The 222,536-nt window shown below is 69.8% G+C and carries 223 protein-coding genes, 5 tRNA genes, 1 other RNA gene and 2 riboswitches (2 of these 231 running past the window's edge); of the genes, 99 read left to right on the forward strand and 130 right to left on the reverse strand.

Translation table 11 applies throughout. From position 1 onward, the window contains the following. On the forward strand, positions 1-534 hold the final stretch of the coding sequence (gene aceB, locus AC4D2F_RS14885) for a malate synthase A (RefSeq protein WP_490911243.1). 1,095 nt of this gene lie to the left of the window's left edge; 534 of the gene's 1,629 nt are visible here — the last part of the coding sequence; its start codon lies off the left edge, out of view; its stop codon occupies positions 532-534. A gap of 61 nt (positions 535-595) precedes the next feature. Here aceB and AC4D2F_RS14890 read toward each other — a convergent pair whose 3' ends face one another. The 3 genes from AC4D2F_RS14890 to AC4D2F_RS14900 all read right to left on the reverse strand — a co-directional run bounded on the left by AC4D2F_RS14890 (position 596) and on the right by AC4D2F_RS14900 (position 2,563). Beyond that, positions 596-1,270 carry a LytR C-terminal domain-containing protein gene (locus tag AC4D2F_RS14890; RefSeq protein ID WP_181033596.1) on the reverse strand — a complete coding sequence of 225 codons (675 nt, stop codon included), beginning with the start codon at positions 1,268-1,270 and terminating at the stop codon, positions 596-598. After that, on the reverse strand, positions 1,263-1,562 hold the full coding sequence (locus AC4D2F_RS14895) for a type II toxin-antitoxin system VapB family antitoxin (protein ID WP_104167080.1): 300 nt from the start codon (positions 1,560-1,562) through the stop codon (positions 1,263-1,265). Before AC4D2F_RS14895 ends, AC4D2F_RS14890 begins: the two co-directional genes overlap by 8 nt. Positions 1,563-1,636: 74 nt before the next feature. Next, positions 1,637-2,563 (reverse strand): ribokinase, encoded by a 927-nt coding sequence (locus AC4D2F_RS14900; RefSeq protein ID WP_490911246.1) that lies wholly within the window; start codon positions 2,561-2,563, stop codon positions 1,637-1,639. 88 nt (positions 2,564-2,651) lie between these two features. Here AC4D2F_RS14900 and AC4D2F_RS14905 point away from each other — a divergent pair, with 88 nt between their 5' ends. Then, positions 2,652-3,572 carry a Cof-type HAD-IIB family hydrolase gene (locus AC4D2F_RS14905; protein WP_258069817.1) on the forward strand — a complete coding sequence of 307 codons (921 nt, stop codon included), beginning with the start codon at positions 2,652-2,654 and terminating at the stop codon, positions 3,570-3,572. A 31-nt stretch (positions 3,573-3,603) separates the two neighbouring features. Here AC4D2F_RS14905 and AC4D2F_RS14910 read toward each other — a convergent pair whose 3' ends face one another. Then, positions 3,604-4,107: a glutathione peroxidase gene (locus AC4D2F_RS14910; protein ID WP_104167094.1), complete on the reverse strand. Its 504-nt coding sequence runs from the start codon at positions 4,105-4,107 to the stop codon at positions 3,604-3,606. 154 nt (positions 4,108-4,261) lie between these two features. Here AC4D2F_RS14910 and AC4D2F_RS14915 point away from each other — a divergent pair, with 154 nt between their 5' ends. Together AC4D2F_RS14915 and AC4D2F_RS14920 are read left to right on the forward strand one after the other, a co-directional pair. After that, positions 4,262-5,164: an oxygenase MpaB family protein gene (locus AC4D2F_RS14915; RefSeq protein ID WP_490911248.1), complete on the forward strand. Its 903-nt coding sequence runs from the start codon at positions 4,262-4,264 to the stop codon at positions 5,162-5,164. A 66-nt stretch (positions 5,165-5,230) separates the two neighbouring features. Further along, positions 5,231-6,478, forward strand: a complete 1,248-nt coding sequence (locus AC4D2F_RS14920) for a glycosyltransferase (RefSeq protein ID WP_490911250.1) — start codon at positions 5,231-5,233, stop codon at positions 6,476-6,478. Between the two features lie 139 nt (positions 6,479-6,617). Here the strand turns inward: AC4D2F_RS14920 and AC4D2F_RS14925 are convergent. After that, a tRNA-Ser gene (locus AC4D2F_RS14925) sits at positions 6,618-6,702 on the reverse strand. A 136-nt stretch (positions 6,703-6,838) separates the two neighbouring features. Between AC4D2F_RS14925 and ffs the strand changes: the two genes are divergently transcribed. From ffs to recR, 4 genes are all read left to right on the forward strand, one after another. Beyond that, an RNA gene (ffs, locus tag AC4D2F_RS14930) (signal recognition particle sRNA small type) lies at positions 6,839-6,934 on the forward strand. Between the two features lie 39 nt (positions 6,935-6,973). Next, positions 6,974-7,921: a tRNA glutamyl-Q(34) synthetase GluQRS gene (gluQRS, locus tag AC4D2F_RS14935; protein ID WP_490911252.1), complete on the forward strand. Its 948-nt coding sequence runs from the start codon at positions 6,974-6,976 to the stop codon at positions 7,919-7,921. Further along, positions 7,918-11,613 carry a DNA polymerase III subunit gamma and tau gene (locus tag AC4D2F_RS14940; RefSeq protein ID WP_490911254.1) on the forward strand — a complete coding sequence of 1,232 codons (3,696 nt, stop codon included), beginning with the start codon at positions 7,918-7,920 and terminating at the stop codon, positions 11,611-11,613. The genes gluQRS and AC4D2F_RS14940 overlap by 4 nt, the downstream gene beginning before the upstream one ends. A 192-nt stretch (positions 11,614-11,805) precedes the next feature. Next, positions 11,806-12,402, forward strand: coding sequence for a recombination mediator RecR (recR, locus tag AC4D2F_RS14945; RefSeq protein ID WP_104167104.1), 597 nt, complete (start codon positions 11,806-11,808; stop codon positions 12,400-12,402). 24 nt (positions 12,403-12,426) lie between these two features. On the opposite strand, the gene AC4D2F_RS14950 is transcribed toward recR, so the two are convergent. Both AC4D2F_RS14950 and AC4D2F_RS14955 read right to left on the reverse strand, forming a co-directional pair. Next, the gene (locus tag AC4D2F_RS14950; RefSeq protein ID WP_490911256.1) at positions 12,427-13,566 is read right to left on the reverse strand and encodes an ABC transporter permease; all 1,140 of its coding nucleotides are present in this window, start codon (positions 13,564-13,566) and stop codon (positions 12,427-12,429) included. Beyond that, entirely contained in the window at positions 13,563-14,495 is a 933-nt protein-coding gene (locus tag AC4D2F_RS14955; protein ID WP_490911258.1) for an ABC transporter ATP-binding protein, read from the reverse strand. The genes AC4D2F_RS14950 and AC4D2F_RS14955 overlap by 4 nt, the downstream gene beginning before the upstream one ends. Positions 14,496-14,727: 232 nt before the next feature. Between AC4D2F_RS14955 and AC4D2F_RS14960 the strand changes: the two genes are divergently transcribed. Continuing rightward, a complete protein-coding gene (locus tag AC4D2F_RS14960; protein ID WP_104167110.1) occupies positions 14,728-16,017 on the forward strand; it encodes an aspartate kinase in 1,290 nt (429 codons plus the stop codon). A 188-nt stretch (positions 16,018-16,205) separates the two neighbouring features. Here the strand turns inward: AC4D2F_RS14960 and AC4D2F_RS14965 are convergent, their stop codons facing one another. After that, a complete protein-coding gene (locus tag AC4D2F_RS14965) occupies positions 16,206-19,271 on the reverse strand; it encodes a S8 family peptidase (RefSeq protein WP_490911260.1) in 3,066 nt (1,021 codons plus the stop codon). A 219-nt stretch (positions 19,272-19,490) separates the two neighbouring features. On the opposite strand from AC4D2F_RS14965, the gene AC4D2F_RS14970 reads away from it, so the two are divergent. Both AC4D2F_RS14970 and AC4D2F_RS14975 read left to right on the forward strand, forming a co-directional pair. Next, positions 19,491-20,375 carry a 3-methyladenine DNA glycosylase gene (locus AC4D2F_RS14970; protein ID WP_104167114.1) on the forward strand — a complete coding sequence of 295 codons (885 nt, stop codon included), beginning with the start codon at positions 19,491-19,493 and terminating at the stop codon, positions 20,373-20,375. 84 nt (positions 20,376-20,459) lie between these two features. Beyond that, positions 20,460-21,086, forward strand: coding sequence for an SSI family serine proteinase inhibitor (locus AC4D2F_RS14975; RefSeq protein WP_490911262.1), 627 nt, complete (start codon positions 20,460-20,462; stop codon positions 21,084-21,086). 49 nt (positions 21,087-21,135) lie between these two features. Here AC4D2F_RS14975 and AC4D2F_RS14980 read toward each other — a convergent pair whose 3' ends face one another. Next, the gene (locus tag AC4D2F_RS14980; protein ID WP_104167118.1) at positions 21,136-21,630 is read right to left on the reverse strand and encodes a hypothetical protein; all 495 of its coding nucleotides are present in this window, start codon (positions 21,628-21,630) and stop codon (positions 21,136-21,138) included. A gap of 216 nt (positions 21,631-21,846) precedes the next feature. Between AC4D2F_RS14980 and purS the strand changes: the two genes are divergently transcribed. The 3 genes from purS to purL are packed head-to-tail and all read left to right on the forward strand — an operon-like array spanning position 21,847 to position 25,199. Then, entirely contained in the window at positions 21,847-22,107 is a 261-nt protein-coding gene (gene purS / locus AC4D2F_RS14985) for a phosphoribosylformylglycinamidine synthase subunit PurS (RefSeq protein ID WP_490911264.1), read from the forward strand. Then, entirely contained in the window at positions 22,104-22,898 is a 795-nt protein-coding gene (purQ, locus tag AC4D2F_RS14990) for a phosphoribosylformylglycinamidine synthase subunit PurQ (protein ID WP_490911265.1), read from the forward strand. The genes purS and purQ overlap by 4 nt, the downstream gene beginning before the upstream one ends. Beyond that, positions 22,899-25,199 (forward strand): phosphoribosylformylglycinamidine synthase subunit PurL, encoded by a 2,301-nt coding sequence (purL, locus tag AC4D2F_RS14995; protein WP_490911267.1) that lies wholly within the window; start codon positions 22,899-22,901, stop codon positions 25,197-25,199. It abuts the gene before it with no gap. An 84-nt stretch (positions 25,200-25,283) separates the two neighbouring features. On the opposite strand, the gene AC4D2F_RS15000 is transcribed toward purL, so the two are convergent. The 4 genes from AC4D2F_RS15000 to AC4D2F_RS15015 all read right to left on the reverse strand — a co-directional run bounded on the left by AC4D2F_RS15000 (position 25,284) and on the right by AC4D2F_RS15015 (position 29,494). Beyond that, positions 25,284-26,015 (reverse strand): class F sortase, encoded by a 732-nt coding sequence (locus AC4D2F_RS15000; protein ID WP_490911269.1) that lies wholly within the window; start codon positions 26,013-26,015, stop codon positions 25,284-25,286. A 97-nt stretch (positions 26,016-26,112) separates the two neighbouring features. Continuing rightward, complete coding sequence (locus AC4D2F_RS15005; RefSeq protein ID WP_490911271.1) at positions 26,113-27,042, reverse strand: hypothetical protein; 930 nt, start codon at positions 27,040-27,042, stop codon at positions 26,113-26,115. Positions 27,043-27,382: 340 nt separating this feature from the next. Continuing rightward, a complete protein-coding gene (locus AC4D2F_RS15010) occupies positions 27,383-28,786 on the reverse strand; it encodes an acetamidase/formamidase family protein (RefSeq protein ID WP_490911273.1) in 1,404 nt (467 codons plus the stop codon). 144 nt (positions 28,787-28,930) lie between these two features. Continuing rightward, entirely contained in the window at positions 28,931-29,494 is a 564-nt protein-coding gene (locus tag AC4D2F_RS15015; RefSeq protein WP_104167130.1) for a DUF1990 domain-containing protein, read from the reverse strand. A gap of 113 nt (positions 29,495-29,607) precedes the next feature. Here AC4D2F_RS15015 and AC4D2F_RS15020 point away from each other — a divergent pair, with 113 nt between their 5' ends. Continuing rightward, complete coding sequence (locus AC4D2F_RS15020; RefSeq protein ID WP_490911275.1) at positions 29,608-30,522, forward strand: DUF1206 domain-containing protein; 915 nt, start codon at positions 29,608-29,610, stop codon at positions 30,520-30,522. A 3-nt stretch (positions 30,523-30,525) separates the two neighbouring features. Here the strand turns inward: AC4D2F_RS15020 and AC4D2F_RS15025 are convergent, their stop codons facing one another. Beyond that, positions 30,526-30,942 carry a CoA-binding protein gene (locus AC4D2F_RS15025; RefSeq protein ID WP_104167132.1) on the reverse strand — a complete coding sequence of 139 codons (417 nt, stop codon included), beginning with the start codon at positions 30,940-30,942 and terminating at the stop codon, positions 30,526-30,528. A gap of 257 nt (positions 30,943-31,199) precedes the next feature. Here AC4D2F_RS15025 and AC4D2F_RS15030 point away from each other — a divergent pair, with 257 nt between their 5' ends. The 4 genes from AC4D2F_RS15030 to acs all read left to right on the forward strand — a co-directional run bounded on the left by AC4D2F_RS15030 (position 31,200) and on the right by acs (position 35,962). Beyond that, on the forward strand, positions 31,200-32,015 hold the full coding sequence (locus AC4D2F_RS15030; RefSeq protein ID WP_104167134.1) for an ABC transporter ATP-binding protein: 816 nt from the start codon (positions 31,200-31,202) through the stop codon (positions 32,013-32,015). Positions 32,016-32,103: 88 nt separating this feature from the next. Beyond that, positions 32,104-33,141: an aliphatic sulfonate ABC transporter substrate-binding protein gene (locus AC4D2F_RS15035; protein WP_490911277.1), complete on the forward strand. Its 1,038-nt coding sequence runs from the start codon at positions 32,104-32,106 to the stop codon at positions 33,139-33,141. Then, positions 33,138-34,010 (forward strand): ABC transporter permease, encoded by an 873-nt coding sequence (locus tag AC4D2F_RS15040; RefSeq protein WP_104167137.1) that lies wholly within the window; start codon positions 33,138-33,140, stop codon positions 34,008-34,010. Before AC4D2F_RS15035 ends, AC4D2F_RS15040 begins: the two co-directional genes overlap by 4 nt. A gap of 5 nt (positions 34,011-34,015) precedes the next feature. Next, a complete protein-coding gene (acs, locus tag AC4D2F_RS15045; RefSeq protein WP_490911279.1) occupies positions 34,016-35,962 on the forward strand; it encodes an acetate--CoA ligase in 1,947 nt (648 codons plus the stop codon). Positions 35,963-36,051: 89 nt separating this feature from the next. Here acs and AC4D2F_RS15050 read toward each other — a convergent pair whose 3' ends face one another. Both AC4D2F_RS15050 and AC4D2F_RS15055 read right to left on the reverse strand, forming a co-directional pair. Next, entirely contained in the window at positions 36,052-36,975 is a 924-nt protein-coding gene (locus tag AC4D2F_RS15050) for a C40 family peptidase (RefSeq protein ID WP_490911281.1), read from the reverse strand. Positions 36,976-36,980: 5 nt separating this feature from the next. Next, positions 36,981-37,161, reverse strand: a riboswitch (cyclic di-AMP (ydaO/yuaA leader). Positions 37,162-37,281: 120 nt separating this feature from the next. Next, positions 37,282-37,512, reverse strand: coding sequence for a hypothetical protein (locus AC4D2F_RS15055; RefSeq protein WP_490911283.1), 231 nt, complete (start codon positions 37,510-37,512; stop codon positions 37,282-37,284). Positions 37,513-37,596: 84 nt separating this feature from the next. After that, positions 37,597-37,700, forward strand: a riboswitch (SAM riboswitch). A gap of 91 nt (positions 37,701-37,791) precedes the next feature. Between AC4D2F_RS15055 and AC4D2F_RS15060 the strand changes: the two genes are divergently transcribed. Next, positions 37,792-39,171: an O-acetylhomoserine aminocarboxypropyltransferase/cysteine synthase family protein gene (locus AC4D2F_RS15060; RefSeq protein WP_104167143.1), complete on the forward strand. Its 1,380-nt coding sequence runs from the start codon at positions 37,792-37,794 to the stop codon at positions 39,169-39,171. After that, the gene (locus AC4D2F_RS15065) at positions 39,168-39,680 is read left to right on the forward strand and encodes a CoA-binding protein (RefSeq protein ID WP_104167145.1); all 513 of its coding nucleotides are present in this window, start codon (positions 39,168-39,170) and stop codon (positions 39,678-39,680) included. Before AC4D2F_RS15060 ends, AC4D2F_RS15065 begins: the two co-directional genes overlap by 4 nt. Here the strand turns inward: AC4D2F_RS15065 and AC4D2F_RS15070 are convergent. The 10 genes from AC4D2F_RS15070 to AC4D2F_RS15115 all read right to left on the reverse strand — a co-directional run bounded on the left by AC4D2F_RS15070 (position 39,677) and on the right by AC4D2F_RS15115 (position 51,734). Next, positions 39,677-40,921: a hypothetical protein gene (locus AC4D2F_RS15070; RefSeq protein WP_490911285.1), complete on the reverse strand. Its 1,245-nt coding sequence runs from the start codon at positions 40,919-40,921 to the stop codon at positions 39,677-39,679. The genes AC4D2F_RS15065 and AC4D2F_RS15070 overlap by 4 nt on opposite strands. Further along, positions 40,918-41,472, reverse strand: a complete 555-nt coding sequence (locus AC4D2F_RS15075) for an RNA polymerase sigma factor (protein ID WP_104167149.1) — start codon at positions 41,470-41,472, stop codon at positions 40,918-40,920. Before AC4D2F_RS15075 ends, AC4D2F_RS15070 begins: the two co-directional genes overlap by 4 nt. A gap of 212 nt (positions 41,473-41,684) precedes the next feature. Then, complete coding sequence (gene mmsB, locus AC4D2F_RS15080) at positions 41,685-42,920, reverse strand: multiple monosaccharide ABC transporter permease (protein ID WP_104167151.1); 1,236 nt, start codon at positions 42,918-42,920, stop codon at positions 41,685-41,687. Positions 42,921-42,924: 4 nt separating this feature from the next. Continuing rightward, the gene (gene mmsA, locus AC4D2F_RS15085; RefSeq protein ID WP_104167153.1) at positions 42,925-44,454 is read right to left on the reverse strand and encodes a multiple monosaccharide ABC transporter ATP-binding protein; all 1,530 of its coding nucleotides are present in this window, start codon (positions 44,452-44,454) and stop codon (positions 42,925-42,927) included. Positions 44,455-44,564: 110 nt separating this feature from the next. Continuing rightward, positions 44,565-45,686 carry a multiple monosaccharide ABC transporter substrate-binding protein gene (gene chvE / locus AC4D2F_RS15090; RefSeq protein ID WP_104167155.1) on the reverse strand — a complete coding sequence of 374 codons (1,122 nt, stop codon included), beginning with the start codon at positions 45,684-45,686 and terminating at the stop codon, positions 44,565-44,567. A gap of 57 nt (positions 45,687-45,743) precedes the next feature. Then, positions 45,744-47,258, reverse strand: coding sequence for an L-arabinose isomerase (araA, locus tag AC4D2F_RS15095; RefSeq protein ID WP_104167157.1), 1,515 nt, complete (start codon positions 47,256-47,258; stop codon positions 45,744-45,746). Then, positions 47,255-47,968, reverse strand: coding sequence for an L-ribulose-5-phosphate 4-epimerase (locus AC4D2F_RS15100; RefSeq protein WP_490911287.1), 714 nt, complete (start codon positions 47,966-47,968; stop codon positions 47,255-47,257). The genes araA and AC4D2F_RS15100 overlap by 4 nt, the downstream gene beginning before the upstream one ends. Then, positions 47,965-49,683 (reverse strand): ribulokinase, encoded by a 1,719-nt coding sequence (gene araB, locus AC4D2F_RS15105; RefSeq protein ID WP_490911288.1) that lies wholly within the window; start codon positions 49,681-49,683, stop codon positions 47,965-47,967. The genes AC4D2F_RS15100 and araB overlap by 4 nt, the downstream gene beginning before the upstream one ends. Positions 49,684-49,846: 163 nt before the next feature. Then, entirely contained in the window at positions 49,847-50,881 is a 1,035-nt protein-coding gene (locus tag AC4D2F_RS15110; RefSeq protein ID WP_104168157.1) for a LacI family DNA-binding transcriptional regulator, read from the reverse strand. Between the two features lie 46 nt (positions 50,882-50,927). Next, a complete protein-coding gene (locus AC4D2F_RS15115) occupies positions 50,928-51,734 on the reverse strand; it encodes a carbon-nitrogen hydrolase family protein (protein ID WP_490911289.1) in 807 nt (268 codons plus the stop codon). 79 nt (positions 51,735-51,813) lie between these two features. On the opposite strand from AC4D2F_RS15115, the gene AC4D2F_RS15120 reads away from it, so the two are divergent. Beyond that, the gene (locus tag AC4D2F_RS15120; RefSeq protein WP_490911290.1) at positions 51,814-52,320 is read left to right on the forward strand and encodes a DUF427 domain-containing protein; all 507 of its coding nucleotides are present in this window, start codon (positions 51,814-51,816) and stop codon (positions 52,318-52,320) included. A 94-nt stretch (positions 52,321-52,414) separates the two neighbouring features. Next, complete coding sequence (locus AC4D2F_RS15125) at positions 52,415-53,200, forward strand: SurA N-terminal domain-containing protein (protein ID WP_490911291.1); 786 nt, start codon at positions 52,415-52,417, stop codon at positions 53,198-53,200. A gap of 77 nt (positions 53,201-53,277) precedes the next feature. On the opposite strand, the gene AC4D2F_RS15130 is transcribed toward AC4D2F_RS15125, so the two are convergent. Continuing rightward, positions 53,278-54,564, reverse strand: coding sequence for an adenylosuccinate synthase (locus tag AC4D2F_RS15130; RefSeq protein ID WP_104167169.1), 1,287 nt, complete (start codon positions 54,562-54,564; stop codon positions 53,278-53,280). 259 nt (positions 54,565-54,823) lie between these two features. On the opposite strand from AC4D2F_RS15130, the gene AC4D2F_RS15135 reads away from it, so the two are divergent. Next, entirely contained in the window at positions 54,824-55,426 is a 603-nt protein-coding gene (locus AC4D2F_RS15135; RefSeq protein ID WP_104167171.1) for a hypothetical protein, read from the forward strand. Positions 55,427-55,436: 10 nt separating this feature from the next. Here the strand turns inward: AC4D2F_RS15135 and AC4D2F_RS15140 are convergent, their stop codons facing one another. From AC4D2F_RS15140 to AC4D2F_RS15160, 5 genes are all read right to left on the reverse strand, one after another. After that, on the reverse strand, positions 55,437-56,261 hold the full coding sequence (locus AC4D2F_RS15140; protein ID WP_490911292.1) for an oxygenase MpaB family protein: 825 nt from the start codon (positions 56,259-56,261) through the stop codon (positions 55,437-55,439). Between the two features lie 79 nt (positions 56,262-56,340). Next, entirely contained in the window at positions 56,341-56,550 is a 210-nt protein-coding gene (locus AC4D2F_RS15145; protein ID WP_104168159.1) for a helix-turn-helix domain-containing protein, read from the reverse strand. A gap of 197 nt (positions 56,551-56,747) precedes the next feature. Then, entirely contained in the window at positions 56,748-57,167 is a 420-nt protein-coding gene (locus tag AC4D2F_RS15150; RefSeq protein ID WP_490911294.1) for a DUF3151 domain-containing protein, read from the reverse strand. A gap of 4 nt (positions 57,168-57,171) precedes the next feature. Beyond that, complete coding sequence (gene fbaA, locus AC4D2F_RS15155; protein WP_104167175.1) at positions 57,172-58,191, reverse strand: class II fructose-bisphosphate aldolase; 1,020 nt, start codon at positions 58,189-58,191, stop codon at positions 57,172-57,174. 103 nt (positions 58,192-58,294) lie between these two features. Further along, positions 58,295-58,954: a TrmH family RNA methyltransferase gene (locus tag AC4D2F_RS15160; protein ID WP_104168160.1), complete on the reverse strand. Its 660-nt coding sequence runs from the start codon at positions 58,952-58,954 to the stop codon at positions 58,295-58,297. Between the two features lie 87 nt (positions 58,955-59,041). On the opposite strand from AC4D2F_RS15160, the gene AC4D2F_RS15165 reads away from it, so the two are divergent. Beyond that, on the forward strand, positions 59,042-59,821 hold the full coding sequence (locus tag AC4D2F_RS15165) for an HAD-IIA family hydrolase (RefSeq protein WP_104167177.1): 780 nt from the start codon (positions 59,042-59,044) through the stop codon (positions 59,819-59,821). Positions 59,822-59,828: 7 nt separating this feature from the next. Here the strand turns inward: AC4D2F_RS15165 and AC4D2F_RS15170 are convergent, their stop codons facing one another. The 5 genes from AC4D2F_RS15170 to AC4D2F_RS15190 form a co-directional block, all read right to left on the reverse strand. Beyond that, complete coding sequence (locus AC4D2F_RS15170) at positions 59,829-60,878, reverse strand: thioesterase domain-containing protein (protein WP_490911296.1); 1,050 nt, start codon at positions 60,876-60,878, stop codon at positions 59,829-59,831. An 11-nt stretch (positions 60,879-60,889) separates the two neighbouring features. After that, the gene (pyrE, locus tag AC4D2F_RS15175; protein ID WP_104167179.1) at positions 60,890-61,462 is read right to left on the reverse strand and encodes an orotate phosphoribosyltransferase; all 573 of its coding nucleotides are present in this window, start codon (positions 61,460-61,462) and stop codon (positions 60,890-60,892) included. Between the two features lie 66 nt (positions 61,463-61,528). Next, the gene (locus AC4D2F_RS15180; RefSeq protein WP_490911298.1) at positions 61,529-62,737 is read right to left on the reverse strand and encodes an ROK family protein; all 1,209 of its coding nucleotides are present in this window, start codon (positions 62,735-62,737) and stop codon (positions 61,529-61,531) included. Positions 62,738-62,791: 54 nt separating this feature from the next. Continuing rightward, positions 62,792-63,853, reverse strand: a complete 1,062-nt coding sequence (locus AC4D2F_RS15185) for an ABC transporter permease (RefSeq protein WP_490911299.1) — start codon at positions 63,851-63,853, stop codon at positions 62,792-62,794. Beyond that, positions 63,850-65,370, reverse strand: a complete 1,521-nt coding sequence (locus AC4D2F_RS15190; RefSeq protein WP_490911301.1) for a sugar ABC transporter ATP-binding protein — start codon at positions 65,368-65,370, stop codon at positions 63,850-63,852. Before AC4D2F_RS15190 ends, AC4D2F_RS15185 begins: the two co-directional genes overlap by 4 nt. 152 nt (positions 65,371-65,522) lie before the next feature. On the opposite strand from AC4D2F_RS15190, the gene AC4D2F_RS15195 reads away from it, so the two are divergent. From AC4D2F_RS15195 to AC4D2F_RS15220, 6 genes are all read left to right on the forward strand, one after another. Continuing rightward, positions 65,523-66,566, forward strand: coding sequence for a substrate-binding domain-containing protein (locus AC4D2F_RS15195; RefSeq protein WP_104167187.1), 1,044 nt, complete (start codon positions 65,523-65,525; stop codon positions 66,564-66,566). 85 nt (positions 66,567-66,651) lie between these two features. Then, positions 66,652-67,824, forward strand: a complete 1,173-nt coding sequence (locus AC4D2F_RS15200) for a Gfo/Idh/MocA family protein (protein WP_490911303.1) — start codon at positions 66,652-66,654, stop codon at positions 67,822-67,824. 86 nt (positions 67,825-67,910) lie between these two features. After that, positions 67,911-68,909, forward strand: a complete 999-nt coding sequence (locus tag AC4D2F_RS15205; protein WP_490911304.1) for a sugar phosphate isomerase/epimerase family protein — start codon at positions 67,911-67,913, stop codon at positions 68,907-68,909. A 137-nt stretch (positions 68,910-69,046) separates the two neighbouring features. Then, a complete protein-coding gene (nadE, locus tag AC4D2F_RS15210) occupies positions 69,047-69,871 on the forward strand; it encodes an NAD(+) synthase (protein ID WP_490911306.1) in 825 nt (274 codons plus the stop codon). Between the two features lie 26 nt (positions 69,872-69,897). After that, positions 69,898-70,707: an exodeoxyribonuclease III gene (locus AC4D2F_RS15215; RefSeq protein ID WP_104167193.1), complete on the forward strand. Its 810-nt coding sequence runs from the start codon at positions 69,898-69,900 to the stop codon at positions 70,705-70,707. 5 nt (positions 70,708-70,712) lie between these two features. Further along, complete coding sequence (locus AC4D2F_RS15220; RefSeq protein ID WP_104167195.1) at positions 70,713-71,552, forward strand: DUF8083 family protein; 840 nt, start codon at positions 70,713-70,715, stop codon at positions 71,550-71,552. Between the two features lie 48 nt (positions 71,553-71,600). On the opposite strand, the gene AC4D2F_RS15225 is transcribed toward AC4D2F_RS15220, so the two are convergent. The 13 genes from AC4D2F_RS15225 to AC4D2F_RS15285 all read right to left on the reverse strand — a co-directional run bounded on the left by AC4D2F_RS15225 (position 71,601) and on the right by AC4D2F_RS15285 (position 79,681). After that, a complete protein-coding gene (locus AC4D2F_RS15225) occupies positions 71,601-72,611 on the reverse strand; it encodes a LacI family DNA-binding transcriptional regulator (RefSeq protein WP_490911307.1) in 1,011 nt (336 codons plus the stop codon). 3 nt (positions 72,612-72,614) lie between these two features. Further along, positions 72,615-73,577, reverse strand: coding sequence for a carbohydrate ABC transporter permease (locus AC4D2F_RS15230; protein ID WP_490911309.1), 963 nt, complete (start codon positions 73,575-73,577; stop codon positions 72,615-72,617). Then, positions 73,574-74,539: a carbohydrate ABC transporter permease gene (locus AC4D2F_RS15235; RefSeq protein ID WP_258069822.1), complete on the reverse strand. Its 966-nt coding sequence runs from the start codon at positions 74,537-74,539 to the stop codon at positions 73,574-73,576. The genes AC4D2F_RS15230 and AC4D2F_RS15235 overlap by 4 nt, the downstream gene beginning before the upstream one ends. 131 nt (positions 74,540-74,670) lie before the next feature. Further along, positions 74,671-76,023 carry an ABC transporter substrate-binding protein gene (locus AC4D2F_RS15240; RefSeq protein WP_181033600.1) on the reverse strand — a complete coding sequence of 451 codons (1,353 nt, stop codon included), beginning with the start codon at positions 76,021-76,023 and terminating at the stop codon, positions 74,671-74,673. Between the two features lie 179 nt (positions 76,024-76,202). Then, entirely contained in the window at positions 76,203-76,853 is a 651-nt protein-coding gene (locus AC4D2F_RS15245) for a hypothetical protein (RefSeq protein ID WP_490911310.1), read from the reverse strand. Then, positions 76,850-77,452, reverse strand: coding sequence for a DUF6286 domain-containing protein (locus AC4D2F_RS15250; RefSeq protein WP_490911311.1), 603 nt, complete (start codon positions 77,450-77,452; stop codon positions 76,850-76,852). The genes AC4D2F_RS15245 and AC4D2F_RS15250 overlap by 4 nt, the downstream gene beginning before the upstream one ends. Beyond that, a complete protein-coding gene (locus AC4D2F_RS15255; protein WP_490911615.1) occupies positions 77,449-77,829 on the reverse strand; it encodes a hypothetical protein in 381 nt (126 codons plus the stop codon). The genes AC4D2F_RS15250 and AC4D2F_RS15255 overlap by 4 nt, the downstream gene beginning before the upstream one ends. A 44-nt stretch (positions 77,830-77,873) precedes the next feature. Beyond that, complete coding sequence (locus tag AC4D2F_RS15260; protein ID WP_104167205.1) at positions 77,874-78,065, reverse strand: DUF2273 domain-containing protein; 192 nt, start codon at positions 78,063-78,065, stop codon at positions 77,874-77,876. 7 nt (positions 78,066-78,072) lie between these two features. Next, the gene (locus AC4D2F_RS15265; RefSeq protein WP_104167207.1) at positions 78,073-78,531 is read right to left on the reverse strand and encodes an Asp23/Gls24 family envelope stress response protein; all 459 of its coding nucleotides are present in this window, start codon (positions 78,529-78,531) and stop codon (positions 78,073-78,075) included. A gap of 69 nt (positions 78,532-78,600) precedes the next feature. After that, complete coding sequence (locus tag AC4D2F_RS15270) at positions 78,601-79,071, reverse strand: hypothetical protein (RefSeq protein WP_490911312.1); 471 nt, start codon at positions 79,069-79,071, stop codon at positions 78,601-78,603. A gap of 231 nt (positions 79,072-79,302) precedes the next feature. Beyond that, positions 79,303-79,375, reverse strand: a tRNA-Phe gene (locus AC4D2F_RS15275). 71 nt (positions 79,376-79,446) lie between these two features. After that, positions 79,447-79,520, reverse strand: a tRNA-Asp gene (locus AC4D2F_RS15280). A gap of 88 nt (positions 79,521-79,608) precedes the next feature. Then, positions 79,609-79,681 (reverse strand) — tRNA-Glu (locus AC4D2F_RS15285). 146 nt (positions 79,682-79,827) lie between these two features. On the opposite strand from AC4D2F_RS15285, the gene AC4D2F_RS15290 reads away from it, so the two are divergent. Then, entirely contained in the window at positions 79,828-80,199 is a 372-nt protein-coding gene (locus AC4D2F_RS15290) for a metallopeptidase family protein (RefSeq protein ID WP_490911313.1), read from the forward strand. Positions 80,200-80,222: 23 nt separating this feature from the next. On the opposite strand, the gene AC4D2F_RS15295 is transcribed toward AC4D2F_RS15290, so the two are convergent. Next, the gene (locus AC4D2F_RS15295) at positions 80,223-81,239 is read right to left on the reverse strand and encodes a universal stress protein (protein WP_104167211.1); all 1,017 of its coding nucleotides are present in this window, start codon (positions 81,237-81,239) and stop codon (positions 80,223-80,225) included. A 253-nt stretch (positions 81,240-81,492) separates the two neighbouring features. Here AC4D2F_RS15295 and AC4D2F_RS15300 point away from each other — a divergent pair, with 253 nt between their 5' ends. Next, positions 81,493-82,143 (forward strand): FAD-dependent monooxygenase, encoded by a 651-nt coding sequence (locus AC4D2F_RS15300; RefSeq protein ID WP_258069823.1) that lies wholly within the window; start codon positions 81,493-81,495, stop codon positions 82,141-82,143. Positions 82,144-82,189: 46 nt separating this feature from the next. Here the strand turns inward: AC4D2F_RS15300 and AC4D2F_RS15305 are convergent, their stop codons facing one another. Continuing rightward, entirely contained in the window at positions 82,190-82,813 is a 624-nt protein-coding gene (locus AC4D2F_RS15305; RefSeq protein ID WP_490911314.1) for a copper resistance CopC family protein, read from the reverse strand. Between the two features lie 133 nt (positions 82,814-82,946). Here AC4D2F_RS15305 and AC4D2F_RS15310 point away from each other — a divergent pair, with 133 nt between their 5' ends. Continuing rightward, the gene (locus AC4D2F_RS15310) at positions 82,947-84,398 is read left to right on the forward strand and encodes an NCS2 family permease (protein ID WP_490911316.1); all 1,452 of its coding nucleotides are present in this window, start codon (positions 82,947-82,949) and stop codon (positions 84,396-84,398) included. Between the two features lie 51 nt (positions 84,399-84,449). On the opposite strand, the gene AC4D2F_RS15315 is transcribed toward AC4D2F_RS15310, so the two are convergent. Together AC4D2F_RS15315 and AC4D2F_RS15320 are read right to left on the reverse strand one after the other, a co-directional pair. After that, positions 84,450-85,235 carry a 3-hydroxybutyrate dehydrogenase gene (locus AC4D2F_RS15315; RefSeq protein ID WP_490911317.1) on the reverse strand — a complete coding sequence of 262 codons (786 nt, stop codon included), beginning with the start codon at positions 85,233-85,235 and terminating at the stop codon, positions 84,450-84,452. Then, the gene (locus AC4D2F_RS15320; protein ID WP_104167219.1) at positions 85,232-86,638 is read right to left on the reverse strand and encodes an MFS transporter; all 1,407 of its coding nucleotides are present in this window, start codon (positions 86,636-86,638) and stop codon (positions 85,232-85,234) included. Before AC4D2F_RS15320 ends, AC4D2F_RS15315 begins: the two co-directional genes overlap by 4 nt. A gap of 131 nt (positions 86,639-86,769) precedes the next feature. Between AC4D2F_RS15320 and AC4D2F_RS15325 the strand changes: the two genes are divergently transcribed. Further along, on the forward strand, positions 86,770-87,660 hold the full coding sequence (locus AC4D2F_RS15325) for a LysR family transcriptional regulator (protein ID WP_490911318.1): 891 nt from the start codon (positions 86,770-86,772) through the stop codon (positions 87,658-87,660). A 33-nt stretch (positions 87,661-87,693) separates the two neighbouring features. On the opposite strand, the gene AC4D2F_RS15330 is transcribed toward AC4D2F_RS15325, so the two are convergent. Genes AC4D2F_RS15330 through AC4D2F_RS15340 form a run of 3 tightly spaced genes read right to left on the reverse strand, consistent with a single transcriptional unit; the run spans position 87,694 to position 89,445 of the window. Beyond that, positions 87,694-88,506 (reverse strand): spermidine synthase, encoded by an 813-nt coding sequence (locus AC4D2F_RS15330; RefSeq protein ID WP_490911319.1) that lies wholly within the window; start codon positions 88,504-88,506, stop codon positions 87,694-87,696. Between the two features lie 14 nt (positions 88,507-88,520). Further along, positions 88,521-89,057: a GNAT family N-acetyltransferase gene (locus tag AC4D2F_RS15335; protein ID WP_490911321.1), complete on the reverse strand. Its 537-nt coding sequence runs from the start codon at positions 89,055-89,057 to the stop codon at positions 88,521-88,523. 46 nt (positions 89,058-89,103) lie between these two features. Next, positions 89,104-89,445 (reverse strand): thiamine-binding protein, encoded by a 342-nt coding sequence (locus tag AC4D2F_RS15340; protein ID WP_490911323.1) that lies wholly within the window; start codon positions 89,443-89,445, stop codon positions 89,104-89,106. Positions 89,446-89,690: 245 nt separating this feature from the next. Here AC4D2F_RS15340 and AC4D2F_RS15345 point away from each other — a divergent pair, with 245 nt between their 5' ends. The 5 genes from AC4D2F_RS15345 (at position 89,691) to AC4D2F_RS15365 (ending at position 95,447) form a co-directional block, all read left to right on the forward strand. Continuing rightward, positions 89,691-89,966 carry a hypothetical protein gene (locus tag AC4D2F_RS15345; RefSeq protein WP_490911324.1) on the forward strand — a complete coding sequence of 92 codons (276 nt, stop codon included), beginning with the start codon at positions 89,691-89,693 and terminating at the stop codon, positions 89,964-89,966. A gap of 175 nt (positions 89,967-90,141) precedes the next feature. After that, a complete protein-coding gene (locus AC4D2F_RS15350) occupies positions 90,142-91,365 on the forward strand; it encodes an MFS transporter (RefSeq protein WP_181033601.1) in 1,224 nt (407 codons plus the stop codon). Between the two features lie 326 nt (positions 91,366-91,691). After that, entirely contained in the window at positions 91,692-93,317 is a 1,626-nt protein-coding gene (locus tag AC4D2F_RS15355; RefSeq protein WP_490911326.1) for a BCCT family transporter, read from the forward strand. A 52-nt stretch (positions 93,318-93,369) separates the two neighbouring features. Then, positions 93,370-94,413 (forward strand): zinc-dependent alcohol dehydrogenase family protein, encoded by a 1,044-nt coding sequence (locus tag AC4D2F_RS15360; protein ID WP_490911327.1) that lies wholly within the window; start codon positions 93,370-93,372, stop codon positions 94,411-94,413. 47 nt (positions 94,414-94,460) lie between these two features. Then, positions 94,461-95,447 (forward strand): acyl-CoA thioesterase, encoded by a 987-nt coding sequence (locus AC4D2F_RS15365; protein WP_490911328.1) that lies wholly within the window; start codon positions 94,461-94,463, stop codon positions 95,445-95,447. 52 nt (positions 95,448-95,499) lie between these two features. Here AC4D2F_RS15365 and AC4D2F_RS15370 read toward each other — a convergent pair whose 3' ends face one another. Beyond that, the gene (locus tag AC4D2F_RS15370; protein WP_490911329.1) at positions 95,500-95,814 is read right to left on the reverse strand and encodes an MmcQ/YjbR family DNA-binding protein; all 315 of its coding nucleotides are present in this window, start codon (positions 95,812-95,814) and stop codon (positions 95,500-95,502) included. A gap of 204 nt (positions 95,815-96,018) precedes the next feature. On the opposite strand from AC4D2F_RS15370, the gene AC4D2F_RS15375 reads away from it, so the two are divergent. Then, positions 96,019-96,783, forward strand: a complete 765-nt coding sequence (locus tag AC4D2F_RS15375; protein ID WP_490911330.1) for a hypothetical protein — start codon at positions 96,019-96,021, stop codon at positions 96,781-96,783. Between the two features lie 89 nt (positions 96,784-96,872). Then, a complete protein-coding gene (locus AC4D2F_RS15380; RefSeq protein WP_490911331.1) occupies positions 96,873-97,511 on the forward strand; it encodes a nucleoside/nucleotide kinase family protein in 639 nt (212 codons plus the stop codon). Positions 97,512-97,521: 10 nt separating this feature from the next. On the opposite strand, the gene AC4D2F_RS15385 is transcribed toward AC4D2F_RS15380, so the two are convergent. Together AC4D2F_RS15385 and AC4D2F_RS15390 are read right to left on the reverse strand one after the other, a co-directional pair. Next, on the reverse strand, positions 97,522-98,274 hold the full coding sequence (locus AC4D2F_RS15385) for a ThuA domain-containing protein (protein ID WP_490911332.1): 753 nt from the start codon (positions 98,272-98,274) through the stop codon (positions 97,522-97,524). Continuing rightward, positions 98,274-99,359, reverse strand: a complete 1,086-nt coding sequence (locus AC4D2F_RS15390; RefSeq protein WP_490911334.1) for a Gfo/Idh/MocA family protein — start codon at positions 99,357-99,359, stop codon at positions 98,274-98,276. The genes AC4D2F_RS15385 and AC4D2F_RS15390 overlap by 1 nt, the downstream gene beginning before the upstream one ends. A 157-nt stretch (positions 99,360-99,516) precedes the next feature. On the opposite strand from AC4D2F_RS15390, the gene soxR reads away from it, so the two are divergent. From soxR to AC4D2F_RS15410, 4 genes are all read left to right on the forward strand, one after another. Next, positions 99,517-99,969, forward strand: a complete 453-nt coding sequence (gene soxR, locus AC4D2F_RS15395; RefSeq protein WP_490911336.1) for a redox-sensitive transcriptional activator SoxR — start codon at positions 99,517-99,519, stop codon at positions 99,967-99,969. A gap of 34 nt (positions 99,970-100,003) precedes the next feature. Then, the gene (locus tag AC4D2F_RS15400; protein ID WP_104167253.1) at positions 100,004-100,528 is read left to right on the forward strand and encodes a flavin reductase family protein; all 525 of its coding nucleotides are present in this window, start codon (positions 100,004-100,006) and stop codon (positions 100,526-100,528) included. A 99-nt stretch (positions 100,529-100,627) separates the two neighbouring features. Further along, the gene (locus tag AC4D2F_RS15405; RefSeq protein WP_490911337.1) at positions 100,628-101,092 is read left to right on the forward strand and encodes a GtrA family protein; all 465 of its coding nucleotides are present in this window, start codon (positions 100,628-100,630) and stop codon (positions 101,090-101,092) included. Positions 101,093-101,232: 140 nt separating this feature from the next. Further along, on the forward strand, positions 101,233-101,991 hold the full coding sequence (locus tag AC4D2F_RS15410; RefSeq protein WP_490911338.1) for a hypothetical protein: 759 nt from the start codon (positions 101,233-101,235) through the stop codon (positions 101,989-101,991). A 151-nt stretch (positions 101,992-102,142) separates the two neighbouring features. On the opposite strand, the gene AC4D2F_RS15415 is transcribed toward AC4D2F_RS15410, so the two are convergent. The 4 genes from AC4D2F_RS15415 to AC4D2F_RS15430 all read right to left on the reverse strand — a co-directional run bounded on the left by AC4D2F_RS15415 (position 102,143) and on the right by AC4D2F_RS15430 (position 107,505). After that, complete coding sequence (locus AC4D2F_RS15415; RefSeq protein ID WP_490911339.1) at positions 102,143-103,972, reverse strand: immune inhibitor A domain-containing protein; 1,830 nt, start codon at positions 103,970-103,972, stop codon at positions 102,143-102,145. Positions 103,973-104,190: 218 nt separating this feature from the next. Further along, positions 104,191-105,324, reverse strand: a complete 1,134-nt coding sequence (locus AC4D2F_RS15420; RefSeq protein ID WP_490911341.1) for an aminotransferase class V-fold PLP-dependent enzyme — start codon at positions 105,322-105,324, stop codon at positions 104,191-104,193. 89 nt (positions 105,325-105,413) lie between these two features. Then, the gene (locus AC4D2F_RS15425) at positions 105,414-106,391 is read right to left on the reverse strand and encodes a PRC and DUF2382 domain-containing protein (protein WP_490911342.1); all 978 of its coding nucleotides are present in this window, start codon (positions 106,389-106,391) and stop codon (positions 105,414-105,416) included. 109 nt (positions 106,392-106,500) lie between these two features. Next, on the reverse strand, positions 106,501-107,505 hold the full coding sequence (locus tag AC4D2F_RS15430) for an MsnO8 family LLM class oxidoreductase (RefSeq protein WP_490911344.1): 1,005 nt from the start codon (positions 107,503-107,505) through the stop codon (positions 106,501-106,503). Between the two features lie 142 nt (positions 107,506-107,647). On the opposite strand from AC4D2F_RS15430, the gene AC4D2F_RS15435 reads away from it, so the two are divergent. Both AC4D2F_RS15435 and AC4D2F_RS15440 read left to right on the forward strand, forming a co-directional pair. Beyond that, a complete protein-coding gene (locus tag AC4D2F_RS15435) occupies positions 107,648-108,493 on the forward strand; it encodes a metal-dependent hydrolase (RefSeq protein ID WP_490911346.1) in 846 nt (281 codons plus the stop codon). 72 nt (positions 108,494-108,565) lie between these two features. Further along, positions 108,566-108,736 carry a hypothetical protein gene (locus tag AC4D2F_RS15440; protein WP_181033602.1) on the forward strand — a complete coding sequence of 57 codons (171 nt, stop codon included), beginning with the start codon at positions 108,566-108,568 and terminating at the stop codon, positions 108,734-108,736. 71 nt (positions 108,737-108,807) lie between these two features. Here the strand turns inward: AC4D2F_RS15440 and AC4D2F_RS15445 are convergent, their stop codons facing one another. Next, positions 108,808-108,972: a hypothetical protein gene (locus AC4D2F_RS15445; protein WP_181033603.1), complete on the reverse strand. Its 165-nt coding sequence runs from the start codon at positions 108,970-108,972 to the stop codon at positions 108,808-108,810. A gap of 237 nt (positions 108,973-109,209) precedes the next feature. On the opposite strand from AC4D2F_RS15445, the gene AC4D2F_RS15450 reads away from it, so the two are divergent. From AC4D2F_RS15450 to AC4D2F_RS15460, 3 genes are all read left to right on the forward strand, one after another. Beyond that, positions 109,210-110,673: a protein adenylyltransferase SelO gene (locus tag AC4D2F_RS15450; protein WP_490911349.1), complete on the forward strand. Its 1,464-nt coding sequence runs from the start codon at positions 109,210-109,212 to the stop codon at positions 110,671-110,673. A 106-nt stretch (positions 110,674-110,779) separates the two neighbouring features. After that, on the forward strand, positions 110,780-111,082 hold the full coding sequence (locus tag AC4D2F_RS15455; protein WP_146067422.1) for a hypothetical protein: 303 nt from the start codon (positions 110,780-110,782) through the stop codon (positions 111,080-111,082). A gap of 161 nt (positions 111,083-111,243) precedes the next feature. Then, on the forward strand, positions 111,244-111,495 hold the full coding sequence (locus AC4D2F_RS15460) for a hypothetical protein (protein ID WP_490911351.1): 252 nt from the start codon (positions 111,244-111,246) through the stop codon (positions 111,493-111,495). 222 nt (positions 111,496-111,717) lie between these two features. Here the strand turns inward: AC4D2F_RS15460 and AC4D2F_RS15465 are convergent, their stop codons facing one another. Next, positions 111,718-114,150: a glycosyltransferase family 2 protein gene (locus AC4D2F_RS15465; protein ID WP_490911353.1), complete on the reverse strand. Its 2,433-nt coding sequence runs from the start codon at positions 114,148-114,150 to the stop codon at positions 111,718-111,720. 242 nt (positions 114,151-114,392) lie between these two features. Between AC4D2F_RS15465 and AC4D2F_RS15470 the strand changes: the two genes are divergently transcribed. Next, on the forward strand, positions 114,393-115,913 hold the full coding sequence (locus tag AC4D2F_RS15470) for a chitinase (RefSeq protein ID WP_490911355.1): 1,521 nt from the start codon (positions 114,393-114,395) through the stop codon (positions 115,911-115,913). A gap of 122 nt (positions 115,914-116,035) precedes the next feature. Next, complete coding sequence (locus tag AC4D2F_RS15475) at positions 116,036-116,434, forward strand: GyrI-like domain-containing protein (protein ID WP_490911357.1); 399 nt, start codon at positions 116,036-116,038, stop codon at positions 116,432-116,434. Between the two features lie 26 nt (positions 116,435-116,460). Here AC4D2F_RS15475 and AC4D2F_RS15480 read toward each other — a convergent pair whose 3' ends face one another. After that, positions 116,461-117,264 (reverse strand): CPBP family intramembrane glutamic endopeptidase, encoded by an 804-nt coding sequence (locus AC4D2F_RS15480; protein ID WP_490911359.1) that lies wholly within the window; start codon positions 117,262-117,264, stop codon positions 116,461-116,463. A 173-nt stretch (positions 117,265-117,437) separates the two neighbouring features. On the opposite strand from AC4D2F_RS15480, the gene AC4D2F_RS15485 reads away from it, so the two are divergent. The 4 genes from AC4D2F_RS15485 to AC4D2F_RS15500 all read left to right on the forward strand — a co-directional run bounded on the left by AC4D2F_RS15485 (position 117,438) and on the right by AC4D2F_RS15500 (position 121,770). Continuing rightward, positions 117,438-118,706 carry an LssY C-terminal domain-containing protein gene (locus AC4D2F_RS15485; RefSeq protein WP_490911361.1) on the forward strand — a complete coding sequence of 423 codons (1,269 nt, stop codon included), beginning with the start codon at positions 117,438-117,440 and terminating at the stop codon, positions 118,704-118,706. A 186-nt stretch (positions 118,707-118,892) separates the two neighbouring features. After that, on the forward strand, positions 118,893-119,315 hold the full coding sequence (locus AC4D2F_RS15490; protein WP_490911363.1) for a hypothetical protein: 423 nt from the start codon (positions 118,893-118,895) through the stop codon (positions 119,313-119,315). A gap of 17 nt (positions 119,316-119,332) precedes the next feature. Next, entirely contained in the window at positions 119,333-120,487 is a 1,155-nt protein-coding gene (locus tag AC4D2F_RS15495) for a glutamate--cysteine ligase (protein ID WP_490911365.1), read from the forward strand. 65 nt (positions 120,488-120,552) lie between these two features. After that, positions 120,553-121,770, forward strand: a complete 1,218-nt coding sequence (locus tag AC4D2F_RS15500; protein WP_490911367.1) for a cation:proton antiporter domain-containing protein — start codon at positions 120,553-120,555, stop codon at positions 121,768-121,770. Positions 121,771-121,798: 28 nt separating this feature from the next. Here AC4D2F_RS15500 and AC4D2F_RS15505 read toward each other — a convergent pair whose 3' ends face one another. From AC4D2F_RS15505 to AC4D2F_RS15545, 9 genes are all read right to left on the reverse strand, one after another. Then, complete coding sequence (locus AC4D2F_RS15505) at positions 121,799-122,683, reverse strand: NAD-dependent epimerase/dehydratase family protein (protein WP_104167287.1); 885 nt, start codon at positions 122,681-122,683, stop codon at positions 121,799-121,801. 60 nt (positions 122,684-122,743) lie between these two features. Continuing rightward, on the reverse strand, positions 122,744-123,574 hold the full coding sequence (locus tag AC4D2F_RS15510; RefSeq protein WP_104167289.1) for an oxidoreductase: 831 nt from the start codon (positions 123,572-123,574) through the stop codon (positions 122,744-122,746). A gap of 186 nt (positions 123,575-123,760) precedes the next feature. After that, on the reverse strand, positions 123,761-124,894 hold the full coding sequence (locus AC4D2F_RS15515; RefSeq protein WP_490911369.1) for a Gfo/Idh/MocA family protein: 1,134 nt from the start codon (positions 124,892-124,894) through the stop codon (positions 123,761-123,763). Beyond that, the gene (locus AC4D2F_RS15520; RefSeq protein WP_104167293.1) at positions 124,879-125,574 is read right to left on the reverse strand and encodes a ThuA domain-containing protein; all 696 of its coding nucleotides are present in this window, start codon (positions 125,572-125,574) and stop codon (positions 124,879-124,881) included. Before AC4D2F_RS15520 ends, AC4D2F_RS15515 begins: the two co-directional genes overlap by 16 nt. After that, positions 125,571-126,644, reverse strand: coding sequence for a sugar phosphate isomerase/epimerase family protein (locus AC4D2F_RS15525; protein ID WP_490911372.1), 1,074 nt, complete (start codon positions 126,642-126,644; stop codon positions 125,571-125,573). The genes AC4D2F_RS15520 and AC4D2F_RS15525 overlap by 4 nt, the downstream gene beginning before the upstream one ends. Beyond that, positions 126,637-127,818 (reverse strand): Gfo/Idh/MocA family protein, encoded by a 1,182-nt coding sequence (locus tag AC4D2F_RS15530; RefSeq protein WP_490911374.1) that lies wholly within the window; start codon positions 127,816-127,818, stop codon positions 126,637-126,639. The genes AC4D2F_RS15525 and AC4D2F_RS15530 overlap by 8 nt, the downstream gene beginning before the upstream one ends. A gap of 17 nt (positions 127,819-127,835) precedes the next feature. Next, complete coding sequence (locus tag AC4D2F_RS15535; protein ID WP_490911376.1) at positions 127,836-128,726, reverse strand: carbohydrate ABC transporter permease; 891 nt, start codon at positions 128,724-128,726, stop codon at positions 127,836-127,838. 3 nt (positions 128,727-128,729) lie between these two features. After that, a complete protein-coding gene (locus AC4D2F_RS15540) occupies positions 128,730-129,617 on the reverse strand; it encodes a carbohydrate ABC transporter permease (RefSeq protein ID WP_104168172.1) in 888 nt (295 codons plus the stop codon). A gap of 26 nt (positions 129,618-129,643) precedes the next feature. Next, positions 129,644-130,963, reverse strand: coding sequence for an extracellular solute-binding protein (locus AC4D2F_RS15545; protein WP_490911378.1), 1,320 nt, complete (start codon positions 130,961-130,963; stop codon positions 129,644-129,646). Between the two features lie 278 nt (positions 130,964-131,241). On the opposite strand from AC4D2F_RS15545, the gene AC4D2F_RS15550 reads away from it, so the two are divergent. Then, positions 131,242-132,273: a LacI family DNA-binding transcriptional regulator gene (locus AC4D2F_RS15550; protein WP_490911380.1), complete on the forward strand. Its 1,032-nt coding sequence runs from the start codon at positions 131,242-131,244 to the stop codon at positions 132,271-132,273. 26 nt (positions 132,274-132,299) lie between these two features. Here AC4D2F_RS15550 and AC4D2F_RS15555 read toward each other — a convergent pair whose 3' ends face one another. Together AC4D2F_RS15555 and AC4D2F_RS15560 are read right to left on the reverse strand one after the other, a co-directional pair. Then, positions 132,300-133,241 (reverse strand): sugar phosphate isomerase/epimerase family protein, encoded by a 942-nt coding sequence (locus tag AC4D2F_RS15555; RefSeq protein WP_104167305.1) that lies wholly within the window; start codon positions 133,239-133,241, stop codon positions 132,300-132,302. A gap of 85 nt (positions 133,242-133,326) precedes the next feature. Further along, positions 133,327-134,751: a GntP family permease gene (locus AC4D2F_RS15560; protein ID WP_104167307.1), complete on the reverse strand. Its 1,425-nt coding sequence runs from the start codon at positions 134,749-134,751 to the stop codon at positions 133,327-133,329. Between the two features lie 231 nt (positions 134,752-134,982). On the opposite strand from AC4D2F_RS15560, the gene AC4D2F_RS15565 reads away from it, so the two are divergent. The 5 genes from AC4D2F_RS15565 to AC4D2F_RS15585 all read left to right on the forward strand — a co-directional run bounded on the left by AC4D2F_RS15565 (position 134,983) and on the right by AC4D2F_RS15585 (position 139,919). Further along, entirely contained in the window at positions 134,983-135,696 is a 714-nt protein-coding gene (locus tag AC4D2F_RS15565; RefSeq protein WP_258069832.1) for a GntR family transcriptional regulator, read from the forward strand. 160 nt (positions 135,697-135,856) lie between these two features. After that, complete coding sequence (locus AC4D2F_RS15570) at positions 135,857-136,822, forward strand: 3-hydroxyacyl-CoA dehydrogenase family protein (protein WP_104168174.1); 966 nt, start codon at positions 135,857-135,859, stop codon at positions 136,820-136,822. A gap of 94 nt (positions 136,823-136,916) precedes the next feature. Then, a complete protein-coding gene (locus AC4D2F_RS15575; RefSeq protein ID WP_490911383.1) occupies positions 136,917-138,659 on the forward strand; it encodes a dihydroxyacetone kinase family protein in 1,743 nt (580 codons plus the stop codon). After that, positions 138,656-139,405 (forward strand): triose-phosphate isomerase, encoded by a 750-nt coding sequence (locus AC4D2F_RS15580; RefSeq protein ID WP_490911385.1) that lies wholly within the window; start codon positions 138,656-138,658, stop codon positions 139,403-139,405. The genes AC4D2F_RS15575 and AC4D2F_RS15580 overlap by 4 nt, the downstream gene beginning before the upstream one ends. Positions 139,406-139,457: 52 nt before the next feature. Further along, entirely contained in the window at positions 139,458-139,919 is a 462-nt protein-coding gene (locus tag AC4D2F_RS15585; protein WP_104167313.1) for a ribose-5-phosphate isomerase, read from the forward strand. A 77-nt stretch (positions 139,920-139,996) separates the two neighbouring features. Here AC4D2F_RS15585 and AC4D2F_RS15590 read toward each other — a convergent pair whose 3' ends face one another. Beyond that, the gene (locus AC4D2F_RS15590) at positions 139,997-141,079 is read right to left on the reverse strand and encodes a TerC family protein (RefSeq protein ID WP_490911387.1); all 1,083 of its coding nucleotides are present in this window, start codon (positions 141,077-141,079) and stop codon (positions 139,997-139,999) included. A gap of 225 nt (positions 141,080-141,304) precedes the next feature. On the opposite strand from AC4D2F_RS15590, the gene AC4D2F_RS15595 reads away from it, so the two are divergent. The 4 genes from AC4D2F_RS15595 (at position 141,305) to AC4D2F_RS15610 (ending at position 143,766) form a co-directional block, all read left to right on the forward strand. Continuing rightward, the gene (locus AC4D2F_RS15595) at positions 141,305-142,012 is read left to right on the forward strand and encodes a histidine phosphatase family protein (RefSeq protein ID WP_490911389.1); all 708 of its coding nucleotides are present in this window, start codon (positions 141,305-141,307) and stop codon (positions 142,010-142,012) included. A 9-nt stretch (positions 142,013-142,021) separates the two neighbouring features. Then, on the forward strand, positions 142,022-142,567 hold the full coding sequence (locus AC4D2F_RS15600) for a DUF3090 domain-containing protein (protein ID WP_104167319.1): 546 nt from the start codon (positions 142,022-142,024) through the stop codon (positions 142,565-142,567). Further along, complete coding sequence (locus tag AC4D2F_RS15605; RefSeq protein ID WP_490911392.1) at positions 142,567-143,334, forward strand: SCO1664 family protein; 768 nt, start codon at positions 142,567-142,569, stop codon at positions 143,332-143,334. Before AC4D2F_RS15600 ends, AC4D2F_RS15605 begins: the two co-directional genes overlap by 1 nt. Before the next feature lie 96 nt (positions 143,335-143,430). Then, the gene (locus AC4D2F_RS15610; protein WP_490911394.1) at positions 143,431-143,766 is read left to right on the forward strand and encodes a GYD domain-containing protein; all 336 of its coding nucleotides are present in this window, start codon (positions 143,431-143,433) and stop codon (positions 143,764-143,766) included. Between the two features lie 345 nt (positions 143,767-144,111). Here the strand turns inward: AC4D2F_RS15610 and AC4D2F_RS15615 are convergent, their stop codons facing one another. Beyond that, positions 144,112-145,512 (reverse strand): AI-2E family transporter, encoded by a 1,401-nt coding sequence (locus tag AC4D2F_RS15615; RefSeq protein WP_490911395.1) that lies wholly within the window; start codon positions 145,510-145,512, stop codon positions 144,112-144,114. Between the two features lie 256 nt (positions 145,513-145,768). Between AC4D2F_RS15615 and AC4D2F_RS15620 the strand changes: the two genes are divergently transcribed. The 3 genes from AC4D2F_RS15620 (at position 145,769) to AC4D2F_RS15630 (ending at position 148,847) form a co-directional block, all read left to right on the forward strand. Further along, complete coding sequence (locus AC4D2F_RS15620) at positions 145,769-145,945, forward strand: CsbD family protein (protein WP_104167326.1); 177 nt, start codon at positions 145,769-145,771, stop codon at positions 145,943-145,945. Between the two features lie 428 nt (positions 145,946-146,373). Next, entirely contained in the window at positions 146,374-147,834 is a 1,461-nt protein-coding gene (locus AC4D2F_RS15625) for a hemolysin family protein (RefSeq protein WP_490911398.1), read from the forward strand. Continuing rightward, positions 147,831-148,847, forward strand: a complete 1,017-nt coding sequence (locus AC4D2F_RS15630; RefSeq protein ID WP_490911400.1) for a CNNM domain-containing protein — start codon at positions 147,831-147,833, stop codon at positions 148,845-148,847. Before AC4D2F_RS15625 ends, AC4D2F_RS15630 begins: the two co-directional genes overlap by 4 nt. 84 nt (positions 148,848-148,931) lie before the next feature. Here AC4D2F_RS15630 and AC4D2F_RS15635 read toward each other — a convergent pair whose 3' ends face one another. The 3 genes from AC4D2F_RS15635 to AC4D2F_RS15645 all read right to left on the reverse strand — a co-directional run bounded on the left by AC4D2F_RS15635 (position 148,932) and on the right by AC4D2F_RS15645 (position 150,208). Then, positions 148,932-149,426, reverse strand: coding sequence for an SRPBCC family protein (locus AC4D2F_RS15635; protein ID WP_490911402.1), 495 nt, complete (start codon positions 149,424-149,426; stop codon positions 148,932-148,934). Positions 149,427-149,560: 134 nt separating this feature from the next. Then, a complete protein-coding gene (locus AC4D2F_RS15640) occupies positions 149,561-149,716 on the reverse strand; it encodes a hypothetical protein (RefSeq protein ID WP_490911404.1) in 156 nt (51 codons plus the stop codon). A 144-nt stretch (positions 149,717-149,860) separates the two neighbouring features. Then, a complete protein-coding gene (locus AC4D2F_RS15645; protein WP_490911406.1) occupies positions 149,861-150,208 on the reverse strand; it encodes a cytoplasmic protein in 348 nt (115 codons plus the stop codon). A 78-nt stretch (positions 150,209-150,286) separates the two neighbouring features. On the opposite strand from AC4D2F_RS15645, the gene AC4D2F_RS15650 reads away from it, so the two are divergent. The 6 genes from AC4D2F_RS15650 to AC4D2F_RS15675 all read left to right on the forward strand — a co-directional run bounded on the left by AC4D2F_RS15650 (position 150,287) and on the right by AC4D2F_RS15675 (position 156,031). Beyond that, positions 150,287-151,126: a sigma factor gene (locus tag AC4D2F_RS15650; RefSeq protein WP_490911408.1), complete on the forward strand. Its 840-nt coding sequence runs from the start codon at positions 150,287-150,289 to the stop codon at positions 151,124-151,126. A gap of 94 nt (positions 151,127-151,220) precedes the next feature. Further along, positions 151,221-151,457 (forward strand): hypothetical protein, encoded by a 237-nt coding sequence (locus tag AC4D2F_RS15655; protein WP_490911410.1) that lies wholly within the window; start codon positions 151,221-151,223, stop codon positions 151,455-151,457. Positions 151,458-151,587: 130 nt separating this feature from the next. Beyond that, complete coding sequence (locus AC4D2F_RS15660; protein WP_490911412.1) at positions 151,588-152,421, forward strand: ABC transporter ATP-binding protein; 834 nt, start codon at positions 151,588-151,590, stop codon at positions 152,419-152,421. A gap of 46 nt (positions 152,422-152,467) precedes the next feature. Beyond that, a complete protein-coding gene (locus AC4D2F_RS15665; protein ID WP_490911414.1) occupies positions 152,468-153,460 on the forward strand; it encodes an ABC transporter substrate-binding protein in 993 nt (330 codons plus the stop codon). Between the two features lie 5 nt (positions 153,461-153,465). Next, positions 153,466-155,559 carry an iron ABC transporter permease gene (locus tag AC4D2F_RS15670; RefSeq protein ID WP_490911416.1) on the forward strand — a complete coding sequence of 698 codons (2,094 nt, stop codon included), beginning with the start codon at positions 153,466-153,468 and terminating at the stop codon, positions 155,557-155,559. Positions 155,560-155,632: 73 nt separating this feature from the next. After that, complete coding sequence (locus AC4D2F_RS15675; RefSeq protein WP_490911418.1) at positions 155,633-156,031, forward strand: VOC family protein; 399 nt, start codon at positions 155,633-155,635, stop codon at positions 156,029-156,031. An 80-nt stretch (positions 156,032-156,111) separates the two neighbouring features. On the opposite strand, the gene AC4D2F_RS15680 is transcribed toward AC4D2F_RS15675, so the two are convergent. Beyond that, positions 156,112-157,005, reverse strand: a complete 894-nt coding sequence (locus AC4D2F_RS15680; protein ID WP_490911420.1) for a YsnF/AvaK domain-containing protein — start codon at positions 157,003-157,005, stop codon at positions 156,112-156,114. A gap of 135 nt (positions 157,006-157,140) precedes the next feature. Here AC4D2F_RS15680 and AC4D2F_RS15685 point away from each other — a divergent pair, with 135 nt between their 5' ends. Further along, entirely contained in the window at positions 157,141-158,352 is a 1,212-nt protein-coding gene (locus AC4D2F_RS15685) for a low temperature requirement protein A (protein ID WP_490911422.1), read from the forward strand. 15 nt (positions 158,353-158,367) lie between these two features. Here the strand turns inward: AC4D2F_RS15685 and AC4D2F_RS15690 are convergent, their stop codons facing one another. Next, positions 158,368-158,535 carry a hypothetical protein gene (locus AC4D2F_RS15690; protein WP_490911426.1) on the reverse strand — a complete coding sequence of 56 codons (168 nt, stop codon included), beginning with the start codon at positions 158,533-158,535 and terminating at the stop codon, positions 158,368-158,370. 81 nt (positions 158,536-158,616) lie between these two features. Here AC4D2F_RS15690 and AC4D2F_RS15695 point away from each other — a divergent pair, with 81 nt between their 5' ends. Then, the gene (locus AC4D2F_RS15695) at positions 158,617-159,636 is read left to right on the forward strand and encodes a GlxA family transcriptional regulator (protein ID WP_104167352.1); all 1,020 of its coding nucleotides are present in this window, start codon (positions 158,617-158,619) and stop codon (positions 159,634-159,636) included. Here AC4D2F_RS15695 and AC4D2F_RS15700 read toward each other — a convergent pair. The 4 genes from AC4D2F_RS15700 to AC4D2F_RS15715 form a co-directional block, all read right to left on the reverse strand. Then, entirely contained in the window at positions 159,626-160,552 is a 927-nt protein-coding gene (locus AC4D2F_RS15700; protein WP_490911428.1) for an AEC family transporter, read from the reverse strand. The genes AC4D2F_RS15695 and AC4D2F_RS15700 overlap by 11 nt on opposite strands. A 13-nt stretch (positions 160,553-160,565) precedes the next feature. Next, positions 160,566-161,207 carry an alpha/beta hydrolase gene (locus AC4D2F_RS15705; protein WP_490911430.1) on the reverse strand — a complete coding sequence of 214 codons (642 nt, stop codon included), beginning with the start codon at positions 161,205-161,207 and terminating at the stop codon, positions 160,566-160,568. 113 nt (positions 161,208-161,320) lie between these two features. Next, positions 161,321-161,626: a DUF4193 domain-containing protein gene (locus AC4D2F_RS15710; protein ID WP_043442948.1), complete on the reverse strand. Its 306-nt coding sequence runs from the start codon at positions 161,624-161,626 to the stop codon at positions 161,321-161,323. A gap of 99 nt (positions 161,627-161,725) precedes the next feature. Further along, positions 161,726-162,325: an SOUL family heme-binding protein gene (locus AC4D2F_RS15715; protein ID WP_490911433.1), complete on the reverse strand. Its 600-nt coding sequence runs from the start codon at positions 162,323-162,325 to the stop codon at positions 161,726-161,728. Between the two features lie 83 nt (positions 162,326-162,408). Here AC4D2F_RS15715 and AC4D2F_RS15720 point away from each other — a divergent pair, with 83 nt between their 5' ends. Both AC4D2F_RS15720 and AC4D2F_RS15725 read left to right on the forward strand, forming a co-directional pair. Further along, complete coding sequence (locus AC4D2F_RS15720) at positions 162,409-162,552, forward strand: hypothetical protein (protein ID WP_181033609.1); 144 nt, start codon at positions 162,409-162,411, stop codon at positions 162,550-162,552. Next, positions 162,549-163,418: a DNA-3-methyladenine glycosylase family protein gene (locus AC4D2F_RS15725; protein ID WP_490911435.1), complete on the forward strand. Its 870-nt coding sequence runs from the start codon at positions 162,549-162,551 to the stop codon at positions 163,416-163,418. Before AC4D2F_RS15720 ends, AC4D2F_RS15725 begins: the two co-directional genes overlap by 4 nt. On the opposite strand, the gene AC4D2F_RS15730 is transcribed toward AC4D2F_RS15725, so the two are convergent. Beyond that, complete coding sequence (locus AC4D2F_RS15730; protein WP_104167360.1) at positions 163,415-164,623, reverse strand: PucR family transcriptional regulator; 1,209 nt, start codon at positions 164,621-164,623, stop codon at positions 163,415-163,417. The genes AC4D2F_RS15725 and AC4D2F_RS15730 overlap by 4 nt on opposite strands. A 98-nt stretch (positions 164,624-164,721) precedes the next feature. On the opposite strand from AC4D2F_RS15730, the gene AC4D2F_RS15735 reads away from it, so the two are divergent. Then, positions 164,722-165,834, forward strand: coding sequence for a ferredoxin reductase (locus AC4D2F_RS15735; protein ID WP_490911436.1), 1,113 nt, complete (start codon positions 164,722-164,724; stop codon positions 165,832-165,834). A gap of 20 nt (positions 165,835-165,854) precedes the next feature. Continuing rightward, positions 165,855-167,000 (forward strand): fatty acid desaturase family protein, encoded by a 1,146-nt coding sequence (locus AC4D2F_RS15740; protein ID WP_104167363.1) that lies wholly within the window; start codon positions 165,855-165,857, stop codon positions 166,998-167,000. A 74-nt stretch (positions 167,001-167,074) separates the two neighbouring features. Here the strand turns inward: AC4D2F_RS15740 and AC4D2F_RS15745 are convergent, their stop codons facing one another. Then, on the reverse strand, positions 167,075-167,575 hold the full coding sequence (locus AC4D2F_RS15745; protein ID WP_490911437.1) for an SRPBCC family protein: 501 nt from the start codon (positions 167,573-167,575) through the stop codon (positions 167,075-167,077). Between the two features lie 12 nt (positions 167,576-167,587). Then, positions 167,588-167,932: an ArsR/SmtB family transcription factor gene (locus tag AC4D2F_RS15750; protein WP_104167367.1), complete on the reverse strand. Its 345-nt coding sequence runs from the start codon at positions 167,930-167,932 to the stop codon at positions 167,588-167,590. Between the two features lie 116 nt (positions 167,933-168,048). On the opposite strand from AC4D2F_RS15750, the gene pta reads away from it, so the two are divergent. The 3 genes from pta to AC4D2F_RS15765 are packed head-to-tail and all read left to right on the forward strand — an operon-like array spanning position 168,049 to position 171,665. Continuing rightward, a complete protein-coding gene (gene pta, locus AC4D2F_RS15755) occupies positions 168,049-170,130 on the forward strand; it encodes a phosphate acetyltransferase (RefSeq protein WP_490911438.1) in 2,082 nt (693 codons plus the stop codon). A 49-nt stretch (positions 170,131-170,179) separates the two neighbouring features. Next, the gene (locus tag AC4D2F_RS15760) at positions 170,180-171,295 is read left to right on the forward strand and encodes an acetate/propionate family kinase (protein WP_490911442.1); all 1,116 of its coding nucleotides are present in this window, start codon (positions 170,180-170,182) and stop codon (positions 171,293-171,295) included. A 31-nt stretch (positions 171,296-171,326) separates the two neighbouring features. Then, a complete protein-coding gene (locus AC4D2F_RS15765) occupies positions 171,327-171,665 on the forward strand; it encodes a YnfA family protein (protein ID WP_104167373.1) in 339 nt (112 codons plus the stop codon). A gap of 93 nt (positions 171,666-171,758) precedes the next feature. Here AC4D2F_RS15765 and AC4D2F_RS15770 read toward each other — a convergent pair whose 3' ends face one another. After that, positions 171,759-172,070, reverse strand: a complete 312-nt coding sequence (locus tag AC4D2F_RS15770; RefSeq protein WP_490911443.1) for an AzlD domain-containing protein — start codon at positions 172,068-172,070, stop codon at positions 171,759-171,761. Next, positions 172,067-172,795: an AzlC family ABC transporter permease gene (locus tag AC4D2F_RS15775; RefSeq protein WP_104167376.1), complete on the reverse strand. Its 729-nt coding sequence runs from the start codon at positions 172,793-172,795 to the stop codon at positions 172,067-172,069. The genes AC4D2F_RS15770 and AC4D2F_RS15775 overlap by 4 nt, the downstream gene beginning before the upstream one ends. A gap of 99 nt (positions 172,796-172,894) precedes the next feature. On the opposite strand from AC4D2F_RS15775, the gene AC4D2F_RS15780 reads away from it, so the two are divergent. Continuing rightward, on the forward strand, positions 172,895-174,085 hold the full coding sequence (locus tag AC4D2F_RS15780) for a zinc-dependent alcohol dehydrogenase (RefSeq protein ID WP_104167378.1): 1,191 nt from the start codon (positions 172,895-172,897) through the stop codon (positions 174,083-174,085). 59 nt (positions 174,086-174,144) lie between these two features. Here AC4D2F_RS15780 and AC4D2F_RS15785 read toward each other — a convergent pair whose 3' ends face one another. Further along, the gene (locus AC4D2F_RS15785; RefSeq protein ID WP_490911444.1) at positions 174,145-175,983 is read right to left on the reverse strand and encodes a glycoside hydrolase family 15 protein; all 1,839 of its coding nucleotides are present in this window, start codon (positions 175,981-175,983) and stop codon (positions 174,145-174,147) included. Positions 175,984-176,002: 19 nt separating this feature from the next. Continuing rightward, positions 176,003-176,869 (reverse strand): glycerophosphodiester phosphodiesterase, encoded by an 867-nt coding sequence (locus tag AC4D2F_RS15790; protein ID WP_104167382.1) that lies wholly within the window; start codon positions 176,867-176,869, stop codon positions 176,003-176,005. Between the two features lie 129 nt (positions 176,870-176,998). Here AC4D2F_RS15790 and AC4D2F_RS15795 point away from each other — a divergent pair, with 129 nt between their 5' ends. Next, positions 176,999-178,246, forward strand: coding sequence for a DUF445 domain-containing protein (locus AC4D2F_RS15795; protein ID WP_104167384.1), 1,248 nt, complete (start codon positions 176,999-177,001; stop codon positions 178,244-178,246). On the opposite strand, the gene AC4D2F_RS15800 is transcribed toward AC4D2F_RS15795, so the two are convergent. Continuing rightward, positions 178,243-179,028, reverse strand: coding sequence for a hypothetical protein (locus AC4D2F_RS15800; RefSeq protein ID WP_104167385.1), 786 nt, complete (start codon positions 179,026-179,028; stop codon positions 178,243-178,245). The genes AC4D2F_RS15795 and AC4D2F_RS15800 overlap by 4 nt on opposite strands. A gap of 188 nt (positions 179,029-179,216) precedes the next feature. Beyond that, on the reverse strand, positions 179,217-179,486 hold the full coding sequence (locus AC4D2F_RS15805) for a GlsB/YeaQ/YmgE family stress response membrane protein (protein ID WP_104167387.1): 270 nt from the start codon (positions 179,484-179,486) through the stop codon (positions 179,217-179,219). A gap of 339 nt (positions 179,487-179,825) precedes the next feature. Between AC4D2F_RS15805 and AC4D2F_RS15810 the strand changes: the two genes are divergently transcribed. The 5 genes from AC4D2F_RS15810 to AC4D2F_RS15830 all read left to right on the forward strand — a co-directional run bounded on the left by AC4D2F_RS15810 (position 179,826) and on the right by AC4D2F_RS15830 (position 184,489). Then, the gene (locus tag AC4D2F_RS15810) at positions 179,826-180,083 is read left to right on the forward strand and encodes a DUF6458 family protein (RefSeq protein ID WP_104167389.1); all 258 of its coding nucleotides are present in this window, start codon (positions 179,826-179,828) and stop codon (positions 180,081-180,083) included. Between the two features lie 198 nt (positions 180,084-180,281). Next, a complete protein-coding gene (locus AC4D2F_RS15815) occupies positions 180,282-181,049 on the forward strand; it encodes a DeoR/GlpR family DNA-binding transcription regulator (protein ID WP_104167391.1) in 768 nt (255 codons plus the stop codon). Then, positions 181,046-182,065, forward strand: a complete 1,020-nt coding sequence (locus tag AC4D2F_RS15820) for a 1-phosphofructokinase family hexose kinase (RefSeq protein ID WP_490911446.1) — start codon at positions 181,046-181,048, stop codon at positions 182,063-182,065. The genes AC4D2F_RS15815 and AC4D2F_RS15820 overlap by 4 nt, the downstream gene beginning before the upstream one ends. Continuing rightward, positions 182,065-184,158 carry a PTS fructose transporter subunit IIABC gene (locus AC4D2F_RS15825; RefSeq protein WP_490911448.1) on the forward strand — a complete coding sequence of 698 codons (2,094 nt, stop codon included), beginning with the start codon at positions 182,065-182,067 and terminating at the stop codon, positions 184,156-184,158. Before AC4D2F_RS15820 ends, AC4D2F_RS15825 begins: the two co-directional genes overlap by 1 nt. Before the next feature lie 52 nt (positions 184,159-184,210). Next, entirely contained in the window at positions 184,211-184,489 is a 279-nt protein-coding gene (locus AC4D2F_RS15830; protein WP_104167397.1) for an HPr family phosphocarrier protein, read from the forward strand. Between the two features lie 267 nt (positions 184,490-184,756). Here the strand turns inward: AC4D2F_RS15830 and AC4D2F_RS15835 are convergent, their stop codons facing one another. The 6 genes from AC4D2F_RS15835 to AC4D2F_RS15860 all read right to left on the reverse strand — a co-directional run bounded on the left by AC4D2F_RS15835 (position 184,757) and on the right by AC4D2F_RS15860 (position 189,157). After that, the gene (locus AC4D2F_RS15835; RefSeq protein WP_104167399.1) at positions 184,757-185,479 is read right to left on the reverse strand and encodes a hypothetical protein; all 723 of its coding nucleotides are present in this window, start codon (positions 185,477-185,479) and stop codon (positions 184,757-184,759) included. Beyond that, the gene (locus AC4D2F_RS15840) at positions 185,476-186,213 is read right to left on the reverse strand and encodes a hypothetical protein (protein WP_306738510.1); all 738 of its coding nucleotides are present in this window, start codon (positions 186,211-186,213) and stop codon (positions 185,476-185,478) included. The genes AC4D2F_RS15835 and AC4D2F_RS15840 overlap by 4 nt, the downstream gene beginning before the upstream one ends. Before the next feature lie 148 nt (positions 186,214-186,361). Continuing rightward, positions 186,362-186,595, reverse strand: a complete 234-nt coding sequence (locus AC4D2F_RS15845; protein WP_104167401.1) for a hypothetical protein — start codon at positions 186,593-186,595, stop codon at positions 186,362-186,364. A 246-nt stretch (positions 186,596-186,841) separates the two neighbouring features. Continuing rightward, positions 186,842-188,113 (reverse strand): endonuclease/exonuclease/phosphatase family protein, encoded by a 1,272-nt coding sequence (locus tag AC4D2F_RS15850; RefSeq protein WP_490911450.1) that lies wholly within the window; start codon positions 188,111-188,113, stop codon positions 186,842-186,844. A gap of 123 nt (positions 188,114-188,236) precedes the next feature. Continuing rightward, positions 188,237-188,857 (reverse strand): hypothetical protein, encoded by a 621-nt coding sequence (locus AC4D2F_RS15855; protein WP_490911452.1) that lies wholly within the window; start codon positions 188,855-188,857, stop codon positions 188,237-188,239. Between the two features lie 223 nt (positions 188,858-189,080). Continuing rightward, a tRNA-Lys gene (locus AC4D2F_RS15860) sits at positions 189,081-189,157 on the reverse strand. Positions 189,158-189,298: 141 nt separating this feature from the next. Between AC4D2F_RS15860 and AC4D2F_RS15865 the strand changes: the two genes are divergently transcribed. The 3 genes from AC4D2F_RS15865 (at position 189,299) to AC4D2F_RS15875 (ending at position 191,789) form a co-directional block, all read left to right on the forward strand. Further along, on the forward strand, positions 189,299-189,946 hold the full coding sequence (locus tag AC4D2F_RS15865) for a hypothetical protein (protein WP_104167407.1): 648 nt from the start codon (positions 189,299-189,301) through the stop codon (positions 189,944-189,946). Positions 189,947-190,160: 214 nt separating this feature from the next. Beyond that, entirely contained in the window at positions 190,161-190,778 is a 618-nt protein-coding gene (locus AC4D2F_RS15870; RefSeq protein ID WP_104167409.1) for a DUF47 domain-containing protein, read from the forward strand. Further along, positions 190,779-191,789: an inorganic phosphate transporter gene (locus tag AC4D2F_RS15875; protein ID WP_104167411.1), complete on the forward strand. Its 1,011-nt coding sequence runs from the start codon at positions 190,779-190,781 to the stop codon at positions 191,787-191,789. Positions 191,790-191,941: 152 nt separating this feature from the next. Here the strand turns inward: AC4D2F_RS15875 and pstB are convergent, their stop codons facing one another. The 4 genes from pstB to pstS form a co-directional block, all read right to left on the reverse strand. Continuing rightward, the gene (pstB, locus tag AC4D2F_RS15880) at positions 191,942-192,721 is read right to left on the reverse strand and encodes a phosphate ABC transporter ATP-binding protein PstB (RefSeq protein ID WP_104167413.1); all 780 of its coding nucleotides are present in this window, start codon (positions 192,719-192,721) and stop codon (positions 191,942-191,944) included. 78 nt (positions 192,722-192,799) lie between these two features. Further along, on the reverse strand, positions 192,800-193,903 hold the full coding sequence (pstA, locus tag AC4D2F_RS15885) for a phosphate ABC transporter permease PstA (protein WP_490911454.1): 1,104 nt from the start codon (positions 193,901-193,903) through the stop codon (positions 192,800-192,802). A 1-nt stretch (position 193,904) separates the two neighbouring features. Next, complete coding sequence (gene pstC / locus AC4D2F_RS15890) at positions 193,905-194,837, reverse strand: phosphate ABC transporter permease subunit PstC (protein WP_490911457.1); 933 nt, start codon at positions 194,835-194,837, stop codon at positions 193,905-193,907. A gap of 156 nt (positions 194,838-194,993) precedes the next feature. Then, the gene (gene pstS / locus AC4D2F_RS15895; RefSeq protein ID WP_490911460.1) at positions 194,994-196,115 is read right to left on the reverse strand and encodes a phosphate ABC transporter substrate-binding protein PstS; all 1,122 of its coding nucleotides are present in this window, start codon (positions 196,113-196,115) and stop codon (positions 194,994-194,996) included. A gap of 222 nt (positions 196,116-196,337) precedes the next feature. Here pstS and AC4D2F_RS15900 point away from each other — a divergent pair, with 222 nt between their 5' ends. The 3 genes from AC4D2F_RS15900 (at position 196,338) to disA (ending at position 200,183) form a co-directional block, all read left to right on the forward strand. Further along, positions 196,338-197,465 carry an FUSC family protein gene (locus AC4D2F_RS15900; protein ID WP_104167421.1) on the forward strand — a complete coding sequence of 376 codons (1,128 nt, stop codon included), beginning with the start codon at positions 196,338-196,340 and terminating at the stop codon, positions 197,463-197,465. Between the two features lie 50 nt (positions 197,466-197,515). Further along, positions 197,516-198,901 carry a DNA repair protein RadA gene (radA, locus tag AC4D2F_RS15905; protein ID WP_104167423.1) on the forward strand — a complete coding sequence of 462 codons (1,386 nt, stop codon included), beginning with the start codon at positions 197,516-197,518 and terminating at the stop codon, positions 198,899-198,901. A gap of 205 nt (positions 198,902-199,106) precedes the next feature. After that, positions 199,107-200,183: a DNA integrity scanning diadenylate cyclase DisA gene (disA, locus tag AC4D2F_RS15910; RefSeq protein WP_104167425.1), complete on the forward strand. Its 1,077-nt coding sequence runs from the start codon at positions 199,107-199,109 to the stop codon at positions 200,181-200,183. A gap of 35 nt (positions 200,184-200,218) precedes the next feature. Here the strand turns inward: disA and AC4D2F_RS15915 are convergent, their stop codons facing one another. Further along, positions 200,219-200,932, reverse strand: a complete 714-nt coding sequence (locus AC4D2F_RS15915; RefSeq protein ID WP_490911461.1) for a hypothetical protein — start codon at positions 200,930-200,932, stop codon at positions 200,219-200,221. Between the two features lie 82 nt (positions 200,933-201,014). Between AC4D2F_RS15915 and AC4D2F_RS15920 the strand changes: the two genes are divergently transcribed. Beyond that, complete coding sequence (locus AC4D2F_RS15920) at positions 201,015-202,031, forward strand: HhH-GPD family protein (RefSeq protein WP_490911463.1); 1,017 nt, start codon at positions 201,015-201,017, stop codon at positions 202,029-202,031. Between the two features lie 70 nt (positions 202,032-202,101). Here AC4D2F_RS15920 and dhaM read toward each other — a convergent pair whose 3' ends face one another. The 21 genes from dhaM to ftsH all read right to left on the reverse strand — a co-directional run. After that, the gene (gene dhaM / locus AC4D2F_RS15925) at positions 202,102-202,860 is read right to left on the reverse strand and encodes a dihydroxyacetone kinase phosphoryl donor subunit DhaM (RefSeq protein ID WP_490911466.1); all 759 of its coding nucleotides are present in this window, start codon (positions 202,858-202,860) and stop codon (positions 202,102-202,104) included. Beyond that, positions 202,857-203,507 carry a dihydroxyacetone kinase subunit DhaL gene (gene dhaL, locus AC4D2F_RS15930; RefSeq protein WP_490911468.1) on the reverse strand — a complete coding sequence of 217 codons (651 nt, stop codon included), beginning with the start codon at positions 203,505-203,507 and terminating at the stop codon, positions 202,857-202,859. Before dhaL ends, dhaM begins: the two co-directional genes overlap by 4 nt. A 2-nt stretch (positions 203,508-203,509) precedes the next feature. Then, on the reverse strand, positions 203,510-204,511 hold the full coding sequence (dhaK, locus tag AC4D2F_RS15935; protein WP_490911469.1) for a dihydroxyacetone kinase subunit DhaK: 1,002 nt from the start codon (positions 204,509-204,511) through the stop codon (positions 203,510-203,512). A 213-nt stretch (positions 204,512-204,724) separates the two neighbouring features. Beyond that, positions 204,725-204,901, reverse strand: a complete 177-nt coding sequence (locus AC4D2F_RS15940; RefSeq protein WP_104121868.1) for a CsbD family protein — start codon at positions 204,899-204,901, stop codon at positions 204,725-204,727. 129 nt (positions 204,902-205,030) lie between these two features. Beyond that, positions 205,031-205,540: an amino-acid N-acetyltransferase gene (locus AC4D2F_RS15945; RefSeq protein ID WP_490911471.1), complete on the reverse strand. Its 510-nt coding sequence runs from the start codon at positions 205,538-205,540 to the stop codon at positions 205,031-205,033. Between the two features lie 84 nt (positions 205,541-205,624). Continuing rightward, positions 205,625-206,512 (reverse strand): bacteriorhodopsin-like, encoded by an 888-nt coding sequence (locus tag AC4D2F_RS15950; protein ID WP_490911473.1) that lies wholly within the window; start codon positions 206,510-206,512, stop codon positions 205,625-205,627. Between the two features lie 195 nt (positions 206,513-206,707). After that, positions 206,708-208,726, reverse strand: coding sequence for a S9 family peptidase (locus AC4D2F_RS15955; RefSeq protein ID WP_490911475.1), 2,019 nt, complete (start codon positions 208,724-208,726; stop codon positions 206,708-206,710). Positions 208,727-208,887: 161 nt separating this feature from the next. Beyond that, positions 208,888-211,395 (reverse strand): ATP-dependent Clp protease ATP-binding subunit, encoded by a 2,508-nt coding sequence (locus AC4D2F_RS15960; protein WP_490911476.1) that lies wholly within the window; start codon positions 211,393-211,395, stop codon positions 208,888-208,890. A 124-nt stretch (positions 211,396-211,519) separates the two neighbouring features. Then, positions 211,520-211,855, reverse strand: coding sequence for a histone-like nucleoid-structuring protein Lsr2 (locus AC4D2F_RS15965; RefSeq protein WP_490911478.1), 336 nt, complete (start codon positions 211,853-211,855; stop codon positions 211,520-211,522). Positions 211,856-211,947: 92 nt separating this feature from the next. After that, complete coding sequence (locus AC4D2F_RS15970; RefSeq protein ID WP_104167447.1) at positions 211,948-212,136, reverse strand: hypothetical protein; 189 nt, start codon at positions 212,134-212,136, stop codon at positions 211,948-211,950. A gap of 2 nt (positions 212,137-212,138) precedes the next feature. Beyond that, complete coding sequence (gene lysS, locus AC4D2F_RS15975; protein ID WP_490911479.1) at positions 212,139-213,641, reverse strand: lysine--tRNA ligase; 1,503 nt, start codon at positions 213,639-213,641, stop codon at positions 212,139-212,141. Positions 213,642-213,689: 48 nt separating this feature from the next. Further along, on the reverse strand, positions 213,690-214,616 hold the full coding sequence (gene panC, locus AC4D2F_RS15980; RefSeq protein ID WP_490911480.1) for a pantoate--beta-alanine ligase: 927 nt from the start codon (positions 214,614-214,616) through the stop codon (positions 213,690-213,692). A gap of 61 nt (positions 214,617-214,677) precedes the next feature. Beyond that, positions 214,678-215,640 carry a Rossmann-like and DUF2520 domain-containing protein gene (locus AC4D2F_RS15985; protein WP_490911481.1) on the reverse strand — a complete coding sequence of 321 codons (963 nt, stop codon included), beginning with the start codon at positions 215,638-215,640 and terminating at the stop codon, positions 214,678-214,680. Beyond that, positions 215,627-217,264, reverse strand: a complete 1,638-nt coding sequence (locus tag AC4D2F_RS15990) for a PH domain-containing protein (RefSeq protein ID WP_490911482.1) — start codon at positions 217,262-217,264, stop codon at positions 215,627-215,629. The genes AC4D2F_RS15985 and AC4D2F_RS15990 overlap by 14 nt, the downstream gene beginning before the upstream one ends. Beyond that, positions 217,261-217,776 (reverse strand): PH domain-containing protein, encoded by a 516-nt coding sequence (locus AC4D2F_RS15995; protein WP_490911484.1) that lies wholly within the window; start codon positions 217,774-217,776, stop codon positions 217,261-217,263. Before AC4D2F_RS15995 ends, AC4D2F_RS15990 begins: the two co-directional genes overlap by 4 nt. Then, the gene (locus tag AC4D2F_RS16000; protein WP_490911486.1) at positions 217,769-218,260 is read right to left on the reverse strand and encodes a DUF3180 domain-containing protein; all 492 of its coding nucleotides are present in this window, start codon (positions 218,258-218,260) and stop codon (positions 217,769-217,771) included. The genes AC4D2F_RS15995 and AC4D2F_RS16000 overlap by 8 nt, the downstream gene beginning before the upstream one ends. 6 nt (positions 218,261-218,266) lie before the next feature. Further along, a complete protein-coding gene (folK, locus tag AC4D2F_RS16005; protein ID WP_104167457.1) occupies positions 218,267-218,761 on the reverse strand; it encodes a 2-amino-4-hydroxy-6-hydroxymethyldihydropteridine diphosphokinase in 495 nt (164 codons plus the stop codon). Next, the gene (gene folB / locus AC4D2F_RS16010) at positions 218,758-219,165 is read right to left on the reverse strand and encodes a dihydroneopterin aldolase (protein ID WP_104167459.1); all 408 of its coding nucleotides are present in this window, start codon (positions 219,163-219,165) and stop codon (positions 218,758-218,760) included. The genes folK and folB overlap by 4 nt, the downstream gene beginning before the upstream one ends. Beyond that, entirely contained in the window at positions 219,162-220,070 is a 909-nt protein-coding gene (folP, locus tag AC4D2F_RS16015; protein ID WP_104167461.1) for a dihydropteroate synthase, read from the reverse strand. The genes folB and folP overlap by 4 nt, the downstream gene beginning before the upstream one ends. A gap of 10 nt (positions 220,071-220,080) precedes the next feature. After that, positions 220,081-220,698, reverse strand: a complete 618-nt coding sequence (gene folE / locus AC4D2F_RS16020) for a GTP cyclohydrolase I FolE (protein ID WP_052274024.1) — start codon at positions 220,696-220,698, stop codon at positions 220,081-220,083. A gap of 76 nt (positions 220,699-220,774) precedes the next feature. Then, positions 220,775-222,536, reverse strand: the 3' portion of a protein-coding gene (gene ftsH, locus AC4D2F_RS16025) for an ATP-dependent zinc metalloprotease FtsH (protein ID WP_104167463.1). Its footprint extends 308 nt past the window's final position; 1,762 of the gene's 2,070 nt are visible here — the last part of the coding sequence; its start codon lies off the right edge, out of view; its stop codon occupies positions 220,775-220,777.

A 222,536-nucleotide genomic window follows, 5' to 3' on the forward strand; every position in this document is an offset into this window, starting at 1 on the left:
TTCGACGGATCGTGGGTGGCGCACCCCGACCTCGTGCCCGTGGCGATGGAGGTCTTCGACGCGGCCTTCGGTGACCGCCCGAACCAGCTTCACCGCCTGCGCGACGACGTCCGCCCGGACGACGTCGCGCTGCTCGACATCGCCGCGACGCCGGGCACCATCACGGAGCGCGGCGTCCGCGAGAACCTCGAGGTCGGGGTGCGGTACATCGAGTCCTGGCTGCGGGGCAACGGCGCGGCCGCCATCAACAACCTGATGGAGGACGCGGCGACGGCCGAGATCTCGCGGTCGCAGATCTGGCAGTGGATCTACACGAGCGCGCTCACGGACGACGGCGAGGTGATCACCCGGGAGCGGGTCACCGATCTGCTCGACGAGGAGTTCGCGGCCCTGACGCGGTTCGACGGCGACCGGTTCGACGAGGCCCGCGAGGTCTTCGAGGAGGTGGCCCTCGGCACGCAGTTCCCCGCCTTCCTGACCGTGACCGCGTACTCGAAGTACCTGCGGGACGAGCGGGCGCTCGCCGCCGCGTGACCCCTTGCAGGGAACAGGGAGGGACGGCGTCCAGGCGCCGTCCCTTCGTCCGCGATCAGGCCTACGGGGCCGTGGGTGCGGCCGTGGGGCCTTCTTCCGGGGCACAGGACAGCCCGGCCGGCGTGACGTCGATCCGCTCGGGCGGGACGACTCCCGCGTAGCCGGAACCGAGGACGACGTCGACCGTCCGGTCCTCGCGCTCGTCGGCCACGTAGATCGAGTCGGGGATGGTGCGCTGCAGGGTGAAGGCGTTGGCGCGGCCGGCCTCGCCCGAGACGATGATCGCCGTCATCCCGGTGCGGTCGACCGGCCTGTTGGCGATGTCCCGCACCGCGAAGGAGCGGCCGCGGAGCTGTTCCGCGGCGATGCCGGCGAGTCCGTCGATGCTCGTGCTGTTGTAGACGTTGACGGTGATGGCGCTCGGGTCCTGGTAGTCGAACGGACCGGCGGGGCACGTCGATGTCGGTTCGGGAACCGCTTCGGGCGCGCCGGTGCCGATGTCTCCGCGCGCAACACCCAGGGCGACGTACACGGCGGCGATAACGAGCCCCAGGAGGAGCACGAGGACGACGCCATGGAGGATCCTGCGCATCGACACCCGCCGCCGGCGATCGGCGTCGTCCTCCGGGAACACGGCGCCGAGATCCGTCTCGGTCACGATCCGCTGGCCGTGCCACTCGGTCGGGTCGCGTCTGGCCTGCGCCCGCTGGTGGCGCGGCGAGCCCTGCTCACTCATCGAGCACGAGGACTCTCGCATGCAGGATGGTCCGCTGGTGCAGGGCCGTCCGGACGGCCCGGTGCAGGCCGTCCTCGAGGTACATCGTCTCGTTCCACTGCACCACGTGCGGGAAGAGATCACCGAAGAACGTCGAGTCCTCGGCGAGCAGTGCCCCGAGGTCGAGCGTGGTCTTGGTGGTCACCAGTTCATCGAGCCGCACCTGCCGGGGAGGCACTTCCGCCCAGTCCTTGGGGGTCACGCATCCGTGGTCCGGGTATGGCCGGCCGTCACTCACTGCTTTGAAGATCACATCTCTAGGGTAAGTAATTGCTTCGGCCAATGGAACGCGCGTGTCGGGCAGGCGATCGTCCCGTGGTTCGACGGTCACGCCGCCGGACCCGCCGGCAGTGCGGGAAGCTCGTCGGTGGACGTCGGGTAGGAGGGCTGCGCGCCCGGGCGCCGGACCGAGGAGGAACCGACGCGCACGGCGAACCGGACGGCGTCGTCCAACGGTCCACCCGCCGCGAGCCGCGCCGCGAGCGCTCCGACGAAGGCGTCCCCGGCGCCCGTCGTGTCGACCGCGGCCACCTGCGGGGCGGGCACCCGGCGGAGGCCACCGCTGGTGGCGACGAGGGCTCCGGCGCCGCCGAGCGTCATCACCACCGACGCGAAGCCGAGGGCGAGGAGGGACCCGGCGACGGCTCCGTGATCCGCGGGCACCTGACGCCCGAAGCGCGCGAGGACCAGGGCCCCCTCGTGCTCGTTGACCACCAGGGGGTCCGCGCGGAGGAGCGTGGGACCGTCGACGGCGATGACCGGTGCCAGGTTGACGATCACACGTCCGGCGGCGAGACGGATGGCCGCAGCCGTGGCGTCCGCGGGCAATTCGCCCTGGACGATCACGACGCCGGCATCCCGGATGGCGTCGGCGGAGGCCTCGACGAGTTCGGGCGTCATGGCGGCGTTGGCTCCGGGCAGCACCACGATGGTGTTCTCGCCGTCGTCGGCCACCTGGATGACCGCGATGCCGGTGGCACCGCCGGTCCGCCGGACGGCCCACAGGTCGACGCCCGCCGTCGCGAGGACGGAGAGGGCGACATCCGCGTACGCGTCGTCCCCCACGGCGCCGATCATGGTGACCTCGGCGCCCAGCAGGGCGGCGGCGACCGCCTGGTTGGCGCCCTTGCCGCCGGGCAGCACCGTCATCGAACGGCCGGCCACGGTCTCGCCCGGCCGCGGGTGCCGGTCGGCGGCGACCACGAGGTCCGCGTTGATCGACCCGACGACGACGATTCCCGACCGAGTGCTCATGCCGCGAGTCTGTCACGCCGATCCCGTCCGGGCGCGCCCGGACCGGTCGCGGATGGAGGGACCGTGCGCGGCGGAACATAATGGACCCATGCCTACGGACGCCCCCCTCGACCTGCTGCCCGCCGCCCCCGCCCTGCCCTCCCCCGGCCGGGGACAGCCCGCCCAGGGGCTCCTGCTCGACGTCGACGGGCCCGTGGCCAGCCCTGTCACGCGGACCGTCCCCGCCGGGATCATCGCCGACCTGCTCACGCTCGCCGCGGCGGGCTGGCCCGTGGTGTTCAACACGGGCCGCTCGGACGCGTTCATCCGTGAGCAGGTGATGGAGCCGATGCTCGCCGCGGGTCTGCCGGCCGGGGTGACCTTCCACGCCGTCTGCGAGAAGGGTGCCACCTGGTTCTCGTTCACTGCCGACGGCGCCGGGGAGGTCTTCCTCGACCGCGGGCTCGCGCTGCCCACGAGCTTCGCCGACGACGTGCGGGACCTCGTCGAGGAGAAGTACTCCCACCTCATGTTCTTCGACGAGACGAAACTCGCCATGGTCTCGGTGGAGCAGTCCCTCGACGCGGCGAACGCCGACTACCTCGAGGGCCAGAGTTCCTTCGACGACGACGCTCTGGACATCATGCACAGCCACGACATGGGCGCCTGCAGGCTGGACCGGGAGGAACCGGACAGCCGGGGGGACATCGAGTACCGGGTCGACCCGACCATCATCTCGACCGACATCGAGTCCGTCCGCGTGGGCAAGGACCTCGGGGCCGAGCGCGCCCTCACCCTGGTCGCGCCGCTCATGGACCTGCCCCGCACGTGGCGGACGGTGGGCGATTCACGCACCGACTACGCCATGGCCGACTACCTCCACGAGCAGGGGTACGACGTCGCGCACCTCGACGTCCGCCCGGCCGACGGCGTGCCCCCGAAGCCCTACGAGGTCCTGACCGAGGGCTCACTCATCCACGAGGAGGCGGGCGCCGCCTTCCTCGCGCGCTGCGTCGCCTCCCTCGGCTAGGGCCCGGCGCCGACCCCGGGGAAGCCCGGGGTCAGGCGGCGGGTCGTGCCAGGGCGTCCTCGATCGCGGCAATCACCTCGGGCGCGTCCGGCTCGACCGTCGGGGCGAACCGCGCGAGGATCTCGCCGTCGCGACCCACCAGGAACTTCTCGAAGTTCCACTTCACGAGGCCGGGCAGGAGCCCGGTCCCGAACCTCGTCAGCTGTCCGTAGAGCGGGTGCTGGTCCTTCCCGCGGACGTCGCCCTTGGCCATCAGCGGGAACGTGACGCCGAAGGTCCTCGAGCAGAACTCGGCGATCTCGCCGTCGTTCCCGGGTTCCTGTCCCATGAACTGGTTGCAGGGCATGCCGAGCACCACGAGGCCCTCGGCCGCGTAGCGGCCGTACAGCGCCTCGAGGCCCGCGTACTGGGGGGTGAAGCCGCACTTCGACGCGACGTTGACCACCAGGACGGGGTGGCCGCGGAAATCCCCGAAGGACTTCGTGCTGCCGTCGTTCATGGTGAGGTCGATGCCGTACAGGCCGGACGAGGACATGATTGCTCCCAGGGGACTCGGTGGTGCTGGTGCTTCGTATCGTCGCACGCGACGGATGGCCCACCGTGCGGACGGAGCAAATCGGCCCGTGGGTACGTTGGAAGGAACGGCGGCCCGGAGGCCGCCGCAGGACACCGACAGAACGGGTCACCCGATGGGAATCATCGACACGTGGAAGACGCAGCTCCGAACGACCTTCACGGACGGTGATCCGGCCATCCCGCAGTGGCAGTTCGAGTTCGAGAAGGGCGACGACGTCGGGTATTTCCCGATCGGCTCCGCCGTGTGGACGGTGCACAGTTCGATGACACCGACGGTGGCGGGCATCCGGGCGCTCCTCCTGCAGACACTGCACCCGGGCGCGATGGCCGGCGTGCACGCCCACTCGAGCTTCCGGGAGGAGCCGCTCGGGAGACTGGCGAACACCATCCGCTGGATCTTCACGGTGACGTACGGTTCGAAGGTCGCAGCCCGGGAGGGATCGGCGTTCGTCCAGCGCCTCCACACCCGGGTGTCCGGGACGTACACCGACAGCCGGGGCGTCGAGAAGCCGTATTCGGCGGCGGACCCGGACCTGATCCGATGGGTGCACCTCGCGTTCACCGACGCCTTCGTGGCGGCGCACTCCGAATACGGCGGGGCCATCCCGGGCGGCGTGGACCAGTACGTGGCGGAATGGGCACAGGCCGGGGAACTGATGGGCCTCGAGGACCCACCGCGGTCCGCCGCCGGGCTCAGGGCGCAGCTCGCCGCGTTCGACGGCGACCTCAGGAACAGCGAACAGGTGCAGGAGGCGCTCACCTACATCCGGCGTCCGCCCCTGCCCCGGTCCCAGCGCCTCGGGTACCAGATCCTGTTCGCGGGGGCGGTGGCGACGCTGGAGCCGCGCCACCGCGAGATGCTCGGCCTGCGGGCGCCGTCCCTCGGACCCGTCCCGCTGCCGATCCGGCCGGCGGTACGGCTGGTCCTCGGGATGATCCGGCTGGGGCTGGGGCCGGAGGGTCCCGCGGAGGCCGCCGCGAAGAACCGCATCCGCCGCGTGGCAGGAACCGTCTAGACAGCCTGGAGATGGAGCCGCCCGACGACCGTATACCCGGTCCGACGCCGGCGTTAGGCTCCAGGCATGCGAACGCTGCTCTTCGCTCCTGTGACCTTCAATCTTGCCGAGACGACCCGCATGATCATGATCGCGCGGGCGCTCGGCCCCGCATGTCACGCCGTGTTCCAGGTGTACGAATCCCCGTACGTGCACCTCGTGCGCTCGGCCGGTTTCGAGGTGCGCCACCTCGGCCCCGTCCTGTCGAGGCGCGAGCAGGGCCAGGTCCTGGCCCTCGACCAGGGGCGTTCGCTCCGCCATCCGTTCTCCCCCGGGCTCGTCCGCGCCCGGGTGGATGCCGAGCGTCGGCTCCTCCGTGAGACCGGCGCCGAGGCCGTGGTGATGGGGACGAACGTCACCTCGCTGATCTCGGCGCGCGCCGAGGAGGTGCCGCTGTTCTACGCCGTCCCTTTCGCGCTCACCCGACCTCACGTGGAGCAGACGCCGCGGCTCGGTCTCGTCACCGGGGCTGGTCGCCTCAGCGGGGTGGCCGACGGCCTCGCGTCGGCAGCCCTCCGCCTCGTCTACGGTCGGTTGCCGATCGCCCCGCGCGCCTTCCGCATCGTCGCCAGGGAGAACGGGGTGCGCCCCCTGCGCACCGGGTTGGACCTGTTCGAGGGCGACGTCAACCTCCTGACGGTCATGGCCTCCGAACTCGAGGGGTACCACCTACCGGCGAACTACATCAGGGTGGGTCCGATCTTCGCCGAACTGCCGGGCGAGGTTCCCCAGCTGGTGCATGAGCTCGCCCATTTGGACCGGCCACTCGTCTATCTGGCGCTCGGATCCTCGGGCAACCGGAGGACAGCGCTGCGTGCAGCCCACACCCTGGGCGCACTGGGGATCAACGTCGTCGCCCCCATCCGCCACTTCCTCACGCCCGGCGATGTGGCCGGGTTGCCGACGAACGTGCACGTCGTCGACCTGCTACCCGCACACCGACTCGGGGGGCTCATCGACGCGGCGGTACTCCACGGCGGACAGGGCACGGTGCAGACTGCGTGCGCGACGGGAGTACCGTTCGTCGGCATCGGCATGCAGCCGGAGCAGGCCTGGAACGTCGCGGTGTGCGTGCGGCAGGGCAACGCGATCGCGGTGTCGCCCCGGGATGCAGGCACCGAGCACCTCGCCGGCGCCGTGCGGCGGTTGCTCACCGACGGGTCCTTCCGCGCTGCGGCCGAACGGGAACGCCTGCTCCATGCGGACGAGGACGGGCCCGCCGCTGCCGCGCGGGCCGTCCAGGGACACCTGGGACCCGCGCGCTCGAGCGTTTGAGCCGGTTCGGCACGGTACCGGTAGGACCGCGGCAGCCCGCCGGTGCGGGGTGGTCCGTGGCCTCCGTTCGCGACCACCCACCCAGACAGAAAGGAACACCCCGGTCCGAAGACCGGGGTGTTCCTTGTCGAGCCACAAGCGGAGGATGGGGGATTTGAACCCCCGAGGGCGTGAACCCAACACGCGTTCCAGGCGTGCGCCATAGGCCGCTAGGCGAATCCTCCTCATTTGGAGCAGATACCAGAATACCCATACAACCGGCTCACGCCGAATCGCCGGGATATCGCGGGGCGACGGTGGCGCTTCTCCCGCCCTGCTCCGCGGATTCGAACGCCACGCGATCCACTGTGTAGACTATTTCCCGGCCCCTCATGTGGTGTCATCCTGTGAACTCCCCCAGGACCGGAAGGTAGCAAGGGTAAGCGGGCTCTGGCAGGTGCATGGGGGGTCTTCACTTTAAGGACTTTAGGGACGCGGGCAGCGGGAGGTTCCACGGTGGCAGACACGGGCGCCGGCCGCTTCGCCCCGAGCCCTTCCGGCCGCCTCCACGTCGGCAACCTCCGCACGGCCGTCCTCGCGTGGCTCTTCGCCCGCTCCACCGGACGCCGGTTCCTGATCCGGGTGGAGGACCTGGACCGCGTCCGCGCCGGCGCCGAGGCGGAGCAGCTCGCCGAACTGGCGGCGCTGGGCCTCGCATCCGACGAGCCGGTCCTCCGTCAGAGCGGGCGCCTCGCCCGGTACACCGCGGCGCTGGAGCAGCTCATCGCCCGGGACCTCGCCTACGAGTGCTTCTGCACGCGGCGCGACGTCGCCGAAGCAGCGAGCGCCCCGCACGGCCGGCCCGGCTTCTACCCCGGCACGTGCCGCGCTCTCAGCGAGGACGAGCGGGCCCGACGGCGCCTCGGCCGCCGCCCGGCGCTGCGGCTGCGCTCCGCCGTCGACAGCTGGACCGTCGAGGACCTGCTGGCCGGGCGCATCACGGCTCCGGTGGACGACGTCGTGCTGCGGAGGAACGACGGCGTGATCGCCTACAACCTCGTCGTCGACGACGCCGACCAGGGCATCGACCAGGTGGTGCGGGGCGAGGACCTCCTCGAATCGGCCCCGCGGCAGGCCTACCTCGCCTCCCTGCTCGGCCTCCCGATACCCACCTACGCGCACGTGCCCCTGGCGGTGGCGTCCGGGGGCCGCCGCTTGGCAAAGCGCGACGGCGCTGTGACACTGGAGGACCTCGCCCTGCAGGGCTGGTCCGCGGCCGAGGTCCTGGAGACGATCCTGGCCTCCCTCGGTCTTCCCGGCGGGAGTCCGGACGCGGCCCTCGCCGTGTTCGATCCGGGGCGGCTGCCGCGCCACCCGTGGGTGGTCGACCCCGCCGTCCTGTTCCCCGCCGCCGCCGGACCGGCATGCAAACCGTCAGCACCAACCGATAAGGTTCATCCGTGAGTACAGCCCTCTACCGCCGCTACCGTCCCGAGACCTTCGCGGACGTCATCGGCCAGGAGCATGTCACCGAACCCCTGATGGCGGCCATCGACAAGGACCGCATCAACCACGCCTACCTGTTCTCCGGGCCCCGTGGATGCGGCAAGACCACCTCGGCGCGAATCCTCGCCCGCTGCCTGAACTGTGCGCAGGGCCCTACCTCCACACCGTGCGGTGTCTGCGACAGCTGCGTCGAACTCGCCCGGAACGGCTCGGGCAGCCTGGACGTCATCGAGATCGACGCCGCGAGCCACGGTGGCGTCGACGACGCACGCGATCTCCGCGAGCGCGCCACCTTCGCCCCCGTCCGTGACCGGTTCAAGATCTTCATCATCGACGAGGCCCACATGGTCACGTCGGCGGGCTTCAACGCACTGCTGAAGATCGTGGAGGAGCCGCCGGAGCACATCCTCTTCATCTTCGCGACCACCGAGCCGGACAAGGTGATCGGCACCATCCGTTCGCGGACGCACCACTACCCCTTCCGGCTCGTCCCGCCCGAACCCCTCATGGCCTACCTCGAGCTGCTGTGCCGCCAGGAGAACGTGCCGGTGGCGCCGGGAGTCCTCTCGCTCGTGGTCCGTGCCGGCGGCGGCTCCGTCCGCGACTCCCTGTCCGTGCTCGACCAGCTCATGGCCGGCGCGAGCGAGTCCGGGCTGGACTACGAGCTCGCCGTCTCGCTCCTCGGCTACACGCATGCGACCCTGCTCGACGACGTCGTCGACTCCGTGGCGGCCGGCGACGCCGCAACGGTGTTCAACGCCGTGGACCGCGTGATCCAGACCGGGCACGACCCCCGGCGATTCGTGGAGGACCTGCTGGAGCGGTTCCGCGACCTGATCGTCATCAACGCGGTCCCCGAGGGTGCCGCGTCCGTCCTGCGCGGCGTCCCCGACGACCAGCTGAACCGCATGCGCACGCAGGCGAACCAGCTCGGTGCCGGCGAGCTGTCCCGCGCCGCCGACGTCACCAATGCGGCCCTGAACGAGATGACCGGCGCCACGTCGCCGCGGCTGCACCTCGAACTGCTGTGCGCACGCCTGCTGCTCCCCGCGGCGGATGCCTCGGTCCGCGGTACGCTCGCCCGGGTGGACCGCATCGAGCGTCGCCTCGAGTACGCCGCCGGGACGCCCGCTGCCGACGGCGGCAGCGAACCCGCTGCTGAACCCACTCCGGTCGCTGCGGCCGAGCCGACGAGACCACCGCGTCCACGGCTCGACGGCGTCCCCCGGACGGCCGAGGAGGCCGCAGCCCGCTGGTCGCTGCCGGTCGCCGATCCTTCCGCTCCTGCAGTGCCCGCCGCCGCTCCCGGCGCGCAGTCCCCCGCGATCCCGGCCGCCGCACGTGACCAGCAGGCGAAATCGCCGGCAGCGGACTCCTCGCCCGACTGGGGCGGCAACTGGGGCGTCTCCACCGACTCCGCCTTCGCCGACCCGGGCTCCGATGCGAAGACGCCGGCGCGTCCCGTGGCGGGCGCCCCCGGCGAGTCAGGCACACCCGGCGCTCCAGGCACACCAGGCGCTCCGACCACCGCAGGCATGCGGGAGGCAGCAGGCTCTCCGGACGCGGCCGGCGCAGCAGGAACCACCGGGGCGGCCCCGCCTCCAGGGGTCACGACGGCGGACACCTCGGCGACGGCCCCCTCGGCGCTGGACCCCTCGGTGAGCGCCGACGACCGCGAGGAGCACCCGACAGCCGACGAGCGCAGGCCCGACCCACGGGGCGCCACATCGGGGGCGGTCCCCGCGGAGCAGGCCTCCTCCGTCGAAGACGGTTCGCGGAGCCCTGCCGCTCAGGGCCCGCAAACGTCCGGCCACGGGAGCCGGCAGCCGAGCGCCGATTCCGGTCGGCAGTCCCATGCGGCACGGGAGCAGACCCCGTCCCCGGGTCAGCCGGCACAGACTCCGGGCGGTCCGGCACAGCCGCAGCAGGGATCCCGGCAGCCCGAACCGGGCCAGCAGGGGCAGCCCGCCGGGTCCGGCGGCAACGTCGAGATGATCCGACGGGCCTGGCCCGAGATCATGGACGAGGTCGCGCACATCAAACGCGCCACCTGGCTCATCGTGAACGTCTCGGCCAAGCCGCGGTCGTTCGAGGGCAACCAGCTGGTCCTCGCCTTCGTGAACCAGGGCAACGCCATCGGGTTCCAGCGTGGACCCCACATGGACAACGTGAAGCAGGCGATCCACAAGGTCCTCGGCCTCACCTGCTCCATCGAAGCCGTCCACGACGCCGGCGGGTCGGGTGAGTCGGGCCCAAAAGTACCGGCCCGCACGGCGGGCCCGGGTAGCAGCCCGGGCCCCGCTTCCTCGGCGTCGGCGCGCGAAAGCGACCCGACGGCCCCCCGGGATGACGCTCGACCGTCTCCGGACGCAGGGTCCGCCCAGCACGCGGACCCGGGAGCTTCGTCATCGCCCGCCGGCCCTGTGCCGCGGACCGGAGCCGGCGGTCCTGCGCCGTCGTCGTCCACGACCCCGGGACCGCGGGACGGCGGGACCGCCGAGGCCACGCCCCCGCGGCCATCGGGCGATGCGCCCACTCCGAACCGCACGAACACCGCGGGAGTGACCGCGGACGCCGAAGGTGCCGTCCACCCGGAACGGGACCTTGCACCGGCCGCGCCGCAGGCCCGGCAGTCCTCCGACACCCGCCCGGCACCCGCTGCGGAGCCCGACCGCTCCAGCACCGCGACGTCCGCTGCCGCACCTGCAACGCGCCGGGCCTCCGGTGACGCCACGATGCCGGCCCGGCCGAGGGGTCCGGTGCCGGACGCGGGCGCCGACCGTGGCACCCGCCCGGCCGAACGCGCAGCGTCCGCTCCGGCCGGCGCGGAGACCGTCGGTGCCTGGGACCCGTCCATGTCGGACGATTCCTGGGCCCTCGTCGAACCTCCCGAGGACGCGTACGATCCCGGTCCGGGCTGGGATTCCGTCCCGGAGGATCCCTCCGACCGTCGTACCGCAGGACCGCGCGGAGCCGGAGGCGTTCAGCTGCCTACTCTCCCCGCACCCGACACCCCGGGCGGCCGAGGTCCGGCCCCCCAGCGCTCCCAGCGTGCCCCGATGTCCCAGAACCCAAACGCCTCCGGCTCCCGCGCCGCACCGGAAGGAGCGGCCGCGAGTCCAGCCCCGGAACCCACGGCATCCCGATCCGTCATCTGGAGCCCCCCGGGCGCAGCGGCGCCACCGGCTGCCGGAGGTGACGGGACGCCGTCGCCCGGCGCGGGAGGCACCGCAGCGGGGACGGCACACCAGCCACCCGCCGCACGCATCACGGCTCCCACTCCGCCCAGGACGCCGGTCGTGCCCAGATTCGCGGCGCCCGCCCCCGCTGCCGCTGCCCCGACGCCGTCGTCCGCCCCCGACACGGCGGCACCCGGCACGTCGTCTGTGCCCGGTGGACCCGGACCGGTCGCAGCCGGCGACGTCCGGCAGAAGCCGGTCAGCCGCTACCAGCAGCTGCTCGACGAAGCAGAACGCAAGCGCGCCGAGGAGGCAGCTGCCACACGGGGCGCGGTCGATCTCCGCTTCGTGGAGGACGAGCCAAGCGCGGACGACGAGACCATCGAGGAATCGGGACTCGTGGGACGGACCGCGATCGAGCGCATCCTCAACGGGCGCCTCATCGAGGAACGCAGCATCGACGGACAGTAGGCCGCGCCCGGCAGCAGGACCGCCCGCGCCCACGCTCAGGGCGTAACACCGCCGCCTCCCCGCGGGCGCTCCACACCCACGGCAGGGCGGACAATGGAGGGTGCGCTTCTTCCCGCCGACGCAGCGGGGAGGGCGCACCACGCCCCTGGTACCGGCACACCGGCACCATCACCACAGGCAGAAGAGGACACCGTGTACGAAGGCGCAGTGCAGGAGCTTATCGACGAGCTCGGACGCCTGCCCGGGGTGGGCCCGAAGTCGGCCCAGCGCCTCGCGTTCCACATCCTGGAAGCGGACGGCGAGGACATGCAGCGCCTGGTCACGGCGATCACCACGGTCAAGGAACGCGTGAAGTTCTGCACCATCTGCGGCAATGTCGCCGAGCAGGAACAGTGCGCCATCTGCCGTGATCCGCGCCGGGACGCGACGATGATCTGCGTCGTCGAGGAATCGAAGGACGTGATCGCCGTCGAACGCACGCGCTCGTTCCGCGGCAGGTACCACGTGCTGGGGGGCGCCATCAATCCCATCGCGGGCGTCGGGCCCGACCAGCTGCGCATCCGCGAACTCCTCGCCCGCCTGTCGGACGCGCAGATCCAGGAGATCATCATCGCCACCGATCCGAACCTGGAGGGGGAAGCGACGGCGACCTACCTGGTGCGGATGCTCAAGACCATCGGCATCCCCGTCACGCGCCTCGCGTCCGGCCTCCCGGTCGGCGGCGATCTCGAGTACGCGGACGAGGTGACCCTCGGCCGGGCCTTCGAGGGCCGCCGCGTCATGTCCTGACGCGAGCGGCCCTGCAGGACCCACCTAGGCGATGCGAGTCCCCCGCGCGAGGCGCCCGGCCGGCATCGTCAGCTTCCGGCGGGCGGCCAGCAGGAGCCCGGTCGCCAGGACCAGCTGGATCCCCAGCCCCAGAGGCCAGATCGGTGTCTCCTGCGGGAGCGGGCGAAGAGCCTGGCTTGCCTCCTCGCAGGTCTGGTCGGTGTCGGGTCCGGCCTGCGCCGACCGCACCCCCTGGCTGATCGTCTCCATGACGCCCGGCGTGTAGTACGGGCCGTCGGCGGGACCGTAGGGATTCGGCGTGCCCTGCTCCGGCAGGTCCTCGACGCTGTAGGGCACGGCGTCGGCCACCACCACGAACGGGTTCGCGGCCAGGATCCAGGTGATGTACTGCGTGTTGGGTACCTCCGACCGGTAGGTCTGCGTCACGCACTCCAGCTCGGCGCCCGGATCGGGGACGCCCATGCTGTCGAGGCTTGCCTCCGGGTAGTTGTAGTAGGACGACGTCATCGTCCGCTCCTCCATCACCAGCATGGTGCTCAGCCCGAAGACGATCACCGTGCCGACGGCCAGCAGCGCCACCAGCATGTACGTACTGACGATGGAGAAGAGGGGCCGGTTGGCGAGCGCCGAGACGCCCACGCCGATCGCGCAGACCACGCCGAGCTGCACGGCGAGCATCAGGAGCGAGACCACGGCCTCCTGGCCGTTGACGCCGCCGAGCGTCAGCGCCCAGAAGATGAAAGGGCTGCTGAGGACGAGGAACGCGAGGGACCCCACCCAGGAGGCCAGCCATTTCCCCGCAAGCAGCTGCCCCGGCGTGAGCAGCGTGACCTGGAGGATCGCGAGGGTGCCGCCCGCGCGGTCACCGTTGATGGCGTTCGCCGAGAGGCCCGGGGAGACGAGGAGCCCGAAGAAGAGGACGAAGCCGACGATCAGGTCGAAGAGAATCCCGCCCTCGTTGTCGGTGGCCCCGATCACCCCGAGGGCGAGGACGAAGATGAAGCCGATCACCACGAACCAGGTGCCGAGCATCCAGTACCAGCCCCTGCCCCGGAGTCGCTGCTTCATCTCGAGGGTGAACACCGTGCGGACCGCTGTCCGGAACGGCAGGGAGGTGGAGGAACGGACGGGGTGGGGGGTCGAGGGTTCGGTCGCTGTGCTCATCGTCTGTCCGTATCGAGGCTCATGTAGGTTTCTTCGAGCGCACCGCCGGCGGGTGCGAAGGCGGTGACGACGACGTCGGCCATCACCAGGGTGCGCAGCAGCCAGGAGGCCTCTGCGGTGCTGCCGAGCTGGACGAGGAACTCCTCGCGCCGCGAGTCGCGGCGCGTCTCGAAGCGCACGCCGTGGCTCTCCAGGGCTGCGGCGAGGGCTGTCATCGGCTCGGCCTGAATGTAGTAGCGGCGGATCTGGCCGCCGGCCTCGTCGAGCGTCTGGCTCTTCACCGACTGCCCCCGGCTCACGAAGACGGCACGGTCGGCGATCTCGTCGAGTTCCGACAGGACGTGGCTCGAGACCACGACGGTCCTGCCCTCGGCGGCGAGCGAGCGCAGGAGCGACCGCAGGTCCACCCGCGAGCCGGGATCGAGGCCCGACGCCGGCTCGTCCAGCAGCAGGACCTGCGGGTCGTGGATCAGGGCGCGGGCCAGACTGAGCCGCTGCTGCTGACCGCGGGAGAGGACACGGGCCGGCTGGTGGCCGAAGTCGGTGAGCTTCACAGCCGCCAGCAGTTCGTCGGCCCGCCGCGTCCGCTCCGCGGAGCTCATCCGGTAAAGCGCGCCGATCGTCGTCAGCACCTCGTGGGCGGTCAGCGATTCCCACGCGCCCAGGGTGTCCGGCATCCAGCCGACCCTGCTCCGCACCTCCCTGGGCTGCGTGACGGGGTCGAAGCCCGCCACCCGGATGGTGCCGAGATCGGGAGCCAGCAGGCTCGCCATCATCAGCAGCAGGGTCGTCTTGCCGGAGCCGTTGGGACCGATCAGAGCGGTCACTTCCCCGGGCGGAGCCTCGAAATCGATATCGCGGACGGCCTGCACCGAGCCGAAGCTCCGTGCCACCCCCTCGACGACGATTCCCCCAGATTCGTTGGTCATGCTCCGAGATTAGGCGACGCGCGAGCATTTGGGCCGGAGTTCGGCAAGGGAATCGTGGGGCGCCCGCAGGTTCTTATTCGGACCCCGACTTTGAGCGGACGATTCCCCCGCCGCTACACTGGCACGGGCGTAGGATCCCGATCCCCCGCTCCCTCAGGCGCCGACGCTGCCGCCCGTCACAGCAAGCACGGCCGGCTGACGCCGCCGTCCTCCTTCGTCAGTGAGCGAGTGCATGAGCCTCATAGTCCAGAAATTCGGCGGATCGTCGGTGGCCGACGCCGAAGGCATCAAGCGCGTCGCGCGGCGGGTCGTCGACACCCAGGCAGCAGGCCATGAGGTGGTCGTCGTCGTCTCCGCGATGGGCGACAGCACGGACGAACTGCTGGACCTCGCCGGGCAGGTGAGCCCGACGGCGTCGGACGCCCGGGAGATGGACATGCTCCTGAGCGCGGGCGAGCGCATCTCCATGGCCCTCCTGGCGATGGCGATCCACGCGGCCGGCGCCTCCGCGCAGTCCTTCACCGGCAGCCAGGCGGGCATGATCACGGACGCCATCCACGGCAAGGCGCGGATCATCGACGTCTCCCCGCACCGCATCCGGACGGCCATCGAGAAAGGCGATATCGCCATCGTCGCCGGTTTCCAGGGCATGAGCCGCGACAGCAACGACATCACGACCCTCGGCCGTGGCGGATCGGACACCACCGCCGTCGCCCTCGCCGCCGCGCTGGGCGCGGACGTCTGCGAGATCTACACCGACGTCGACGGCGTCTACACCGCCGACCCCCGGGTGGTCGCCTCGGCGCAGAAGATCGACACGATCTCGAGCGAGGAGATGCTCGAGATGGCGGCGTCAGGAGCGAAGATCCTGCACCTGCGCTGCGTCGAGTACGCGCGCCGCTTCGGCGTCCCCCTGCACGTCCGCTCCTCCTTCAGCCACAACGAGGGCACCTGGGTGCTGCCCAGCCCCGATGACCAGATCAAGATTCAAGAGGGAGAACCCTTGGAACAGCCCATCATCTCCGGCGTCGCGCACGACCGCTCCGAAGCGAAGGTCACGGTCGTCGGCGTACCCGACATCCCCGGCAAGGCAGCCGAGATCTTCGGGATCGTCGCCGGCGCCAACACGAACATCGACATGATCGTGCAGAACGTCTCGACGCACGGGTCCGGCCGCACGGACATCTCCTTCACGCTCCCGATCGTCGACGGCGCCGAGGCGCTCGCCGCGCTCGGCGCCGCGCAGGACCGCGTCGGCTTCGAATCGGTGGACTACAACGAGAAGATCGGGAAGCTCTCGCTGATCGGCGCGGGCATGCGTTCGAACCCCGGCGTCTCCTACCGTTTCTTCCGCGCCCTGTCCGACGCCGGCGTAAACATCGACATGATCTCGACGTCGGAGATCCGCATCTCGGTGGTCACGGGCGCGGACCTGCTCGATACCGCGGTACGTGCCGTGCACGCCGCGTTCGAGCTCGACGGCGATGCCACCGCGACGGTGTACGCGGGGACGGGCCGCTAGCCGCTTCGTCGGGGCCCCTGCGTCACCTGACGACCTTCGTCCCATCGGCCGCGGCCGTGAAGCGGGACTGTTCGAACCCTCCCACCCCGCGGTCCCGTGGAGTGGGATGACGACGACCGGACACGGACATGGAGAAGGCCGGTGGATCAGGGATCCACCGGCCTTCTGCCTGTCATTCAGCTGGGGTGTTACTTCACGACGACCGTCACGTAGGTCACCGCCGAGGATCCGGCGTAGGTCACGCGGCCCACGTAGGAGCCGGCGGCGAGGCCGGTCCAGGTGAGCGTGACGGCACCCGTGCTGCCGTTCGCCAGGGCGAGCGGGTTCGGGGTCAGCGTCGCATTGTTCTCCGTGCCGCTGAGGACCGCCGCATCGATGGTGCCTGCGGTCGGCCGGTTGTCCGTGCTGCCGTACAGGTTGGCGATGATCCGGTACTTGCCGGGTGCCGGCTTCTCGAGCGTGATCGTCTCGCTGGCATCCGCGGTCGCCACCTGGGTGACGGTGCCTGCCGGCGTGATCAGGAACATGTCGAAGTCGGCGGTCGGGTCACTCGAGAGGACCGAGAACCTCGCGATCGGGGCGCCTGCGGGGACGGTGACGTCCTTGACGGCGTTTGAGGCGTTGTTCGCGTTGGCCAGGCCACCGGGGACCAGGTTGATCGCCGTCGAGTCCGCCTTGGCGAGGCCCTGGAGCGTCATCTGGATCGGGGTGTTGGTGCCCGAGGTGACGTCGAAGGTGCCGCTGCCGTCAGGACCCGCGGAGGTGAAGGCTGCCTCGGCCGGAGCCTTGACGGCCTGCGGGCGGACGGCCACCGGGGAGGTGACGGTCTTGCCCTGGCCGGACCAGGTCAGGGACCCGGCTGCGAACTTGCCGAACGGCGCGCTCTCGTTCTCGAAGGTGACCTTGAAGGTGCGCTTCTCGCCGGGTGCACTGAAGTTCAGGACCGACGGCGTGACGGTGACCTTGACTCCGGGGACGTTCGCGGTCGCACGGTAGAGGCCGGGGGTGACGGCCGTGACCGTGCGGGTGACCTCGATGCGTCCCGTCAGGTTGCCGAGCCCGAAGGACGGCACGTTGGTGTCCTTCGTGGCGACCGGCTTGACACCGGTTATGCCGAGCTCGACGCCGGTGCCCGCGATGAAGCTGAGGTAGTCCTCCACGGTCTGGTCGTAGACCAGTCCGGGGCTGAGTACGGTTGCCGGGTTGATGTGGCCGGCGCCCACCGCGAGGACGTCGGTCTCGACGCCGCCCGTGGCGGTCTTCAGTGGGTAGGCGGTGGTCATCATCGCCGACTTCACGGTGGCCGGGGACCAGGCGGGGTTCTTGCCGAGGACCAGCGCGGCGAAGCCCGCGACGTGAGGCGAGGCCATCGAGGTTCCGGAGAGGAACCCGAACTGCGCCCCCTTGGAACCGACCGTGGAGACGCCCGCGAGGACGGCGACGCCCGGAGCCGTGATGTCCGGCTTCAGCAGGTCGGACCCGGTGGCCAGCAGGGGGCCGCGCGAGGAGAAGCCTGCGATCTGCGGTGTGGGAGGCAGGGGCTTGCCCGTGGTGTCCGTGGGCTGCAGGGCGACGGTGATCGACGGGTTGGCCGCGACCTTCGCCTTGAGCTCGAGGGCCTCGGGCGCGTTGACGTGGACCGTCGGCACCACGTGCTGATCGGTGTCCGTCGAGGAATCGACGAGGTTGACGAGGATCATGCCCACGCCTCCGGTACGGAGCACCTCGGCACTCTTCGCGGTGCGGTCGACGACGCCGCGGTCACAGACCACGATCTTGCCGGCGACCTTCGCCGGGTCCAGGGTGTTGGGGCCGCACAGGTTAGGGCTCGCCGCGCCTGCCGCCGCCGCGTTCACCGCGAGGACGACCGGGGTGGCGGGCACACCGGCGCGCATGATCGACGCGCCGCGGTACTTGGTGCCGTCCGAGAATTCGGCGGTGCCCTGCAGCTCGTAGTTGAAGGTGCTCGCGGCGACCGTGGTCATCCACGGGGCGCCGTGGTTCACGGTGCTGGCGGTGGGGCCGGAGTTGCCGGCGGACGCGGCGACGAAGATGCCCGCCGAGGTGGCCGAGAGGAAGGCGAGGGACACGGGGTCCGTCGTCGTCGTCGTGCTGCCCGAGATCGAGTAGTTCAGCACGTCCACGCCGTCGAGGATGGCCTGGTTGATGGCGTCGACCGATGCCGAGGAGTAGCAGCCGCCCGTGTTGGGGTCGGTGTCCTCCCAGCAGGTCTTGTAGACGGAGATCTTCGCCTCGGGGGCGACCCCGGAGGAGACACCGAAGTTCCGGCCGTCGACGGTCTGGGTGACGCCTGCGTTGCCCGCGGCGGTGCTCGCCGTGTGCGTGCCGTGGTTGTCGATGTCCACCGGGGAGAGGACTTCCTCGGGCGCGCGGTTCGCGGCGGGCACGCTCGCGATGAAGGCCTCGTCGAAGTACTGCGCGGAGACGACCTTCGAGTTGCAGAGGCTGCCGTCGAAGCCCTGGCCGACCTCGCAGTCACCGACGAACGTGCTCCCGTCGGCCTTCAGCATGGCGATCCTGCCGTCGGCGTCGCGGTAGGGCTCACCCACCTTGGGCTTGGAGTTGCCGGGGAGCGGCTTGACGGGCTTACCGGCGAAGAAGGGGTTGTCGGGGGCGTAGCCGGTGTCGATGACGCCGACGACCGTTCCCTTGCCCGCGTTCTTCTCGCCGCCGAACTGGGTCTTCCAGGCTCCCTTGTTGCCGTTGAGACCGAGGAAGTCGATGGTGGAGTAGTCCGGGGCGTTCTCCACGTCCGGTGCGACCATGAGGACCTTGTCGCTCTTGGCGAGCTCGATGGCCTGGTCGGCGCTGAGATCCGCCGCGAAGCCGTTGATGGCCGCCGTGTAGGTGCGGTCGATCTCGACGCTCTCCGCGGTGGCGACCTCCTGCTGCTTGGTCTCGAGGAACTTCGAGTACTGCTGGACGTTCGGCGCCTGGGCGTCGAGCTTCTTGCCCGGCTGCGGCTTCGTCGGGGCGATGCCCTGCACGCCGCCCGTGTAGGTGGCGATCGGCTTGTCGGCGAGTACCACGATGTACTTGCCGGCCGGGTACTGCGCCGGATCCAGATTCTTGGCGGGCGCCTTCTGCGGCGTCACTGACGTCGCCGGAGCCGGCGCTGCGAAGGCAACCGGCGCCACCGCCGTTGATGAGACCAGTAGCGGCAGACCCAGAACGATCGCCGCGGCGGCGCGCATGCTGGTGCGCCCCTGCCCGGCTATTCTCCGTTGTGTCATAGGAAGGTAGTGCCTCTCGTGAAAGTACGGGCCGGCCGAAGCCGTTCCCCCGATGCCGTGGTCTCCCGTATGGGACCCCACCCCTGTGATGACGCTCACAGACGCCACAGCGAGCACAAACTTACCCGAGGCAACACACCCTGAACAGTGACCTTCGGCCGTGTTTCCCAGAATTCACACAGGATATTTACCAGGAGGCGAACAGGTGATAATAGGAGAATGCCCGCTGACCTCCTGACCCGTCTCGCGCAGGCGGAATGGCAGGACCGCGAACGGCGGCACCACGAGCGGGTGGCCCGCTTCGCGGAGCCCTACCTGGAGCGGCGGTCGCGTGGGGCCAAACATCCGGTGGAGGACTTCCTCTTCACCTACTACACGCAGAAGCCGGGCCAGCTCATGCGCTGGCACCCGGGGGCCGCCGTCGTGCTGGCGGGACCGGCCGCTGCGGAGCGCACCGGCTGGAAGTACTACGCCGCCGTCGACGACGGGGTCCGGGTCGACGCGCAGCGCTTCGCGGTCGAGCGGCGCGACGCCGTCGACTTCGCCCGGTTGATCCTCGCCCGGACCGCGGCGCGACCCGCGCAGTTCGGTTGCTTCGGGCTCCACGAGTGGGCGATGGCATACCGGTCTGCAGTCAACGGCGTCCGCCACGAATACCTGCAACTGCGCCTCGGGGCGGACGGCACCGACGGCGTCGTCGACTCCGCGCGGATCCGCTGCACCCACTTCGACGCCTTCCGTTTCTACACCCCGGAGGCGGTGCCCCTGAACGAGCTCACGCCCACGCGCCGGACGCAGCGGGACCTCGAACAACCGGGCTGCCTCCACGCCAACATGGACCTGTACAAATGGGCGTACAAGCTCACGCCGCTGCTGCCCAGCGAGATCGTCATGGACTGCTTCGAACTGTCCTGGCGGATCCGGACCATGGACATGCGGGCCTCCCCGTACGACCTCGCGGACTGGGGCTACACGCCGATCGCGATCGAGACGGCCGAGGGCAAGGCGGAGTACGTCCGGCTGCAGCGCAGCTTCGCCGAGGAGTCGCAGGCGCTCCGGGCGCGGCTCCTCGGATTGCTCGACGACGCGCTGGATGCTCCCTAGCCGCGCCGCCCGGGACACCTCGCCGTCGTCCCGCGTTGTTCTATCGCCAGCCGTTACGCTGGGGAGCCAGCCGAAGGGGACGCCATGACCAGCACCGATCCGAGGCCTGCAGCGGGCCGTGCACGCAGGGCCGCCCGGCGTGCCCTGGTTCCGCTCGTGGCGCTCACCCTCGCCCTCTCCGCCTGTAGCGAGAGCGGCCCGCCAGACGAACCCGATGGACAGGAGACCTCCGTGCAGTCCCCCACCCCCTCGCCCGCGCCGGACGACAGCGCCACCCCCGGCCCGGCGCCCTCCGGCGCGGGCTCCGCTCCACCGGCGTCCGCTCCACCGGTGTCCGCTCCACCGGCGCCGGCGACTCCGCCGGCGGCCTCGACGAACGCCCTGCTGACCATCTCCGTCCGGCAGGATGCCTCCTCGGACCCCGTCCAGTACGTGCTCGAGTGCGTCGACGGCGTCCCCGGGCCGGCCTCCACCCATCCCAACGCCGACGCCGCGTGCGCGACCCTCACGCGGATCGGCGCCGCGTTCTTCACGGCTCGCCCGAACAAGGACGTGCTCTGCACCCAGCAGTACGCGGGTCCGCAGACGGCGAGCATCACCGGGGAGATCGACGGGACCCCGGTGGTGGGATCCTTCGCGTTGACGGACGGCTGCGAGATCTCGCGCTGGAACAGTCTGACGGATCTCCTGGGCGCGCCCGGGGCGCAGTAGAGCCGGCGGACGCTGCGACGGGATCGGCCGCCCGCCGGACCGGGCAACCTCAGCGCAGCACCTCGACGAGGGCGACCCAGGAGAACAGGATGCCTCCGACGATCGCGAGGACGCATCCGGCAGCGAGCCAGGCGAGACCGGTCGCGGGCGCGCCGAGGAGCAGGAGGACGGCGCCGACCGCGAAGGGGCCGAGGGGAAGCGCCCCTGCAACGATCTTTCCGGCGCGCTCCGAAGGCTTCCGGCCGCTCTCGGCGGCGACGAGGCGGACGGCGTGCACCTCGAGAGCGAGCACGACCACCAGTGCGGCGAGGACCTCGAGGCCGTGGGCCCAGGCGGTCTGACCGGGAACGAGTCCGATCGCGCCGACCACGATTGCAAGAGTGAGGGTGCCGATCGAGGCGGCGGCGCGGGCCGGCAGTGCCGGCGACGCCACGATCGCGGAGATGTTGACCGACATCGCCACGATCAGCAGGCCGGCGAGCGCCGCGGTCGCCCCGACCATGGCGACGTTGAAGTCGGTCCACGCCTCGAGGGACTCCGCCATGACGGGCATCCTACGGGACCGGAGCGCTGGGGGCCGAACAGGCGCGCACCGAAAGCCGGGCGCCGGACGGGGGCTCAGGGAATGCCCGGTAGACTTGGACCGCAAGCTCGCGGAGCGCCGGTATCAACCCTGATGCGGCGTGAGACGGCACTTCCGGGCTACTGCATTTAATGCTGGAACCCCCAGCACTTGCCGCTCACGCACAGGAGTTGCCGGATGCCCCGGATCGTTGTCGACGTCATGCCCAAGCCCGAGATCCTCGACCCCCAGGGTAAGGCGATCGCCGGAGCACTCCCCCGGATCGGGCTCACCGGCTTCGCCGGCGTCCGCCAGGGCAAGCGCTTCGAACTGACCGTGGACGGTGACGTCACGGAGGAGGTCCTCGAGCAGGCCCGCCATGCCGCCGCCACGCTGCTGTCCAACCCGGTCATCGAGGACGTCACCCGCGTGGAGGTCATCGAGGAGGACGGCCAGTGACCGCCTCCAACGTCGAGACCCCGCTCATCGGCGGCCCCCAGCCCGTCGCCGGCCGCGAGGACAGGGCGCTCGACGGCGTGAGGGTCGGCGTCGTCACGTTCCCCGGCTCGCTCGACGACCGCGACGCCGTCCGCGCCGTCCGCCTCGCCGGCGGCAGCGCCACCCAGCTGTGGCACGGCGACCACGACCTGCAGGGCGTCGACGCCGTCATCATCCCCGGCGGCTTCTCCTACGGCGACTACCTCCGTGCCGGCGCCATCTCCCGCTTCGCGCCGCTCATGGAGCAGATCACCGCGGCGGCCTCGGGCGGGGCGGATGCCCTCCCCGTGCTCGGCATCTGCAACGGCTTCCAGGTCCTGACCGAGGCGCACCTGCTGCCCGGGTCAATGATCAAGAACAACTCCCTGCACTTCATCTGCCGCGACCAGCGCCTGCGCGTCGAGAACGCCGGCACCTCCTGGACCTCGGACTACGCGGACGGTGAGGAGATCGTCATCCCGCTCAAGAACCAGGACGGGCAATTCGTCGCCGACAACCGCACCCTGGACGAGCTCGAGGGCGAGGGTCGTGTGGTCTTCCGCTACGTCGACGGCAACCCCAATGGCTCTCGCCGCGACATCGCCGGCATCTCGAACAGCGCGGGTAACGTCGTCGGGCTCATGCCGCACCCCGAGCACGCCGTCGAGGCGGGCTTCGGCCCGGACTCCTCGGCCCGCGGCGCCGTCGAGGTCCGCGGTGGAACCGACGGGCTCGGCATCTTCACCTCGGTACTCAAGAAACTGGTGGGCTAAGTGACTGCAGGAACAACGTCCCGTGCGTTCAACATCGACACCGTCGCGAATGCGGAGGCCACCCCCGGCCAGGCGCTCCCCTGGGCGGAGCTCGGGCTCAAGGAGAACGAGTACCGGCGCGTCGAGGAGATCCTCGGGCGCAGGCCCACCGGCGCCGAGCTCGCCATGTACTCGGTGATGTGGAGCGAGCACTGCTCCTACAAGTCCTCCAAGGTGCACCTGCGCCAGTTCGGCGAGAAGGTCACCGACGCCATGAAGAAGCACCTCCTCGTCGGGATCGGTGAGAACGCCGGCGTCGTCGACATCGGGGACGGCTGGGCCGTGACCTTCAAGGTGGAGAGCCACAACCACCCGTCCTTCGTGGAGCCCTACCAGGGCGCGGCCACCGGTGTGGGCGGGATCGTCCGCGACATCATCTCCATGGGCGCCCGCCCGGTCGCCGTCATGGACCCGCTGCGCTTCGGGGCGATCGACCACCCGGACACCGCGCGCCTCGTGCACGGGATCGTCGCGGGCATCGGTGGCTACGGGAACTCCCTCGGGCTGCCGAACATCGGCGGTGAGGTGGTCTTCGACGCCGTCTACCAGGGCAACCCGCTGGTCAACGCCCTCGCGGTCGGCGTGCTGCGGCACGAGGACATCCGCCTCGCCAACGCGTCCGGCGCGGGCAACAGGGTGGTCCTCTTCGGTGCCCGCACCGGCGGCGACGGCATCGGCGGTGCCTCCGTGCTGGCCTCCGAGTCCTTCGACTCCTCGAAGCCGTCCAAGCGTCCCGCCGTCCAGGTGGGCGACCCGTTCGCCGAGAAGGTGCTCATCGAGTGCTGCCTAGAGCTGTTCAAGGCGTCCGTGGTCGAGGGCATCCAGGACCTCGGCGCGGCGGGCATCTCCTGCGCGACGTCGGAACTCGCGTCCAACGGCGACGGCGGCATGCACGTGGAACTCACCAACGTGCTGCTCCGCGACCCCTCGCTCACGCCCGGCGAGATCCTGATGTCGGAGTCGCAGGAACGCATGATGGCGGTCGTGACGCCCGCGAACGTGGAGGCGTTCGAGGCCATCATGGACAAGTGGGCCGTGGAGTACTCCTGGCTGGGCGAGGTCACCGACACCGGCCGGCTCATCATCGAATGGGACGGCGAGAAGATCGTCGACGTCGACCCCCGCACCGTCGCCCATGAGGGCCCCGTCTACGAGCGCCCGTACCACCGGCCCGAATGGCTCGACGGCGTCCAGGCCGATGCCTTCACCGCCTCCGCTGCCGCCGAACGGCCCGCCGACCTGCGCGAGGCCGTCCTGGAGCTCATGGCCTCACCCAACATGTGTGCGAAGAACTGGGTCACCGACCAGTTCGACCGCTACGTCCAGGGCAACACGGCGCTGGCCATGCCCGACGACGCCGGCGTGGTCCGGGTCGACGAGGAGACCGGCCTCGGCGTCGCCATCTCCACCGATGCGAACGGCCGCTACTCCTACCTCGACCCCTACGAGGGGGCGCGCCTGGCGCTCGCCGAGGCGTACCGGAACGTGGCGACGTCGGGTGCCGAGCCCCTCGCCGTCACCGACTGCCTGAACTTCGGCTCCCCCGAGGACCCCGAGGTCATGTGGCAGTTCGCCGAGACCGTCCGCGGCCTCGCCGACGCCTGCCAGGAGCTCGGCGTGCCCGTGACCGGCGGCAATGTCTCGCTGTACAACCAGACCGGCGGCGTCGCCATCCACCCCACCCCTGTGGTGGGCGTGCTCGGCGTGTTCGACGACGTCGCGCGGCGCACGCCGTCGGGCTGGCGGGAGGACGGGCAGGCCATCTACCTGCTGGGGACGACGGCGGACGAGCTGGACGGCTCCGAGTGGGCCAACCTGCGCGGGCACCTCGGCGGGCAGCCGCCGGCACTGGACCTCGCGGCCGAGAAGACGCTCGCGGCGATCCTCGTCAACTGCTCGCGGGACGGCATGATCGACGGCGCCCACGACCTCTCCGAGGGGGGCCTCGCGGCCGGGCTGAGCGAGATGGCGCTGCGCTTCGGCGTCGGCGCGCGGATCGGGCTCGACGAGCTGTGCGAACGCGACGGCATCGACGCATTCACCGCGCTGTTCAGCGAGAGCCAGGCCCGCGCCGTCGTCAGCGTCCCACGCTCCGAGGAGGTCCGCTTCAACGACATGTGCACGGCGCGGAACTTCCCCACCATCCGGATCGGCGTGGTGGACACGGAGAACCGGGCGTTGGACGTGCAGGGCTACTTCACCCTGCCGCTGGACCGGCTGCGCGAAGCCCACGAGGGGACGCTGCCGAGGCACTTCGGCTGACCCCGGCTCCGACGGGACCCGGTGTCCCGCCGGCGGGGTTCCTCGACCGGACGCAGATGCGGGAGTCGCAGCCCGCGGTGGACGTCAGGCGGTCTTCGGCATCGCCGTGACGACGACGTTCTTCCCCCAGGGGTCCTCGGTGTAACAGCTGATGAGGACCACGCGGTTCGGGACGATGTTCCAGATGTCGCTGTCCTTCAGCGTGTCCTTGTCATGGGTCGTCACCGAGTCGACGACGTAGGTGAGGTCGCCCGTCCCGACGGTGAGCGTGAACTCGGCACCCACCAGGGTTTCGTCGCTCAACGCGTTGAACGGTGCGTCCCTGCCGTCCCAGCTGTGGCCTGCGATGTAGGTGGTGTTGACCGATCCGGCGCCGGGGATCCCGTAGGACGTCAACCAGTAGGCGTCGATGGTGAGCGGAGGGACGAGGGTCTGCGCGGCGAGGTCCGCCTCGCTCGGCGTGAGCGGCAGGACCGCCATGTCGACCCCCGCGGCGGGGAAGGACAGTCCGATGGGCTCGGCTGCGGCCGGGCCGGGCGCCGGGGTGGACGCCGCGGATGCGGGGGCAGCCGCTGCTGCGGACGGCGAGGACGACGGCACGGGGGTCGCGACGGCCGACGGCGTGCTCGACGACGTCGGGGCTCCCGACGACGCCGGGGGCATGACCGAGACGGCGATGGCGAGCCCTGCGGCAGCGACGAGGGGCAGCGCCGCCCAGCGCTTCGCAAGCGAGCGGCGCGGCTGCGGCTGTAGGGCTGTCTGCGCGGGAGCACCCGGCCGGTCCGGGGCTTCGTCGGGCATCCGGGGCTGGTCCATGGCTGCGCTGTCCTGAGCTCGAAATGGATGATGCGCCGGTCCGGCCCCGGGGCAACGGTCCTTCGACCACTACCCCGGGGCCGGATCGGCCGGCCTGCTAGCGCTGTGCGCGCTCGAGACGACGCATGCGGGCGGCGGTGGCCGCCGGAACCGCGACCCCCACGGCCAGCAGCGCCGCGATGAGGGCCACGGCGGCGCTGTTGTCCTCGGTCGCGACGGCGGTCTGGACGTTCAGGCCCTTGTTCGTGCCGGTCGGTGCGGGGACGACGGCGCTGGGAGCGGCCGGAGGAGCCGGCACTGCGACCGGGGCCGCCGGCACGGCGACCGGAGCCGGGCCCACCGGAGTGATCCCCGGGCCGGCCGGATCGACGCCGATCGCTTCGGCGTCACACGCCGCGAGGAACGCCTCGAACAGGGCGAGGATCTCCTTCGCGAGGGCCTCATCCACGTTGAGCTGGTCGAGGAGGTCGGATGCTGCGCCGTCTGCCGCCTCCAACGCCGCCGAAGCGGTCAGGACCTCGGGGGTGTTCAGCGCGGCATCGTAGACAGCGATCGCTGCATCGTATGCCGACGACGCTTCCTTCTCACCGTCCTGCGCAGCCAGAAGCGCCTGCTGTGCCTCGATGACGACCGGGTCCGTATTCGGATCCTCGGCGGTCGATTCCTCAATGGCCGTGGCGAGTGCCGTGGTGGCGTCCGCAGTGACCAGGGCCGCGGCGTCGATTGCTCCCTCGGCAGTGACGACCTGAGCCTCGGCGGCGATTGCTGCCTCCGACATCAGCGCAGCCTGCGCGACTGCATCGAGGTTCGCCGCAGCGTCCACGACCGCCGCCGTCGCCAGCTCGAACTGGCTGACGAAGCGGAGATCGACACCGGCGAGACCGAGAGCCGCGTTGAACTGCGCAGAAGCCTGCAGGCACGCTGCGTCACCGGGTGCGGCCGCCGCCATCGGAGCTCCGAAGAACAGGCCACCGGCGAGGAGGGTGGCCGTCGAACCGGCGGCAACCCACGTATTGGTACTGATCATGTCTGTGCGTCTCCTGGACACGTAGTTTCCCCCGGGCCATCCCCGACGGCGCAGCTTGCGGCCCCACAAGTAAGCAGCGCCCTCGGAGAGGGCGCTGCGAACAAGATCGCCATGATCCGCTGATCGTTTCGGGGCAGGAGCCCCAGCATCCTGTGAATTACCCGAACGATCGCTGTATGCATCAACCTAGAGCTGTTGTGTGACGTAAGCAATGAGATGAGGCCATCGAGCAGGGTCACGCTTTGGCATCGATCAGCGTGTTCGACGGAGGCATGGCGTTGTGCGGCTTCGCAGGCAGGGCCGCTGCGGCGGATGCCGGACCCGGGGCGGCATCCGCCGCTCAGGCGAAGTGCGCCTTCGCGATCAGCCCGTGCACACCGACCGTCCGGTCGACGACCTGCGACACCGCGAAATCCGCCGCCGCGGAGAGGTACGCGTAGGCCACCGCGCGGTCCATGCCCCGATCATGCTGCAGGAAGTCGAGCGCGTTGATGATGGCACGGCGCATGGCGACGTTCAGGTCGCCCGAGACGCCCCCACCGGCCAGCCCGTCCGGATCGGACAGGCCGATCGGGATCCAGGCTTCCTTCGTCTCGGCGAACGGGTAGGAGTACGCGACCGAGGGAGCGTCGCCGGAGCCGGGTTTGCACACCGTCAGCCGGAACGTCCCGCGCAGCGAGCCCTCCATCGCAGTGAGCGCCACCTCGCCGTCGCCCATGCCCATGTGCGGATCGCCGACGTAGAAGAGGGCTCCCGGGGCCTTCACCGGGAGGTAGAAGGTGGATCCCGCGCCGAGGTGACGGATGTCGATGTTCCCTCCGCCGAGCGTCGGCGGCACGGAGTTCGCCTCGGGCGACGTGAGGCCGTCGGCCTCCGCGAAGGCGACGCCCATCATCCCCATGAACGGCCGCAGCGGGAATCGCACCGTCAGGTCACCGCTGGTCATCACGCCCTTGCCCTTCTCGATCCGCGTGAACACCGAGACGTTGCCGTAGTCCGACGGGATGCCCGATGCGCGGTTGTCCGTGGCCACCGGCGGCATGACCTCGTCGAGGGTGATCCCGGCCGGGGGCATGGGCCCCGGCTGCACCGCGAGGCCGCCCTTCCCGTGCCGGCTGGAGACCACGCCGTAGGGGACGCGGGGAACCACCTCGAGCGTCTCGATCTTGAGCACATCGCCCGGTTCGGCGCCCTCGACGGCGATGGGGCCGGTGACGACGTGCGGGCCGTCGACGTCGAAGCGGCGTTCCGTCCGACGGTAACCGGCGGCGATGTCGACGGCGTCCTCCAGGACCGACGACCGGCCGACGCCGAGCGCACCGAAGTACTCCACCGGGTCGCGCCCCTGGTCCTCGAGGATCCCCTCGTGCGAGAGGGCGTCGATTGTGACCGTCCGGCCGGACCGCATCGTCATGACGGGTGCCGCGTTCACCGTGGGCACATAGCCCCAGAGGACCTCGTCGGGTGTGGAGGAGAGGTAATGATCGCCGCGCATCCGTCCGCGTCCCGGCTGCAGGATGTCGAGGGGCGCCTTCCCCGCGGATCCCTTGCCCGGCGCGTAAGGGGCCTTGCCCTGTGCCCCCGCGTCGTGCCCGACTCCGGGGCCGGTGGCGGTCGCAGCCGGCGCTCCGGCCACCGATGCGGCCGAGAGCGCGCCCAGGGCAGCGACCACTCCCATGAAATTCCGCCTGCCCAATCCGTCCGTCAACACCTCGGCAGCTTCCTGCCCTCCTACGTCAGCCATGCTGGATCCTCCCGGGTCGTGGAGTTTCCCAAGCTAGCGTCGGGGCGTTACGGGCCCGTTTCGGATCCGATACGGCAGGAAGTCCGTTGCAGCAGGCACACGACGGACGAAGGCGAGGGACCGACGTCGGGGCGCGCCGGGTGGCTAGGAACCCGCGAGCCCGTGAGCTGCCTTCACGTACCGCGACAGGACGTACCGCTGGGTCAGCCTGGTCACCGGCGCAGCGAGCCGGTAGACGAGGCTCGCCGGCACGCTGTAGGCGGAGCAGATGAAGAGCAGCCGGTTGTCGGCTGTCAGCTCCGCGTAGAACCCCTCCTCGCCGCGCACCGGGTGGCCGGGCAGCGTCCCGTAGCCGAACCCGCCGCGCTGGCCCGGGACCGCCCTGCCCGCGCCGTCGAGCTGCGGCGCCCGCGACCAGATGACCCTGCACGGGGCCTTGATCCGTGCGGGGCCGACGCCGAATCCGGAGACGACGCGGGCGCCGGGAACGGCCCGCACGGCGTCGGACTCCATGGTGAGACCGGCTCCGCGGTGCAGCTCCCAGGCCAGGATGCCCTCGGTGAGGGCGATGAAGGCGGCCGAAGGATCCCCGGTCTCGATCTCGTGGGTTTCCACCATCACGGTGTAGCCGCCGGGCCAGCCGCCCTCGAGGGACTCGGGGAACGGCCTGTCCGTCGCGCCGCGCTCCTCGTACGTGAACTGTTCCATGCGTGCCTCTTCCCTCGATGCCTCGCCGCCAGGGCTCCCTGGTGAACGGGTCCGGTCCCAACCTAGTGGACCGGAAACGGACCGGCGGGCGCAGATGGACGAGCAATGGCAGGATGGAGGTCCAGACCGGCCCGGACGCGCCTGTGACGTCCGCCCCGCCGATCGACAAGGGAGGCGGGAGCACCATGACACCAGGGACGGGCACACCAGGCAGGGACGCGGCGGACAAGGCGTCCGACGCCGCGGAGGACGCCGCGAACTCCAAGGGCTTCGAGGTCGCGGCCCGTGCGGGCTACGTGGCCGCCGGGATCCTCCACATCCTGATCGGCCTCATAGCCCTCGGACTGGCGCGCGGCGGCTCCGGTGAGGCCGACCAGAGCGGAGCGATCGGGCAGCTGGCCGGCAGCCCCGGCGGCACGGCCCTCCTGTGGTTCTGCTTCATCGGATGCATCGCCCTCGCCCTGTTCCAGTTCAGCGAGGTGTTCTTCGGCGCTAGGGGACGCCAGGGCAAGGACAAGCTCAAGGTGCAGGCCAAGAGCGGCGGACAGGCCGTGGTGTACGCGGCGATCGGCGTCACCTTCGGTCGGTACGCGCTCGGCGGCTCCAGCGACAGCAGCAGCAGTGCGAGTTCGCTGAGCGCCACCCTCATGTCCAATCCGGTCGGGGCCGCGCTCCTGCTCGCGGTCGGCATCGGCATCCTCGCCGTCGGCGGGTACTTCGTCTACAGCGGGGCCACCCAACACTTCCGCAAGAACCTCACCGGCCTCCCCCCGGGACGCGCCGGCACCGCCGTCGTCGTCCTCGGCGTCGTGGGGTACATCGCCAAGGGCTTCGCCCTCGGGGTCCTCGGCGTCCTCGTCATCGTCGCCACCCTCACGAACAACCCCGAGCAGTCCACCGGGCTCGACGGCGCCCTGAAGTCACTGCGGGACCAGCCCTTCGGCGTCTGGCTGCTCGGCGCCGTGGCCCTGGGCCTCGTGGCCTACGGCGTCTTCATGGGGGTGCGGTCGAAGTACCAGCGCATGTAGGCGTCAGAGGCCGAGCGCCGGGGCCTCCATCGCGGGGCACGTGTCCATGACGACGTCGAGCCCGGCCTCCGCCGCACGGCGGGCGGCGTCCTCGTCGATCACGCCCAGCTGCAGCCACACCGCCTTCGCGCCCACGGCGATCGCCTGGTCCACGACGGCTCCCACCCGGGACGAGTTCACGAAACAGTCGACGACGTCGATCGGGCCGGGGATGTCCGCCAGGCGCGTGTATCCCTGCTGGCCGTGGACGTCGTCGCCCTTGAGACTCACGGGGATGATCTCCATCCCCAGGCCGTCCTTGAGGAACTGCGACACCCCGACGGCGACGCGCCGCGGGTTGTTCGACAGGCCCACCACCGCCCACCGGCCGTGCTCGGTCAGGAGCCTCCTGATGACCTGCGGATCGTTCTGGTGTGCCACGACGCCTCCCGGGGGTGTCCTGCGATTGTTACCTCGTTTGTTACACGCCCCATTTTGCTCCCACGGGACCCCGGGCGTTTCATAGGAGTGACCATCCCGAGCGGCTGAGAGACCTGGATCAGTGAAGCCGCAGCAACCCTGGTCGTCCGCATCCCCCTGATGCCGGACGATATCGAGGTCCGAGCCACGGGAACCACCGGAGACGGTGGCGAAGGCTCGGTCCGTAGGGTGCTACCGCCAGGACCGATGGAGACACCATGACCGCAGTTCTGGCACCCGGCAGCACCCAGTCCCACCGCAAACAGGCCCTCGGCGTCCGCTTCGCCGGGCTCGGGCGTAGTTTCGGCCCGTCCGCGAACCGCCGCACCGTCCTCCGGGACGTCACCGTGGACGTGGAACCCGGCGAGATCCTCGCCATCCTCGGCACGAGCGGCTGCGGCAAGTCCACCCTCCTGCGTGCCGCCGCCGGACTCGACATCCCCGACAGCGGGCAGGTCCTGATCGATGGCACCCCCGTGACGGGCATCGACGAGCGCTGCGCCGTCGCCTTCCAGGAACCCCGGCTGCTGCCGTGGCACACCCTGCAGGCCAACGTGGCGATCGGGCTCCCGAAGTCCTCCAGTGCCAGTGCCGGCAAGGCGAAGGTCCTCGAGCTGCTGAAGCTCGTGGGACTCGACACCTTCGCCAAGCACCGCCCCCGCGAGGTCTCGGGAGGCATGGCCCAGCGGACGTCGCTCGCCCGCGCCCTGGCCCGCAACCCCGGCGTCCTCCTCCTCGACGAGCCCTTCGGCGCACTCGACGCCCTCACCCGCATCCGCATGCAGGACCTCCTGCTGGACATCCACCGCGCGCAGCCCACCACGGTGCTGCTGGTCACGCACGACGTCGACGAGGCCCTCCAGCTCGCCGACCGGGTCCTCGTGCTCGGCCGCGGGGACGGGAACGGGCCTGAGGGTTCCACCGTCGCCGAACTCGTCACCGTGCCCGGCGACCGCCCGCGGGACCGGAATTCAGCGGATCTCGGGGCACTGCGCAGCACCCTGCTGTCGATGCTCGGCGTCACCGGGCACTGAGCCCGCCTTTCCGCCCTCCCCGCAGCGCCGTCGTACCGCGCTGCCTCCCTGCCTACCCACTTTCCATACCCTCCACCGAAGGACCACCATGAACCGCCGTGCCCTCCTGCCGACCCTCGCCCTCGCCACCGCCCTCTCGCTCAGCCTCAGCGGCTGCCTGGCGGGAGAGAACGCCTCCGACACGCAGGCCGCCGACGGCGGAGCCACCCAGGGCGGTGAGCTCAACATCGACTTCGCCACCTACAACCCGCTGAGCCTCGTCATCAAGGAGCAGGGCTGGCTCGAGGAGGAACTCGCCGCCCAGGACATCACCGTCAACTGGGTGCAGTCCGCCGGGTCGAACAAGGCCAACGAGGCACTGCGCGCCGGGGCGATCGACGTCGGCTCCACCGCCGGGTCCGCCGCGCTGCTCGCCCGCTCCAACGGCTCCCCGATCAAGGCCATCGACATCTACTCGCAGCCCGAGTGGGCGGCCCTCGTCACGCTCCCCGACTCCGGTATCACGAGCGTCGAGGACCTGCGCGGCAAGTCCATCGCGGCGACCCGCGGGACGGACCCGTACTTCTTCCTCCTGCAGGCGCTCGAGGCCGCGGGCGTGGACCAGTCCGAGGTCACGATCGAGAACCTGCAGCACGCCGACGGCCGGGCTGCCCTCGCCAGCGGCGCCGTGGACGCCTGGTCCGGCCTGGACCCGATCATGGCCGCCGCCGAGCAGGACGGCGCGGAGCTCTTCTTCCGCGACATCGACTTCAACACCTACGGCTTCCTCAACGCCACCGAGGACTTCCTCACGGAGAAGCCGGACGTCGCCCAGACCGTGGTGGACGCCTACGAGAAGGCACGGGAATGGGCGAAGGAGAATCCCGAGGAGACGGCCGCCATCCTCGCCGAGGTCGCCGCGATCGACCCGACGATCGCCGAGTCGGTCATCATCGACCGCACGAACCTCGACGTCGATCCCGCCCCGGGCGACGCCCAGCGCAGCGTCCTGGAGAAGATCGGCCCCGTGTTCGTGGAGACCGGTGACGTGCAGAGCCAGGAGCAGATCGACGAAGCACTCGACTCCCTGTTCGACGCCTCGCTCGTCGAGAACGCCGATCCGGCATCCGTCGGCTCCGATTCATGAGTGCCGACTATCTGACCGGGGGCAGCGCGGTTCCCATCACCAGGGACGGATTCTCCGCGGCGGGATCACCGCTGGGAGGCCCCGAGGCACAGAACGACGCGGGGCGGGGCAGGGCGGTCCGGCGTACCGGCGTCATCCTGCTCGGGCTCATCGTCCCGGCACTGATCCTGCTGGCCTGGCACCTCAGCACGGCGTCGGGTTTCTTCCGCCCGTCGCAGCTCCCCTCGCCGGCGTCGGTCCTCGCGGCCGCCGTCGACCTCATCGAGCGCGGCCAGCTCGCCACCCACATCCTGATCTCCACCCAGCGCGTGGTCCTCGGCTTCGTCATCGGATCCCTGCTCGGCGTGGTGGCCGGCGCCCTCCTGGGCCTCTCCCGCCTCGCCGACGTCCTGCTCACCCCGACCGTGGGAGCCCTGCGCGCCGTCCCGTCCCTGGCGTGGGTCCCGCTGCTCGTGCTGTGGATCGGCATCAACGAGGACTCGAAGGTCACGTTGATCAGCATCGGCGCCTTCTTCCCCGTCTTCACCACGCTCTACCTCGGCCTGCGGCACGTCGACCGCAACCTCGTCGAGGCCGCCCGGGCGTTCGGGCTCAACGGCATCCGCCTGCTCACGACGGTACAGTTGCCCGCCGTCGTGCCCGCCCTGTTCTCGGGCCTCCGGCTGGCGCTCGCGCAGTCCTGGTTGTTCCTCGTGGCCGCCGAGCTCATCGCTTCGTCCATGGGCCTGGGCTTCCTGCTCACGGACTCCCAGCAGACGGGCCGGGTGGACCGCATCATCCTCGCGATCATCCTGCTGGCCGTGATCGGCAAGACGACGGACGCGCTCCTCGGCGTCGCCGAACGCTGGGCGGTGCGTCGGTGGGCGTGAGCACGGTGAGTGCAGGCACGGCAGGCACAGGCACGGCGACGGGGGCGGGCGCCACCGCGCAGGAGGAGGCCGAGCGCCTCGCGTTCTGGGCGGAGCAGGCAGCCAGGCTCGAGTGGGAGGCACCGTGGCACACCGTGCACTCCTTCGAACGGGCGGAGCCGCAGAGGGACGGGACGCTGAGCATCCCCGCCATCGAGTGGTTCGCCGGCGGCACCCTGAACGTCGCCGTGAACTGCGTGGACCGGCATGTCCGGGCCGGCCGCGGCGATCGTGTGGCCCTCCACTTCGAGGGTGAGCCCGGGGACCGCCGCGCCGTGACCTATGCGGACCTGCAGGACGACGTGTCGCGGGCCGCGAATGCGCTGCTGGCACTGGGCATCGGACCGGGTGACCGGGTGGTCGTCTACCTGCCGGTCCTCGTCGAGACGGTGGTCGTCACGCTCGCCTGCGCGCGGATCGGCGCCGTGCACTCGCTGGTCTTCGGCGGGTTCTCCGCGGAGGCGCTCCGCTTCCGCGTGGAGGACACGGGCGCCAAGCTCCTGGTCACCACCGACGGCCAGTTCCGGCGGGGCGTCGCCGTGTCCGTGAAGGACAACGCCGACGCCGCGGTGGCCGGGGACAACAGCATCGAGCACGTCCTGGTGGTCCGCCGCACGGGGTCGGACATCAGCTGGACGGAGGGCCGCGACGTTTGGTGGCACGACGTCGTCGACACCGCCTCACAGCACCACGAGCCGGAGGCGTTCGACGCCGAGACGCCGCTGTTCATCATGTACACGTCCGGGACCACAGGAAAGCCCAAAGGCCTGGTGCACACCTCGGGCGGGTACCTCACGCAGGCGTCCTGGAGTTTCGAGCACCTCTTCAGCAACCCCGACCCGGCCCTGCGGGAGCGGGACGTCCACTGGTGCACCGCCGATCTCGCGTGGGTCACCGCGCACACCTACGAGCTGTACGGGCCGCTCTCCAACGGCGCCACGCAGGTCCTCTACGAGGGCACGCCGAACACGCCCCATCCGGGACGCCACCTCGAGGTCATCGAACGCTACGGCGTCACGAGCTACTACACGGCGCCCACCCTGGTCCGCTCGCTCATGGGCTGGTTCCCGGACGGCGTCCCCGCCTCCCACGACCTCTCGAGCATCCGCGTGCTGGGCACGGTCGGCGAGGCGGTCAACCCCGAGGCGTGGCGCTGGTTCCGCCGGAACCTCGGCCGCGACGAGGTGCCCGTCGTCGACACCTGGTGGCAGTCCGAGACCGGCGCCACGGTGCTCTCCCCCAGCCCCACCGACGCGGACTTCAAGCCGGGCTGCGCTGCCCGCGCACTGCCCGGGGTCAGCACGCGCATCGTCGACGAGGAGGGCCACCCCGTCCCGCCGGGCGTGCAGGGCCTGATCGTGGTGGACCGTCACGGCCCGGCCATGGCGCGCACCGTCTGGGGAGACCCGCAGCGGTATCTCGACTCCTACTGGCGGAGGTTCGCAGCGCAGGGCTGGTTCCTGGCCGGCGACGGCGCCCGGTACGACGACGACGGTGACACCTGGATCCTGGGCCGCGTGGACGACGTCATCAACGTCTCGGGTCATCGCCTGTCCACGATCGAGATCGAATCGGCGCTCGTGGCCCATCCCCTCGTCACCGAAGCCGGCGCATGCCCCGTGCCCGATCCCCTGACGGGCCATGCCATCGCGGCCTTCGTGGTCCTCGCCGGAGGTACGGATCCGGACACGGACGTCACCTCGACGCTCCGCGCCCACGTCGCGGCGGCGATCGGACCGATCGCGCGGCCGTCCGCCGTCGTCGTCGTGCCCGATGTGCCGAAGACGCGCTCCGGCAAGATCATGCGCCGTCTGCTGACGCAGCTCTACGAGGGGTCGCCGCTCGGGGACACCACGTCCCTGCAGAACGAGGGGTGCATCGCGGGGATCCAGGACGTGCTGTCCCGCCGCTGACGCACCGTCCGGCAGCGGTCATTAAAAGAAGGAAGCGGCAGGGCCCCGTCCAAGCACCTGCCGCTTCCCGCGCGTGGTTCGCTCCGGTGTCAGCCAGCAACCCGGACGAAGGAGGCTCCCGGGAGGTCGGAGAGGGAGTGCTGCATGGTGAGGTTCGCCCCGTTCATGCCGCTGCTGATGACCTGGCCGCCGCCGGCGTAGATCGCGACGTGGCCGCCGGTGACGACGAGGTCACCCGGGGCGGGGGATGCCACCGTGGAGCCGAACTGCAGGAACTGCGAGGGGCCGAGGTCGCCGACGGGGATTCCTGCGGCGCGCAGTGCCTTCTCCGCGAGGATGGTGCAGTCCTGGACGGCACCGGATGCGAGCTGGGACCGGGCGGAGGCCAGGAGGGTGCCCGCGGTACCACCGGAGGCTGCGACCGGGGTGATCTTGGCGGAGGCCAGGTACACGCCGGAGCCGGGAGCCGTGGAGACGGGAGCCGGGGCGACGGCCGCGGCCTGCTGGACAGGCGCAGCAGGAGCCACGACGGCCGCGGGCGCAGCCTGGGGAGCGGCCACGGGCACCGAGACCGTCCGGGCCGGGGCCGCAGCGGCGCCGCCCGTCGGGATGGTGATGATGTCGCCCGGGAAGATGATCGATGCGACGGACAGGCCGTTCGCCGTGAGGACCGCGGTCAGGTCCACGCCGTAGCGTGCCGAGACGGCGCCCAGCGTGTCACCCGGGACGACGGTGTGCGTCGTCGGGGAGGCGACAGCCGTCTGCGCGGCGGGGGCAGCCTGTGCTGCGGGGGCTGCAACGACCGCGGGGGTCGTCGTCGCGCCCTGCTCGGTGTACTCACCGGCATGGGCGGTGCCCACGGCGCCGAGCGCGAGGCCCGAGGTGACGGCGGCGATGGCGACGGGGCGGCCTACGGCGGTGGTGTGGGCCCTGGCGGCGCGGGACAGGCCCTGCAGCGCGAGACTGCCGTCGACGTCGGCACGGTGGCGCGCTGAAGAAATGTTTCGTGACATGGTTCTATACCTCTCCCATGCCTGCGGGGTGAGCTGTCGGGTTCGGATGGGAGTCACCCGGCCGCGAACATCACCCGTGGGTGATGTGGTGCGACTTAACCCCGAGGGCGCCTGCAGGGTCTCCTGCGCGCCCGGTGGAACTAGTGGTTCCCCCGTCCCTGCCTTTCGTGGTTGCGAACGATTCCGGGACGACGGCAGGGCTCGGCATTCCGTCCAGGAGCGCCCCACGGTCGCGGAAGCACATGTTGACCATACCCAACAGCAGTCACTTCTGTCACATTAGAGTAACGGGGGGTGAAGTGCTCCTCAGCCGCGCAGCTCCCGCCAGCGACGGAGGGCGAAGACCGTCCCGGCTGCACTGAGCGTGAGCAGCACCGCCTGCTGGATGTAGAACCAGTCCGTGGCCGCCGTTCCAAGGCCGCCGAGGGCCACCAGGATGCTGCTGGCCAGCGTGAGCGTCAGCGCGGCTCCGACGTACCAGAGCGTCTGCCACAGCTTGCGGTCCTGCGCCCGGCTTGCCGATCTCCATTCCTCCATCCCTCCAGCCTAGGTCGCCGCAACCCCTGCCTCACACGGGGACACATGGTTTGGTTCTGCACCGGCCCGGTGTCAGACTCGATCCGACCATCCCGAGCGGCTGAGAGATCTGGCTCACTGACGCCGCAGCAACCCTGGCCTCCGCGTCGCGCGGCGGCATGAGGGTGCTACTGCCAGAACGATGGAGGAACCCATGAGTGCAGCCACAGCAGCCTTCGGCATCGACGTCGCCCCCGAAATCCCCCTCGCAGCATCCGAACCCAGCAAGGCAGGTGCCTGATGGCAGAACGTTCCTTCGGTTTCCGCACGCGTGCACTCCACGCCGGCGGCACTCCCGACGCCACCCACGGGGCCCGGGCCGTCCCCATCTACCAGACGACCTCGTTCGTGTTCAAGGACACCAACGACGCCGCGAACCTCTTCGCCCTGCAGAAGTACGGCAACATCTACTCGCGGATCGGCAATCCGACGGTCGCGGCGTTCGAGGAGCGCATCGCCTCCCTCGAGGGCGGGATCGGGGCCGTGGCGACGGCGTCGGGCATGAGCGCGGAGTTCATCACCTTCGCGGCGCTCTGCCAGGCCGGGGACCACATCGTCGCCGCCTCCCAGCTGTACGGCGGCACGGTCACCCAGCTCGACGTCACCCTGCGCCGGTTCGGCATCGAGACCACCTTCGTCCCCGGGACGGACCCCGCGGACTACGCGGCCGCCCTCCGGGACAACACCAAGGCGGTCTACGCCGAGGTGATCGCGAACCCCTCCGGCGAGATCGCCGACCTCGCAGGCCTCGCGAAGGTCGCCCACGACGCCGGCATCCCGTTCATCGTCGACTCCACGCTGAGCACGCCCTACCTGGTGCGCCCCATCGAGCACGGCGCGGACATCGTCATCCATTCGGCCACCAAATTCATCGGCGGGCACGGCACCACGCTCGGCGGCGTGATCGTGGAGAGCGGCCGCTTCGACTGGGGCAACGGCAAATTCCCCATGATGACCGAACCCGTGCCCTCCTATGGCAACATCCAGTGGTGGGCGAACTTCGGGGAATACGGGTTCCTGACCAAGCTGCGCACCGAGCAGCTCCGCGACATCGGGCCCTCCCTCTCGCCGATGTCCGCGTTCCAGCTCCTCCAGGGGGTCGAGACCCTCGCGCAGCGCCTGGACGAACACCTCGAGAACGCCCTGGCCGTCGCGGAGTGGCTGCAGGCCGACCCGCGGGTGGAGTACGTCAACTACGCCGGGCTCCCCACCCACGCGCATCATGAGCGGGCGAAGACCTACCTTCCGCAGGGCCCCGGCTCCGTGTTCAGCTTCGGCATCAGGGGCGGGCGCAAGGCGGGACAGAAGTTCATCGAGTCCCTGCAGCTCGCCTCGCACCTCGCGAACGTGGGCGACTCCCGCACCCTCGTGATCCATCCGGGCTCGACGACGCACCAGCAGCTCTCGGCCGAGCAGCTCGCAGCGGCGGGCGTCCCCGAGGACCTCGTGCGCATCTCCGTGGGCCTGGAGGACCTCGAGGACATCCTCTGGGACCTGGACCAGGCCCTGGACATCGCGGTGAACGCCGCCGACGCCTCCTTCGAGGACCTGCCGCAGGAAGCGGCCGGAGAGAACGACGACGACGCATCGGCGACGCGGGCAGTGGGAGTGGGAGCATGAGCGGCGGCACCGGCAACGCGACACCTGGACGGACCTGGGAAGGGCCGACGGCGCCCGAACGGCTGAACCTGCTGAGGCACGCTCGGTCGGTCGCGATCGTCGGGGCCTCGGACAAGCCCTCGCGGGCGTCCTACTTCGTGGCGACCTACCTGCAGTCCTCCTCCCCCTACCGCCTGTACTTCGTCAACCCGGTGGCGAAGGAGATCCTCGGCCGGCCGGCCTATGCATCGCTGAAGGACCTGCCCGAGGTGCCCGACGTCGTCGATGTGTTCCGCAAGCACGACGACCTGCCCTCGGTGCTGCAGGAGACGCTCGACGTCGGCGCGAAGACGCTCTGGCTGCAGCTGGGATCGTGGCACGAGGACGTCGCACGCGAGGCCGAAGCGGCCGGCCTGGACGTGGTGATGGACCGGTGCCTCAAGATCGAGCACGCGCGCTTCCACGGCGGGCTCAACCTCGCCGGCTTCAACACCGGCGTCATCTCCTCGAAGCGGCAGATCACCTCCTAGCGGAGGGCCGGGACCTCCGGCGGATCCGTCCGGTCGGGCTGCCCGGCAGCGGGCTCATCCGCGGCGGGGTGCACTGCGGGGTGCACTGCTGCGGCCACATCCGTGGCGGACTCGGACGCCCACGGCTCCGCGACGGGTTCCACCGCCGCTCCGGAGGTCCCCGCGGACGGGACATGCCCAGGACCGCCGCCGGGCGCGAGGAGCCAGGCCCTGCTGGGCGGCGCGGAGATCGCCCGTGCCTCTGCGGACGAGCCGACCTCAGCCTGCGGATCGGCCCCAGGACCGACCGGAGTCTCCACCCGCGCCTGCCGCGGCTGCCGGATCTCGTGACCCTGACCGTTCGCCGTTCCATTCCCGGAGACCTGGCCGTCCGCCGTCCCGGTCCCGGGCACCGGATCGCCCGACGTCCCGTTCCCGAGGACCGGGGTCCCCGGACCGTGGCCTCCCCCACCGTGACTTCGGGGCACCGCGCGGCGCTCGGGCCCGGGCGCGGATCCGGTCGGTGCCACGGGTGACGCCGCAGGGGGTGGGACAGCGGCAGGGGGAGCCGCTCCGGGGGGCGCCTGACGGGCAGGAGGGACTGCCGCGGGTGGGACCGCGGCAGGTGTCGGAACGGCAGCAGCCGGCACAGCCCGTACGGGAACGGACGGCGCGGCCCCCACCGGGACGGACGGCGCCGTGTCCACCGGAACGAGCGGCGCGGCCTCCGCCACGGACGGACCGGCGCCTGCCGCGGAGGAACCGGTATCGGCCGCCCTGTCCGCCTCTCCTGCAGCCGACGGCGCTGGGACCAACTCCACGAGGGAGCGGGCCGGGGTGCCCGTGGACGGGGCCACGACGCCGTGACCCCCGCCGTCGTCCTGCCCCGCCCGTGCGTCGGGAAGGAGATCCGCCCGGTCGGCACTCTCCCGGATGCTGAAGCGCGCTACCGACTCCACGGCCTCGGTGAGGCCGTCCGCGAGGTGGAAGGTGCCGGCCGCGACGCCGGACATGCCGACGCCCATGGACACGGCCAGCGCACCGCCGATGAAGGTGATGCGCCGCTTGGTGCGGCGGTCCGACGGAGCCTTGCCGCCGTCGGCCATCAGCTGGGCGAGCTCGGCGGCGACCTCCGGCGCGGGGCCCGCGCCGAGCTCCCCGATGGCCTCCAGGGCACGCACGAGGGCGGGCTCCTCGGCGATGCCGGCCTCGTCGAGGAGATGCAGCACGACGTCCGGCGACGGCGTCTCACGTCCAGTCATAGCGCTTCCGATTCATTGGGTCGAACAAGTTCCTTCAGCTTGAGCAGCCCCCGCCGCTGCAGCTGCTTGACCGATCCTGTCGACCTCCCGAGGATTTCCGCGACCTGGTCGATCGGCAGCTCGGCGACGATGCGCAGGAGGATGACGTCGCGCTGTTCGGCGCTGAGCTGCTCGAGCAATTCCCCTGCACCGCCGGCGTCGAGGGTGCCGAGCACCACCGCCTCCGCGGAGTCGGTGGTCCGGGTGTCGCCGTCGGCCTCGTAACCCACCAGGACCGGCGCCCGTGTCCTCTTCCGCACCTCGTCCACATGGCGCGCATGGGCGACGGAGAAGGTGAACGTTCGCAGCCCCGGCAGCCCTCCGGTGACCGAGTCCAGCCTGGAGAAGACCGCGAGGAAGACTTCCTGGGTGAGGGCCTCCGGGTCCTCCGACCTGCGCCCCACGAAGTACCCCAGGACAGCTGGGCCCAGCGCCTGATAGATCAGCGACAGCGCCGCCGGCTCCCCCGCCTGCGCGCGGCTCAGCGCATCATCAGGCAGCGTTGAGACCACGTTTCATCGAGTCCTTGTTCGGGTGGGACGGCGTCACCATCGTAACCGTCGCCTCCCGGCCGGGGCGGAGCCCCTTCGTCCACGTGCACAAAAGGCCGCACCGAGGCCCGTTGGGGGATAAGCCTCGGTGCGGCACTTCCATTGGGGTAATCGACCGGGGGGCGGGGAAAGTTACGCCCGTCCCGTTCTTTTCCCGGATTCCTGTCCGGGCCCTATTTCAGGGCGTTCGAGGCGCGCCGCTTGTTGAACACGTCGAACCCGACGGCGAGCAGCAGCACCATGCCCTTGATGAACTGCTGGACGTCGATCCCCACCCCGAGCAGGGACATGCCGTTGTTCAGCACACCCATGATCAGGCCGCCGGTGATGGCCCCGATGACCGTTCCGACGCCGCCCGTCACGGCGGCGCCGCCGATGAACGCCGCCGCGATGGCGTCGAGCTCGAACAGGTTGCCCGCACCCGGGCCGGCCGAGTTGAGGCGGCCGGTGAAGATGAGCCCGGCCAGTGCAGCCAGCACGCCCATGTTGACGAACAGCATGAGATCGATCCGCTTGGTGTCGACACCGGACAACTGCGCGGCCTGGAGGTTGCCGCCCCGGGCGTAGATGTGGCGGCCGAAGACACTGTTGTTCATCACGGCGCTGTACGCGACGATCAGCACGCCGAGCACCACGAGGACGATCGGCGTCCCGCTGCGCGAACCGGCCAGCAGGTAGGTCAGTCCGAGGATCATGACCGCGATGAACGCGAGCTTGGTGAAGAACCACGCCGCCGGCTCGTCCTCGAGCTTGAGCCGGGCACGGGTGGCCCGGCCGCGCAGCTGCGTGACGACGAGGAGCATCGTGGCGATGAGGCCGAGGCCGACGGTCGTCCAGTCCAGGAGGTTGGTTTCCGGCGGGAACAGTCCCGGGAACAGGAAGCCGCCGCCCAGCTGGCGGTACTCCTCAGGGAAGCCGGTGATGCGCTGGTTCCCGAGGACGATCTGCGTGAGCCCGCGGAACATGAGCATGCCGGCGAGGGTGACGATGAACGCCGGGATCCCGACGTAGGCCACCCAGAAGCCCTGCCAGGCGCCCACGAGACCGCCGATGATCAGCGATGCGAGGAAGGCGGCCCACCAGGGGAAGCTCCAGTCCTGCACCATGATGCCGGACATCGCGCCGACGAAGGCCGCCACGGAGCCGACGGACAGGTCGATGTGCCCGGCGACGATGATCATGACCATGCCGATGGCCAGCAGGAGGATGTAGCTGTTCTGCACGATGATGTTCGAGACGTTGTCCGGCTGCAGGAGGGCGCCGCCGGTCAGCACCTGGAAGAGGGTGACGATCACCAGCAGGGCGACGAAGATGCCGATCTGCCGCAGCCTGCTCGTCAGGAAGGAGATCCCGTGCTTGACGGGAGGCGGTGGCGCCGCGACGGCGGTGTCCTTGACGGTGGTAGCCATGGAGTCAGTCCTTTTCCTTGGTCATGTGTTGCATGAGGAGTTCCGGGGTGGCCTGTGCAATGGGCACCTCGGCGGTGATGCGGCCCTCGGCCAGGGTGTAGATGCGGTCGCAGATGCCGAGGAGCTCGGGGAGCTCGGAGGAGATGACGATGATCGCCTTCCCCTCGGCGGCCAGGCGGTTGATGAGCGTGTAGATCTCGTACTTCGCGCCGACGTCGATCCCGCGGGTGGGCTCGTCGAGGATGAGGACGTCGGGGTCCGAGAACATCCACTTGGAGAGCACCACCTTCTGCTGATTGCCGCCGGAGAGCTTGCCGGTGATGGCTGTGACGGACGGCGCCTTGATGTTCATGGACTTCCGGTAGTCGCCGGCGACGACGGCCTCCCGGCCGCTGTCCACCCACCCGCGCTTCGCGAGCTTGCCGAGGGCGGCGCCGGAGATGTTGCGCTTGATGTCGTCGATCAGGTTCAGGCCGTAGCGCTTCCGGTCCTCCGTCGCATACGCGATGCCGTGCCGGATCGCCTCCCCGACCGTGCGCGCGGTGATCGGCGAACCGTTCTTGTAGAGCGTGCCCGTGATGTGGGAGCCGTAGCTGCGGCCGAAGATGCTCATGGCGAGCTCTGTGCGCCCGGCACCCATGAGTCCGGCGATGCCGACCACCTCGCCCGCCCGGACGGAGAGGTTCACTGCGTCGACCATCACGCGGGAGCTCTCCTGGGGGTGGCGCACCGTCCAGTCCTCGACGCGGAGCACCTCCTCGCCGATGACCGGCGTGCGGTCCGGGTAACGGCTCTCCATGTCGCGCCCCACCATGCCCTTGATGATGCGCTCCTCCGTGACCGAACCGTCGTGGAGGCTGAGCGTCTCGATGGTGCGGCCGTCGCGCAGGATCGTGACGGAGTCGGCGATCTCGCGGATCTCGTTGAGCTTGTGGCTGATGATGATGCAGGTGATGCCCTCCTCCCGGAGGCCCTTCACGAGACCGAGGAGGTGCGCGGAGTCCTCGTCGTTCAGGGCGGCTGTGGGCTCGTCGAGGATCAGTAGCTTCACGTTCTTCGAGAGTGCCTTCGCGATCTCCACGAGCTGCTGCTTGCCGACACCGATGTCACCGGCGCGAACCACCGGGCTGAGGTTCAGGCCCACGCGGCGCATGAGCTTGGCCGCCTCCACGTTGGTCTCGTTCCAGTTGATGAATCCGCGCTTCTCGCGCTCGTTGCCCAGGAAGATGTTCTCCGCGACGGACAGGAAGGGGGAGAGGGCGAGTTCCTGGTGGATGATGACGACGCCGGCGCGTTCGCTGTCGCGGATGTCCTTGAACTCCACGACGGTGTCCTCGAACTCGATGTCGCCGTCGTACGTGCCGTGCGGGTAGACCCCGGACAGTACTTTCATGAGGGTCGATTTCCCGGCCCCGTTCTCCCCGCAGATCGCGTGGACTTCTCCGCGCGCGACGTCCAGGCTGACGTCCTGCAGTGCCTTCACGCCCGGGAAGGTCTTGGTGATGCGGTGCATCCGAAGGATGTTCTCCGCCATGGTCAGGCCTCACTCACTCGTATGGAAGTCCCGGCAACGGCCGGGCGAGGAACCCGTGGCTCCGGACCAGGACGGTCCGGAGCCACGGGGTCAGGCATACTGCGGGACGCCTACTTGAGCTCGTCCTCGGTGTAGTAGCCGGTCTCCACGAGGGCGGCCTCGTAGTTGTCCACCGTGACGATCTCGGACTCGAGCAGGTAGGAGGGGACCACCTTGACGCCGTTGTCGTACGTCTCGGTGTCGTTCACCTCGGGCTCCTCACCCTTCATGAGGGCGTCCACCATCGTCACGGCCTGCTTGCCGAGCTCGCGGACGTCCTTGAAGATCGTCGAGTACTGCTCGCCGGCGATGATGGACTTCATCGAGCCGACCTCGGCGTCCTGGCCGGTGACGACGGGCAGCTCGTCGGCCGAGTAACCGCCGGAGGTCAGGGCCGAGATGATGCCGATCGACAGGCCGTCGTACGGCGACAGGACGCCCTCGAGGCGCTCGCCGCCGCCGACCGTGAGGAGGTCCTCCATGCGGTCCTGCGCCGTGTCGGGGAGCCAGCGGAGGATCGCCGCCTGCTCGAAGTCGGTCTGGCCGCTGGGCACGCGCAGCACGCCGCTGTCCAGGTAGGGCTGCAGGGTCTTCATGGCGCCGTTCCAGAAGAACGTGGCGTTGTTGTCGTCCGGGCTCCCGGCGAAGAGCTCGACGTCGAAGGGGCCCTCCTCGCCCGTCTCGTTGCCCTCGGCGTCGAGGACGCCGAGGCCGGTGAGCAGTGAGGTGGCCTGCTGGACGCCGACCTCCTCGTTGTCGAAGGTCGTGTAGTAGTCCACGGTTTCGGATTCGTTGATGAGCCGGTCGTAGGCGATGACCGGGATGTCCTGGGACTCGGCCTGGTCGAGGACGCTCGTGAGGGTGGTGCCGTCGATCGAGGCGATGACGAGGGCCTTCACGCCGCCGTTGATCATGTTCTCGATCTGCGAGACCTGCGTGGGGATGTCGTCGTTGGCGAACTGGAGGTCCACCTCGTAGCCCAGTTCCTCGAGCTGGCTCTTGACGTTCTCGCCGTCGGCGATCCAGCGCTCGGACTGCTGCGTGGGCATGGCGACGCCGATCTTGGCGCCCTCGTTGGACCCGCCCTCGCCCTCGGCAGCGGCGTCGCCGCCGCCCCTGCTGCCACCGCACGCGGTGAGGCTGAGCGTCAGGATGCTGGCGGCCGCGATGCCGGCCAGGTATTTCCGATTCATGGTGGATCTTTCTTGTGAGTGGTTTCCGGCGGCGTTGCCGGCTTGTGGTGGAGGGTCCTAGAGTTTCTGCGCCAGCCGGTAGTAGGCGGCGTTCCAGCGCAGTTCACGCTGGAAGTCCCGCAGGGTGGTGTCGGCGTCGATCCGCAGCAGTTCCACCTCGGCGATGTCCGCGAAGTCCTCGAACACCTCGAGGCCCACCGCGGTGCTGAGGACGGTGTGGTGGGCGGCACCGGCACTGAGCCACGCCGCGGCGGAGGTCGCCAGGCTCGGCTCCGGCTTCCACACCGCGCGGGCCACCGGCAGGTTGGGCAGCGGGGCATCGGGCAGCACCACCTCGACGGCGTTCGCGGTGAGGCGGAAGCGGTCCCGCATGTCCGACATCGCGACGACGACGCCCGCGCCGGGGTCGGTGTCGAACACGAGGCGCACGGGGTCCTCCTTGCCGCCGATCCCCAGCGGGTGCACCTCGAGGGACGGCTTCGCGGTGGTCAGGGTGGGGCAGATCTCGAGCATGTGCGCGCCGAGGATCTTCTCCTCCCCCGGCACCAGGTGGTACGTGTAGTCCTCCATGAGGGAGGCGCCGCCCGGGAGCCCCGCGCCCATGACCTTGGCGGCCCGGACGAGGACGGCGGTCTTCCAGTCGCCCTCGGCTCCGAAACCGTAGCCGCGGGCCATGAGGCGCTGGACGGCGAGGCCGGGCAGCTGGCGGAGTGCGCCGAGGTCCTCGAAGCTGGTGGTGAAGGCCCCGAAGCCGCCCTCCTCGAGGAAGGAGAGCAGACCGAGCTCCTGCCGGGCGCCGTAGCGCAGCGACTCGTGCCGGTCCCCGCCGCGGCGGAGCTCCGGGACCACGTCGTACGTCTCCTCGTACTCGGCTACGAGCGCGTCGACGTCGGATTCCGACTGCCCCTCGACGGCGACGACGAGGTCGTTGACGCCCCACGTGTTGATCGAGACGCCGAACCGCAGCTCGGCCTCGGTCTTGTCCCCCTCGGTGACGGCGACGTTCCGCATGTTGTCGCCGAAGCGGGCCACCCTGAGGTCGTGGACGGCGGCCCAGCCGGCGGCGGCCCGCTGCCAGGATGCGATCCTCGCGCAGACGTCGGGACTGGACACGTGCCCGACGACGGTCTTGCGCGGCACTCCGAGGCGCGACTGGATGTAGCCGAACTCGCGGTCGCCGTGCGCGGCCTGGTTGAGGTTCATGAAGTCGAAGTCGATCTCGCCCCACGGCAGTGCCACGTTGATCTGCGTGTGCAGGTGCAGCAGCGGCTTGCGGAGGGCGTCGAGCCCGGCGATCCACATCTTCGCGGGGCTGAAGGTGTGCATCCAGGCGATCACCCCGATCGCGTGGTCCGCGGCGTTGGCCTCCAGCGCCATGCGCCGGATCGAGGCGGAATCCTTCAGCGTGGGCTTCCAGACCACCTTCACGGGCAGGCCGGACTCCTCGAGCAGGCGGACGATCTCCTGCGACTGCTCGGCGACCTGCTGCAGTGTCTCCTCGCCGTAGAGCTCCTGGCTGCCGGTGAGGAACCAGACTTCGTAGGCGTCGAGGGTGGTGCTGAGGCGGCTCATGCAAGGGCTCCTGGGGTCGATGACTGACCGTACACGTTCTGGTACCGGTCGAAAAGGGAGTCGACGTGTTCGGGCTCGATGGGCACGGGGGCGCCGAGCTGGCGGGAGATGTGGACGGTCCGGGCGACGTCCTCGAGCATGACGGCGGCCTTGACGGCGTCCTTCGCGTCCCTGCCGATGGTGAAGGGCCCGTGGTTCTTCATGAGCACGCCGCGCGAGCGGTGGCCGGTGAGGGTCTCCACGATGCCGCGGCCGATCGAGTCGTCACCGATGACCGCGAACGGACCGACGGGGATCTCGCCACCGAACTCGTCCGCCATCGCGGTGATCACGCACGGGATCGGTTCGCCGCGCGCGGCCCAGGCGACGGCGTAGGTGGAGTGCGTGTGCACCACGCCGCCGACGTCGGGCATGTGCCGGTAGACGTAGGCGTGGGCCGCGGTGTCGCTCGACGGGGAGCGCTCGGACCCGGGGGTGCCCGCTAGGACGTTGCCGTCGAGGTCGCAGAGGATCTGGTTCTCCGGTGTCAGGTCGTCGTAGCCGACCCCGGAGGGCTTGATGACGAACAGATCTGCGCCGGGCACGCGGCCCGAGACGTTGCCGCCGGTCCAGACCACGAGTCCGTAGCGGACGAGTTCGGCGTGCAGGGCGGCGACGTCCTGGCGGACCGCCGCGACGGCGGCCTCGACGTCGGGGGTGAACCGGCTCATGCGGTCACCGCCTGCTGCGTGCGGGCCGCGCGGCGGAGGGCCTTGAGCCGGTGCATGACATCGTTGGTGCCGCGCCCGAAGTAGTCATGGAGCTCGGTGTACTCGCGATACAGGGCGTCGTACGCCGCGGCGCGTTCCGCGTCGGGGGTGTACGCGGCGCGGTCCGAATGGCCCATCGCGGCGGCCGCCGCATGGATGTCCTCGTACGCTCCGGCGGCGACGGCGGCGTGGATCGCCGACCCGAGGGCCGGCCCCTGGGAGCTGCCGATCACGGAGATGGGCATGTTCAGCACGTCGGCATAGACCTGCATGAGGAACGGGTTGCGGATGAGCCCGCCCGCGGCCACGAACTCGGTCACGGGGACGCCCGAGGCGTTGAAGGTCTCCACGATCGTCCGGGTGCCGAACGCCGTCGACTCCAGGAGTGCGCGGTAGACCTCGTGCGGCTTCGTGGCGAGCGTCAGCCCCACGATGGTGCCGGACAGTTCGTGGTCCACGAGCACGGAGCGGTTGCCGGAGTGCCAGTCGAGGGCCACGAGCCCGTGCGCCCCGACAGGCTCCGCCCGGGCCTGCTCGGTGAGGTACTCGTGCACGCTGAGCCCCTGGGCCGTCGCGGCGTCGCGGATCTCGCCGGGCACCTGGTTCGCGACGAACCACGCGAAGATGTCGCCGACGCCGGACTGCCCGGCCTCGTAGCCGTAGAAGCCCTCGACGATCCCGCCGTCCACCACGCCGCACATGCCGGGCACCTCGGCGAGGCGGTCGGAGTTCATGACGTGGCACGTCGAGGTGCCCATGATGGCGACCATCTGGCCCGGGTCGGTGGCCTGCGCGGCGGGAGACGTGACGTGCGCGTCCACGTTCCCGACGGCGACGGCGATGCCCGCGGGGAGGCCGGTCCAGCCGGCGGCCTCCTCCGACAGGGAACCGGCCCTCGACGCGAGGGCGCCGATGGTGTGCTCCACCTTGTCGCGGGCGAATCCGGCGAAGTCCGGGTTGAGCGCCGCGAGGAACTCCTCGGAGGGGTAGGCGCCGTCCTGGTAGATGCCCTTGTACCCGGCGGTGCAGGCGTTGCGCACGTACTCGCCGGTGAGCTGCCAGACGATCCAGTCGGCGGCCTCCACCCAGTGGTCCATGAGGCCGTACAGCTCGGGGTCCTCCTCGAGCAGCTGCAAGCCCTTCGCGAACTCCCACTCGCTCGAGATCAGTCCGCCGTAGCGCGGCAGCCAAGCCTCGCCGCGTTCTGCCGCGAGGTCGTTGATGCGGTTGGCCTGGCCCTGGGCGGCGTGGTGCTTCCAGAGCTTCACGTAGGCGTGGGGGCGGTCCTCGTAGCCGTGGACCTCGTTGAGGGGCGTGCCGTCGGCGAGCGTGGGCACCATGGTGCACGCCGTGAAATCCGTGGCGATCCCGATGACGTCCTGCGGGTCGATGCCCGCCTTCCGCACGGCACCCGGGACGGCCGTGCGGAGGACGTCGACGTAGTCGGAGGGTACCTGCAGGGCCCATTCGGGCGGGAGTGGCTCGCCGGTCGCGGCGAGCGTCGAGTCCATGACGGCGTGCGGGTACTCGAGCGTCGAGGCACCGAGTTCTGCGCCGTCGGCGACGCGGACGACGACGGCGCGCCCGGACAGGGTGCCGTAGTCGACGCCGATGACGTAGGCGGGCCTGCCGGCGTCCTCGGTCGGCGCGGATGCGCCCAGGGTGGAGTCACTCAAGGGAAGGACCTCTTTGTTCTTCTCGGGACTGCAGGCAGTGCCCTGGTGGATCGTGGTGGCGGCGCATCCGGTTAATGTGACCGTTCACATCCGCGGTCACCAGTGTGTGCCCTGCCCGCGGGCTGTGTCAATGCGTGGGGAGGAGGCCCGGGGCGTAGAAGCGTCAGCCCGGGAGGCGGGCCGTGGACTCGCGCAGGATGAACTCGGGACGCACATCGGCGGTCGATCCCACCGGTGCGGTGACGGCAGCAGATGCCGGCGCGCCGATCAGCCCGAGCAGCCGTGCGACGCAACGCCGGCCGAGTTCCGGGAAGTCCTGCCGCACCGTGGTGAGCGGGGGCCAGTAGTGGGCGGCCTCGGGGACGTCGTCGAAGCCCACCACGCTGATGTCCTCGGGCACCCGCAGCCCGTGCTCGCGGAAGGCGTGCATCAGGCCGAGCGCCATCTGGTCGTTCGAGGAGAAGACAGCAGTGATCCCGGGGTCCTGGATCAGTGCGAGCCCGGCCCGGTACCCGGAGTCCGCCGTCCACGTCCCGGAGAGGAGGGGCTCGGGTGCCAGGCCCCACGCCTCCATCTCACCGCGGTACCCGCGGATGCGGGCGTCCGTCTCGAACCAGCCCTCCGGACCGGCCACGTGCGCGATGCGCCGATGGCCCAGCTCGAGCAGGTGGCGGGTCGCGAGGACGGCCCCGCCGGACTGGTCCACGGACAGCCGGTGGTCGTCGTGGGCCCGGGCGGAGTGCACCGTCACGAAGGGCAGGGTGATGGACAGCCGCTCGATCTCCTCGAGCGTCTGCGCCTGCGGCGCCAGGATGATGAGCCCGTCCACGCCGTGGGCCAGCAATCGGTCCAGGGCCGAGCGGATCGAACCGCCGTCGACCTCGTCGAGGTGCGCGACGTCCACGGCGTACCCGGCGCGGCGTGCTGCGCTGTCGATGGCCTGCAGGCTCGCCGCGGGCCCGTACTCGAAGCCCTTGCCGACGAGCACGCCGATGGTGGTGGACCGGCTGGTCACGAGCGCGCGGGCCGCACGGTTGGGCCGGAAGCTGAGCTCGTCCATGGCGACCAGGACGCGGTCACGTGTCTCCGGGCGGAGGCTCGGATGGCCGTTGATCACCCGGGACACGGTCTGGTGCGAGACCCCTGCCCGCCGGGCCACGTCCCGGATGTTGGCGGCACGTCCCTCCGGGGGCCGCACCCCCTCCGCGGGGCGGGACGGCTCGGCCGGACGGGAGGACTCCGCGTCAGTGGGCGTCGACAATGGACTCGTTCCGCGCGAAGCGCCTGTTCCGCAGGACGGGCAGGAACTCGCGGACGTCGTCGACCCTGCGCCGTGTCACCTCGGTGGTGACCACGCCGCGCTCCTCGTCCCCCAGGTGCGCCTGCGGCACCCCCATGGGGTCGATCATGGCGGAGTGGCCGATCGTATGGCTGCTGGAGGTCCCGGCCGCCGCCACCCACACGGTGTTCTCGATGGCCCGCGCCTTCAGCAGGGTCTCCCAGTGCTCGATCTTGTGCTCACCCCTGAACCACGCGGCCGGCACGCAGATGAGGTCCGCCCCGGCGTCGGCGAGCGCCCGCGCCTGCTCGGGGAACCGGAGGTCGTAGCAGGTCATGAGCCCCACCCCGAGGCCGCCCAGCCGGGCCACCGTGATGCCGCCGTCGCCCGGCTTGATGCGCGTGGACTCCTGGTAGCTGAAGGCGTCGTAGAGGTGCAGCTTCCGGTACGTGTCCATGATCCGGCCGGTCCCGTCCACGAGGACGAGCGTGTTGAAGGGCCGTTCCTCGCCGCTGGGCTCGTAGCCCCCGGCGACGACGGCGATGGAATGCGCGGCTGCGATGAACGACAGCTGCTGGACGAAGGAGGTCCAGGTGGCCTCGACGGCCTGGCGGAGGGAGCCCTCCACCCGGCCGACCGTGAACATGGACTCCTCGGGGAAGACGATGAGTTCCGAGCCCTCGGCGGCGGCCTGCTCCGCGAGGTCCCGCATCACGGCGAGATTCGCCGCGGCGTCCCCGCCGGGCCTGAACTGACCAACGCTGACCAACATGTTCCCGCCCTCACGTGTGGATGACACCTCCCGTCCAGCGTACAGACCCCGTCCAGCGCGCCGGAGTAGCCTTCGTCCCATGAGGAACCCGGTGACGAGACAGCGTGTGCAACCCGGCCCCGGCCAGGAATCCGTGTGGGACTACCCGAGGCCGCCGCGGGTGGAGCCGACGACGGCGAGGATCGAGGTGCGGTTCGGCGACCGGCTCGTCATCAGCACGGACAACGCCGTCCGGGTCCTGGAGACGAGCCATCCGCCGGTCTACTACCTGCCGATCGATGCGTTCGCACCCGGGGTCCTGGTGCCCGTCGACGGCACCACGCACTGCGAGTTCAAGGGTGCCGCGAGCTATTTCGACGTCGTCGCCGGGACCGCCCGCAGCCCGCGCGGTGCCTGGACCTACCCCGCTCCGGTGCGCGGGTACGAGGACCTGGCCACGCGCGCGGCGCTCTACCCCTCGCGGATGGACGAGTGCACCGTGGACGGCGAGCGGGTGCAGGCCCAGGAGGGCGATTTCTACGGCGGCTGGATCACCTCGGCGATCGTCGGCCCGTTCAAGGGCGGCGCGGGGACCTGGGGCTGGTAGCAGCCCGGCTCGGAGGGCACGTCCAGCGGACGTTCAGGTGGCACCGCTATCGTCGCAGGCTGACCATCGCACGCGACGCAAGGACAGGCTCAGCATGACCATCAAGGGAACAATCCTGGGCCGGCGCCTGATCGCAGCCGCGTTCGTCGGCTCCATCGCGGTCCTCGGTGGCTGCGGTGCCGCGGGTGACGAGCCCGAGGGCGCAGCGGCATCGAGCACGGCGCCCGCACCGGACGAGTCGGCCGCCGCCGGGGACGCCGCCCAGCCGGAGCCGGACGTCGAGGGCCTCCCCGATGTCGTCGCGGTGGTCAATGGCACCGAGATCACGCGGGAGGAGTTCACCGCGGCCTACGAGGGCCAGTTCCCGCAGGCGGCCGCCCAGGCGCAGGCCGGCGGCCAGGAGGTGGACCAGGACCTGCTGAAGACGACCGTCGCGGACAATCTCGTGAGCACCGAGCTGCTGCGCCAGGAGGCGGACGAACGCGGCATCGAGGCCACGCCCGAGGCCCGGGCCGCCGCGATCGAGAACCTGCTGGAGACCAGCGGACTGGGCTCCGAGGAGGAGCTGCGTGCCGCTTTCTCCGAGCAGGGGCTCGACGACGCCGAGTTCGACTCCCAGCTCACCGACCAGGTGAAGCTCGACGCGCTGCTCGCCGAGGAGGCCGGCGACACGACGCCCAGCGACCAGGAGGTCCAGGACGCCTACGACGCCGCAGCAGCCCAGCAGGAGGCCAGCGGTGCCACCGCGACGCCGCTGCCCCCGATCGACGAGGTGCGGGGCGAGATCGAGGAGCAGCTCAAGGGCGGCAAGACGTCCGAGGCCGCCCAGGCCCTCATCGCGCAGCTGCGCGAGGGCGCGGACATCACCGTCAACCTGTAACCCCGGACCGGCACGAGCCCGGACGACGGCGGCCCCCTTCGCAGGACGAAGGGGGCCGCTGTCGCGTGGTCGACCGCCTAGTTGATGAGGTCGTTGACCACGATGGTCTGGTCCCGGTCCGGGCCGACGCCGATGGCCGAGAACCGGGTGCCGGAGAGCTTCTCGAGGGCCCGCACGTAGTTCTGCGCGTTGTCGGGCAGGTCCTCGATGGTCCGGGCGCCCGTGATGTCCTCGGTCCAGCCGTCGAAGTACTCGAAGACCGGCTTGGCGTGGTGGAACTCGGTCTGCGTCATGGGCATCTCGTCGTGCCGCACGCCGTCGACGTCGTACGCGACGCACACCGGGATGCTCTCGATCCCCGTGAGGACATCGAGCTTCGTCACGAAGTAGTCCGTGAAGCCGTTGACGCGCGAGGCGTGGCGCGCCAGGACGGCGTCGTACCAGCCGCACCGGCGCGGCCGGCCGGTGTTGACGCCGAACTCGCCGCCCGTCTTCTGGAGGTACAGGCCCATCTCGTCGAAGAGTTCCGTGGGGAAGGGGCCCGCGCCCACACGGGTGGTGTACGCCTTGATGATGCCGATCGAGCGGGAGATGCGCGTGGGGCCGATGCCCGAGCCGACGGACGCGCCGCCGGCGGTGGGGTTCGACGACGTCACGAACGGGTAGGTGCCGTGGTCCACGTCGAGGAAGGTCGCCTGGCCGCCCTCCATGAGGACCACCTTGCCGGCGTCGAGCGCCTCGTTGAGCACGAACGTGGAGTCGATGACGAGGGGCCGCAGCCGTTCGGCGAAGGACAGGAAGTAGGAGACGACCTCCTCCACCTCGACGTCGCGGCGGTTGTAGACCTTGACCAGCAGCTCGTTCTTCTGCTTGAGGGAGCCCTCGACCTTCTGCCGCAGGATCGACTCGTCGAAGACGTCCTGGACGCGGAGGCCCAGACGGGCCACCTTGTCCATGTAGGCCGGGCCGATGCCGCGGCCCGTGGTGCCGATCGCACGCTTGCCGAGGAAGCGCTCGGTGACCTTGTCGAGAACCTGGTGGTAGGGCGCCACGAGGTGGGCGTTGGCGGAGACACGCAGCTTCGAGGTGTCCGCGCCGCGGGCCTCGAGCCCGTCGATCTCCTCGAAGAGCGCCTCGAGGTTGATGACGCAGCCGTTGCCGATGATCGGCACGGCGTTCGGGCTGAGGATGCCGGCGGGAAGGAGCTTCAGCTCGTACTTCTCGCCGTTGACGACCACGGTATGCCCGGCGTTGTTGCCGCCGTTCGGCTTCACGACGTAGTCGACCCGGCCACCCAGCAGGTCGGTGGCCTTGCCCTTACCCTCGTCGCCCCACTGGGCTCCGACGATGACGATTGCTGGCATGGGATCCTCCCCCATTCGGTACGGGTCCCCCCGCGCGACCGCGGAAAGTACGCCGTGCATCAGAACGCCCCAACCGGTCGCACGCAGGGTGCGGCCACTGGGGCTCTTACCGTCCGAGTTTAGCCGAGGGGCCCGGGGAACGCCGCAAAAGCCTCGTCCGTGATGGTTGCGGTTCCGTTGCGGCTGCCCCCTCCCGGCGCCGTCGGGACGTCCCGGACCCACGCGGGCCCACGCGGGCCCACGCGGGCACAATGGGGGCATGGACCGCTTCGAAGGACACATCGCCGGTATCGGCACCACCTCGGGGACGCGCCTCGTGGTCGGCCGGTGGGACACCTCGCCCTTCGGCTCCTTCACCGACGTCATGATGGAGGACGCCGCGGGCCGGCGGACGCTGCTCGCGCCCACCGCCGCGATCGCGGACTACGTCGGTGCGACGTACACGTTCGACGACGTCGTGATCATCCCCATCTCCTCGGCCCTCGCGGGCGGCCGGCTCGTCGTCGAGGCCGGGGACCTGCGGGTCCACGCCGAGCTCGGCGGCGTGACACTGCTCGGGCGGCTCCTCGGCCTGGTCCCACGGCGCCTGGCCACGCACCCGCGGTGGCTGGCGCTGATCAACCCGGTGGCCTCGCTGCTCGTGAAGGGCGTCGCAACGGCGGGCTCCGCGGGGCAGGGCCGCACCGAGTACTACGGCGCCACCTCGGCGCGGGCCGTCCGCGCCGCGACCGCGACCTGGAACGGCGCGGACCTCGGCGCCCTGACCACCCTGAGCCCGCCCGTCCGGTTCGGCTTCAGCTCGGCGCCACCCCGCCCCCAGGTGGTGACGGTGACGACGACGATCCGCCGGCCCGAGGGGTGACCGGTCCGGTTCAGCGCTCCGGGCGCATCCGATCCCGTGCCACCCGGTAGTGCGGCCAGTAGCGTGCCCTCCCGGGGAGCAGAGGCACCACCAGCCGGGTGGTGCGCCGGAGGACGGCGAACACCAGCCGCTCACGACGCCGCCACGGGAGACCGTACTGCTCCCGCAGCCGCACGGGCAGGATGCCCGCCGCCAGGATGGCGGGCAGCGGGCGGAGCGGCCGCGGGATGATCGGCGGGTCCGGCGCGAGGATCCGGCGGGCGATCAGGCGCGCCGTGGGACCGGCGTCAAGCGTTCCCCGGAACTGCTCGGCGACGTAGCGTTCGAGGCCGCGGTAGTCCTGTGGCAGCACGGCGTCCGTCACCCCGAAGAGGTGGGCCAGCTGCCTCATGTCCCGGTAATAGGCGTCGCGTTCCTCCGCCGACGTCGGGCGCAGGAAGCGGTCCGTGACCTGGAGCGCCGTCCAGACGAGCGTCGCGAACACCCAGAGGGCGAGCCCGGGGTCGGTGGCGCTGTAGGGGGTTCCGGCGGGCACCGACGCACTGGGTCGGGGCAACGTCCCCGTGACCGGGCGGTGCTTCCGCGCCACATGTCCGGCGGCCGCGCGGACCTGCGCCCGGTCCCCGAACGTGACCGTGAGGACGGCGTCGAGCGTTCCACGCAGTCGCCGGAGGGGATTGGTGGCGAAGTCGCTGTGGGCCCGCACGCCCTCGCCGACCAGCGGGTGCGCCACCTGCAGCAGGAGCGCCGCCGGCCCGCCCGCCATGATCAGCCGCTCGCGCGCGAGGCGCCACACCGTCGAGTCCGGGTCGAAGAGACCTGCGTCTCCGGCCATCCCGGGAGCGGGCGCGGGAGGGAAGAACCGGGCCGGGCCCCTCATTCCGGCCCGTCCGCCGCGAACCCGATGGAGCGGATCAAATGGAGTAGTCGGACCCGGAGTTCGTCGAGGCGATGTACTCCCGCACCGCGCTCTGCGGTACCCGGTAGGAGCGCCCGAACCTGATGCTGTGGATCGTCCCGGCCTGCACCAGGCGGTAGACCGTCATCTTCGACACCCGCATCATGGCAGCGACCTCCGCCACCGTGTACAGCTCACTGGTACTCACATTCGTAGCCATGCTCACCACTGCTCCCGTCCGCCTCACCACGTTCCGTGGAGCTTTTAACAGTGGTCGCGTTGGTAACAGCGGCACAAGGATCAGCACTACTCGTTTATGGCTCGCGGGTCCGAGTAGGGCTACGCTGCCTGCCGGTCCGGGACGGCGGAGAAGACGGGCCCGCCGCAGCGGAGCCCGTCGTCCGAGCCATCCCGTCCGGGGTGTCAGCCGGCGAGCTGCGCGCTGGCCTCCGGGTCCGATTCCCTGAGGAACGCCGCGATCCGCTCGGCCTCCTCGATCTCGCCGATGGAGGCGGCGGCCCTGCCCAGGGCGAAGAGGGCCCGGAGGAAGCCCCGGTTCGGCTCGTGCGAGTACGGGATGGGCCCCGCCCCGCGCCAGCCGCTGCGCCGGAGCGCGTCGAGGCCGCGGTGGTAGCCGGTGCGCGCGTAGGCGTAGGACTCGATGGTCCGCCCCTCCGCGTACGCCTCGTCGGCGAGGATGGCCCACACCAGCGACGACGTCGGGTGCGCAGCGGCCAGGTCCACGGCCTCGTCGCCCGCGGCGAGGCGCCCGACGACGTCGGGCTCCTCGGGCAGGAGGGTGGGCTCCGGGCCCAACAGGTTCTTGCGGAACTCATCCGACATGGCGCTAGAGCTTCTTGCCGGCCGAGCCGAGGGCGGCGGCGGCTTCGACGACGCGCGCGGCGAGGCCCGCCTCGGCCGCGGCACCCCAGACGCGGGGGTCGTAGGTCTTCTTGTTGCCGACCTCGCCGTCGACCTTCAGGACGCCGTCGTAGTTGCGGAGCATGTGGTCAGCGACCGGACGCGTGAACGCGTACTGGGTGTCCGTGTCGATGTTCATCTTGATGACGCCGTAGGAGACGGCGTCAGCGATCTCCTGGTCCGAGGAGCCGGAGCCGCCGTGGAAGACGAGGTCGAACGGCTTGTCCTTGCCGAGCTTCTGGCCCACCTTGTCCTGGATCTCCTTGAGGATCTCGGGGCGCAGCTTCACGCCGCCGGGCTTGTACACGCCGTGCACGTTCCCGAAGGTCAGGGCGGTGATGTAGCGGCCGTGCTCACCGGCGCCGAGGGCGTCGATGGTCGCGAGGGCGTCCTCGACCGTGGTGTAGAGCTTGTCGTTGATGGCGTTCTCGACGCCGTCCTCCTCGCCGCCGACGGTGCCGATCTCGACCTCGAGGATGATCTTCGCGGCCGCGGCGCGGGGCAGGATCTCGCGGGCGATCCTGAGGTTCTCCTCGAGGGTCTCCGCCGAGCCGTCCCACATGTGCGAGTTGAAGACGGGGTCGCGGCCGTTCTTCACGGCCTCCTCGGACGCGGCGAGCAGGGGCAGCACGAAGTCGTCGAGCTTGTCCTTCGGGCAGTGGTCGGTGTGGAGGGCGATGTTGACGTCGTAGTTCCTGGCGACCTCCTTGGCGAAGGCGGCGAAGCCGAGCGAACCAGCGACCATGTCCTTGACGCTCGCACCGGACCAGTACGCAGCGCCGCCCGTGGAGACCTGCACGATGCCGTCGGAACCCGCCTCGGCGAAACCGCGCATCGCTGCGTTGAGGGTCTGCGAGGAGGTCACGTTCACGGCCGGGAACGCGAAGCCGCCCGTCTTGGCGCGGTCGATCATCTCGGCGTAGACGTCAGGGGTTGCAATAGGCATGCTGAGGACTCCTTCGTGGTGGTGAGTGCTTCGCCTCATCCTAGCGAGCGGACCTGCCGGGCGCTGCGGCTGCAAGCAGGATGACGCCACGGACGACGTCAGGTCAGACGGGCTGGCCGAACACGTGCCGGCGCACCCAGCCGTGCATGGCGATCGCGGCGGCCGCTGACGCGTTGATGGACCGGGTGGACCCGAACTGGGCGATCGAGAGGGTCGCCTCGGCCGCCTCGTGGACCTCGGGGGTGAGGCCCGGGCCCTCCTGCCCGAACACGAGCACGCACTTCTCGGGGAGGTCGTAGGTCTCCAGGGGCACGGAGTCCGGGAAGTTGTCGATGCCGATCACGGCCAGCCCCTCGGACGCCGCCCAGGCGGTGAAATCCGCGACCGTGGGGTGGTGGCGGACGTGCTGGTAGCGGTCGGTGACCATCGCGCCGCGCCGGTTCCACCGGCGTCGTCCGATGATGTGGACCTCCCGGGCGAGGAAGGCGTTCGCGGTCCGCACCACGGAGCCGATGTTGAGGTCGTGCTGCCAGTTCTCGATGGCCACGTGGAAGCCGTGCCGCCGCTCGTCGAGGTCCGCCACGATCGCCTCGTGGGTCCAGTACCGGTACGCGTCGACGACGTTACGGGTGTCGCCGGCGGCCAGCAGGTCGCGGTCCCAGTGGTCGCCGTCGGGCGCCGCGCCCTCCCACGGGCCCACGCCGACGGCCGGGCCGGGGGTCTCGTGCGCAGGATCGTCGATGCGGTCGGGAGTCTCCGGCAGGGGTTCATTCACCGTTCAAGCGTAGACGGCACCGGAGGTGGGAGACTGGCAGCGGCAGCTCCCCGTACACCCTGGAAAGGAAGTCCCATGCGCGAGAACGAACACATCGAGTGCTGGCTCACGGACATGGACGGCGTCCTGGTGCACGAGAACCAGGCCATCCCCGGCGCGGCCGAGTTGATCGAACGGTGGGTGGCCACCTCGAGGCGCTTCCTCGTCCTGACGAACAACTCGATCTACACGCCGCGTGACCTCGCCGCGCGCCTCAAGGCGTCCGGGCTCGAGATCCCGGAGGAGAACCTGTGGACGTCGGCGCTGGCGACGGCCCAGTTCCTGCGGGACCAGCTACCAGGCGGGCGTGCCTACGTGATCGGCGAGGCGGGGCTGACGACGGCGCTGCACGAGGCCGGCTTCGTCCTCACCGACACGAATCCCGACTACGTGGTGCTCGGCGAGACCCGCACCTACTCGTTCGAGGCGATCACCAAGGCCGTCCGCCTCATCCTCGACGGCGCGCGGTTCATCGCCACCAACCCGGACGTCACCGGTCCGTCGAAGGAGGGCCCGCTGCCCGCGACGGGCGCCATCGCGGCCATGATCACGGCCGCGACGAGCCGCGACCCGTACATCGTGGGCAAGCCCAACCCGATGATGTTCCGCTCCGCGATGAACCGGATCGACGCCCACTCCGAGACGACGGCGATGATCGGCGACCGCATGGACACCGACATCATCGCCGGCATGGAGGCGGGACTGCACACGGTCCTGGTGCTCAGCGGCATCACCCAGCCGGCGGACATCGACGCCTACCCCTTCCGGCCGGCGCAGATCTGCAGCTCGGTGGCCGACCTGATCGACCAGGTCTAGTCCCGGCTCAGAAGAAGCTCTTCCAGCCGCCGCCCCGCGGCACCGGCACGTACTCGCGCTGCACGGCCGAGACGACGTCCTGGTAGATCACGGGGTTCCATTGCGGGCTGGCGTGCGCGGGGAGGGCGCCGTCCGTCCGGTGGTCGACCGAGACCACGTTGTCCGGCAGCGAGCGCGCCCAGCCGGCGCGGGCCGTCGTGTAGTCGACGACGCCGTCCTTCGGGTTGCCGGCGAAGACCACCTTCGTGTCGCCGAGGGAGAGCCGGAACCGCGAGACGTCGAAGTGGTAGATGTACGAGGACTCGGTCTGGATCAGCTCGCTGCTGGGTGCGAGCGGTGAGAGCTGCTCGAGCGTCTGGTTCACGATCTGGCTCCAGGTGCGCTCGTTCTTGTGGACGATCCGCTCCCCGAGCTCGTACGTGCCGCGCAGGCTGATCGGCACGCGCACCCCGGCCTCGTAGAGGCGCACGACGCCGTCGAACATGCGGGCGTCGCGGACGTCGTAGCGGCTGGACGGCGACGAGTCGAGGAAGATCAGCTCCACCGGGATGCCGCGGTCACGCAGACGCGCCGCGACCTCCACCGCCACCATGCCCCCGAAGCTGTGGCCGTAGAAGTAGAGCTTCTCGAGCCGGAAGTTGTCCACGTAGCGGTTCATGGTGGCCACGACGTTGTTGATGTCCAGGCCGCGGTTGGAGTAGCCCATGACGGCCATCTGCGCCCGCCGGGACAGGGCCGGGCGCAGCGAGTTGAGGATCCAGAGCCCCTCCTCCCAGCTCGTCTTGTAGCCGGGGAACAGCACCCAGCGGTCGTTGGGGAAGCGCGCCCGGGCGTCCTCGTCGTCGAGCGGGAGGATGCGCGTCTGGTCCCGCTGGGACTGGATGACGCGCGTGGCGACGAGGTCGGCCGCCACCACGGTGGCCGCGGCGGATCCGATGAGGAAGGAGCGGCGCGAGGACTCACGGAAATCACGCGCCTGCCGGAGCGCCCTGCCGTCGTCGTCCTGCTCGTGGATCACCGGATCGTGCTCGTGGATCACCGGATCGTGCTCGTGCACGGGCGTCCCGGTCAGGCGAGACCCAGCTCGTCCTTGCCGAAGGCGAAGAGGTACGGAACCCCGGCCTCGGACTCGATGCGCTCCTTCGACCCGGTGTCACGGTCCACGATCACGGCGACGGCGCGCACGTCGCCCTTCGCCCGGCGGACGCCTTCCACTGCGGTGAGGGCGGATCCGCCGGTGGTCGAGGTGTCCTCGAGCACGACGACGGGGCGACCGGACACGTCCGGCCCCTCCACCTGCCGGGCCATCCCGTGGGTCTTCTGGGTCTTGCGGACGACGAAGGCGTCGATCGGGCGGCCCGCCCGGGCGGCGGCGTGCATCACGGCGGTGCCGACCGGATCGGCGCCCATCGTCAGGCCGCCGGCCGCCTCGAACGCGATGCCGGCGTCGTCGAGCAGCTGCAGCATGACCCGGCCCACGAGCACGGAGGCCTCATGGTGCAGCGTGATACGGCGGAGGTCGATGTAGTAGTCGGCCTCGACCCCGCTCGAGAGCGTGACGCGCTCGTGGACCACGGCGAGTTCCCTGATGAGCTCCAGGAGGCGGGAGCGGTCGGCGGTCGGGGTGGTCTCGGCGGTCATGGGCCAAGTCTATCGACGCCGGACGATCCCGCCGGTCGGCAGGAGCCCGCGCCGCGCGGAAGGCGCCTAGCCGGCCACCGATTCGGTCAGACCCAGGACCATCGCGTCGATTCGCTGGGGAGACATCGCGTGATGGATCGCCAGGATGCTGGCGCCGAGAACCCCGGCGTCGAGCCCCGAACTGGACTGAGCGATCTGGAGATGCTGGGTGGCGAGCGGGATGGTCCGCGAGTACACCACCTCACGGATACCGGCGATGAAGTGCTCTCCGGTCAGCGCCATGGAGCCGCCGATGACGATCACCGAGGGATTGACGAGGCTGATGCAGGCGGAGAGCACCTCGCCCACGTCACGGCCCGCCTGGCGTACGGCGTGAATGGCATCCCTGTTGCCCGATTCGACCAGCCGGACCACGTCCTCGCCGTTACTCGCATCGAGCCCGCGAGTGCGGAGCTTGGCGGCGACGGCCGGTCCCGATGCAACAGCTTCCAGGCAGTCGAAGTTGCCGCAGCGGCAGGGCGTCTGGGCGCCGCTGTGGACGCGGATGTGGCCGATGTCGCCAGCGACGCCGTCCGCGCCTCGCTGCAGCCGTCCACTCGACACGATCCCCGCGCCGATCCCGGTCGCCACCTTGACGAAGATGAGATCGTCCACGTGCTGCCAGGCGGCATTCCGCTCGCCGAGGGCCATGATGTTGACGTCGTTGTCCACCAGGACGGGAACATTGAAGTGGCCCTCCAGGTGGCCGGGGACGTCGTACCCGTTCCAGCCCGGCATGATCGGTGGGTTGATCGGCCTGCCGGTCCGGTGCTCCACGGGGCCCGGCACCCCGACCCCGATGGCCAGCAGGTCGGTCGCCGAGCGGCCGGATTCCCGCAGAAGCTCGGTCCCGAGTTCGACGACCGCGCTCAGCACCGCCGCCGGACCCCGGGTGATCTCCATGGCTCGCGTCGAGCGGTGAAGTCCGTGGCCCGTGAGATCGGTGACCGCGACCCTGAGGTGGGATGCCCCGATATCGACACCGAGCACCACTTTGCTGCCGGACTTCAGGGCGATCCTCGATGAAGGCCGCCCTCCGGTGGAGACCACTTCGTCCACGAAACCCACGAGACCCAGTTCCCTGAGGGCCTCGATCCGCAGCGTCACCGTCGACCGGGCCAGGCCCAGCAGGTCCGCGAGCTCGGTCCGCGTCCGGGGACGCCCGTCGCGCAGGACCTGGAAGAGTTCGCTCGCGCCCGACGCCGCAAGGCCCCCGAAGCTGGTTATGTCGCTCATCGATCAATTACAGCATGTAGTCGACGGAAGAATGGCCCGCCCTCGGGGACCCGGTCACACCTTGACCGGCTTCGCTCCACGGACATCGCGAGCGGCGAAACGCTGCTGCAGCAGGACTGCGATGACGAGGATCAGGCCCCTGGCCAGCGCCTGCACGGAGGTGTCCAGGTTGTTCTGGGTGAACACGTTGGTCAGGGTGCTGAAGATCAGCACCCCGAGGACGGTACCCATGATGGTGCCGCGCCCGCCGACGAGCAGGGTTCCACCGACGACGACGGCGGCGATCACGTCCAGTTCGAGGAGCAGCCCATGGGTGGAGGTACCGGCCGTGGTGCGACCGAGGAACATGATGCCGCCGATGCCCGCCGTGAGGCCGGTCAGGACGTACAGGTAGACGAGGTGCCGCTTCACCTTGATGCCCGCCAGTCGCGATGCCTCGAGGTTTCCGCCGATGGCAACGGTCCGGCGGCCGAACGTGGTGCGGTTCAGGAGGAACCATCCGGCGGCAGCGACAACGACGAAGATCCAGATGAGGGTGGGGACCCCCAGGAAATCAGAGCGCATGACCTGCAGGAATTCGCGGTTGCTGACGATCTGGGTGCTGCGGCCGGAGATGAGTTCCGCAAGACCGCGCGCGCCGACGAGCATGGCGAGGGTGGCGATGAAGGCGACCACATTCCCGTAGGCGATGATCACTCCGTTGATCAGTCCGGCGCCGGCTCCGACTGCGAGCGCCACGAGCACGATGAGGATCCAGGACGACTGGGTCGCTGCCAGTTGCACGCTGGTGAGACTGGCGACCACCGTCGTCAGGCCGAGGACCGAACCGACGGAGAGGTCGATGCCGCCCGCCGTGATGACGAAGGTGACGCCGATGCTCACCACACCGATGATCGAGGCGTAGCGGAGGATCGTGAGCATGTTCTCGACGTTGAGGAACCGCTCCCCGCTGGTGACCGCCCCTACGACCAGGAGCAGTGCGAGCGCGATGACCAGCCCCAGATTCCGGCCCGCAGAGCCCCGCAGGAAGTTCCGGACGGCGCTTCCCTTGGGCGTACCGCCGTCGTCTGCCGCTGCAGGACGCTGTGACGCCTCCTTCGTGTTCTGCTCGCTCACGCGGCACTTCCCTTCATGACGAGATCGAGCACGGCGTGCTCGTCGAGATCGCTTGCTATGGATTGAGTGAGTACCCTGCCGTCGTCGATCACGAGCACGGTGTCGGCGAGGCCGAGGACCTCCTCGATCTCGCTCGAGACCACGATGATGGCCGTGCCGTCCGCAGCGAGTCGACGGATGAGCGCGTAGATCTCCGACCGCGCGCCGACGTCGACGCCGCGCGTGGGTTCGTCCAGCAACAGCACGGGGGTGCCGTGGACCAGCCAGCGGGCCAGCAGGATCTTCTGCTGGTTCCCGCCGGAAAGGGTCCTGGCCGCACGGTCCGGGTCAGCCGGACGAAGCTCGAGCGCGGCGATCTGCTGCCGGGCGGCGTCACGTTCGGCCCGCTCGTCGAGGTACCCGGCACGGGCGAACCGTTCGAAGGTCGAGAGGGTCACGTTCTTGAAGATCGGTTCGTCGAGGATGAGCCCCTGGGCCTTGCGCTCCTCCGGGGAGAGGCCGATCCCCGCATCGACGGCAGCGCTGACGGACCCCGCCCTGAGGGGACTGCCATGGACCGAGACCGTTCCGGAGGATGCCTTCCGCGCCCCGTAGATGGTCTCCAGGATCTCGGACCGCTTTGACCCCACGAGCCCGGCGAAGCCGAGGATCTCCCCCGCTCGAACGGTGAAGTTCACCTTCTCGAAGTGCCCGTACAGCTCCAGATCCTCGACCTGGAGGACGACGGGGGAATCAGCGGGTATGGGCGTGCGCTCCGGGAAGACGTTCTCGATGTCCCTGCCCGTCATGAGCCGGATGATCTCCGCCTTCGGGGTGTCCATCGCACTCAATCCGCTGGCCGTACTGCGGCCGTCCTTGATCACCGAGATCCGGTCGCCGATCTGTCGGATCTCTTCGAGCCGGTGGGAGATGTACACGACCGCGATGCCCTGCGCCGTGAGTTCACGCACCACCCGGAAGAGGTTGGAGACTTCTCCCGAGTCGAGGATGGCGCTCGGCTCATCCATGATGATGAGCTTGGTGTCCCGCGACAACGCGCGGGCCATGCTGACGATCTGCTTGTTGGCCGCGGAGAGCGAGCCCACCTCGGTCGTCGGCGACAGCTTGCCGTGTCCGAGCCGCTCGAGGAGCGTACGGGCCACGGCGTTGGATTTCTTCACGTGGAGCACGCCACCCGTCGAGCGCTCATGTCCGAGGAAGATGTTCTCGGCCACGGACAGCCCGTCGACGACGTCGAGCTCCTGGTACATGGTCGCGATGCCGAGATCGAGGGCATCGGTCGGCCCGCTGATCGTGATCTCCCTGCCCTCCCAGCGGATGGTTCCGCTGTCGGGCTGATGGACGCCGGAGAGCGTCTTGATGAGCGTCGATTTCCCGGCGCCGTTCTGCCCCATGACGCAGTGGACTTCCCCCGGGACGACGTGCAGGTCAACCCCCTTCAGCGCCTGCACACCGGCGAACTGCTTGGTGATACCGCGCACCTCGAGCAACGGCTCTGCATGATCATCCTCGAACATGTGACGAACGTAACACATTATGTCGTTGTTCGATATAAAGCCGTCGATTTTCCGGTCACTTCTGTTACTGTGACTCATGTCACGCACCGTAGCTGGCACGAGAAGAGCATGCTGCACCACGCGGAGACGCACCAACTCAATGAGGAGATCCCATGCTTACAGTTCGAACGGGCCGGAAAACGCTCGTTACCGTCGGTGCCTTTCTTGCTGTCGGAGCCCTTGCTACCGGGTGTACACCGGAAGCGGAGAACTCCAACGCCCAGCCGACCAACGCTTCCGTCGAGGGCAATCAGGCCGAGGGGGACACCGTCGTCATCGGCTTCTCCGGGCCGGCAGCCGACCACGGCTGGCTCGGTGCCATCAACTCCGCCGCCACTGCGGAGGCGGAGAAGTACGGCGATATCGACCTCCGTGTCGCGGAGGGCACCAATGACGCGAACCTCCAGATCAGCCAGGTCGAGCAGTTCATCAACGACCGGGTCGACGCCATCGTCCTGCTGCCCACCGACGGCGCGGCCCTGACACCCGTCGCCATCCAGGCCATGGAGGCCGGCATCCCGGTCATCAATGTGGACCGCGAATTCTCCAGCCCCGCCGCGGCGCGCGCCACCGTCTTGGGTGACAACTACGGGATGGGCGTCAGCGCCGGCAACTACATCTGCGAGGAACTCGCCGGTGACGAGAGCGCGGTCGTGGCCGAGATCGCCGGCATCGATTCCCTGCCGCTGACCCAGGACCGGAGCCGTGGCTTCGCCGATGCGCTGGAGACGTGCGGACTCGACGTCGATAATCGGGTCGCTGCCGACTTCACCGTTCAGGGCGGCGAGGCAGCGACGTCCCAGCTCCTGTCGGCCGCCCCCGAGATCGACGCCGTGTGGAACCACGACGACGACCAGGGCGTCGGCGTCCTGGCCGCCATCGACAATGCGGGACGCGACGAGTTCTTCATGGTCGGCGGGGCCGGCTCGGCCAATGCGATGCGTGAGATCGAGTCCGGTGAAAGCGTCCTCAAGGCGACGGTCATCTACCCGTCGACCCAGGCGGCCGACGGCATCCGGCTCGCTCGCCTCATCGTCCAGGACAAGGCCATGAGCGACCTCGTCGAGGTGGAGGTTCCCACGCGCATCGTCCTGAATGCGCCGGTCGTGACCGCAGACAACGTCGATCAGTACCTGCCGTCGGCTTTCGAGTCCTAGCAGGGACGGAGGTGGGTGCCCGTCGTGGACGCGGCACCCACGGATCCGCCAGTCTTCCCCCACTGCCGCCGGAACAAGAGGAAACATGCCCAACGACGTACCACCCCTGAAGATCGCCATGGTCGGCCATGGCTTCATGGGCGCCGCCCACTCCCAAGGATGGCGGGTTGCACCGCGGTTCTTCGATCTGCCCGCACGACCGGAGATGGCCCTGCTCGTGGGGCGCAACTCGACCGGGGTCGAGGCCGCAGCCCGGAAGTGGGGCTGGCAGGACACCGCGACCGACTGGCGGGCCGCAGTTGACCGCGACGACATCGACGTCGTCGACATCGTCACGCCCGGGGGTTCGCACGCCGAGATCGCCATCGCTGCGCTGGAAGCGGGCAAGCACGTCCTGTGCGAGAAGCCGCTGGCCAATACCCTCGACGAGGCCGTCGCGATGGCCGAGGCGGCGGGACGCGCCGGCAAGGACGTCTTCGCAATGGTCGGCTTCACCTACCGCCGTGTCCCTGCGGCCGCCTTCGCCCGTGACCTCGTCCTGTCCGGGGCCATCGGCGAGGTGCGCCAGGTCCGGGCAACCTACCTGCAGGACTGGCTCGTCGATTCCGACGCACCCTTGACCTGGCGCCTGCAGAAGGACCTCGCCGGATCCGGTGCGCTCGGCGACCTCGGCGCCCACGCGGTCGATCTCGCCCAGTTCATCACCGGCCAGAGAGTGACCGGCGTGAGTGGATTGCTGAACACCTTCGTCCACGAGCGTCCCCTGCTCGGAGAAGCGGCCGGGCTGGCGGGTACCGCCACCCAGGAGAGGGGCCTCGTGACGGTGGACGATGTCTCCCTGTTCACCAGCCGTTTCGACGGCGGGGCCATCGGGTCCTTCGAGGCGACCCGCATGTCCACCGGTCGCAAGAACGCGCTCCGCGTCGAGGTGTCGGGTTCGGCGGGGGCGGTCTCCTTCGATCTCGAGAAGATGAACTCCCTCGGCTTCTACGATGCGACGGCCCCGGACACCCGCCGGGGCTTCACCGACATCATGGTGACCGAACCCGCCCACCCCTACCTGTCCGCGTGGTGGCCGCCCGGCCATTCCCTCGGCTACGAACACGGCTTCGTGCATCAGGCGAAGGACTTCGTCGAAGCCGTCATGGAAGAACGCCAGCCCGAGCCCTCCTTCGCCGACGGCCTGCAGGTCCAGAAGGTACTCGACGGCGTCGAGCGCAGCGCCGCCGCGGACAGCATCTGGACCAAGACGATCTAGCCCCGCCGCCCGGTCGCGCGCCCGTTCGCAGGGCGCGCCGCCGGGCCCGGGAACTGCAGACCGGCCACCCCACCCGAGGAGACCGCATGACCCGCAACTACACCCTGTTCACCGGCCAGTGGGCCGACCTCCCCTTCGAGAAGGTCGCCGAGCTCGCCGGCCAGTGGGGCTACGACGGCCTCGAGATCGCCGTCTCCGGCGACCACCTCGACGCGTGGCGATGGGACGACGACGCCTACATCCAGGACCGGCTCGACATCCTCGAGCGCAACGGCCTCAAGGTGTGGACCATCTCGAACCACCTCAAGGGCCAGGCCGTCTGCGACAACCCGATCGACTTCCGCCACCAGGCGATCGTCGGCCCGAGGGTCTGGGGCGACGGCGACCCCGAGGGCGTGCGCCGGCGTGCGGCGGAGGAGATGAAGCTGACCGCGCGCCTCGCGAAGAAGCTCGGCGTGGACACCGTCGTCGGCTTCACCGGTTCCTCCATCTGGCAGTACGTGGCCATGTTCCCACCGGTGCCCGCCGACGTGATCGACGCCGGGTACCAGGACTTCGCGGACCGCTGGAACCCCATCCTGGACGTCTTCGACGAGTGCGGGGTCCGCTTCGCGCACGAGGTCCACCCCTCGGAGATCGCCTATGACCACTGGTCCACGCAGCGCACCCTCGAGGCCATCGGCCACCGCCCGGCCTTCGGCCTCAACTGGGACCCGAGCCACTTCATGTGGCAGCAGATCGACCCGGTGGCCTTCATCTCGGACTTCAAGGACCGCATCTACCACGTGGACTGCAAGGACACGAAGATGCGCATGGGCGGGGGCCGGAACGGCATCCTGTCCTCCCACCTGCCCTGGGGAGACCCGCGGCGCGGCTGGGACTTCGTCTCCACGGGTCGCGGCGACGTGCCCTGGGAGGACAGCTTCCGGGCGCTGACGGCCATCGGCTACACCGGTCCCATCTCCGTGGAGTGGGAGGACGCCGGCATGGACCGGCTGCAGGGGGCGCCCGAGGCCCTCGCCTTCCTCAAGCGCTTCGACTTCGCGCCGTCGGAGACGTCCTTCGACGCGGCGTTCAGCCAGTAGGAGTCCCACGGCGCCCCTCCTCACCGGGTCCCACGCGGCGCCGGCCGGCCCGCCCGGACACCGGGCGCGCCGCCCCGCGGTGTGATTCCGCTCATTTCGTAACCTCGTAGAAATGCAGGCGGAGTAGCCTTGGAGCCATGCATGAACTCCAGGCACGGATCATCGAGGAAATGGGCGTCAAGCCCGTCATCGACCCGGCGGCGGAAGTCCGCAGCAGGGTCGGCTTCCTGAAGGACTACGCCAGGTCCACGGGCACACGCGGATTCGTCCTCGGCATCAGCGGCGGGTTGGACTCCACGCTGGCCGGCAAGCTCGCCCAGCTCGCCGTCGACGAACTGCGATCCGAGGGGGCCGATACCGATTTCATCGCCATGCGCCTGCCCTACAACGTCCAGCAGGACGAGGAGGACGCCCAGGCGGCCCTCGCCTTCATCCAGCCGCGCACCTCGAGGGTGTTCAACGTGGCTCCCGCCGTGGACGGCATCCAGCAGGAGTACGCGGAGTCCACGGGCGAGCGTATCGCGGACTTCACCAAGGGCAACACCAAGGCCCGTGCCCGCATGATGGCGCAGTACGCCGTGGCCGGGCAGCACAACCTGCTCGTGATCGGCACGGACCACGGCGCCGAATCGGTCACGGGATTCTTCACCAAGTTCGGGGACGGCGGAGCCGACGTGCTGCCGCTCTTCGGGCTCAACAAGCGCCAGAACCGCGCCCTCCTGAAGGAGCTCGGAGCACCGGCCGCGCTCTACGACAAGATCCCGACGGCGGATCTGCTGGACGAGGTGCCAGGCCGCGCCGACGAGCACGAGCTCGGCCTCACGTACGAGCAGATCGACGACTACCTCGAGGGCCGCGAGGTCGACGCCGATGCCGCGAAGGCGATCGAGCACCGGTACTGGACCACACGGCACAAGCGCGCGGTGCCGGTCAGCATGTTCGACTCGTGGTGGCGGGAGTAAACAGCTCCGTTGGTAACGTAGGGGGCGTGAAGATCGCCACCTGGAACGTCAATTCCCTCCGTGCCCGCGCCGACCGCGTCGAAGCCTGGCTGAACAGGTCCGACGTCGATGTCCTGGCCATCCAGGAGACGAAGTGTAAGGACGACAATTTCCCCTGGGAACTGTTCGAGAACAGCGGCTTCGAGGTGGCGCACTTCGGCCTCAGCCAGTGGAACGGCGTCGCCATCGCCTCACGCGTGGGGCTCGACGACGTCGAGCGGACCTTCCCCGGCCAGCCCCCCTTCGGCAAGCCGGGCGCGGACGAGGTGCAGGAGGCGCGGGCCATCGCGGCGACGTGCGGCGGGGTGCGGGTCTGGAGCCTGTACGTCCCGAACGGGCGGGCGCTCGACGACCCGCACATGCCGTACAAGATCAACTGGCTGGACACCCTCCGCGGTCACGCCCGGCAGTGGATCACCGACGACCCGGAGGCGCAGATCGCCCTGATGGGCGACTGGAACATCGCACCGCAGGACGACGACGTCTGGGACATCGACCTGTTCGTCGACGGCGGCTACACGCATGTCAGCCCGGCCGAGCGTGCGGCGTTCCAGGCCTTCCTCGACGCCGGCTTCGCGGATCTCGCGCGCCCCTTCACCCCCGGCCCCGGCCTGTACACCTACTGGGACTACAAACAGCTCCGCTTCCCGAAGAAGGAGGGCATGCGCATCGACTTCGTCCTCGGCTCCCCCGCCCTGGCCGCCCGCGCGACCGACGCCTTCGTGGACCGGGAGGAGCGCAAGGGCAAGGGCGCCTCGGACCATGCCCCCGTCGTCGTGGAACTCAGCGGGCCGTGAGTCGGATGGGCGGCGTCATCCGACCGTTCCCGTACGTCTCCTACCTCCGCGTCTACGAGCCCCTCGACGCCTTCTCCGACGCCCAGCAGCTGGCGATCCTCGAACAGCGTGCCCGCGAACGGGAACTGACCGAGGAGATGGAGCACGAGCAGTCGCTGCGCCGCATCCTGCGCACCGTCTCGGACCCCTTCCCGCACCACGAATCCGACCTCGTGCGGGTCACCCACTTCCCCAGCCTGAACGGCACGACGACGCCCTACTACTGCCCCAACCAGCTCGCCGTCCGCACCACGCTCGCGGCCGAGTCCCTGGACCAGAGCCTGCGCGGACCCCTGATCGACGTCCTCGTGCCGGAGATCGCCCGTGAGGCGCACCAGGCCCGGCTGGACCCGGACACCTTCGCCGACTCGGTCGCGAAGCTCTACACGCGGTCGGCGACCTGGGGGGTGCCCTTCGCCTGGTTCGCCCTGATCCACGAGGACGATCTCACGGAGGTCGTCGAAGACGACGGGCGGGTCAGCACCGTCCGGATCACGGCACGCATCGGTGACTGCATCGACCGCGGGCGCCGCTCGATCGCCCAGTTGGCCGTCGGCGCCCCGGAGATGGACCTGCTGGACGAACTCACGGAGATCGTCGAGTGGCTGGAGATCTTCCGGCGGGACGCCGTCGTCGAGGTGGACTACGGGCCCGTCGCGGACCGCGTCTTCCCGGACGACTCACCGATGGATGTGCGCCTCGGGATCGAGAGCCTGGCCGAGGCCGACATGATGGGTGCGGCCGCCTCCTACCGGCGCCTCGCGTCCCGGTGGATCCCGATCCGCCAGCTGGCCCGCGCCTCGTGATCCGCACGGGATCGCGGCACCCGGCCCGCAGGCGGGCGACGGCGGTCCTCAGGCCCTGACCGGCCCGGTCGTCTTCCGCTCCACGAGCGTGTGGGGTCGCGACGGCGGGTAGTCCGCCGGCTCGTTGCGCAGCAGCTCCCCGAGCAGGAGGTCCGCCGCGTAGGCGCCCTGGTCTTCGGGATCCTGCCGGATGGTCGTCAGGCCCATGGGCTCGGAGAACTCGTGGTCGTCGATGCCGATCACGGACAGCTCACCCGGGACGGCGACGCCGAGCTCCGCCGCGGCCTTCAGCACGCCGAATGCCATCTCGTCCGACGAGCAGAACACCGCCGTCGGCCGGTCCGCCGGATCGGCGAGCAGTTCCAGTGCCGACCGGCGGGAGGTGGCGAAGCGGAAGTCCCCGAACGCGGACCAGTCCTCGCGCACCGTCAGCCCGTGGTCCGTCATGGTCTGCTGGAAGGCCTGCTCGCGGAGGCGCGGCACTTCGAAGTCGATGTCGAAGGACCCGCCGCCCCGCATGTGCGCGATCCGCGTATGGCCGAGACCGATCAGGTACTCCACCGCGTCCCGTACCGCGCGGGCGTCGTCGATCCCGACGTGCCGGACCCCCTCGACCGCACCGCCCACCATGATGTTCGGGTAGTCCAGCTGCTGGACGGCTGTCCGCTCCTCCTCGGTGAGGTGCATGCACATGACCAGCAGCGCGTCGATCCGCTTGCGGAGGATGGAACGATGGAACACCCGGTCGCGGTTCACGCCCGCGCCCCCGAGGCTGAACAGGATGAGGTCGTACCCGGCCGCGCGCAACTGGCGATCCACGCCCTCCAGCACGGCGGAGAAGTACCAGCGGTCGATCACCGGGACGAGCACGCCCATGGCCATGGTGCGGCCCGATGCGAGGCCGGAGGCAGCCGACGACGGGACATAGCCGAGCCTCTTCGCCTCCGCGGTGACCCGCGCCCGCGTGTCCTCGGCGACGCCCGGCAGCCCGCGCAGCGCGCGGGACACCGTGGCCGTCGATACCCCGAGGGACGCCGCGACGTCGTCGATGCTCGTCACCGGTCAGCCCTTCAGGCCACCGGCCAGCAGGCCCCGCACGAAGTACCGCTGGAGCCCGAAGAACACGGCGAGCGGGATGACCATGGAGACGAAGGCCCCCGCGGTCAACCGCTGCCACTCACCGCCGCGTGAGCCCTGGAGCTCGGCGAGCCGCTGGGTGATGGGCGCGACGTCGGCTCCGCCGCCCGAGAACACGAGGGCCACCAGCAGGTCGTTCCACAGCCACAGGAACTGGAAGATCCCGACCGAGGCCAGGGCGGGCGTGGCGAGCGGGACGACGATGCGCCAGAAGATGGTGCTGTGGCCGGCCCCGTCCACCCGCGCCGCCTCGATCACCTCTCCCGGGATCTCGGAGATGAAATTGTGCAGGAGGAAGATCACCAGGGGCAGCCCGAAGATCGTGTGCGCGACCCACAGCTGGGCGTAGGTGCCGCTGGGCAGGAGCTGGAACTCGCCGATCGTCAGGACCTTCGTGAACAGCTGCAGGAGCGGGATGAGCGCCATCTGCAGGGGCACGATCTGCAGGGCGAAGACGAAGATGAAAAGCCCGTCCTTGCCGCGGAAGCGCCCCCACGCGAACATGTAGGCCGCCATCGCGCCGAGGACCAGCGTGAAGATGGTCCCGGGGATCACGATCGCCAGGGAGTTGACGAAGTAGGACAGCAGGTTCGGCGACTGGCTGCCGCCGGGGCTGAGGACGTCCGCGTAGTTCTCCAGCGTCAGCTCGCGGTCGGTGAACACGTTCCACCAGCCGTTGCCCTTGATGTTGTCCTCGGGCCGGAAGGACGAGATGAACATGCCGAAGGTCGGGATGGTCCAGAGGACGGCGACGAAGATGGCAGCGGCCGTGGCACCCCGGGACGTCAGCCTCTGCTTGACGCGCTTCTGCAGGGTGGGGCGGCCCCGCGTGGCGTCGTCCTCGACGTCCGGCAGGAGGTCCTTGTTCTCGAGGGGGACGGTGCTCATCGGATTTCCTTCTGCTTGCGGAGAAGCCGGGCGTTGTACACGACCACCGGCATCACCATCAGGAAGAGGACCAGGGCCAGCGCTGCGCCGCGGCCCGGCTCACCTGCCCGGAAGGCCTGGGTGTACATCTCGTTGGCGACCACGGACGTCTCGTACTGTCCTGCGGTCATGGTCCGGACGATGTCGAAGACCTTCAGCGTCCCGATCGTGATGGTCGTGACGACGACGATCAGCGAGCCGCGGATGGTGGGGATGGTGACGTTGCGGAATTGCTGCCACGCACTGGCGCCGTCGAGCCGTGCGGCTTCCACGATCTCGGTCGGGATGCCCTTGATGGCGGCCGAGAGCACCACCATGGCGAAGCCGGTCTGGATCCAGATCATGACGGCGATCAGGAAGAACGTGTTCTCGGGGGCGTCGAGGAGGAACTGCTTGGGTTCCTGGCCGAACCAGACGAGGACCTGGTTCATCAGGCCGATCTGGTCCTGTTCGGGGCCCTTGTAGGCGTACATGAAGCGCCAGATGACACCGGCGCCGACGAAGGAGATCGCCATGGGCATGAACACCAGCGACTTGAGCACCTTCTCCCCGCGCGCCCGGTCGATGAAGACCGCGTAGGCCAGACCGATCGAGGACGCCAGCAGCGGGACGATGACGACCCAGATCACGGTGTTGCGCAGGGTGACCAGCGCCTCGGGTTGCGTGAACATCCAGACGAAATTGTCGAGCCCCACGAATTCGCCGTTGCGGCCGGTCAGGGAGAGGTACGAGGTCTGCAGCGCGGGGAACACGAGCCCGACGGCGAGGAGGATCAGGGCCGGCGCGAGGAAGCCCGCGATCTGGACCTTCTCCCGCCCGGTCTTGGGGGCCCGGTCCACCACCAGCATGATGAGCCCGATGATGGCGGCGAAGACGGCGAGCCCCACCACCACCTGTAAACCTTTGTCTGCAATTTCTTCCACAGCCCAGCCTCCTGGCGTGCTCTTGGAACGTGAATGGGGAGGCGGCGGAGCGGGGAGGGCCGCGAGCACGGTCCTCCCCGCTCCACCGAAGGTCCGCGGGCACCCCGGCGGGGGTGCCCGCTGCTACCGGGCTAGGACGCGGGCCAGCTGTCCTCGACGCTCTGGGTGACCTCCTCGGTCGAGGAGCCGTTGATCCAGTTGACGATGCCGCTCCAGAAGGAGTTCGCGCCGACGGCACCCGGCATCAGGTCGGATCCGTCGAAACGGAAGACTGTGTTCGGGTCCTGCAGCAACTCGATGGACTGGCGGTCCAGGTCGGACTCCGCGAGCTCGGGGTCCAGTCCCTTGTTCGCGCTGATCGCACCACCCTGGGAGACGCGGGCGTTGGCGAACTCGGCGGTCGCCAGGTACGCCTGCAGCGCCTGGACCTCGGGACGGTCCGCGTACGCACCGATCAGTTCCCCGCCGCCGGTGATCGCCGTGCCCTGGGCCGCGTCGATCGGCGGGGTCATGAAGGCCCAGACGTCGCCGTCCTCGGCGACGTTGGTGCCCTCGGGCCAGTTCACGGCCTGGAAGGACGCCTGGTGGTGCATGGCACACTGGCTGTCCAGGACGGGCTGGCCGGCCTCCGCGAACGGCGTCGAGAGGATCGACCGGACGTCGCCGAAGCCGCCGTTGACGAACTCGTCGTTCTTCAGGATGTCGCCGACGCGGTCGAAGGAGTCGACGATCCTGGGATCGTCGAACGGGATCTCGTGCGTGACCCACTGGTCGTACACCTCGGGGCCGTGCTCGCGCAGGACGGCGTCCTCCACCCAGTCGGTGCCCGGCCATCCGGTGGCTTCACCCGACTCGAAGCCGGCACACCAGGGCTTCATGTCGCCCTCGCCGGCGATCTTCTCGGTCAGCTCGGTCATCTCGTCCCAGGTGGTGGGGACGTCCCAGCCCTTCTCCTCGAACGTGGCCGGCACGTACCAGACGTAGCCCTTCACGTTGGCGAGCATCGGGGCTGCGTAGAACGTTCCGTCGACGGTGCCGTAGTTCTTCCAGTCCTCCGACCACCCCTCGTCCACGAGATCGGAGACCTCCTGGGGTGCCGGCTTGAGGAACCCGGCCTGCGCCTGGGCTGCGAGCAGTCCGGGCTGCGGGAAGATCGCGAGGTCCGGCGCCGTACCGCCCTGGGCCCGGACACCGATCTGCGTCTCGAACTCCTTGGAGCCCTCGTAGGCCACCTCGATGCCGGTGCACTCGGAGAAGTCCGCCCAGGAGTTCTCGAGCCGCTCGGCCTCGATGTCGACGATCGTCGAGTAGACGCTGACCTCGGCGCCGTCGAAGGTGCCGTAGGACTCATAGGCGGCGCAGTCCGCGTCGCCCGATCCTCCCGCGCTGTCCGAGCCTTCCGAACCACAGCCGGCGAGTGCGAGAAGGGAAACACTGAGTGCTGCAACGGGCAGCACGAATTTCCGTGAGCGAATATTCGCCATTGAAACAGACTCCTTTGTCTGGCGGTACGTCTACGTACGGGCGTGCGCCTGGACGCGCCAGGACCCGGGGAAGTTCCGCCTCACTGATTGGTATCGCAACAGTAAGCGCTTACATAATGCGTCACAAGCATCCCGGACGCCTGAGCGCTTTCGATACCGAAATGTGATCACTGCACTACTCAGGCGACGCGGTCGGCCCGCGAGAACCGGACCCGCGCCCCGGATCTGATACTGATCAGCACCGGCGTACGGTAGCCGGTGACCCGGTCCAGGGCCTCGACGAGACGCGAGACGTCAGCGGCGACCGCGTACGCGGGCACGCCCTTGCGGGGGAACACCTGGACACGCAGGCCCGGCACGCCCCGGACCCGCCAGGTGCTGACGGAGGCGGCGGCGAGATCGGGCCGTTCCAGGAGCGCGGCCTTGAGCGCCTGCTCGGCGGCGGCGGCCGTGATCGTCACCGTCCCGACGGCATCGGTGCCGCCGGGACCACCCGGATCACCGACGGCGGGGGTGCGGGGGTCCTCCGTGGACGCGAAGATGCCCGTCCGCCCCCTCCCCTGTGCCGTGATCCAGAGGACGAGCAGCACGATCAGCAGCAGCAGGACCGCCGCCAGCACCAGCAACAACCAGGTGTCCTCCTGGCCGTCGGGGGTGGTCCGCGTCCGGGCACCGTCGAGGGCCTTACCGACCCGCGGCGCCGCGGCGGCCCACCAGGAGGCGACGGCCGGCACGGTCAGGAGCGCGAGTCCCGCGGCCCCCGCCGCCAGCGCGAGGAGCCCGATGACGGCGAGCACCCACCGGTTGAGTCCCCGTGGTGTCGTGTTCACTGGCCGATCACCCCCGAGTCCGCCACGACGACGGCGATCCGTGGTTCGGGGTCGACACTCGATCGGCGGAGGTCGTCCGCGACCGCCGCCCGGACGGCCTCCGCGTCGACCGGGATCCCGGACGTCGGCCGGACCTGCACCCTGACCAGGGTGCGTCCCACCGTGACGAGGACCTGCTCCGGCCCCACCCCTGCGGCGATCCGCGCCCTCCGGGCGAGCGACGACGCCACGACCTCGGCGTCGACGACGACCGCCGCACGCCCGTTCGGGAGGGCGTAGCGGGCCTGTCTGCCCGGGAGGACGGCGAGCAGGACCAGCAGCAAACCGATGACGAGCAGCAGGACGGAACCCGCTCCGAGCAGGGAAGCGGGCACGCCGTCGGGCAGGGCACCGAGCCACGCCGCCGCGGCGTCCAGGTCGAGCAGGAACGGCTCGTCCCCCACGGCCTGCAGGACGGCCTCGAACAGCAGGACGAGGCAACCCACGATCAGCAGTGCCGCGGTCACCACGGAGGCCGCGGCGCGGGAGGAGTGCAGTTCGCGGCGCACGAGGCGCGCGGTACTGGACGGCGTCGACCGATCGGGCAGATCCGTACTCATCGGACCCTCACCCCCCTAGTGACGGTGCTGCCGATGATGCGGATGTCGACCCGGCTGAGCCGCGCCCCCGTGAGCTGCTCGACCCGCTCGAGGATCGGGGACCGCGCAGCGTCCGCCCGAGCCCACAACGGGCCGCCGAACGTCCCGACGACGTCGGGTTCCCGCACCACGCGGGCCAGCGGCGGCACGGGCAGTGGCAGCGAGAGGAGGAGCGCGAGGAGACCGTGGTCGTCGGAAAAAGCCGCACGGACCTGGTCGGGCGGAACGCCGAGCACGTCGGCGGCAACCGCCCGCGCGGTGCTGGAGAGCGCCTGCGTGGTGATGCGGTTGTGGCCGGCGAGGGACTGTCCGGGAGGACGCCCGGGGACAGCCGCCATCGGCTGGATGTGCTGCGGGAGGCGCGCCGGGACGGGCTCGGTGGTCACGACGACGAGCGGCGGCCGGACAGGGCGTCGAAGACGCCGCGCAGGTCGAGCTTGCCCTCGATGATGCGCCCCACGACGGCCCCGCAGAGCACCAGGAGGAACGTCAGGAGAAAGCCCCAGAAGCCGAAGATGAGCGCCGCGAAGGCGAGGACCGCTCCGGCGGCCATGCCGACGATGGTGGGGTTCATGGGTGCCTCACTCGATCTGTCGCTGGAGCTGGGTGGAGCCCGTCGCAGGGGCGCGCTCCGCGGTTCTCGGTTCGGCCGGAGGCGGGAGGTGGACGTCGAGGATCTCGACATTGACCTCGACGACCTCGAGGCCGACGAGCTCCGTCAGTGCCTCGTACACGGCCGCGCGGACGGCGTCGGCGAGCGCGTTCAGCGCGAACCCGTAGGAGGCGACGAGGCTGATGTCCACGGCGAGTTGGGTCTGACCGACTTCGACCTTGACGCCGTGGGAGAGGTCGTTGGCACCGACGGCGTCGCGGATGGCACCCAGGGCGCGCCCGCTGCCGGGGCCCAGCGCGTGGACGCCCGGAACGGCCCGGGCTGCGATGGCGGCGATCTTCACCGCCGCGGCGTCGCCGATCACGGTCCTTCCGTCCGCCGCATTCCGGGGAACGGGCAGCTGCCGGCCCGTGGGTTGGTCGATCATCGGATAACGCCCCTTTCGCTTGTGCCCAAGCGTAAGCCACGGCCCGTCCGGCCTGCCGCGGGCGCCGTGTCAGGACTCCGTGCAGTGCCGCCCGAGCCAGTCCTGGACCGGGACCATGGCGTGCCGGAACGCCTCCTCGTCGAACGTGCCCGATCCCTCGGGTGGTGCTTCGACGGAGAGCGCGAGTGTGGTGAAGTCGTCGTGCAGGTCTTCCGGCACCTTCTCACGGAGGTCGAGGATCTGCTGCTGCAGGGCCAGCAACTCGTCGGGGTCCGAGCCGGAGAGCAGTGTCAGGGGCGCGAGCATGGCGGTGGTCATGCCGCCGGCGACGATGACACAGTGGTCGGAGGTCTCGGGGGCCGCCGTCGGGCTCTCCGCCCCGGCCATGCTGTCCGGTGATGGCGCCGCCGTGCTGGGCTGCGGGGACGGGCTGGCCGGCATCGTCAGCATCGTCTCGGCGGGCGCCGAGTCGCCCTGCCCGCATCCGGCCAGGGCGAGCGCGAGGATGCACAACCCTGTAGCGGAAGGCAGGAGTCTCACTGGTGCCCTTTCGTCTCGGTGCGGTGCCGGGGGTCCAACGCGCGGTGACCGTGCAACTATCCCGGGAAGTTCCCCGCGGCGACCTGGTACGGCGAGGACGACAGCACGCTGCGGACCCTGCACGACGGGCGCGGCCCCGCTGCAATGCTACGGGCGGAACCCCGGGGTTGGCTGGGAGGAGGGCAGACGAGAAAACCCCGCGTTCCGTGGGGAACTGCGGGGTTTCAGCGGTGGCTCCGACCGGCGTCGATCCGGTGACCTTTCGATTTTCAGTCGAACGCTCTACCAACTGAGCTACAGAGCCTTGCAACCATCTTGCGGATGATCACCGTATCCAGCCCGGCCGGCTTCCCCGGGGGGATCCGGCCGCCTGAGCGACCCTGACGGGACTTGAACCCGCGACCTCCGCCGTGACAGGGCGGCGCGCTAACCAACTGCGCTACAGGGCCTTGCTAACTTCACTTGCTGTTTTTGCAAGAGTTCCAGCCTACCAGCACTTTTCGCTCCGGTTGACCGCCCGTGAGGGCGCCTCGTGCGTACCCCCAACGGGATTCGAACCCGTGTCGCCGCCGTGAAAGGGCGGTGTCCTAGGCCACTAGACGATGGGGGCCAGAACCACAGTCCGGGCTCCTGCGACCTTCCGGAGGACGAGCATTTCCGGCGGATCATTCCCTGTCGTGGACCTATAGAACTATAGAGGCACATCGCCGTTTACACAAAATCACCGTCCACGGCCGGAGTGGATACGATCGGGGCGTGCCGTTCGAGATCTCGCGTGAGGAATTCGGGGACGCCGTCGACGACGCGATCGACCGCATCCCCGACGATCTCGCGCGCGCCATGACCAACGTGGCGATCTTCGTGGTGGAGGAGTACGAGCCACCCCCGGGCGAAGCCGCGGACACGGAACTGCTCGGCCTGTACGAGGGCACGCCCCTCACCGAACGGGACTCCTGGTGGGACGCGGGGTCGCTGCCCGATCGCATCAGCATCTTCCGGGGACCCCTCATGCGCCTGTGCGACTCCCGCGAGGAGCTCGTCGAGGAGATCCTGGTGACCGTGGTCCACGAAATCGCACACCACTTCGGCATCGACGACGAGCGGCTCCACCAGCTCGGGTGGGGCTGACGCGGCCCGCGGTGACGGGCCGGTCAGCCGGCCTGGGGAACCATCGGGCCGAACGAACTCCGGTCCTCGAGCCGCGGGTCCGCCCGGTCGGGGACGATCAGCACCGGTCCGCGGGCGTGGTGCAGGACGCCCTGGCTCGTCGATCCCAGGAGCATGCCGGCGAACCCCCCGCGCCCGCGCGTCCCCACGACCAGCAGCTCCGACGTGGCCGAGGCCTCGATGAGCACCTCGGCGGGCGGTCCGTCCACGAGGTCCACCGTGATGTCGACGTCGGGGTAATGGCTCTGCAGCCAGTCGCGGCCGGCGGCCAGCTGGACCGCGAGGTCCGCGTGCAGCGCCTTCCGGTCCACCGGCGCCGGAACCCAGGCGAGCGACCCGTTGAACGGCGCCACGGAACAGATGACACGCAGGGGCAATCCCCTGGAGCGGGCTTCCTCGGCTGCGGCGAGCGAGGCCGTGCGTGCCTGCTCCGACCCGTCGACACCGACCACCACGACGGGCTCCACGGGCGCGTCCCTGTCCCTGTCCTTCCCCTGCTTCCTGCCGAGCTCCGGGTGGCCGAGCCGGACACCGGTGCAGACGGGGATGACCGCCGTCGGGCACTTGGCATGGGCGGGCAGGGCGCTGCTCACGGAGCCGAGCAGCCGGCCGACGAACCCGCCCCGGCCACGCGATCCCACCACCATCAGCTCGGCTTCCTCGGAGAGATCGAGGAGCACCCCGGCGGCGTCGCCCGTCTCGATCCGCGGATGGATCTCCAGCGCCATGCCCTCCAGACGGGACACGGCCTCGTCGAGGACGGCCTGTGCGCTCTCCCGGATGACCTCGTCGTCCACGGTGGCGTAGCCGGCGTCCATGCTCGACGCCGCGAAGACCGGCACCGTGTAGGCGGTCACCACGTAGAGCGGAGCGCTGCGGCGCCCGGCCTCACGCGCGGCCCACAGCAGCGCGCAGATGCTCTGGTCGGAACCGTCCACGCCGACGACTATCCCGTGCTGAACCAGCCCCTGCGGCAAGCCCTCGGTGTTCTCGCTGCTCACGGCAGGCCTCCCTCGGTGGTACCCCGGACCGCCGAAAGCGGCCGGTCCACCATTTGTAGCGCACCGGGGATGATCGGTCTATCCACGGTCCCAAATGTTATATAGGCTGCAGGAACCCGTCGCGGGGCCCTGCCTGGCAGGTGGAGAACCCCGCACGCAGTGCTCCTGGTCGACCGTTCGCACCCAGGAGTCCGTACGGCCCGGAAGAGGCGCCGGGCCGTACGGAATTCATGCTTCGTGTGGAGGTAACCCGGTGGATTCCTTGCCGCTTGATCCCGTCCGTTCTGCGTCTGCGTCTGCGCCCGCCGCGGCCGAGCAGACGAGCACCGTGGTCATCGGCTCGGGGCTGTCGGGCCTCGCCGTCGCCAGCGAGCTCAGCCGCCGCGGCATCGACGCGATCGTCGTCGAGAGCGTCGAGTGCTTCGACTCCGGGCCCCTGCGCACCGTCATGACGGACTCCGTCTCCCTCTCGGAACGCACCGAACTGATGCGGCTCCTGCGCGGCTACGCGACCGCCCACCAGATCGACGTCCGCCAGACCACCGTGGCCGAACAGCTCTGCATCATCGGCCACCCCCAACTCATCAAGGCTCCTGTGGAGCGCAAGAAGTGGGCGGTCCAGACGGCGGACGGGGTGCTCCTCGCCGACCACGTGGTCCTCACGAAGTTCCCGCAGAACGAGCTGCGCAGGTTCCTCCGCTCGATGGACATCGCGATCGGCCGCGACGTCAAGGACACCCTGCGCGCGATCGGGCTCTACCTCGTGGGCGTCGGCGAACTCCTGACGCCCACCACGCGCGAGATCATCCGCCAGGCGAAGCTGGTCAGCGACGCCATCGTGGAGCAGGGGCCCTCCGCCCTGAACCGCATCGTGCCACCCCGCGCGGCGATCTCGCCCCTGTAGGCCGGGTGCTGCGGGCGCCTGTCCATCCGCGCCTACGTGCCGGCGCCTACCTGCCGGCGCCGAGCCGCTTCCGTGCCGTGACCGCGAGCACGACGGCGATGGCCACGAGTGCCGCGATCATGAGGACGATGCTCCAGGGGAAGTCGCCGACGCCGGCCTGCTGGGTCTCCTCCGCCTGATCGTCCTGGACGTCCATGGGACCGGGCGTGCTCGCGGTGTCCGGCGCCGTCGTCCCGCCCTCCTGCGTGGTGAAGGCGAAGGAACCCTCGATGGGGTGGGAGTCGGCGCTGACCACACGCCAGTTGACGGTGTACTCGCCCGCGGGAGCGCCCGGGCGCAGGGGCTGGGTGGCCGAGCGGTCGACGATCGCCGCAGGACCGTCCGCCCAGTCCGCCCCGGATGCGTCCAGGACCTGGATCTGCGCTCCGATCCCGGACGGGACGCTGGAGAAGCTCAGTTCCAGGCTCGGCGGCAGCACGTCCACCACGGCGCCCTCTGCGGGATTGCTCCCGGTCAGCTCGTCGTGGGCGGTCGCGGCCCCACCGGCGCCCAGGAGGACCGCGAGCGCGAGCAGGACGGCGGGGAGGAGCGCCGCGAGGACCCGGTCAGCACGACGGCGGCGCGGGCGGTCGAATGTCGCGGACCGGGAGGGCAGGAGGAAGGCAGCCATGCTTCCACCCTACGTGGCGTCCCTGATGGCGTGCTGGGACACCGGGCTCCCGCCGAGGTCCGTCACGAACGGGGCCACAGCGGACCACCGGGATAGAATTTCCCCGACCCGCCCCTTCCCCCTAGGACCTCCCATGCTCAAAACCGGTTCCGCGCTGGATCGCTACTTCCACATCACCCAGCGGGGGTCGTCCGTCTCCCGCGAGATCCGGGGCGGACTCGCCACCTTCTTCGCCATGAGCTACATCGTGGTGCTCAACCCGCTCATCCTTGCCGGCGCCGATTCCTCGGGCACCGAGCTCGGGTTCGAACGCGTCGCCGCGGTGACCGCGCTCGTGGCCGGCATCCTGACCATCGTCATGGGCGCCTGGGCCAAGTACCCCTTCGCCCTCGCCACCGGACTCGGCGTCAACGCGTTCGTGGCGATCACCGTCGCGACGAACCCCGGCCTGACCTGGCCGGACATCATGGGCCTGGTCATGCTCGCGGGCCTCACCATGCTGGTGCTGGTCCTGACCGGGTTCCGTACGGCCGTCTTCAACGCCGTCCCCGAGAGCCTGAAGACGGCGATCGTGGTGGGCATCGGCCTGTTCATCGCGCTGATCGGCCTGGTCAATGCGGGCTTCGTGCGCCGCGTCCCCGACGTCGCCAACACCACCGTGCCCGTGGGCCTCGGCTTCGGCGGCGTCCTCATCGGGTGGCCCACCCTGGTGTTCGTCTTCGGCCTGATCCTGACGATCGCCCTGGTGGTCCGCAGGGTGCGCGGGGCGATCCTCATCGGCGTGCTCGCCGCGACGGTGCTCGCCGTCGTCCTCGAGGCCGTCTTCGATATCGGTGCCAGCTTCACGCCGGGCGAGGAGCCGAACCCGGCAGGGTGGTCGCTCGTGGTCCCGGAGCTCCCGTCCGGCTCGTGGGTCGGTGTCCCCGACCTCAGCCTCATCGGCAACGTGAGCCTCTTCGGGGCCTTCGGGCATCTCGGCGGGACCGCGGCGGTGCTGCTGACCTTCACGATCCTGCTGAGCATCTTCTTCGACGCCATGGGCACCATGGTGGGGCTCGCGAACGAGGCGAAGCTCGTCGACGCCAAGGGCAACATCCCCGGCGTGAACCGCGTCCTCGTGATCGACGCCCTCGGGGCCGTGGCAGGCGGCGCGGGATCCGTCTCGTCCAACCAGATCTACGTCGAGTCCGGGGCGGGCATCGGCGAGGGAGCCCGGACGGGCCTCGCCAACGTGGTGACGGGCATGCTGTTCCTCCTGGCGATGTTCTTCACACCGCTCATCAGCCTGGTGCCGTTCGAGGCCGTTGCTCCGGCCCTCGTGGTGGTGGGCTTCATGATGGTGGCGCAGGTGGGGCGCATCGACTTCGACGACTGGGGCATCGCCATCCCGGCGTTCCTCACCTTCACCCTCATGCCGTTCACCTACTCGATCGCGAACGGCCTCGGCGCGGGCTTCATCGCCTTCGTCCTGATCCGCGCCATCCAGGGCCGCGGCCGCGAGGTGCACCCGCTGATGTGGGCCGTGGCCGCCGCGTTCGTGGTGTTCTTCGGCATCGGGCCGATCGAGGAGATCCTCGGCGTCTGATCCGCGGCCGACGACGGCGGTCCGGGGACCGCCGTCGCCTCTCCTCCGTGATCAGCGGGCGGACCAGCCGCCGTCCATGACGTAGGAGGAGCCGGTGACCATCCCGGCGTCGTCGCCCGCCAGCCATGCGACGAGCGAGGCGACCTCCTCCGGTTCCACGAGCCGCTTGACCGCGGCCTCGGTGAGCATGATCTGTCCGAGGACCTCCTCCTCGCTGATCCCGTGCACGCGGGCCTGATCGGCCAGCTGGTGCTCCACCAGCGGCGTCCGGACGTAGCCCGGGTTGACGCAGTTGCTCGTGACGCCGTGGGCGCCGCCCTCGAGGGCCGTGACCTTGGAGAGACCCTCGAGGCCGTGCTTGGCCGCGACGTAGGCGGCCTTGAACGGCGAGGCACGCAGCCCGTGGACCGACGAGATGTTGATGATCCGGCCGAAGCCCCGCGCGTACATGCCCGGGAGTGCGGCGCGGATGAGGAGGAACGGCGCCTCGACCATCAGCCGCTGGATGCGGCGGAAGTCCTCGGGGTCGAACTCCTCGAGGGGGCTGACGGTCTGGATCCCGGCGTTGTTCACGAGGATGTCCGTCTCGAGTGTCAGCGTCTCGAGCGCCCGCGTGTCGAGGAGGTCCACCGCCCACGCGTCGCCGCCGAGGTCGGCCGCCAGGTCTCCGGCGCCGGCTTCGTCCCGGTCCGCGACCACGACGTGCGCTCCGCGTCCGGCGAGCGCTCGGGCGCAGGCTGCTCCGATGCCGCTCGCACCGCCCGTGACCAGTGCCCGCCGGCCGGACAGGGGCCCGGCGGTCGGAGCGGTCACCGGTTGGGACGCCGTCGTGCTCATGGCTTGGCCTGTCCTGCGACCGGCTCGTCCAGTCCGTGGCGGCGCGCATCCTCGGCGTCGACTTCGCGCAGGGAGGCTCCGCGGGTCTCCTTCAGGGTCAGCACCGCGACGAGGGTGATCCCGCAGGCGATCACGAGATAGATGGCCACGGGCACCCAGCTGCTGTATTCCTGCAGGAGGGCCGTCGCGATGATCGGCGCGAGGGATCCCGCGAGGATCGAGGTCACCTGGTAGCCCAGGGAGACGCCGGAGTAGCGCATGCGCGTGGGGAACATCTCCGACATGATGGCCGGCTGGCCCGCGTACATGAGGGCGTGGAAGACGAGGCCGATGGTGACCGCCAGGATGATCAGGAAGGGGTTCAGGGTGTCGAACATCGGGAAGGCGAAGAACGCCCACGTGGCACCGAGGACCACTCCGGCGAGATAGACCGGCTTGCGGCCGAAGGCGTCCGAGAGCCTGCCCACCTGCGGGATCACGAGGAAGTGGACGACGTGGGCGATCAGCAGGGCCAGGAGGAGCTGCGAGGTGTCGTACTGGTGCACGGTCTTGAGGTAGACGATCGTGAAGCTGACGATGATGTAGTAGAGGATGTTCTCGGCGAACCGCAGGCCCATGGCCCCGAGGACCCCCTTGGGGTACCGCTTGACCACTTCGAAGACGCCGTAGCTGACAGCCTTCTCGGATTCGATCTTCTCGCGTGCCTCGAGGAAGATCGGCGCCTCGCTGACGTGGGTCCGGATGTAGTAGCCGATCACCACGATGATCGCGGAGGCCCAGAAGGCCACGCGCCAGCCCCAGCTGAGGAATTCGTCCTGCGGCAGGATCCAGCTCATGCCCAGCAGGACGAGCGTCGCCAGGAGGTTGCCCACCGGGACGGCCGCCTGCGGCCAGCTGGACCAGAACCCGCGGGACCGGTTGGGGCTGTGCTCGGCGACGAGGAGCACGGCGCCGCCCCACTCCCCGCCGACGGCGAAGCCCTGGACGAAGCGCAGGACCACCAGCAGCGCCGGAGCCCAGTAGCCGATCGAGTTGAAGCCGGGGAGGCATCCCATGAGGAAGGTGGCGACGCCCACGAGGATGATCGTGATCTGGAGCGTGTGCTTCCGTCCGAGCTTGTCGCCGATCTGCCCGAAGACGATCCCGCCGAGCGGCCGGGCCACGAAGCCGACGGCGTACGTGAGGAAGGCCGCGATGATGCCGTCGAGTTCGGAACCTGCGTTGGGGAAGAACAACGTCCCGAAGACCAGGCTCGCCGCCGTGGCGTACAGGAAGAACTCGTACCACTCGACGATCGTCCCGACCATGGCGGCTCCGACGATCCGCTTGAGGCCCGATGTCTCTTCCGGCGCGTCACCGCCCTTCCGGCTACCGGGGGTACTCGCCCGCTGATTGACGCTCATGGGATCTCCTTGGTCGACGCTGACAGGGGTGCCGGCCCGCAGGGGCCGCGGCTGGTTCTGTTCGAGTATCCCTGCGACCCTCCTGTCCGCCAATGACCAGATCGGCACCAGCGCTCTGCAATACTGCAGATATGTCCGCGCCCAATGCCCAGGATCTCGTGGTGCTGCTCGCCGTCGCACAGAGCGGGCGATTCACCACGGCCGGTGAGTCGCTGGGGCTGAACCACACCACGGTGTCCCGGCGGATCGCGGCCCTGGAGAAGGCGCTCGGCGGGCGGGTCCTCTCCCGTGGCAGCGGCGGGTGGGAGCTGACGGACCTGGGCCGACGGGCGGTGGACGCGGCAGCCGTCGTCGCGGAGGCGGTCGCCCGGCTGGGTGATGGTGACGGAGCGCTCTCGGGCGTGGTGCGGATGAGTGCCACCGACGGCTTCAGCGCCTTCATCGCGGCCCCCGCCTTCGCCCGGCTCCGGGCCGCGAACCCCCTGCTGCGCATCGAGATCGTCAGTACGACCCGCCGGGCCTCGCAGACCCGGACGGGCCTCGACTTCGAGGTGGTGGTCGGCGAACCGCAGGTGCACCGGGCGGAGGCGGAGCGACTGGGCTCCTACGTCCTCGGGCTGTACGCGTCCGAGGAGTACCTCGCGGCACACGGGGCGCCGGCGACGCTTGCGGAAGCCATGGATCATCAGCTCGTGTACTTCATCGACGCGATGCTGCAGGTGGACAGCCTCGATGCCCCCCGGCGGCTCCTTCCCGCCATGCGCGACGCCCTGAGTTCGACCAACGTCTTCGTCCACGTCGAAGCCACCCGGGCGGGCGCCGGGCTCGGCCTGCTGCCCTGCTTCATGGCCGATCGGCACGCCGACCTCGTCCGGCTCCTCCCCGACGACGTCGCCGAGGAACTCGACTACTGGCTCGTGGTGCGGGCGGACGCGCTGCGCCAGCCGGCGATCGCCGCCGTCGTCGACGCCCTGAGGCACTCGACCGCGGCCATGGAGCCGCAGCTCCTGGGCCTCGGCTGACGGTCCGGGAGCGGGCGCCGGCCGGTGGCTCCCTCAGTCCGCGAGGAGCCGGGCGTTCGCGGCGAACGTCCGGACCCGGGCGTCCTGCCAGAGGTGTGCCGGCACTCCCCCGCCGAGCAGTTCGCGCGCCAGTCCCGGATCCTCGCCGAGGGGGGCGTCGCTGCCGGCGATGATCACGTTGCCGTAGCGCCGGCCCTTCAGCATCGCGGGGTCGGCGACGATCGCGGTGTTCGCGAACTCCGCGGCGATGGTCGCGGCCTCCCGCCGTGCCATCGCCAGGTTCGGGGTGTCGCCGCAGTTGACGAGGTAGACGCCGTCGGCCGCGAGCACGCGCCTGGCCGCCCGGGTGAACTCCGTCGTCGTCAGGGATGCGGGCGTGACCGCCCCGGCGAAGACGTCCCGGATGACGAGGTCGCGGCTGTCCTCGCTGAGGGACTCCGTCACGGCGCGGGCCTCCCCGACCCGGATGCGCACGAGGGGTGCGCGCGGCAGGTCGAACCACGTGCGGACCAGCTCCGCGAGCCGCCCGTCGAGTTCGACGACGACCTGGCGGGCCTGGGGGTGGCTCGCGGCGAAGCGGCGCGCGAGCGAGCACGCCCCTCCCCCGAGATGCAACACCCGCAGCCGTTCCGACGGCGCCCACCGGGAGTCGACGAGGGAGGCGATCCAGTGCATGTACTCGAAGTCCAGGTGCAGCGGATCGTCCAGGTCGATATGGGAGCTGGGGACGCCGTTGACGCGCAGCACCCAGCCGTTCGGGCTGTACGGATCGGGCTCGAGCTCGCACGTCCCGGTGTCGATCGGGAACTCGCCGATCTCGGGGCGGGGCCCTGCCGGTTTCGCCATCGTCGGAAGCCTCCTCATCCTCGGTCGGGGCGGTGCATGCGGAACATGGGCCGGTGGTGCCAGGTGGGTCCGCAGAGCATGGACGTGCCGTCCGGTGCGAAGCCGTTGCGGACGTAGAAGCGCTCGGCCCGCGGATTGCCGTTCAGGATCCAGAGGTACGCTGCCCGGGCGCCGATCGCCGTGTCCAGCAGGCGTTGTCCGAGACCCGAGCCGTGCGTGGACCGCAGCGTGTAGATGTGGTGCAGCTCGAAGTCGGGGCGGTCCTCGTCCCGGCCCGGGCCGGAGGTCGCGATGGCGACCGGCCCGCCGTCGTCGTCGAACGCCAGCCAGCTCCGTGCGCTGCCGGGGGTCCGCGCCGCCTCCTCGAACGCCGCACGACGGCGCGCGATCAGGTGGGGCAGCTCGGCGTCGTAGTACGCGTGGTACTCCGGGGGCATGATGTGCTCGTACGTCTCGTGCAGGCCGGCGACGTGGGTGCGGACGTACGCCTCCGCGTCGTCGGCGGTGGCCGGCCGGATCACGTAGGGCAGTGTCAGCAGGGGCTGTGTCACCGTGTCAGCTTAGTGGCCCGGGGCTACCGCCCCTGTCCGGGCGGTCCTAGGAGTGGCCCTCGAACTGTTCCTGTTCGGCGAGCGCCGCCTCGAGCCGCTCGACCTTGCCGGTCAGCTCCCCCGTCCTGCCGGGGCGGATGTCCGCCTTCAGCACGAGGGACACGCGGCTCCCGTAGCGGCCAGCGGCCTCCGTGGCGTGCTTGACCACGGCCATCACCTCGTCCCACTCGCCCTCGATGGTGGTGAACATCGAATCGGTGGAGTTCGGGAGGCCCGATTCCCGGACGACGGCGACCGCGGCGGCGACGGCGTCGTGCACCGAGCCGTCGGGATCCTCGCCGGAGAGGGCGGAGGTTCCGGACGGGGCGACACTGAAGGCTACGAGCATGGTCCCAGTCTGGCATGCCACCGTCCCCGGGGTCAGCCCCAGTCGGTCAAGGCGCCGAGGGTGCGCCGGCCCGGACCTGGTGCGCCGGCGGCGCTGCGGGTCCGGGCACCCGGCGCGGCGGCCCGCCCCACCGCGACTCGCTCCGGGCCCCGGCGATCGCTAAGCCAACTGCTTGTTGCCACCCTCTGCCGGCCGTTAAGATTCAGACGGTCGCCGTGCGGTCCACGGCCAGCAGATTGGATGCCATGAAGAGCAGGATCTCCCCCGATGAGCCGTTCCCCGAGGACCTGGGTGATTTGAAGGACCAGGACGTCGAAGTCCTCAACAGCAAGGTCCACCGGGAGGTCGACCACGAGTTCGCGACGGAGGGGGAGGTCGACCCCGAGACGGCGGCACGCAGGGACGAAGTCGCAGGTGAGCTCGACGACCGGGACGCCGGCCCCGGCCTCAGACTGGTGCCCCGGCGCGACGAGGACGACGAGGACGAGGGCAACGCCGTCCGGGCCGACGGCGGGCGCTAGGCGGAACTGCCGCACACCGGCCTGACGTCACGGGAGCACTTCCGGGAATGCTCCGTGCGGCATGTGCGTTGCCGCAGGAGTCGCGCCACTCAGAGGGCCCGACCTCTGTAAGCCTCCCGGTCTTCAACGGTGCGACCGGGGCGACGACCGCCGGACATCCCACGATTGGTACCCCTTGTCTGTTTCCTCCGCGAAGGTGACCACCACCGCGCCGTTCCCCTATATCGGGCTGCTGTCCCTTGCCGGAGCGATCTTCGTCTCCGTCACGAGCGAATTCCTGCCCACCGGCCTCCTGCCGGCCATGGCACGGGACCTCGGCGTCGGCATCTCGACCGCCGGCTATCTCGTGACCATCTTCGCCGGGACCGTCGTCGTCGCCACCACGCCCCTGGCCGCCGTGACGCAGCGGTTCTCCCGCAAGTCCCTGATCGTCGTCGTCCTCCTGGTGATCGCGGTCTCGAACGTGCTCGCGGCGATCGCCCCCACCTACGGTGTGCTCGTGGCCGCGCGCATCCTCGGCGGACTGGCGCACGGCCTGTTCTGGGCCGTGGTCGCCGCCTACTCCGCGCACCTCGTCCCGGCGCACCAGCTCGGCAAGGCGGTTGCCATCACCGCGGGCGGCGGCACGGCCGCATTCGTGCTGGGTGTCCCCGTGGGTACCGCGATCGGGAACGCGCTCGGCTGGCGTGCAGCGTTCACGATCATCGGCGTGGTCGTCGCCCTGCTCGCCCTGGTGATCGTGAAGTTCCTGCCGCCCGTCGACCACCACGTGGAGCGGAAGGCGGGCGAGGCGCGCGTCCCGCTGCGCCGCGACCCGAGCTTCCGCGCGGTCATCCTGCTGTGCACCGTCATCCTGATCCTGCTGACCGGCCAGAACACCTTCTACACGTACATCGCGGCATGGCTGACCGACGTCTCGGCCTTCGAACCCGGGTCCGTCGCCCTCGTCCTGTTCCTCTACGGCGGCGCGGGCATCATCGGCCTTGTCGGCGCCGGCTACGCCGCGGACCGCTTCCCCCGGAAGGCGTTCGTCGGTGTGGTCCTGATGGTCATGGCCGCCGTCCTCACCCTCGCCCTCGCGACCTCCAACACCGTGGTGGTGCTCGTCGGCGTCATCGTCTGGGGTGCCGCGTTCGGCGGGATCCCGGCCCTGCTGCAGACCCGCATGCTCCGCACCGCCTCCTTCCGCACGCGTGACCTCTCGGCTGCCCTGCAGACGACGGCGTTCAACATCGGCATCGGCGGTGGCGCCCTCCTCGGCGGGCTCCTGCTCGACGGCATCGGCCTCGACATCCTCCCGTTCACGATGATCGCGATCGTCGCCGCCGGCCTTGCCCTGAGCCTCGCGACCGACACCGTCAAGGACCGGCGGGAACGGCGCCGGCTCCGCGCCGACTGACCAGGGACGGCGCATTCCCGCGCGCGGACGGGCGCCGGGGATAGGGCATTCATCACAGTCGGGGGTTTCCGCAACTCCTCGAGGAGGCTCTTCCCGGGCGCCGTCCGTAGCCGGCGTACGGGATGGCCCGCCGCCCGGACGGTCCGCGACCCGCCGTCGAGGATCGCCGCAGCCACAGGGAAGCAGGGCTCATCCGGTCAACGGCGGAGCAGGTTCCGGCGGGCGGATCCCCGGGGCATCATCCACCGCCGACGGGCTCCCGCAAGCGGGTTCTCGCGCAGGATCCGCCCGGAGCAGGCCGCCACCGCACGCGTACGGTCGGGAGTATGTCTAATTCCACCCAGCCCATCCAAGGATCACCGCCCAGCGAGGACACACCCTTCGAGGTCCCTCCCGGACAGGCTCCCACGAAGGCTGCGCTGGACAAGCCCGTCCTCTTCGTCTCCCTGTCGATCGTCATCCTGCTGATGCTCGCGGCAGTCCTCTTCCCTACCCGTTTCTCGGACTTCACGACCTCCGTCCTCACCGGACTCGTGGCGAACTTCGGGTGGGCCTTCGTCCTCACTGCCACCGGCTTCGTGGTGTTCGCCCTGTTCCTGGCGTTCAGCAAGTACGGCCGGATCCCCCTCGGGCAGGACGGCGAGAAGCCCGAGCATTCGCGGCTGTCCTGGATCGCCATGATGTTCAGCGCCGGCATGGGCATCGGGCTCATGTTCTACGGCGTCACCGAGCCCATCTCCCATTACACCGCGCCGCCCGTCGAGGGTATCGAGCCCGGCAGTTCGGAAGCCGCCCGGCAGGCCATGAACTACACGCTCTTCCACTGGGCCATCCACCCCTGGGCCATCTACGCCGTCGTCGGCCTGGCCCTCGCATACTCGGCCTTCCGGAGGGGTCGCGGCGTCGGCTTCAGTGGCGCATTCACGGCCCTGTTCCGCGGCCGCCCCGCACCCCGGGCCCTGCGCGCCATCGACGTGTTCGCGATCTTCGCGACCCTCTTCGGATCGGCCACCTCCCTGGGCCTCGGCGTCCTGCAGATCAACGGCGGTCTCTCGGAGGTCTTCGGCACGGGCAGCAGCCTGGCCCTGCAGATCGGCATCATCGCCGTCCTCACCGTCTGCTTCGTCATCTCCGCCGTCAGCGGCGTGAGCCGCGGCATCAAGTGGCTCTCCAACGGCAACATGATCCTGGCCCTGGCCCTGCTGTTCTTCCTGTTCGTCGTGGGCCCCACGGTCTTCATCCTCGAACTGATCCCGGCCTCGGCAGGCAGCTACCTCGTCAGCCTGCCGCAGATGGCGTCCCGCACGGGCGCGTTCGGCGGCCACGAGTGGCTCGCCGCATGGACCATCTTCTACTGGGCGTGGTGGGTCTCGTGGACGCCCTTCGTCGGTTCCTTCCTGGCGAAGATCTCGCGCGGACGCACCATCCGGGAGTTCGTGATCGGCGTCGTCGCCGTCCCCAGCGTCATCAGCGTGATCTGGTTCGGTGTCTGGGGCGGCTCGGCGCTCAACCTGCAGGACAACGGGGTCGACATCGCGGCCGCCACCGCCGAGAGCCAGGAGTCCGCGATGTTCGCGCTCCTCGCCCAGTACCCGCTGGCTGCGGTGACCTCGATCCTCGTGGTGATCCTCGTGGCCGTCTTCTTCATCTCGGGTGCGGACGCCTCCTCGATCGTGCTCGGGTCACTCTCCTCCTTCGGCGCAGCCGTCCCCCGCAAGTGGCTGACCATCCTGTGGGGCACACTGACCGGCGCGGTCGCCGCCGTCCTGCTCTCGGTCGGAAGCCTCGAGGCGCTGCAGACGCTGACCATCATCGCCGCCGCCCCGTTCCTGCTCGTCATGATCGGGCTGTGCGTGGCCCTCATGATGGATCTGTCGAAGGACCCGCTCATCACCGGCGCCCGCCGCACCGGCTCGCGGGCCGCGCGGAGGATCACCACCCCACAGCCCTGACGCGCCCGGGGGTGATGCGCCGGGCGGAGACCCCGCGGGGCAGAATGGTGCGATGCGCGCCGTCTGCTTCGATGAGTTCTCCGCCCGTCCCGTCCTCCGGGACGTGCCCCGACCCGTGCCATCGCCGCGCGGCGTCGTCGTCCGCGTCGAGGCCACCGGGCTGTGCCGCAGCGACGTGCACGGCTGGCTGGGACACGACGACGGCATCACCCTCCCGCACGTGCCGGGCCACGAACTCGTGGGCACCATCGCGGCGGTGGGCGAGGACGTCCGGCGCTTCTCGGTCGGCGAGCGCGTCACGACGCCGTTCGTCTGCGCCTGCGGTCACTGCCCCGAATGCGTGTCCGGCAACGGCCAGGTGTGCCGCAACCAGACGCAGCCGGGCTTCACGCACTGGGGCTCCTTCGCGGACCTCGTGGCCCTGCACGACGCCGACACGAACCTCATCGCCGTCCCCGAGTCCCTCGACGCCGGCGCCGCCGCCCTCCTCGGTTGCCGCTTCGCGACGTCGTACCGCGGCCTCGTGCACCAGGCGCGGCTGGCTGCCGGCGACACCCTCCTCGTGGTCGGTTGCGGCGGCGTGGGGCTGAGCGCCGTCATGATCGGCGTGGCGCTGGGGGCCCGCGTGATCGGCGTCGACGTCGACGGGGACGCCCTGGCGCGCGCCGCCCGCTTCGGCGCCGCGGACACCGTCCAGTCGGCGGGACTCTCCCGCGCCGCCGTGATCGACGCCGTGCGGGACGCCGCGCCCTCGGGCATCGACGTGTCCGTCGATGCGCTGGGCCGCGAGGAGACCGCCGCGATCGGCATCCTGTCCCTGCGGCCGAGGGGCCGGCACGTGCAGATCGGCCTGTTCCCCGCGGACCCGGTGATCCCGATGGGCGCCGTCATCGGGAAGGAGCTCGCCGTCCTCGGCAGCCACGGCATGCCCGCGCACGACTACCCGGGGCTGCTGGACCTCGTGGCCGCCGGCCGGCTGCGCCCGCAGGACCTCATCGAACGCAGGATCGCCCTCGATGCCGTGCCCGACGCCCTGGTCGCGATGGCCGGCGACACGTCCGCGGGCGGGGTGACCGTCGTCGACCTCGGAGTGTGACGCGGACCGCGCTACCGGTGGCGCTTCGCATACGGAGATACTGGGGCATGGAACCCATGCCGCGCCCCGCTGATCCGCCGTCGAATGCGGTCACCCTCCGATTCCTCGCCTCGCCCACCGATCTCGGGCACAGCGGCTCGGTGGACGCCGGCACCGTGCTCGAGTGGGTGGACAAGGCCGCCTACGCGGCCGCCGTCGGCTGGGCGAAGACCTACTGCGTGACCGCGTACGTCGGGAACATCCACTTCGCGGATCCCGTGATGGTCGGCGACCTCGTGGAGGTGGAGGCCACGATCGTCCACACCGGCACGTCCTCCATGCACATCCGCACCATCGTCTCCTCCGGATCCGTGACCGGGGACGACGGCGGGAAGCGCAGCGAGTGCCTCGTCATCTTCGTTGCGGTGGGGCCGGACGGCAAACCCGTCCCGGTGCCGCCCTTCGAACCGCGGACGGAGGCCGAGCGCGTGGAGAGTGGTCATGCCATCGCGCGCATCGAGGTCCGCAAGGAGATCGTCGAAGAGATGCGCCGGCAGGAATACACCGACGGCAGCACCGCGGAGCGGACGGTCCTCCGGTTCCTCGCCGCACCCACCGACGTCAACTGGGGTGGAAAGGTGCACGGCGGCACGGTGATGGACTGGATCGACGAGGCCGCCTACGTCTGCTCCACGCGGTACTGCGGGCTGGACACCGTGGCCGTGTTCTCCGGCGGCGTCCGCTTCCTGAAGCCCCTGCACATCGGTGACGTCGTCGAGGTGGAGGCGCGACTCGTCTATACGGGCAACAAGGGCATGCACATCGCAGTGCACGTCCGCTCCGGGAGCCCGAGGTCCCGCGACATGGAGCTCACCACCACGTGCCTCACGGTCATGGTGGCACGCGACGAGGAAGGGACGGCGGTGCCGGTGCCACCCTGGGTGCCGAGGTCGGAGGAGGACCGACGGCTCCACGACCACGCCCGGAACCTGCTGCTGATCCGCAGCCGTGCCCCGGGCAGCGTCCTGCCGACGCATCTGCAGCAGGCCGGCTGAGGGTCGTCAGCGGATCGTCGCCGACCGCGCCGGGATGCTGAGGGCGACGGCCCTAGTATCTCGCCGCGGTGCTGTTGGCGATCCGGTAGGACTCCTCGATGAGTTCGGTCAGCTCCTCGTGATCGATCCGGCCGAGCCGCACGAGCACCAGTGACTCGTACTGGTCGTGGTGGGGATGGATGAAGAAGGCGCCCGGCTGGGTCGCGAGCAGCGCATCCCGTTCCTCGGTCTTGATCGTCAGGACGGTGTCATCCCACATGCGGGCGAAAAGCGTCCGGGCGAACCAGGCGGGTCGGTTCCAGCTCATCCGCTCCGAGGTCCCGGGCAGGGCGAGGCAGGCTGATCGCACATCGTCTTCGCTGACCATGGACCAACCATGGCACCGGCGGTGCGGCCGGTCCAGTGCTTGCTCGAGGCGATTCCGTGAATTCCCCGGCCACCGCCGCATCACGATACGCATACGGATCGGCAACGATCCCGCAGACCTCATAACGATCCGGGCAGGGTGCTGACCGGGTATCCCGGACGGCACCATCATGGAGCGATCCACCCGCGCTACGAAGGAGTAACCATGGGTCGCCCAGGTACCGTGCTGCTGTCCTCCGGGGCTGTGTGCCTCGCCCTTCTTCTCACCTCCTGCGCTCCTCCCGAGGCCGATGCCGGTGCCGATACCGCGCAGACCCGGGAGGCCCAGGACGTCCCGTCAGTGACCGGCACCCCACCCGCCGGCACCCCGGCGTCGGACCCCCCGTCCGAGGCCCCGCCGTCCGAGGCCCCGACCGGCGACGGCGACGGCGACTCGGGATGGGCCACCTACACGACCCCGGACGGAGACCTGTCCTTCGACCACCCCGGGGACTGGACCGTCGTCGCGTCCACCCCGGCCCCGCCGGAGGGCGTGGCCGTCGCCGTCGAGGATGACGCCGGCCGACGGCTCGCGTCCCTGCAAACGAATCTGGTCACGGGGGCCGTGTGCCCGGCGGAGGTGCCGTACTCGCTCCTGGACTCCGAGCCGCTGCCGGCCCTGGCCCAGGATCCGGGCATCCCGATGTTCGTCTTCGAAGGCCGTACGGACCCCTCGGTGGCCGACCCGGTCGCGGCGTCCATCCTCGCCTACGGCATCACCTCCGGGCCCCTTCCGGAGGGGCCGACCGCCTGCCCCATCGCCCATTTCTTCACATGGCCACCTTCCGGGGCGGCGTTCGGCGGCATCTACGACCCGTACGAGATCTACCCCGGTAAGCCGATGCACATCGACACACCGCAGGCCTACATGGAGACGGAGGAGTACCAGCAGATCAGGACGATGCTCACGTCCCTGCGCCCCGCCGGTTAGGAGAGAGCGCGGGCGGGCGCAGGAGCGGCATGATGGACGCGGGGACGTGAGCCGGCCGAGCGGCCGACGCAGGAGGAGGATCCGCGGCGATGAGGAGTGTTGGCACCATCGAGGAACTCGGGGCCCTCCTGCCCTCCCCCGTCCCCGGCAGGAGGACCCTGCTCGGAATCGCGGGACCGCCGGGTGCAGGGAAGTCCACCGTCGCCGCGGCCATCGCCGCGGCCGACCCCGAGCACCATGCCCTGGTCCCCATGGACGGATTCCATCTGGCGGATCAGGCCCTGGCCACCCTCGGCCTGCTGGACCGCAAGGGCGCCCCCGACACCTTCGACGCCCACGGTTATGCCGCCCTGCTGGCACGTCTGGCGGGCCATCCCTGCCATACCGTGTACGCGCCGGCGTTCGAGCGTCGGCTCGAGCAGCCGCTCGCCAACGCCCTGCCGGTAACACCCTCGTGCTCCCTGCTCATCACCGACGGCAACTACCTGCTCCTCGACGCACCGGGCTGGCGGGACGCCAGGAGCCACCTCGACCAGGTGTGGTTCGTCGACGTCGAGCCCGGGCTGCGCCGGCGCCGCCTCGTCGCGCGGCACATCCACTTCGGCAAGACATCCGCGGAAGCCGAGGACTGGGTCCGCCGGGTGGACGAACCCAACGCGGCGCGCGTGGCCGCCACCCGGGACAGGGCCGACCGCGTCCTCGACCTGTCCGAGTGGCGCGTCGGCTGACCGAGGCGCCTCAGTCCGTCAGGAACCAGTCGCGCGCCGGATTCGCCACCTCCGGCGGGGTGCGGCCGACCCCCGGCTGCGCCACCCAGTCGACACTGTTGGCGAGCACACGCCGGATCTGCGGGTGGTGGTAGACCGGGTACTCCTGATCGCCGGGGCTGAAGTAGAAGATCCGCCCCTTTCCGCGAGAGAACGTCACACCGGAGCGGAACACCTCGCCACCCTCGAAGGAACTGATGAAGATGAGGTCGTCCGGTTCGGGGATGTCGAAGAGTTCGCCGTACATCTCCTGCTCGGGGATCACGATCGGGCTCTCGATGCCGGCGGCGATCGGGTGCGAGGGCTTGACCGTCCAGACCAGTTCGCGCTCGCCGTCGTTGCGCCACTTCAACGAGCACGTGGTGCCGAGGAGCCGCGTGAGGATCTTCGAGAAGTGGCCGGAATGCAGCACCACCAGTCCCATGCCGGCGAGGACATGCCGGTGCACGCGATCGACGACGTCGTCCGCCACCTCGCCGTGTGCGATGTGCCCCCACCACAGCAGGACGTCGGTGCCGGCGAGGACCTCCTCGCTGAGGCCGTGCTCGGGGTCGGCGAGGGTCGCCGTCGTGATGTCCGAGCCGGGGAAGTAAGCGGCGAGGGATTCCGCGACGGCGCCGTGGATGCCCCGCGGGTACATCTCGCCGATGGTCGCGGGCTCGTTGCGGGCCTCGTGGACGCCCTCGTTCCAGACGACGATCGTGGGCTTGCTGTCGAAGACCATCAGAGCTCCACCTCGCGACGCCCGGCCGCGGATGCGTAGCACGCGTCGATGATGCGGGCCCGCGTGAGCGCCAGGGACCCGTCGTGCCGCCCCCACTCGGTCTGGCCCGCGCGGATCGCGGCGAGGAAGTCGTCGATGACGCCCTGGTGCCCGGCCGAGGAGCCGACCTCGGGCTCGTAGTCGCCGTCCTCGCGGAACACGCGCAGGCTCTCGACGGCGTCGGACGGCGAGCCGACGCGGCTCAGTTCGGCGCCGCCGTCGGTCCCGTAGATCCGGAAGTCCATGAGGTCCGCCGTCGGTCGGTACGCCGCCCATCCCGCCTCGACCAGGAGGGTCACCCCGCCCTCGAGCCGGAGGAACGCGGTCGCGAAATCCTCCACCTCGAACGCGGAACCGGCGGCCTGCGCGCCGTAGGCTCCGCCGCCGCGACCCTGCGGGCCGAGTTCCGAGTAGGTGGACGCCGAGACCGAGAGCACCTTCGGCTCACCGAGCAGGTGCAGCGCGTAGTCGATCACATGGACGCCGATGTCCGAGAGCGGGCCGCCTCCGGCCATCTCCCGGTTGGTGAACCAGCTGCCCAGCGACGGGATGCCCGAGCGGCGCAGCCAAACCGCTTTCGCGTAATAGGGGCGCCCGATTCCGCCGTCGTCGATCACGCGCTTCAGGGCCGCGATGTCGCCGCGTCGCCGGTGGTTGAAGGCGACATCGAGCACCCGCCCTGCCCGGCGTGCGGCGTCGACCATGAGCCGGCCCTCGTCGCCGTCGCGGGCGATCGGTTTCTCGCTGAGCACGTGGAGGCCGCGGTCCAGGGCTGCGACGGCGATGGGGGCGTGGAGGAACGTGGGGACGGCGACGCTCACGGCGTCGAGCCCTTCGAGGGCGATCAGGTCCTCCCACCGCTCGACCGCGTGGGGGATCCGGTACTCGGCCCGGAGTTCGGCGAGCAGGTCCGGTTCCATGCCCGCCAGCCCGATGATCTCGACGTCCTCGCTGTTCGCGTAGGCCGCGAGGTGCTGGCGGCCGGCCCAGCCGATGCCGACCACACCTACTCTCAGGCGTCGTCCGTGCGGTGCGTGCTCGTCCAAGGAGGCTGTCCTTTGCTGTCGGGTGCGGCGGCTGCGTGGCGAGCCCCTCCAGCAGTCCTACCGTCTCGCCGTGGGCGCTGTCCATGGGACCGGTAGCCGCCCGCCTGCACGGTTACGCTGGTTCGACGCCCGCCGCCGCACCGGGAAGGAGCCGCGCGTGACCACCGACCAGGACCTCTCCGTCGGCCAGCTCGCCGCACGCAGCGGCATGAGCGTCTCCGCGCTGCACTTCTACGAACGCCGGGGCCTGATCACCAGCCGGCGCACCAGCGGCAACCAGCGTCGGTACGACCGCTCGGTCCTCCGCCGGGTCGCCGTCATCGGCGCCGCCCAGCGCGCGGGAATCCCCCTCGCCACCGTAGCCCGTGCCTTCGCCGAGCTACCGACCGACGGCGTCCCGGACCAGGCGGACTGGCAGCGGCTCTCCGCCGCCTGGCAGCAGGAGATCGACAAGCGGATCTCCCAGCTCGAGCACCTGCGGGACCGGTTGGACGGCTGCATCGGCTGCGGCTGCCTGTCCCTCGCCGCCTGCGGCTTCGTCAACCCCGACGACGCCGCCGGTTCCAGGGGCGTCCGGTCCACCCTGCTGGACGCCGACCCGCCGATTTGACCTCAACCTCTGTTGAGGTTCTAGCGTTGACGGCATGACGACTCCCACCGGCCACGCGATCGCCACGGCCGAGCTCTTCAAGGACGCGTTCCGCGCGCACCCGGCCGGCATCGCCGTCATCACCGCTCAGGGAGTGGACGGGCCGGTCGGCCTGACGGCGTCGTCCGTGTCCTCCGTCTCCGCCGAGCCGCCCGTCCTCGCCTTCTCGGTCTCGACGGCGTCGTCGTCGGCGGCCGCCCTCATCGCGGCGGAGACGCTGGTGGTCCACCTGCTCGGCACCGATCAGGTCGGCATCGCGCAGCTCTTCGCGACCCGCGGCGCCGACCGTTTCGGCGGCGCGGTGGACTGGCGGCCGCTCCCCACGGGCGAGCCGCTCCTGACGGAGGCACCGTGGGCCCTGCGGTGTCGCATCCTGCACCGCCTGCCCGTCGGGGGGTCGATGATCCTCGCCGCGGAGGTCGTGGCCATCGAGCAGGGCGACGACGGCGCCGCCGGGGCGCCGCTGGTCTACCACAACCGCTCCTACCACCGGCTGGGCGACCACTCACTGCTGTACTGAGCGGTCTGGGCCGGCCGCCGGCGGACCCTCGGCGAGCCATTGGTTGCCTCTGCGATCGAAAGCCTAGAATGAACCGTCATCGACAGAGGGGACCGGTTCGTGCGCGACGCCTGGAAGCGGCTGGGGTCCTTCACCGCCGTCGGGGCCGTGGCCTTCATCGTCGACATCTCGGTGTTCAACATCCTCTCCTCGGGGCTGGGGGTGGGCCCCATCTCGTCGAAGGTCTCCTCGGTCGCCCTGGCGACCGGCGTCTCCTGGTTGGGCAGCAGGCACTTCACGTTCCGCGAGTTCAGGGGCCGTGCGAAACGCCAGGAGGCACTGCTCTTCGGGCTGACCAACCTGGTGGGCCTCGGTATCGCGACGGCCTGCCTCTTCGTCTCGCACTACGTCCTGGGCTTCAGGAGCCCGCTGGCGGACAACGTCTCAGGGAACGTCATCGGCGTCCTCCTCGGCAACGTGTTCCGCTACCTCGCGTACCGCTTCGTGGTGTTCCAGCCCCCGCACCGTGTCTCCGCCGGCTGGTCGGGTGGGGTGGACCGGGCTCCGGGCAACGGCCCGGAATGAGTCCGACGCCACCTGTCCAACGGAAGATTCCGGTGGGATGGCCGACGCCCGCCGCGTAATGTTGAAGGTGTAGTCAGCCTGCTTGCAAAGCTGACGGGCCGTCCCGCCACCATGCACCACCGTTCTTGGAAGTCCCCGCCATGCGCGCCCCCTCGATCCTCCCCACCCTGGCCATCAGCATCGGACTGCTGCTGTCCGGGCCCGCGGCCGCCGACGCATCCCCGGCTCCGGCACCCCAGCCCTCCGATCAGGTGTCTCCGTCCGCACCGCCTGCACCGTCCGCTTCACCCCTGCCGGCCATGACCGGCACGACGCCGGCTGTGCCGCCGATCGAGCAGTCCCCGAGCGAGCCGGCGGTTCCGCCCACCGGCCCTCCGGCGGACGCGCCACCTCCCGTCGAGGATGTGATCGCCACCGCGCCCGGCACCTCGGATCCCGAGCCCGCCGTCGAGACTCCCTCGACAGGTCCGGAACCGGCCCCGGACGCGTCGTCGGTCCCTCCCACCTCGGATGCTCGGACGCCGCCCTCGTCCCCCGCCGCCGAAGCGACGCCCGAGGAGACGGACCCGGCCGTGGAAGCGGACGAAACCCCGGTCCTTCCGGGAGACGGGCAGCAGCCGGGCGCGGGCGAAGCCGTCGTCGTCGACCGGTCGGCGCCACGAGCGCCGCAGCCCGTGCCCGCCGGGAACGGCGCGGCGCCCTCCCGGGTGCCGACCCCGGTCGAGGAGGTGCGGATCGACAAGGTGGAACAGGCGGAACAGGCCGAAGGCTTCCAGCCGCCCGTCGAAGGCACGTCGCTCCGGTACACGGTCGCCGGGATCCTGAGCATTGTCGCCCTGCTCCTCGCCCTCGCGATCGCCTTCGTGGCGCACCCGCGGCGGCCGCGCGGCACCCACTGAACCGAACGGCAGTCCTGAGCCGGCACTGACCCGCCGGCGCCGCTGAACCCCGGCCCCCCGTGCCCGTCGATGCCTCTGCGCACCTCCGGGGCCACATACAGCAGGAGCCGGGAGTGACCTCCCGGCTCCTGCTGTCCTGCATCCCTCGGGACTAGCGGACCTGGAGGGTCAGCATGCCCGTCGAGTTGGACTGGACGACCTCGATCTTCGTCCCCGTGCCGGCGACGACGACGGACCCCTGGGGGTTCGTGGCGTCGTAGTAGGCGTTCGGGTCGGTGTCGTCGAAGACGGCGACACCGGGCTGCGACGGAGCGGTGAGCGTGGTCATGCCCGCCGCCGTCTCGCGGTGCAGGCTGAGCGCATCAGTGGCCTGCTTGCCGAACGTGGCGTCGAAGCTCTGGATGCGGTTGCGGACGATCGTGCCGTCGGACCACCTCAGCGCCTTCGGGTGGGCGTCCACGGGCAGGGCGAGACCTGCGCCCGGGTGCTGGCGTGTGTTGTTGTTGCTCTGCGCGGTGTTCCAGTAGGTGATGCTCAGACCGTCCTGGTAGGCGTAGTGCTCCACGGTGTCCGGCGCGGTGACGCCCCAGCCGAAGTTGTACGGACCGGTGGCGAGCGTCGCGTCGTAGCCCGCGTAGACGCGGTTCTCGGCGATGTAGAAGCGGTTCTTGCCGGCGGCGTCCTTCGGCAGGTTCACGACGACGGCCTGCGGGGCCTTCGTGGCGTGGAACGAGGGGCCGATCTTGTGGGTGGACTTCTCGCCCGCCGTGGCGACGTCGTAGTCGAGCCACCCGAGCTGCAGCTTCTCCCACGCGCCCATGTGGTTCGGGGTGGTGCCGATCGAACCGTCGCCGTGTCCGAGCCACGAGCCGGAGCTCATGAGGCTCCAGAAGCCGGTGCCGTTCTCGCCGCCGCTGGTGTCGTACAGGTCCGGCAGGCCGAGGTCGTGGGCGTACTCGTGGGCGAAGACACCCAGGCCGCCGTTCTCGGGCTCCGTGGTGTAGTCGCGGATCCAGACGTCGGACTTGCCGATCTTGATGCCGCCGAAGGGGTTCGCGGACGGGCCGGTGGTCCCGCGGCCCGCCTGGCCGACGGCCCAGCGGTGGGACCAGATGGCCGACGACGCCGCCCCGGCCTCCTCGCCCTCTCCGGCGTGGATGGCCTGGAAGTGGTCGATGTAGCCGTCGGCCTCGTTGAAATCGCCGTCCTTGTCGAAGTCGTAACGGTCCCACTGGTCGAACGTCGCGAGGTACGCGTCGATCTCGGCGGGGGTCTTCCCCGCCGCGATCTGCGCGTCGTACCAGGCGTTCGCGGTGTCCTGCACGAAGCGGGTCATGTCCGCCTGGCTCTCGGTCTCGCCGTAGCTTGCCGAGTTGTAGGGGACGGTCACCCAGTCGCTCACGTCGCCGTCGACCGTGTACCGGCCGCTGGACAACTCCCCGTAGACGCTCTTGAGGGACTCGCCCTCCTCGCTGAAGAACATGTCGAGGTAGTGCTGGCGGTCGAAGGAATCGGTCCAGTAGGTGGAGTTGTCCACGGCGCGGTCCGGTTCCTTGATGGCGCCGCTCGCGGGTCCGGGGGTCGATGCGGGGAAGCGGGGATCCACCTTGGTGCCGAAGTCGACGAGAAAGGACAGGATCTGGTCGCTGTCCTGCAGGCCGTACTGCGCCCACTGGCCGGGAGCCATCCTGACGGCCTTCGAACCGTTCCGGTCCTCGACCGTCGCTTCTCCGGCGAGGACCCTGCCGAGGGCCTGCTGGTTGAGGTCGCGGCGCGCTTCGTCCGCGGGGTCCGAGCGGTCGTCGAGCCTCTCTGCTGCGCCGTCGGCGCCGGGTGAGGACGTGAAGGACGACGGCGGGGTCGGTGAGTCGGCCGCGGGACCGGGTGCGGCCTGCGCGGTCACGGGGGCAAGGACGACGGCGCCGGTCACGGCGAGCGCCAACGCGCACCGCAGTCCCCGGGTACGGGTGATGGAAATCAAGGGTTCTCCTAAGTGAAATGTCCCAGCTGGTGCAGAACACCGATGAAGCCGGTGCCTGCGGTGATGAACATGTTGCCTGAGTCACACGTTCTGGAGGGACCGTAGCACCGGCGTCGGACACTTCGACGATTGGTTGCGGGGTGTGAACCACATTCCTCCCGCACTCTGGCGCTGACGGGTAGGCGGTCGTATAGTGCAGCGCCGCCAGGCGGATGACCTCAGACGAACGGCGCCAGAACCGCCGCGGCCTCGCCGAACACCTCGGAACGGGTGGTCGCGTGCACGGAGAAGCGGATGCGATCCTCCCCGTGGAGTGTGGCAGTGACGCCGGCGGCCGCGAGGGCCACGTGGGCTCGGGCCGCGCGCCCGGCAACGCCGGCCACCACGATCCCTGCACCCGATCGGTCCCGCGGCGAGAGCACGGGCACCCCGGCGGCGTCGAGTTGCGCGATGAGCGCCTGGGCGTGGGCGGCCACGATACCCTCGATCGCCGGCACCCCCACCGTCTCGATCAGGGCGAGGGCCTCGGCGAAGGCACCGGTCGCATAGGGCGAGAGGTTCGAGACGGAGAAGCGCTGCGCTCCGGGCAGTGGAGGGTGCTCGTCGCCGTCGTACCTGCGGGAGTCGAGGACGCCCGTCCACCCGGTCAGCAGCGGCTCGATCCGCTCCAGGCCCTGCGGCGATAGCGCGAGGGCGGCCGCCCCCCAGCCGGCGCGGATCCACTTCTGCGCACCGGCGATCAGGACGTCGGCCTGCGTCCACTCGAGATCCGCGACGCCGAACGCCTGGATGCCGTCGACCACGAGCAGCCGATCGGGACCGATCACCGCGCGGAGGCCCGCGAGGTCGGCGCGATAGCCGGTGCGGAAGTCGACGGCGCTGACACTCACCGCGACGGTGTCCGAGGTAAGGGCGTGGGCGACGACGTCGGGCGTCATGCGGGTGCCGGGGCCGCCGATGAGCTCGACGCGCGCCCGTCCCGCGGCGCTGGTACGGAGCCACGGGTACCTGTTGGCGGGGAACTCGCCGGCGCTGACGAGCACCGAGCCGCCGGTCAGTCCGAACGCCACCTGGAACAGGCCGAGCGAGGTACTGCCGGTCAGCCCCACGTTCTCGAGGGGGAAGCCGCTGAGCCGCGCGAAGGATTGCCGCGCGCGGAGGTCCTCCCCCGACAGGGTGCCGTCTATCCCGGGCCCGCCGTCGCCGGCGAGCTCCAGGAGGTGCACCACCCGCTCACGGACCGCCCGCGACGGCGGCCCGTAACTCGCGAAGTTGAGGAACCCGCACGCCTCCGTGAAGGACGCCCGGTAGGACGCGAACGCGGCGTCGTCGTGCTGCGCAGGACTGCTCATGGTCTTCCTCGCTGTCGGCCCGGGCCGGGCTCGCGCCGCCCCGATCGCAAGCTATCAGCCTGAAGGCGGCATGCGGCTGAGGCCGCCCCTCAGCGCCGCTTGTTCTTGCCCTTGAGCAGCGGGTTGGGGCTGTTGGTGACGATCCTGCCCGACTGGTCATCGGCCTGTGCGGTCGTGCCGCGGCCTGCGGCACCCACGGCCCTGCCGCGGGTGCGGCCGCCGGATCGGCGGGAGCGGGCGTCGGTGTCGGTGTCGAGACCGGCATCGGAACCGGCCATCGTCACGCCGTCGACGCTCATGACGATGCGCTCCTTCCGCACCTGTTCCCTCACCGTGGCCCTGCCCGCGACGGTGGTCCTGGCCAACCGGACGCGCTCGACGGGCACGGTCTCCCGGCCCAGGATCACGGCCTGCTCCTCGTGGCCCACGAGTTCGACGACCTCCTCATGGAAGAGCGACTCGTTCCCCGGCGCGTTGCGCGCGGTGATCGGCTCCCACTCGACCCGCAGCTCCTCCTTCAGCAGCGGCACCGTCCGGCTGGCCTCCTCCGTGACCACATATTTCCGCAGCCGGACGCGGGCAGCCTCATGCGCTTCGGTCCCGACACGGAGCCGCTCCTCCGAGCGGATCATCCAGGGTCCGCGGTCGCCGTCGCGCCGCTCACGGGTGATGGTGCCCTCACCCACCGCCCCCTCATCCGCCGCTCCCTCACCTGCCGCGTCGTCGCCGGCTGTCGCCGTCGCCGTCGTCTCGTCCAGGCCGTAGTGCGCGTACAGCACGCTCTTGTCCTCCGGGCTCAGGTGGCCGTCCCGCTCGATCGACGGCGCGTGCCGGATGAGGTCCCGCGGATATGCGACGACGAGCCGGTCGTCCTGCACGGTCGCACCTGCGAGCGGCACGAAGGACTCCTTCGTGCCGAACAGGCCCGTATGGACGGTGACCCAGGTCGGCATCTCGGTGGCGTCGTTCAGGTACACCTGGCCGATCGAACCCACCTTGTCCCCCTGGTCCGTGACGACCGCCGTGCGGTGGCCGAGAAGGGGATCGAGATCGTGCATCGTGAGCATGGTGTTCCTGTCGTCGGTGGCACCCGCGTGAAGGGGCGCATTGACGACAGAATAAGGCGTTCCGACCCCAGATAACAAGCACGCTTACTATCTCGGCCCGGTGGGCCCGTCAGCCGGCAGTGGCCGCCGTGGGCAGGAGTCGGGGCCGGGCGAGCGCGCCCAGCAGCTCGTCGGAGATCGCCTGCGCGTGGAGGTCGTACGCGCCACCGCTGACCATCAGCTCGTCGGCACCCGTGCGTGCGTGCAGTTCGACGAGCTGCTGTTCCACCTCGTCCGCCGTGCCGTACACGGCCGCGGCGAGGGACTCCCGCACCAGCCCCTCCTGCCGTTCCGTCAGCTGAGCGGTGTCGTCGTCCAGGGGCGGGAAGGATCCTTTCGTCCGGGAGGCGGCGAGCGCGCGGGCCTCGGGCAGGAGCAGCTGCCGCGCCGCCGCCGTCGTGCCTGCCACCGCCACGTTCAGCGAGACCGTGACGTGCGGGGCGTCCCACCACCGCGACGGGCGGAAGGACTCCCGGTAGCGCTCGAGCCCGGGGTCGGCGGCGCGGGACAGGGCCGGTCCGCCGAGAACGACGGCGAGGCCCGCCCGCGCCGCGATGTCGATGCCCTGGCCCGTGGCCAGGACGAAGACGGGCGTCCCACCACCGTCCGCGGGACGGGCGGTGATCGGAGCGGTGCCGCCGAGGAAGGCGAGGAGATCCGTGACGTCCTGCGCGAAGCGGCCGGCGTCCTCCCCGTCCGCCCGGAGCGCGGCCCGCACCGCGGAGGTGAATCCGAGGGACCGGCCGACGCCGAGATCGAACCGGCCGCCCGTCAGCGCGTTCAGCGTCGCGGCCTGCTCGGCGACCACCAGGGGCTGGTGGTTCGGCAGCATGATGCCCCCCGTCCCGATCCTGATCGACGTCGTCGCGGAGGCCACCGCAGCCGCGAGGACGGCGGGAACGGACCCCGCGATACCGGGTACTCCGTGATGCTCCGCGACCCAGAACCTCCGGTAACCGAGCAGTTCCGCCCGCTGCGCCCGCGCGATCACGTGCTGCAGGGCCTCGGCCTCGGAGGAGCCGGTCCGGGACTGGGCGCGGTCGAGGATCGAGACACCGGCGAAGGGAAGGGGCATATGGAGGGAACCCATGGCCCGCCGGTGTCATTCCGCGTGCGGGACCGGTTTCGGGAAATGGGGGTGGCACGCGTCAGGATGGGCTCTCATCGCCGGCCGCCCCTGCAGCGCGGCGTGGTCTCAACCGGAAGGACTCCCCGCCATGATGGGCGCCCACCATGCTGCCTGCGGCGCTGCCGCCTGGGTCGCCGCCACCACCCAGGTCGAGGTGCAGGCGGGCCGATGGCTGCCCGTCCTGCCCGAATCGGTCACCCTCGGCCTGGGGTTCCTCGACGTCAGCCCCGTCGGCGTCGTCACCGGGGCCCTGGTGACGGCGGGGGCGGCGCTCCTGCCGGACGCCGATCACCACAGCGCCACGATCGCGCATTCCCTGCCGCCGCTGTCCAATCTGTTCTGCGCCGGCGTCGGGGCCATCGCGGGCGGCCACCGGCGCGGCACGCATTCGCTGCTCGGGGTCGCGGCGTTCGTCGCCGTCGCCTTCGTCGCCGGGCTGTGGACCGTCGAGACCGTCGATTTCGGAACCGTCTATCCCGGCGCGGGACTGCTGACGGTGCTGCTGGTCTCCTTCGCGGCGAAGGCCCTGAAGATCATCCCGGACCGCATGCGGAAATCACCGTGGGCGGTGGGCCTCACCGCCGGCGCGTTCATCACCGCGTGCGCGCCCGAGGAGCAGTTCTGGTTCCCGCTCGCCGTGGGCATCGGCGTGGTCGTGCACATCCTCGGCGACATGCTGACCACCGGCGGCTGCAACCCGGTGTATCCGTTCCGCCTCAGGAGACCACGCAGCCTGGCGAGGACGCCCGTCATCGCGCAGGTCTGGCGACCCAACGGCAACATCGCCGTGCCCGTCCTCGGTAACGCCGGATCGCTGCGCGAGTGGTGCCTGCTCGTGCCCGTCTCCCTCTACGCTCTCGGCGGGATCGGCTGGGCCATCATGAACATCGACGACGGCGGAATGGTGGTCGCGCGCCTCTCCGGCGGCGGATGAGCAGTGGCGCGAAAGATGTTCGAAACATGGGCGCACTAGGGTCGGGGCAGACCCGACCCGCGAAAGGATCGCATGCACGGCGACCACTTGTTCTTCGACCCCCTCGATACGGAGGCGGGTGTTGATGCACCGGAACCCGAGCGGGACCATGGTCCTGGTGCGGACGATCTCCAGGCCCAGCGCCGACGCGAACTGGCACGCGTGCAGGAGGAGCTGAGGAGGATGGCGCAGGGGCGTTCCTGACGACCGAACGCCCGGGCCCCGGCCCCGAAGGACCAGGGCCCGGGCCTCGCTGTCAGCAGCGGTTCGGGCTGCTAGCGGCGGTTCAGCAGGCCGCGGAGGATTCCGCCGGCCTTGCCCGCGGGGACGGGCGTGCCGCGCTTGCCGGCAACTCCACCGGCAGGCTTGCCGGTGGTGCGGGTGCCCTTGTTGCCGAGGTAACGGCCCGCAGCGTTTTTGAGCGTGTTGCTGATTCCCAAGATGATCTCCTTCGGTTGCGCGTCTGCACCCAAGAACATCAGGTGGCTTATGAGTTTATCCCGCGCTCCCCACTTGTGGGGCATCGGAATCTCGTCGGCCACACAGCGGTTCTCCGTCGTCGCGCGTCCCGTCGCGGTCCGGCGCGGGCCGACCAGCCCGGTATGACCGATGAACCCTCGTTCTGCAACCCCTCCACCGGGGCGCGGCACCCCAGGACCCCGGCGTACGGTGGAGGGATGAGCGTGCCGACGGATTCCAGGGTCACCTTCGATGGGCGCTTCGCGCGGGACCTGCCCGAGATGGCGGTCGCGTGGCAGGCGGCGGCCGCACCACAGCCCGCCCTCCTCGTCCTGAACGAGCCGGTCGCCGCGGAACTCGGGCTGGATCCCGCGTTCCTCCGCTCCCCCGAGGGGCTGTCACTGCTGGTCGGCACGGCCGCGCCTGACGGTGCGACGCCGGTGGCCCAGGCCTACGCGGGCCACCAGTTCGGCAGCTTCAACCCGGGGCTCGGTGACGGCCGTGCCCTGCTGCTGGGAGAGGTCACCGCCGTCGACGGCCGCCTCCTCGACGTCCACCTCAAGGGGTCCGGGCGCACACCCTTCGCGCGCGGCGGAGACGGTTTCGCCGCCGTCGGGCCCATGCTGCGCGAGTTCATCGTGAGCGAGGCCATGCAGGGGCTCGGCATCCCGACGACGCGCTCCCTCGCCGTCGTCGCCACGGGCCGCGACGTGCGACGGGAGACGATGCTGCCCGGCGCCGTCCTGGCTCGCGTGGCGAGCAGCCACCTGCGGGTGGGCAGCTTCCAGTACGCCGCCGCCACGGGCAACCCCGACCTCCTCAAGCGCCTCGCCGACCACGCGATCAGCCGTCACCACCCGGCCGCCGCGGCAGCCGAACGCCCCTACCTGGCACTGTTCGAGGCCGTCGTGTCCGCGCAGGCCTCGCTCGTGGCGCGATGGATGCTCGCCGGATTCGTGCACGGCGTCATGAACACAGACAACATGACCATCTCGGGCGAGACCATCGATTACGGACCGTGCGCCTTCATGGACGTCTTCGACTATGCCGCCCTCTACAGCTCCATCGACCGTGACGGTCGCTACGCCTACGCGAACCAGCCGCTCATCGCCGAGTGGAACCTCGCGCGGCTCGCCGAGACCCTGCTCCCGCTCATCGACGACGACCAGGAGCAGGCGGTCCCCCTAGCCGTGGCCGCACTCGAGGCGTTCCGCCCCCGGTACAGCGCCGCCTGGCTGGCCGGGATGAAGGCCAAGCTGGGACTGCCCGCCGACGCCGACGACGACGTCGCGTCGGCACTGGCCAACGACGTCCTCACCCTGCTGCAGGACAACCATGTGGACTACACCTCCTTCTTCCGGGGTCTCGGCTCCGTGGTCCGCGGCGACGCCCGGCCGGCGCGGGACAAGGTGCTCGACGTCGCCGCCTTCGACGCCTGGGCCGCCCGCTGGCTCGCCGTCGCGCCCGACGCGGACGCGATGGACCGCGTGAACCCCGTGTACATCCCGCGCAACCACCTCGTCGAAGAGGCCCTGGACGCCGCGACCGCCGGCGACCTGGACCCGCTCGGCCGGCTGCTCGAGGCCCTCACGAAGCCCTTCGAGGAGCGGCCCGGCCTGGAACGCTACGCCGCCGGGGCACCTGACGATTTCGGCGCGTACACGACGTACTGCGGTACGTGACGGGCGCGAGGCATCCGATGGCCGCTCGGCGAGCCGGTGAGGAGCGGCTTGTCCACCGGAAAGTGGTTCCCCGGTGCCGCCGGTCGAACCGCGTAGCGTTACGACCATGAGTGCATCCTTCGACATCACCCGGGTCAGCGACCACGAATATCGAGTGCGGACCGAGGCGGAAGGACAGTCCGTGGAATCGCTGTTCCGGATGAACCCCGATCTGCAGGGCCGTCTCGGGACCGAGGACGCCGAGGAGGTGGCGGTCGTCGAGGCGACCGCGCAGTTCCTGTCCCGCCACCAGTCGGTCATCGACTTCCCTCCGATGATCGACCTCGAGGACATCCTGGCGACCTACGACGACGCCCCCGAGCAGATCCGGCGACTCCTCGCGGAAGGGCCCTCGGCGCCGGAGGCATAGGGCCTGGGTGCGCCGCGGATCGGACAGCCGGTGACCGGCGTCAGCAGAGGACACCACATCCCGCTCCGCAGCGCACGTTCTTTCGTCCGACTGCTCGGACTTCCGGAGGAGACGGCCCCGGCCCACTCTTGGACGTACCACCCATCGCACAGGAGGTCCGCATGAGTTCTCGACATCTCGACCGGGTCCAGGCCGCAGGACGCCAGGGCGCGGGCTCCATCAGTTCCATGCTTCCGGAGGGCCTCGACGCGAGGACGGACCTCCAGGACGCTGTGGCGGACGCCCTGATCAGCGGCGAACCCCTGATGACGGTGGCGATCCTCGCCGATCTGTCCCCGCTGGCTGCCCTCGACGCGCTGGAGCAGCGCACCGGCGCACGGGCCGGTTCCCTGAAGACGCTTCCGGGCGCCTGACCGCCCCGTCCCGGACCAGGGACTCCTGCGCCTGCCTATGTGCTTGCCGATGCGTGCCTGCATATGTAGGAAAACACTGTTCCACCGGTGAACCGCCCAAGGCCATCGACGGTCGGATCCTGCTCGGCGGCTGCATGGCCTGACGGCCAGGGCACCGAACCGAGGAAGCCCTGGGACCGGACGTCCCAGGGCTTCCTCGTATCCACTGCCGTTCCAGGGGCCCTACCGCACCCCGGCCCGACGACGGCGGTCGTTGCCCGAACGCAGGTCCCGGTTGAGCCGGCGGTCGCCGTGGTAGAGGATGGACTCCCAGTCCGCCTCCTCCGGCGCCTTCTCGATGACCTTCGACTCCTCGACCTTCTTCACCCGGGGTGCCACGTACAGCCAGTTCAGGACGCCCAGCCCCATGTCCACGGCCGAGTTCTTGATCCCGATGTACGCGCGGATGGCACCGGCCGCCAGCACGGCGTTCAGCCCGGCGAACAGCGCATTGCCCCAGTTCTGCTCCAGGACGTCCCGGGCGAGGGTCAGCAGGGAGAAGGCCACGATCGCATACGGGATGACGACGTACAGGCCGGGCGCCGCGGTGCGGTCCTTGACCTTCGGGGTGCGGACGAACGGGATCTTCTCCCCCGTGAAGGCCTGCTGGATGGACTTCAGGACGCCGGCGAGGTTGACCGGCAGCAGCACCAGGTTGAACCCGTAGATCCGGAAGATGTCCGAGAAGCGGTGCCCGCAGTCGCGGAGGTCGCTGCCCATCGCGAGGAAGTACGGGGCGGCGGCGAGGAACACGACGGGACTCAGGAGCCGGCTGTCGTACGGGTAGGCGAGGAGGAACAGCAGCCCGAAGCTCGCCCACGCGATCGACGCCATGTAGTTGACCCGCAGCAGCACCTCCCGGAAGAGGACCTGCTCGCGGAGGTGCCGGCGCCGTCGCAGCTGGTCCCACAGCTTCGGCAGGATCAGCAGCCCGCCGTTGGCCCACCGGCGCCGCTGCACCACGAGCGAGCCGAAGTCCGGCGGCGTGGCGCTGTAGCTGAGACGCTCGGGGTAGTTCATCAGGGTCCACCCGTGGCTGCCGAGGTCCACGCTGGACTCGGTGTCCTCGATGACGGTGCGGTCCTGGATGTAGGTCTTGATCTCGAAACCACCAACGTTCTCGACCTCGACGATGTCCTCGACCGCGCGCTTGCGGATCACGGCGTTCGCGCCCACCCAGAACGTCGCCCCGTAGTAGGACATGCCCTGATGCAGGATGTGCTGGATGTCCGTCGACGCGCCGGCCACCCGCTCGATCCGTGTCGGCGCACCCCGGAAGGAGGAGTACGGCGTCTGGGTGACGGCGATGCGCTCATTGCCGGGGGACTCGAGCAGGTGGACGAGCCGCACGCAGTAGTCGCGCAGCAGGAGGGAATCGGCGTCGAGGGTCAGCAGGTAGGTGGAATCCGGGACGTCCAGGACGTCGTCGTCCTTTGCTCCCTCCCCCTCCGCCAGCGGGCGCAGCACCGTGCCGGTGGCGACGTGCTCCTTGCGCCAGCGCTGGCCCATCAGGGAGATGTAGGCGTTGAGGTTCATGGCCTTGTTCGCCTCGTGGGACAACGAGGCGTAGGCCTTGCGTTCGAAGGTCTCCAGCCGTGTGTTGAAGATCCGCACGAGGCGCACGTACAGCTCGCGGATGCGGACCGGCTCAGGGCACTGCTCCTGCGCCAGCGCGGCGTTGAGGGCGTACACGGTCAGCCGCAGCTCGCGGGCAAGGCCCATGACCACGAGATCCACGAAGAACTCGTCCACGTGGTCCTCCACCGTCTCGGCGTCGGCCATGTCCTCGAGCCACACGGCGGCGTCCTCGTACGCCGTGATGAGCGGGGGCAGGTCATCGAACGACGACGGCGCGTCCGCGTCGCGGGCGGCCAGGGCGGCCTCGAACGCGGCCAGCGCGGAACCGGCCCGCGTGGAGGGCTCGAGGAGCGCGGACTCGATCTCGAACGTGAGCGCCCGTGTGGCATCGAGGCGCTGCCGGATCGCCGGGTCGGTGGGGTGCGGCGGGTCGTCGAGGAGCAGGACCACGCGGATGTTGGGGAACTCCTGCAGGGCGGCGGACCACAGGGTGGCCCTGACGACGGCGGGTTCCTCCGCGTAGGAGGGCACGAGGACGGTGATGCCCTCCTGGTGGTCGGCGAAGTGGCGGTCCAATTCGCCCCGCGGCACGCGCCGGTGATCGCGGAACCGGTACAGCGCACCCTGACGGGCCAGCAGGTACATGAGCGCCGAGAAGGTCAGGAACGTGACGACGATCAGGTACGACGTCGCCTCGACCTGGAACCGGAAGCCTGCGTCGGGGTTGTTGGCGAACTGCCGCAGGATCGTCGTGACGACGTACGTCAGCCACGCCAGCACGGTGACCACGATGCCGAGGCGACCCAGGGCGATCTTCCGCGAGGACGGCGTCGGGTGCACGATGGACAGCGGCTCCGAGCGCCGCTCCGAGCCCCACTGCCGGCGTCGCCCGGCGACGGGCGGGGGCGCCTTCTCGAGGACCGAGGCGGAGGCTGCGCCCGGCGACGGGACGGCCGTCACGCCCGCCATCCCGTCGGGTGCGGCATCGGCGCGCACTCGGGGAACCGGTGACTCGGTGGCATCGCTGGATCTGGACATGGCTACCTCGGCAGTTGGCGGGCAGGGGGATGCACGACGTCGCCCCGCGACATGCAGCGTCACTCTCCACCATCGGCCCGTCCGCCGTGCGCGTTAGCCGAAACAATGACGGGGGCCGAAATTTCCCATACGCTTCAAGCGTCTCGCGCACCTCGGGTGCGCACTCCCGCCTCCTGTCGAGGCCGTCATCTGGGGTTCCTGTGTCTGCACGTTTTCCTGGCCGGAGGCTGTCTTTCCTCCGCATGCTGATCCTGTCCGTCGTCGTCGCCGCCGTGACCGTGGGTGGCCTCACGGGGTGGAACCGTTGGGAGGACGCCAAGGCCGCCGAGAGTGCGGGCGCCTTCTTCGCCGGTTACGTCGACGTGACGGCGACGCCCTCCTACGCGTTCGAGGACCCCGCCGGGGAGAACGGCGGCAGCGCGGTGCTGTCCTTCGTCGTGGCGTCAAAGGAGGATCCGTGCACCCCGTCCTGGGGCACCTACTACGGCCTGGACGAGGCCGAGGCGGCACTCGACCTCGACCGCCGCGTGGCCAGGCTCGTGCAGGACGGCGGTGAGGTCATCGTGTCCTTCGGCGGACTCCTGAACGACGAGCTCGCGACCGCCTGCACGGATCCCGAGGACCTGGTGGACGCCTACGCCGCCGTCATCGATCGCTACACGCTGGCGACCGTGGACCTGGACATCGAGGGCGAGAACCTCAAGGATGTCGCTGCCGGCGAGCGCCGCGCCGAAGCCATGGCCGCGCTCCAGGCCGAGCGGGCCGGCACGGACACGCCGCTCAACGTGTGGCTGACCCTGCCGGTCGCCCCGACCGGGCTGACCGCGGACGGCACGGCCGCCGTCGCGCAGTTCCTGGAGGCCGGCGTCGACCTCGCCGGGGTGAATGTCATGACCATGGACTACGGCGGCAGCCGGCCCGCGGGCACGAGCATGCTCACCGCCTCGCAGAACGCCGCGGACGCCACGCACCGCCAGCTCCAGGTGCTCTACGAGCGGGCGGGCATCGAGGTCGGCCCGCAGGCCGCCTGGCGGAAGATCGGGCTGACGCCGATGATCGGGCAGAACGACGTCAAGGGCGAGATCTTCACGCTCGACGACGCCAAGGCCTTCAATGCGTTCGCCGCCGAACGCGGCGTGGGCCGCATGTCGATGTGGTCCCTGAACCGCGACGCCACCTGCAGCGAGAACTACGCCGACACCACGGTGGTCTCGGATTCCTGCAGCGGTATCGACCAGCAGGGGCTCCTGTTCGCACCGATCCTCGGAGCGGACTTCGAGGGCCGCGCCGCCACGCTCGCGGATGAGCCAGTCACCGAGGAGAGCCCCGAGGCCCTGGTCGAGGACGATCCCGAGACGAGCCCGTACCCCATCTGGTCCGACGTCGGCACCTACCGCGAGGACGACCGCGTGGTCTGGCAGGGCAACGTGTACGTGGCGAAGTACTGGACGCAGGGCGACCTCCCGAACGATCCGGTACTGCAGGCGGAGGAGACCCCCTGGACGCTGCTCGGCCCGGTGCTGCCCGACGAACGGCCCGTGCCCGCCGTCACGGCCCCGGCCGATCTCTACCCGGAGTGGGATCCGAAGCAGGTGTACGAGCGCGGCGACCGGATCCTCGTCGACGGGCGCGTGTACGAGGCGAAGTGGTGGAGCCAGAGCGACAGCCCCGAGGCCGCAGTGCAGGGCTCGGACGCCTCACCCTGGCAGAAGCTCGACGACGCCACCCTCCTGAAGATCCTGGAGGAACCCGCGACGTCCTGAGGTGTCGGGGACCTTCGGCACTGTGCGGTGGACGCCGGCACAACGAGGGTTGCTCCCATGGCGACGATCCAGGTCAGCGAGCACGACGAGCAACTCACGGCGGGTGTCCGGGAGAAGTGCCGATGACGGAGCTCACCGAGTTCTTCCCCCGCGCCTTCACGGACACGATGGCGGCGCTGCAGGCCCAGGGCGTGCATCCCACCGGGGCCCCCTTCGGGAAGTACTACGGCCCGCCCGGTGCCGTCGTCGATGTCGAAGCGGGCTTCCCGGTCTCCGCGGTCATCGCTCCGGCGGGGAACGTGGTGCCCGGGGCCCTGCCGGCCGGGTGCGTGGTCGCAGCGACCCACGTCGGCTCCTACGACACGATGACCGACACGTATTCCGAGCTGGAGCGCTATTTCGCGGACGCGTCACTGACGCCGGGCCCGGTGATGTGGGAGACCTACCTCAGCGATCCGGAGGAGGAGCCGGATCCCGCGGGGTGGCGGACCGAGATCTGCTGGCCCGTGCACCGGGGCTGACGAGCCTCGGAGCGGATCGCCCGGCCTCAGGCCTCCGACGGGGCGCGGCGGTCCGTGACGGCGACCGCGATGAGGGCGACGAGGCCGAGCACCGGGATGGCGACCACCAGGGCGAGGCCGATCAGCGACGACGACCGGGTTGGGTCCGCCGTGGGCAGGAAGAGGGAGATGTCCCACAGTCCATGGGCGATCATCGCCGGAAGCAGGAGACCGCCGATCCTCCGGAACGAGTAGAGGATGGCCCCGGTCAGCGTCGCGAGGAGCACCTGGTTCAGGACCGCGGGGACGGGCGAGCCGGTGACCAGGTTGGTCAGGTGGAAGACGCCGAAGGCCACCGATGTACCGACGGCGACCGTCAGCTCGGTGCGCCGGTCGGTCCTCAGGCCCCTGAGGAGGATGCCGCGGAACAGGGTCTCCTCGGCGAAACCGACCAGGAGCCCGACGATGACGATCGGGATCAGGAGGTCCATGCCCAGGCCGGACCAGTCCACGAAGACGAGGTGGAGGACGATGCCGATGACGAAGGCGGCGACCGCGATCCGGAGCATGACCGGTACCTGCAGCCGTTCCTTGTCGCGGAAGATGCTGTCCCAGCGGGACCACCACACGAAGGCGACGAGGACGATCGTTGCGACCACCAAGGGCAGGACCGCGGTACGCCAGACGTTCGCAGGGGTGTCGAACCACTCCGTGGAGGGGATGCCCGACGTCACCGCGGTGATGCTGAAGACCGCGGCACACGCCACGACCATCAGCAGCGCCGGCCCTGTGGACGGTCTGATCCGGGGAGAGCGCTCGAGGGCAGCGGATGAGGTGTTGGATTCCGCCATGGTCGACGCCTCCGGACAGGTCCGCCGGTGCAAAGGTGTTCAACGAGACCGTAGGCCGCCGATCATCCGACGGGAATCCTCCCGTTCGGGTGATCGGCGGGACCCACGGACGAACCGGGCGGGCCGTGCCCCCGCCCTTCTACAGCCGGGAACGGGGCGGTACTGTTCTCCGCATGACCGCCCAGCCCGGTGTTGTTCTGCCGGCCCAGGATGGTGCCGGCGCCCGTGACACCGTCATCGATCGTGCCCTGTTCGCGTTCAGCGGTCTTGCCGCTGTCTGGTTCGCCGTCATCCTCCTCGAGGAGACGCTGCAGTGGGGGCAGCTGTGGTTCGGCTTCGTCTTCTGGGTGGTCCTGGCCTACCTGGTCCTCCCCCGGGTGCACCGCATCCTGACGCGCATCTACCTTCCCGACTACTTCATCGGCCGCGCGCGGACGAGCGACGGGCTGCTCGGGGACCCGGTCAACGTCGCACTGCTCGGCAGCGCCCAGCAGCTCCACACGGCGATGCGCCGAGCCGGATGGATCCTCGCGGACGCCGTCGATCTCCGCAGCAGCCGGCGGATCGTCACCGCCACGCTCCGCCGCCGCAGCTACGACCAGGCTCCGGTCAGTCCCCTGTTCCTCTTCGGGCGCCAGCAGGACCTCGCCTACCAGCAGGAGGTGGACAACAGTCCCGGCAAGCGGCACCACATCCGGTTCTGGCCGTGCCCGCCCGGCTGGGTGCTGCCGGGCGGGACGGCTGTCGACTGGCTGGCGGCGGGTACGTACGACCGCTCCGTCGGGCTGTCGCTGTTCACCCTCCAGATCACGCACAAGATCGAGGCGGACACGGACCGGGAGCGGGACTTCGTCCTGGCGTCGCTCCAGGCATCGGACCCCGGCATCGGCGTGAGGGTCATCGAGGACTTCTCCACCGGATACCACTCCCGCAACGGGGGCGGGGACACCATCTCGACGGACGGCAGCCTGCCCGTCGTGGACCTCACGGGCGTGGAACCGGACCCGGAGGCACCCCTGCCGCCGGTGGACCAGCGACGAACGACGCCGGCCCCCACCGTGGTCGGCGCGATCCTCGTCGGGTTGCGCGGGCTGGCCGCCCTGGCGCTCGGCCTGGCCCTCCTGGGCGGGTCGGCGGACGCCCTCGTCGCTGCCGGATCGAACGCCCGCGTGCTCCCCGCCGTCGCCGTCGTCCTCCACGCGTTCGGGTTCTTCGAACTGATCCTCGCCCGCTTCGTGCTGCGCGGCGGGAACAGGGCCCGCATCACCGCGATGATCCTCAGTGCGGTCGCCATCACGAGCCAGGCCGTGGTCGCTTTCGGGGCCGGTGCGCCGGTGACGTTCGAGACCACGCTCCTGGGGCTCTCGCTCGACATCCTGCTCATCATCGCCCTGTCGAGTCAGCGCTCACGCGAGTTCGCGCATCGGCACCGCCCGGGGTGATCCTGCCCCGGCGGGCGTCGGCACGTCGGGCCGGCCACGCCGTCGGGACCGCGGCGAAGGACCTCCCTCGGCGCGAGCAACATCCTTTGCGGGTGAGGACATGGACGGCTGTGGCGGCCAACAATGGCGGGACCAACGGCGACCGGCACAGCCGCACCACCGCCGCGCTCCAGAGAGGAACCCTCCATGTCGACGACGAAACCCCTTCTGGCCGGATTGATCATGTGTGGGACGGCCGCCGCCCTGATGGTCGGCTGCAGTGCGGCCACCCCGAGCGAGAACACGGACCAGGCCTGCACTTCCGCCGACGCCTTCAGGACTGCGGTGAACGATTTCACGGACACGCTCCGTCCGGGCGCGACCGCCGATGAGGTCCAGGCGGCGCGGGCGGAGGTCCGGCGGACCTTCGACGATCTGATGGAGGAGGGCGGGGACGTGGTCGAGGACAAGAGGGAGGCCCTGAACGAGGCGGTCGGGGAGTTCCAGACGGCGGTCGACGAGGTCCCCGATGGCGCAACCCTGTCCGAGGGCGTCACCGCCCTGCGGGAGGAGGCCGCCAAGGTCGATCTCACGCGCGACGAGTACGTGGCTGAGCTCGGGTGCGGCTGACCGGTGAAGGGCGCACCATGAACGCCGAGGGAGTGCGGACGTTCGGCGTGGAGGAGGAACTCCTTCTCGTCGACGGCGGCAGCGGCCTGCCGCTCCCGGCGTCCTGGGCTCTGCTCGAGGAGTACGCGGACGCCGAGGACGGCACCGGGCCGAAGCTCGAGGCCGAGCTGCAGCAGGAGATGATTGAGGTGGTCTCCTCCGCGCCCCGCACGCTGGTGCAGCTGGTGTCCGACGTCGTCCTCGGCCGTGCCGTCGCGGACCGGGCGGCCCGTGTGGTCGGGGCACGGGCGGCCGCCCTGGCCACGTCCCCCCTGCCCGGGCGCCCGCACGTCCACCCGACCGAGCGGTTCGGCAGGATGGTCGACCGGTACGGCGTCCTCGCCCGGGAGAACCTGACGTGCGGCATGCACGTCCACGTCTTCGTGACGTCCCCCCAGGAGGGCGTGGGGGTCCTCGACCGCATCCGCAACTGGCTGCCGGTGCTGGTGGCCCTGAGCGCGAACTCCCCCTTCGTCAACGGACAGGACACCGGTTTCGCCAGCTACCGCTCGCAGGTCTGGCAGGGGTGGCCCTCGGCCGGGCCCTCACCGGTGTACGGGTCGGTGGGCGCCTACCGCGCCCGGGAAGAGGAGTTGATGGCCACCGGGGTCCTCCTGGACCGCAAGATGCTCTACTTCGATGCACGGCTGTCCCAGACGTATCCGACCGTGGAGATCCGGGTGGCCGACGTGTGCCTCTTCGCCGAGGACGCCGGATTGATCGCCGCCCTGGCGCGCGGTCTCGTGGAGACAGCGGCGCGGGACTGGCGCGCCGGCGTGCCTCCGACGAAGATCTCCTCGCCCGCGCTGCGCCTCGCCGGCTGGCAGGCGAGGCTGTCCGGGCTGGGCGCGGACCTCGTGCATCCGCTGACGGGACGCCCGGCACCGGCGTGGGATGTGGTGGCATCCCTGCTGAATCACGTCCTTCCGGCCCTGACCGACGCCGGGGACACCGAGGCCGTGATGGACGGGTTCGTCCGACTGATCGATCGGGGCACCGGCGCCGACCGGCAGCGCGCCGTCCTGCACCGCACCGGCCGCCTGGCGGACGTGGTCACCGATGCCCTGGAGGTCACTCACGCCTTCAACAGGAACGGGACCACGGCGGACGCCGTGGACCCCGGGGTCGGCTGACCGATGAGGGCCGGTGGTCTTCCCGGGCACCGGACGCAAGTGCACCGAGGAGCCAGGAGGCCCCCATGAACGAGCTGACCATCGTCCTCGTCACCGCGGCCCTCTTCGGATGGGCGTTGGTCTCGGCGCGCCTCCAACGGGCCGATCTGACACCGCCGATCGTGTTCCTCGCCCTCGGAGGAGCCCTGGCGGGGCTCGGCCTGGTCGACGGCTCCGCGACTCCGGAGAGGTTCGCCCCCCTCGTCGAGGTCACCCTGGTGTGGGTGCTCTTCTCCGACGCCGCCCGCCTCCAGGCGCGGCAGCTGCGCGGTGACGCGGGCCTGCTCCTGCGGCTCCTGGGCCTCGGTCTGCCGCTGACGATCGTGGTCGGGTGGGCGCTGGCCGCCTGGCTGTTCCCGCAGCAGGGACTGTGGCTGGCGTTCGTGGTGGCTGCCGCGCTGGCCCCGACGGATGCTGCATTGGGGCTTCCCGTGGTGACGAACCCGGCGGTGCCGGCGCGGATCCGCAGGCTGCTCACCGTGGAGAGCGGCCTGAATGACGGCATCACCACTCCCGTCGTCCTGCTGGCCATCGCAGGAGCGGCCGCAGCCGCCGGCGTGGAGGACGCCGAGGGTGCCGGGCCGGCGGTGATCACGCTGCTCATCGGTGTGGTGGTGGGTGCGGTGATCGGAGGCACCGGCGGATGGCTGCTGCGGCGGGCCCGGCAGCACGGGAGTGCCGCGGAGGAGTTCGCGGGCATCGGCGTCCTGGCCCTGGCCCTGCTGGCGTACGCCGGTGCCGTCGAGGTGGGCGGCAACGGATTCGTCGCGGCCTTCTGCGCCGGGTTGGCGTTCGGCATGTTCGCCGGCCCCCGCGCGGAGGGCGAACTGGCCTTCCTCGACCAGACGGGCAGCCTGGTGTCGATGCTCGTCTGGTCCGTCTTCGGGGCCGTCGCCGTCTCCGTCGTCCTGGAACGCATCACCGTGCTGACCGTCGTCTACGCGGTGCTCAGCCTGACGGTGGTGCGCATGGTCCCCGTGGCCCTGTCCCTGATCGGCACCGGCCTCGACCGCCCCACCGTGCTGTTCGTGGGCTGGTTCGGTCCACGCGGCCTGGCGTCCATCGTGTTCGCCCTGCTCGCGCTGGAGGCGCTCGGCCACGAGGCCGACGACGCCGTGGCGGTCATCGCCGTCACCATCCTTCTCAGCGTCCTGGCGCACGGGCTCAGCGCCGCGCCGCTGGCCGCACTGTACGGGCGGGTGTCGGCGGCGTCGACGTCGACCCCTCCCGCGTCACGGCCGTGATGGCGGACAGCATCAACGCCGTCGGGGTCTATTTCGGGAGGCTTCTCCCGTCGGCATCGAGGTAATCGCGCCAGGATCGCCGGGGTGCCCAGCCGAGCAACTGGTGGGCCTTCCTGCTGGAGATGCCCGAAGCGTCCGTACGGTCCAGTGCGCGCAGTTCGATCTGGTCGCCGTAGTACTTCGAGAGGATCTCGGCGAAGTCGTAGCCGCCCACGTTGTCGGGGGATGCGATGTAGAAGACCTCGTGCCCCGGCAGGTCCGACCCGGTGGCGAGGACGATCGCGTCGGCCAGGTCGTAGACGTCGATGTAGCTCCACAGGTTGGGGCTCAGGTTCGAGGCGTCGCGGATCTGCGGACCGAGGTTGTGCTCGTAGTTGCCCTCGAACTGGACCCAGCTCGGTCGGATGGAGATGCACCGGATGTCCGCCCGGGCCACCGCGGCGTCCATGAGCTGCTCGCCGAAATGCTTGGACAGGGCGTAGGGGTCCTGCGGGCGGATCGGGTGCTCTTCGTCCACGGGTGCGTAGTCGGGCAGGAAGTCACGCTCGGGGAAGAAGAACCCGGGGACGGTCTCGCTCGAGATGTAGACGAAGCGTTCGACGCCGAAGCGGATGGCCGCTTCGAGGACGTTGAACGTTGCCATCAGGTTGGTCTGGAACACGACGTGGGGCGGGTTGCCGGTCGGCTCGGGGATCGCGGCGATGTGCACGACGGCGTCCGCGCCGTGGACGACGGCATAGGCCTGCCCGGCGTCGGTGAGGTCCGCCATCGTGTACCGGGGTGCGTCGTCGGCCTTCCGTTCGAAGCCGGGCCGCGTGAGGTCGGTGGCGTGTACTTCGTGTCCGGCGTCGATCATCGCCTGCGTCGTGGCGCGACCGACCTTTCCATGGGCGCCGGTGATCAGGACTTTCATGGTGTCTCCTCGGGTTGATGCATGTCGATCGGGTCGGTCGGGATGTCCGGACGGGGCCGGCTACTCGTCGACCCCGGTGCTCTCGCTGACGTCCCGCCAGGTCTCGAGCGAGGCGAGCTGGGCCCGGAGGACGTCGGCGTGGGCGGTGGTCGCATCGGCCCCGAGGACGAGCACTTCGGGAGGGTCGGCTGAACCCACGGCGGTGATGATGGCCGCTGCCGCTTTGACAGGGTCCCCGGGCTGCGTTCCGTGGGTGGTGTCGTTCTCCTTGCGACGCTTGCCCGCGGTGTCGGCGTAGTCGTCGATCGCTCCCGCGGACTGCTGGAGGGACCGGCCGGAGAAGTCCGTCCTGAATCCGCCGGGTTCGACGACCATCGCCGTGATACCCAGGGGTTGCAGTTCCTTGCGCAGCGACCCGGTGAGCCCTTCGATCGCGGATTTCACGGCGGCGTAGTAGCCGGAACCCGCCGGGGTGATCCTCGCGCCGATCGAGGACAGGTTCACGATGGTGCCCTCGCGGCGGGACCGCATCTGGGGCAGGACGGCTTTGATCATGTCCACGGCGCCGAAGAAGTGCGTGTCGAACAGGGTGCGCACATCGTCGTCGTCGCCCTCCTCCACGGCGGCGCGGTATCCGTAGCCGGCGTTGTTGACCAGCACGTCGATCCCGCCGAACGTCTCGGTGCCCCGCGTGACGGCCGCCTGTACCTGGCCGCTGTCCGTCACATCGAGGGGAAGGGCGAGCGCCGTGTCAGGGTAGTCCGCCGTGAGGTCCTCGACCTTCGAGGCATCGCGGGCCGTGGCCACCACGTTGTCGCCGCGCTGGAGCGCGGCCTCCGCGAGGGCGCGTCCGAGTCCTGTGGAGCAGCCGGTGATCAGCCAGGTCGTCATAAGGTCTCCTTCGTAGTGCCGGCGCTCTACCGGCGATGCAACCAGTCGATGTCCCGGTCGGGATCGTCACACGGTCCGTGACGAACCAACTCCCGACCGGCGGCCCGGAACGGCGTCCGTCAGCCGCCGTGCCCGAGGACAGGATGATGCCCTCGGGCACGGCGGGTGACGACGGGCGCCTGGAGGTCAGGCGGTGACGGAGACCTCCGCCGGCTCCGTCAGCGATGCCAGGGGGACCTCGGCCGGCCGGTCCGCGGTACTCCGGACCGGAACCGAGGCGCCGTCCGCCGCCGATTTCAGGAGCGACTCCATGACATCGAGGACGTGGTAGGCAAGCTCACCGTTGGCGCGGTGCTGCTCGCCGGCCGGCGTCAGTGCCATGTCGGCGAGTCCGTAGCCCCTGCCGGCGTCGAGGTAGCCTGCGCTGACGGGAAGGACGTCCCACCCGATCTCCCTGTCGTTCTCCCTGTTCGCGAGATCGCAGACTGACACTTCCCCGTCGAAGTAGTTCGGGTCGGGGACCGTCATGCTGGCCTGTTCGCCGTGGATCTCGATGTTGGAGGACCGCGTCTGCACGGCGTCGAAACTCATCACGAGGGTGGAGAGGGCCCCCGATTCATGCACGAGCACACCGGTCACATGCGTGTCGATGGACACGGGCACCGTCTGGCCCGCCCGGGGGCCGCCTCCGATGGTCCGCTCCGAGCGGGTGTGGCTGGCGGCGCCGATCACGGAGGTGACCGGACCCAGCAGGGTGACCAGCGCGGTGACGTAGTACGGGCCCATGTCCAGCAGGGGACCTCCCCCGGGCACGTAGTAGAAGTCCGGATTGGGGTGCCACCGCTCATGGCCGGGGGTGACCATGGTGGCGGTCGCGGAGATGGGCCGGCCGATCAGGCCGCTGTCGATGGCATGGCGGGCTGTCTGGATGCCGGTCCCGAGGACCGTGTCCGGCGCGCACCCCACCCGGACGCCTGCCTCCGCGGCGAGCGCGAGGACCTTCCTGGCCTCGTCCGTGTTCGCTGCCAGGGGTTTCTCGCCGTACACATGCTTCCCGGCGGCGATCGCACGGGTGGCGATCTCCGCGTGCGCTGCGGGGATCGTGAGGTTCAGGACGGTGTCGATCCGGGGGTCGGCCAGCAGTTCGTCCACGGTCAGCGCCCGCACCCCGTCCTGGGACGCCGCCACGGCCTCGGCGCGGCCGAAGTCCAGATCGGCGACGGCCAGGAGGTTCACGGATGGAAGCGATGGCAGGGTCTTCAGGTACTGGGCTACGATCGCTCCGCAGCCGATGATTCCGACGTTCAGCGGCTCGCCCACAGCAAACCCCTTTCGATGATGGTGCGGACGTTCGGGTCGTCGAGGATCTCGACGCGGTGGCCGGGGGTCGAGACGAAGATGCGGCCCTTGCCCCACTGGCGGGTCCAGATGGCGGGAGACGTCACCGGGCGATGCCAGGGGTCCCATTCGCGGACGGCCTGGGTCGTCGTCGCGAGCACGTCGATGTAGTCGTCGGCCAGCACCCAGTACTGCTCCGTGACGAGGTCGAAGTCCCCGATCCCGCGGGTGATGGGGTGGTCCGCGGCGGCCGGGAGCATGGTGACCCGGTACGGCACGTAGTTGTCGGACTGCTCGCCGATCCTCTCCTCCGGGTGCTTGCCGGGGTGGCACGCGAACTGCCCGCCGATCAGGTGGAGGTAGTCGGACTCGTTGCGGTACGAGTCGGCGATCCCGCCGTGCCAGCCCGCCAGTCCCGTTCCCGCTTCGACCGCCGTCCGGAGACCGGCGAACTCGTCCTTCTCGATGGTGTTCATCGTGTTGCACTGCAGGATCAGGTCCACTGTCGACATGTAGTCCGCGTCGGCGTAGATCTTCGGGGACTCCTCGATCCGCACGGCGAAACCATGCTCCCGGAGGAACGGGATGAATCGATCCGTGGCTTCGACGGGCTGATGCCCGTCCCATCCCCCGCGGACGACGAGAGCTTCCTTGCTGGTCATGGTGCCTCTTTCGTGATCGGTCGCTCACGGCCCTGCGCCGGAGCTGAGAATGCTGCGTCGAAGGACGCGGCCGACGGGGCTATCGTCGCCAGGTCCCGCACGAGGGCGAGTGCCTGCGGGGCGCCGACGAGCCGGTCCATGCCGGCGTCCTCCCATTCGATGCTGGTCGGCCCCTGGTACCCGATCGAGTTGAGCATGCGGAAGATCGGATTCCACGGGACGTCGCCGTGGCCTGCCGTGACGAAGTCCCACCCCCTGCGCGGGTCGCCCCACGCCAGATGCGAGCCGAGCCGGCCGTTGCGGCCGTTCAACTGCCGGACCGATTCCTTCACGTGGACGTGGAAGATGTGCGGCGCGAAGTCCTGGAGGAACATCACCGGGTCGAGGTCCTGCCAGATGAAGTGCGAGGGGTCGAAGTTGAGCCCGAATCCGGGCCTGTCGCTCATGATGTCCAGGGTCCGCCGGGCGGTCCAGTAGTCGTAGGCGATCTCGGACGGGTGGACCTCGAGGGCGAAACGGACCCCTTCGGCGTCGAACACGTCCATGATGGGGTTCCATCGGGCGGCGAAGTCCTCGTAGCCCCGGGTGATCATCTGTTCGGATGCGGGCGGGAACATCGCCACGTACTTCCAGATCGACGAGCCGGTGAAACCGGTCACCAGGGATGCTCCGAGGCGTGCTGCTGCTCGTGCCGTGTCCTGCAGGACACCCGCGGCTCGCTGCCGGACGCCCTCGGCGTCCCCGTCTCCCCAGACGTCGGGGGCGAGGATGGCGCGGTGGCGTTCATCGATCGGGTCGTCGCAGACGGCCTGCCCGGTGAGGTGGTTCGCGATCGCATGGACGGTGAGGTTGTTCTTCTCCAGGACGCGGAGCTTGGACTGGACGTAGGCGTCGTCGTGCGCTGCCCGCACGGGGTCGAGGTGATCTCCCCAGCAGGCGATCTCCAGGCCGTCGAACCCCCACTCGCCGGCGAGACGCGCCACCTCCTCGAACGGCAGGTCCGCCCACTGCCCCGTGAACAGCGTCACGGGGCGCGGCGGCATCCCCGCGGCCGGGACGGCGTCAGACATGCTGCCACCCCGAATCGCTCGAGGCGGACTGCTCGACGGCGTGCAGGACCCTCTGCACCCGCAGCGCCTCGTCGAACGACGGCGACGGCGTCCGACCGTCCGCGATGGCCTGCACCAGGTCCACCACCTGATGCGTGAACCCGTGCTCGTACCCGAGACCGTGCCCGGCGGGCCACCAGTTGCCGGTGTACGGGTGGTCGGGCTCCGTGACGTTGATGGTGCTGAAGCCTGCGGTCTCCGCCGGCACCGTTCCGTCGTAGAACTCGAGGGAGTTCATGTTCTCGAAGTCGAAGGCCAGCGAGCCGAGGGTTCCGTTCACCTCCAGTCGCATCGAGTTCTTCCGGCCGAGCGCGAAGCGGGTGGCCTCGAAGACGCCGATCGCTCCCCCGTCGAAGCGCGCACTGAAGATCGCCGCGTCGTCCACGGTGACCTGGCCGGTCCCGCCGTCGTCCACACCCGATCCACCGAGGCCCACGCGCGTCCCGCTGAGGGGGCGCTCGTGCACGAAGGTGTTCAGGAGCGCCGAGACGCCCGAGATCTCCAGCCCGGTCACGTACTGGGCAGCATCGATGCTGTGCGCTCCGATGTCGCCGAGGGCCCCCGACCCCGACTTGGTCCTGTCCAGGCGCCACGTCATCGGCGCCTTCGCGTCCGACAGCCAGTCCTGGAGGTATTGCGCCCGGACGTGCCGGACCGTTCCCAGCCTCCCCTGCTCGACGAGCCGGCGGGCAAGGGTCAGCGCGGGCGTCCGACGGTAGGAGAATCCGCACATCGCGAAGACGCCCTTCTCCGCGGCGTCCCGTGCCGCGACCGCCATCCGCTCGGCTTCCTGCACGGAGTTGGCGAGGGGCTTCTCGCAGAGCACGTGCTTTCCCGCCTCGAGCGCTGCGATCGCGATCTCGGCGTGCGTGTCGCCCGGCGTGCAGATGTCGATCAGGTCGACGTCGTCGCGCTCCACGAGCGACCGCCAGTCCGTTTCCGTGTCCTGCCACCCCATCGTGTCGGCGGCGGCTTTGACGGCCGTCGCGTCACGCCCGGCGAGGACCGCGAGTTCGGGGTGGAGGGGGAGGTCGAAGAAGCGCGGCGCCGTTCGCCAGGCGTGGGAATGCATCGCTCCCATGAAGGCGTAGCCGACCATACCGACCCTCAGGTCAGGTCTCAGTGTGGGTGCCATAGGGCTGCGGTTCCTTTCTACTTGTTGAAACCGGCGGTCAGTCCGCTGACGAGCTGGCGGCGGGCCAGCGCGTAGAGGACCACCAGAGGAAGGGTGGAGAGCACGACGGCCGCGAGCACCGCAGGGATGTTCACCGTGAACTCGTCCTGGAAGGCCCAGAGGGAGAGCGGCAGGACCCGCTTGTCGGGGCTCTGCGTGAGGATCAGCGGGAAGAGGAAGCCGTTCCACACGTGCAGGGCGTTGTAGATGGCGATCGTGACCACCGCGGGGCGGACCAGCGGTAGGGCGAGGCGCCACATCATGGTGAACTCCGAGCACCCGTCGAGCCGCATGGACTCGAAGAGCTCGCGGGGTACGTCCCGGAGGAAGTTCGAGAGGATCAGCACGGAGATCGGGATGGCGAAGGCGATCGACGGCAGGATCAGGGCAAGCAGGGTGTCGTAGAGGTTCGCCCTCGTGATCATGAAGTAGATCGGGATGATCGTCGCCTGCAGCGGGATGGCCAGCCCCATCAGGAAGAGCGTGTTCGCGGACGCGATGATGCGCCCGTGTCCCCTCACCATCGCGTAGGCGGCCATGAACGAGACCGCGGTGGCCGGGATGACGCTTCCCAGCGTCACGATCACGCTGTTGGCGAAGTATTGGACGAAGTCGGCCTCCAGAACCGTCCGGTAGTTGGCCAGTGTCGGCTCGGTGGGCGGCGCCAGGGGATTCGACCCGAAGAAGCCTGCCTGGTTCTTGAGGCTCGTGATGACCACGTAGTAGATGGGCAGGATGATCAGCGCGAGCCATACCCACCCCCCGAGGCCTCCGAGGAAATTGGGCGTACGCCGGCCCAGCCGCTTCCGCTGACCGCGCTCATCCGATTGCGCCGGGGCACCAGGTGCCGCATCGGTGACTATTGCCATGGCCTACGCTCCTTCCAATTGGCTTGCGCTGCGGTTTTTGCCGCCGATCCGCTGCAGGACGAGCGCGAGGACCAGGCCGACGACGACGAGGATCACACCCAGGGCGCTGGCCGCGCCCATGTCGTTCGCCCTGAACCCGGTGAGGTACATGTGCAGCGGGAGGAGACGTGTTGCGTACCCCGGGCCGCCGGCCGTCAGGATGAAGATGAGATCGAAGTACGCCAGCGATCCCAGCACCATCAGGGTGGACGAGGTGATGATGGTGTACTTCAGCTGCGGCAGCGTGATGTGGATGAACTGCTGCACGCGGCCCGCCCCGTCGATCTGGGCGGCCTCGTAGAAGGAGGCCGGGATCTGCCGCACCCCACCCTGGTAGATCAGGGTGTGGAAGGGCACGAACTGCCACGCGATGACGAAGATGACCACGAAGAGCACCAGATCTTCGTTGCCGAGCCAGTTCTGCGCCAGCGCAGGTATCCCCAGTCCCGGCCCCATCCCGAAGTTCGGATCCAGCAGTGCCTTGAAGGCGATGGCCACCGCTGCCGATGACAGCAGGAGCGGGACGAAGTACAGGACGGCCAGCAGCGCCCTGTACCGCTGGTTGCCGGCGGTGAACACGCCCAAGAGGAGACTGATGGGAACCTGCACCACGAGGGAGTAGACCATGATCTTCGCCGTGACGACGAGAGCGTTGAGGGTCACCGAATCCGTGAGGGCCGTCTGCCAGCTGTCCAGTCCCGCCCACGAGATCGCACCGAGTCCGTTCCAGCTGGTGAAGCTGAGGAACACCACCCCGAGCAGGGGGACGACGGCGAAGGTCAGGAAGAAGACCAGCGCCGGGACCACCATCCACGCCGAGGGACCCTCGGTCCGGGGACCCCGGACCGCCATCCCGGGCTTGGGCTTCAGGATGGTGCTCATTTACCGAGCGTTGCGTTCATGTTCTCGGCGAACTGCTCCGGCGTGATCTGACCGATGAAGATCTGGTCCAGATTCGCGAGCATGGCGTCTCCCTGGGCAGGGCTGAGCGCCTGGTCCCACGAGAGCTGGAAGCTCGGCGCGTCCTGCGCGAGACCGTAGACGAACTCGACGAAGTCCTTGTCCTCGGACTGTGCCAGCTGGTCCTCGATGCCGTTGACGGCGGGAACGGCGCCGGAATCGATCATCGCCTGGGTGTACTCCTCGCTGAACAGCTCGTCCTTGAGGTAGGCCAGCGCGTCGTCCTTCTGCTCGTCGGACGCCGTGGACGAGAGGGACCACATGTTGGCAGGATTCCCCACCACGTTGGCCGGATCGCCCGCTCCGCCCTCGACCGCGGGGAAGGGGACGAAACCGACCTCACCCGATTCGACGAACTCCGGAGCATCGTTCTTCAGGTTCTGGTAGACCCAGCCGCCGTGCACCATCATGGCGGCGCGGTCCGTGTAGAGGAGGGCGCTGTCCGCTCCGGCGTCAGCCGCGATGGAGGAGAAGCCGTTGACGAAACCGTCCGCGTCGACCAGTTCCTGGATCTTGGTCAGCGCTTCGATGACCGCGGGGTCGGACCAGGCGCCCTCTTCACCGTCCAGGATCGACTGGAAGACCTCGGGCCCACCGATCCGGTCCACCAGATAGGACAGCCACATCAGGTTCGGCCACTTGGACTGGCCGGCCAGGGCGAAGGGGGCGATTCCCGCGTCGTTGAACTTGGGGACCAGCGCCATCAGCTCGTCCCACGTCTCGGGGGGCTCGGCGCCGATCTGCTCGAACACCTGCTTGTTGTAGTAGAGGACGACGGGTTGCATGTTGTTGTTGGGCAGGGCGTACGTCTTGCCGTCGATCACCCCGTTCTCGAGGACGGAGGGGATGTAGCGATCCTTGACGTCGGGGTTCTCGGCGAGGAACTCGTCGAGTTCGTCGACGTGCCCGGCGTCCACGTAGGACTTGAGGACGCCTCCGCCCCAGCCGTAGATGAAACTGGGCCCCTCACCCGCTCCCACCGCCGTGCGCACCTTGGTCTTGTAGGCGTCGTTGGCGAAAAATTCCTGGTTGATCGACTTTTCCGGGTTCTCCTCGTTCCAGCGCTCGACCGACGAGCGGAAGATGTCCTCACTGCTACCCGTGAGGGCCCACATGGTGGGAGAACTGGAATCAGCGGCAGGATCCGCCGGGCCGCTGGATCCGCAGGCGGTGAGGCCGAGGGCGAGCGCGAGGGCCGAGGCCGTGGCGGTCAGGGTCTTGGTAGTTCGCATGTTCATCAGTTCTTCCGTAGTCGACTCGGCGTCACGGGTGACGTCTGGCGGGAATAAGCAGGTCAGTTCCACGGGGACGCGGTCGCTGACCGCCACGCTGCGGAACGGAATTCGAAATGTTTTCGATAACAACAAACTTACAAGGTAAAGTAACTCACATCACATCGGTGAGGTCAATGGCCTTCCAGTCGGCGTTTTTCGGCGGGTCCCACCAGCGCTTCACAGGGGCGCAGCAGTGTGGAAGCCTTGCCCGTGACGTCGCATACGAGGAGAAAGTCGAAACATTGTCGGAACTCGAAGTCAGGACGAGAGCCACGCTGGGGTCGGTCGCTGCACTCGCGGGAGTGTCGATCCCTACCGTGTCCAAGGTCATCAACGCCCGGGAGGACGTCGCCCCGGCCACGAGGAAGCGGGTCCTGGAGGCCCTCCGCACCGCCGAGTACCGACCACCCGGGCAGCGCCATGCGCTGGCTCCGCCGACGTCGACGCTCATCGACGTCGCGGTGGACAGCGTGACGACGGCGTACTACGCGGAGGTGATGGACGGGATCCTGGAATGCGCCGAGAGCCACGGCCTCGAGATCGTGCTGTCGACGACGGGCCGACCGCATCGCGAACCCCGCGACCTGGCCGAGAACATGCAGTCCCAGGGCCGCCGCGGCCTGGTCCTCGTGACATCCCGATGGTCTCCGAAGGAGATCAGGGAGGTGAAGAAGCGGGGGATCGCCGTCGTGGTCATCGACCCCATCAACCCACCGGGCACGGGCGTGGCCAGCGTCGGAGCGACGAACTGGGCAGGAGGCAAGGCGGCCACCGAGCATCTCCTCGGTCTCGGCCATACCCGCATCGCGTTCATCGGCGGACCGACGAGCGCGGAGTGCAGCCAGGACCGCGAGCACGGCTATGCCGCTGCCCTGCTCGAGCGCGGGATCCCCCTCTCCGAGGACTACGTGCTGGCGGGGACCTTCGACCCGGCGACAGGACGCCGCAGTGCTGCCCGCCTCCTCGCCCTCGACGAGCCGCCGCAGGCCATCTTCGCCGCGTCGGACAGCATCGCCCTGGGCGTGCTCACCGAAGCCCACGCCCGAGGTGTCTCCGTACCGGGAGAGTTGAGCGTCATCGGCTTCGACGGGACCTATCTCAGCGAACAGACCTCTCCCCAACTCACCACCGTCGCCCAGCCCCTGCGGGAGATGGGAAGGACCGCCGTCCGCGCCCTGATCCGGGAGATGGAGGGCGAGAAACCCGATCTGACGCGGGTCGAGCTGGCGACCCAGCTCATCGTCCGGTCCTCGACGGCTCCGCCACCCTCCTGACCCGGGTCCTGTCCCCGGCCGCCGCATCAGCCCTCGGGCAGCTTCGCCTTCAGGATGTCCCGGATGTAGTCCCGGTTCATGGCCGTGACGCTGAGGCCGTCGCCACCGTAGTGCTCCACGCACATGGGTCCGTCGAAGCCGGCCTCGAGAGCCATCCCGATGGCTTCGCGATAGTTGATGAACCCGAGGGCCAGCGGCGCCGGCGCGGAGGCATAGGCGCCCGTGGCGGGGTCGTAGTCCCGGAAGTAGTTCTTGAGCTGCCAGTAGTTGGTGTACGGCAACATCTTGGTCAGCATCTCCCGCCAGTCCTCCACCTCGCGGTGCAGGCGCACGATGTTCCCGATGTCGGGGCAGAGCCCCACGGTGGGCAGGTCCACGGCGGTGACCAGCTGGACCGAACTGTCGGCCGTGCCGAGGAAGGTCCCCTCGTACATCTCGAGGGAGATGCTGACACCCCGCGCGGCGCCGTACTCGCCGAGTTCCCGGAACCGCGCCGCCGCCTTGTCCCGGTTGTCCTGCGTGTCCTCGTCCTCGACCCCGGGCGCCAGCCAGAACCAGGTCGCTGCCTTCTGGGCCTCCGTGAACGGGTCGTGCAGGCCCAGGCACACCATGGGTACCTCCAGGTCCGCGGCAGCGTCGATGGTCCGCTTCACGTAGGCGATGTTCTGTTGCGCCTGGTCCTCGTCGGGCGTGATCACGCTCTTGCGCGTCACCGCGATGTCGCTGAAGGCCAGATCGTAGGCGCGGGCCGTCTTCAGCAGCTGCCTCCTGCCCTCGGTATCGAGGTCGCCCGGGCGGACCCAGGAGTCGGTGAGGTCCACGTGGTCGAAGCCGGCGGCGCGGACCTCACGGAGCGTCTGCCGCCACGCCTCCGGCCCCGCCGCGGTGCGGTCACGGCCGTCCGCGGTGGTTCCGGTGAAGTTGAGCAGGGCAGCGCCGATCGGCCAGGTCTCGGGTGTGGGGGTCATGGTGTTCTCCTTGGTTTCGGGGATGGGCGGACGGACGGGTGGACGCATGGGACGGGGCTGGACGTCCGACGACGGGCACCCTGCCTCAGGCGGCGATGACGTAGACGACGCAGGCGAGGGCGAAGGCCATGAAGCCGATCGCGGTGCCGACGACGGTCCAGGTCTTCAGGGTGGTGACCGTGTCGAAGCCGCAGAACTTGCCGATCAGCCAGAAGCCGGAGTCGTTGACGTGGGAGAACGTGATCGACCCGGCGCAGATCGCCACCACGATCGCGGCCAGCGCGACGCCGGACAACCCCAGTTCCGCGACTGCGGGAGCCATGATGGAACCGGCTGTCGTGGCGGCCACGGTGGCCGATCCCTGTGCCACGCGGAAGGCCACCGCGACGAGGAATCCCGCGAGGATCACCGGGAGGCCCATGGCATCGAGGCCGTCGGCGATGGTGGTGCCGATACCGGTCTCCGTGAGCACACGGCCGAAGGCGCCACCGGCGCCGGTGATGAGGATGATCGAGCATACGGGGGCCAGGGCGTTGTCGACGAGGTCCTCGAGGGCGCCGCCCACGCGTCCACGGCCGCGGCGCGGCCGCATGTAGAGCAGGTACATCGCGGACAGGGCGGCGATGAGCAGGGCCACGGGCGTGTTGCCGATCAGCCTCGAGAGCTGGAAGAGCGTGTTGTCCTCGCCGACCGCGCCACTCGCCTCGAGGGTCGAGAACAGGGTGTTGAAGAAGATCAGCACCAGGGGCAGCAGGAGCACGAAGATGATGGTCCAGAAGCCCGGGCGGGGGATGTCGTCGTCGAGGTCCGCCTCCCCCAGCAGGTTGGGGACGGGCATGTTCGGGTAACGCCTGGCGATGATGAGGCTCAGCCTGTACCCGGCGAGATACCAGGTGGGCAGGCCCACCAGGAGGGCGATCAGCACCACCATGCCCACGTCCGCTCCCATGACGGTGGCGGCGGCGGTGGGGCCGGGATGCGGCGGAGTCAAGGCGTGCATCATCAGGAAGGCGCCGATGGAGGGCAGGACGTACAGCATGAACGAGCCGCCGAGCCGGCGGGCGACCGTGTAAATGATGGGCAGCATCACGATGAAGCCGGCATCGAGGAAGATCGGGAAGGCGTAGAAGAGCGAAGCGACCGCGAGGGCCAGGGGTGCCCTCTTCTCGCCGAACCGGCGGAGCATCGCGTCGGCGAGCACCTGCGCACCACCCGAGATCTCGACCAGCCGGCCGAGGACCGCGCCGAAGCCCACGAGCAGGGCGACAGTGCCGACGGTGGTGCTGAACCCGGCGATCACCACGGTCATGACATCGGCGACACCGATACCGGCCGCCAGCGCGGTGAGCACACTGATGATGATCAGTGCGAAGAAGGCATGGAGGCGCACCTTGATGATGAGCAGCAGGAGGGCCACGATGGCCGCGACGGCGATGACCATGAGCGTCCAGGAGGGCCTCTCGGCCAGGACCAGGGCGTCGTCGACGGCGGCTGGAAGGAGGATTGGCATGACGGGAGCACCTTTGATCGCATCGGTTGAGCCGTCCGGACCACATGTGTGCTGGAGCACACCCCGACTCTGATTGGGCACCACCCTATAGGATATTTTCAGATCAGGCGCACCTGATGGTTCGTCCCGAATCCGCTCACCGCAGTGTCAGCTGCCGTCGAGGTGAGCGGCTCCCCGCCGCGGGGCTCGTGGGAGAATTCAGGACATGACAGCAGGAAGCAGGACAGAGCCGTGAGTGAGGGCCGTGCGGGTGGATCCTGGGTGGAGCGCAGCGTCCTCGCCGACCAGGTGTACAAGCAGGTCCTCTCCCGCCTGATGGACGGCAAGCTCTCCTCCGGGGACCCGCTCAGCATCGACGGCACGGCGCGCGAGCTCGGGGTGTCGCCGACCCCGGTGCGGGAGGCGCTGGCCCGCCTCGAGTCGACGGGGCTGGTGACCCGCGCCGCCCTGCGGGGATACCGGGTGGCCCCCATGCTCAGCCACGTGGAACTGTCCGACCTGATGGACGCGCGCCTGCTGCTGGAGCCGCACAACGCCGAAGTGGCGTGCCACCGCGCGGATACAGCCTTCCTGGAGGCCCTCCGGCAATCGATCGATGATCTGCGGGTGGCTCCGAACGGCCCGCACTTCTCCGACTACCGGTCCTACTGGGAGGCGGATGAGCGCTTCCACCGACTGATCGTGGAGCAGACCGCCAACAAATTCCTGCTGAGCGCCTACGACTCCCTCGGCGGACACGTGCACCGGTTCCGGTTGTTCAGCGGTGTCGGCGTGCGTGATGCCGAAAGCGCCATCGACGAGCATACGAGGATCCTCACCGCGATGCGGCGGGGCGATGCGGGGGCCGCGCGCGTCGCCATGGCCAGCCACATCTACGGCGTGAGCGAGCGCGCGATCCACGAGTACGAGGCCTCGGACGAGACCACGCCGGACAGGTCCGCGTAGGGCTGCACCCCCGGGCGTGACGGTTGACACCATCCGGGACCGCGTGGATCCTATAGGAACACGATCCGCGCCCCCATCGGCCCTGATTCCTCGCCGGGACACGGCCGGTGTGGTGGCGCGTCAACGCGCAGTACCGTGCACATCAGAGGAGATGCGGCTCATGGCTCAACGTTCAGTGGCAGTTGTCGGTTCGGGTTATATGGGCGGAGGCATCGCGCAGGTCCTGGCTCTCGGCGGGGCGAAGGTGGCGCTCGCCGACGTATCCCAGGAGATCGCCGAGAAGAACCTCGAACGCCTGATCGGTGAAGCCGAACGGTTCGTCACGGACGGCCTCTTCCCCGCCGACGCCGTCCAGCGCCTGCGGGACCAGCTGTGGGCCGCCCCGAGCATCGAGGAAGCCGTCGCGGATGCCTCCTACATCGAGGAGGCCGTCCCGGAGATCCTCGACATCAAACACGGCACCCTCCGCCGGATCAGCGACGCCGCACCCGCGGACGCGGTGATCGGCTCGAACACGTCCACCATCCTGATCGCCAAGCTCGCCGAGGCGGTCGAGAACCCCGGCCGGTTCCTCGGCGTCCATTTCTCGAACCCGGCACCCTTCATCCCGGGCGTCGAGGTCATCCCCCACGCGGGGACGACGCCGGAGACGGTCGAGGTCGCCCGGGAGATCGTCGCACTGACCGGCAAGAAGGCGGCCGTCGTGAAGGACGTGACCGGTTTCGTCCTCAACCGCCTCCAGTACGCGCTGTTCCATGAGGCTGCCCAGGTGGTGGAGCAGGGCATCGCATCGGCGGAGGACGTGGACACCCTCGTCCGGACCACGTTCGGGTTCCGGTTGCCGTTCTTCGGCCCCTTCGCCATCGCCGACATGGCCGGCCTCGACGTCTACTCCTTCTGCTACGCCTCCCTGCAGACCTCCTTCCCCGAGCGCTTCGCCACACCCGCGATCCTCCAGGACCTCGTGGACGCGGGAAAGCTCGGGACGAAGTCCGGCGCCGGGTTCCTGGACATCCCGGCCGAACGGACGGACGACCTGGTCGCGTACCGCAACAAGGCCTACGTGGCCATGGCCGGACTGCTGAACGAGCTCGGCCCGAGCCCTGCCGAAGAGTCCGCGAAGTAGCAGCGCAGCGGAACCCTGCCCACCCCGGGCCATCGGCGGCGCGACGCAATGCGTGGCGCCGCCGACGGCCTTTCGAGACAACCGAGGTTGAACAATGACGTACCTTGTGAACGATCCCGAACACTTCGCTGCCGACGCCCTGCGCGGTTACGCGGCGGCACATCCTCAGCACGTGATGCTGGCGCACGGCGGGGTGGTCCGCTCGACCGAGACTCCCCAGGGCCAGCCGGCACTGGTCATCGGTGGGGGGTCGGGGCACTACCCCGCCTTCGCAGGCTGGATCGGACCGGGCATGGGCCACGGCGCGCCGTGCGGCAACATCTTCTCCTCGCCGTCCGCGTCCCAGGTGTACTCGGTGTCGCGGTCGGCCGAGAACGGAGGCGGCGTCATCCTCGGCTTCGGCAACTACGCCGGTGACGTCCTGCACTTCGGGCAGGCCGCGGAGAAGCTGCGCGCCGAGGGCGTGGACGTGCGGATCATCCGGGTGTCCGACGACATCGCGTCCGGGCCGGCCGCGGAGCACCGGGACCGCCGCGGCATCGCGGGCGACCTCGTGGTCTTCAAGATCGCCGGCGCGGCCATCGAGTCCGGGGCCGACATCGACGAGGCCGAGCGGGTCGCCTGGAAGGCCAACGACGCAACGCGGTCCTTCGGCGTGGCGTTCGAGGGCTGCACCCTCCCCGGGGCCGACGGCGCACTGTTCCACGTGCCCGAGGGCGAGATGGCGATCGGTCTCGGCATCCACGGAGAACCCGGCATCCGGGAGGTCCCGCTGGGCACTGCCGCGGAAGTCGCCGACCTCCTTCTCGACGGTGTCCTGGAGGAGGAGCCGGAGCGCTCCGCCGGCGGCTACCAGGGGCGCGTCGCCGTCGTCCTCAATGGCCTCGGAAGCGTGAAGTACGAGGAACTCTTCACCGTCTACGGGCGCCTGGCCGAGCGGTTCGCCGAGAAGGGGCTCACCGTCGTGGCCCCGGAAGTGGGCGAGCACGTCACCAGCCTCGACATGGCCGGGCTGTCCCTGACGGTCGTCTTCCTCGACGACGAACTCGAGGAGTACTGGCTGGCCCCGGCCGACACCCCCGCCTTCCGCAGGGGCGCGCCGGATTCGTCCGCCAGGGCGGGACGGACCCGGGTCCACACCCCCGGCGAGGAAGCAATCCCCGAGGCCTCCCCCGAGTCACGTGAGGTCGCGGCGTCGATCGTGAAGGCCCTGGAGGTGCTGCGCGCCACCGCGTCCGAGCACCAGGAGTACTTCGGCCGGCTCGACGCCGTCGCCGGCGACGGCGACCACGGCCAGGGCATGGCCTACGGCTCGCGGGGCGCGGCAGAGGCCGGACGGGCCGCCGTCGAGAAGGGCGCCGGCGCCCGGACCGTCCTGCTCCACGCCGGCGACGCCTGGGCCGAGGAAGCCGGTGGCACATCGGGGGCCCTGTGGGGCGCGGCGCTGATCGCAGCGGGAAGCGTGTTCGACGACGCGGAGGGCGCCACGTCCGCCCACGTCGTCCGGGCCCTGATGACCGGGAGCGACGCCATCAGCCGCCTCGGCGGGGCGGAGCCCGGAGACAAGACGATGGTCGACGCCATCGTCCCGTTCCGGGAATCGCTGGCCGCCGAGTTCGAGGCGTCGGCCGATCTGGCGGCCTCGACCAGGAAGGCAGCCGCCGTCGCCCGTGAGGCAGCCGACGCCACCTCGGGTATCGCCGCCCGCCGCGGACGGTCACGCGTCCTCGGGGAGAAGAGCGTGGGCACCCCGGATCCCGGCGCCATCTCCTTCTCCATCCTCATGGACGCCCTCGCGGAGCTCTTCGGATCGGCCACCGTGGAGAACCGACCGTGACGGTATGGGTCGGCACGAGCTGGAAGATGAACAAGTCCCTCGCCGAGTCCCGGGACTATGCGAGAGGCCTGCTCGCGGGTCTGGCGACGCGGGAAGCAGGCATGGTGCAGCCCTTCGTGATCCCTCCCGCGACGGCGATCGCCGCCGTGGCGGAGATCCTCGCAGAGGACGGCCGCGTCCTGCTCGGTGCGCAGAACGCGCACTGGGAGGACTCCGGGGCCTGGACCGGTGAGCTCTCCGTGCCGCAGGTCGCCGATGCCGGGGCACGGATGGTCGAGATCGGTCACTCGGAGCGGCGTGAGCACTTCGGTGAAACCGACGAGACCGCCCGCCGGAAGGTAGCTGCGACCCTCCGGCACGATCTGATCCCGCTGCTCTGCATCGGCGAGCCCACGGGCGTGAAGGACGCCGGTGGATCCACAGACTTCATCCTCGAGCAAGCTGCCCGGGCGCTCGACGGGCTCGGCGAAGAGCAGCTGGCACGCGTCATGATTGCTTATGAGCCGATCTGGGCGATCGGCGACCATGGACGTCCCGCCACGGTCGACGAACTCGAGAAACCGTTCGCCGCACTCGGGCAGGAGTACGGAGGCCGCATCGCCGGCCTGCTCTACGGCGGTTCGGTCGGGCTCGACAATGCTGCGGCCCTCCTGGGCATCCAGCACGTGGACGGGCTGTTCGTCGGCCGCACGGCATGGGACCTGAAGGGCTACCTGCGCCTGATCGACATCGCTGCGGGACGGTGACGGCCACGTCCGCGACCACCAGTTCCATGATCTACAGGAAGAGGAACCAACTATGAGTCAGAAACTACGCATCGTCATCGGAAGCGACGAGGCCGGACTGGACTACAAGGAGGTCCTGCGCAAGGACCTCGAGGCCGATGACCGCGTCGAGAGCGTGGTGGATGTCGGAATCTCCCGCTCCGAGAACGTCGACTACCCCCATGTCGCGGTGGATGCAGCCCGCAAGGTGGAAAGCGGCGAGGCGGACCGCGCCCTGCTGATCTGCGGTACCGGTCTGGGTGTGGCGATCTCGGCCAACAAGGTCTCCGGCATCCGGGCCGTCACCGCCCATGACTCCTATTCGGTGGAACGCTCGGTCCTGAGCAACAACGCCCAGGTGCTCTGCATGGGCCAGCGGGTGATCGGCGTGGAGCTGGCACGGCGCCTGGCCAAGGAGTGGCTCGGCTACGTGTTCGATCCCTCGAGCGCGTCCGCCGCGAAGGTGGATGCCATCAGCGGCTACGAACAGCGCTGATCGTCGCTCCTGCCTGACACACCGACGGCCACCGGTTCCCGCCTTCGCGGAGCCGGTGGCCGTCGTCCGTGCGGTGGTTACTTCCTCGCGCCCGCGGCGGTGCTGGCGTCGTCGTCGGACTGGGGATCCGCGTCGTTGTCGTCCGAAGCGGCGGTGACCACCGGCTCGTCCCGCACCCGGTCGCGGTCGTTCCTGGCGTCGTCGCCCCGGGTCTTGAGCAGGCTCGCGACCGTCGCGACGGTGATGGTGGCACCGATGAACAGCAGCGAGAACCAGATGGGGATCTCGGGGACCCAGAGGAGCGGCTGCCCGCCGTTGATGAAGGACAGCTCGTTGACGTGCAGGGCGTGGAACACGAGCTTCACGCCGATGAAGGCGAGGATGACGGCGAGTCCCTGGGCGAGGTAGACCAGGCGCTCGAGCAGTCCCCCGATGAGGAAGAACAGCTGGCGCAGGCCCATCAGGGCGAAGGCGTTGGCGGTGAAGACGATGTACGCCTCGTTGGTCAGGCCGTAGATCGCCGGGATGGAGTCGACGGCGAAGATGAGGTCCACGAAGCCGATCGCGATGATGGTGAGCAGCATCGGGGTGACGAAGCGCGTGCCGTCCTTCTTCACGGTCAGTTTGTCCCCGTGGTACTCGTCGGTGACGGGCAGGACGCGGCGGACGAGCTGCATGAACTTGCCGTCCGCCGGGTTGGTGTCGTGGCTGCCGAATGCCTGCTTGTAGGCCAGGAAGAGCAGCAGGGCGCCGAAGATGTAGAAGATCCAGGAGAAGTTCTCGATCAGTCCGGCGCCGATGGCGATGAACCCCCCGCGGAGGATCAGGGCGATGATGATGCCGATCATCAGCACCTTCTGCTGGTACTTCTTCGGGACCGCGAAGCCCGTCATCACGATGAGGAAGACGAAGAGGTTGTCGATCGACAGGGCCTTCTCCGTGAGATAGCCGGCGAAGTACTCGCCGCCGAACGTCCAGCCCGACACCACGCCGATCCCGACACCGAACAGCAGGGCCAGGCCGATGTAGAACGCCGACCAGCGCGCCGATTCGCCGATGGTCGGCTCGTGGGGTGTGCGCACGTGCGCGAAGAATTCGTAGACGAAGAAGAGGATCGTCACGGCGATCGTGATCAACCAGATGGTGGGGGTGACCTGCATCAGGGGTACTCCAAAGGGTAGGCGTCGGACATAGGCGCCAAGGTCTCCTCCGCCCGGCCGGAACCGGAACCGATGGGCCCGGGATGCTTCAGTGCATCCGTATTGACGGGCCGATCACAGACGGGAGTACTCCCCTTGATAGGAAAAGCCTAACGCACGCCTGCCCGTCCCGATTCCTGTGGCGCGAGCGGGCGACGCCGTCGACCGGGTGGCTAGGCTGGGTGGATGGCGACAGTGATCCTCGTGCGGCACGGCCGCACCACAGCGAATGCCACCGGGCTGCTGGCCGGTCGGACCGTCGGCGTCGGCCTGGACGAGATCGGGCGGGACCAGGCGGCCCTGACCGGTGACCGGCTCGCCGCCGTGCCCGTCGTCGGCGTGGTCTCGAGCCCCCTCGAGCGGTGTCGGCAGACCGCCCGGTTCATCCTCGATCGCCAGACCGGCACCCCGCATGCGCCGATCGATCCCGATCTCACCGAGTGCGATTACGGCCAGTGGCAGGGCCGCCTGCTCAGTGACCTCGCGACGGAACCCCTGTGGCCGGTGGTGCAGTCGCAGCCGTCCGCCGTCACCTTTCCCGGTGGCGAATCCATGGCCGCGATGCAGGCGCGGTCGGTGGCGGCGATCCGACGCCATGATGCGGCCTTCGAAGCCGAATTCGGGCCCGGCGCCGTATGGGTGGCGGTGAGCCACGGAGACATCATCAAGTCCATCCTCGCGGACGCGCTCGGCATGCACCTCGACCTGTTCCAGCGCATCAACGTCGGCCCCGCCTCGGTGTCGATCGTGCAGTACGGCACCAGCCGGCCGAGCGTCTACGCGACCAACACCGACGCCGGGGATCTGTCGTGGTTGGCGAAGAGCGCCCTGTCCGACGATGCGGCGGTGGGCGGTGGTGCAGGGCCGACGGCGACACGCACCTCGTCGGCCTAAAATACTTCTATGCCTACAACTGTTCACGAGTTCGCCTGGCCTGACCGGGTTGTCGTCGGCACCATCGGCCTCCCGGGGGCGCGTACGTTCTACCTGCAGGTGCGCTCGGGGTCCCAGCTCGTGAGTATCGCGCTGGAGAAGCAGCAGTCGGCCCTGCTCGCCGAGAAGATCGACGAGATCCTCGACGAGCTCAGCACCCTCGACGGCAACCCCTTCAGCGTTCCCACGAGTACGCCCATCGAACTCGTCGACAACGACCAGCTCGAGACCGTCGAGGAGCAGTTCCGCACCGGCGCGATGAGCCTGGGGTGGGATCCCGCGACGGCGCAGGTGGTCATCGAGGCCTACCCGCTGCCCGATACCGACGACGACGCCGCGTTGCTCGACGACGAGGTCGAGGCGGCCGAGATGCTGCTGGTGCGCATGCCGGTCGGGACCGCCCGCGCCTTCACCAAGCGCACGCGGGAGGTCGTGGGCGCAGGGCGTCCGATCTGCGTGATCTGCGGCCAGCCCATCGACGCCGACGGGCACATCTGCGCCGTGCCCGAGGTCTGATGCCGGCGCCCGACCTCGTGACCGCCGAGCTGACGCTCACCGGGCGCATCACGACGGCGTCGAACGCCACGTTCCTGGGCAGCATCGGCGACACCGTGGTCGTGTACAAACCGATCCGGGGCGAGAAGCCGCTGTGGGATTTCCCCGACGGCTTCCTGGCCCACAGAGAGGTGGCCGCGTACCTGGTCTCGGAGCTCCTCGGCTGGAACATCGTGCCCCGCACCTGGCTGCGCGACGGCCCGTTCGGCGAGGGCATGGTGCAGCTCTGGCAGGAGACGGACCCCGACCGGAGCGCCGTCGACCTCGTTGCGGCGGCCCGCGTGCCGGAGACCGGGTGGAAGCAGGTCCTCGAGGGTCAGGACGAGAAGGGGCGGATGGTCGCCCTGATTCATGAGGACACGCCTGTGCTGCGCCGTATGGCGGTGTTCGACGCGGTCGTCAACAATGCCGACCGCAAGGGCGACCACATCCTCGAGATGGTGGACGGACACCGGTTCGGTGTGGACCACGGGCTCACGTTCCACAGTGACCACAAGCTGCGCACGGTGCTGTGGGGGTGGCTGGGCGACGAGCTGACCGCCGAGGAACTCGACGGTATCGATCGTGTCAGCGACGGACTGGACGGTGAGCTGGGGCGGGAGCTGACGGATCTGCTCACCGCCGAGGAGATCGCTGCGCTCGCTGCACGCTGCGCTGCGTTGCGCTCGGCGGGGCGGTTTCCGGCTCCGAGCGGTGAGATGTCGGCGGTGCCCTGGCCGCTGTTCTGAAGGGGCATCCGCTGCAGCGCACTCGTTGCTGCCCCCTGTGCAAGCTGCCATTCTTGGTGAACCCGCACTTCTGACAGTGAACGAAGGGAAAAGACGATGCCGCTCTATCTGTCGAAGTTCAGCTATACATCAGAGACCTGGGCAAGGCTGATCCACACTCCCGAGGACCGCGGGAAAGCCGCCCGAGCGTACATCGAATCCGTCGGAGGGAAACTTCATGGGTTCTGGTACGCGTTCGGCGCCCACGACGGCTACACCTTGTGGGAGGCACCCGACAACGTCTCCATGGCCGCGGTTGCGTTAGCGATCAGCGGAGGCGGCGCCATGAACTCGCTCGAAACGACAGTGCTCCTGACCGTCGACGAAACGATGGAAGCCCTGCGCAATGCGGAGCAGATCGGGTACCAGCCTCCCGGCACCCACCATGCTTGACGACCTTCCACGACGACCAGGCTCCTTCTGCAACACCCCTGCATCGCCTCCCGGGTCGCTGCTGATCCTTTCCACTGATCGGCCCATCTCGGCGTGACGGCGCGTCAGCCGGGGCCGAACCGGACGCGAACCTGATCAACGGTGTCCCGGTGCTGCGCGGCGCCGGCGGGGACGAACTCCTGCCCCTGCTGCGGGACGCACTGGATCAGAGCCCTTCCACCAGCTCGTAACACTGGAAGCCCTTCACCACGACGCCGCCGCACACCCGGTCGTTCCACTTCTTCAAGGCTTCTGTGGGGCTGTTCCCGGACTGCCGCCAAGGCGTCCGACGGGCCGTGTGCGAGGTCACCGTCCCGGCTCGGCGCCTGGATCCGAGTCACGGTCGGTGTCTGCGTCTGCGGCATCCAATGTCTCCTGGCGAGAATCGACGGGGATCCTGTCCCCGAGGTCGGAGGTGTGCGCGCTGACCCGGGCATGCTCCGCCTGGCCCTTCCCGTCGTCCTGCTGCTCGTCCTTGCCGGAGTCCTGCCCTGAACGCCGTCGGGAATCCTGGCGGGGATTCTCTTCGGCCGGCTTGCTGGTAGGGGTGTTGCGGGGTCCGTGGCCCTGTTCGTCCATGAGGGTGTGTGTCTCGGCCTGGGTGATGGCCTTGTCGGTGATGTCTTCGTCGCGGTCGGCGTTCCATGCTTTGATGCCGGCCCAGGCGACGGCGGTGAGGGGGACGGAGAGGATCGCGCCGATGATCCCTGCCAGGACGGTCCCCGCGGTGAGGGCGACCAGGATCACGAGTGGGTGGACGCTGAGGGTATGGCCCATGACGACCGGTTGCAGGAAGTTGCCTTCGAGCTGGTTGACGAGGATGACGACGCCGAGCACGATCAGTGCGGTGACGGGCCCGTTGGTGACCAGGGCGACGAGGGTCGCCACGGCGCCCGCCAGGGTCGCGCCGACCAGTGGGATGAACGCTCCGATGAAGACGATCGCGGCCAGCGGCAGGGCGAGGGGCACCCCGAGGATGACCAGGGCCAGTCCGATGAAGAACGCGTCGACGGCCGCGACGATCGCGGTCCCGCGGACGTATCCACCGAGTACGGCGACGCTCTGGTCTCCGACGTTCCGGGCTCTGACCAGGCGGGTGCCTTTGAAGGCCCTCAGGGTGAAGGCCCAGATCTTCTCACCGTCCTTGAGGAAGAAGAAGAGGATGACGATCATCAGCACCAATCCGGTGAGGAAGTTCGTCGCAGCGCTCAGTCCCGCCAGGGCCGTGGTGCCGGCGGCGCTACTGGTGGCGAAGTCCGCGGCAGCGTCGCGGGCCGCCTGGAGTTGCCCGTCATCGACGGGTATGGGCCCGTTCTCCACGAAATCGATCAGTTGATCGACGCCCTGAACGGCGCTGCTGGTGAGGGTGTCGGTCTGGCCCATGATCGCGAACACGACTCCCGCGAGCAGGCCGCCGATGAGCGCGAGAAGGATGGCGAAGGACGCTGCGGTCGCGAGGGAACTCGACCATCCTCGGCGTCGCAGCCAGGACACGAAGGGTCCGATCGCCGAGGCGAGGATCAGGGCCAGCAGGAGCGGGATGATCACCAGGCGTACCTGGATCAGGGCATAGACGACCACGGTGAACAGTGCCAGCAGGAGCAGGACCTGAGTTGCTCTGTGCGCCGCACGGCCGAGCGGCCCGGCCCAGGGGTCCTGGTGATCGGTCTGGCGTGGAAGCGCTCGTGGTGAGGTGGAGGAGCTCATGGGGTGTGGCCTTTCGGTAGCTCTGCCGGGTGCCGGTGTCGAACACGATTCTGCCCGCCGCGCGTCGTGACCACGCTGTCGGATTCTGACGGCAACAAGAGAGCCGAAACCCTGCAATGGCAGGTAAATGCGGTCGGGTCGGCGGTAGGGGGCGTGTGCAGCGTCCCCACGACCCGGGGCGACTGTGCATAGACTGGAACGGCCGGTGCAAGAAGCCGGTGGTACCACCAATGACGTCAACCGTAGGGAGAACATCATGGGACTGGACGACAAGATCGGCAACACCGCGGACAAGCTCGGCGGTAAGGGCAAGGAAGCTGCCGGTGACGCCACGGGCGACGACAGCCTCAAAGCCGAAGGCAAGGGCGATCAGGCCAAGGGTGATCTGAAGCAGGCCGGCGAGAAGGTCAAGGACGCCTTCAAGAAGAACTGACGCTCCTGCCGTCCTGCACCGCGCCGGGACTCCAGGCAGCGAGATAGAAGAGGCGAAGGGGAGTGCACCTCAACAGGGTGCACTCCCTTTCTCTGTGCTTTTCGCCTCTGCCCCCGGCATACCACTGCCATGACAGCCGGATGCGGGCCACATCTTTCTCGGGAGACCGCAGTGTGGGCAGGAGGGGGGAGACACGCGGCGGACGCTGCCGCAAGAGGCCCATTGCCTATGAAGATGAGAGCCGCTCTCATCTTGCTTCAGTATCGTTGTGGTCAGTCATTTGTTGCCTATTGAGGGATGCTGGTTCTACTGAGCGCGCGGCACGGGTCCATCGACGACCCCGATCATGGGTGTACTTCCTGTTTGGGATCTGACGCCGAAGGCGTGCCTGGTGGAGCGACACAGGCTTCGCGCCGAGGACCACGCCGGTGATTGCAGCCGTCCTCACACTTCTCCTCGGCATCGTCGTGATCCTGGCGATCATCGCCGCCAACGGATACTTCGTGGCACAGGAGTTCGCCTACATGTCCGTGGACCGCACGCGACTTGCCGCACGCGCTCAAGCCGGTGACGTCGCCGCGAAACGCGCCTTGAAAGTGACACGCCGTACCTCGTTCATGCTCTCCGGAGCACAACTGGGCATCACCGTCACCGGCCTGATGATCGGTTACGTCGCCGAGCCGCTGGTCGGGGAATCCTTGGGAGTACTGCTCGGAGGCGCCGGCATTCCTGCTGCCCTGAGCATCTCGATCGGCACCATCCTGGCACTGGTCCTCGCCACCGTGGTGCAGATGATCTTCGGCGAGCTGTATCCGAAGAACCTCGCGATCGCGAACCCCGAACCACTGGCCCGTGGGCTCGCACGCTCCACCACCATCTACCTCACGGTCTTCGGGTGGCTGATCACCGTCTTCGACCACGCCGCGAACGCGCTGCTGCGCCTGCTGAAGGTCGAGCCCGTCCACGACGTCGATACCACGGCGACCGCGAAGGATCTCGACCGGATCGTCGCTGACTCCCGGGAGAGCGGCGACTTGCCCGAGGACCTGTCGATGCTCATCGACCGCATCCTCGACTTCCCGGACCGCGACATCGAGCACGCGATGATTCCCCGGTCGCAGGTCGGCACCGTTACGCCGGCTTCTTCCATCGATGAGGTGCGCACCCGGATGGCCGAAGCGCACACCCGGTATCCGGTGGTCTCCGATACCGAGGAACCCCTTGGCGTGGCCCACCTGTCAGATCTCCTGGGTCCGGACGTCGACGGGAACGCTGCGGTCACCACCATCATGCGCCCGGCCGTGGTCCTCCCCGCCCTGATGTCCCTGCCCGACGCGCTGGACCGTCTGATGCAGTCCCGGAACCAGCTCGCCTGCGTCATCGATGAATACGGCGGCTTCACCGGTGTCATCACCGTCGAAGACCTCGCAGAAGAACTCCTCGGCGAACTCATCGACGAGCACGACGACGACACCCCACCCTTCATCGAAACAGGGGACGGAGCGTCCTGGCGCATGAGCGGCAGCATCCACGCCGACGAGGTGGAACGGGCCGTGGGGCACAGCCTTCCCGACGGTGACTACGAAACGCTCGCCGGGCTCCTCATCGCCACGCGAGGCGAACTGCCCGCGATAGGCGAGAGCGTCTCGGTGGAACTTCCCGACGACGCGCGGGATTACGTCCTGGACGAGCCCGTCCGCCGGATCCTCGAGGTCCAGGTGCTCGAGATCGAACGCCATGTGCCCAGCGTGCTCGACGTTCGGTTGCGGCAGCTCACCCGCGACGAAGTCGACACCGGGCGCCCCGGAGACGCCGCAGTAGGTACTGACGGCGGAGCCGAAGCAGCCGACCACAAGCAGGTCGCACCGCAGCAGGAGGAGGACCGATGACGGATCCGCTGATCGTCACCCTCGTCACGACCCTGTTGATCGTCCTCAGCGCGTTCTTCGTGGTGATCGAGTTCGCGTTGCTCGGTGCCCGCAGCCACCGTCTCGAACCGGAGGCTGCGACCAACCGCTCCGCCCGCGCGGCGCTGCGTGGCATCAACGAGCTGACCCTCATGCTCGCAGGAGCGCAGCTGGGCATCACAGCGTGCACGTTCGCCCTCGGTGCAATCACCAAGCCCGCGGTCGATGCGTGGCTCGGCCCTGTCCTCACCTCCTGGGGCGTGCCCGAAGGTATTGCAGGTGGAGCAGCATTCGGCTTGTCGCTGCTGTTCGTGACCTTCCTGCACCTCGTCGTCGGTGAGATGGCCCCGAAGTCCTGGGCCATCGCTCATCCCGAACGGTCGGCGAAACTCGTCGGCATCCCGTCGAGGATCTACATATGGCCTCTGCGCCCCCTGCTGAAGTGGGTCAACGCCGTGGCGAACCGATTGGTCGCCGCCAGCGGTGTCACCCCCGTGGAACGAGCCGCCGTCGGCGGTCAGGATGCCGACACCATCCGCCACCTCGTGGAACACTCCGCGTCCGTCGGCGCGCTCGATGCCTCTTTCCAGACCCAGCTCTCCGGGGTCCTGCACCTCGAGAAGCTGACCGTCCGGGAACTGGTCTCCCCCGGCCTACCGACTTCCGTGCCATCCACTGCGACGATCGCCGACGTCCAGGCCGCGGCCGCGCGCACCGAGCATCTGCGTATCCTGGTCGACGAGACGACGACAGCGGGCCCGGGGGTGGTCCACGTACGCGATACCCTCCTCGAACCTGCTGATCGGCCCGTCAGCGACCTCAGCCGACCCGCTTTCCAGCTCGACGCCGGCACCCCGGTGTACGAGGCGCTCACCCAGCTGCGGGGCGCGAGAGAGCAGCTGGCCGTGGTCATGGAGGACGAGCGCCTCGTCGGCGTGATCACCCTGTCCGACGTCCTGGCACATGTGCTGCCCCCATCAGCTCACCACGCCTGAGGAGGACGCCGATGAGAGCAGTGACGATCCACGAAGCCACGGCGTCGCAGTCGATCAGGCTGCAGGATCACACGAGAGCGGCCGTCAGAGGGTGGGTGCTCCGGTCTGTGCCTGTTCTGCGATGGTGCGGAGCCGGTGAAGACTCTCCTCGATGCCGTCGTGCAGGGTCTTGCGGCGGTTCCTATCACGCCCGAAGCCGCTTACGATGATCCATCCGGCTCGGGTGATGGGCCGCACTACTTCGTACGATTCGGTGACGCGGGTTCCCCCGTGCTCGGGTTCGAACCTGTAACGCCAGTGCACGGTGCCACAGAGGGGTTCGGTGCGGGCGAAGGCGAACTCCCGACCCTGCAGCACCGCCGTGACGATCGGCTTGTTGCTCCATCGGGACTTCCCGATCCTGTTCTGTGCTTTGAAGCGGGCACCCAGCGCGGGCCCGGCAGCACCACCGAGCCACACGCAGGATGCCACCTCGGGGCTGTATTCAGGCGTCCTGGTCACGTCGGCCACGATCTCGTAGACGTCCTCGGGCGGAGCATCGATGTGGATACTCAATTCATCCCGGTCCAGAGTCTGCATCAGAATGCCTCCCAACAGGACACTTCTCCCACCGAAGCGGTGTGGGTGTACAGGATCACCCCGATGCCCTGCCGAGTCAATCCCCGGCGTCCACGGACGATCAGTAGCAACTCCCCTGGCGAACGGTTGGCGAGTCAGCTGTTCTTGGTGCGGACGGGGCTGTCCTCGATCTCCTCGAGGGGCGAGTCCTCGTCGTCGTCATTCGACAGCTTGTCGTGCCCCTCGAGGGACTCGGACAGCTCTTCGTCGGCCGACTCGTCGTGCTGGGGCTGTTGGTTCTGGCTGCTCATGGGGAGTCCTTCCGATGGGATCCTGCTGGCCGTGCGACGCGCTGCGAGGGTGCGGGGTAGGACCGCCACGGTGGGGTGTTCGACGTCGTCCTTCCAGCCTACGCGAATCATCAGCCTGCTTGGTATCTATCGACATCGGGCGGATCAGAGCTTGGTCGGTCCCAGATGCAGGCCATCCGTGTCGGGATTCGGATCCGCCTCCTTCAGTTCCACGAAGAAAGCGTGCGACGGCGTCGTCCCCGAGTTCACGCCGTAGTGGTCCTGGGCGGGTAGCCAACGGACCTCCCCGTCCTGGAGTTCCACGTCGATGCTCCTCCCATGGGCATGCAACCGCCGACGGAACGAACCGGCGGTGATCATGACGCTGTCGGGGTGGTGGTGCTCTGTGCTGATATCGCCGGGCTCGTCCGTGTACTCGAGGACGCGAACGCGGTGGTTCTCGAACACCACCCGATAGTGCCGAGGATTGGTCTGAACCGGATCAAGTGCCATGGGCGGACTGTACGCCCGCGGGCAACTGTCGGCCAGAGTCCTCCTGCCGCCCTTCCCGGGACGGTTTAGGGTGTGCGGATGGACCTGACGGAACAGTTCGAAGCCGAACGCCCACGCCTCGTGCGCATCGCGGCCGGCGTCCTCGATGACCGGGCCGAGGGCGAGGACATGGTGCAGCAGGCCTGGCTGCGCCTCCACGCCACCGACACCGTGATCGAGAACGTGCCGGGCTGGCTGACGGTCGTGACGACACGCCTCTGCCTCGATCGCCTGCGGTCCAGGGTGCCGGAGCCGACGGACACCGTGCCGGAAATCGACGCCGGCGCCGTCACCGACCCGGCCGAACAGCTGATCGAGGCCGCCAGCGTGGGCGTCGCCCTCCAGGTGGTGCTGCAACGCCTGTCACCGTCCGAACGGGTGGCGTTCATCCTGCATGACACCTTCGGCGTGGACTTCCGCACCATCGCAACCGTCCTCGCGGTCTCACCGGAGGCCGCCCGCAAGCTGGCGTCGAGGGCCCGGTCCCGGGTCTCGGCCCTTGCCCCGGACGGGACACCCGCCGATTGGGAGGTCGTCGACGCCTTCCTCGCTGCGTCCCGGGGCGGCAGCTTCGCGCGCCTGGTACACCTGCTCGCACCCGATGTCGTCGTCAGCGCCGATACCGAGGCGATCGAGGCCGGCACCCCGGCACGGCTGGAGGGCCGCGCGACGGTGGCGGCGATGTTCGACGGCGCCGCGACCACCGCCTTCCCGGTCTTCGTCGACGGGCGGCCCGGCGCCGCGTGGTTCCACCGCGGCGAGGCTCGGGTGGCGTTCGACTTCACGATCACCGACGGCGTCGTCAGCGCGATCACGTTCCGCGCACGGCCGGACGTCCTGAGCGCCCTCGTCCGGCGCGCGGCTGCGGAACGCACATGAGCTCACCGGTCACACTTCCGATGCCTGATTCGTCATCAGTACGAGGGCGGCGGACGCCGATCTCGTACACCGCACCCAGCGAAAGGGAACTCCCATGAAAACCATGACCTGCAGGCAGCTCGGCGGCCCCTGCGACCTGGCGCTCCACGGCGACTCCGCGGACGACGTCATCAAGGCCCAGGACCAGCACCTGAAGGACGCCACCACGGCCGGTGACACGCAGCACCAGGCGGCCCACGACGCGATGAAGGGCCGGTGGAAGAACCCGATCAAGGGTCTGGGCTGGTACAACGACACCAAGAAGGCCTTCGCCGCGCTGCCGGAGACCTGATCAGAAGCGCCGCTGCAACGCCACCGCCGCGTCGGTCACCTGCCGCCGGAGTGAGCCGGCCACGCATTAGCGCATGCTGATGTGACGTTATTTCTTGCACTTTGACGTTAGGACAACCTAACCTAAGCTCGTGCCCCTCAACGAGTCCGCCGTTCCCCCGTCCCTCGCCGTCGCGGGCCTCGGCGTCTCCTACGGCAGCCGGCAGGTCATCGAGTCCGTCTCCTTCGGCCTCGCGCCGGGCACGATCACTGCGCTCATCGGCCCCAACGGCAGCGGCAAGTCCACGCTCCTGCGCAGCATCGCGCGCCTCCACGCACCCGACGCCGGATCGGTCACGCTCGACGGCGGCGTGGACGTCCTCGGCCTCTCCCCCAGGGACTTCGCCCGTGCGATCACCCTCCTGGCGCAGAGCCGGCCGGTCCCCGGCGGCCTCACCGTCCGCGAGGTCGTCACCTTCGGCCGCCACCCGCACCGCAGCCGCTGGACGGGCCAGGACGGCGAGGGCCCCGCTGCCGTCGGACGTGCGCTGGAGCTGACGCGCACCACCGACCTCGCGGATCGCCCGGTCGCCGCGCTCTCCGGCGGACAGGTGCAGCGCGTCTGGCTCGCCAGCTGTCTGGCGCAGGACACCGGCGTGCTGCTGCTCGACGAACCCACCACGTACCTCGACCTCCGCTACCAGGTGGAGATCCTCGACGTCGTCCGCGATCTCGCCACCCACCACGGCGTGACCGTCGGCGTCGTCCTGCATGACCTCGACCAGGCTGCCGCCATCGCCGACCACGTGGTCCTGCTGGAGGACGGCGCCGTCATGGCCCAGGGCGCACCCCTGGAGGTCCTGACCTCCGAGAACCTGTCCCGCGCCTACGGCGTCCGCGTCGACGTCACCGTCACGGACGGCACCGTCCACACCCGCGCCGTCGGGCGCCATAATGCACCCCGCGAAGCCGTCCCGGCCCCCTGATCCGCTCCATCCCCGCGCCGTCCGCGCACGAACAGAAACGAACCCGATGACACAACCGAAGATCCTCGCTGCCCTCGCCGCGGCGGCCCTGCTCTCCCTCACCGCGTGCGGCACCACGGAGGAGGCCGCCGGGAGCTCCTCGCCCGAGGAGACCACGGCCGGCGAGAGCATCACCGTCACCGATGCACGCGGCAAGGAGGTCACGCTGGACGGACCCGCCGACCGCGTGGTGGCCACCGAGTGGAACGCCGTCGAGAACCTCGTGGCCCTCGGCGTGATGCCGGTGGGCGCCGCCGACGTGGAGGGCTACGCCCAGTGGGTGAGCGCCGAGCCGCTCGACGACTCCGTTACCGACGTCGGCGTGCGGGGCGAGCCGAGCATCGACACCCTCGTGTCCCTCACGCCCGACGTCGTCGTCGTCACCGACCAGCTCGTCGAGGGTGCGATCGAGCAGATCGAGAAGACGGTGCCCGTCGTCGTCGTCCCCGGCGGCGACACGACGGACAACCTCGGCCAGATGTACGAGAACCTCGACCTGATCGCCACCCTCACGGGCACCGAGGACCAGGCCGCGGACCTCAGGTCCGGTCTCGAGGCGCAGATCACCGAGGGCAAGGCCGCCATCGAGGCGGCGGGCGCCGCGGGCGCCCCGGTCGCGTTCTCCGACGCCTATGTCGACGCCGGCAGTGTGTCGATCCGCCCGTTCACCGAAGGCTCGCTCGTCGGGAACGTCCTCGCCCAGCTGGGCCTCACCGACGCCTGGGAGGTCGAGGGCGATCCCGCCTACGGCCTCGGCCAGACCGACGTCGAGGGCCTCACCGCGCTGCCCGAGGACACCCGCTTCTGGTACATCGCCAACGACGCCTTCGGCGATCCGTACCAGGACCGACTCGAGGACAACGCCGTGTGGAAGGGACTGCCGTTCGTCGAGTCCGGCGATGTGACGCGCTTCCCCGACGCCCTGTGGACGTTCGGCGGACCCAGTTCCATGGGACAGATCGTGGACGCGGCCGTCGAGGCCGCGCAGGCCGGACAGTAGCCGCCGTGCCGCCGGCAACCCTCACCCGGTCCGCTCCCGCACGGGCCGGGGCCCCCGCCGCCCGTCCGGCAGCGCGACTGGCCCTTGCCGGCGGCGTCCTCGCGGCAGCCACCGCGGTCCTCGCCCTCGTCCACCTCACCCAGGGCACCTCCAGCGTCGACGCCGCGGACATCCTCGGCCTGCTGGCCGGGAACAACGACGGCACCACCGGTGCCGTCGTCGCCGCGAGCCGCATCCCCCGGCTGGCTGCAGGGATCCTCGTCGGCGCCGCCCTGGGGGCGGCCGGCGCCGTCATGCAGTCGGTGTCGCGGAACGCCCTCGCATCCCCCGACACCCTGGCGGTGAACGCGGGCGCCCATCTCGCCGTCGTCGCCGTCGCGGCCCTCGGCCTGCAGGTGCCACTGCTCGGCGCGGTGGGAGTGGCGTTCCTCGGCGGCCTCGCCGCGGCAGCCCTCGTCCTCGCGCTCTCCGGAGCCGGGCAGTCCTCGAGCGTGCGCCTGGTCCTCGCCGGTTCGGCCATCGCGCTGGCGTTCGGCGCCCTCACCAGCGCCCTCCTGCTGCTGTTCTCGCAGGAGACCCGGGGGCTGTTCGCGTGGGGGGCCGGCTCCCTCGGGCAGAGCGGACTGGAGAAGGTCACGCTGCTGGCGCCGCTGGTCGGCGCGACGCTGCTCATCCTGCTCGTGAAGTCGCGGTCCCTGGACCTGCTCACCCTCGGTGACGATCAGGCGCGTGTCCTCGGGATCAACGTCCGCGGGACCCAGGTCCTCGCCATCGTGCTCGCCGTGCTCCTGTCCGCCGCGGCCGTCACCGTCGCCGGGCCGATCGGCTTCGTCGGGCTCGCGGCGCCCGCCGTCGTGCGCCTCGCCGCGCCCCGCATCGCCGGCCTGCACCGCCATCTCGCGCTGATTCCCGCCGCCGCGCTGATGGGCGTGTTCCTCGTGCTCGGCGCGGACGTCCTGCTGCGGGGTGCGATCGGCGCCGAGAGCGCGGTCGAGGTACCGACGGGCGTCGTCACCACGGTGTTCGGGGCCGTCTTCCTCGTGGCGCTCGCGCACCGGATGCGCTCGGACGGCCCCACCCGGGACGCCGCGCCCGTCTCGCTGCGCAGGGTCGGCGCCACCCGGAGCACCGCCGTGCTCGTGGCCCTGACCGTACTGCTCGCCGCAGCGACCGTCGCCGGCCTGCTGCTCGGCGACGCGAAGCTCCTCCTCGGGGATCTGGCCAACTGGGTGTCGGGCCAGGCCGGACCCGTGGTCTCGAGCGTGCTGGACGCCAGGGCTCCGCGCGTCGGAGCGGCCCTGCTCGCCGGCGCATCGCTCGGGCTGGCCGGGACCGCCATCCAGGCCGTGACCCGGAATCCCCTCGCCGAACCCGCGATCATCGGGGTCTCCGGGGGTGCGGGCGTGGGGGCGGTCATCGTCATCACGATCGTGCCGCTCGCCGGTTTCTGGACCGTCAGCGCGGCGGCCGGCGTCGGCGCCGCCGTGGTCTCGCTCGTGGTGTTCGGGCTGTCCTTCCGCGGCGGGATGCAGACGGACCGGCTGGTCCTGATCGGGATCGGCGTCTCCGCCGCGGCGACCGCCGTGATCACGCTGCTGATCGTCCTCACCGATCCGTGGAACGAATCGAAGGCCCTGACCTGGCTGTCGGGCTCGACCTACGGCAGGTCGCTGCAGCACCTCGTACCCATGACCGTCGCCCTGCTCGTGACCGTGCCGGTCGTCGCGTCCCTCCACCGGACGCAGGACCTCCTGGCCCTGGACGAGGACACGCCCCGCCTGCTCGGCATCCGGGTTCCACGCGCACGGCTCGTCCTGCTCACGGCCGCGGTCCTGCTCACGGCATCCTCCGTCGCGGGCATCGGTGTCGTCGGCTTCGTGGGTCTCGTGGCGCCCCACGCCGCACGGGCCCTCGTGGGCGCGTCACATCGGCTCATCCTGCCCGCCGCCATGCTGCTGGGGGCCGTCCTCGTCTGCCTCGGCGACCTCATCGGCCGGGCGGCGATCGCGCCGGCCCAGCTCCCGGCGGGCCTGCTCACGGTACTGCTCGGCACCCCCTACTTCGTCTACCTGCTGTTCAGGAGCCGGCTCAGCCGCTGACCGGGACGGCAATGCGGACCGGATCTGTCCGGCTCCGGGCTACCCGGCGCCGCCCTCGCGGCACAATCAGCACATGACTCTTCGCTGGTACTCCACCGTCATCGAATCCACCGATCATCGCGCCCTGGCGTACTGGTGGTCCGCCGCACTGGGCTGGGAGGTGATCTTCGAGGACGACGACGAGGCCGCGGTGGTACCGCCGTGGGCCCGCGCACTGGAGCCCACGCTGTCCTTCGAGCAGGTCCCTCCCGGCCTCGTGTTCGTCCCCGTGGAGCACGAGAAACAGGGGAAGAACCGCCTGCACCTCGACTTCGCGCCCCATGCCGGCGAGGACCGCGACGCCGAGATCGAGCGTCTGATCACCCTCGGGGCACGTCGCGTCGACATCGGCCAGGGGCCCGACGTCACGTGGGAGGTCCTGGCGGACCCGGACGGCAACGAGTTCTGCGTGCTGTCCTCACGGGAGCACTAGGACGAACGCCGAGAGGACAGGAACGACCGCCGAAAGCTGGTTTCGGCGGTCGTTCCCGGCGTTGCGGGAGGGCGGCGGGCCTACAGCTCGATGCGCTCCGTCTCGATGACTTCCTTCCGCACCTGGCCGCTGACGACCTCGTCATGCGTGTGGGCCTCGCGGCTGATCCGGACGCGCTCGATGGGCACCACGTCCACCTCGATGCGCGGCTTCTCCTCGTAGAGGACCATCTCGACCACGTCGCCGTTGAAGGCGGTCTCCACCGCCGAGTACAGGCGCTCACGCTCGGCCTTGCTGAAGGTGCCTGCACCGTCGTCGTACAGCGGCGCGCCATTCTGGACCGGCACGCGCTCGACGACGAGCTCCTCCCGCCGGATCTGCACGGTCATGGTGACGTCCTCCGTGACCACGCGCTTGACGAGGCGCACGCGCTCCGTCTCCCGGAGTTCGGTGCCGACGCGGAGCTGCTCCTCGGAGCGCGTCATGGACACCTCGTCGTCATCGGCCGCGCCGCCCACGAAGCCGGCGGAACGATCGGAGCGGTCGAAGCCGTCGGAGTGGCCGGACCGATCGGAGCGGTCGGCGAAGGCGTCGGCACGCGAGGAGCGGTCACCGGACGGCGCGGTTGCCATGCCGTCGTCGTCCGTTGCCGCCGCCATGAGACCGTAGTAGCGGAGCAGGTGCTGCTCCTCCTCGGGGCTGAGGTGACCGTCCTGCGACATCTTGGGGGAGTCGTAGACCGTGCTGTGCGGGTACGGCAGGCGCACGTCCTGGCCGTCGAGGGTGGCGTCGCGGAGGGGCGCGAAGGATTCCGGGTTGCCCGCCGTGTGGGTGGCGACGGTGACCCAGCTGGGGTCCCCGGTCGCGTCGTCGACGTAGAGCTGGCCCATGCGGCCCAGGACGGCTCCATCCTCGCTCAGCACGTTCGCGCCGGCATTCATGGCATCCTTCATCTGTTCAAGCGTGATCATCATGATCCTTTCGAGCGGTTGCTTCCCTTCACCGTAGGTCCCACCCGAGGTGATAGCAAGCATGCTTAGCACTCGGGGTGTACTTCATAATCCCCGGACCCCTCGGTGACCGGCGCACGCAGTCCTAGACTGTGCCGCATGCACCTGAGGCGGAGATCCCTTCGGGCGGCGCGCGTCTCGGACGAGTCGCACCGCGTCACCACCTTCGAGCTCTTCTTCGACCTGGTCTTCGTGTTCGCCTTCACGCAGGTCACCGGCTTCATGGCCCACGAGCACTCGTTCCTCGGAGTGCTGCAGGGCATGATCATCCTGAGCCTGCTCTGGTGGTCCTGGGTGGCCTTCTCCTGGCTCGGCAACCAGACGCACGTGGACGAGGGCATCATGCGCCTCGGCCTGGCCGTCGTCATGGTCGCCATGTTCATCGCAGCACTCGCCATCCCCGAGGCGTTCCACGACCTCGAGGGCGGCCTCAGCGGCCCCCTCGTCCTCGCGCTCGCCTACTTCGTGGTGCGCGTGATGCACCTGCTGCTCTACCTGTATGCGGCGATGGACGACAAACCGCTCCAGCGCCAGGTCCTCACCCTGTCCGTGGCGATGCTCCCGGGCTCTGCCCTCATCCTCGTGGGCGCACTGATCGGCGGGACGGCGCAGACCTGGTTGTGGGCGGCCGGACTGGCGCTGGACATCACCCTGACCTACCTCACCTCCACGGGCGGGAACTGGCGGCTGCCGTCGGCGGCACACTGGACCGAGCGTCATGGCCTGGTGGTCATCCTCGCGCTCGGCGAGTCGATCGTGGCCATCGGCGTCGGCGCGTCACGCGAGCCCGTGAGCACCCCGATCCTCCTCGGCGCGGTATTCGGGATCGCCCTCTCCGTGTGCCTGTGGTGGCTGCACTTCGACGTCACCGCGATCGCCGCCGAGCACCGGTTCGCGGCGCTACGCGGCTCTGAACGCATCTCGGCCGCCGTCGATGCCTACAGCTACCTGCACCTGCCCCTCGTGGCGGGGATCATCCTCTCCGCGTTCGGGGTGGAGGACGTTCTTGCGCACGTCTACGCCACGGAGGACTTCGGCCTGCTCGGCTCCTTCGCGCTCTTCGGCGGGGCCGCCCTGTTCCTGCTCGGCAGCTCCGCCTTCTGGCGCCGCATGGCCGGCTCCTGGAAGAAGCTGCGGCTCGTCGGCACCGCAGGCCTGCTCCTGCTCATCCCCGTCGCCGCCCCGCTCGCGCCGCTCGCGGCCCTCGCCCTGGCGTCCGTGATGGCCGCCGCATTGGTGGGTGCGGAGAGCGTGCTGGATGCCGGCGCGAGGGGGAGGATCAGGGAGCAGGACGCGGACGGCGAGCACTGAGCCGGGGCGGCGCTTCTAGGCGTCGTGCCGCAGACCGTAGGCGGAGCTCGGCAGGGAGCCGACGCTCCAGTCGGCGTGTGACGCCGGATGATCCGACGGCACATCCGCGCCGACGGTCCGCAGGAGGTAGCGCACCAGGAGTGCGGTGAGGACGATGACCAGGAGAATCAGCAAGATGTTCATGCATCGATGGTGATCCCGTCGGCGGTAGAAAAAGAGTGGCAGAAACGACCCATAACGCTCAAAAGCTGCCAAACTTGAAGCATGCTCACCAGGGTCGCCGTCATCGTTCTTCCAGGCCTCGCCGTCTTCGAGTTCGGCGTGGTCTGCGAGGTGTTCGGCGTGGACCGTTCGGCCCTCGGCGTAGGCCTTCCCGCCTTCGACCTCCGTGTCTGCACGCCCGTACCCGGGTTGATCCGGACGGCGTCGGGCGTGTCCCTGCAGGTCGACGACGACCTCACCCGCGCCGACGACGCCGACCTCGTCATCATGGCCCCCTTCCCGGACGGCACAGCAGTGCCCGGCGCCGTCCTGGACACCCTCAGGTCAGCGGACCGCCGGGGTGCTCGCATCTTCTCGGTCTGCTCGGGGGCGTTCGCCCTCGCCGAGGCCGGGCTCCTGGAGGGCCGGTCGGCGACGACGCACTGGAAGTACACGAGGAGCCTCGCGCAGGCCTACCCGGGCACCCACGTGGACGAGAACGTGCTCTACGTCGAGGACGGCAACCTCCTCACGAGCGCCGGCACGGCCTCGGGGATCGACGCGAGCCTGCATCTCATCCGGAAGGAGTTCGGCCCGAAGGCGGCGACGGCAATCGCCCGCGGCATGGTGGTGCCCCCGCACCGCGACGGCGGCCAGGCCCAGTTCATCGAGCGGCCCATCCCCGCCGAATGCGGCGCCTCCATGGAGGAACTGCTGGTGTGGCTCGGGGACCACCTGGACCAGGACGTCTCCGTGGCGACCCTCGCCCAACGCCTGCACATGAGCGAGCGGACCTTCGCCCGGCGCTTCCGCGCGGAGACGGGCACGACGCCGGCCGCGTGGCTCACCGGGCAGCGCCTGCTGCGCGCCCAGTCGCTGCTGGAGGAGACGCGCCTGACCGTCGACGCCGTCGCCCGCGCGGCAGGCTTCGGCCAGGCGGTACTGCTGCGCCACCACTTCCAGAAGGCCCTGGGCGTCAGCCCCGCCGCGTACCGCCGCACCTTCCGGGGATCGGACAAGGGCTGCGACCTCGACCTGCACGAACTCGAGGAGGAGTTCGGCGGGCGGGTCCTCAGCCGGTGACGCCCCGGATGACGAGGAACACCACCGGTAGATAGGCCACGCCGGCGAGGGTCTGCAGGGTGATCGTCGAGGCCATGAGGCGCGAGTCGCCACCGAGGGCCCGGGCCATCACGTAGGCGGAGGACGCCGTGGGCAAGGACAGGAAGAGGATCACCGTGGCGGCCGGCTCTCCCGTCAGCCCGAGCAGAAGGCAGCCGGCGACCCCGAGTCCCGGGAGCACCGCGAACTTGACGAAGGTGGAGAGCGCAACCGCGCCGAGATTCCTGCCCATGCTGCGGAGCTCGAGCGCCGCGCCGACGCAGAGCAGGCCGAGCGGCAGCGACGCCGTGCCGAGGGCCCGCACGAAATCGTCGAGGCCGGGCGGCAGGCCGACGCCGGTGACGTTCAGCAGGATCCCGATGAGGCAGCCGAGGATCAGCGGGTTCGTGGCGATGCTGCGGACAGTGCCGCCGACGGTCAGCCGCTCGGCTCCGTAGCGTGCGAAGGCGAGCGTGCAGAGGATGTTCACGAGCGGCACGAGGACGGTGTTGGCGATGGCGGCGAGCGCCACGCCGTCGGCCCCGAACAGGGCGAGGGCGATGGAGAGCCCCAGGTAGTTGTTGAACCGGATGCTGCCCTGGAGCACGGAGGTGAAGGCGGGGCCGTCGAGGTCGAGGCGGCGCTGCGCGAGGACCAGTCCGAGCGCCGTGAGGAGCACCGACCCGGCGAGGATCGGCGCCATCAGGGCGATCGGCAGCCCGGCGAGATCCGCCGTCGCGGTGCCGTTGATGAACAGCGCGGGCAGCAGGACGAAGTAGCAGAGCCGTTCGGCGGGTGGCCAGAATGCGGGTGCGAGGAAGGCGCGGGCCCGCAGGCCGTAACCGAGGGCGATCAGGCCGATCACGGGGCCGAGCGCAGCGAGGGTCTGGGCGATCACCGGGCCGGGGCGGTCACCAGCCCCGCGCCTGGAGCCATGCGGCGGCCAGGCCGCTCCACTGCTCGGCGGTACCCTGTCCCTCCGCGAGGCCCAGGCCGTGCTCACCCTCCTCGAAGACGTGGAGGGCGTGCGGCACGGCCTGGGTGGTGAGTGCCAGGCCGAGCCGGTAGGCATGCTCCACGGGGACGGCCTCGTCCGCGGCGGTGTGCCAGACGAAGAACGGCGGCGCGTCCCCGGTGACCAGTCGGTCCAGTGAGGTCGCGGCGCGGAGCGTCCCGTCCGCCTCGGACCCGAGCAGTTCGTCCTGCGATCCGCGGTGCGTCGCGAGTTCCATGGACACCACCGGATAGCCGAGCACGGCGGCATCCACGCGTTCGTCGTCGCGCGCCCCCGGGGCGAGCGCCGTGTGTCCGGCGAGATGCCCGCCGGCGGAGAAGCCGAGCAGCGCCACGCGGTCGACGCCGGCGGCGCGGACCCGGCGGATCTCGGCACGGACGGCGTCGAGCGGTCCGGGATGGCGGGTCTGGACGGGGTAGGCGAAGACGTCCGCGGACAGGCCGAAGGAGCGCAGCCGTTCGGCGACCACTTCACCCTCGTTGTCGGACAGCATGGTGTAGCCGCCTCCGGGCAGGACGATGACGTGGGAAGACTTCATCCCCTTACCGTACTGCGGCCGCGGCCAGTGGGGCGCGACCGGTCACCTAACCGGTTAATGAAGGGAGCCCCCGGCCGGAGGGCCAGGGGCTCGACGCGCATCCGGAGGAGCTGTCAGCCCTCACACTCGGCGCAGTACTTGTCGCCGTTCTTCTCGCGCGCCAGCTGGCTGCGGTGGTGCACCAGGAAACAGGACATGCAGGTGAACTCGTCCTCCTGCTGGGGGATGACCTGGATCAGGAGTTCCTCGTGCGAGAGGTCGGCGCCCGGAAGGTCGATGCCTTCGGCGGTCTCACCGTCCTCGACGTCGATCAGCGCGGTCTGCGTGGTTGCGCTGCGCTGAGCCTGAATTGCCTCCAACGACTCGTTGGCCGGCTGGTCTTCCGGACGAACGCGCGGCTCGTCGTAGTCGGTTGCCATTACGGTTGATCTCCTTCTATGGGCGGGAATGACGCCCAGATGCCACTCTCAACCTCGGCAGAGGCGGAAGTATTCCATATACCGGCTGCAATATACCGGTTACGGATGGGACTTTTCTCCATGCATCCCCACCACGTCGATCTGAACTTCGTTGTGACGGAAGACCCCGGGCGTGATAGGCGGATCGAAGCGCGCGTACCGGGGTTCACCCCGCGGCACGAAGGCTGCCTTCTCCGCGGCCGCCAGCAGTCCCTCGAGGTGCCGTTCGAAGGACGCCCGGCCTCCGCGACCGGAGAAGGACACGACGGCGGCGGTGGCTGCCGGCTTCTCCACCACGCGGATGCGAGGGTCGTCGGGGACCGGCGCGGTGGCGAGGGAGACGTCGGCGGGCAGCACGAACGCCACGGTGTGACCGGTCGGCGCCCTCTGCCGGGTCACCGGGGCCGTCGTCGCCGGCTGCTCGGATCTCCCCTCCCCGTGTGGACCGGCCGCCTGCTGTGTCACGGGCGCCGTCATGGCGAGCTGCCGCCCTGCGGTGTTCGCACCGAAGATGTACGAGGCGAGCATCCGGAACGCCGCGGTGCCGGCGTCGTCGAACGCGGCCTCGACGTCCACCTCGGCGACGACGTGCGCCGGGTAGGCCCGCAGTTCGAACCCCGGATAGGTGTCGATCAGGGTGTAGGGCTGCTGCTCAGTCATGCCGGGATGGTACGCCCCGATCCTGACCGTCGGCCGTCGTAGGGTGGGACCCGGACCCCTTCCCGAACCCTCCAGGAGCTCTTATGGCATCGGCACCCGATCTCAGCGGCAGGACGGGCCCCGCAGCCACGGGTGCGCCCCTGGGGGTCGACGGTCGCAGCACCCGCAGCATCGCGCGCGCCCCGGACGCCGGCCGCAGGGACATGCCGGACGCCATCCTCCCGTGAGCCGCACCGCGGTCCTCACCCCGAACGGGGCCCTCGCGGCGGGTCCGATGGCGGCGATCCTCGCGAACCACGCCATCCCGGGGTGTGAGGTCACCGGTACGGGCACCAGCGGCCGCTCCCACACCAGGCTGCTGCCGACGCCGGGCGGCCCGCGCCGCATCACGGTCACCATCCGGCCCGACGCCGTCGAGCTCACCGCGGACACGGACGACGACGCCGAATTCGCGCACCTCACGCGCACCACGCGCCGCTGGCTGGACCTCGACACGGACACCACCGCCGTCGAGCGCGCGTTCGACGCCGACCCGCTCCTCGGCCCGCTGGTCCGCCGACGTCCCGGGCTGCGCGCCGTCGGCTACCCGGACGCCTTCGAGGCCGCCGTCATGACGGTCCTCGGCCAGCAGGTCTCCGTCGCTGCGGGCGGCACCTTCGGCGGCAGGCTCGCGGCGGCCTACGGGGAGCCGTCGGCGTCGGGCCTGACCCTGTTCCCGACAGCCCGGTCCATCGCCGACGCACCGCACGAGGAGTTGCGCGCCGCGGTGGGCGTCACCCGCACGCGCGCCGCGACCGTCCAGAACGTGGCGCGCGCCGTCGTCGGCGGCCTGACGCTCGATCCCGACGCCGATCACGCGCTGCAGCGCAGGGAGCTGCTCGCCATCCCCGGGATCGGCCCCTGGTCCGCCGACTACCTCGCGGTGCGGGTCCTCCGCGATCCGGACGCGTTCACGCCCGGCGACCTCGTGGCACGCCGCGCGCTGGGGAACCCGAGCATCCGCGACGCCGAGAGGCTGTCGGAGGCCTGGCGCCCCTACCGCGCGTACGCCCTGTTCCATCTCTGGACGGCCGCCACCTACAGCGGACCCTAGGAGTACTGGGCCGGGGCCTTCCGGTCGCTGCGCAGCGCGATCTCCAGTTCGAAGCGCACCTTCGGGTCCTTCAGGTCGTCGCCGAACAGCTCCCGCAGCTGCTGCACGCGGTAGCCGACCGTCTGCCCGTGGATGCCCAGCTCCTCGGCGATCGGCGCACGCTGCCCCCAGTGCCGCAGCCAGGCCAGCAGGGTCTCCTCGAGCTTGATGCGCTGGACGTCCGGCAGGACGGCCAGCGGGGCGAGCCTCCTGCGGGCCAGCTCCCCGACGGCCGAGGGTTCGGCTGCGAGGACCACCTCGGTCATGTGTTCGTCCGCCCAGACGGGCGGCTCCTCCGCGCCCTCGCGCGGTGGCAGCATGGAGGCCGCCAGCACGGCCAGCCGCAGCGACTGCGCCACCTGGTCGAGGCCTCCCGCGGGCCCGATGGCCGCGCTCCGCCCGGTGAGCACGCGGTTCAGCTCGGCCCGCTGCCACACCCCCCGTTCGGGCACCAGGGCGACGGCGTCGGTCTCGCGTTCGACGACGATCGCCCCCGTCCCGAGCCGCTGCCGGATCCCCCGGGCACGATCGAGCGGCAGCGTCACCACGGCCACCTGCGCGGGAACGGCCCAGTCCGCGAGGGACGCCGCCTGCCGGAGCGCGGTCTCGTCCGCCTGCCCGAGCAGCAGCAGCTCCAGCAGTTCGGCCCGGCGTCGGTCCACGGCCCCCGCCCGCTCCGACTGCTCGAAGGCGTAGGCCTCCGCGCTCACGGCGGAGAGTTCGTCGATGTACGCCATGATCGATTCCCCGAGGTCCACCACCACGGCGGGGCCGAGGCCCTCCTCCATGGAGCGGCGCGACATCTCCCGGAACGTGACGCGGGCGCCCATCCGGTAGGCACCGAGCAACGAATCCATGCTGCGACCCTGCCGGAACTCGCCGCGGCCCAGACCCGCCACCAGCTGGCGGCTCTGATCGGACAGCGCGGGCAGCCCGGTGCCCGGCAGTTCGAGGAACCGCTCGAGCGCCGCGGCCACGCCCCTGCGCAGGCCGCGACCGAAGTTCCCCTCGATGGGCCGGGCATACGCCGGGACCAGCTGCGGGACCGCCTGGATGATGGCCTCGACGAGGTCCGGCGTGAGAGGCCTCAGCCGGTCACTGACCTCCGGCGGGAGGCCGAGCCAGGGCGGCGCCGGAGGAGCGGTCTCCAGCGTGTCAGAACTCAAAGGAACAACTCCGATCTGTTTCGTCAAGACAATTCTTCTCCCTCAACTCTATGCCACCAGTGCAGAGGTTTAGCGGGCGAGGCTATATTGTTGGTTCAATGATCCGGTTTCGTAAGTTGGCGCGGGCAACGGCCGCGCTGACCACCCCCCTCACGGCTGAAGACTTCCTGGCGCTCTTCAACCCCGTCTACTCCTCGCGCCAGCTCCGTGGCATCGTGACGCGTGTGGAGCACGAGACCGAGGACTCCGCCACCATCTACTTCCGCCCCGGGCACGGCTGGCATGCACACCAGGCCGGCCAGTGGGCGCGCATCGGCGTCGAGCTGAACGGGGTGCGCCAGTGGCGCTCCTACTCCCTGAGCAACGCCGCGGGCCATGATCCCGCCATCACCGTCACCGACGCCGGCTCGGTGTCCCACGTCCTGGTGCGCGACACCAAGCCGGGCGACGTCCTGTTCCTGGCCCCGCCGCAGGGCGACTTCGTCCTCCCCGAGCACCCCCGCTCCCTGCTCATGCTCACGGCGGGCAGCGGCATCACGCCGGTCATGTCGATGATCCGGACGCTCGTCCCGCGCCGGCCGGACGCCAACGTGGTGCTCATCAACTCCAACAGCACCCCGGAGAAGAGCCTGTTCCGCGAGGAGCTGGACGAGCTGGCGGACCAGTTCCCGAACCTCACGGTCCGCCACTGGTTCACCAGCGCCCGCGGCCGACTGCAGTTCACCGCCCAGACCATCGCCGACCTCTGCCCGGACTGGCGTACCCGTGCGGCCTATGCCTGCGGGCCCGAAGGGTTCCTCGACGATGCCGAGGAGCTCTGGGAGCGGGAGGCGGCCCTCGAGCAGTCCCGGACCGTCCCGGACGTCACCACCGGAGCCGAGACACAGGGCGTGCGGACCGGCACGCTGACGATCGAGCGGTTCAGCACCGACCTCACGGCCGGCGCCGGGCACGACGGCGGCCTCGTCACCTTCGAGCAGTCCGACCGCGAGGTGCAGGCCGACGGCGACACCCCGCTGCTGGACATCGGCGAGGATGCCGGCGTCCTCATGCCGAGCGGCTGCCGGATGGGCATCTGCCACAGCTGCCTCATCCCGCTCCGTGCCGGCCAGGTGCGCGACCTGCGCTCCGGTGAACTGCACAACACCCCCGGCCAGCTCATCCAGACCTGCGTCTCGGCAGCCGCCGGGCCCGTGAACCTCGACCTGTAACCCCCAACGGAGGAGTCCTCATGACCACCACAGCGACCCGCCCGGGCGCCCTCGCGGCGTCCGGCCACCCCCTGGTCCGCCCCGATGCCGCCAAGCACCTGACCGATGAGCAGGTCGAGGAGCTCGGCCGCGAACTCGACGCCGTCCGCGACGAGGTCCTCGCCAAGCGCGGGGCCACCGACGCGGCCTACATCCGCCGCGTCATCAAGCTCCAGCGATCCCTCGAGTTCGCCGGCCGCGGCACCCTCCTGTTCGCCAAGTACAAGCCCGCCTTCTTCGCCGGCACGGCCATGCTGAGCCTCGCCAAGATCATGGAGAACATGGAGATCGGGCACAACGTGCTGCACGGCCAGTGGGACTGGATGCGCGATCCGGACATCCACTCCACCACCTGGGAGTGGGACTTCGTCACCCCGGCGCGCTCCTGGCAGCACACCCACAATGACCTGCACCACCGCTGGACCAACGTCATCGGCAAGGACAGGGACATCGGATACAACCTCCTCCGCATGGACCCGGACCAGCCGTGGAAGCCGTTCAACCTGGGCAACCCGCTGTACAACGCCATCCTGGCGCCGGTCTTCGAGTGGGGCATCGCCCTGTACGACCTCGAGATCCCGGAGTACAAGGAAGGGCTCAAGTCCAAGGAGGACATGAACCGGGACCTGAAGGCCGTGGGCGTCAAGGTGGTCAAGCAGTTCTCCAAGGACTACGCCGCCACCCCCGCCGTCGCCATGCTGACCGGTTCCGGCAAGCAGGCCCTCTACGGGACGCTCGCCGCCAATGCCATCCGCAACTTCTGGGCGCACGCCGTCATCTTCTGCGGCCACTTCCCCGACGGCACGGACACGTTCACGGAGGAGGAGGTGGACGGCGAGACCCGCGGCGACTGGTACGTCCGCCAGATGATCGGCTCGGCGAACATCTCCGGCTCGAAGCTCATGCACTTCATGACGGGCAACCTCTCCCACCAGATCGAGCACCACTGCTTCCCCGACCTGCCGTCCAACCGGTACGCCGAGGTGGCCGTGAAGGTCCGCGAGATCTGCAATCGCTACGGGCTGCCCTACACGACGGGTCCGCTGCCCAAGCAGGTCGGTTCCACGTGGGCGAAGATCTTCAAGCTCGCCCTGCCGCCGCGCAAGGCGAAGGCAGCAACGGCGTAGCGCGCACGAGGCACACAAGCGCCGTCGCCCCTTGCGGGGCGGCGGCGCTTTCGCGTGTCGTGTGCAAACTCGGGTCAGACCGCGGCGTCCTCCTCCGCGAGGAGGGCGTCCACCTGCCCGAGGGCACCCTTCAGCCCCTCCTCCATGCCCATCTCCACCATCTGGTCAAGCTGCTCGAGCGACTCGAACCCCGTGACCAGCGTCATGCGCGTGCGGCCACCGAGGTCCTCGAGCGTGACGACGGCGTGGGTCCGGCCGAGCTCGTCCATGGGCTCGCGCTGCTCGTTCGCGAAGCCGTCGTCGAAGGTGAGGCGCGTGGGTGCATCGATGCCGGTGATGATCCACCAGCCGTGTGCCTTCTCGCCGTCCGGCCCCGTCATGAAGTACTCCGCGCGACCGCCGACCGCGAAATCGTAGGTGTCGAACGTCGCGGGCCATGTGGGCGGACCCCACCACCGCTCGAGTTGCCGGGGATCCTCCCAGATGCGCCAGACCCGCTTCACGTCCGCGTCGAACTCGGCGACGAGCCGGAAGTTGAGTTCCTGCGTGTCCTTCTCTGCGCTGATGACCGTCATGATGCTGCCTTCCTAGGTTCGATCCTCGTCTTCGGCGAGGATGTCCTCGATCCTGCTCACGCGCTGCCGCCAGATCCTCTCGTACTCGTCGAGCAGGCGCCGCGCCTCCTGCACGCCGTCGAGCTCTCCGCGCACGATCTGCTCCCGTCCGCGCTTCTCCTTGGAGACGAGTGAGGCCCTCTCGAGCACCGCCACGTGCTTCTGTACTGCCGCGAAGCTCATGTCGTACTGCTCGGCCAAACCGGATACCGAATACTCGGCCACCAGGACGCGCGCCACGATGTCCCTCCGTGTCGCGTCGGCGAGGGCCTGGAACAGGCGGTCCACCGCGTCCTGCCTCGACGTTTCTACAACCATGTGGTTGTACGTTAGTCGCTGGAATCGGTCCGGTCAAGGGTTGGGGACCCGCTGCTGCCGTCGCCGACGTGACACCCGTTATGGCGGGCACCCGGGGAGCCTGCAAGACTGACCGGATGACCCGCGGAATTTATGTGAGCGCCATGACCAACGGCTCCGGCAAGTCCCTGATCTCCCTGGGCCTCGCCGACATGCTGCACCGGCACGCCGACCGCGTGGGCTTCTTCCGGCCCATCGTCGAGGGAGGCGATCCCACCGCGGATCCCATGGTCCGCCTCATGCAGCGCTCGTTCGACCTTCCCGAGAGCCGCGCCCGCGGTGGCCTCACCCGCGCCGAGGCCCGTGCCCTGCTCGTGACCGGGGACCGCGCGGAGATCGACGCCCGCTGCGTGGCCATCTACAGCGAGATCGCCGCCGAGTGCGACGTCGTCATCGTCGAGGGCACCGATCTCTCCGGGAACGACGCCGCCGTGGAGTTCGACCTCAACGCGCGCCTGGCCAACAATCTCGGCGCCATGGTCCTCGCGGTGGTCAGCGCCAAGGACATGTCCGTCGAGGAGGCGGCCGACGCCGTCGACGTCGCGCGCCGTGAACTCGACGCCGCCAAGGTGTCCCTCCTCGCGATGATGGTCAACCGCGCAGCCGACGACGCCGTCACCGCGATCAGCGAGCAGGTCCGCCCCGGCCGCTCGGGCCGGCCTGTCTACGTGGTCCCGGAACTGGTTGAGATCTCCCAGCCCACCGTCTCCGAGGTGGCCACGGACCTCGGCGCCCGCCAGATCGCCGGGAACTCGAACCTCGAGCGGGACGTCACGAGCGTCCGCGTCGCCGCGATGAACGTCGGCAACTTCCTGCACCTGCTCACGGACGGCGCCCTCGTGATCGTGCCGGGGGACCGCGCGGACGTCCTCGTGGCGACCCTGGCGTCCTCGTTCTCGCCCGAGTTCCCGGTGCCGTCGGCCCTGTTCCTGACCGGCGGTCTCGCCCCCGATCCGAACATCCTGGCCCTCCTCGCGCAGGCGCCGTTCCCCGTCTTCGCGCTCGACGACGACACCTACACCGTGGCGCGCCACGTCAGCGAGGTGCGCGGGGAGATCGCGAGCGGACTGCGCCGCAAGGCCGCGTCCGCGCTGGGTGCCTGGTCCCGGCAGGTGGACGAGAACGAACTGCTGGAACGCCTCGAACTGCCCCGCCCCGTCAGCATGACGCCGCTGCGCTTCCTGCACGAACTGATCCAGCGCGCCAGGGCGGAGCGCAAGCGCATCGTCCTCCCCGAGGGCGAGGACCTGCGCGTCCTGAAGGCCGCCGAGATCCTGCACCGCCGGGACGTCTGCGACCTCACGATCCTCGGGCCCGAGGCGCAGGTCCGGGAGCTCGCCGCCGGCCAGGGCATCGACCTCAGCGGCCTCACGCTCATCGACCCTGCGACGTCGGACCTGCGGGAGGAGTTCGCGGCCGAGTACGTGCGTCTCCGCGCCCACAAGAACGTCTCGATGAAGGAAGCCCGCGAGCGCATGCTCGAAGGCGCATACTTCGGGACGATGATGGTGCAGCTCGGCAGGGTGGACGGCATGGTGTCCGGCGCGGCGCACACCACGGCGAACACCATCCGGCCGGCACTCGAGTTCGTGAAGACCAAGGACGGCGTGAAGATCGTCTCCTCGGTATTCCTGATGCTGCTGCAGGACCGCGTGCTGGTGTACGGCGACTGCGCGGTCAACCCGGAGCCCAACGAGGAGCAGCTCGCGGACATCGCCGTGGCCTCGGCGGAGACGGCCGAGCAGTTCGGTGTGGAGCCCCGCATCGCGATGCTCTCCTACTCGACGGGCGAGTCGGGCTCCGGCGGTGCGGTGGACGAGGTCCGGCGCGCCACGGAACTCGTCCGCACGCAGCGCCCCGACCTCGCCGTCGAGGGGCCCATCCAGTACGACGCCGCCGTCGACGCCTCGGTCGCGGCCTCCAAGCTCCCCGAATCCTCCGTGGCCGGCCAGGCCACGGTGTTCATCTTCCCGGACCTGAACACGGGCAACAACACCTACAAGGCCGTCCAGCAGTCGGCCGGCGCCGTCGCCGTCGGGCCGGTCCTGCAGGGCCTGCGCAAGCCGGTCAACGATCTCTCCCGCGGCTGCACCGTGGAGGACATCGTCAACACCGTGGCCATCACCGCGGTGCAGGCCCAGCAGTCCGCCGCCTCCTGACCCCGTCCGCCTGCACCCCTTCCGTCTGCACCCCACAGAACAGGACCCCATGATCCTCCTCGTCATCAACTCCGGCTCGTCCTCGCTCAAGTACCAGGTCCGGGAGGGCGAGGACGTCCTCGCGGAAGGCCTCGTCGAGCGGATCGGCGAGGCCGAGGTCCCCGACCACGCAGCGGCGCTCGACCGCGTGGACGGGGAGGTGTCCGCGGCCCTCGGCGACCGCGGGATCGACGCCGTCGGGCACCGCGTGGTCCACGGCGGCGAGCGTTTCAGCGAGCCGGTGCTCATCGACAACGAGATCACCCGGGCCATCGAGCGGCTCAACCCGCTGGCTCCCCTGCACAATCCCGCAGCCGTCACCGGCATCCGCGCCATCACCCACAAGTGGCCGGACATGCCGCAGGTCGCGGTGTTCGACACCGCCTTCCACCGCACGCTCCCGGAGCACGCCTGGCGCTACGCGGTCCCGGACGAGCTGTACCGGAGGTTCGGCATCCGGCGGTACGGCTTCCACGGCACCTCGCACGCCTTCGTGGCGCGCGGTGCCGCGGAGCTGCTCGGCACGGACACGTTCACGGGCGTGATCGCACACCTCGGCAACGGCGCCTCCGTCACCGCCGTGCGCGACGGCGAGAGCGTCGACACGTCGATGGGTTTCACCCCCCTCGAGGGCCTGGTGATGGGGACGCGGTCGGGCGACATCGACCCGTCCATCCTGCTGTTCCTCCTGCGCGAGGGATACACCGAACAGGACCTCGACACCCTCCTGAACCGCGACAGCGGGCTCAAGGGCCTCGCGGGCACGAACGACATGCGCTCCGTGGCGGAGGCCGCGGACGCCGGCGACCACCGGGCCAGGGTGGCGATCGAGGTGGCCTCCTACCGGCTCGCGAAGTACGTGGGCGGATACCACGTGGCCGTCGGCGGGGCGCAGGCACTCGTGTTCACCGCGGGCATCGGCGAGAACGCGTCCGCGTTCCGCGCCGCCGTCGTCGCCCGGCTGGGTGCGCTCGGACTGGAACTCGACGAGGAGAAGAACGGCGAGCGCAGCAGGGACGCGCGCATCATCAGCACCGAGGCGTCGGCGTTCCCCGTGCTCGTGGTGCCGACCGACGAGGAGGCGGCGATCGCGGAGGCGACGGCCGCCGTCGTCAGCGGGTCCTAGAAGCGGTCCGCCGCTCCGGCAGACTGGAGCCATGACGACCCTGCGCATCACCTTCCTGTTCGTGCTGGCCGCCCTCGCGGAGATCGGCGGGGCGTGGCTCGTCTGGCAGGCGGTGCGCGAGGGCAGACCGTGGTGGTGGGCCGGACTCGGCGTCATGGCGCTCGGCGCCTACGGCTTCGTGGCGACCCTGCAGCCGGACGCGAACTTCGGGCGGGTCCTCGCCGCGTACGGCGGCGTGTTCGTGGCCGGGTCGCTCACGTGGGGCATGCTCGTGGACGGCTTCCGGCCCGACCGGTGGGACGTCCTCGGCTCGGCGGTGTGCCTGGTCGGCGTGGCGCTGATCATGTTCATGCCGCGCCCGACGCCCTAGCCGGCAGCGATCCGAACACCAGCGGGACGAAGGTTGCCGCCCCCTCGGTCCAGCCGACCGCACGGACCGCCCGCCCATGGACCCTGAACGCGCCTACGCGGCCCCCAGCAGCCGCGCCAGGCCCGCGGCGAGCGCCCCGACCGCGACCACCACGAGGAACGGCGCGCGCAGCCAGAGCGCGACGGCGGCCGCCACCAGCGCCACGACCCGCGCGTCGACGACGAGCGCCTGACCGGATGCGAAGGTGTTCGTCGCCGTCAGGGCGGCGAGCAGGCCGATCGTCAGCGATCCGGCGACCCGCAGCATCCGCGGGTTGTCGAGCAGCCGCGCGGGCACGAGGAAGCCGAGGAACTTCGTGGCGATCGACACCGCGCACGCGAGCAGGACCCAGCCCCAGAGGCTCATCGGGTGCCTCCGGCAGGGCTGGAGGGGTAGGGCTCGACGTCGGGCTCGAGGCCCTCCGTCGCCGGCCCGAGGCCCGAAAGACCGAGGACGGCCGCCACGACGGCCGCGAGCAGGATCGGCACGCCCGGCGGCACGAGCGGCACGGCGATGAGCGTGACGACGGCACAGACGACGGCGATCGCCGCGGGCTCGCGCGAGCGGATGCGCGGCCAGAGCAGACCGAGGAACGCGGCGACGGCAGCGCCGTCGAGCCCCCACCGGGCCGGGTCGCCCATCGCGTTCCCTGCGAGCGCCCCGACGAGCGTGAAGAGGTTCCACAGGACGAAGACGCCGATCCCGGCGGCCCAGAACCCGCGGCGCTGCTCGTCCGGATCGGTCTGGCCCGTCGCCGTGGCCACCGACTCGTCGATCGTGAGGTGCGCAGCCGGCAGCTTCCGCCAGCGGGACGGCCGGAGCAGCACGTTGACCTGCATGCCGTAGACGCCGTTGCGGATCCCCAGGAGCGCCGCGGCGGACATCGCGGAGACGCCACTCCCTCCCCCGGCGATGACGCCGATGAACGCGAACTGCGAACCACCGCTGAACAGCAGGAGACTCAGCGCCATGGTCTGGAGCAGGGTCAGCCCGGCAGCCACGGAGAGGGCACCGAAGGACAGCCCGTACAGACCGGTCGCGATCGCGACGGACAGGGCCACGCGGACGGCCGGAGATCGAAGAAGCACCACCCGACAAGGCTAGGCGACGGCGAGCTTCGACTTCCCATTCGCGACGAAGGGGTGAATAGTGGGAAAGGAAAGCCTACTTACTACCCGGAGGAGCACCACATGAAGGCAGTGACATGGCAGGGCAAGCGCAACGTCAGCGTGGAGAACGTACCCGACCCCACGATCCAGGAACCCACGGACGCCATCGTCCGCATCACCTCGACCGCCATCTGCGGCTCGGACCTGCACCTGTACGAGGTCCTCGGCCCCTACATGCACAAGGGTGACATCCTCGGCCACGAGCCGATGGGCATCGTCGAGGAGGTCGGTGCCGGTATCACCAACCTCAAGGTCGGCGACCGCGTCGTCATCCCGTTCAACATCTCCTGCGGCTACTGCTTCATGTGCACGCGCGGCCTGCAGTCGCAGTGCGAGACCACCCAGGTGCACGCGAAGGGCTCGGGCGCTTCCCTGTTCGGTTTCTCCGAGCTGTACGGCTCCGTCCCCGGCGGCCAGGCGGAGTTCCTGCGCGTCCCCTTCGCCGACTACGGTGCGGTCAAGGTCGGCTTCGAGCTGCCCGACGAACGCTACCTCTACCTCTCGGACATCCTGCCCACCGCCTGGCAGGGCGTGCAGTACGCGGACGTACCCAAGGACGGCGTCCTCACGGTGTACGGCCTCGGACCGGTCGGACAGTTCGCCGCACGCATCGGCAGGCACCTGGGCCACCGCGTAATCGCCGTCGAGCCGGTCCCCGAACGCCGTGAGATGGCCAAGCGCCACGGCATCGAGACCATCGACTTCACGAAGGACACCGCGGAGGAACTGCGCAGCATGACGGACGGGCGCGGCCCGGACGCGATCGTCGACGCCGTCGGCATGGAGGCCCACGGGTCACCCGTGGGCGCCTTCGCGCAGAACGCCGTGGGCATCCTGCCGGACAAGCTGGCGCAGAAGGTCATGGAGACCGGCGGCAGCGACCGCACGAGCGTCCTGCACTCGGCGATGGACGCCGTCCGCCGCGGCGGGACCGTGTCCCTCAGCGGCGTGTACGGCGGCACGGCCACCCCCATGCCGCTGCTGACCATGTTCGACAAGCAGGTCCAGTTCCGCATGGGCCAGTGCAACGTGCGCCGCTGGACGGACGAGCTGCTCCCGATCGTCGAGGATCCCTCGGACCCGCTGGGCGTCACGGACCTCATGACCCACGAGGTCTCGATCGACGAGGCGCCGGCCGCCTACAAGAACTTCCAGAAGAAGACGGACGGCACGATCAAGGTGGTCCTGAAGCCGCAGGGCGTCACGCTCTAGCAGCGGCGACAGACGACGGCGGGAGCCCGGCCAGGTGGCCTGGCTCCCGCCGTCGCTGTCTACTGCAGCTGGTCCCGGGCCATCGCCTCGTAGGGCCCGGCCTTCCCGTCCGCCATCTGCAACGCGTCCGCGGCGCGGACCAGGGCGAGGTGCGAGAACGCCTGCGGGAAGTTGCCCGCCATGCGTCCGCCGACGGGGTCGTACTCCTCGGCCAGCAGGCCGAGTTCGTTCGAGTAGCCCACGAGCTGATCCATGAGCCGTACGGCGTCGTCGGACCTGCCGCCGTGCGCGTACTGCTCCACGAGCCAGAAGGAGCACGCGAGGAACGGGTGCTCCCCGGGCTCGAGGCCGTCGTCCGAGTTGCCGGTGCGGTAGCGCAGCAGCAGCCCGTGGGCGTCCAGGAGATCCTGTTCGATCCGCTCCACGGTGCCCAGCATCAGCGGATCGTCGAAGTCGAGGAAGCCGACCTGCGGCAGCTGGAGCAGGGAGGCGTCCACCTCGGTCCCGCCGTACACCTGGGTGAACGAACCCAGGTCGGGGTTGAAGCCGTGTTCCAGGATCTCCTCCCGCAGGCCGTCCCGGATCTCCGTCCAGCGCTGCTGCGGCCCGGGCAGTCCGTGATCCCGCACCGCGCGGACCGCGCAGTCGAAGGCCGCCCACATCATCACGCGCGAATGGGTGAAGTGCTGGGGGTCCCCGCGCATCTCCCAGATCCCGTGGTCCCGGTCATGGAGGTGCTTCTCCGCGAACCCCAGGAGGGCCCGCTGGAGCGGCCACGAGAAACTGTCCTCGGTGACGCCGTGGATGCGCAGCTTCTCGAGCGCCACCATCACCTCGCCCACGACGTCGGCCTGGTACTGGTCGACGGCGCCGTTGCCCACGCGCACGGGCGTCGAGCCGGCGTAGCCGGGCAGGTGCCCGAGCTCACGTTCGGGCAGGTGCCGTTCCCCGGCCAGCCCGTACATGATCTGCAGGTCCTCGGGATCGCCGGCGACCGCCCGCAGCAGCCAGTTGCGCCACTCCAGCGCCTCCTCGGAGAAGCCGTGCGTCATCATGGCCTCGAGCGTCAGGGCGGCGTCGCGGAGCCAGCAGAAGCGGTAGTCCCAGTTGCGGGAGCCGCCGAACTGCTCGGGCAGCGACGTCGTGGGGGCGGCGACGATCCCGCCCGTGTCCTCGTGCGTCAGGGCGCGCAGGACGAGCAGGGAGCGCCGGACGGCGTCGGAGTAGTCGCCCTCGATCCGGCAGCTGGCGCCCCATGCCCGCCAGTAGCTGATGGCGCCATCGAGCGCCTCGTCGACGTCGAGCGCATCCGGCTTCTCCCGGTGCGAGGGATACCACACGAGTTCCAGGTCGACGACGTCGCCTTCGGCCACCACGAACGTCCCCTCGTGGCGATGGTCCGTCGCCTTCAGACGCGGCCCCCGCAGGAGCAGCGCATCGGGTCCGGCGATGGCGAGGAGTACCGGACCGCCGTCGTGTGTGCCCTGCGTGACCCACGGCGTGATGTCGCCGTAGCCGAAACGTATCTCCAGCTCCTGCCGCATGGTGACGGCGCCCTGGAGCCCCTGGACGCGCCGCACCACGTTGGCGCGACGGTCCGTCACCGGCATGAAGTCGGTGACCAGCACCTCACCCTCGCTGGTCCTCCAGCGGGTCTGGAGCACGAAGGTGGAGTCGATGTAGCTCCGCTCCACCACGTCGGCGTCCGACGACGGCTCCACGAGCCAGCGGCCGTGCTCCGGCGTGCCGAGCATCGCGGCGAAGACCGACTCGGAGTCGAACCGGGGGAAGCTGAGCCAGTCGACGCTGCCGCTCCGGGAGACGAGCGCACCGGTGTGCAGGTCGGACAGGAGCGCGTAGTCCTCGATCGGGGATTGCATCCTGCAACTCAACCACATGCTCCGCAGGAGAGCCCGGTCAGCCGCGCTCTCCCTCCAGGGCGGCCCGGATCCGCGCCGGGTAGTCCGTCGTCATCTCCTGCACCCCGAGCTCCGCGAGGTACAGCGCATCCTCGACCGAGTTCACGGTCCACACGCGGACCCGCACCCCGTCGCGGACCCAGCGTCGCACACGGCCACGATGGGTGCGGGTGTACCGCATGCCCGGGCCCACCATGCCCACCTGATGGCGGTTCACGAGCTGCTCGCCCTCCTTCAGGGCGCGTCGCATGACGGTGATCAGGGCGCCCTCGGTGAGCGGGCCGAAGCGCAGCGCGGCGCGCACCTCCTGCGGCTTCATGTCCGACACCAGCTGGCACAGCATGTGGGACGGCGCCGATTCGGCCAGCTGCCGCATCGAATCAGGATTGAAGCTCATGAAACTCACCTCGATGGTGCCGAGCATCGAGGACTCCGGGTCCCATCCCTCGTCCATGAGGAAGGCGATGAGCGCGTCCTCCAGCCGCAGGCCGAACGGGCTCGGGTGCTTCAGCTCGATCGCCAGCCGGACCGGGCGCCCCGCGCGGCGCAGCAGCAGGATCAGGTCCGCGAGCGTGAGGAACTGCTCGGACGGACCGCCGTAGTCGGCCGGGATGCTCGCGCCCTTCCAGGAACAGACGTCGAGCCCACGCAGCTCCTCCAGCGTGTGGTCGGCCACCCGGCCCGACCCGCTGGTGGTGCGGTCCACGGTGGTGTCGTGGATGCACACGAGCTGTTCGTCCCGGGTCAGGTGGACGTCGCACTCGACGCCGTCCGCGCCGTCCGCGAGGGCCTGGAGGTAGGCGGCGCGGGTGTGCTCGGCGTAGGTGCCGCTGCTGCCGCGATGGGCGAAGATCACAGGAGGCACGGGGCATCCCCTCACGTGGTGATTGATGTCCCTCCCACGGTACGCGACCGGCCGATCCGGGCACCACGGGCGGCCGGTCCGCCCCGGGCGTGAGGCCACCCTCGTAGACTCGGGAGGGTGAACGCGCAGATGACCGACACCGACGCCGAGCGGGCAGCCGCCCTGGGCCGCATGAAGATGCTCGCGACCGGGCTGCTGGCCCTCATGGCGGTGATCTTCGTGGTGGCCTTCGCCCTGCAGGACACCTATCCCTGGCTCCAGTACGTCCGGGCGGCCGCAGAGGGCGGCATGGTCGGCGCGCTCGCCGACTGGTTCGCCGTCACGGCCCTCTTCAAGCATCCGATGGGCCTCAACATCCCGCACACCGCCATCATCCCCCGCAAGAAGGACCAGATCGGGGAGTCGCTCGGCCAGTTCGTGGAGGAAAACTTCCTCTCCGAGGACGTGGTGCGGGCCAAGCTGGACTCGGCGCGCATCGCCCAGAAGGCCGGGGCCTGGCTCTCGAAGCCGGAGAGCGCCGACCGGGTGGCAGCGGAGGGAGCAGCGCTGATCCGGGGGATGTTCACGGTCCTGAACGACGACGCCGTGCAGGCTGTGATCGAATCGATGGTCCGGAAGCACCTGCTGGATCCACCCTGGGGCCCGCCGATCGGCAGTATCGCCGAGCGCGTCTTCGCGGACGGACACCACCACCGGCTCGTGGACCTGCTGGTGGACCGCGCCGCCGACTGGGTGGACGCCAATTACGCCGTCGTGACGCGGGTCGTCGCGCAGCGGTCCCCCACCTGGGTTCCCCGCCTCGTCGACGGCGTCGTCGGTGACCGCGTGCACGCGGAACTGTCGAAATTCATCCGTGCGATCCAGGACGATCAGCAGCACGACGTCCGGATCGCCATCGACAAATACCTCAGGGACCTGGCGCGGGACCTGCAGCACAAGCCCGAGACGATCGCCAAGGCCGAGGAGATCAAGGGACAGCTGCTCGACGACCCCCGGGTCCGCGACCTCACCGCGCGCACCTGGTCGACCATCAAGAACGCCCTCCTGGAGGCCGTCAATGACCCGGACAGCGAACTGACCTCGAAGTTCAAGGCGGCCATCCGCGACTTCGGCTCACGCCTGACGAGCGACGCCGACCTCGCCCACCGCGTGAACCTGTGGATCGCCGACGGCGCCTCCTACGCCGTACGCACCTACCGCAGCGAGATCGCCGGGGTCATCTCCGAGACGGTGGGCCGCTGGGACGCCGAGGAGACGTCACGCAAGATCGAACTGCAGGTCGGCAAGGACCTGCAGTTCATCCGCATCAACGGCACCGTGGTCGGCTCGCTGGCCGGCCTGCTGATCTTCGCCGTCGCCCACGCGATCTTCGGTTAGGCCCGCTTCTTCCGCGAGTCCGGATCGGGAAGCTGCAGCACCTCGGCCAGCTCGCCGGGGATGGTCCGCGGCAGCGGACCGAAGGCCTCGCGCGTGGTGCGGATGACGGCCTTGCCCATGAGGTGGTTACCGGTTCCGCCGATCACGGCGCCCACCCCGAACGGCAGTGCGCGCCCGAGCATGAAGCCGCCCTGCTTGGCGAGGAACTTCTTCAGGAACCGTTTCTGGATGGACCCGGTCAGGGTCTTCACCAGTGACGCCGGAGCGGACTTGTCGACCAGCTGGCCCCAGTACTGGGGTGCTCCCTGCCCGGCGGAGGAACCCAGGATGGAGCGGACGAGCGCGGTGCCCTCCTCGCCCATGAGGATGGCCATCACCATGGCGCGCGACCGCTCGGGGTCATCCGTGCGGACGCCGTGCAGTTCGGCGACCGACTCGGCGTAGAGCGCGGTCGCCTCGAGGAACCCGACCGTCGCAGCGCCGGACAGTCCGAGCGCGGCGAGTGTGCCGACGGCGGGGAGGGCGGCAGTCGCGCCGACGGCCGCTCCGGCGACCGTCGTGGCGCGCAGGTAGTCGCGTTCCAGCAGTAGCGTCAGCTCCGCGGGAGACGCTTCCGGGTTGCGGCCACGGAGGCGGTCGATGTTGGCGATGATCAGGGGCCGCTGGATGTCCAGGGCGCGCTCGATCCCCCGGAGGATGGCGGGTTTCGGGTTGCCGTCCTTGTCGAACAGTGTCTTGTTCGCAGCCTTCGCGGCTGGGTTCTCCTTGTTACGGCCAAACATCGTGGTCCTTCCGCCGGTGATCGATGTGCTGCTGCTGATGATTCTAGGTGGGGCGTGTGCTGCCGGGCCGGGGTTCTGCTGCCGGCAGAGGGCCGCCCGTCAGGCTCCGGCGACAGGAGAGGGCGCCCCCGGTAGCCGGTGACGCCCTCTCGACAACTGCTCCCCCACGGTGCAGCCGGTACTGCTGACTAGACGCGCGAGCCCTTGCGGCCGGTGACGGCGCCGTAGATGACGAGCACGATCAGTGCGCCGCCGATGGCCAGCAGCCACGTCGACAGGTCGAAGAAGCTGTCGACACCGACGCCGAAGATCGCGCTACCGATGAATCCGCCCAGCAGGGCTCCGACGACGCCGAGGACGAGCGTGATGACCCATCCGCCGCCCTGGCGACCCGGGAGGATCAGCTTTGCGATCGCGCCGGCGAGAAGGCCCAGAACAAGCCAACCAATAATTCCCATAATGATGCTCCTTGAGTGATATCCAGTGCCCCGCCCGAGGGAAGCGCACTACCTGTTAGTTCGATGCACCTGAGCGCAACTCACCTCAAGTGTACTTCATCAGCCTGCTTAGGGTGCAATCGTAGCACCCTGCGAATATCGTTCAGCAGTGCCGGGAGCGAATACTTCCCGAAGTGTTACGGTGCGCAGGTTCGGCGCGCCGACACGCCTCCAGGAAGCGCGACACGCCGTATGATGACGGCAGGCGGGCCCGCCTCGGGAGTGGGTGGCACTGGAAGCGAAACCGCTGGGGAATTGTTATAAAACTCCCATCGAGCCCTCACTGAAGGAGTATTGCTAATGCGAATCGGTTCTTCGATCTTCCTTATTGCACTCGGTGCAATTCTTGCTTTTGCCATTCAGGCAGACGTCGTCAGCATCGTCGACATCAACCTGGTCGGCTACATCCTCATGGCGGTGGGAGTGATCGGCCTGATCGCCTCCCTCCTCCTCGCGGCTCCGCGCAGGCAGAACCGCGTGTCGGAGTCGCGATCCGTCGTCGATCCCCACACCGGCGAGACCATCACGCGCAACGAGACCCGCGATTCGGGGCTCTGACCTCCAGTAGCACCAGAAAGGCCGGGACCATGTCCCGGCCTTTCTTTGTCTGCGTTTACGGCCGGATGTGGCGCCTCCTTCCGATTTCAGGGCACAAAAGTGCTTGACGTCACACCCAAAGCAAAGATAGAGTCACTCAAACACAGATGAAGCCACATGCCGTCGGCCCCGACCGACGGCCACGACGATGGAGTCCCCATGTTCGCGGAAGAGCGGTACCGCCAGATCAGCAGCCTGGTCTCCGCCGACGGCCGCGTCACCGTCGCTGGGCTCTCCTCGCGCTTCGGCATCACCAAGGAAACCGTCAGGAGGGACCTCGCCCTCCTCGAGAACGACGGCGTCCTGCGGCGTGTCCACGGCGGCGCCGTCGCCGGAAGCGGCGCGACGACGAATGAACCGAGCCTGACCAGCCGATCTGCGCAGCGCTCCCCGGAGAAGCGGCGCATCGCAGAGGCAGCCCTCGCGCTCACCCCCGTGACCGGCGCCGTCGTGCTCGATGCCGGGAGTACCACCGGAGCCCTCGCCGACCTGCTCGTCGAGGAGGGCCGCACAGGCCTGTCCGTCATCACCCATTCCGTCCCGATCGCCGCGCTGATCTCGGGTGCCGGGCTGAGCGTGGAACTCGTGGGCGGCCGGGTCCGGGCACTGACGAGTGCCGCCGTCGGCAGCAGCACCGTGACCCATTTCTCCCGCCTGCGCGCGGACATCGCCTTCATCGGCGCCAACGGGCTCGCGGCCGGCTTCGGCCTCAGCACGCCCGACGTCGACGAGGCGGCCGTGAAGACCGCCCTCGTCCGCTCCGCCCGGCGCGTGGTGCTCCTGGCGGACTCGTCGAAGTTCGACGAGGAAACCCTGACCAGCTTCGCCTACCTGGAGGATATCGATGCCCTCATCACCGACCGAGCACCCCGGGGACCCCTCGCGGAAGCCCTCACCGACGCCGACGTGGAGGTGATCGTCGCGTGATCGTCACCCTCACCGCCAATCCAAGTATCGACCGCACCGTGGAGCTGAACACGCCCCTGGTACGCGGAGCCGTCCAGCGTGCCGTCCGCGTGGTGCAGGAGGCGGGAGGCAAGGGCGTGAACGTGAGCCGCGCCCTCGCGATGTCCGGCATCCGGACCCTCGCGATCGTGCCCGGCGACGACGACGACGCCGTCCTCGCGGGGCTGCGGAGCATCTCCCTCCCGTTCCGCAACCTGCCGATCGGCGCCGGGCTCCGTATCAACACGGCCATCACCGAGCCGGACGGCACGACGACGAAGATCAACGAGCCCGGCCCCGAACTCTCCCCCGCCGGCCTCGAGGAACTCCTCGCGGTCGTGGTCGCCGAGAGCGACGGCGCGGACTGGCTGGTCCTCGCCGGGTCGCTGCCCCCGGGGGTCCCGTCCACCTTCTACACGACGGTCACCGCTGCCGTGCGGAAGGCGTACGGACCGGAGGCGCCCCTCGTCGCGATCGATTCCAGCGGCGGGCCGCTCATCGCGGCCGCCGCCGGCATCCCGGCTCCGGACCTGCTGAAGCCCAACGCCGAGGAGCTCAGCGAGTTGAGCGGTATCGGCACGGGTGACGAGCTCGAGCAGGACCATGAACTGGCCGCGAGGGCCTGCGCGGTGCTCATCGCCGCGGGGGTCGGAGCGGTACTGGCGACCCTTGGATCCAAGGGCGCCCTGCTCGTGACGGACGCAGGGGCATGGCATGCCGTGCATCCACCCGTCACGGCACGCTCCACGGTCGGCGCCGGCGATTCCGCGCTGGCCGGCTACCTGCTGGCGCACTCTGCAGGAGAACGTCCGGAGAACTGCCTGCGCCAGGCCGTCGCCCACGGATCGGCGGCCGCTGCCCTTCCCGGTTCCACAGTTCCATCGCTCGACCAGACCACGCCGGACGTCGTCGTGGTCACACCCCTCGAGGTCACGCTGCCCGTGATCGAACCAAGCGCAATCGGGTCCACCGCAGGGCCCCAACAGGAGGAATTCTGATGTCCGACATCATCACTCCGGAGCTCGTGGCTCTGGACATGGACCTGGGGAACGATCGTCCCTCGGTCATCCGCCACCTCGCGGAGCGGGTTGCCGCCCAGGGCCGCTCCACGGAGGTGGACGGCCTGTATGCCGACGCACTCGCCCGGGAGGAGAAGACCTCGACCGGCATCCCCGGCGGCATCGCGATCCCGCACTGCCGGTCCACGGCCGTCTCGGAAGCGACCCTCGTCATGGCACGCCTGTCCCCACCCGTGGACTTCGGGGCCAAGGACGGCCCGGCGGACCTCGTGTTCTTCATCGCCGCCCCCGACGGGGCGGACCAGGAGCATCTGAAACTGCTGTCCAAGCTCGCCCGGTCGCTGATCAAGAAGGACTTCACCGCCTCGCTGCGCGCCGCGCAGTCCCCGGCCGACGTCGTCGCCCTCGTCAACGGTGCACTCGGCCTCGGCGACGCGCCGTCAGCTGCCCCGGCCGCCGGAGCCCATTCCGCCGGGTCCCCCGCCGGTTCCCGCACGAGTGAGGCCGCGGCCACGCTCGGCACCTCGCCCGCCGGGACCGACACCACGGGGCCCGCCGTCGACCGGACCCGGTCGACCGACACCCGGGCGCGACGCCTCGTAGCCGTGACCGCGTGCCCCACCGGCATCGCCCACACCTACATGGCGGCCGACTCCCTGGTCGCGGCGGCCAAGGAGCGCGGGATCGACCTCCAGGTCGAGACACAGGGCTCTTCCGGCGCCACGCCGCTGGACCCGTCGGTCATCGCCGCGGCCGATGCCGTGATCTTCGCCGTCGACGTCGACGTCCGCGACAAGCAGCGCTTCGCCGGCCTCCCCGTCATCAGCTCGCCCGTCAAGCGTGGCATCGACGAGCCGGGCGAGATGGTGGAGGAAGCCCTCGCCGCGGCCGGGAACCCCAATGCGCGCAGGGTCGCCGGCACCGCCGGTGACCAGCAGGCGGATGACGACGGTGGCCGGGACAGCGTGGGCAGCACGCTCAAGCGCGCACTGCTCACCGGCGTCAGCTACATGATCCCGTTCGTGGCGGGCGGTGGCCTGCTCATCGCCCTCGGCTTCCTCCTGGGCGGGTACCTCATCACGGAGACCGCGGACGCCGTGGTCCTCGAGAACAGCCTGGTGGATCTGCCGGCCGGAGGGCTCGGCGAGTACCTCGGGGCCGTGGCCTTCAAGATCGGCCAGTTGTCGCTCGGATTCCTCGTCCCCGCCCTCGCCGGTTACATCGCGTACGCACTGGCGGACCGTCCCGGCATCGCTCCCGGCTTCGTCGCCGGTGCGGTGGCCGGCTTCATGGGCGCAGGCTTCCTCGGAGGGATCGTCGGCGGCCTGCTCGCCGGGTACGCGGCCATGATGATCGGCCGCCTGTCCGTGCCCCGCTGGCTGCGGAGCCTCATGCCGGTGGTGATCATCCCGCTCGTGGCGTCCATCGTGGCGTCCGGCCTGATGTTCCTCCTGCTCGGCGGACCGATCGCCGCACTCACCGTGGGCCTCAACAACTGGCTGTCCGGGCTGACCGGTACGGCCGCCATCGGGCTCGGCGTCATCCTCGGCCTCATGATGGCCATCGACCTCGGCGGCCCGGTCAACAAGGTCGCCTACTCCTTCGCCGTCGCCGGCCTCGGGGCCGCGTCGCTCGACAACGTGGCACCCCTGCAGATCATGGCGGCCGTCATGGCCGCCGGCATGGTCCCGCCGCTCGCCATGGCCCTGGCCACCCTGATCGACCGCAACCGCTTCACCGAGCCGGAGCGGGAGAACGGGAAGGCCGCCTGGCTGCTTGGTGCCAGCTTCATCTCCGAGGGCGCCATCCCGTTCGCGGCCGCCGATCCGCTGCGCGTGATCCCTGCATCCCTGCTGGGTTCCGCGGTCACCGGCGCCATCATCATGGGCACCGGCGTCACCTCGCAGGCCCCGCACGGCGGCCTGTTCGTCTTCTTCGCGATCGGGAATTTCGCGATGTTCGTGGTCGCGATCCTGGTCGGAATGGTCATCTCGGCACTCGCGGTGATCGCCCTGAAGCGCTATGCGACCCGCAAGACGGAGACGCCCGCGTCCGAGCCGGTTGCAGCCTGACCTCCAGTCGGCTTGGCTGTACTGGAACCCATTCACGACAAAGGAGCACATCATGGCAGAACGCAAGGCAACCGTCGCGAGCCGCGTGGGGCTGCACGCCCGCCCGGCATCGATCTTCGCAGAGGCTGCGGGAGAGCTTCCCCTCGAGATCACGATCGCGATGGACGGCGAGCCCGCCGAGGAAGCCATGGACGCGTCGAGCATCCTGTCGCTCATGAGCCTCGGAGCCTCGCACGGCGACGTCGTCGTCCTGCGCGCCGAGGGTGACGGCGCCGAGAGCGCGCTCGAGGCCCTGGCCCGCATCATCGAGACGGACCACGACGCCGCGTAGTCCGCACCGACACAGAGGGCACCATCCGCCGTGCATACGTGGCGGGTGGTGCCCTTCGTGCGTCCCCAGCATGAGACCAACAGGTGAGTCCACCCGTTGTGACGGGCGTACCTGCCTGCCGGGTAACGATCCGCTGACCCCCCACGGAAAGCGGCAGTTACATAATCATAATTTTCGCACACCATGATGGAAACGTGAACAGCAGGAGGACACAAACGCGTCACTATTCCTGCACGCCGTGCAGTCGGCGTCGATCCGCCCGGCCGTCTAGGCGAGCCTGTTCGCGGCGGAGGCGCTTCTCCTGCCGATGACGTGGCTCGCCCGGATCAGGCAGAGGCCCAGGACGGTCAGCAGGATGGCCGAGAACGGCAGGAGGACGTCCCAGTACATCAGGTCCAGGGCCGTCAGCCTCAGCAGCACGAACACCACCACGAGCGAGTAGCCGGAGGCCACGAGGGCGCACGCGACGCGGTGGATGATCCGCGCATGCCGGTCGAAGGCCGCCAGCGCCGCCGGGATCACGAGGCAGGCTGCAACATACCCCGGATAGAGCCGACCGACCGCGGCGTACTGCTGCACCGTGTCCTGGCCCGCGAAGGCGTGCAGGCCGGTCGAGCTCCCCTCGAGCTCACTGGACACGAAGAAGTGGAGTGTCGCCGCGACCGTCAGGGCCAGGATGGACAGGCCGAAGGGTCCTGCGATCAGACGCCGGGCGCGCATGGAACCGAAGGCGGCCGCCATCCGGATCCCGAACAGCAGGAAGACGGCGTACAGGGCCATCCGCAGCAGGAGGTTCGCGACGTTGACACCGCCGAGGACCGCGTCCATCGCCCGGTAGAGCGGATCGATCGATAGACCGACGGCAAAGGTGAGGAGCACGAGCGCCAGGAACATGGTGCGCCCACGAGCGTCCCGCAGGCCCGGGATGCGGATCGCGGAGCCGGCGGCGCACAGGCCGAGTGCCGCCCATTGGATCGTCATCGCGTTCATCCGAGGTTCTCCCACATGGCCCGGTCCTTGCCGTCGTCGAGCTCGGCCCGACGGATCTGCTTGCCGAGGACGTCGAGGCGGTCGCGGGCGAGGAAAACGAGCTCGAGGTCACCCAGGGCACAGAGGGCACGGGCCCGCCCGTCCGCCGGCCAGCCTCCCTCGTCGGGTGTCAGCAGCCCGGTGACCACGAGCCCGCTCGTGAGGGAGACCCCGGCGATCCGGGCGGCCTCGACGGCGATCTCGGGCGCGAGCCGACCTGCCGTGAGCTGAGCGGACAGGTTCTGGCGGGCCACACCGGTGCTGGCCGCCAACTGCTGGCGGATGTCACCGGGGTCGATCGCCTCGATCCAGGCCCTGACCGAGTTCCGATGCGGGAAGGGTGCAAGATTCAGTTGCAGGTCGGTCCCCGTGCACTCCCGGTCCTCGCTGCGGGCCACGAGCAACCGAAGGATGTCGATGTGCGAGACCTGGCTGACGAGTTCCGCGTCGGTCGGCATCCGGATGCCGACCTGGAGGTCGCCGTAGCCCTCGAACTCGGCGAGGGCCTCCACGGGCGGGAGCCCGTAGCCGCGGGCGATGGCCACGATGGTCGGCACCGAGACCTTGCCCCGGACGAGCTGCTGGGCAAGGGTGGAGCGCTTGATGCCCGCGACCCTGCAGAGGTCGGTCACCGTGTCCTCGGGTGCAATCCGGGAACGCCACAGCTGGAACGCCTTGGCTGTGACGGCCATCATCACCTTTCGATTGGACTTTCCAGTATCCCGTCGAAGTATACTGAGATCGCTGGCTCCGAGTTCTGCGATTCCCCCATACGCAGAACTCGGAGCCAGCTCCAGTTAAGCGGCCTGCCTCGTCAGGACGGCACAGGCCGCCGCACGGTGCCTACCAGCGGACCTTCTTCTCCTTCTTCCCCTGCTTGCTGCTCTCGTGCGCGGCCTTGGCGTGGCCGGCGCCGGTCGCAGCGGCGGGACTGGCGGCATGGTTCTTCTTCGCCAGTGCGAGCTGCGCCCTGGGGTCGTCCTGCAGCTTCCGGGCGCCGGCCCCCACAGGGGTCCCGCCGGTATCGGTTGCTGACGCGTCGTCCTGGGGCTGTTGGTTCTGGGGCGTGCTGGTCATGGTGTTCCTTTCGGCTACGGACGCCCGCGGAACGTGTCTGGGCGGGTCAGTGCGGGGCGCGAGAAACTCGCGACGCGCGTGCTGGGAGGACCGGACAGATTCAGTGGGCGCCCTTGGAGGGTGTCATCGACAAGTGGCGTGGAACGCGGCCGAAGCCGGCTCACCTACTGGAAAAGAAGTGTCCTCATGCCCATGACCGTACACCCGGCCGGAGCGGCGGGACAAGAGCGCCGGGGTGCGGCGGTCCTAGCGCTCACGGACCCCGTGCAGCGTGACATCGACGAAGACCAGGCGGTGGTCACTGGTGGGAAAGGGGAAGATCCCGGTCAGTTCCGAGCCCGGCGTACCCGCCCGCGGCCAGAAGACCCCTGCCGCCGCGACCCGCAGCGTGCGGGACGGGAGTACGTAGTCGGCCCGAATGTTGCCGGCGGTGAGATCCTCGAAATCCGCGGTGTCGTAACGGGGATCACTTCGATGGTCGGCATTCGCGCCGCCCTGGAACGCGGAGGCTTCGGTGGCTCCGCTCGACGACGGCAGTGGGTCCTGCACCAGCTTGTTGCCCAGAAGCTGACCGATCGACCCGTCCAGTGAGTCGCCGTCGAGCGGGTCACTGTTCTGGTCCCCCATCACGACGAAGCGTTCACCGCGCTGCAGGCCCCCGGACGTCCCGGCGTCGTCGTAGATGTAGGAGGCGTCGGATCCACCGGTGACGTAATCCGACCAGAAGCGGATCTCGTCGCTGTTGCGCCTGCCGTTGCGGTCCTCCACGCCGTCGAAGACGGGAGGCGTGGGGTGGCTTGCCAGGACATGGACGGTCTTCCCGCCCACGCTCACCGGCACGTCCCAGTGGGACTTGCTGGACAACGGGAGCACGGCGAGCTCACTCGCGGAATACCAGTCCCCCGGGGTATCCGTGACGGGGTTGTCGGGAAGGAGCGCGCCGGGCGTGTCCTTCCACAGGAAGTCCTGGAAGGTCCGCACGGACTCCGTGAGGATCGGGTACCTGGAGTAGATGACCATGCCGTACTGGCCCTCGAACGCGCCGAAGCCCAGCGCATCGTCCGCACCACCCACCGAACCGTCGTTGTTGAGATCGAACCGGCTGGGAACACCGGTGTTCGACGGCGCCGTGTACACGTAGGGGTAGTCGAGCGGGGCTTTGCCGTTCTGACCGATCGACAGGTAGTTCTGGTGGAACAGGTCTGCAGCCCGGCCTCCCGGGACGTAGTCGAACTCGTTGAGGAGCACCACGTCGGGGCGGTTGGTCTGGAGGACCTCGGCGATCGCCCTCGCCTGCGCGTTGCCCGGCGTGCGCAGGTCCCGGACCAGCTCGCCCGCCGAGGACCGGTTCAAGCTCGCGTTGTACGTGGCGAAGCGGACCTCCTGCCGGGCGCCCTGGTTGCTGTGCGGAAGCACTGCCCGCGTCTCGTCCGCAGGCTTGGCGACGGCGAGGGGAGCGGGTACCACGAGGAGCGAGACGGCCAGCAGGCCGGTGACGCAGCGCCCTAGGACTCGCATTGCTTCCCTCCTCGGGTCATGGAGATGACGCCGCCCCATGGCCGCGCCCTGCCCAAGCAGTTCGCTCGGGTAACTTGAGCCTAACGGCGAAAGGCGTCCCGCAGCCGGCGCGAAGGTAACGATTCAAGGTCGACCCGGGGTGGCCCGATGCCGTCCCGGGCGTCGCGCCTCGAGGGCTCCGAGGTCCCGCTCGGCTGCTTCGAAGGTCTGCTCGAGGCGGGCTACTGCAACGGCGTACCTCGCCTTCCCGGTCTCGTCGTCCGGGGAGGCCGTGACGGCGTCGCGAGCCGAGCCTGCAGCACGGACGGCTTGCACCACCGGGCGTACGGCGGGGTTCCCGGGTTCGTGCATGCCCGGGTAATGGATGGCCTTGCCCGGATCGACCTCATAGTCCGCCCAACGCCGCAGCACGTCGTCGTGGCGGCGCTGCAGATCCTCCCTCACCGCTGCCCGCGACGCCTCCTCGGCACGGCGGCGCCGCTGCTCATGGCGGCCCACGGTCCAGGCGACGGCGGCCGCGGAGGAGGTGATGCCCACCGCGAGCGCCAGCCATGCCGCGCCCAGGGCTCCGGCGACGATGCCGGCACCGACGACGACCACCACCCCGCCGAACGCCAGCCAGAAGGAGTCGTCCGCATCACCACCGCGCCGGGAGGCGGCGTCGACGCGCCATGCGGTCAGTGCCGCGGCACCGACCATGGCGGCACAGGCGGCCAGGCTACCCATCAGGGCGACGGCGTCCATGAATTCCCTCTCCGCTGCGGCTCGGGGGCCTCTCGGCGCACCTGCCGTACACCAGTTCCTACCAGTTCAAACGAGCAGGGGTCTCCAGTCAATCCCCGATCGCGGAGGGTCTTCCGTCGATCGGGGGCGCTTCTCGTCGGTCCCGGCATGGCGGGGAGGGGACGGCGCCTCCTCCGACCGGGCAGCAGAAAGGGCCCCGGCCAGGCCGGGACCCTCGTGTTGCTGGTGGGCCCTGTGGGGCTCGAACCCACGACCCACGGATTAAAAGTCCGTTGCTCTAGCCAACTGAGCTAAGGGCCCGCGCCATGCACCCGGACGTCGCATCATGGAGATCGTCGTCGGGCGCCGACCCGCCTACTTTATCGCAATCGCCCTCGCCGCGAGGACTGCCCCGGGACTCCCGCCTTCCTGCCTGAAATCGCCCAGGAGTATCCTCATTTCATGGACGGCGAATATACGAACAACAGCCCGCGGCCCCACAAGCCGAAGCCATTCGCCCCCGCGGACTTCGAGGTATTCGCGGGGGGAATCGACCCGTCGAGGGTGTCGGAGGCGGCCCACATGGCCGCCCATGCCCTCGTCCATCACGGGCGAGACTCCGACGATCCGGACGTGACGCGCCGGCTCGTCGAACTCGCCGACCAGCAGGGCCTCGACGCCATCGCGGAGATGTGGGCCGCAAGCCCGCCGCGGTCCCTGCCCGGCGCCCTGTGGCGCCTCTACGCGCTCCGCTCGGCCACCCAGCAGAACCCCGATCGCATGGCCGCGTACTTCGCCTCGGGCAAGGAAGCCGCCCAGGTCTCGAAGGTCGTCGCCGGCGTCGCCGAACCACCGGGCGCCGCGGAGATGGAGGCGATGGCCGACACCATCCTGTCCGGAGCGTTCGAGGGGGAGTTCGACGTCGCACTCGAACGCTTCGCCGCGTTCTGCCGCGTGGTCGCGCTCGGGCAAGCCCACCACGCCGACGACGCCGAGGTCGCCAACGGCCCCCACGCCACGAAACTCACCCGCAACTCGCATCAGCTCATCAAGACGGCCGAGGATCTCGAGCACGCAGCGGCATCCTGGCGGCGCGGGGAGCTCGACTGAACCCCTCGCCGGGGCCGATGTTGACAGGGGCTCCGGCGAGGGCAAGACTTAAGTCGGCGTCGGACCGTGGAACCCCCGGGCTTCAACACTCAGCCGCTTCGAGCGGCCTTCCGCCGAGAGGCGCTCCCGGTTCGACGCCACTACTCTGCCCTCCAGCATCCAGCGTGGCCACCGTCGGCGTGCTGGCAGTCCCTGTCCCTTTGAGGAAGACTCCGTGAAACTACGCCTCTTCCCGCAGGAAAACACCGGACTGGAACTCCTCTCCCGCATGGCCCGGCAACTCGTGCTCGGCGTGGGGACCATGTCGGCCATCCTCGGGGCCTCGACGCAGGAGTACGACCGCCTGTCGGAGGAGCTCCACCAGCACGAGTCCGCCTCGACGGACCTGCACTTCGCCCTCCTGACCTCCATGCGGACCTCCTTCATCAACCCGCTGCCCCGCGAGGACCTGTACGCCCTGTCCCGCCTGCTCAACGAGGCGATCGAGAAGCTCGACGGCGCCGGGGAGCTGATCGCCCTGTACAAGCTGAGCAAGCTCAGCCACCGGGCCGCCGATCAGCTCGAGGTGATCAACCGGCAGGCCGAACTGACCGCGGTGGCCATGCAGCACCTGAATTCGATGGACGAGCTCGAGGAATACTGGATCGAGATTCTGCGGTTGGCCCGGCGGGCCGAACGGACGCACCGCAGCTGGTGCGCCGAACTGCTCAACGACCACAAGCCGCTCGTCTATGCCCGGCACCGTGACGTCGCCAACCAGCTCGTCGACGTCACGAGGGACATCCGGCGGGTGGCGACCCAGGTGGGCAGCATCCTCGTCAAGGAATCGTAGGTGGAGCCGCTCCTCCTCGGCGCGGTGGTCACGGCCGCAGGCGGATTCGCTTTCCTCAACGGCTTCCACGACGTGTCCAACTCCGTGGCCGCCGCCGTGCGCACCCGCGCGCTCACGCCCACGGTCGCCGTCCTGCTCGCGGCCCTCTTCAACTTCATCGGAGCGCTGCTCAGCACCACGCTGGCGCTGTTCTTCGCCGAAGCCGCCATCGGCCTCCCTTCCGGGCCCACCGGGCTCGGAGTCCTCATGGCCGCGCTGCTCGCCGCGTGCATCTGGGGCGTGATCACCTGGTATCGAGGCATCCCGTCGTCGTCGACCCATGCGCTCCTCGGGGGCATCCTGGGCGCGGGAGGCGCATCGCAACTGGCGAACGGGCTCTCGATGAGCGGTGCGGGCGAGACACTGCTGCTGCAGATCGCGGTGCCCCTCGTGCTCTCGCCGATCGTCGCCTACCTCCTCGCCTATGCGGCGGTCTTCCCCGCTACCTGGTTGCTGCGCCACGGGTCCCCGGCGAAGGTGAACCGCGGGAACCGCATGGCGCAATCCGTCCTGGCCGGCACGTTCGCGTTGGGCCACGGGCTCCAGGACGGGCAACGGACCATGGCGGTGATCCTGCTGGCCCTGGTCGGCTCGGGCTACGCGGCGGGCTCCGAGATGCCCCTGTGGGTCCAGCTCTTCGCCGCCGCACTCCTGGCCACGGGCTCGCTCTTCGGCGGGTGGCGCATCACCCATACCCTCGGCAACCGCCTGGTGCACATCGATCCGCTGCGCGGTATGACGGCGCAGGGCGTGAGCTCGGCGATGCTGTTCATCGGCGCCATCTCCCTGCACATGCCGCTGTCCAGCACGCACACCATGGCGGCCGCGATCGTCGGTGGCGGCGCGAACCAGCGATTCGCCTCCGTCCAGCGCCCCCGGGTGATCAGGATCCTCGGTGTCTGGCTCGCGACGGCCCCGGCCACCGCGCTCCTGGGGGCCGTCTTCTTCCTGGCGCTCAGCCCGCTCCTGTGAGGCGGGCCGCACCTCCACCCCCTCCCGGGGCGGGTCGCGGCACCCGAGCCAGCCCTCAGGCCCGACGAAGGCCTGCCGCGTGCGATCTCCGGATACGACGACGGCGGCCCCCCCTTGGGAGCCGCCGTCGTCGTATTCCTCGCGCGATACGCCTACCCGAAGCGGCCGGAGACGTAGTCCTCGGTGGCCTTCACGGCGGGGTTGTTGAAGATCGTGGTGGTCTCCCCGTACTCGATGAGCTTGCCCGGCTTGCCCGTTCCGGCGATGTTGAAGAACGCCGTCTTGTCGGACACGCGCGCGGCCTGCTGCATGTTGTGCGTGACGATCACCACGGTGTACTCGGCCTTGAGCTCGTTGATGAGGTCCTCGATGGCGAGCGTGGAAATGGGGTCCAGTGCCGAGCAGGGCTCGTCCATCAGGATCACCTGGGGTGAGACCGCGATGGCCCGGGCGATGCACAGGCGCTGCTGCTGTCCGCCGGAGAGACCCGACCCGGGACGCGCCAGGCGGTCCTTGACCTCGTTCCACAGGTTGGCGCCGCGCAGCGACTTCTCGACGAGGGAGTCGGCGTCGGACTTGCTGATGCGCTTGTTGTTGAGTTTCACGCCCGCCAACACGTTGTCGCGGATGGACATCGTGGGGAACGGATTGGGCCGCTGGAAGACCATGCCGATCCGTCCGCGCACGGTCACCGGGTCCACCGCGGAGTCGTACAGGTTGTCCCCGTCGAGCAGCACCTCACCTTCGACGCGGGCGCCGGGGATGACCTCGTGCATGCGGTTGAGGGTGCGGAGGAAGGTGGACTTGCCGCAGCCCGAGGGGCCGATGAACGCCGTCACCGAACGGGCCTCGATGTTGATGTTGACGTCCTCCACGGCAAGGAACTTGCTGTAGTAGACGTTCAAGTCCTTGACGTCGATGCGATTGGACATTGCTTCCTTATCGGTAGTAACCGCGTGCTGACAGCAGCCGGTCGTGGGAGAGGTGGGTGTTCGAGCCGCAGTGCCGGGTCATCGACTGGTCTTCGGAGCGAAGGCACGGGCGATGAGACGGGCGGCCAGATTGAGGAGCATGACCATCACGATCAGGGTCAAGGCCGCCGCCCAGGCGCGCTGGGTACTGGCATCGATGTTGGTGGGGGACGTCGGCGTGAGGATCTGATAGTAGATGAACGTCGGGAGGGTGCTCATCCAGCCACTGAACACGTTCGTGTTGATCGAACTCACGAAGCCGGCCGTGACGAGGATGGGCGCGGTCTCGCCGATGACCCGCGCGATGGCGAGCGTCACTCCGGAGGCGATGCCCGAGATGGCGGTCGGTACCACGACCTTCACGATCGTCCGCCACTTGCGGACCCCCAGCGCATAGGCGGCTTCACGGAGTTCGTTCGGGACGATCTTCAGCATCTCCTCCGTGGAGCGGACCACCACGGGGATCATCAGGACGGACAGCGCTACGGCCGCCACGAAACCTGTCCGGGTCCCCGGGCCGAACAGCAGTCCGAAGAGGGCCGCAGCAAACAGGCCGGCGACGATCGACGGAATGCCGGTCATGACATCGACGAAGAACGTGATGGCGCGGTCGAGCCGTCCGCCGGTCCCGTATTCGACCAGGTAGACGGCCGCCATCAGCCCGATCGGGACGGAGATGAGCGTGGCCCAGAGTGTGATCTGGAGGGTCCCGATGATGGCGTGGTACGCGCCGCCCAGGACGGGCGACCCGTTCTCCGCCGAGGCATTGTCGGTGGCTCCCGTGACGCCGTTCATCGAGGTGAAGAAGAAGTCGTAGGACAACCCCGGCAGGCCCCGCTCGAGGACGGTCCAGATGACCGACAGGAGAGGAAGCAGGGCGATGATGAAGCAGCCGTAGACGAGGTACGTCATCAGGGAGTCGGAGGCCTTGCGGGTGCCGCCGAAGGCCGCCGTGATCATGGTGGCTCCGGCGACGAAGAAGACCGCGGTCAGGATGGCCCAGACGATGATGTTGAATCCGATGAGGGCGGAGACCGCTGCGCCCAGGACGACCGCCGCGGCCAGTACCACCCAGACGACGTACCCGGGCATCCTGCCCTTCGTCAGCTGCGAGCGCCGCTTCTCGAGTGTTGAGCTGCTCATGTCAGTTTGCCCCTGAGAATTCCTTGTGGCGGCTGATGATCCAGCGCGCGATGATGTTGACTGCCAAGGTGATGACGAAGAGCACCAGGCCTGCAGCGATGAGCTCACTCAGCCTCAACCCGAACGCTTCGGGGAAGTTGAGCGCGATCTCGGCCGCGATCGTCTGGTTGCCCGACTGGATGAGGCTTGCCGTGAGCGCCCCTCCGGACAGGACGAGCGCGACGGCCATCGTCTCTCCGAGTGCCCGCCCGAGGCCCAGCATCGCCGCGCTGACGATGCCCGCCCGCGCGAAGGGTAGGACGGCCATGCGGATCATCTCGAGCCTCGTGGCACCCATGGCCAGCGCCGCCTCCTCGTGGAGTGTCGGCGTCTGCAGGAAGATCTCCCGGCTGAGGGAGGTGATGATGGGCAGAACCATGACTGCAAGGACGATGCCGGCCGTGAGGATGGTACGCCCGGTCTGGCTCGCCGGACCTTCGAAGATGGGAAGCCAGCCGAGGTTCTCCGCCAGCCAGCCGTAACCGATGGCGAGCTGCGGCGCGAGGACCGCGTATCCCCAGGCCCCGTAGACGACGGACGGGATCGCCGCGAGGAGGTCGACGAGGTAGCCGAAGCCCTGGGCGAGCCGTCGCGGCGCGTAGTGCGAGATGAAGAGCGCGACGCCGATCCCGAGAGGAGTCGCGATCAGCAGCGCGATCGAGGCGGCGATGATCGTCCCGATGACGATCGGGAAGATGTAGGACCCGAAGCCCTCACCCCCGGTGATGTCAGCGGGGTCTGCGCTGAAAGTGGGTAATGCCTGAATGACGAGGAAGGCGGCAACGCCGAAAAGGACTGCCAGAATGAGGCATCCTGCGGCGAGGGTGGCGCCGGAGAAGATCTTGTCTCCGGACTTCCCTCCCACTTCACTTCTGGTCAGGGTGTTGGTCGACACGGGGAATCCTTCATGGCGAGTGGTGGTGGGCGCTGCGCGCTCAGAACAGTTTCACGGTACGGGAGTCTCGAGCACGCGTCCCCTTCGAGCAGGACCCCGGACAGTGGACAGCCCCGTCCGGTTCCCAGGGGAAACCGGACGGGGCATCGGCATCAGCTAGGAGGCTACCGTGATGGATTCGATAGCGGCCTCGGCATCCATGCGGATGTTGTCGGAGATCGGAGCGCTCCCTGCGGAACCCTCGGCGGTCTGCTGACCCTCCTCGCTGACCACGTAGGACTCGAAGGCCTTGACGAGGTCGGCGGTCTCCTGATCCTCGTAGGTGCTGCAGACGATGTGGTACGAGACGAGGACGACCGGGTAGGCGCCCGACTCGGTGGTGTCGCGCTCGAGCTCGAGGGACATGTCGACGTCCGAACGGCCTTCGACGGGCGTGGCGGATTCGACGGCCAGCGCGGCGGCCTCGGGGCTGAACGGCACGTACTCCTCGCCCACCTTCACGCTGACCTGGCCCAGATCGCCGACGGCCGACGCATCGGCGTAGGTGATGGCGCCGTCGGTGCTGGTGGTCGTCGAGACGACGCCGTTGGTGCCCTGGGCGTTCTCTGCGACGTAGGCGGCCGGCCAGGCGCCGTCGGCCTCATCGGTCCAGACGTCGGGAGCGGCGGCGGCGAGGTACTCGGTGAAGTTCTCGGTGGTGCCCGAGTCGTCGGAGCGGTGCACGACGGTGATCGGCGTGCTGGGAAGCTCGGCGTCCGGGTTCTGCGAGGCGATGGCCTCGGCGTCCCAGGTGGCGACCTCGCCGCGGAAGATCGACGCGATGGTGGCGGCGTCGAGGTTCAGGGTGTCGATGCCCTCGAGGTTGAAGGCGACGGCTATCGGGGAGACGTAGACGGGGATGTTGATCGCGCCGTCCGGACCGCAGAACTCCTTCGAGGCCTCGTACTCCTCATCGTCCAGGAAGGCATCGGAGCCCGCGAACTGGACAGCCTGCCCGAGGAAGGCCTCACGGCCCGCGCCGGAACCGTCGGGAGAGTACTGCACGGTGGCGCCGCTGTTGGCAGCGGAGAACCCTTCCTGCCAGGCCGTCATCGCCGCGTTCTGGGCTGAAGAACCTGCACCCGTCAGGGTGCCGCTGACGGCAGCTGCGCCTTCGGACGCGTTGCCACCCTCGGATGCGGGGGTCTCGCCCGTGGCATTGTCGGAACCACAGGCGGTCAGCGCCAACGCGGCTACCGAGATGACTGCCGCAGCGCGGCCAAAGCGAAGAACCTTCACTAGATTTTGCCCCTTCCAGGGATCAATTCATCGATGCGCGGACGGCGCTCGAGAGATGTACGCGTTCCTGTACTCCATCGAAGCTAGGCAGCGCAGGTGAAGAGACTGACCAAGGAACCTTAACGGAAGGTTAACAGCGCTGGTCCATTGTCCTGTGAGGCTGCTGCGTCCTGGATGAAGGGGCGGCCTCCCGGCCCAGGACGCACCTCCTAGACTGGGTCCATGCCGCCGCGCCAGGGAATGTCCGCCACACTGGCCTTCCTGCGCAAGCGCTCCCGGATCGGGTTCAGGCGCAGTGCCAACTCCGTGGTCACCGCCCTGCAGATGACCGTGTGCGCGGTGGGCGCCTATGCCTTCGCGGAGCAGGTCCTGGGCCACAACGGACCGCTGTTCGCGGCGACGTCCTCGATGATCTCGCTGGGCTTCTCCCGGGACCCCCGGGTGCGGCGCGTCCTGGAGGTGGCGATCGGCTGCACCCTCGGGATCGCGGTGGGTGACCTCCTGCTCGCCCTGTTCGGCACCGGCCTGTGGCAGGCCGCCCTCGTGCTGTTCGTCTCGATCCTGCTGGCCCGGTTCCTGGACAGCGGGACGATCTTCACGACGCAGCTCGGGCTGCAGTCGCTGCTGGTGGTGCTGCTCCCGGCGCCCGAGGGCGGGCCGTTCACGCGGAGTGCCGATGCGATCGTGGGTGGCCTGTTCGCGCTGGTGATCACCGTGTTCCTGCCCCGCGACCCGCGCCGCGAGCCCAAGACGAACGTGCGGGGACTCCTGGACGAGCTCTCCGGCGTGCTCCGCGAGGGCGCCTCGGCCCTCCGGAAGAGCGATTCGACGCTGGCCTGGCACGCGCTGGTCCGTGCGCGGAACTGCCAGTCCCAGTTGGACAGCCTGACGGGCAGCATGAAGGCCGCCCAGGAGGTGGCACGCATCTCCCCCGCGTACCGCCGTCACCGCGAGGAACTCGGCTCGCTGGGGGACGCGATCGACTCGATCGACCTCGCCATCCGCAACAGCCGCGTGTTCTCCCGCCGCCTGACCTCTGTCATCAACCACGCGGCGCTCACCGACGAGGCGATCGAGGCCCTGAGCCAGTCCCTCGAGGACACGGCCGACGCCGTCGACGTGCTGAGCCGTGCCCTGTCGGTCAGCGATTCCGCCGAGCGGCGCCTCAACCTGCGGCAGGCACGCAACGAACTGGCGGCCATTGCCACGGACCTCCACCCCAAGACCCTCCACATCAGCCGGCTCGAGGGTGAGGGCCTCGTCCTGCTCCTCCGGCCGCTCATCGTGGACCTGCTCAGCGCCACGGGCCTCTCGCACGAGGACGCCGCCGACTACCTGCCGCGGCTCTGAGGGCCGCCGGCGTGGCCTTGGCTGTCGGTGGCCGCCGGTAGCCTGAAAGCATGGCCACGAAGACCTCCCCCGCCGCACGCGCGGGCCGCAACAACACCCCGGGTTACCGCTGCGCCGAATGCGGGTGGACCACCGCGAAGTGGGTGGGTCGCTGCGGGGAGTGCCAGGCGTGGGGCACCGTCGAGGAGACCGGGCAGGTCGTCGCGCGCACCACTGCCGCCACGGCGGTCACGACGCCGGCCCGGCGGATCGCCGACGTCGACGCGACACTCTCCGGATACCAGCCCACCCGGATCGACGAGCTCGACCGCGTCCTCGGCGGCGGGCTGGTGCCCGGCGCCGTGATCCTCCTCGCCGGCGAACCGGGCGTCGGCAAGTCGACCCTCCTCCTCGACGTCGCCGCGCGGGTCGCACGGCTCGGCAAGAACGTCCTCTACGTGACGGGGGAGGAATCGGCGGCCCAGGTGAAGCTGCGGGCCGACCGGATCGACGCCGTCGCCGATTCCCTCTACCTGAGTGCGGAGACGGACCTGGGCCAGGCCCTCGGCCAGGTCGAGAAGGTGGACCCCGCACTGCTCATCGTCGACTCCGTGCAGACGCTCAGCAGCGCCGCGGTGGACGGCAGCGCCGGCGGGGTGACGCAGGTGCGGGAAGTCGCGGCGTCACTCATCGGGGCGGCGAAGGCGAGGGGAATGACCACGCTGCTCGTCGGGCACGTCACCAAGGACGGCTCCATCGCCGGACCGAGGCTCCTCGAGCACCTCGTCGACGTCGTGTGCCAGTTCGAGGGCGAGCGCCATTCCCGTCTGCGCCTCCTGCGCGCGGTCAAGAACCGGTACGGGCCCACGGACGAGGTGGGATGCTTCGACCTCACGGACAGCGGTATCGAGGGCTTGGCCGACCCCAGCGGCCTCTTCGTGTCCCGCACCAAGGACCCGGTGTCGGGGACATGCATCACCGTGACGCTCGAAGGCCGGCGCCCCCTTCTCGCGGAAGTCCAGGCCCTGCTCGCGGAGTCACCCAACTCCCAGCCGCGGCGCGCCACCAGCGGACTCGACAGTTCCCGCGTCGCGATGCTGCTGGCCGTACTGCAGAGCCGCGCGTCTGTCAGCCTGCACAAGGACGACAGTTACGTCGCGACGGTCGGCGGGGTCCGCCTGACCGAGCCCGCCACCGATCTCGCCGTCGCGCTGGCGATCGCCTCCGCGAAGACGGACCAGCCACTGGCCGCGCGGCTCGTGGCGTTCGGGGAAGTGGGCCTCGCCGGCGAGGTGCGCCCGGTCCCGGGCATCGGCCGGCGCATCCAGGAGGCGCAGCGCCTCGGGTTCACGCATGCGATCGTTCCCGCCTCGCCCGCCGGAACGGGGCCGGTGCCCAAGGGCTTCTCCGTACGGGAGGTCTCCACGCTCGCGGAGGCTCTTGCACTGCTGTTCTGACGGCACCGCTCCGGGCCCTGCCGCGGGACGGGGAGGCGCATGACGGTTCTGCGACCCCTGCGGGTACGGAGGAATTTGTGCGCGCCAGTAGTATTAGGTGCGGCCCTGGCGTTACGCCGGGGCCGCTGCCCGCCGTCCGGGGTTCGACGGCGGCCGCCCGACTGCGCCGGGCCTTCAAGAGCGCGGGCGGTGAAAGGATGGGGCCATGGTTCGGAGTCCGGAGGACGCGCTCAAAGCCACCCTCGCCAGAGTAGCCCCGGGCACGCATCTGCGCGACGGTCTTGAGCGAATCCTGAGGGGGCGGACCGGTGCGCTGATCGTTCTCGGCTTCGACCGCACGGTCGATTCCATCTGTTCCGGCGGGTTCGACATCGGGATCGAGTTCTCTCCCACGCGACTTCGGGAACTCGCGAAGATGGACGGCGCGATCGTCTGCGACAAGGACGCGAGCAAGATCCTCCGCGCCGCGGTGCAACTGGTACCCGACCACACCATCGAGACGCAGGAGTCCGGGACGCGCCACCGCACCGCCGAGCGCGTCGCGAAGCAGACCGGACTCCCCGTGATCAGCGTCAGCCAGTCCATGCAGATCATCGCCCTGTACATCGACGGCCTCCGCCACGTCCTCGAGGGCTCCGAGCCGGTTCTCGCCCGAGCCAACCAGGCGCTGGCAACCCTCGAGCGGTACCGCGCACGGCTCGACCAGGTCACCAACTCGCTGTCCGCCCTCGAGATCGAGGCGATGGTCACGGTGCGCGACGTCGCCGTCACCCTGCAGCGCCAGGAGATGGTGCGCAGGATCTCCGAGGAGATCTCGCAGTACGTGCTGGAACTCGGCGTCGACGGGCGCCTGCTCTCCCTGCAGGTGGAGGAGCTCACCACGGGCCTGGGGCCCGGCAGCGAGATGGTGCTGCGCGACTACATGGACCTCGGCAGCAGCACGGCCCCGGTCGAGGAGCGCGTGGCGACGCTGCAGGGCTTCAGTTCGACGGACCTCATCGACCTGGGCACCATCGCCAGCGTGCTGGGCTTCAACCCCTCCCTCGACTCGCTGGAGGCGGTCATCCAGCCGAAGGGCTACCGGCTGCTGTCCGGCATCAAGGCCATGCCGCCCGCCGTGGCGAACCGCCTGGTGGAGCACTTCGACGGACTGCAGAATCTCATGGCCGCCAACATCGAGGACCTCATGGCGGTCGACGGCATCGGCGAGCAGCGCGCACGGACCGTCCGCGAGGGGTTGTCGCGCATCGCCGAGACGAGCCTCCTCGACCGGTTCATGTAGGCCTGCCGCGCCCCTCGACGCGGCGGCCTGCCGGCCTACTGCAGCGTGAACGTCACCGGGGCGCTGCTCCTCGCGCCCAGCCGCGTGGTCAGGGTGTAACTGCCCTCCGCCGGCTCCTCCTCCACCACGGTGCACCCGGGTACCGTGCGGTTGCGCGCCCACTCGAACGTCGCCCGCTCCTCGCCGCCCGGTTCGATGACGCGGTCGAGATCCTCCGAGGACTCCTGGCAGTCGATCGACGAGAACACACGTTCGGCGCCTCGGGTGAGGACGAACTCCATCTGCGACGTACCCACGTTCACCGCGCACGCAGTGGTCCCCCCGTTGCGGATGACCAGGGACAGGACCGGTTTCTCCTCCGGGGAGTAGGTGCGCTCGTCGGTCTCGGCAACGACCACCACGGCGGCGGGATCGCACCGGCCCGCCGACGGACTCCCGCTCGGAGTGGCACCGGGAGAAGCAGGCGCCGACGACGAGCCCGCGCTCGGCGCTGCACTCGGAGGCGTCCGGCTCGCCGAATAGGCAGGGCCTGTCGGGGAGGACGTCGACCCGGGCGCGGAGGACGGATCGCCCGCATCGTCCTGCCGCCCGAAGAGCCCTGCCAGGGCAGCACCCCCGACGGCGAGCGCCACCACGACGAGGACCACCAGGATGGCCACCACCAGGCGGCGCCGCCTGTACACGCCGGGGCCGGGGCGGCGACCGCCACCGCCCGTCGGTCCGCCCGTGCCGTGATCCGTGGATGCCATCCATCAAGGCTAGGGGGTCCCCCGTTCCTCCGGGCACCGCACCGGTCGATAGAGTAGTGGGGACAAGAATCCAGGAGCACCCATGAACCCCGGTACCGCGGCGTCCACCGGTCCCGCCCGACCGACGGATGCGGCCGGCGCCGCAGCGCCCCTGCCCGCACTGCACGGCCGGCTGACCGACTGGTTCGCCGGTTCGGCCCGTGACCTCCCGTGGCGGGACGCCCGCTGCTCGCCCTGGGGCATCCTCGTCAGCGAGGTGATGCTGCAGCAGACGCCCGTGGTCCGGGTGCTCCCGGTCTGGCAGGAGTGGCTCGACCGCTGGCCCACCCCCGCGGACCTCGCCGCGGAACCCTCCGGCAGCGCCGTCCGGCACTGGGGACGCCTCGGCTACCCCCGGCGCGCCCTGCGCCTCCACGGGGCCGCCACCGCCATGGTCGAGCGCCACGGCGGCTCCGTCCCCTCGACCTACGAGGGCCTCCTGGCTCTGCCCGGGGTGGGCACCTATACCGCGGCCGCCGTCGCGGCGTTCGCCTTCGGACGGCGCGAGACCGTCGTCGACACGAACATCCGCCGGGTCCATGCGCGCCTCTTCGGGGGCAGCGCGCTACCCGCCCCGGCGCTGACGGCCGCCGAGACGAAGCGCGCCGCGGACCTCCTGCCGCACGACGACGCGCTGTCCGTCCGGTGGAACGCCGCGGTGATGGAACTCGGTGCCGTCATCTGCACGGCCCGGGCCCCGCAGTGCCACGCCTGTCCCGTGCTGGACGCCTGCGCGTGGGTGGCCGCGGGACGGCCCGCGCCGGACTACGTCCCGAAGGGCCAGGCCTGGGCCGGGACGGACCGGCAGGTGCGGGGCGCCATGGTCGCGGTGCTGCGCCACACCGACGCACCGATCCCGCGCTCCCTCCTCCTGGAAGCACCCGCCGACCTCGGCATGGGCTCGTCCGACGGCGCCACCGCGGGCGTCGTCCTGCCGGAGGCCCTGGCGGCCCTGCATGGCCTGCGGGCGCCGGCCGAGCAGCTCGAGCGCGCCCTCGCCGGTCTCCTCGCGGACGGTCTCGCCGAGGAACTGGGCGAAGGGGTCCGGCTGCCGGGCTAGGCGCGTCCTCCCTCGAGCGCCAGGCCGGCACCGGGACCCGCGGGACGGGCCGGAGGTGCAGGCAACTGCCTCAGGTCGGCTCGCCGAAGCCCGCCTCGACCTCCCGTCCCACGAAGTCCACCGCTGCCTGCGCGTCGGGGCCGACGGCCTCGACCGAGACCGTCCGGCCCTGGCCGAGCCCGAGGCTCATCAGGAGCATCACCGACTTGCCGTCGACACCGTTCACGGTGATCTCCGCGTCGAGGTCCGTGAGCCCGGTGGCGAGCGTGGCCGCCGGGCGGGCATGCAGGCCCATCTGGTTCGGCAGCGTCCACGAGCCGCGGGCCGTCCGCTCCCCCTCCGGTGGCGGACCGTCCGACGGCGGCGGGGCGGACGACCCGGCCCCGGGCGCCGCCGCGGCATGGGACACGAAAGGCTCGAACTCCTCCGGCCGGATGGAGACGACCGCGCCCTCGGCTGCCCGCAGCACGTCGTCCACCGTGGATCCGCCCTGCGCCTGCACCGCGGCGGCGACGGCCCCCTCCACGAGGGCCGCGTGTGCGAGACGGACCTTCTCCCGCGCCGCGGGGTCGAGGAACTCGAGCACCATCTCGGCCGTCATGACGGCGGACCCGAGATCGGTGAGGATGACGACGCCGTCACCGCCGTCCGCCTGCTCGATCGCGGCCTGCACCCGGTCGAAACTCGTGCCGATCCGCGCCGGACCGGCGCCGTCGCCCGTGCCCCCCGCGGCCGCGAGGACGACGTCGGGCGCCATCTGCGCCGCGAGGTCGACGACCCCCTCCGCGATCTTCTCGCTGTGCGACACGATGACGAGGCCTACGCTCATGCGGTCTGCCCTCCGGCCGTCTTCGCAGCGACCTGCAGGATGAGGGCCGTCGAGACCGCTCCGGGGTCCCGATGCCCCGCACTGCGTTCGCCGAGGTAGCTGGCCCTGCCCTTCCGGGCGATCAGCGGTTCGGTCGCGATGGCTCCGGCGTGTGCAGCCGCAGCCGCCGCCGCCAGGACGTCGGACGCACCCGCCCCTCCCTCGGCCGCGGTCCGGGCCGCATCGGCGGCGGGGGTCCAGGCGTCCACCATGGTCTTGTCCCCGACCTCCGCCTTCCCGCGCGCGACGATGCCGTCGCGTGCGGCCAGGATCATCGCGGCGGCCGCCGCGGCGTCGATCTCCTCGGCGTCACCCAGGGAGGTCGCGGCTCGCAGGAACGCCGTCCCGTACAGGGGCCCGGCGGCTCCGCCGACAGTGGACATCAGCGTCATGGCGACCTGCTTGAGCACCGCCGCCGGCGTGCCGGGAACCTCCCCCGCATCGAGCTTGGCAACGACGGCGCTGAATCCCCGGTCCATGTTCTCCCCGTGGTCGGCGTCACCGATGGCCCTGTCGAGTTCGATCAGGAGTGTGCGGTTCTCGGCGACGACGCGCGCGGCCTCATGGATCCACAGGACGGCCCACCGGGGGTCCAGGCGCTTGGTCATCCTCACGCCCCCCAGCGCAGTGCGGCAGTATGGACGGGTGCGTCCCAGAGTTCGAGCATCTCGTCGTCGGCCCGCAGGATGGTCAGGGACGCCCCCTGCATCTCGAGCGCCGTGATGTAGTTGCCGACCAGGGAGCGGTCGATGGTCACGCCGAGCCCTTCGAGCAGCTGCGCGACCTTCCGGAACACTATGTACAGCTCGCTGGCGGGTGTCCCGCCCATGCCGTTCACCATCACGATCGTGCGGTCCCCGGACGCGAGCGACAGGTCCGCGACGATGGGATCCAGGAGCCGCTGCGTGATGCCGTCGGCGTTCTCCATGGCGATCTTGTGCCGCCCCGGCTCCCCGTGGATGCCGATCCCGATCTCGATCTCCTCGTCGGAGAGGTCGAAGCTCGGCACGCCGGCGTGCGGCACGGTGCAGGCCGCGAGGGCCACACCCATGGAACGGACGTTGTCGACGACGCGCTGCGCCACCGCGGTCACGCCATCGAGATCGTCTCCGCGCTCCGCGGCCGCACCGGCGATCCGCTCCACGAGGACCGTCCCTCCGACGCCGCGCCGGCCCGCCGTGTACAGCGAATCCTCGACGGCGACGTCGTCGTTCACGAGGACGGACCGCACGGTGACGCCCTCCGCTTCGGCCATCTCGGCCGCGGTCTCGAAGTTCAGGACGTCCCCGGTGTAGTTCTTGACGATGTGCAGGACGCCCGCACCGCCGTCGACCGCCGTGGTCGCCGGGATGATCTGGTCCGGTGTGGGAGAGGTGAAGACGGCACCCGGGACGGCGGCGTCGAGCATCCCGCGGCCCACGAATCCCGCGTGGAGCGGTTCGTGGCCGCTGCCACCCCCGGAGACGAGGCCGACCTTGCCCTGGACGGGGGCATCCTTGCGGGTGATGAACAGGGGCTCGGGGTGGACGGTCACGAGGTCGGCGTGCGCGATGCCGAATCCTTCGACCGACTCGTTGACCACGGCCTTGGGGTCATTGATGAGCTTCTTCATGGCGCTGCTCCTTGACTGCGAACGGACATTTGACAGCCTGCAGCCCGCCTCACATGGACCACCCTGGCCACTGTGAACGTTACCGCCCGTCCGGGGCCCCTGCCTATAGGCCCGTATGGCCCGTCCGGGCCCGTCACACAGCTGAGGGAGGGGCCCGGACGGGCGCCCTCCCTCAGGTGGCCGGTCCGCCCCGTGGGGGCGGACCGTGATGCATCAGTCGCGCTTGAACGCGTCCTTGACGTTCTCGCCGGCATCCTTGAGGCTCGAGCTGGCCTGGTCCTTGTGGCCTTCGGCTTCCATGTTCTCGTTGCCGGTGGCCTTGCCCAGGCCTTCCTTGACCTTGCCGCCGAGATCCTGGCCCTTGTTCCCGATCTTGTCATCCAGTCCCATGATTCGGACCTCCTTCAACTCGGTGTACGGCCACCGGTTCCGGTGGCCTGCCGGCATCCCCTGAGGAACGCTAAGCAGTCTTACCATATCCTTGAGCCCGGGTGGAGGGCCAGCGCAGCGCCCGGCGGGTCACAGCTCCCGGATCATGCGGGTGTTGCCGAGGGTGTTCGGCTTGACCCGTGCGAGGTCGAGGAACTCGGCGACGCCCTCGTCGTGCGACCTGAGGAGTTCGGAGTAGACGCGGGGGTCCACGGCGGACTGGTCGGCCATGACCTCGAACCCGTGGCGACGGAAGAAACCGACCTCGAACGTCAGGCAGAAGACCCGGCCGACGCCGAAAGCCCGGGCCTCCTCCAGCAGCTGCTCCACCAGGGCGTGCCCCACGCCGCGGCCGCGGGCGGCGGGCGAGGTCGCCAGCGTGCGCACCTCCGCCAGGTCCTCCCACATGATGTGCAGCGCGCCGCACCCGAGCACCTCGCCGTCGTCGGATTCCGCGATCCGGAATTCGGGCAGACCTTCGTAGTACGCCACCGTCTCCTTCGCCATCAGGATGCGCTCCTCGGCGAGCGGCTCGACGAGCGCCTTGATGGCGGGGACGTCCGAGGTGCGGGCGGGGCGGATGGTGAAGGACGCGGTCATCGACCCCATTCTACTGAGCGACCGTCACGCGGCAGACCCGACCGGGAACTCCCGGTCGAGCCGTCGAGCCGATGGATGCTGCGGTCAGGCTGCCTCCTCCGCATTGCGGCGCGGACCCTGCGCCGATTCTGCTGCAGCGCTGCGGCGCCCTGGCCGTACGCCGTCGTCCCCCTCTCCGTCGTCTCCTCCTTCGATCGCGCCGAAGACGGGATCGTCCGCGTAGGACTTCAGCTTCGCGAGCCGGTAGATGATGAGTCCGTAGACCGCCTTCGCAGCGATGTCGGCGAGGGAGTAGCCGCCCTGCTTGAGGACCCAGGCGTCCGCGCCGGCGATCCCCAGCAGGGGCAGGGCGTAGGCCACCGGGTAGACCAGCCAGCTGACCAGGAGCAGCATCCGCAGCCGGCTGATCAGGGACTTCACACCCGGGGGCTGCCGGTCGAGGGACTTCGTCAGCTCGACGAACAGCACGTACAGGATGAACAGGAACGGGATGGTCGACAGCACACCCCACAGCACGCGGGCGCCGTCGGTCGAACTGATCTCCCCGGGGTACCCGAGGAGGATCATCAGGGTCGCCGCGGGGATGAGCTGCCGCAGCAGCCGTGCCTGCACCGCGCGGGCCAGGGCGAGCACGGCGATGAGTTCCACGAGCAGGAGCGGCACCGTCAGCAGCCAGTCGACGTAGCGGTACCCCTCGTTGAACGAGGATCCCGCCGCCTGGGAATAGGTCCCACGGCCACCGACGGCCTCGGTGACGAAGGCCTCCCTGAACGAGTCGAAGATACGGAAGTAGTGGTAGGCCGCGATACCGCAGACCACCGCTGCGATGATCAGCGCCTGCCGGTACCGGGGAAGCACCCGCTGGAGCGCGAGTACCAGGAAGAGTGCGGTGAACAACTGTGCTGCGATGACGAGCGACAGGAAGTTGTAGACCGTATCGTATTGGCCCTGCGTCAGGGCGTCAGGAATCATGGACATGCTCCTTCGGACGGAATCAGTGGCATCGAACCCTGCACGCCGGTGGCGTCAGGACGATGGCCTGTTCCCCTCCGGGCGTGCAAGAATTCTACGCTCTGTAGAAAACTTGTCCAGAGGCAGCGCGTCACGATTCCACGACCCCGGCCGCGGGTCGGGGAGAGCCCGGGCTCCTCCCCGACCGCGCGGCTCCTACAGTCCGAGTTCCGGCGGCAGGTCGCGCTCCTCGCCCAGGAGATGGGTGGCGAGGAACGACTCGACGACCCCGTACCAGATCCTGGCGTGCTGGGGTTTGAGGATCCAGTGGTTCTCGTCGGGGAAGTAGAGGAATCGATGGGGCGTCTCGCCGCCCTCGCCGGCCGCCAGCTTCGACTTGGACAGCAGCTCGTACCAGAGCCGGAGGCCCTCGCCGATGGGGACGCGGTAGTCCTTGTCCCCGTGGATGACCAGCATCGGCGTGCCGATGTTCCCCACGTGGTGGTGCGGGGAGTTCTCCTCCCTGGCCTCCGGCGTCATCTCCCGCTCCCAGTAGAAGGCGGCATCCGTGGTGGGACCGAACTGGTCGAGGGCCCAGAGGCTCGCATGCGTGACGATCGCCGCGAACCGGTCGGTGTGACCCGCCACCCAGTTCGCCATGTAGCCGCCGAAGCTGCCGCCCATCGCGGCGACCCGTGTCTCGTCGATGTCGTCGCGCGCCACGAGGGTGTCCGTGGCGGCCATCAGGTCCGTGTAGGGAGCACGGCCCCACTGCCCCCACCCCCGGTCCACCATGTGCTGGCCGTACCCCGTGGAAAGCGCGGGATCGGGCAGCAGGACGGCGTAGCCGCGGGCCGCCATGATCCAGGGCGACCAGCGCCAGGTCCAGGCGTTCCACGAGCCGATCGGCCCGCCGTGGATCCACAGCAGGGCCGGCGCGGGACGGTCGGCGGAGGCTCCGTCCGGAAGCACCAGCCAGGACCTGACGGGCTGGCCGTCCTCGCCCACGGACTCGATCCGCTCCAGCGAGCCGGGCAGCTCGGGGCGCTCCGCCGGGTTGTTCAGGCGCTCCGTGCGGCCGGTCGCGAAGTCGATGCGGACCGCTTCCGCCGGGAACAGGTAGGAGCTGCGCAGGGCATAGGCCGTGGCACCGTCCGGGGACACGCGGACGTCCGTGTAGGCGGCGGCGTCCTCCGTCACCCGGCGCACCGCGCCGGAGGCGACGTCGATGATGAAGACCGGCGCACCGCCGTCGTCGTCGGCCGTGACGACGACGGCCGAACCGTCGGGCAGCCAGCCCGCGGGGGACGGCCAGCGGTCCCAGTCCTCCGCCAGCGCGGTGGGCTCCCCGCCGTCCAGCGGGAGCAGCAGCAGCGTGGTCCGGGGCGCGACATCCGCGGTGGTGCGGCGGTCCCTGACGACCACGAGGAAGCGTCCGTCGGGGCTGACGGGCCCCGGCGTGTAGTCGTTGTCGCGGTCGTCGAGCAGGACGCTCAGTTCCTTCGTGGCCAGCTCCACGCGGACGAGCACGGAGCGCTGGGATCCACGCTCCTCGGGCAGGGTGAGGGAGGAGAACAGGGCGGTCCCGTCGGGGTTCAGGACGGGATGGGCGTCCCTGAGACCGCCGCGCGCGGACGGGACGAGGTCGTCGGGCGATCCCTCGCCGTCGAGGTCCTTCAGCCCGAAGTAGCGGGGCTCGTCGGGTCCGAGGTCGGCGTCCCAGTAGCGGACGGGGTACCCGGAATGCAGGATGGCGGCGACGCCCGCCTCCTTGCGGGACTTCCGGCGCGCGGCGTCGTCCTCCTCGTTCGCCGATCCCGCGAGCGCACTGCCCGTCAGGACGACGACGTCGGCGGCCTCCGCCGTCGCCACCCCTGCCACCCCGCCCGCACGGGTCAGCACCAGCGACGCCTCGCCGCCCGTGGCCGGAAGGCGCCACAGGGCCGGGCGCTCCTCGCCGTCGGCGTCGTCCGGGTCCGGCCGCGACGAGGTGAACAGGAGGTCACCGCCGGCGAGGAACGCCGCCCCGGATTCTCCGGCGGAACTGCGGGTGAGCCGCCGTGCAGGCTGCTCCCCGGTGGGATCGACCTCCCAGAGCGCCGTCTGGTAGGCGGTCTTCTTGGGGTCGAGGGTCGCCACGGAGGTCACGAGCCGCGTGCCCTCCCGGTTGAGGACGAGCCCGCTCAGGCGGGGCAGGGCGACGAAGTCGTCGAGTGACGAGAAGGGGGTGGTCATGATCCATCTCTACCACCGCCTGTGGTCGCGGTCACAGGCGTTCACTCAGGGACGAATTCCGTTGCTAAGGGCACTCATCCCAGGTGGAAGGGCCCCGAGACGCAGCGAACCCGCCCTGGCGGACCAGGGCGGGTTCGGATGCTGGCGTCGGGGCGCCGGTCCTACTCGGGGACGGTCGCCTCGAGGGCTGCCGGTGCGTCCTCGATCTCCTTGGGAGCGCCGTGCCCGATGAAGGTGAAGCGTGCATCCGCACCCTCGCCCTCCACGTCGATGTCGATCCGCTCGCCCGACTTGATCTCACCGAAGAGGATCTTCTCGGAGAGCTGGTCCTCGATCTCGCGCTGGATGGTGCGGCGCAGCGGCCGGGCACCCATCGCGGGGTCGTAGCCGCGGGTGGCGAGGAGCACCTTCGCCGCGGGGGTGAGTTCGATCGTCATGCCCTTGTCGGCCATACGGCCGCTCAGGCGCTCGAGGAACAGGTCGACGATCTGGACGATCTCGTCCTGGGTGAGCTGCGGGAACACCACGGTGTCGTCGACCCGGTTGAGGAACTCCGGACGGAAGTGCTGCTTGAGCTCCTCCGTGACCTTCGCCTTCATCCGGTTGTAGCTCGTGCTGGTGTCGGTGCCGGACTGGAAGCCCGTCATGACGCCCTTCGAGATGTCCCGCGTACCGAGGTTGGTGGTCATGATGATCACCGTGTTCTTGAAGTCCACCATGCGGCCCTGACTGTCCGTCAGGCGGCCGTCCTCGAGGATCTGGAGGAGCGAGTTGAAGAGGTCGGCGTGCGCCTTCTCCACCTCGTCGAAGAGCACCACGGAGAACGGCTTCCGGCGGACCTTCTCGGTCAGCTGGCCGCCCTCCTCGTAGCCCACGTAGCCCGGAGGGGCACCGAAGAGGCGGGAGACGGTGTGCTTCTCGGAGTACTCGGACATGTCCAGCGTGATGAGGGCGTCCTCCTCGCCGAAGAGGAACTCGGCGAGCGCCTTGGCGAGCTCCGTCTTACCCACACCGGTGGGACCGGCGAAGATGAAGGAACCGCCCGGACGCTTCGGGTCCTTCAGACCGGCCCGCGTGCGGCGGATGGCCTGGGAGATGGCCTTGATGGCCTCGTTCTGCCCGATGACCCGCTTGTGCAGCTCGGCCTCCATGTTCAGCAGTCGCGAGGATTCGGCCTCGGTCAGCTTGAACACGGGGATGCCGGTGGAGTTGGCGAGCACCTCGGCGATGAGTTCCTCGTCCACCTCGGCGATGTCGTCCAGTCCGCCGGACTTCCAGCGACGCTCCTTGTCGCTGCGCTCGTCGTGGAGCTTCTGCTCCCTGTCGCGCAGCGCCGCAGCGCCCTCGAAGTCCTGGGAATCGATGGCCGATTCCTTCTCCCGCTTGACGTTCGCGATGCGCTCGTCGATCTCCTTGAGCTCGGGCGGCGCGGTCATCCGGCGGATGCGCAGGCGCGCCCCCGCCTCGTCGATGAGGTCGATCGCCTTGTCCGGCAGGAAACGGTCCGAGATGTAGCGCTCGGCCAGCGTCGCCGCGCTGGTCAGCGCGCCGTCGGTGATCGAGACACGGTGGTGCGCCTCGTAGCGGTCGCGGAGGCCCTTGAGGATCTCGATCGCGTGCGCCACGGAGGGCTCGGCGACCTGGATGGGCTGGAAGCGGCGCTCGAGTGCGGCGTCCTTCTCGATGTGCTTGCGGTACTCGTCGAGGGTGGTCGCGCCGATCGTCTGGAGCTCCCCACGCGCGAGCATGGGCTTCAGGATCGATGCGGCGTCGATGGCGCCCTCCGCCGCCCCTGCCCCGACGAGGGTGTGGATCTCGTCGATGAACAGGATGATGTCGCCGCGGGTGCGGATCTCCTTGAGGACCTTCTTCAGGCGCTCCTCGAAGTCACCGCGGTACCGCGACCCGGCCACGAGGGACCCGAGGTCGAGCGTGTACAGCTGCTTGTCCTTGATGGTCTCCGGGACGTCGCCGCGCACGATCGCCTGGGCGAGGCCTTCGACGACGGCGGTCTTGCCGACACCCGGCTCGCCGATCAGGACGGGGTTGTTCTTGGTGCGGCGGGAGAGGACCTGCATGACGCGTTCCATCTCCTGCTCGCGCCCGATCACGGGGTCGAGTTTGGATTCGCGGGCCGCCTGGGTCAGGTTTCGGCCGAACTGGTCCAGCACCACCGATCCGGCAGGGGTTCCCTCCTGCTGGGGGCCGCCCGCCGCTGCGGGTTCCTTGCCCTGGTATCCGGACAGCAGCTGGATGACCTGCTGACGGACACGGTTCAGGTCCGCCCCGAGCTTGACGAGGACCTGTGCGGCGACACCCTCACCCTCGCGGATGAGACCGAGCAGGATGTGCTCGGTGCCGATGTAGTTGTGGCCGAGCTGGAGGGCCTCCCGCAGGGAGAGCTCCAGGACCTTCTTGGCACGGGGGGTGAAGGGGATGTGACCGGACGGGGCCTGCTGGCCCTGGCCGATGATCTCCTGGACCTGCTCCCGCACGGCGCCCAGCGAGATGCTGAGCGACTCCAGCGCCTTGGCGGCGACACCCTCACCCTCGTGGATCAGGCCAAGCAGGATGTGCTCGGTGCCGATGTAATTGTGGTTGAGCATGCGGGCCTCTTCCTGGGCCAGCACAACAACACGACGGGCACGATCTGTAAATCTCTCAAACATCAGACACACACTCCTAGCTAACGCGTAATTCGATGCTACGGGTAAGGGGTGTGCTTTGGGTGCGTGTTCGCCACAGGCGAGATAACGCCGGAGGGCCACCGCTCCGGCGCCTCCTGGGGGTGGGTCAGTGCTGGGCCGCCCGGTACGCCTCGACGATCTCGCCGTTCACACGGCCGCGGGCGGAGACGTTGTAGCCGTTCTCCTTCGCCCACTCACGGATCCGGGCGGCCTCCTGGTTGCGGGAGGACGACGACGCGCCCGGGGTGCTCGAGCGCTGCTTGGACTGGCTCCCGCGGCGGGCAGCACCGACGTAGTCGGACAATGCCGACCTCAGTTCCGAGGCATGCGCCTCGGAGAGGTCGATCTCGTACGCCACGCCGTCGAGCCCGAACCGCACGGTTTCGTCGGCTTCTCCGCCGTCGATGTCATCGATGAGAATAATCTTTACCTTCTGCGCCACGGTGATCTCCTGGAATTCCTCGATGTGAATGTCTCATAAACAATTATGCTGCACCGTCAGATCGAGGTCAAAAAATAGCATTCCTATGTGGATCAGCTTTCCTGTTCGCCTTTTTCCTCTGCTGCCGTCTCCCGGTTCCGCGCGTCCTCGGCGTCCTGCAATTCCTCCGCGCGCGCCATGGCCTCGCGTTCGGCGCGGTCGGCGTTGAATATGGCCTTGATCACGAAGTAGAAAAGTACTGCCAAGCAGGCCGAGGGCAGGAGGACCGCCACATATTCCATGACTAGTGGCCGCCTTCCGGCTTGAGAATGGGGAAGAGGATCGACTCGCGAATTCCGACGTTCGTGAAAAGCATCACGAGCCGGTCGATTCCGAGTCCGATGCCGCCCATGGGCGGGGCGCCGTATTCGAGCGCCCGGAGGAAGTCCTCGTCGAGCTGCATGGCCTCGTCGTCGCCGGCCGCGGCCTGACGGGACTGCTCCGTGAGCCGTTCCCGCTGGACGACCGGGTCGATGAGCTCGGAGAAGGCCGTTCCGCGTTCCATCCCGCCGATGATCAGGTCCCACGCCTCGATCAGCCGCGGGTCGTCGCGGTGGGTGCGGGCGAGCGGCTGGGCCGACGGCGGGTAGTCGTAGACGAAGGTGGGCTGGATGAGGGTGGGCTCCACGATCTCCGAGAACAGCTCGAGCACCACCTTCTCGGCGCCCCACGCCGGGTCGAGGGAGACCTCGTGCCGCTCGGCGATCGCGCGCAGGTCCTCCACCGGGGTGTCCGGCGTGAGTTCCCGGCCCACGGCCGAGGACAGGCCCGGGTAGACGCCGAGCCAGGCCCACTCACCGTCCAGGTCGATCGTGCCCTTCGCCGTCTCGATGGTGCGCGACCCGAGCAGGTCGGCGCAGGCGAGGACGATCTCCTTCATGCGGTCCGCCATGACGAACTGGTCCGCGTAGGCCTCGTAGCATTCGAGCATGGTGAATTCCGGGCTGTGCGTGGAGTCCACGCCCTCGTTGCGGAAGATGCGTCCGATCTCGTAGACGCGGTCGATGCCGCCGACGACCGCGCGCTTCAGGTACAGCTCGAGGGCGATCCGCAGCGTCATCTTCTGGTCGAACGCGTTGAGGTGTGTGTCGAAGGGGCGGGCCGTGGCGCCGCCGTGGACGAGCTGGAGGACGGGCGTCTCCACCTCGATGTAGTCGTGGCGGTGGAGGGTCTCCCGGACGGTCCGCGTGATGGCGGCACGCGTGCGCACCATCTGGCGGGCTTCCTCGCGCACCATGAGGTCCACGTAGCGCTGACGCACGCGCGTCTCCTCGTTGACGCCGGCGTGCAGCGTGGGCAACGGGCGGAGGGCCTTCGAGGCCATGGTCCACGAATCGGCCATGACGGACAGTTCACCGCGGCGGGAGCTGATGACCTCGCCGTGCACCTGCACGTGGTCGCCGAGGTCCACGAGGGCCTTCCACTCGGCGAGGCTGTCGGCGCCGATCTCGGCGAGGCTCAGCATGACCTGGAGTCGCGTGCCGTCGCCCTCCTGGAGGGTCGCGAAGCACAGCTTGCCCGAGTTCCGGATGAACACCACGCGGCCGACGACGGCGGCGTGCTTCCCGCTCGACTCCCCCGTGTCGAGTCCGGCGAACTGCTCCCGGACCTCCCCCAGGGAATGCGTGCGCTCCGGCCGGACCGGGTAGGGCTGCGTGCCGGCGTCGAGCAGGGCTGCACGCTTCTGCAGCCGGAAGCGCATCTGCTCGTTGAGGTCGTCCGCGGGGAGGGTGTCGTCGTGGGTCACGGTAGACAAGTTTACGGCTCCCGTCCGGGCGTCCGGTGCCGGGGCGGGTCAGCGCGGGGCCGGCAGGGCCATGTTGTCGATCAGCCGGACGGCGCCCACCCGGGCGGCGACGACGGCGAGGGCCGTGTGCGGCTCCGGGCCGGGGTCCGCCCTCGGGACGAACGAGGCGGGGTCGACGACGTCGAGGTAGTCCAGGTCCACGCCCTCCTCGGCGGTGATCCGTGCGCGGGCGGCGGCGAGGTCGAGCGGTTCCCCGCGCGCTGCCCGTTCGCGCAGCGCGGCCAGCGTCCGGGACAGGACGAGGGCGGCGGAGCGCTCGTCGTCGGTCAGGAACCGGTTGCGGCTCGACAGCGCCAGGCCGTCGGCGTCGCGCACGATCGGCACGCCCTCGATGTGCACCGGCAGGTTGAGGTCGAGGACCATGCGGCGGATGAGGGCCAGCTGCTGGGCGTCCTTCTCGCCGAAGTACGCCCGGTACCGGGCGCGGGTGGCGGGCTGCGCCAGGTTGAGCAGCTTCGCGACGACCGTCAGCATGCCGTCGAAGTGGCCCGGCCGCGCGGCCCCCTCGAAGACCTCGCCCGTCGGGCCCGCACTCACCCGGACCAGCGGCTCCCCGCCCGGGTACATGTCCTCGACGGCCGGGGCGAACACGAGGTCGGCACCCTGGGCCCCGAGCAGCCGCAGGTCCTCGTCGAGCGTGCGCGGATAGCGCTCGAGGTCGGCCCGGTCGCCGAACTGCAGGGGATTCACGAAGACGGACACGACGACGACGTCGTCGGCCGTCCGCGCGGCGCGGGCGAGCGCGGCGTGGCCGGCGTGCAGGCCCCCCATGGTGGGGACGAGACCGAGCGAGGGCCGGCCGTCCGCCGCCCGGGACCGGGCGGCGTCCAACAGGGTGGCCGTGGCCGCACGGAGATCCGCGGGAGTGGAGACCAGGAGGGGGAGGGACGGGCTGTCGAGGCCGGTCGGGATCACGGGGGGTCCTTCGGGAGGTGGGGGGCCGACGCACGGTTGCGGTCCGCCGGTGCGGGAGGAGTCAGGAAGGACGGCCGTCGGGAGCGTCGGGGCCGGGAGCGTCGGGTGAGGACGGTCCGTCCTCGCCGGGGCCGTCCGCGAGGATCGCGAGGATCGCCTCGCCCCGGGCGGGCGAGAGGACTCCCCGTTCGAGGGCGCGCAGGGCCGTGGCACGCGCCATGCCGAGGTAGGCCTGGCGGGTGTCCGCCGCGTCGTGCGCCTCGAGCGCCGCCCGGTGGGCCCGGACCGTCCCCGCGTCGCCGCGCGCCACCGGGCCCGTGAGGGCGCCCTCACCCGAGGACAGCGCGTTCTCGAGGGAGGCCTTCATGAGCGGGCCGAGCAGGCGGTCCGGCTGCTGGACGCCGAGGTCCGCGAGGAGCTGCGCGGACTGGGCGGCGATCGTGACGAGGTGGTTCGAGGCGTGGGCCAGGGCCGCGTGGTACAGCGCACGCGACTCCTCCTCGATGACCACCGGCTCGGCACCCATCTCGACGACGAGCGCCTGGGCGATCGGCAGCACGGCGGACGGGGCCGTGACGCCGAACATGCTGTCCGGGAGGCGCCCGAGATCGAGCGACAGCCCGGTGAAGGTCATCGCCGGGTGGATCGCCAGCGGGATGGCACCGGCCGCGCGGGCCGGGCCCAGCACGGAGGTGCCGTAGCGCCCGGAGGTGTGGACCACGAGCTGCCCGGCCTGCCAGGCGCCGAGCCTGGCGAGTCCCTCGACCAGCTCCGGCAGGGCGTCGTCGGGCACCGCGAGCAGCACGAGCTCGGCCCGCTCGATGATGTCCGGGATCTCGAGCACCGGTACCCCGGGCAGGAGGTTCTCGGCCCGCTCGCGGCTCGCCTCGGAGACGGCGGAGACCCCGACGACGGCGTGACCGGCCGAGCGCAGGGCGGCACCCAGCACGGAGCCGACCCTGCCCGCGCCCACGATGCCGACGCCGAGCCGCCCCGGGCGCCGTGATGCGTCAGCGCCGACCATCGGGAACCTCCTCGGGGTCCCGGGACACCGGCGTGTAGCGCGGAGCGACGGGCATCACCTGCCGGGGAGCCACGGGCGCCTGACCGGGCTGCTGCGGGGCGCCGTCGACGGCAGATCCGTCCTCCGTGAGCGGCACCGCGGCCGGCTCGACGGCGTCGGGCCGCATCCACTGTTCGGGGCCGCTGCGGCGCCGCGCCTCGGCGGCACGCGCCGCCTGGCCGTGGAACAGCGCCCACGCCGTCGGGGCGTCCGCGAGGCTCACGCGCGGGCTGACCGGTCCGGGCGTCGTATGCAGGATCAGCTGTGCCACGCGGAAGCGGCGGTCTACGGGGCCCTGCTCGATCGCCAGCGACTGGGTCCGCTCGTGCGGGACCACGGCGAGCCGCCGCCACAGGACGCCGGAGCGCAGGAGCAGGGCGGTCCCGGTCACGGCGAACCCGGTACGCCGCCATGCCAGCGGCGCGAGCCACCGTGCGCGGCGGGGCGTGGTGACGAACCCCTCCCCGCCGTCGCGGCCCGCCATCCCGGCGGCGAAGAGCTCGACGGGCCGGTCCGTGCCGGGGTCGGGCAGGACGAGGGCGAGGATCTGCAGCACCTCGTCGCGCGTGCCGACGGGCAGGAGGGTGGCGCGCGCCTGCCCCTCGTTCGACGCCGACGCACCGTACCCTGCCACGTTCGCGGTCACGCGGTACCACCCCTTGAGCCGCCACAGCGGCGACTGCACGATCCCCAGCGCCTGCACGCGCCCGGGAGGCACGGTCTGTGCGCGGGTGTCCAGCAGTCCGTACCTGATCCGGAGGCCGTCGGGGGAGGTGGCCGCCCGGAAGTTGTACCCCGTGCTCAGGGCCGACCAGTAGGATCCGGCCACGCCGATCAGGATCGGGATGAAGGACGTCGCGACGATCGGGGTCCTGAACACCACGCCCAGGGTGACGATGACGATGGTCGCCACCACGAGGGCGATGCTCGTCCCGGACAGGACCGCCGATCCGACGACCCGGCCGGCCGGGACCACCACCACCTCGCGCTCGGGCGCCTCGACGATCTCCTCGGGATGCTCCGGATCGGGGTCCACCCCCGCGGCCCGGGCGAGGATCATGGCGCGCAGCCGGCGGGCGTCGTCGAGCTTCAGGAAGGCGAGCCGGACCGCCGACTCCCCGGCGTCGGCCACCTCGAACTTGAGTTCGGCGAGTCCGAAGATGCGGGCGAGGAAGGGCTGCACGATGTCGATGGCCTGGACCCTGTCGAGCCTCGCCTGCCGCTGCTGACGGAAGACGACGCCGGAGTGCACGCGGACGTGGTCACGCGTGACCTGGTAACGGGTGCAGTACCAGGACAGCAGGAACGCGGCGGCGATGATGACGACGACGCCGAGCAGGATCCCGACGGCCGCGAGCACCCCGAACCCCTCGGGGAGCGGGGAGCGCCCGCGCGGCCCCGGGCCGAACAGCCCCTCGAACCAGTCCCGGCCGACGATGAACAGGATGGCGACGAGGGCGATCCAGCCGCGCACGAGGGGCGAGATGACGTGCACGCGCAGCCACCGCTCGGCGGGGTCGGCCTGCGTGCCGGTGTCGCCCACCGCGGGCCGCGGCTCGAGCGGCGGTTGCTGCGGGTGCGTCACAGCCCTGCCAGCCGGGCTTGTCCGCGCGCCGAGAGCTGCTCGCGCAGCCTGGCGCCCTCGTCCGTCGGCAGCCCGGGGATCTCGGCGTTCGTGGCGGGAGACGCGGTATGGAGCTTGAGGGTGCAGATCCCGAAGGCCCGCTCGAGGGGACCGACGGCGACGTCGACGTACTGCATCCGGCCGTACGGCACCACCATGGTGCGCTGGAAGATCACGCCCTGGCGGACGAGGAGGTCGTCGTCGCGCTCGGCGTAGCCGATGGCCGCCACCTGGCGCGGAAGGAGCAGCCCCCGCCACGCCGCGCCGACGAGGACGGCGGCGGGCAGCCCCCAGGCCAGCCAGAGGGGAGGGAAGGTCTCCCAGACGCCGGTGAGGCGCAGGACGAGCGGGACGCAGGCCAGCACGAACCACACCAGTGATCCGATGAGCCAGCCGAACACCCGGACCCGCAGGTACTTCGGCGACACCCTGGACCACTCGAGCCCCGACGGGTCGATCGGTTCCCTACGCATACTCCCCCTCGCTCTCCCCGCCCGGTGCACCTGTGCCGTCGTCGTCGTCGGACGGGAGCCTGCAGAAGTCCTCGACCACCAATCCCACCATAATCATCACGATTCCGCCCGCCATGAGGGCCACCGACCCCCAGAGGGGCGCCACGGTGGAACGGACGGACAGGAGCGCCACCTGGTCGACGAAGATCCCCGCATGCCAGCCGAGGCTCACGGCGCCGGCGTAGGCGCAGGCCTGGGCGAGGACGAGGGTGCGGGTGGCGAGGATCGGGTCGAGCGGCCGGTCACGCTTGCCGCTGCGCCAGCGCAGCACGCGCCGGCCGAACACCAGGGTGATCGCGATGATCGCCGCCGTGGTGACGAGGGACGTCAGCGGGAGGGCCGGCGTGCCGTAGCCGTTGCGGGTGGCGAACCAGTTGACCAGCCAGCCGGCGAGTCCGGCCGCCAGCCCCACGAGGGCCAGCCAGCGGAACCGAAGAGTGCTCACGGGGTCCTAGACTCCCTCGAACGGCACCAGGCCCGCAAGGTCCCCGGCTTCCGCGGCGAGTTCGGCCACGGGCCGTCCCCCGAGCCGGGCACCCGCATCCATCCACGCCCAGGGCTGCAGGACGAAGGCGCGGGTCGCTGCGCGGGGGTGCGGGACGGTCAGGGTCTCGTCGTCGGAGACCCAGGTCCCGTAGGTGATGATGTCCACGTCGAGCGTCCTCGGACCCCAGCGGACGGTGCGCGTGCGGTGATGCCGTTCCTCGACGGCCTGGCAGTGGGCGAGCAGCTCGTACGGGCCCAGGTCCGTCTCGATCTCGATCACCATGTTGAGGTAGTCGGGCTGCTCCGGCCCGCCGACGGGCTTGGTGCGCACCACGGGCGACACCGCGTGCAGGCGGACGTCGTCCGATCCCACGAGGTCGGCGACGGCGCGCACGAGGGTGTCGCTGCTCGCCCCGAGGTTGCTGCCGAGGGCCAGCACGGACCGCACGGTGCTGCTCACGCCCGGCTCCTGCGCAGTGTCACGGCCACATCGCCGAACGGTACGGCGATGGGGGCCTTCGGTTTGTGGACGGTGACGTCGACGGCCGCCACGGGGAACGCCGCGAGGATCGCCGCGGCGATCGTCTCCGCGAGGGCCTCGATGAGGTCGAACGGATCCCCCTGGATGATGCCGTGCACCAGTTCGGCCACCTCGCCGTAGTGCGCGGTCCGGGCGAGGTCGTCGCTCGTACCCGCGGGCTGCAGGTCGAGGTGGAGCGTGAGGTCCACGGCGAAGGGCTGGCCGTCCCGGCGCTCGTGCTCGAAGACGCCGTGGTGGCCCGTGGCCGTGATGCCCGTGAGCTGGACCGTGTCGAGGTCCCCGGAGGGCGAGCCCGACCGGCCGGGGGCGGGCTGCACGGTCATGGTCGGCGGCCGGCGGCGGCGACCTTGACGGCGTCGAGCGTCGCGGCGGGGTCGTGCACGCGGACGCCCCACGCGCCGCCCGCGGCGGCCAGGGTCGCGACGGCGAGCGAGGCGTGGTCGCGCTCCACGGGTGCGGCCGTCTTCCCCGCGGCGGTGAGCAGGGTTCCGAGGAACCGCTTCCGGGACGCACCCACGAGGACGCGGTGCCCGAGCCCGGTGAAGGCGTCCAGGTTCTGCAGGATGGCCCAGTTCTGCTCGTCGGTCTTCGCGAAGCCCAGCCCGGGGTCGAGGATGATCTGCTCGGCGGCGACCCCCGCTGCGACGAAGCGGTCGCGCAGCGCGGTGAGCTCGCGCACCACGTCGGCGACGACGTCGTCGTACTCCGCCAGGCCGCCCATCGTCGCGGCGGTCCCGCGGCGGTGCGTCAGGATGTAGGGGACGTTGCGCTCGGCGACCAGCGCGGGCATCGCGTCCTCGTAGCCGGCGCCGGAGATGTCGTTCACGATCGAGGCGCCGGCGTCGAGGGCCTGCCGGGCGGTCTCCGCGTGCATGGTGTCGATGCTCACCAGGGCTCCCGCCTTCACGAGCGCCGTGATGACGGGCAGGACGCGCGCCAGCTCCTCCTCGACCGGCACCTCGCGGGCGTTGGGGCGCGTGGACTCGCCGCCGACGTCGATGATGTCCGCTCCCCCGTAGTGCATCCGCAGCCCGTGGCCGATGGCGTCGTCCGTCGAGGCGTACAGGCCGCCGTCGCTGAAGGAGTCGGGCGTGACGTTCAGGATGCCGAGGACGGCGGCGCGGTCCCCGGGGAGGTCCTGGACCGTCCTGGCGACGCGGACGGGCCGGATGACGGGCAGCGGCGAGGTCGCCGGTCCGGTTCCGGGCGTGGCGGCGAGTGAATCCATCGGGTCGGTCCTACCTTCCGAGTATGAGGCTCATGGCCTCGGCGCGCGTCGCCGTCTCACGGAGCTGGCCGCGGACGGCCGACGTGACGGTCTTGGCGCCGGGCTTCCGCACCCCGCGCATCGACATGCACATGTGCTCGCACTCGATGACGACGATGGCGCCCTTGGGTTTCAGGTGTTCCATCATCGCATCAACGATCTGGCTGGTCAGCCTCTCCTGGATCTGCGGGCGCCGGGCGTAGACCTCGACGAGCCGCGCGAGCTTGCTCAGGCCCGTGACGCGCCCGTCCGCCGAGGGGATGTAGCCGATGTGCGCCGTCCCGTGGAACGGCACCAGGTGGTGTTCGCAGGTGGAGTAGAAGGGGATGTCCTTCACCAGCACGAGCTCCTGGTGGTCGATGTCGAAGGACGTCGAGAGAACCTCGCCGGCGTCCTGGTGCAGCCCCGAGAACATCTCCGCGTAGGCCTTCGCCACGCGCTTCGGGGTCTCGAGCAGTCCGTCGCGCTCGGGATCCTCCCCGATGGCCGCCAGGATCTCCCGGACCGCCCGCTGGATGCGGAGCTGGTCGACGGGTGATCCGGTGGCGGCCAGGGCTGCATCCACCACTTCGTCGTCGAAATCTGTCACGGGTTCTCCCCTCAGGTGTGGCACTCGTCGCCGTCGGCCCCATGGCCGAGGGCGTCCCTCTGCAGGACCGGCCGTCCTACCGGTCGGTGCTGTCCGTGCTGCTTCGCGACCCGTTCTCCGACGCCTCGGGCGAGGGCAGCTCCGACTCGTGGACGTCGAAGTCGTTCGGGAGGTTGGCGTGGGCGATCTGGTCCTGCGGTGCCACGGTCTCCGGGGCGGGCTGACCCCCCTCGAGGGCTTCGGCGCGTTCCTTGCGCGAGGTGACCGGCGGCAGCGAGTGCACGGGACGGGTCTGCTTGGACAGCCAGACCTCCCGCAGCTCGCGCTTGCGGACGTGGGTGAAGACCTCGGCGATCTCGGCCTGGTTGAGCGTCTCCCGCTCGAGCAGCTCCAGGGCGAGGCGGTCGAGCACGTCACGGTTCTCGGTGAGGATCTGGTAGGCCTCGTCGTGCGCGTTGTCGATGAGGCGGCGCACCTCCTCGTCGACCACGAGGGCGAGCTGGTCGGAGTAGTCGCGGTCGCTGCCCATGTCGCGTCCGAGGAACGGCTCGCCCGCGCCCTGGCCCAGTTTCACCGCGCCGATGCGCTCGCTCATCCCGTACTGGGTGACCATCTTGCGCGCCGTCCCCGTGGCCTTCTCGATGTCGTTCGAGGCACCCGTGGAGGGGTCGTGGAACACGATCTCCTCGGCGACCCGGCCGCCCATCGCGTAGGCGAGCTGATCGAGGAGTTCGTTGCGCGTCACGGAGTACTTGTCGTCGCTCGGCATCACCATGGTGTATCCGAGGGCGCGTCCGCGCGGCAGGATGGTCACCTTGGTGACCGGGTCCGTGTTGCGGAGGGCCGCGGCCACGAGGGCGTGGCCCCCCTCGTGGTAGGCCGTGATCTTCCGCTCGAGCTCCTTCATCAGCCGGCTGCGCTTCTGCGGTCCGGCGATGACGCGGTCGATCGCCTCGTCGAGGGCGCGGTCGTCGATCAGCTGCGCGTTGGAGCGTGCCGTGAGGAGCGCCGCCTCGTTGAGGACGTTCGCGAGGTCGGCACCCGTGAAGCCCGGGGTCTTCTTGGCGACGCCCTTGAGGTCGACGCCGCGGGCCATCGGCTTGCCCTTGGAGTGCACGCTGAGGATGTGCTCGCGTCCCCTCATGTCCGGGGCCTCGACGCCGATCTGGCGGTCGAAGCGGCCCGGGCGCAGGAGGGCGGGGTCCAGGACGTCGGGGCGGTTGGTCGCGGCGATCAGGATCACGTTGGTGGTGGCGTCGAAGCCGTCCATCTCGACCAGCAGCTGGTTGAGGGTCTGCTCCCGCTCGTCGTTGCCGCCGCCCACGCCGGCACCGCGGTGGCGGCCGACGGCGTCGATCTCGTCGACGAAGATGATGGCGGGTGCGTTGTTCTTGGCCTGCTCGAACAGGTCCCTGACGCGGGATGCGCCGACGCCGACGAACATCTCCACGAAGTCGGAGCCCGAGATCGAGTAGAACGGCACGCCGGCCTCGCCGGCGACCGCGCGGGCGAGGAGGGTCTTGCCGGTCCCGGGAGGTCCGTAGAGGAGCACGCCCTTGGGGATCTTGGCTCCGAGGGCCTGGAACTTCGCGGGCTCCTGGAGGAATTCCTTGATCTCGAGCAGTTCCTCGACCGCCTCGTCCGCACCGGCGACGTCGTTGAACGTGACCTGGGGCATGTCCTTGGTGATGAGCTTGGCCTTGGACTTGCCGAACTGCATGACCTTGGAGCCGCCGCCCTGCATGCGGCTGAGGAGGAACCAGAAGATGACGCCGAGGATGAGGATCGGGAAGATCAGGCCGGCGAGGCTGAGGAGCCAGTTGCTCTCGGCCGGCTGG

Source organism: Arthrobacter sp. TJ-263 (assembly GCF_058269155.1).

Excerpts from the sequence above, each read along its gene's own strand:
- AC4D2F_RS14890 (WP_181033596.1), bottom strand. The coding sequence starts at position 1,270 with ATGAGTGAGCAGGGCTCGCCGCGCCACCAGCGGGCGCAGGCCAGACGC.
- AC4D2F_RS14900 (WP_490911246.1), bottom strand. The coding sequence starts at position 2,563 with ATGAGCACTCGGTCGGGAATCGTCGTCGTCGGGTCGATCAACGCGGAC.
- AC4D2F_RS14905 (WP_258069817.1), top strand. The coding sequence starts at position 2,652 with ATGCCTACGGACGCCCCCCTCGACCTGCTGCCCGCCGCCCCCGCCCTG.
- AC4D2F_RS14910 (WP_104167094.1), bottom strand. The coding sequence starts at position 4,107 with ATGTCCTCGTCCGGCCTGTACGGCATCGACCTCACCATGAACGACGGC.
- AC4D2F_RS14915 (WP_490911248.1), top strand. The coding sequence starts at position 4,262 with ATGGGAATCATCGACACGTGGAAGACGCAGCTCCGAACGACCTTCACG.
- AC4D2F_RS14920 (WP_490911250.1), top strand. The coding sequence starts at position 5,231 with ATGCGAACGCTGCTCTTCGCTCCTGTGACCTTCAATCTTGCCGAGACG.
- AC4D2F_RS14950 (WP_490911256.1), bottom strand. The coding sequence starts at position 13,566 with ATGAGCACAGCGACCGAACCCTCGACCCCCCACCCCGTCCGTTCCTCC.
- AC4D2F_RS14955 (WP_490911258.1), bottom strand. The coding sequence starts at position 14,495 with ATGACCAACGAATCTGGGGGAATCGTCGTCGAGGGGGTGGCACGGAGC.
- AC4D2F_RS14960 (WP_104167110.1), top strand. The coding sequence starts at position 14,728 with ATGAGCCTCATAGTCCAGAAATTCGGCGGATCGTCGGTGGCCGACGCC.
- AC4D2F_RS14965 (WP_490911260.1), bottom strand. The coding sequence starts at position 19,271 with ATGACACAACGGAGAATAGCCGGGCAGGGGCGCACCAGCATGCGCGCC.
- AC4D2F_RS14970 (WP_104167114.1), top strand. The coding sequence starts at position 19,491 with ATGCCCGCTGACCTCCTGACCCGTCTCGCGCAGGCGGAATGGCAGGAC.
- AC4D2F_RS14975 (WP_490911262.1), top strand. The coding sequence starts at position 20,460 with ATGACCAGCACCGATCCGAGGCCTGCAGCGGGCCGTGCACGCAGGGCC.
- AC4D2F_RS14980 (WP_104167118.1), bottom strand. The coding sequence starts at position 21,630 with ATGGCGGAGTCCCTCGAGGCGTGGACCGACTTCAACGTCGCCATGGTC.
- purS (WP_490911264.1), top strand. The coding sequence starts at position 21,847 with ATGCCCCGGATCGTTGTCGACGTCATGCCCAAGCCCGAGATCCTCGAC.
- AC4D2F_RS15000 (WP_490911269.1), bottom strand. The coding sequence starts at position 26,015 with ATGGACCAGCCCCGGATGCCCGACGAAGCCCCGGACCGGCCGGGTGCT.
- AC4D2F_RS15005 (WP_490911271.1), bottom strand. The coding sequence starts at position 27,042 with ATGATCAGTACCAATACGTGGGTTGCCGCCGGTTCGACGGCCACCCTC.
- AC4D2F_RS15010 (WP_490911273.1), bottom strand. The coding sequence starts at position 28,786 with ATGGCTGACGTAGGAGGGCAGGAAGCTGCCGAGGTGTTGACGGACGGA.
- AC4D2F_RS15015 (WP_104167130.1), bottom strand. The coding sequence starts at position 29,494 with ATGGAACAGTTCACGTACGAGGAGCGCGGCGCGACGGACAGGCCGTTC.
- AC4D2F_RS15020 (WP_490911275.1), top strand. The coding sequence starts at position 29,608 with ATGGAGGTCCAGACCGGCCCGGACGCGCCTGTGACGTCCGCCCCGCCG.
- AC4D2F_RS15030 (WP_104167134.1), top strand. The coding sequence starts at position 31,200 with ATGACCGCAGTTCTGGCACCCGGCAGCACCCAGTCCCACCGCAAACAG.
- AC4D2F_RS15035 (WP_490911277.1), top strand. The coding sequence starts at position 32,104 with ATGAACCGCCGTGCCCTCCTGCCGACCCTCGCCCTCGCCACCGCCCTC.
- AC4D2F_RS15040 (WP_104167137.1), top strand. The coding sequence starts at position 33,138 with ATGAGTGCCGACTATCTGACCGGGGGCAGCGCGGTTCCCATCACCAGG.
- AC4D2F_RS15050 (WP_490911281.1), bottom strand. The coding sequence starts at position 36,975 with ATGTCACGAAACATTTCTTCAGCGCGCCACCGTGCCGACGTCGACGGC.
- AC4D2F_RS15055 (WP_490911283.1), bottom strand. The coding sequence starts at position 37,512 with ATGGAGGAATGGAGATCGGCAAGCCGGGCGCAGGACCGCAAGCTGTGG.
- AC4D2F_RS15060 (WP_104167143.1), top strand. The coding sequence starts at position 37,792 with ATGGCAGAACGTTCCTTCGGTTTCCGCACGCGTGCACTCCACGCCGGC.
- AC4D2F_RS15065 (WP_104167145.1), top strand. The coding sequence starts at position 39,168 with ATGAGCGGCGGCACCGGCAACGCGACACCTGGACGGACCTGGGAAGGG.
- AC4D2F_RS15070 (WP_490911285.1), bottom strand. The coding sequence starts at position 40,921 with ATGACTGGACGTGAGACGCCGTCGCCGGACGTCGTGCTGCATCTCCTC.
- mmsB (WP_104167151.1), bottom strand. The coding sequence starts at position 42,920 with ATGGCTACCACCGTCAAGGACACCGCCGTCGCGGCGCCACCGCCTCCC.
- mmsA (WP_104167153.1), bottom strand. The coding sequence starts at position 44,454 with ATGGCGGAGAACATCCTTCGGATGCACCGCATCACCAAGACCTTCCCG.
- chvE (WP_104167155.1), bottom strand. The coding sequence starts at position 45,686 with ATGAATCGGAAATACCTGGCCGGCATCGCGGCCGCCAGCATCCTGACG.
- araA (WP_104167157.1), bottom strand. The coding sequence starts at position 47,258 with ATGAGCCGCCTCAGCACCACCCTCGACGCCTACGAAGTCTGGTTCCTC.
- AC4D2F_RS15100 (WP_490911287.1), bottom strand. The coding sequence starts at position 47,968 with ATGAGCCGGTTCACCCCCGACGTCGAGGCCGCCGTCGCGGCGGTCCGC.
- AC4D2F_RS15115 (WP_490911289.1), bottom strand. The coding sequence starts at position 51,734 with ATGTTGGTCAGCGTTGGTCAGTTCAGGCCCGGCGGGGACGCCGCGGCG.
- AC4D2F_RS15120 (WP_490911290.1), top strand. The coding sequence starts at position 51,814 with ATGAGGAACCCGGTGACGAGACAGCGTGTGCAACCCGGCCCCGGCCAG.
- AC4D2F_RS15125 (WP_490911291.1), top strand. The coding sequence starts at position 52,415 with ATGACCATCAAGGGAACAATCCTGGGCCGGCGCCTGATCGCAGCCGCG.
- AC4D2F_RS15130 (WP_104167169.1), bottom strand. The coding sequence starts at position 54,564 with ATGCCAGCAATCGTCATCGTCGGAGCCCAGTGGGGCGACGAGGGTAAG.
- AC4D2F_RS15135 (WP_104167171.1), top strand. The coding sequence starts at position 54,824 with ATGGACCGCTTCGAAGGACACATCGCCGGTATCGGCACCACCTCGGGG.
- AC4D2F_RS15140 (WP_490911292.1), bottom strand. The coding sequence starts at position 56,261 with ATGGCCGGAGACGCAGGTCTCTTCGACCCGGACTCGACGGTGTGGCGC.
- AC4D2F_RS15150 (WP_490911294.1), bottom strand. The coding sequence starts at position 57,167 with ATGTCGGATGAGTTCCGCAAGAACCTGTTGGGCCCGGAGCCCACCCTC.
- fbaA (WP_104167175.1), bottom strand. The coding sequence starts at position 58,191 with ATGCCTATTGCAACCCCTGACGTCTACGCCGAGATGATCGACCGCGCC.
- AC4D2F_RS15165 (WP_104167177.1), top strand. The coding sequence starts at position 59,042 with ATGCGCGAGAACGAACACATCGAGTGCTGGCTCACGGACATGGACGGC.
- pyrE (WP_104167179.1), bottom strand. The coding sequence starts at position 61,462 with ATGACCGCCGAGACCACCCCGACCGCCGACCGCTCCCGCCTCCTGGAG.
- AC4D2F_RS15180 (WP_490911298.1), bottom strand. The coding sequence starts at position 62,737 with ATGAGCGACATAACCAGCTTCGGGGGCCTTGCGGCGTCGGGCGCGAGC.
- AC4D2F_RS15190 (WP_490911301.1), bottom strand. The coding sequence starts at position 65,370 with ATGTTCGAGGATGATCATGCAGAGCCGTTGCTCGAGGTGCGCGGTATC.
- AC4D2F_RS15195 (WP_104167187.1), top strand. The coding sequence starts at position 65,523 with ATGCTTACAGTTCGAACGGGCCGGAAAACGCTCGTTACCGTCGGTGCC.
- AC4D2F_RS15200 (WP_490911303.1), top strand. The coding sequence starts at position 66,652 with ATGCCCAACGACGTACCACCCCTGAAGATCGCCATGGTCGGCCATGGC.
- AC4D2F_RS15205 (WP_490911304.1), top strand. The coding sequence starts at position 67,911 with ATGACCCGCAACTACACCCTGTTCACCGGCCAGTGGGCCGACCTCCCC.
- nadE (WP_490911306.1), top strand. The coding sequence starts at position 69,047 with ATGCATGAACTCCAGGCACGGATCATCGAGGAAATGGGCGTCAAGCCC.
- AC4D2F_RS15220 (WP_104167195.1), top strand. The coding sequence starts at position 70,713 with ATGGGCGGCGTCATCCGACCGTTCCCGTACGTCTCCTACCTCCGCGTC.
- AC4D2F_RS15230 (WP_490911309.1), bottom strand. The coding sequence starts at position 73,577 with ATGAGCACCGTCCCCCTCGAGAACAAGGACCTCCTGCCGGACGTCGAG.
- AC4D2F_RS15240 (WP_181033600.1), bottom strand. The coding sequence starts at position 76,023 with ATGGCGAATATTCGCTCACGGAAATTCGTGCTGCCCGTTGCAGCACTC.
- AC4D2F_RS15250 (WP_490911311.1), bottom strand. The coding sequence starts at position 77,452 with ATGAGTACGGATCTGCCCGATCGGTCGACGCCGTCCAGTACCGCGCGC.
- AC4D2F_RS15255 (WP_490911615.1), bottom strand. The coding sequence starts at position 77,829 with ATGGCGGCTGTCCCCGGGCGTCCTCCCGGACAGTCCCTCGCCGGCCAC.
- AC4D2F_RS15260 (WP_104167205.1), bottom strand. The coding sequence starts at position 78,065 with ATGAACCCCACCATCGTCGGCATGGCCGCCGGAGCGGTCCTCGCCTTC.
- AC4D2F_RS15265 (WP_104167207.1), bottom strand. The coding sequence starts at position 78,531 with ATGATCGACCAACCCACGGGCCGGCAGCTGCCCGTTCCCCGGAATGCG.
- AC4D2F_RS15305 (WP_490911314.1), bottom strand. The coding sequence starts at position 82,813 with ATGGCTGCCTTCCTCCTGCCCTCCCGGTCCGCGACATTCGACCGCCCG.
- AC4D2F_RS15310 (WP_490911316.1), top strand. The coding sequence starts at position 82,947 with ATGCTCAAAACCGGTTCCGCGCTGGATCGCTACTTCCACATCACCCAG.
- AC4D2F_RS15315 (WP_490911317.1), bottom strand. The coding sequence starts at position 85,235 with ATGAGCACGACGGCGTCCCAACCGGTGACCGCTCCGACCGCCGGGCCC.
- AC4D2F_RS15320 (WP_104167219.1), bottom strand. The coding sequence starts at position 86,638 with ATGAGCGTCAATCAGCGGGCGAGTACCCCCGGTAGCCGGAAGGGCGGT.
- AC4D2F_RS15325 (WP_490911318.1), top strand. The coding sequence starts at position 86,770 with ATGTCCGCGCCCAATGCCCAGGATCTCGTGGTGCTGCTCGCCGTCGCA.
- AC4D2F_RS15330 (WP_490911319.1), bottom strand. The coding sequence starts at position 88,506 with ATGGCGAAACCGGCAGGGCCCCGCCCCGAGATCGGCGAGTTCCCGATC.
- AC4D2F_RS15340 (WP_490911323.1), bottom strand. The coding sequence starts at position 89,445 with ATGCTCGTAGCCTTCAGTGTCGCCCCGTCCGGAACCTCCGCCCTCTCC.
- AC4D2F_RS15345 (WP_490911324.1), top strand. The coding sequence starts at position 89,691 with ATGAAGAGCAGGATCTCCCCCGATGAGCCGTTCCCCGAGGACCTGGGT.
- AC4D2F_RS15355 (WP_490911326.1), top strand. The coding sequence starts at position 91,692 with ATGTCTAATTCCACCCAGCCCATCCAAGGATCACCGCCCAGCGAGGAC.
- AC4D2F_RS15360 (WP_490911327.1), top strand. The coding sequence starts at position 93,370 with ATGCGCGCCGTCTGCTTCGATGAGTTCTCCGCCCGTCCCGTCCTCCGG.
- AC4D2F_RS15365 (WP_490911328.1), top strand. The coding sequence starts at position 94,461 with ATGGAACCCATGCCGCGCCCCGCTGATCCGCCGTCGAATGCGGTCACC.
- AC4D2F_RS15370 (WP_490911329.1), bottom strand. The coding sequence starts at position 95,814 with ATGGTCAGCGAAGACGATGTGCGATCAGCCTGCCTCGCCCTGCCCGGG.
- AC4D2F_RS15375 (WP_490911330.1), top strand. The coding sequence starts at position 96,019 with ATGGGTCGCCCAGGTACCGTGCTGCTGTCCTCCGGGGCTGTGTGCCTC.
- AC4D2F_RS15380 (WP_490911331.1), top strand. The coding sequence starts at position 96,873 with ATGAGGAGTGTTGGCACCATCGAGGAACTCGGGGCCCTCCTGCCCTCC.
- AC4D2F_RS15385 (WP_490911332.1), bottom strand. The coding sequence starts at position 98,274 with ATGGTCTTCGACAGCAAGCCCACGATCGTCGTCTGGAACGAGGGCGTC.
- AC4D2F_RS15400 (WP_104167253.1), top strand. The coding sequence starts at position 100,004 with ATGACGACTCCCACCGGCCACGCGATCGCCACGGCCGAGCTCTTCAAG.
- AC4D2F_RS15410 (WP_490911338.1), top strand. The coding sequence starts at position 101,233 with ATGCGCGCCCCCTCGATCCTCCCCACCCTGGCCATCAGCATCGGACTG.
- AC4D2F_RS15420 (WP_490911341.1), bottom strand. The coding sequence starts at position 105,324 with ATGAGCAGTCCTGCGCAGCACGACGACGCCGCGTTCGCGTCCTACCGG.
- AC4D2F_RS15425 (WP_490911342.1), bottom strand. The coding sequence starts at position 106,391 with ATGCTCACGATGCACGATCTCGATCCCCTTCTCGGCCACCGCACGGCG.
- AC4D2F_RS15430 (WP_490911344.1), bottom strand. The coding sequence starts at position 107,505 with ATGCCCCTTCCCTTCGCCGGTGTCTCGATCCTCGACCGCGCCCAGTCC.
- AC4D2F_RS15435 (WP_490911346.1), top strand. The coding sequence starts at position 107,648 with ATGATGGGCGCCCACCATGCTGCCTGCGGCGCTGCCGCCTGGGTCGCC.
- AC4D2F_RS15440 (WP_181033602.1), top strand. The coding sequence starts at position 108,566 with ATGCACGGCGACCACTTGTTCTTCGACCCCCTCGATACGGAGGCGGGT.
- AC4D2F_RS15450 (WP_490911349.1), top strand. The coding sequence starts at position 109,210 with ATGAGCGTGCCGACGGATTCCAGGGTCACCTTCGATGGGCGCTTCGCG.
- AC4D2F_RS15455 (WP_146067422.1), top strand. The coding sequence starts at position 110,780 with ATGAGTGCATCCTTCGACATCACCCGGGTCAGCGACCACGAATATCGA.
- AC4D2F_RS15460 (WP_490911351.1), top strand. The coding sequence starts at position 111,244 with ATGAGTTCTCGACATCTCGACCGGGTCCAGGCCGCAGGACGCCAGGGC.
- AC4D2F_RS15465 (WP_490911353.1), bottom strand. The coding sequence starts at position 114,150 with ATGTCCAGATCCAGCGATGCCACCGAGTCACCGGTTCCCCGAGTGCGC.
- AC4D2F_RS15470 (WP_490911355.1), top strand. The coding sequence starts at position 114,393 with ATGCTGATCCTGTCCGTCGTCGTCGCCGCCGTGACCGTGGGTGGCCTC.
- AC4D2F_RS15475 (WP_490911357.1), top strand. The coding sequence starts at position 116,036 with ATGACGGAGCTCACCGAGTTCTTCCCCCGCGCCTTCACGGACACGATG.
- AC4D2F_RS15480 (WP_490911359.1), bottom strand. The coding sequence starts at position 117,264 with ATGGCGGAATCCAACACCTCATCCGCTGCCCTCGAGCGCTCTCCCCGG.
- AC4D2F_RS15485 (WP_490911361.1), top strand. The coding sequence starts at position 117,438 with ATGACCGCCCAGCCCGGTGTTGTTCTGCCGGCCCAGGATGGTGCCGGC.
- AC4D2F_RS15490 (WP_490911363.1), top strand. The coding sequence starts at position 118,893 with ATGTCGACGACGAAACCCCTTCTGGCCGGATTGATCATGTGTGGGACG.
- AC4D2F_RS15495 (WP_490911365.1), top strand. The coding sequence starts at position 119,333 with ATGAACGCCGAGGGAGTGCGGACGTTCGGCGTGGAGGAGGAACTCCTT.
- AC4D2F_RS15500 (WP_490911367.1), top strand. The coding sequence starts at position 120,553 with ATGAACGAGCTGACCATCGTCCTCGTCACCGCGGCCCTCTTCGGATGG.
- AC4D2F_RS15505 (WP_104167287.1), bottom strand. The coding sequence starts at position 122,683 with ATGAAAGTCCTGATCACCGGCGCCCATGGAAAGGTCGGTCGCGCCACG.
- AC4D2F_RS15510 (WP_104167289.1), bottom strand. The coding sequence starts at position 123,574 with ATGACGACCTGGCTGATCACCGGCTGCTCCACAGGACTCGGACGCGCC.
- AC4D2F_RS15520 (WP_104167293.1), bottom strand. The coding sequence starts at position 125,574 with ATGACCAGCAAGGAAGCTCTCGTCGTCCGCGGGGGATGGGACGGGCAT.
- AC4D2F_RS15525 (WP_490911372.1), bottom strand. The coding sequence starts at position 126,644 with ATGTCTGACGCCGTCCCGGCCGCGGGGATGCCGCCGCGCCCCGTGACG.
- AC4D2F_RS15530 (WP_490911374.1), bottom strand. The coding sequence starts at position 127,818 with ATGGCACCCACACTGAGACCTGACCTGAGGGTCGGTATGGTCGGCTAC.
- AC4D2F_RS15535 (WP_490911376.1), bottom strand. The coding sequence starts at position 128,726 with ATGGCAATAGTCACCGATGCGGCACCTGGTGCCCCGGCGCAATCGGAT.
- AC4D2F_RS15540 (WP_104168172.1), bottom strand. The coding sequence starts at position 129,617 with ATGGCGGTCCGGGGTCCCCGGACCGAGGGTCCCTCGGCGTGGATGGTG.
- AC4D2F_RS15545 (WP_490911378.1), bottom strand. The coding sequence starts at position 130,963 with ATGAACATGCGAACTACCAAGACCCTGACCGCCACGGCCTCGGCCCTC.
- AC4D2F_RS15555 (WP_104167305.1), bottom strand. The coding sequence starts at position 133,241 with ATGACCCCCACACCCGAGACCTGGCCGATCGGCGCTGCCCTGCTCAAC.
- AC4D2F_RS15560 (WP_104167307.1), bottom strand. The coding sequence starts at position 134,751 with ATGCCAATCCTCCTTCCAGCCGCCGTCGACGACGCCCTGGTCCTGGCC.
- AC4D2F_RS15570 (WP_104168174.1), top strand. The coding sequence starts at position 135,857 with ATGGCTCAACGTTCAGTGGCAGTTGTCGGTTCGGGTTATATGGGCGGA.
- AC4D2F_RS15575 (WP_490911383.1), top strand. The coding sequence starts at position 136,917 with ATGACGTACCTTGTGAACGATCCCGAACACTTCGCTGCCGACGCCCTG.
- AC4D2F_RS15585 (WP_104167313.1), top strand. The coding sequence starts at position 139,458 with ATGAGTCAGAAACTACGCATCGTCATCGGAAGCGACGAGGCCGGACTG.
- AC4D2F_RS15590 (WP_490911387.1), bottom strand. The coding sequence starts at position 141,079 with ATGCAGGTCACCCCCACCATCTGGTTGATCACGATCGCCGTGACGATC.
- AC4D2F_RS15595 (WP_490911389.1), top strand. The coding sequence starts at position 141,305 with ATGGCGACAGTGATCCTCGTGCGGCACGGCCGCACCACAGCGAATGCC.
- AC4D2F_RS15600 (WP_104167319.1), top strand. The coding sequence starts at position 142,022 with ATGCCTACAACTGTTCACGAGTTCGCCTGGCCTGACCGGGTTGTCGTC.
- AC4D2F_RS15605 (WP_490911392.1), top strand. The coding sequence starts at position 142,567 with ATGCCGGCGCCCGACCTCGTGACCGCCGAGCTGACGCTCACCGGGCGC.
- AC4D2F_RS15610 (WP_490911394.1), top strand. The coding sequence starts at position 143,431 with ATGCCGCTCTATCTGTCGAAGTTCAGCTATACATCAGAGACCTGGGCA.
- AC4D2F_RS15615 (WP_490911395.1), bottom strand. The coding sequence starts at position 145,512 with ATGAGCTCCTCCACCTCACCACGAGCGCTTCCACGCCAGACCGATCAC.
- AC4D2F_RS15620 (WP_104167326.1), top strand. The coding sequence starts at position 145,769 with ATGGGACTGGACGACAAGATCGGCAACACCGCGGACAAGCTCGGCGGT.
- AC4D2F_RS15630 (WP_490911400.1), top strand. The coding sequence starts at position 147,831 with ATGACGGATCCGCTGATCGTCACCCTCGTCACGACCCTGTTGATCGTC.
- AC4D2F_RS15635 (WP_490911402.1), bottom strand. The coding sequence starts at position 149,426 with ATGCAGACTCTGGACCGGGATGAATTGAGTATCCACATCGATGCTCCG.
- AC4D2F_RS15640 (WP_490911404.1), bottom strand. The coding sequence starts at position 149,716 with ATGAGCAGCCAGAACCAACAGCCCCAGCACGACGAGTCGGCCGACGAA.
- AC4D2F_RS15645 (WP_490911406.1), bottom strand. The coding sequence starts at position 150,208 with ATGGCACTTGATCCGGTTCAGACCAATCCTCGGCACTATCGGGTGGTG.
- AC4D2F_RS15650 (WP_490911408.1), top strand. The coding sequence starts at position 150,287 with ATGGACCTGACGGAACAGTTCGAAGCCGAACGCCCACGCCTCGTGCGC.
- AC4D2F_RS15655 (WP_490911410.1), top strand. The coding sequence starts at position 151,221 with ATGAAAACCATGACCTGCAGGCAGCTCGGCGGCCCCTGCGACCTGGCG.
- AC4D2F_RS15665 (WP_490911414.1), top strand. The coding sequence starts at position 152,468 with ATGACACAACCGAAGATCCTCGCTGCCCTCGCCGCGGCGGCCCTGCTC.
- AC4D2F_RS15675 (WP_490911418.1), top strand. The coding sequence starts at position 155,633 with ATGACTCTTCGCTGGTACTCCACCGTCATCGAATCCACCGATCATCGC.
- AC4D2F_RS15680 (WP_490911420.1), bottom strand. The coding sequence starts at position 157,005 with ATGATGATCACGCTTGAACAGATGAAGGATGCCATGAATGCCGGCGCG.
- AC4D2F_RS15685 (WP_490911422.1), top strand. The coding sequence starts at position 157,141 with ATGCACCTGAGGCGGAGATCCCTTCGGGCGGCGCGCGTCTCGGACGAG.
- AC4D2F_RS15690 (WP_490911426.1), bottom strand. The coding sequence starts at position 158,535 with ATGAACATCTTGCTGATTCTCCTGGTCATCGTCCTCACCGCACTCCTG.
- AC4D2F_RS15695 (WP_104167352.1), top strand. The coding sequence starts at position 158,617 with ATGCTCACCAGGGTCGCCGTCATCGTTCTTCCAGGCCTCGCCGTCTTC.
- AC4D2F_RS15705 (WP_490911430.1), bottom strand. The coding sequence starts at position 161,207 with ATGAAGTCTTCCCACGTCATCGTCCTGCCCGGAGGCGGCTACACCATG.
- AC4D2F_RS15710 (WP_043442948.1), bottom strand. The coding sequence starts at position 161,626 with ATGGCAACCGACTACGACGAGCCGCGCGTTCGTCCGGAAGACCAGCCG.
- AC4D2F_RS15715 (WP_490911433.1), bottom strand. The coding sequence starts at position 162,325 with ATGACTGAGCAGCAGCCCTACACCCTGATCGACACCTATCCGGGGTTC.
- AC4D2F_RS15720 (WP_181033609.1), top strand. The coding sequence starts at position 162,409 with ATGGCATCGGCACCCGATCTCAGCGGCAGGACGGGCCCCGCAGCCACG.
- AC4D2F_RS15735 (WP_490911436.1), top strand. The coding sequence starts at position 164,722 with ATGATCCGGTTTCGTAAGTTGGCGCGGGCAACGGCCGCGCTGACCACC.
- AC4D2F_RS15740 (WP_104167363.1), top strand. The coding sequence starts at position 165,855 with ATGACCACCACAGCGACCCGCCCGGGCGCCCTCGCGGCGTCCGGCCAC.
- AC4D2F_RS15745 (WP_490911437.1), bottom strand. The coding sequence starts at position 167,575 with ATGACGGTCATCAGCGCAGAGAAGGACACGCAGGAACTCAACTTCCGG.
- AC4D2F_RS15750 (WP_104167367.1), bottom strand. The coding sequence starts at position 167,932 with ATGGTTGTAGAAACGTCGAGGCAGGACGCGGTGGACCGCCTGTTCCAG.
- pta (WP_490911438.1), top strand. The coding sequence starts at position 168,049 with ATGACCCGCGGAATTTATGTGAGCGCCATGACCAACGGCTCCGGCAAG.
- AC4D2F_RS15760 (WP_490911442.1), top strand. The coding sequence starts at position 170,180 with ATGATCCTCCTCGTCATCAACTCCGGCTCGTCCTCGCTCAAGTACCAG.
- AC4D2F_RS15765 (WP_104167373.1), top strand. The coding sequence starts at position 171,327 with ATGACGACCCTGCGCATCACCTTCCTGTTCGTGCTGGCCGCCCTCGCG.
- AC4D2F_RS15770 (WP_490911443.1), bottom strand. The coding sequence starts at position 172,070 with ATGAGCCTCTGGGGCTGGGTCCTGCTCGCGTGCGCGGTGTCGATCGCC.
- AC4D2F_RS15780 (WP_104167378.1), top strand. The coding sequence starts at position 172,895 with ATGAAGGCAGTGACATGGCAGGGCAAGCGCAACGTCAGCGTGGAGAAC.
- AC4D2F_RS15785 (WP_490911444.1), bottom strand. The coding sequence starts at position 175,983 with ATGTGGTTGAGTTGCAGGATGCAATCCCCGATCGAGGACTACGCGCTC.
- AC4D2F_RS15795 (WP_104167384.1), top strand. The coding sequence starts at position 176,999 with ATGACCGACACCGACGCCGAGCGGGCAGCCGCCCTGGGCCGCATGAAG.
- AC4D2F_RS15800 (WP_104167385.1), bottom strand. The coding sequence starts at position 179,028 with ATGTTTGGCCGTAACAAGGAGAACCCAGCCGCGAAGGCTGCGAACAAG.
- AC4D2F_RS15805 (WP_104167387.1), bottom strand. The coding sequence starts at position 179,486 with ATGGGAATTATTGGTTGGCTTGTTCTGGGCCTTCTCGCCGGCGCGATC.
- AC4D2F_RS15810 (WP_104167389.1), top strand. The coding sequence starts at position 179,826 with ATGCGAATCGGTTCTTCGATCTTCCTTATTGCACTCGGTGCAATTCTT.
- AC4D2F_RS15815 (WP_104167391.1), top strand. The coding sequence starts at position 180,282 with ATGTTCGCGGAAGAGCGGTACCGCCAGATCAGCAGCCTGGTCTCCGCC.
- AC4D2F_RS15825 (WP_490911448.1), top strand. The coding sequence starts at position 182,065 with ATGTCCGACATCATCACTCCGGAGCTCGTGGCTCTGGACATGGACCTG.
- AC4D2F_RS15830 (WP_104167397.1), top strand. The coding sequence starts at position 184,211 with ATGGCAGAACGCAAGGCAACCGTCGCGAGCCGCGTGGGGCTGCACGCC.
- AC4D2F_RS15835 (WP_104167399.1), bottom strand. The coding sequence starts at position 185,479 with ATGAACGCGATGACGATCCAATGGGCGGCACTCGGCCTGTGCGCCGCC.
- AC4D2F_RS15840 (WP_306738510.1), bottom strand. The coding sequence starts at position 186,213 with ATGATGGCCGTCACAGCCAAGGCGTTCCAGCTGTGGCGTTCCCGGATT.
- AC4D2F_RS15845 (WP_104167401.1), bottom strand. The coding sequence starts at position 186,595 with ATGACCAGCACGCCCCAGAACCAACAGCCCCAGGACGACGCGTCAGCA.
- AC4D2F_RS15850 (WP_490911450.1), bottom strand. The coding sequence starts at position 188,113 with ATGCGAGTCCTAGGGCGCTGCGTCACCGGCCTGCTGGCCGTCTCGCTC.
- AC4D2F_RS15855 (WP_490911452.1), bottom strand. The coding sequence starts at position 188,857 with ATGGACGCCGTCGCCCTGATGGGTAGCCTGGCCGCCTGTGCCGCCATG.
- AC4D2F_RS15865 (WP_104167407.1), top strand. The coding sequence starts at position 189,299 with ATGGACGGCGAATATACGAACAACAGCCCGCGGCCCCACAAGCCGAAG.
- pstB (WP_104167413.1), bottom strand. The coding sequence starts at position 192,721 with ATGTCCAATCGCATCGACGTCAAGGACTTGAACGTCTACTACAGCAAG.
- pstA (WP_490911454.1), bottom strand. The coding sequence starts at position 193,903 with ATGAGCAGCTCAACACTCGAGAAGCGGCGCTCGCAGCTGACGAAGGGC.
- AC4D2F_RS15900 (WP_104167421.1), top strand. The coding sequence starts at position 196,338 with ATGCCGCCGCGCCAGGGAATGTCCGCCACACTGGCCTTCCTGCGCAAG.
- radA (WP_104167423.1), top strand. The coding sequence starts at position 197,516 with ATGGCCACGAAGACCTCCCCCGCCGCACGCGCGGGCCGCAACAACACC.
- disA (WP_104167425.1), top strand. The coding sequence starts at position 199,107 with ATGGTTCGGAGTCCGGAGGACGCGCTCAAAGCCACCCTCGCCAGAGTA.
- AC4D2F_RS15915 (WP_490911461.1), bottom strand. The coding sequence starts at position 200,932 with ATGGCATCCACGGATCACGGCACGGGCGGACCGACGGGCGGTGGCGGT.
- AC4D2F_RS15920 (WP_490911463.1), top strand. The coding sequence starts at position 201,015 with ATGAACCCCGGTACCGCGGCGTCCACCGGTCCCGCCCGACCGACGGAT.
- dhaM (WP_490911466.1), bottom strand. The coding sequence starts at position 202,860 with ATGAGCGTAGGCCTCGTCATCGTGTCGCACAGCGAGAAGATCGCGGAG.
- dhaL (WP_490911468.1), bottom strand. The coding sequence starts at position 203,507 with ATGACCAAGCGCCTGGACCCCCGGTGGGCCGTCCTGTGGATCCATGAG.
- dhaK (WP_490911469.1), bottom strand. The coding sequence starts at position 204,511 with ATGAAGAAGCTCATCAATGACCCCAAGGCCGTGGTCAACGAGTCGGTC.
- AC4D2F_RS15940 (WP_104121868.1), bottom strand. The coding sequence starts at position 204,901 with ATGGGACTGGATGACAAGATCGGGAACAAGGGCCAGGATCTCGGCGGC.
- AC4D2F_RS15945 (WP_490911471.1), bottom strand. The coding sequence starts at position 205,540 with ATGACCGCGTCCTTCACCATCCGCCCCGCCCGCACCTCGGACGTCCCC.
- AC4D2F_RS15950 (WP_490911473.1), bottom strand. The coding sequence starts at position 206,512 with ATGATTCCTGACGCCCTGACGCAGGGCCAATACGATACGGTCTACAAC.
- AC4D2F_RS15955 (WP_490911475.1), bottom strand. The coding sequence starts at position 208,726 with ATGACCACCCCCTTCTCGTCACTCGACGACTTCGTCGCCCTGCCCCGC.
- AC4D2F_RS15960 (WP_490911476.1), bottom strand. The coding sequence starts at position 211,395 with ATGTTTGAGAGATTTACAGATCGTGCCCGTCGTGTTGTTGTGCTGGCC.
- AC4D2F_RS15970 (WP_104167447.1), bottom strand. The coding sequence starts at position 212,136 with ATGGAATATGTGGCGGTCCTCCTGCCCTCGGCCTGCTTGGCAGTACTT.
- AC4D2F_RS15985 (WP_490911481.1), bottom strand. The coding sequence starts at position 215,640 with ATGGTCGGCGCTGACGCATCACGGCGCCCGGGGCGGCTCGGCGTCGGC.
- AC4D2F_RS15995 (WP_490911484.1), bottom strand. The coding sequence starts at position 217,776 with ATGCGTAGGGAACCGATCGACCCGTCGGGGCTCGAGTGGTCCAGGGTG.
- folB (WP_104167459.1), bottom strand. The coding sequence starts at position 219,165 with ATGACCGTGCAGCCCGCCCCCGGCCGGTCGGGCTCGCCCTCCGGGGAC.
- folP (WP_104167461.1), bottom strand. The coding sequence starts at position 220,070 with ATGGATTCACTCGCCGCCACGCCCGGAACCGGACCGGCGACCTCGCCG.